A 230,686-nucleotide genomic window follows, 5' to 3' on the forward strand; every position below is an offset into this window, starting at 1 on the left:
AAACCTGCATCCTGGTGTCACTAACCAAATACTTATCAGAAGCAGCTCCTCTTTTACCAACTGTGGCAGACACATTGGTAAGCTCATAACCTCCATCTGTATCTCCATTGTATCGGTTGCCTTGGATTGGCGTAGTCAATGTTCCTCTAGAGTCCTCAGTAAACCTATTTTGCTCAAGCTGCAACCAAACAAAGTCCAATGCTTCAGGGCTATTGTTGGTATAGTGAATGGCTATGCTCCCTGTAATGGTATGCTCTTCGTCATCAAGGGTTACATTAATCTTGTAATCAGCTCCGTTTTGCCAATAGTTTGGACCTGGTTTTCCAGTTGCTGATCGATAAATATTTCCTCTGCGGTAGGTAAAATCATTAAATTCTCCTTGGTTGTTTTCTTCTACCTGTTGTGCACCCGCAAAATGCACTAAAAACAGTCCTAAAAACAGGAAAGAAAGTTTCTCTAAAGTATATCTCATAACTCGAGTTTTGTATAATATTTCGCCAAATTTACATAAAGATTGATGAAGAAGAAACTGAATTATTTTAACGGTAACATTTTCACCATTCTTTCTTCTGTAAATTATCCAAACCACAACTCATAATTCAGATTTATTTTTTTTTTACACTTCATTATCAACCACTTAATATTTCATTACATATTTTTTTGAAAATAATATTTGCACCTAAAGTTTTTACACCTACCTTTGCAATCCAATTAAACGATAAAAGATCGTCAAAATGGGAATTTAGCTCAGTTGGTTCAGAGCATCTGCCTTACAAGCAGAGGGTCGGGGGTTCGAATCCCTCAATTCCCACAAAAGTTTTTGAAAGCTTTTCAAAGACTTAAGTGGTTTAAAATTTATCGGGAATTTAGCTCAGTTGGTTCAGAGCATCTGCCTTACAAGCAGAGGGTCGGGGGTTCGAATCCCTCAATTCCCACTTTTAAAAAGCTAATCCAAATGGATTAGCTTTTTTTATTTAGCAAGAGCTCAAAAAGAAATTCAAAACCACAGAAAAATGGATAAGAACACACTTTAGATTATAAATCCAAGCTCACCTTTTTCATCTGTGGTTTGAAATAATTTTAGGTCCATGACTTCATTAAGCCCACACCTAACCCTACCTTTAACTCGACAATAAACTATCTTTATAATCAAATATCAAACTTTATCCCCTGTGCCAGCGGAAGTTCAGCACTGTAATTAATGGTATTGGTTTGCCTTCTCATATAAGCCTTCCAAGCATCAGAACCAGACTCTCTACCTCCACCTGTCTCTTTTTCACCACCAAAGGCCCCTCCGATTTCAGCACCTGAAGTACCGATATTTACATTGGCAATCCCGCAATCAGAGCCCTCTACCGACAAGAAATATTCCGCTTCCCTCATATTCATCGTCATCATAGCAGATGACAAGCCCTGAGGAACACCATTTTGACAGGAAACAGCTTCCTCGAGCTCGTTGTATTTTATAAGATAAAGTATGGGTGCAAAAGTCTCTTGCTGAACTACCTGAAAATGATTTTCTACTTCAAAGACACATGGCTTCACATAGCAACCAGACTCAAAACCTTCTCCATTCAACACTCCTCCTTCAACCAATTCTTTTCCCCCTTCTGCCTTGACTCTTTCAATGGCTGATAGGTAATTATCAACCGCATCTACATCAATCAAAGGCCCAATATGATTCTTTTCATTCAATGGATCTCCAATCACCAATTTGCTATAGGCCGACACCAACCGCTCTTTAACCTCTTCATAAACTGAATCATGAATAATCAATCTTCGGGTACTTGTACAGCGTTGCCCTGCAGTTCCGACCGCACCAAACAACGCACCCCGAATGGCCACATCCAAATCCGCGTTTTCTGTAATAATGATGGCATTATTACCCCCTAGCTCCAACAACACCCTACCTAGCCGACCTCCAACAACCTCCCCTACGGATTTACCCATTCTTGTGGAACCTGTGGCCGAAACCAATGCCACCCTTGGGTCCTGAGCCAAAAATGCCCCCACATTGGCATCACCAATTAACAAACAAGATATACCTTCTGAAAACCCATTTTTATTGAATACTTCTGCTGCAATATTTTGACAAGCCAAGGATGTCAATGGCGTTTTCTCTGATGGCTTCCACACACACACATCTCCACAAACCCACGCGATCATAGTATTCCAAGACCACACTGCCACTGGAAAATTAAAAGCTGAAATAACCCCAACAATCCCCAAGGGATGCCATTGCTCATACATTCTATGGCCAGGGCGTTCAGAATGCATTGCCAAACCATATAGCTGCCTCGAAAGTCCGACTGCAAAATCACAGATATCTATCATTTCCTGCACTTCCCCTAAGCCCTCTTGGTAAGATTTCCCCATTTCATAGGAAACCAACTTACCTAAGGCCTCTTTTTTCTCCCTTAAAGCAATACCAATTTGCCTCACCACTTCCCCCCTTTGTGGAGCGGGAACCTTCCTCCAAACCTTAAAAGCCTTTTCAGCCTTCTCCATTACCAACTCATAAGCCTCTCTGGAGGTCACTTGCACCTTCCCAATTTCCTTTCCATCCACTGGAGATTTACTCACCAGCCATTCTCCCTTTAAATCGATATATTCAACGCCTGTCCACGTTCCTTTATTTACCTCATTTATTCCTAGTTGCTCCAAAAGTGCTTTTACTTCAAATTTCTCTTCCATAGGGCCTATATTAGTTTATGTCGCTTTAACCAAAGCTAGCAAAAAAAAAGGCCATCCAAAATGGATGGCCTTTTTAACACATACATAAACCAACTAAACACTATACTATTTGTCTATCTCTATTTCGAAGTAAGATTTCTGGCCGTTAGGATAGATTCCCAACACCATCACTTCTTCTCCTTTATTTCTTTTCAAAGTTGCTATTAAATCATTAGCTCCTTTGATTTTGTCTCTTCCAACATGAGTCACCACAAATCCTTCACGGGCACCGGCCTCTTCCCACTTGTCATTATCTATCTCATCGATAACAGCCCCACCATCTACATCAAGGCGTCGCTGTAAAGACAATTCAAGATCTTTGAAAGTTACAGATTCAAATTCAGCCAACTTAGGCGCTTCTTTTTTCACTATTTTCGTAGTACCGGATATATTTTTTAGAGTGGCATCCACTTCATTCTCTTTACCATCTCTTAGGTATTTCACGGACACTTTATCACCGGGACGTTTTCTGGCGACCATTTCCTGGAGTTTGGATACTGTATTGGTGGCCACACCGTCAATTCCAATGATAATATCACCCTCTTGCAAGCCAGCATCTTCACCTCCACTTCCTTCATTCACCTCGGCTACATAAACCCCTTGGGAAACACCTAGGTCTTTACCAAGATACTCCTCAAATTCAGGACTCACATCCTGAATAGAAACTCCCAACAAACCTCTTTGCACAGTACCATACTCCAATAAATCATCCATCACTTTTTTCACGATACTGCTTGGCACCGCAAAGGCATATCCACTGAAAACACCTGTTTGGCTAGCAATGGCTGTATTGATACCTATCAACTCTCCTGACAAGTTCACAAGAGCACCTCCCGAGTTACCCCTGTTCACCACCGCATCAGTCTGGATAAAGGATTCAATCTGGAGGTTGTTATTGCTTTCATTCCGCAAGATTCCAATATTCCTTGCCTTGGCACTCACAATACCAGCAGTGACCGTAGATGTCAAATCAAACGGGTTGCCCACTGCTAGGACCCACTCACCTACTTGGGTTTGATCGGAATCTCCAAATGGCACAAACGGCAAGTTATCCGCCTCTATTTTCAACAATGCTAAATCGGTAGTCGGGTCAGTCCCTATCAACTTGGCTTTGTAGTTTGTATTATCATAAAGTGTGATTTCAATATCCTTGGCATCTTCGATCACGTGATTATTCGTCACCACATAACCATCTTCTGAAATGATCACGCCAGATCCCGAACTTACTCCTTCTCTTGGGCGTCCCTGCCCTCCATTGTCCGGATACCGGAATTCAAAAAACTCCTCCAAAGGATTTCCTCCACGGCTGGAGCTTTGCATGGTTACTTTACTTTTGATATGCACCACAGCGGGTGTCACTTGTGAGGCTGAAGCGACAAAGTTTATCCCATCAGGAACATTAAACTTGTCATCCTTGAGCCAATTAACAAGACTAGTATTCTGCTTTTCTTCAAAAGTGACAACTTTATCTCCTGGAGACAAAATACTCACCCCTGCTAAAGCCACCAAGCCACCAATTACAGAGGCAAGGATAATACTGAGGAAGAATTGCTTTCTATTCATATTGCTCTCCTTATTTTTTTGGTTGATTAAACTAATTGAATACACGATTTGCCATTACAATTGTTTTCAAATATCGTCCAAAGATCGATATCTGACACATCATTTAACACCTTTTAACAAAGCAGTGGCAAAGCACCATTTTCACCAATTATTCTTTCGAGAAAAACCTTATCGTTACCAATAAAGGATTCCTTTATAAGTTAACACAAAAAAGATAAGTGGGTTTCCCCACTTATCAATTATTTTACTTGAATGGTTGATTTAAGCACCTTTTTCTCACTTTTTGGCAAAACGACTTTCAGTATTCCATCCTCGTATTTTGCTTCGATAGATTCGTGACTCACATCTTCAGGCAAGAAAAATGACCTGCTAAAGGAGCCATACTGCGTCTGAACAGTATGATAATTCTTTCCTTCCTTGGTCTCCTTCTGTTTTCTTTCACCGGAGATTGTCAGCTTTCCATCTAACAAATCAATCTTGAAATCTTCTTTTTTCACTCCTGGAATTGCCAGCTCTATCTCATAAGCATTTTCATCTTCGGACACATCCACCGAAGGAGAGAACTTTTGAACATTCCCATTAAGAGAATCATTGAAGAATTTATCCAACAAACCACTGAATGATGAAGGATAATTCGGCTCGAAGTTGTTATATCTCACAAGTTTCATAATAGTATGATTTTTAAGTTTTATTGTTTACATCGATACTATAGTGAATATCGTACCAAGCCCAAAAACGACTCAAAAACATGCCATTATGACTTAAATCGCCCGTGTCAAATCTAAAAAACCGCCATTATGGCTGTTTTCAGTAAAAAAATAAGGGGCTAGCCTAGCCCCTTATTGTCTATGATATAAAAATATCTATCAATTGCTTTCAATCACATGCCCTTCCTCTCTGTACAAATCCACTTCACCATCGAGCAAAACAGCAAGGACAGTGATGTCTTTGTCATATACACTTTCCGGGATATCTATGTATTTTAAACCTGGAACTTTACTCCAATACATTTTACCAACCTCCCTGTGTTCCAACTTGGTCCCATCACCAACTACCCAAATCCTATTGATTTTATTTTTCAAGCCCTTGATCACCAACGACTCATTTACCTTATAGTCCAAGTAAATATAAAGGATGGTTTTATCCTTGGATAAGGTAGTCGGAGCAAACACATGCCCTTCCGGAATTCCTGCTTGTGTATCATAAATAGCAGATGCATGCTTAGAGGTCCAGCGACCAAACTCTTTTAAAATATTTTCAGCCTCTTCAGGAATAGTCCCGTCAGGCTTTGGCCCCACATCCAACAGCAAATTACCCCCCATATGAAGACAGTCAACAAAAATCCTCAACAGCTCATTGGGAGTTTTGTAAGCATGGTCATTGTGCTGATAGCCCCAACTATTGTTCATCGTTAAACAGAGTTCCCAGTATTTACTATTGGGTCTTGCTACTGGCACTCCTTGCTCCGGAGTTGCATAATCACCCAAGCCTCCACCAATTCTGGAATTAACAATTATGTTCGGGTTCCACTTGATTAATTGTTCCTTGAGCTCTTTGCTCTTCCACTCTTCGGCCTTATGCTCCCAATCTCCATCAAACCAATACAGATCAGGATGGTAACTTAAAGAAAGTTCTTCCAACTGCTTGAAGTTAAAATCCACAAACTTCTGAAAACGCTCAGGGTCGTTTTTATATCGGTACTTCACCCTAGTCTGTCGATCATAGTCAGGATGAGACCAATCTAAAACAGAATAGTACAATCCTTTTTTTACTCCCTGCTCTTCCAAAGCTTCCATAAATGGACCTATCAAATCCCGTTTGGCAGGAGTTTTCTTCACAACCGTCAAATCACTCACTTTACTATCCCACAGAGCCACACCGTCATGGTGCTTTGCAGTAATTACCGCATATTTTGCCCCTGACTCACTGATCAGCTCGGCCCATTTCTGAGGATCATAGTTGGCAGCAGTAAAACCATCAAGCTGCTTCATATAATCTTCATAGGAAATGTAGTCATTAAAAAAAGACCAAGACTCATCTATCCCGTTCACAGCATATATGCCCCAATGCAAAAAAATACCTAGCTTGGCATCTTGAAACCAATCCATCTTGGCCTCTTCTTTTGATTCTTGACCAAAAACACTTCCAAGCATCAGCCAGCCTGTCAAGAGCAACACGATCTCCGTTTTCCAATTCTTCATTCTAAATACTTTGTTAGTAAATTATGTAGTCTTCAAATTTACAAATTTTAAAATATTAAACTATCCATTCACATATCTTGCATTTTTTTATAAATCCAATAATTGAATATCCTATTTTTTCAACACCAATTCTCCGCCCAACTTTATAAATCTGATCAACTATACTTTCAACCAGCCCTAGGTCTCAAATATTATTTTTAATTTTATCAAAACCCAAGTACAATTCTGTATGAAACTCAAGCAGCTTATAAGACTAAGTCTTTTAATCTCATTTTTGCTCTCCCCTTATATTGCACAGCAGGCATGTGCTATACAAACTGCAGGTGACATATTATCTTTAGGAGACTCATTGCTTAGCACTAACACAGATAGCGCCTCACAAAAAAAGACTAAAAAAGATACGGTCGTCCAAGAACGCTCGATTAACAACATCATATATGCACTCCAAGACTACATCATCACCACCAACCATATCAATAAAGTACTAGAAAGAGACATTGACACCCTAGAATTAAGCATCAACCTCCCAACCACAGAGAGAAGGTTGGACCTGGTGCGAAACAGGCTTGAAGAAAGGGATAATGACATCAACCTTAGATACCTCAGCGCCCTCAAGAATTTCACCAATTACCAGACCCGGCAACTCGCTCAATGGAAAGAAAAAATCGACGCCAAAGACTATGAAATTTCGGCTGCAAAGGATTCCTTAAGAAAAATAAAAAACGATGAAATTCTTAACCTATCCATCAAGGACCCTGAAACCCTCCCTACATTTCAAAACCTTCTAAGTGAACTAAATACACGAATAAAAACTGCAGACAGCCTCTACCTTAATCAACAATTAATATTGGCCGGATACCAAAGCAGATTGTCCCGAGCCATAATCGAGATCAATGATTTCAAAGAAGAAATTGAAGAAAGGGAAAACATTCTGGAGCGAGCACTATTCAACAAGGAGGTTAACTACATCTGGGAGCCAAAATCAGTTGAAACCAAAAAGAAAATATGGGATGTCATCTCCCATTCCTATCTTATCAACCGTGTAATCCTCAGTGGATATGGAGAAGTCAATAAACCGACGCACATACTGGTCTTTTCTTTGGTCATTTTGGCATTTCTTTGGATCAGGTACTTGCTGAGACACATTAAATCAGAAAAAGAATTTTCTGAGATTATTTTACAAAGGACAAGGTTTATTCCTAAACATCCTTTTTCTTCAGCACTGATCATTATTCTACCTATCACCCCTTTCTTCTACCGGTCTCCCCCGGTAATTCTAACAGTAAGTGTACTGGCATTGATGATGATTGTCACGACAATTTTGATCAGAGCAATTGTAAGCAAAAAGGTTTTTGTTTTTTGGTTAATTTTCCTGACCATCTTTATCGTTTACTCCTTAAGCAATCTTTATATAGAAACGGCATTTGAAGAAAGATGGAGCTTATTTATACTGAGCATCCTGAGCATTGCTTTAGGCTATCATATTATCAGTTCTATCAGGAATTCCACCCTCACCCACCCAAAATACATTATATTCTTGATTCAACTTTTTTTAATCATTCAAGGACTTTCTGCTTTTGCCAATATAATGGGTCGCTACAGTCTGTCCAAAATATTGGGAATAGCGGCTACCACCTCTTTGATGCAGGCCATCGGACTATATGTATTTGTCTTAGTCATTCTGGAAGCCATCTACCTTCAAATTGAAATGAGCAAAAAAAGCTCTAAAGATTACACTGCCTACTTTGATTTTCAAGACATCCAGGAAAAAGTCCAAAAGATTTTTGTTTTCATTGCTTCAGCCATTTGGTTCTATTATTTAGCCGTTAACCTGACCGTTTATGACTATATATACGCTAACATATCATTGTTCCTATCTGAAGAGAGAAAAATAGGAAACTCTGTTTTCACTTTTGGAAGTGTATTGACCTTCATCATCATCATTTGGATTTCAGCCATCATCTCCAAGTATATTTCCTATTTTGCAGAGGCCAAGGACCAAAAGTTAGCTGCCAACCGAAAACAAAGATTAGGTTCCTCCATCCTGCTGATCAAACTTGCCATCTTCACCATAGGTTTCCTACTCGCTGTCACTGCAGCTGGAATACCCCTGGACAGTGTAGCCATTGTCCTAGGCGCCCTTTCAGTGGGTATTGGCTTTGGTCTCCAAACGATCATCAACAACTTGGTATCCGGGGTAATTTTAGCATTCGAACGGCCTATCCAAATTGGTGATGCCATCGAAGTCGGTGGCCGAAGCGGAGTAGTGAAGGATGTAGGGATCAGGGCTAGTAAAATACAAGCCTATGACGGCTCGGAAGTCATCCTTCCCAATGGAGACCTACTCTCCCAACACCTGATCAACTGGACCCTTTCCAATAAAAGAAGAAGAATAGAATTAATTATAGGAGTGGCATATGGGAGTGATTCGGATCAGGTGGAATCCATACTCACAGTCATCTTGGAAAGGGAAGGTATTCTCAAAAACCCTAAACCAAATGTTTACCTCCAAAATTTTGCGGACAGTGCTGTGGAATACCGACTTCTTTTCTGGGTGAATGATTTCGACACTTGGGTAGACATGAGGAACGAAGTCATGAAAGAGATTTATAAAACCTTCGGTAAAGAAAACATTGAAATCCCATTCCCTCAACGTGACCTTTACATCAAATCCATGCCCGACTTCCCTACCAAAAACAGCCCCAAAACAGATTCAACAGGGGATAGTAGGAAAAAAGAAGAAAATTAACCACCTGAAATCGAGCACAAAAGAAAAATCAAACAACTTTTTTCTACCCCATATTTGGAAAAAAATAAACAACCTGCTATGTTTGCATCACGTTAAACAAACGGGTTAGCGAAAACAACAAAAATTCCTCCTTAGCTCAGTTGGTTAGAGCATCTGACTGTTAATCAGAGGGTCCTTGGTTCGAGCCCAAGAGGAGGAGCTGAAAATCAGCCACTTACAATTAAAAATAGTAAGTGGCTTTTTTATTTGCAAAAAATTTGCAAAATATTGACGCTATTCGATCCCTCATTTGCAAAAGGAATTCCAAAAGAAGATAATTATCTAAAAATCAATAAGTAAAGTAACAATAGACTATTAAACTTTTTTGAGTTTCCGGTCTTTGAACTTTCTTCTAGGATTAAAGCTAACCCCTTCGATTTTTTCACTTTTATTCCCAGATTTGATCCACTCTTTAATTTCCTGTCTAAAGAAATAAAGTTTGCCTGCCTTTTTATGATAAGGAATCAGTTCCCTGGATACATAACTGTAGATGGTTTGCCTTTTCAATTCCAATAAATCACATATCCTGCTTAAGGTTAATACCTCTTCAGTCTGATTTTCTGAACAGCCGTTTTCATGGATAGCATTTAAAATCAATTTGTTTTGCTCGGTTAACTGTGATACTGCCAGAGGAAGGTCTTCAAATTTTAAGTCCATGGATGATTGGTTTAGTTTATAGAAAAGCCGATGCTAATGATTTCAGTGAGAAAATATTCACCAGTAGGACCGTAGTGGGGTGAAATATTTTTGGTAATTTAAATTTGGGAGACAGAAAACAGTCACACTGAAATCAGTATTAGGAACCCTTATAAAGTGCCGTATGGGGGTCAAATTATGAAAAAACCTAAACCTAAGCTAAATTAGTCAGTATGAAACCTTCTGATAAAAAGATATATTTCATTGAGGACAATGAAGATATTATAGATCTTATGGTCAAAAATGCCCTTTCCTCCACAATGGAGGACAACTTAAAAAAGTATTGTCAGCATTTAGCTTTTAACTTTTCCTTATCTGGTGTGGACATCCAAAATCATAAAATGGAAAAGAAAATTTATTTTATAGAGGATAACAATGTCAGGAAAGAAAAATAACAGCCTTCCAGATAATTTTTCGGAATTCATAAAGGCACTGAACGCGAATAACGTGGAATACTTAGTAATCGGAGGATTCGCAATGGGCGCCTATGGATATATTCGGAGCACTGGTGACCTTGATATTTTTATTAATGCAACAACAGACAATGCTAAAAGAGCTATTAAGGCATGTACCGACTTTGGGATTGATAAAGAAGACGTTACCGAAGAAATGTTTTTAATCCCCAAAATGGTAGGAATCGGACAACCTCCCTTAAGGATAGAAATCTTAAAAAAGCTGGATGTTGTAGACTTTAACTTAGCCTACAAAAGAGCTGAAAAAAAACATATCGATGACCAAATAATCCCAGTTGTTTCCTTAGACGATCTTATCCTGCTAAAACAGGCCGCTGTTAAAGACCGAAGCAAGGAAAGAGATATTGAAGATTTAAATTATCTTAAAAAGCTAAAGGCTACTCTCAAAGGACCAAACAATAAGAAAAGATGGAAGTTTTGGTAGCATTACCTTTTCAAGCAAAACCCAATTTCAGATTCTCCTCAACCCACTGATTTAAAGAATTTTTGAATAACGTAGGATTTAATTATTATAGGGCTAAACTTTACTTTTACGCCAGGAACGACTCTACTATGTCGGAAAAATCCATTACAGAAGGATACCATTCACTTTTAATAGTTCAGCAAAAATCCGACTACGAAGGATTTTGTTCCCACGAATTCAAATGGAACTTCAAGGTGGGATTGTGGCACAATCCTACATCTTGCTCATCGCTTGGATGCGATGCCGTACTTTGACTAATTATCTGCCTTTCATTGTAAAATGGATGCTTGCGTTGATCTACATTTGCAACCTGTATCCTCAAATTTCGGGCATTTACAATGCCTAAATCAGATTTCGATATGAAGCCATCAAACTGATTCAATTTTTTAACCTTAGGCTTGTCCACTGAAGTTTTCAAAATGGCCCACTTTAACAATATCTCGATTAGAGCACCAACCTAAACGAATAACCATCTAACTTATAAAACAACTATACATCTTCTACATCATAGTGGTACCAAAGCTAGGGCAAAGCTGGGGTAAAGCTGGGGTAAAGCTGGGTATACCCTGACCCTTGGGTCAATGATTTTCCCAAAAAGTACAATTTAGCATAAAACAATATCCCAGAAACAACATTTATCATCATCCACTTCTCCCTGCCTTATTGCTCTATTGAAATATTATGAGTTGTGACCACACTAGTCCATTCACTCCTCTTGGATGCCACCTTATAACGGGAAGGAATAAAGGTCAAGGGTGCTGACGGCAGGAAGCATTCACTTGCCCTTGATCGTTTTCCTGACCGGAATATATTTGCAGAAAGGTGGAGTGGATCCCCATGAAACCGTCATTAGGAACAACAAGTTATCCCGGCTCCTCCCAACCTGCTTTAACAGGTATACTTGACTTTTTGTTAAGATCAACAACAACACCTTTCAACCCTTATGATCAGAATTTACCTCCATCAAAGGCTGCGAGTCCCGAGCACCTTTCCCCCGACTTTGGAGGCTGAAAAGAGGGTTTTGTATACAAAACTACATCTTGCTGTTACTTTTTCAGTACCCTAATTAGAATAAGTCTTCCATATTATTAATCCAATGCTTATTATTTCTTTCAGGCCCCAACCCTGTCTTTTTAACTCAAACCAATACCATTACCCCAAGCATTTAAGCATCAAATATTGAAATTTAATTAATAACATGTTTTATAAAAATGATCATTATATATTGTACTTTCTTAAAAGAAACAATTTCTTTTTCACTAATTTATTTCTATAATTTTTGTTAAAGGAAATTTGATATTCTCCTGAATCAGTTGTTACACAAAAAGTCCTCATTTTTTTCAAAAACCATCCTATAGTGATCCATGATTCCTTTTTCAAAACACCTTTTATTGGGACTCGTCGAAAATATAGTAAATCGGTCTTTTAGTTGTCCTTTAAACAAAAACTTGAACAATAGCGATAAGTAAATCGCATACTTATATATGCTGAAAGCCCTGAATCTTATCCTCCATTGCCTGATAGTTTCTATATAATCCAGTCGGCCGCTATTTTTAGAAATGAGCCTAAAATAGGGAGCTGCACTTCTAGAAATCATTTTTGTTCCATAAGGCAACCAAGAACCTGGGAATTCCTTGATCATCAATGCCATTAAATGGCTTGGAGTATCCTTTTTAGCCGTGATCTTAATATCTTTATAATCAATCATGTTTTCACCAAAGACCATAGATTGGATATATACCTTACCACCTGGTAATAATAAATCATAAACAGTTTTAAAAAATTCACGGTAAATTCTTTCCTGGTTCCCTTCTTTCCATTCTTCTATCGAACAAAAATGTTCCAGGGCCCCAATGCAGACAATACTATCAAACTTACCTATTTCATCCACTGTAACCTTTCGGCAGTCTTTAACCAGGACATCAAAGCCATTCCTTTCACACGCAAGGGCTTGTCCCCTGGACATAGTGAGACCAAGGCAACTTGCCCCAATTTCCTCTTTTATAAAATTCATAAAACCTCCCCATCCACATCCCATATCCAGTACCCTACTATCTTTTGTTATATTAAGGCTTTTAGCTACATACCGATGCTTTTCATGCTGAGCATATTCCAGGGACCTGGAAAAATCGCCATCATATTTTGCCCCGCTGAAATCTGCCATTTCCCCAATACTCAACCGGAAAATTCGATCGATTGCTGTATAGGTCTGATCTAAATCTTTCTTATTGGCCATAATTCAATCCATTAATAAAATTAGAGAATATTAGAATGTCATAAAAAGTACCGTTGCTTTACTCAACCCATATCTTTAATAAAAAGTTATACTGCCCGTAAATACACACTTACCTTTAAGGTAGTATTGTTGACCTACGAAGTGTTTATTATGAAGACTAGAAACTACTGAATTTCTTTTCAACTCCTTTCTCATAAAAACTCCTATGAAATTCATTTCTAAGGACATGCCATTTCCCACCCATGCTATGCTCCATTCTTACCTCCTTAACAACCGTAAAGTCTTCCTTATTCTTGAGGCTTTTTTGGATCATCTTATCGTAAATAACCACATCCAATTCCTCATTATTTAGATAGTAGTTCCTTTGTGTAAACCTATTGTCCAAACGCTCATCATAAATCTGCCTCGTAATTTCCAGAAATGTCTTCATATTTGTTGAATTCCTAACTGCCTGAGCATTTTTATATGATCCAAAAGGGCCTCAAAAAAAGACTTTTTCACATTATAAGGTAAATTATATTCCTTTGCTGTTCTAGAAACAATCCCTGACAGCTTTTTGTAATGGACATGGCAAATATTGGGAAATAAGTGGTGTTCGACCTGAAAATTTAATCCCCCAATTAACCAGGAGAACAGGGTACTTTTTGGAGCATAGTTACTAGTAGTTGCCAATTGATGTAATGTCCATTCATTATGAATTTGACCCTTTTTATCAGCATGAATAAATTCAGTACCCGGAACAATATGGGCCGTTTGAAAAACAAGGCTTATGCAAATTCCGGTGACAAAATGCATGCCTAAAAAGGCCAAAACCACAATATAAGCAGGTAGTGGTACCATTATTAATGGCAGGAACAGGGCGTATGAATAATAAATGATTTTCCAAACCGCAATTTTTAACAATTCTTTTGTAAAACTACTTTTTCTATCAAAAAAGCCCATTTTATTATAGCGACAAGCTCTTACAAAATCCTTTAATGTAATCCATGAAATAGTAGAAAGTCCATAAAACAACCAAACATATAGATATTGAAAACGGTGTATCCAATAATGCTTAGCATGAGGAGAAAATCGCAAAAAAAATGGCACATTAATATCATCGTCTCCTTCTTCTATATTTGTGTAAGTATGATGAAGGACGTTATGTTGTATTTTCCAAACATCGGAATTAGCTCCTATTAAATTCATAGTATATCCTAAATACCGATTGACAGCACGGCTCTTAGAATAGGAACCGTGAATAGCGTCATGCATTACCCCCATTCCTACACCAGCCATTCCAAATCCACTTGTAATATATAAAGTGAACAGAAGAGCAGTATTTTCTACCATTCCTGAACCAATAAAAATAAGCGGAATAAAGAAAATAGAAAGCATAATTACAGTTTTCACTATCATATTTCCATTTCCATATCTGCTAATATTATTTTTTTCAAAATAGTTATTCACTTTAGTTCTCAAAGTTTTGTCGAATCCAGACCTGATGCTATGTGTAAATTTCAAATTTTTCATTGGGCATTATTTATATAAATCTCTCCTCAATTAGCATCGCTAGCAATTCTGTATTTTGAAGCAATATCTAGTGCAATATTGAAGCGTATTACTAAGTTGGTGTTTTTATTACCATATTCCCTTACATAATGATGAATAGAGTTTGTATATATCACACCTAGAACCAAAAAATCATTTTTTTGTATTAAATCCTTCTTATTATTCTTAGTAAAAGAAAGGAACCCATTTCGGATACCTAGTGAAACTGGGTCCTTTAGAACTAAATATGCTCACAATAATTTAATTCAGTGTAAACCTGTCTTCCACTAGATAGATCCGTGGGATCAGTCAAAAACAGGTCTGCAGGTGCTAAAGCGATTAATTATGTTTTGTTTTTACCATTTAACAAACCAATTATTTTCCTCATCAAAAAAATCCATGCTGGACTGATAATAAGTGACACTGAAATAGTTGAAATTACTAATTGATAGGTATGTTCTGAAATAAGACCTATATAAATGCCAGTTGCTCCTAGGATAAAGCTAAACTCTCCTATCTGAGCCAAAATAGCACCTGTCAACAAACTATTGGCCCAAGACTCCCCCAAAAAGCGGACAATTATGGCATTAATAAAATTATTGGTAATGAAGACCAGTAAAGTCATGATAGACAAGATCAATAAATTCTCAGTCAAAAAGTCTAAATCTATCAACATCCCCACGGACACAAAGAATAAGGCCACAAAAACGATTCTAAACGCATGGAGACTGCTATGTACCCATGTAGTTTCTTTGGCTTTTGATACAATTACTCCTGCAACAAATGCTCCCAAGGCAGAGGAAAGACCAAAAAATGCCGTTAGGATGGAAAAGCCAAAACAAAACGCAAAAGCTAAGAAAACCTGTATTTCACGATCCTGTCTGATTTTCTCACCAAATGGTAGACGTAATTCCTTTTTCCTCAAGACCCATAGGGTTATGCCCAAGATCAGGAATCCACCAAGAACCTGTTTTGCTACATCCAGGGAGGAAGGTGCTGTTCCCGCTAAATAATTGAGAGAAATTAACATCGGCACCACCAATATGTCCTGTACCAGCAAAATTCCAATAACATTTTGACCCAAATCGGATGTTATTAACCCTTTGTCTTGCAGATAATTTATAACAATGGCAGAGCTACTAAGGCTTATCACAAAACCCAGTACGATTATCTGATAAAGATCCCAATGAAAAATAGAGCCCACACCCCAAACCGCTCCCACACTGAATATCACCTGAACAAGGGTTCCTATGACGGGAATACGCCAGTTAGCTATTATTTTTGGAAGCGATATCTCCATGCCAATAAAGAAAAGTAAAAGCACCAGCCCGAAAGCCCCAAAACTAGAAACAAGCGATTTGTCATTTACTAAGCTTAAACCATTTGGCCCCAATAAAATTCCCACCAGAATGTAAGCTATCACATAAGGTTGCCCTATTAATTTAAAAATAAAGCTAGTTACAATAATCCCAATAGAAATGACGACCAAAATAAAAATGACAGGATCAATAAAGGCCGCTGCCAAATCGATTTGTATATTAAAATTCTCCATACCGGATTAACCTCAGTATTTAACTCTAAATTTGATTTCTCTTTTCCTCAATGGTTAAAACACTAATCATTTCAGTGACCTAATTCTCACTAAGTGAGATATTACTACGATACAACCAATAAAAATTTTCTTCTAGTCTTTTTTCAACTACCCATTTATCATTTTCCAGAAAAAAACAATCTGCAAAAATATTTTTTTTACAAAACTTAAAAATAAAGAGGACTTCTAACTCTTAGTAAAGTTGCTTTCCTTCAAATAGCAACTCCAATTTAGAACGAGTTTTCCTTAGTTTTTTAGCAGCACTATCCAATCAATAATAAGATCATCGGTAAGAAAGGGAAACATTCTTTTAAGCAAAATATTCTACTCTCTCCAACTTCTAACAATTTTCATATACTTATCATCAATGTTATAGTGACCGCTTTTTTCCCTTGGAACTTAATTTTCTTATAAAATTACTGGCCCAGTTCTACATCTTCATATCCACTCTTAATAATTGTAGAGATCATTTTAAACCTAAAATTTGCTTTAATACTATTGGACATATGAGCCGGTATAATTATAGATTGACCTGAGTTTAGGATTTTAGAATTACCATCGACGATAATTTCCGCCTTGCCTTCAATGACCTGAATGAAGTTATCATAGGGACATTTTTTTTCTAGTAATGCCTCTCCTGAATCAAATGAAAAGGCTGTAACGTTTCCTGTCGTTTTTTTAATAATCGTTTTACTAAGAACGGCATTTGGAATATAATCGATCAATTCTACAAGGATTAAGATTTCCGATTTTTGCATTTCAAAATGTCCCATGAGTTTTTTGTTTAAATCCATTAAAGACCCCAAAAACTAGAATACATGACATCCTAAAATGACATAAATTCGATAGCCTTTTTCATCACCATATTCGGTAAGTACCCAACCATCACCCCCTTTTGCTATTGAATTATTTACAAATCTTTTCATAATCCCCCCTCTCCAATAAGCACTGAATGGAAATTATTTCTACCATGCCTCTCAATATAAAGATGATCAATATTTCCTTCTATTGTGTTACAGTTGAAAAGGCTTCACTTATATATTTCTCATGTTTAATTTTCAATTATCACTTGTATTTCTATTAAAATTCTAACCAAAACAACAATTAACTTTCTCCTATCTATAATCCAAAATTTAGAAATGAGAATCCATCATGACCAGAAACCTATTTAAAATCAGCTGCTTTACCGCCATTTCTGAGTCCATATAGGACAGAAATTCCCCCCATTATGGCGCTATTCAACCACCTCCTAAAAAACTCTAATTTTCCTCTGGTTTCATACCTTCCAAACCAGGAGTTGGATAGGCTAACTTGAATAATTCCGACAATGTTGTTTAGTTGAAAGAATCAAAGGAGAATATCTCCCAAAGGCCCCACCTGCCTGAGAAATGGAAGGCAAAGAGGAAACTTCGGTCTCCAGACAAGAAACGAAAACTCGAGCTGAGACCACTTTAAATTCGTTTACTAAACAACTTTGATAATCCGGATTAAATCACAAAAATCCTTGTGATGCTTCTTTCTATGCTTCATGCCTGTATCTCCCAACTTATACTACAAAAGCCGACCCGAATTTGCCTTTAAAATATTACTTCAAAACAGCGCTAAATTGAAAAGTTGTCTTTTCCCAAAATAAAGCAAAATATACAATACAAAAACGTCTATTGACAAATATAAGGGCTACCTTTAGCAAAGGCCCAAATATTATAATTAACTGAAGCAATGAAAGTTACAGCAGAAAGGAAAGATTTCAGATTTTCGCCAGATTCCAGTAGGGTTGTAGCCAGATTTTTCTGGAATGGGAAAGAGCGAACCGAAAAAATGATAGATAGAGTACTTTCTATGGGAGAAGAACAGGTCAAATTAACTTTAGAACAAACCTTGCGAGAATTTGCCAGTCGCCATCGAAATATTTCCAAGATATTCCACAAGCATTTTGAGAAAATTCAAGAACTGATTAAAATAAAGAATGATCTTTATGATAGTCTCTCTGATTTTCAAAAGATGCTGATTGGTTCCTATTGTACAATGGAATATTCTATTGAATCAGCAGCAATATTCAACCCTTCTATTATCAAGGACTTTGATCAGTCCTACCTTGAGGAGGGAGAAATGAGAGTAATCCTCTCCTTTAGAGCCACCGGCGAAGGGCATATTTCTTCCATTGTTTTCCGGAGAGCGATTATCGACAAAAATAACAACCTACAAGTTATGAAATCAGGAGACCAAATAGACTTGGCTGAAGTAACACATAAAAGGTTATATGACAAAAACCGGTTTATCAAGAAGCTTACTGAAATGAATATACCTAAAAAATATTCTAAAAGCATTATGGAAGACCTGCCTGATAACTTTGAATACTATTCCTTAACTACTGCGGTTGCTAAAATCTTAAATGATAAAGCCATCAGTATGGAAAGAAGAATGGCGTTGAATGAGATGACCTGGCTTGTTGACTCATTTTATGATGTCCAGTTCCAAATGGATTCTGATCTTACCGAAAGAGTACTATTTCCCATTTCAAATTCTGAAAGCAGGGGGATTGAAGATGCCAGATTTGTAAATTTCACAGAAAGTAATGGAACCGAAAAGGTATATGCAACTTATTCAGCTTATAATGGCCATAATACACTTCCCAAACTATTATCTACGGAAGATTTTTATACCTTCAGAGTGATGCCCCTTCATGGAGAAGGAGCCCAAAATAAAAACCTTGCACTATTCCCTAAAAAAATAAAAGGGAAATATGCCATGTTGGCCCGGATCGACGGTGTAAATAACTACATCATGTTTTCTGACAAAAGTACGCTATGGAACTCCCCCATGAAAATCCAGGAACCTCAATTCCCCTGGGAATATACCCAAATAGGGAATTGTGGATCTCCAATCTGGACAAAAGAGGGTTGGCTGATTATAACCCATGGTGTTGGCCCAATGAGAAGGTATAGTATAGGGGCCTCCCTTCTTGACTTGGAAGATCCTACTATAGAAATTGGAAGACTAAAAGAACCTCTTCTTACTCCTTTGGAAAAAGAACGGGATGGATATGTTCCAAACGTGGTCTATTCCTGTGGTGCCATCATTCATAATGCCAACCTGATTTTGCCCTATGCAGTGTCCGATTATTCTTCAACCTATGCTGTCATATCCATGGATGAACTCCTAGAAGCCCTCAAAAACTATTAAATATTGCAAAATTTTCATTTTCGAACTCCTTCGTAAGTTGCAATGTAATTTTCCACCATGGCCCCGATGCTAAACTTACTTATAGCATGTATTCGGCAATCAATTGAACTAATAGATTTTAAGCGTCCAACCTTTTCAATTGCCTCATCTATATTTTTCACTAAATATCCTGTTTTTCCATCTTTTATGAGCTCTTTCATACTGCCCCTATCAAAAGCGATAACAGGAGTTCCACACATCATTGCCTCTATTACACTTAATCCAAATGGTTCCTCAAAATTGATAGGATGAAGTAAAGCCTTAGCTCCCGCAAGTAGTTTTTTACCTTTATCTTGCTCAAGATTCCCCCAATAACTTACCAAATCATCATCGATAAAAGGCTTTACTTTTTCATTAAAATAAACTTGATCTTGAATCAAACCTGCAATTATCAGACGATGATTCGATCTTTTTGCAATTTCTATAGCAATATGAGTACCTTTCTCCGGATGAACTCTACCAAAAAACAAGAGGTAATCTTCTTTAACTTCTCGAAATTCAAAAATCAAGGGATCGATTCCATGATAAACAGTGGCAATATAATCCAGTTCTTTTGACCTATCAGCATCGGATATGGATACATAAGCAGTTGTTGCATTATATTTTTTATAAACAGGAATGATTTTAGAAGATGAAAAACCATGTATGGTTGTAATCATCGGCGTTTTAATCAATGCAGAGTACGTAAGAGGTAAGAAATCAAAATGATTATGAATGATATCATACTGATGGGCCTGCTCCATTAGATTACTGATATGCAAACACTCTGCTACTTTAGGGTCCACAGCTCTATCCTCTTCATAAGGAACCGCACATGTAGACTGGAGTTTTCCTTTTGTAAGGGAATCTGCTGTTGCAAAAAGCGTAACATCCATGCCTCTTTCCAAAAGTCCCTCACAAACATTGGAAGCCACCTGTTCCCATGGCCCATATTTTTTAGGAGGTGTTCTCCATGCAATAGAAGAGAGAATGGCTATTTTCAAAGATATATTTCTTTATTTAAAAGATTAATTTTCTTTTCGGGTATTTCAGGCTGTTCGCTTTTATAAAATTCCTCATGAGCTTGCAGCACAACCAAGTGAGATATTAGATAAGCAAGCGAACTCTCCGCTCCTTGGTTTCTATTCACTCCATAACTTTCAAAACCATCACAACAACCTTTTGTTTCAAAATCATATAAACTCATTCTAAGATCATTTTCTCCTAAAAACCACATAAATGAAGTAAATAGTTTTTGCAGATATGTATTTTTCCTTGTTAACAGAAATGCTTGATAGTACATTAGAACCATTGATAAGGCATCTATAGGTTGCTGGGCATAGACTGATCGGTGACCATTTTTGACATACCACTCTTTATTTCCAATAATGGATAAAAAACCACCCTTCATGGTATGCTCTGTTAGAAAACCCATGGTTTCCATAGCTATTCCAAGCACCTCATCATCTTCTAATACTTCAGCAGCATGCATCAAGGCCAGTGGCATGATTCCATTATCATAGGCCAAAAGAGACTCAAACCATTTCCAATCTGAAGTGGATTGCCTCTTATATTGTAAAGTCAGCTTATTCGTTAGTGCCCTTAACAATTCAATCATTTGTTCATCAAGCATGTTGGTTTTCAAGTAATAACTCATCCCAATAAGCGTAGTGGCGATGCTTCTAATTGACCTTAAGTTTTGGAAATTGGGTACCGCATCAAAAAACAATAATCGGCCAGTTTGGAAATAGGCATCATTTGGGGCATTTCCCAAAAGGTAACCTAAAGCCCAAACGGTTCTTCCAAATGAATCTTCAGAGCCTACTTCATCCTTAAACGTTCTGTTGAATCCCAGAAAGTTCTTAAATGTGCCGTCCGGATTTTGCATATAATGAATATAACTCAGGTAAATAGGCATATACTCCAATGCCATTGGCTCATGTTTCTGCTTATTGGCCATTAGGACCATTAAAAGTGCTCTGGCATTATCATCTAGGCAATACCCTTCCTTAAGATTGGGAATACCATATTTTGCATGTTGGATAATCCCGGTATCATCGGTCAGTCGCTTGATGTGAGTTAGTGAAAACTTAGGCAATAATTGAATATTCAAAATGATTTTTCTTTTTTCTGTATTGATTGGTTGTTCCACTAATACGGAGTTTAAAAGATCTTTATACTTTCTACCTATCTCGGACCAAGTTATCGTCTTTCCATATTCAAGTGCTTTTTCTTTGATCTCTTTTAGTTGTTCAGGATTATCGAATAATCCGTTCAAGAGCATTGAAAGTTCTTCGTGGTTTTTAAAACCAAAAATTTTTCCTTTTCCATTTGCAAGAAGTTCTTCTGCATGCCAATAGGGTGTAGATGCCACTGCACAGCCTGCACCAAATGCATAAATAAGGGTTCCACTGGTAATTTGGGTTTTAGCCAGATAAGGAGTAATATAAACATCACAAGCCGTAAGATACCTTATCAGTTCACTTTCATCAATAAACTCATTTATGAATAACACATGGTCTTGCACTTCCAAATTTTTAGCTAGAAGATGAAGATAATTTCGGTACTCTTCTCCAGCATATTTGATTACATTAGGATGTGTTTTCCCCAATATTAAATATATGGTATTGGGATATTTTTTAATTACCTCAGGAAGTGATTTTATCACCGTTTCGATTCCTTTATTGCGGCTGATAAAGCCAAAGGTTAACAATACCTTCTTTCCATCAAAGCGAAATGTTTTTCTCACTTCAGAAGCATTATAGTGGATATCAGGAACCCCGTGTTCTATTAATTTTATTTTTTCTATAGGCACAAGGTATATCTCTTCAAGCAACTTAACGGCCTTATTACTCATGACCACGATCGCTTTGGTCATCCTACTTATCTCTTTTAGGATGATCTTTTGATTATATGAAGGTGAATCAAGAACAGTGTGAAGTGTAACAATAAATGGCATTTCGAGCTTATGTAATAGAGGAAGAATATACACCCCACTTTCACCTCCAAATATTCCAAACTCGTGCTCAAGCACACAAAGATCCAAACCGCTTAAATTGATAAAATCAGCTGCTTCAAGATAATCTGCTTGCTGGTCCTGTTGTAATGTCATCCTTACCTCCTTGGGATAGACATGGTGTTCATCATTATCACTAAGTGCTATCACATAACCTTCATACTTAATATCATCATCTTCAAATGCCTTTTTTATCGAACACTGAAGATTTTGGGTGAAGGTGCCAATTCCACATTCTCTTGGAGGGTAAGTACTAATGTATCCTATTTTCATGCCTTTCTTCCTAGTAATTATAAAATCCTTTGAGTAATATCATCCTTCATAGTATTTAGATAGGAGATTTCTTTATATTAATCCATTTCCCAGACTCCTACCGTACAACTAATTGAATAATACGTGAGGCATTTTTCAAAAATCATTAATCACTGAGCTTCAATTAACACTTCTTCAACATCAAAGTTATATATCACTCGTTTTAAATAGCTTACACTATTAGAACATACATTTATATATTTCACAGATTTACAAACACTTGAGTGACCAGTAGTACTCTTAAAACAAACGAGATCCTAAAAGGGGAACAAATATCAAGCATAGCATCATTATTAATTAGCTAAAAAATTAGAAAAAGTGAATCATTCTTCACATAAACTAAATAGCATTACGAATCTTGATCTTATCACTTTCAAAATTTTATAGAAAACCTAATCTCTTAGCCTGCCCACTCTATTAATATATGCAGTAAGTACTTCATATTTACTCTCCTTATTGAAACCTCTTAGCGACCTCTTCTCGGATTTCATCAAAAAATGGAGTTTTTCTTTCCTGAACACACTTAGCAGCATACAGGTATAGGGCAGCACTCCAACTTTGCCAATCTTGCCCACAAGGAAGATCATCTATTGACCTTACCCATTCATTAAATCCAAAGGGTAATTTACTGTCCTTGGATTTTTTAATCATATGAGTAAGACTTACCAGTTTCGTTTCGGCTAGTTCGTATTGATGAGCGGCTACGAGTGAACTTACATAGATACTGCATACAAAAGGCCAAATCCCTCCATTATGGTACTCACCGGGCATGTTATATTTGCTGTATCTGGAGTGCCAGTCAGGGTCTCCCGGTTCAATAAAAGGAAAGAAATTAGGAGGTAGGTCTGATGTCTGCTTCCCTTCATTTTTTTGTATTTGGCACCATTTTTCAATCCATTCAATAATTGCTGAGGCCCTTTTTAATGATGCTATTCCTGATAAAATCGCCAAGCTATTGCCCAAAAGATCAAATCGGTCACTCCGGAAAACTTTATATCTCCACAATGAATAATAAGGAGGATTTTCCCATAATAATCTTCCAACACCACCCAATTCACTATTTTTGTCCAAATTAAGAAACCTTATCTCTTTGAAAAGTTTCGAAGCCCTTTCTCTACACCCCAAAAGCATCAGGAAACTAAATACCAGGGTATTTACAAACAATCCATAACCAATCACCCACTGTTCATCCCGCCAATCACTGGTAGGCAGTTGGGCGACAAGGTATTCATCATTGGGACTCTGATATTCCATCCATGTCAAGGACTTTTTAACTGCCTTTTCTAAGAACAGAGGTTCTCCAACTATCCTTCTGAAAACACTAACGCCCAATAAAAATAACGGAGTGGTATCACTTGCCCCTTTATTATCCACTTCGTGGACCAATGAAGGAATGTGACCTTTGGGAGATTGGTTTTGGGCAAGCTTCTCCAGTACCTTTCTGGTACTTTTTATCAACTTCTCATTTCCTGACACGCCAACTCCTAAAATTGAAAGCATAAGATCCCTAGTATAGGGCTCAGGATAACCAAACCCAGCTGTTCTTGGCAGTCCCAAAAAAGGGCCTTCAGTATTATATAGAAGAACACTCACAGCTGCTTTCTTTGCTTCTTCAATTAATTTGGTGTTTTCATAATCCACGTCTTCTCTTAATTAATACCTAACCTATCTTGAACAATCTTTACAAATTTTCGAGCCACTACACGGTAATCAAAATTAGTTACTATATGCTGCCTCGCCCTTTCTCCTATTTTATCCCGCAAAACCTTATTGTTCATTAGTCTCAATAAATACTTAGCGATATCATTCACATCTGCTCTATAATCGACCACTCTTGGGCTTGCAAATACCTCTATATGCGGTTCTTCATAACCAGACTCGATACCCAGCACAGCTTCATTGATTTCAATTTCTTGCGCCACCCTTGCCAAAAAACCTGTTTTATTATGCACAATCGTGTCCAACATTCCCATAGCCTTAATACCAACCACAGGCTTTTTGCACGCTCCAGCTTCAACTTGTGGCATGCCAAACCCCTCCAATCTAGAGGGAGCAGCATAAATATCACATGCTGCGATCAGATAAGGCATGAAATTTCGAGAAACCGTATTAGTGACATATTGGACTCTCTTTTCGATCCCCAATAATCCCGAAAGCTCTTGATCAACTACATTCTGAAGATTAGTTCTTTCCTGAGGCCATACTTTACATATATATTTCCAGTCGGAGACTTCATTTTCAATAATAGCCAGTGCTTTCATAACCTCTTGAGCCCCTTTTGATGTGGCATCCCCTCCAACAGTCAAGATCATCAATTGATCTGGGGATACTCCAAGAGCCTTTCTGATGGCCAAAACCTTTTCATCATCTGCCTTAACTGGACAAAATACATCCGTCTTACATCCCACAGGCAAAACTTCGATATTCTCGCCTTTTATGCCATCACGAATATACATCTGCTTGACCCAGTTTGAAGTGACCAAAATTAAAGGAAGCTTATTTAAAACCTCCCGATAATTGCCAATAAAGCCATCAGCTACTAGCCATGGAACGGCCAATAGTCCATGCAAATTAGGTTGAATAACTATATCCTGAATATATCCCCAATATCCTATTCCCACCACAATATCTGGTTTAAACCACTGATAATACCACTCTTTCTCCTGTGATGATTGAAAATGGACAGCATGAGCATCTATGCCTATCTCCAACAGACCTTGATACAACAAATCACCTTGGGTAGAAAGTCCTCCAGGAGAGGGAGGATAATCATATAACACTAATACCTTCATCTCTTTGTTTGTTTAACCATTTGACAGCATCCTCAGCATTAAGAAAACACCAAAAAGCTTCCGTCCAACTACATGCCTTAAACTCCCAGCTTTCATGGGAAAAACCATATACACCACTGATTAAAGCCCGCTTTGCTTTGAATACACTTCCTCCAAGGTGTAAGTGAAGATAGGCATCTGGAATAGGTTTAGGCACATGACGCTTGTTGTTGTCATGGTAGGCAAAAAGCCACAATTCATCGGTCTTGATACGCTTCTCTTCCCATAATTTTATAACTGATTTACCGATTTCTTCATGCCTAAGATGCTGGGTATATTCGCCGAAAGGACTATGAGAAAAAAACAAATCCATTGGTTTAGAAGACAATAAGTTCACAATAGTATTTTCAAGTAAATTTGAATCTAATGGTTCTTGATCGGGGCCATCGTCAAGATTAGCCATTACGCCCTTGGCACCAAACACTTCAAGAGCTCGATAAAATTTAGGTGCCCGGTCTCCATCATTTGCCCTACAAAGACAAATGATGGTCCAGTTCCATTCAGGATTTTCTAATATTAATCCTCCTATCCAAATGGTCTCATCATCTGGGTGAGCCACCAGGACTGTGGCATTTATTTCTTTTGGATAGTTCTTACTTTTCATTCATTTCCCTCCTAATATGATAGGTTTATAAATATTAAGAACATTAACTCTATGATGAAAGCATTGCACCAAAGTCTCCCGTCTTTGGTTTTTAAATGATATTCTTCAATAGAATTATACCTAGAATGAATATCACAACATCACGTCGAAAAAAATTGTGACTGCTCTATTGAGCCAGTTATTTTTGACCTTCATTCATCAAAAGCACTGTTTTGGGTAGTTAATCAAATCAGAATAGCAATGTAGATCATGCAAAGTAGTAGAGCCATTCTCTACTACTCTACTCAGAAGCGTTTATCATCCATAGATTTGATTATGATAGCAGGGCTAGATTTCTTTATTCTCTTTTTCCCTTCTCTTGGCTTCTTTTGCAGCCCTCTTTTCTTTTAAACTTTTAACTGGCTGCTTTTTATCTGATTTCGGTTTACTATTTTTTTCTTTAGACATCATATTTGATTTTAGTAGACAAATTTATCTTACTAAGAAATCTATAAATATCTCATTTAATAAACCTTACAGTAAAAATAATAAACTTGCATATATCACACATCCCACACCGACATAAGCGATTGATTATTTAACAGTTCTTTAGCCATCAGTGGATAATCACCTTTATTCATCCTTTCAAACAGACCGTAATAAATCTTTGTACAGTACTATACCTTCTATTAAGATTCTACTCAGAAATGTTAAAGGGAATATCTATCCCCGTCAGAACTAAAAATGTTTCCGGACTACCTTTGTATAAACTGCTACCATTTCAGCAACAGGCTATGGAAGCAATATTCCAAAAGTTTCAGTAAATGAAATACCAGAGAATTGGCAAGGACTTTTTCACAGGGGAGAGATTGGGCTTTAAAACAGTTTTGTTTTCGAAAATAGAAATTAAATCATCAGAAAAGTATAACGCAATAACCGCTTTTGTGCCTTATAAATTTTCCAGATTCTGATTCCGCTTTTGTTTTAATTTCTTATAGTACGAAGGAGTAAGACCTGTTACTTTCTTAAATTGATTGGAAAGATGGGCAGCACTACTATAATGCAATTTATAGGAAATTTCCGAAAGACTTAATTCATCATATAGCAACAATTCTTTCACCCTTTCGACCTTGTGGAGAATAATAAATTGCTGTATAGTTACTCCTTTTACTTCTGAAAAAGTATTGGCTAGGTAGGTATAGTCATAACCCAACTTCTCGCTTATATAGTCCGAATAATTGGTTTTAGGCAACTCATCGTCATAATGAACCATCTCGATTATTAGATTTTTTATTTTTTCAATGAGTATACTCTTTTTGTCCTCTAATAATTCTAATCCAGATTTTAATAAATTCTTCCCGAATTGGCGCCGCTGTTCCGCTGACATTTTCTCACGAAGTTCTATGGTACCTAACTCGACCAAAAAATGTTGAAACCCTAATTTTTTAAGTTCTTCCTTCACCATCATTTTACATCGTAAGCTGACCATATATTTGATATAGAGTTTCATTCTTTCCACTTATGCGTATAATAATGAACGGATACTGAAATGGACTAGTTATACTAAAGTATTAAAATTCCATCTTTCAAAAATTTATCCCCCTTGTTTCTTTTAATATTTACAGTTAGACCAACTTTTTAACATCATTTTTCACAATATATAATACCACATTAATTATAAATGTATATCCACAATTGCACCAGTAAAGGTTAAAAGCGAGTCGAAATGTTCGTTTTGATTAAAATATCAACTGCTTCGGTCTTCAGGCTTCAAACTTCTGACCACTTAAAGTAAAGGATTTAAGGTTACTGGCATCATTGCGGATAATCAGATTCTATTATTTAACCGTCAACCAAACTATACTATTTGTTTTAAAATTCTGCTTGAATAGATTAGTCTCAAGACAACAAGTTCTTATTAAAACGTCTTGAATCTAACTACTAAATGAATTGAAGGTTCAAACAGGAAAAGATGATTATTCAATCTTAATACTCAACCCCTGCAAGGTCTGCCATCCCTCCTGATCTGTCAGGCGGATCATGAAATGATAATCGCCAGGATCTATATCAGCAGGAATTTCGATTTCAGCGGTACCCACATATTCTGTCAAACCCTCAGGAATAGTAAATGTCTGAATCAACAACAGCGGATTCACCGGCGTTTTGATCGGATCCTCATTGCAGCTATTCACCTCTGTACTATGGGTATGGTGATCAAAATTGTGATGAATATCCAAACTATAACTTCCCAACTCCACATTGTCTGAGAAATATGCCTTGAACTCCAAAGTTGTCCCCCGCTCAATTACGCTGCATTGCAGAGGAAATGAATCATCCTCTACCAGTATCTCCGGATATTCTGTATCAATCAGGGGCTTTTCATCCTCCCCACAGGAAGCAAGAAAAATCATCATTAAAATAAATAGTCGCCAATTTTTCATATTATTCGATTGGATTTTAGAATTCATAACTTAAGGATACACTGATATTCCTGCCGGCTTCTGGCAAATTGATCAGTCGATAGAAACTCGTGTGGTTCAGGTATCGGGTATTGAAGAGATTTTGGACTTGAAGGTCAGTCTGGATTTCCTGTCCGAAAACCGAAATAGCCGATCCGGCCCGTAGATTCACCAACTGATAGCCTGGGGTTACTTTCTCAGGAGGCACAATGTTTTCCTGTCTGGCGGTAGCTCTGAAATCCACTGCGAAGTAAGGATTACTGAAAAAACCTTCCGTCAAAGGCTTGTAGGTGGCATTGATAATCCCTGATGTAGGCGGTGAAAAAGGCAAGGTAAATCCTTGCTTGTCTCCTGACTTCTGCTCGCTGTACACATATTCTCCCAGCAACTCAAAACTCCATTTCGAATTCAACTGATACAATGCACTCAGTTCGGCTCCGTAGCGCAAAACTTCCGCCTGAGTATAGTTGAAAACCTGATTTCCGGCACCATAGAGCACATCCATTTCGGCAGTAGGGTTGAGGTAAATGTAATTGGAGAAATAATTCACAAAGGGACTAAAGGAAAGCAGCCACTTTTCTTTCTTCAACTCCCCTCCAAGGTCAAGTTGCAGGGAACGCTCAGGATCTAAGTTTGCGTTGCCCCGCTCATAGCGGAAATAGTGATAATTCACCCCATTTGCCGCCAACTCCTTCGCAATGGGCATGCGGAAACTGGTTCCAACATTTGCCTTCAGCACCAAATCTCCCGGATTATAATTCACCCCCACTGACCAAACCAAGCTGTTGAATTTACGCTGAAATTCCTCTGCCCTGAATAGGTAATCATCTTCAGTCGCTTGAGAAGCATCTTCCACACTCGGAAACCAATCCTGATATTCCTCCACATGGATCTGACTATGATCAAAGCGAAGGGCAGCTGTCAGTTGCCAAAGCGGAGTCAGTTTGTACTTATCGATCGCAAAAAAACCATAACTATATTGTTGAAATGCCGGAATCAAAAATCCCCAACCGCCAATATCATTGTGCTGGTATTCACCACTGGCACCAAATCCCAGCTCATGTCGGTCCAAAAAAATTTCGTCTTTCACGTTTATGGAAAACACCTCTTTATCAAATGCCCGCTCCTGGTTCGACGGATAAAGCATCTCAGCCGGGTAGATGGCAGGCATATAGCCATGGTTGACATACTGGCTCCACTCCTTTCTGTCATTTCTCTGATAGCCGAGATCCAGTTGGAGAAAATTTTTTCCGGCCGCATAGCTGACTTTATTGATCACTTTGGTATGCGTCACTTCCTGAAAAGGCAGAAGAATATCCCGACTGGAACGGTCATGAAGCCCCGTATCCACCTGCCTTGGCTCCAATCCGTGGGCATTGGCAAAGAAACCTGCTTTGGTACTTACTCTACTCACTCCAAGTGTATTCCGGAAATTCTTCCCCAGAAATCCTACCCTAGTTGAAAAATCAAGTTCCTGCCCGGCAGAATTTCTGACTTGCCCCTCGTGTAAGGCTACACCAAAATCATAAACAAACACAGAGTCTGTAGGAACTCTAAAGTCCCCATAATCAGCCACTGTCAGCCTACCTTCGGCAAACCAGTTGTTTTTTCTGTAAAATACATTGGCTGAACCTCCAAACCAGCCATTGTTGGATCGGGCACCGAGCTCGACTGAACCCCCGAAACCATCTTCAGCTGGTGCCAGTTTTTCCCGGATATCGATCACTCCTCCTATCGCATCAGAACCATATTTGAAGGAAGCCGGACCTTTGATTATTTGAATCTGATCAGCGGCAAATTGATCCACTTCTAGCCCATGATCCGCTCCCCATTGTTGGCCTTCATGTTTAAGCCCATTTTCCACTACCATGACCTGATTGAACCCCAGTCCACGGATCAAAGGTTTGGAGGCTCCCGAACCTATTCCTATCATGCTGATACCTGGAATTCTTTCCAAAGACTTCATCAAACTCCCACTTCGGTTTTCCCGAATAAAATCTTGCTTGATCAGCTCTACATTGTTGGACTCCTCCCTTCTGATCATCTCTGCCTGATCAATGACCACCACCTCTTCGAGTTCTTGAATTCTGGGGAAAGTATCCAATTTAGCAGGAATAACAGTATCCCAACGCCTTTGAGCTTGCCCTTCAGTACTATCAAGATAAGTAGCTTCTAAAAGGCGCTGTTCTGGGACATAGCTAAAAGAAAGTAAACTAGTAACAAAGAGTAAAAGATAGGTCATGTGAAGTAAAATGCAATTACATTGCAAATATACAAACACAACCACATGAAACAATGTTGCATTAAAAAATAATGATTTTTATATTTGCAATAGTATTGCAAATATAAAAATATAATGGGAAACACCATCGCTAGAACAAAAATCCACAAAATAATCAGAGAGTCAGTTCATCCAATTACTTACAGTGAAATAAAAAAGCAAATGGATGGTTCCTGTAGCAGGGTTACCATTTATCGCATTCTATTACGAATGGAAAAAGATAAACTGATTCTAAGGTTTCCAGATGCGAATGGAGACTTCCGCTATTTTTCCTGCAAAGATAAAGGCACCCCCCGTTCTGAACACAGCCACTTTCACTGTCTCCAATGTGATAAGGTCTTAAGTTTAGACTCAAAAAACCTTAAAACTTTTGTTCCAACAGCGTTTTTGACTCAGTCCATCAGTTTTCTGGCTTCTGGAATTTGCCCGAATTGTTGTTCGACAAAATAAACGAAGGGTTTTTAATAGGAATGTATCTGCATGTATTTAAACCAATCTTTTGTACATATTTTCAATTTTGGATTACCAGGATATTACTCCACCCCAACACCTGTAGGCAGCTTCCTTCTCATAATATTCTATTTACCGCTTAAATAATCTTATTGACACCGCTTGCATTTGCAACTATATTGCATAATATTTGCGCAATATTGTTGCAACAATAAAAAACCTATTACTCATCTATATTCTTTGTTATGAAAGAACAAATGAAAACACATCAAGCTGATAGACCAAATTGTATAATCAACCTTTCCTTAACGGCTTTTCAACCTTGGCGTTATTGAATGTAGTTGTAGAAAATTTGGACACGTATTTTGAAAACTTTTTGAACCTATAACAAATTTATATTACGCAAAAATGAAAAACATGAACAAATTAAAACACGTATTTCTGATTTCCCTTTTGGGAATGGCCCTGTTCTCCTGCCAGGATGACGAGGACCAGACCTTTGACGCGCCGGTAATTTCTTCTTTTGAGTTTGGAGAAGGTGGATCTCATTCTACTGATGGCACAGCATATCGTGGCTCTGACCTACATATGGAAGCTGAAATCCTTGCGCAAGCAACTGTAGCCTCCATTACAGTATCCATCCATGGACATGATATTGAAGTGGGTGAAGGTGAAACCGAGTGGGACTTTTCCGAAACTTTTACAGATGAGAAGTACATGGTGAAAAACCCTACCTTTCATGAGCATATTGATATCCCTGCAACAGCTCCTGCGGGAGAGTATCATGTAGTACTGGAAGTTACTGATGCTGTTGGAAACACCACTGAAGTGGAAGGCCACTTAGAGGTAACGTCTCCTGTGACCATCAGTGATTTTGAAATGGATGAAACCGTAGTTCGTGGATCTGATTTCCATGTAGAATTTATGATCGATGCCATGTATGGAATTCATAATATAACAGTTGATATCCATGCCCATGGATTGACACCAGGAGCAGGTGAAGTAGAGTGGGATTTTGAAGAAGAATTCGAAGAAGGCTACCATGAGTTAACAGAAGCAGAATTCCATGAGCACATCGATGTTCCAGCCACAGCTCCCGCAGGAGAGTATCACGTGATATTTACCGTGGAAGATGAAGAAGGAAATACTGTAGTATATGAATCACACATTGATGTGACAGCCAACTGATACTGATATGGCCTTTAAAAGAAACGGAGCTGATAGTTTAATCAGCTCCGTTTCTTTTTTTAAATTCACTTTCTTATTCCCTATTGATAAACTGTAGCATTTTCCAAGATATAGTTACACTGATAGATATCCGTTGCATTGAGTTTGAGCTTACCTTTGAAGGTCATTATTTCATCCATAACAAACCTTGGATGATCCTTGGGTACTTTTAACTCAATAATGGATTCCGGTCCAGCTCCCCCACAGAAAAAACAAGCTGCAAAGGGATTGGCGGAAAGGATAAAGATATCCTCACCCGGATCGATTTCCAGCAAGAACCCTTGAATGACCACTTCCTTACCGTTCAGCTCCAGTACTGAAGGACCGAACTTGGGAAAGTAATAGTAGGCATCCACCTCTTTGCTATATTTGTCGATAAACTTCACATCCTTTAATGTATCCCAAGTAATCCTGGTCTGGCTGTAAGCTGTAAAGCCAGCTAAGCAAATAAAATAACTAAACTTCTTCTAAGCATCTGACAAACTCTTTGATATATCTATTCTATAAACTGAAATGGCCGGGATAAGCGCTGAAAGAAAACCTATTGCCAATGTCACAATGAACAAATACCCCTCTCCCAAAATCGGCCCGGCTTCCAAAAAATCATAATGGTATTCTGATTTAAGTAAGACAGACATCAATAACAGCCCAAGCCTACTGAAAATCAAACCTATTACAAACCCTGAAATCGCTATCAATAGTCCTTCCTGAAACATCATTCCCAGCAACTGGAACCTAGAGGCCCCATAGGTTCTCAAAAGCGCCATCTCGTAAGTACGCTCTCTCAAGCCCAAGTACAGGCTGATGAAAACGCTGATGCCTGAAACCAGGATCACAATCAGGGCCACCATATTTAATGAAGTTGTAGCTATCCCCATCAGACTAAAGAGTTTTGTCAATTCATAATTGGGCAAGGCGGCCTGCATATTGGTATTTTCATTGACCATACGCGGAAGTTGCACCAAACCCAAAGGGTTTTTAAACTTAACCAACAAGGCAGTAATCTCGCGATCTTCCTCATGGTGATGGTGCTCGCCCTCTTCCTCATGGTGATGATGTCCGACTTCCTCCTCATGCCCATGACCATGGTCGTGAACATGAGCTGCTTCATCTCCTTCGGCATGTTCCACACTTGCTACCGTATGATCATGGTGATCTTCTCCAATATCTTCTGAATGAACCTCTTCATGTTCCCCTTCATCATGCTCGTGACTCTCATGGATATCCCATACGCTCTGGATATCCGTCAGGATCAACTGATCAACCACAGAACCCGAAGCTTCAAATACTCCCTTTACCACATAAGCCTGGTCATCATGTACATGACCGCCTTCCATCAAGCCATGGGAGCCGTGAAATGTATCCCCAACTTTTAAACCTGTCTTTCTTGCCACTGCAGCTCCAATGGTAACTTCCATGGATTTCCCCCACAGTTTACCTTCGGCAAGATTCATCGAATAGTTTTCAGGATACCTTTTATCGGTTCCTACAATACGAAAGCCTGAATAGGAATCACCATAGGAAAGAGGAATCCCGTAATCGATCAACCTGTTTTTCAAGAGCGTGTTGGCTTCGGAAAGTTGGATGTTTCCAGTCGGAACATCAACCTGGAATACAGCTGATAAAATCAATTGAAGAGGACTTCCCTTTGCACCCACCACCATATCAATACCACGTATATTGGAATTCATCTGTTCCTTGAGGTGTTTGTCGATATGCAGCATAAGAGAAATCAAACCTACCCCCAGGGATAACAGCAGGAGACTCAGCCCTGTAGAAAGAGGTTTGGCAGTCACATTTTTAATACTCAATCGGAAAATATTCATGGGATTCAGATAGGGATAACTACTTTGTTTTGTTCGGACAAGGTTATGGATACAGTAAACGCTGACTTTAACCTCTGGTCATGGGTAATGATGATCAGGCTGGATTTGGATTTTTTGGTCTGATCTTTCAAAAGCGCTACCACCCTTTGGCAGTTTTTATCATCCAGTGCAGCGGTCGGTTCATCAGCCAAAATCAACTTGGGTCGGTTAATGACCGCCAGGGCAATGGCTGCCCGCTGCTGCTCTCCCTGAGATAGTTGACGAGGATAGCTCTTAAGCTTTCCCAAAAGACCTAGGTCATCCAACACTTTTTTGATTTGGTAGGAATCATGGGGCTTTTGGGCCAAATATTGGATCATTCCCAAATTTTCTTCCAATGTAAGTGCTTGGATAAAATGGGGACGTTGAAAGACAATGCCAACATTGGCACCTCTGAATATATCCAATTGCCTGCCCGTCAACTTGGAAATGTCCGTTTCTCCAATTTTAATATTACCGGTCTTTGGTTTCAAAAGCCCAGCAATCAGGTGCAAAAACGTGGTTTTGCCAATACCGGACTCTCCTAGGATCAGTAATTCCGAACCTTCAGAAACCGATAGGTCTGGAAATTCAAATTGATTGTTTTCATTGTACTCAAATGAAACCGAACGTGTGGTGATCATATTCTTAAGATTTGGCCAATACAAAGCTAGGAATAAATTCTTTATTTGCAATAATGTTGCATTTAATTCAGTAAACGATTAATATTGCAACATAATTGCATTAACGTTTTCTTTTATGAAAAATTCCTTTGTGGGCATCCATCTGGATTTTATCGGATTTTCTGCTTCAGTGGCCTGTGCCATACATTGCGTAGCGCTACCTTTTTTGATCAGTGTCCTTCCCTTTATTGGCTTGGGTTTCTTAATGAATCACTGGATTGAGTACAGTGTGATCCTGCTAAGTTTCTTCTTGGCAGTCTTTGCACTTTCCCATGGGTTCTGGAACCATCACCGCAATTCCCTTGCTATTGGTCATTGTGGGATTCGGAATCATCTCGGCTGGACTAATCTTTGGCCATGGTGCAGAAGGGCATCTCATTTCTCCTACTGGTCCGCTTCATTTGATCGACAAAAACAAACATGCACTATCCATCGAACATTTCATTACTCCATTTGGAGCTTTGGTAGTGAGCCTAGGCCATTATATTAATTGGCACTATATAAAAAAATCAAAAACCGGCTGTGCTGCCGGTGGAAATTTAGAATAATCATTCCATGCAAAACAAAATTCCTGTAACCGTACTGAGTGGCTTTCTGGGTGCTGGCAAAACAACTCTTCTTAACCATATCCTTCAAAACCGGGAAGGGTACAAGGTCGCTGTGATAGTAAATGATATGAGTGAGGTAAATGTGGATGCAAAGCTGGTCCAAAATGAAATAAAGCTGAGTAGAACAGAAGAAAAACTTATTGAGATGTCCAATGGCTGTATCTGCTGCACATTAAGGGAAGACCTTATTGAGGAAGTACAAAAGCTTGCCCTTCAAAGGAAGTTTGACTATCTCCTGATCGAAAGCACAGGTATTTCCGAACCCATTCCTGTAGCGCAGACCTTCTCTTTCGAAACGGGGGACAGCCTGCTGGACCTTTGCCATATCAGTAGGCTGGACACCATGGTAACCGTTGTGGATGCTTTTAATTTCTTCAATGACTTTGGTTCTGCAGAGACCATTCTTGATAGACAAATGACAGATGACCCGGAGGACGCAAGGTCTATCGTCAATCTACTTACAGATCAGGTAGAATTTGCCAATGTTATCATCCTTAACAAAACCGACCTGGTTTCAGAAGAACAGCTAAAGCTTCTGGAAGGACTATTGATCAAACTTAATCCGGAGGCAAAGATCATCCGGTCATCCTATGGACAGGTAAGCACCAAAGAAGTGGTGGACACTGGTCTGTTCGATTACTACAAAGCGGAGCAGGCAGCTGGCTGGCTCAAGGAACTGAACAAGGAACATGTTCCGGAAACTGAAGAATACGGCATCAGCAGTTTTGTGTTTAGGGATCACAGACCCTTCCACCCAGGAAGGTTCTGGAACTATATCCGTAATTCCTGGCCAACTAATGTAGTAAGAAGCAAAGGGCTTTTTTGGCTGGCATCCAGGCCTCATCAGGCTCTATTGTGGAGTCAGGCCGGTGGCTCATTGAAGGCAGAAATCTTTGGCAATTGGTGGGCCGCATACGCTGAAAAAGAGCGACTGAACAACCCTGGTTATGTAGAAAACAGGGATTTGATAGCCGAAAAATGGGATCGCCAATACGGTGATCGTATGAACGAGCTGGTAATCATAGGCCAGGATTTGGATGAGGAAAACATCTCAAACCAGCTTAGGAAATGCTTGGTTACTGAAAATGACAGCAAAAACTTCAACCTTAATACCCAATTAAAAGATGAATGGCCCCTTTAGGAATTAGAAAACCTATATCAAGTAATTTAGGAAACCTCAAATCCCTACACTGACTTAAACTCAACAGCATATGACACTGCCAACACCTCCATCCAAAATCAAGGTCTACCTCCTGACAGGTTTTTTGGGGGCCGGAAAAACCACAGTTTTAAACGGCCTTTTACAGGCCAAGAAAGACGAGGAGAACATCATTATTGAAAATGAATTTGGCAAAGTGTCCATCGACTCCCATTTGGTTGAAACAAGGTATTGCTCCCTTTTCGAAATGAACAATGGCTGCATTTGCTGTACACTGGACAATGAATTGGTGGAAGTCCTGGCTTCCATTCTCAATGCGGAGGTACAACCGGACAACCTTTTTATTGAAGCTTCCGGCGTGGCTGATCCTGGTGGAATAATAGCACTTTTTAGCCAAGAAGAGGTCGCCAACTTCTTCCAGCTCCATCAGGTAGTTTGCGTAGTGGATGCTACGGTAGTGGAAGACTGGATGGAAGAAATTCCTGAGGTCAGTCGACAGCTGGCTGCTGCGGATTTGATTGTACTGAATAAAAAATCCTTGGTATCCCCCTCTTACCTGCCTCAGCTCACACAACTGGTACAAGGTGTCAATTCCCTTGCAGAGATAATGGTTACCGACCATGGAATTATTCCCCATGATATTCTCACCAAACAGAAAAAACCTTGGGACCCTGCCAAAACCATCCCTGAAGTAGAAGCCAAATCTCCGCATCCTTTGAAGAGCATGTTGTTTGAAGTGGAAGAACTGATCGACCGGGAAATGCTGCTCAATCAGCTCACCCTGTCCTTCTTCCTGAGCTATCATCAACTTTACAGGATGAAGGGCTTGGTGTGGCTTTCCGATAGTACTCTTCCCCATATAGTCCAAACACATGGCAGACAAGTGCATATTGCCCCCTTGGAAGGCGAGGTAAAATTGCCCTATCCCAAATCCCAATTGATTTTTATTGGCAAGGGGCTTGAACGAAAATCACTGGAGAGAAAAATTCAAAGAACGCTAGCATCCCAAAAATCCAATTCAAAATTATAAAACAAGAATATTAAACTTTTATTTCAATTCAATCCTGAAGCTGTTTCTCTACTTTTTATCTCAGGTTAACTTAATATATAAAATTATTAACGTCCGACTGAAATAAAGTGGGCAGGTTGAAATAACATTTTGTCACTTTATTTTTTGATGATAAACAAACTAAGGTAAAGCTATAGTCTGATTACATATAATATTGACTTTCTAATGAATTTATGATCAGATTAGCAAATTAACCTTGGTTATTAACCCATTTTTAACCTAAATATTAACCGTATCATCTTTATATTTTGAGCCATATTTGAGTTGCTGAATCGATTATGCGATTTTATCAACTCATATTAATTCAATCAAATCCATAATAACCTACAAATGAGAAAAAAACTACAAGCGATCTTTTACATCGCCTTACTTGGTGCGTTTTTAGTATCCTTTACTTCATGTATCAATGAAGATGACACTATTGCGGAACCACGGGGAACTATCACAGGTACTGTTACCGATGGCGAAGGCCAACCCATTTCAGATGTAAATGTTTCTTTATCCGGAATAGGAGAAGAAGAGGTTTCTGTCACCACTGGAAGTGATGGAAAGTATATTTTTGAAGATGTCACGTTGAAGACACGTGCAGTGAAATTTTCCAAGACAGGCTGGCTTGCCGTCAGCCTAACCGTAAATCCCGAAAAGTACAACAGTGAAAACATCGCTACAGCAGATGTTTCATTGGTATTTGCATCTGCAAAGATTACCGGTACGATCAAAGACGGGAGGAATGGGGATGCACCCTTGGAAGGTGTAACCGTCAGTGTGGGTGTAGCAGGTACAGCAACCACAGGAAATGACGGGGCTTTTACATTGGAAAACCTTATCGTCGATGAATACATCGTTACATTCAGTAAGACAAATTATGAAACCATCACCAAGACTATCAGTGAGTCTGATTTTGTAGATGGCATCGCAGCCCTGGATATTACCATGGGTAGTAGCGAAATTCTACGAGGATTGACCTACGCAGACCTATTGACCGCTGAAAAATGGTACTATAATGAATATCGTGGTGGACGTAATGCCGACGCATATCCTCACTGGGATTGGGCATGTAATTATATGTCAACACTTGATTTCCGTGGTGCATGGCAGGAACAAAATGAAGGGTCTACGCTTCAGATCAGAAACAACGATGCCGATCGAAGCAACCCTGCAGACCTCAATGTCTTCGATTCTTATGTATATGGCAGTAAACTGATCACAGAGGACAACAAGATTTTGTCCTTAAGAGTCAGTACGCATAATGCCGACGAAGCCAATCCAGCCTATTTTGGTGTTCAAGTGGTAGACCTTTCAGCCGCCCAACCAACTGCAGTAAAAATTGGTGAAAACAGGACTTACGCCTCAGGAAGCTACGGTGATGTTGAGTTCGACCTGAGTGAGTATGTTGGCAAAGAGGTCATTGTAGCTGTCGGCATCTACAGACAGGCTACAGGCGATTACTGGAAGCAACTGGTTCTTAGAGCAATTCGATTTGCTGACAGAAAAGTAGAGAACTGGGACTGGTTGCCAGGCACAGAAGTGATCGAAGGCTGGAAGTTGACTCAAGAGACCGTGCGCTCTACTATGCCACATACCAAAATGTCCTTCACGGGAATTAGCCCAGTTGGAGGTAATCGAGACAACTATGTAGATGCCTATCGCGCATGGAGAGGCGTGGATCATGTCGCAGCAAACTGGTTCTTTGCTCCGCTGAGGAAAGATCCAGAGGTCTTCCCTTCTGAAGGCTATCTGATCAAAACCCGCAATACACCAGATGTGGACACCAAGGTACCAGAAGCCTACCTGTACTCTAAATTCTCGATCAATGCAGGAAGCAACCAGTTGACCTTGAGCACCCGTAATTTCGGAGATAACCTCACCTACTTTAAGATTACTGCAATAGAGGATGATGGAACCGTAACACATCTGGATCCATCTACCAATACAGCTGATGAAGCCAGTGCGGCTGAAGACGGTTGCTGGAAATTCAAGCATGGTGATGGAGGAGCAGGGAACCCAGAAGGTTATGCCTCTTTCGTATATGACTTGTCTCAATTTAATGGAAAAGATGTAACACTCGCCTTGGGTGTATACAATGGTGAAGCCAATTCAGGTGAGAACAAATTGGTAATCCACAGCATCGATCTGAAATAATTCAATAAACCTTAACATGATACAAAATCGAATGATGATCACAATTTTGAGTCTTTTTGTGCTGCTGTTTACAGCATGCGCTGAAAATTCATCTGACACTGACCCGACAACTCCTCCAACCGAGATGAGTCTTTCGGAACAGAACCTTATGAGAGCAATGGAGCTGACTGACAATGCCGTTTCTGCTCATTTTACAGGGACAGGCATGGCGATGGCCAGGTATTATAATCCTTACACCGGAGCTCGATCTGATGAGACTGGCAGTGTATGGATGTACACAGCCGCTGTGGAAGCTGTCAACGCAGTCCTTCATGGACTTCAAGCCCAGAAAGAGCATGGAAATGCCACGCTTTACGACGAGAATTTTGACAAGTACACCGGACTTCTCGCGCAATTATATGACAATGCGGACTACTACTTGGGTACTTTTGAACTCATCTCTTATACGCAGACCAAAGAATGGTCTGTGTATGGAGTAAACCGGGGCAATGCAAAGGGAACAGCTAAGGTAGCCGGAATTGAAAATGTTTACGATGACCAAATGTGGCTTATTCGTGAATTGTTAGAATCCTACAAAATCACAGGTAAAACTGCCTATCTGGAAAAAGCAGAATACTTGACTGATTATGTACTAGATGGTTGGGACACCACTAGAAATCCAGATGGAACAGAACGCGGAGGGATCACGTGGGGACCTGGATATGTAACCAAACATGCCTGCAGTAATGGACCGATGGTAAGCCCTTTGGTTTGGCTGCATGAGATCTATAAAGGTAAAAACGATGAAATCACTTACCGGTACATTGACGCAGAAGACAAGGAAACCAGAAAAGCCATGCAGGTGAAGAAAAGTGAATACTACGCTGATTATGCCAAGAAAGTATATGATTGGCAGAAGAGTAGTTTGTTGCGATCTGATGGGGTCTACGATGACATGAGAGGAGGGTGTTCTCCTGGAAATCCTCAGACTGTGACCATTGATGGGACAGTTTTTCGTAAAGGGATTACTTGTCAAGACCGAGTAGGGCCTGCTATTTCTTACAATTCCGGAACCATGCTTTCTGGTGCAGCGGACATGTATAGGATGACAGAAGATGGCACCTACCTTCAAGATGCCAAAGAACTTTCTGACAAAAGCTTTCAATATTTCGCAAAACCCGACCAAACCCATGATGGATATTACACCTACAACATTAGTGGGTTCAACAATTGGTTCAATGGTGTTTTGATGCGTGGATATGTTGATGTGCAGCCTGTATACGGTACTGCCTCAAGTTACATCGACACTTTTCAGAAAAATCTTGACTATGGATACGAGAACTTCCTCTATGAGGGTTTTTTGCCCACCAATTTACTGGTTGGTTGGAGCCTTACAGCCAATAACAATAGAACCGAGGGAATGTTCAACTTCGCATTTGCAGCAGAATATGCCGTATTATCACGATATGAGCTGACAAAATGATATCACTTTTTTGGCATCCCATTAAATATGGGATGCCAAAATCTTCAAAAGTAGATAAAGCCTTATTTAGATAGTAATTAAACAAATAACCCAAAAAATATGCAAAAGATATATAAGCAGATTTGCATAGGACTGATGAAGCGTTCCGTATTGGGAATGATCATACTGTCCTTTGCTAGTATTCCTAGGCTTGCATTAGCATTAGAATCCAACTTCTCCCCTTTCGCGGGACAAAGTCAACAGCAAAATGATAAAACCGTTTCAGGCACGGTGATATCAGAAGATGGCACTCCTATGCCAGGAGTCAATGTGTTGCTTAAAGGAACCCTGAAAGGCACTACTACGGATATCGATGGAAAGTACCAGTTGAATGTCCCAGACGACAACACTGTTTTAACATTCTCATTTATCGGTTATACCACTCAAGAAATCACAGTAGGGACAAGATCAATCATTGAGGTATCTATGGTTCCAGACACGCAACAACTGGGTGAAGTCGTAGTGGTAGGTTACGGGATGCAGGAAAAAGTTACCATGACAGGTTCAGTAGCGAACATCAAAGGTGATGAAATGCTCCGAACCAAGAACGAAAACCCTCAAAACATGCTTACAGGTAGGGTTGCAGGTGTTCGAGTATGGCAAAAAAGTGCTGAACCAGGTACTTTCAATGCCAGCTTTGATATCAGGGGATTAGGATCACCTTTGATAGTGATCGACGGTATCCAGCGGACCATGGCCGATTTTCAGCGACTAAACCCTACTGATATCGAAGAATTATCAGTGCTTAAAGATGCTTCAGCAGCTATCTATGGAGCACGTGCTGCAAATGGTGTCGTACTGATCACAACCAAAAAGGGGAGTAACGCAGGCAAAGCTACAGTCACCTATAATGGGTCATATACTTTGCAGAGTCCATCTGGATTCCCTGAGCTAGCGGATCCTTATGAAACCATGACGCTCTATAACGAGAGAGCCATGAACAACATCAATGGTGGCAACCTGATTTATCAGGATGACGATTTTGAAGCTTTCAGGACTGGCAGAAGACGCACCACAGATTGGAATGCCTTGCTGATCAGTGATTACGCCCCACAAAGCCAACATGATATTAGCATTACAGGCGGCAATGAAAAGACCCAATATTATATTGCTGGTGGATACCTTTATCAGGAAGGCATGTTCAAGTCTGGCGACATGAACTACAACAAAGTCAACTTAAGATCCAATATCACCACAGAAATCGCCAATGGGTTGAAGTTTAACCTAAACTTAAGCGGCGTGGCCGATCAGCGAAATTCTCCTTATTCCAGTGCTGTAGAGATCATTCGAAATTACTGGAGACAGGGGGTATTATTCCCTGCTTATGCTGATCCCGAAAACACCATGCTGAACTATGAAGGACTTGACTTGGAACAGAATACCATCGCTATGATGAGGGCAGATGTTTCAGGACACAGAAAGTACAAGCAAAAGTACTTTCAGTCCTCAGCATCATTGGATTATGACTTTGGTACAGTTTCCGAAGCATTAGAAGGTCTTACTGTAAAAGGATTGGTCAGCTATGACTTTAGGGGAGATGATAATGACATTTACAGAAGAGAATACTACCAGTACATGTATGATCCAGTTACCGAAGCTTATATATCCAAGCTATATAACAACAGTTCTCCAAACCAAATCAGAAGAGAGATTTTTAGCAAGCAGCAATTTTTAGGACAATTTCTGATCAACTATAAGCGTACTTTTGGCGACAACCATGATATATCTGGTCTCCTGGGGTTTGAGACCCAAAACCGTAAAGGGGATAACTTCTACGCACAACGTGACTTGGCATTTGCCATGGAATACCTTGTAGGAGGTATGAATGAAAACCAACAAGGTGGAATGCAGGGTGGTTCTGGGGATTTATATGAAATTGCCAACTCCGCCATGTTTGGAAGGGTAAATTATGCTTATGGTGATCGTTACATCGCTGAAGTTCAATTCCGATATGATGGATCATCAAAATTTGTAGAGACCAATCGTTGGGGATGGTTCCCCTCCGGTTCCATCGGTTGGCGTCTATCTGAGGAATCCTTCTTCAAATCTGCTTCAGGACTTTCTTTTGTAGATCAGCTTAAATTCAGAGCCAGTTATGGTATGACGGCTGATGACGGTTCATTGGCTTATGATTGGTATCCTGGTTACATCTACCCCGCTACCAGTGGTAATGCCCAGAATGGTTACTACAACCAATATGCCCCAGGGTATATGCTCAATGGTGAATTTGTATATGGAGCGTCTGCGGTTGTTCCCAATGAAAACCTGTCATGGTGGACTGCCAAGACATTTAACGTCGGCTTGGATTTCGAAGCATGGATGGGCAAGTTTGGCTTTTCCGTGGATTATTTTGACCGTCGTAGAGAAGGGCTTTTCTCTACTCGTTCGGGTGACGTGCCTACTGTTGTGGGTACTGGAGCACCTAGAGAAAACACCAACAGCGACCGACAATTTGGGGTTGATCTGGAGATTTCCCACCGCAATATGATTGGTGAAGTTTCTTACAGCGTAAAAGGAATAGCTACAATCACCCGTAGACAGCACTTAATTGCAGCTGAAAAGGGGCCATATGGCAATTCCTATGATCGTTGGAGAAATGACAACCTCACGGATCGTTACCAAGGAGTACAATTTGGTTATGTGTCAGCAGGAAGATTCACTGACTGGGAAGACATCTGGTCCTACGATATTTATAAGGACAGAGGTATTTTACCTGGTGACTATAAATATGAAGATTGGAATGGAGACGGTGAAATCAATGGATTGGACCAGCATCCTTTTGCCTATGACCAAACACCATGGTTGAACTTCAGTATGGCACTTGATGCCAAGTACAGGAATTTTGATATGAGTGTCCTATTCCAAGGTTCTGCTTTGGGCTCCATGCAATATCAAGAGCCATTGTATTCAATTTGGGGCAGTAACGGTGGTGGTGCCTTAGAGCAATACCTTGACAGATGGCATCCAGTAGATCCATTGGCGGATCCTTATGATCCAGAAACGGAATGGATCAGTGGTTATTATGGCTACACAGGTCACTATCCATTTGGGAACTCTGAGTTCAACAGGGTAAGCACTGACTATTTGCGCCTTAAGAGTATCGAGCTGGGTTACACCTTTAAACCGCGCAATATCCCTTCGACTAACATCCGGTTCTTTGCCAATGCTTACAATCTCCTGACTTTTACAGGGGTGAAGTTTGTCGATCCTGAACACCCAGGAGATGAACTGGGAAGAATGTACCCGTTGACAAAAACCTATACGGTGGGCGTAACTGCGTCATTTTAACAGAAGCTAGTTGAGACCTTGGAAAATTAAATTGAATCAAATCATGAAAATAAGAATCATATTATTGCTATTCAGCTTATTGTACATTTCCAGTTGTACAAACCTGGATGTGCCTCCACCAAATGTAATCGGTGACGAGACACTAATGACCAGTGAATCAGGCATGGATGTATACATAGCAGGCATGTACAGCAAGATGCCATTTGAGGACTTCAAGTACATGGCGCAATGGGGAGTGGAATATAATTCCTGGCTCGGTTCACTTGGAATTGAGGGTACTGGAGAAGCTGTAAACCGTGATGGTATCAGTTCAGCCTTCACCGGAGAAAGAACCCCTTATTGGGGAAGGGCCTTCGGTTTATTAAGAGAAGCAAATTACTTATTGGAAAAACTGCCAGACTATGCAGATGCATTTCCAGAGGTGACCTATAATCACTATTTGGGTGAAGCCTATTTTGTAAGGGCATTTGTATTTTCTGCCATGGCAAAACGTTTTGGTGGAGTTCCATTGGTAACCAGTGTATTGCGATATCCAGCAGAGGAAGGAACCTTGGAAATCCCTCGTTCTACTGAAGAGGAAACTTGGAACCAAGTATTGGCTGACTATAATAAAGCTATTGAATTATTGCAGCCCACTAGCCCAAAGTCCGGATATTCCAATAAATATGTGGCACTCTCCTTCAAGTCTGAAGCCATGCTCTATGCAGGTAGTGTCGCCAAATACAATGAAACTGTACCAGGAAGACTTACAGGTACTGGCCTAAAGACTGGGGTAAGGGTTATTGGCTTTTCTGAAGAGAGTGCCCAAGCTGCGTCAGTTAAGTATTTCAAGGAGGCTTACTCTGCTGCCAATGAAGTAATCAAAAGTGGCCAATATTCTTTATACACAAAAAAATGGGCGGCAAATGACCCTGAAGCGCAGTACCAGAATATGGTGGACATGTTTAGTGACCCTACTAGCCCTGAAAACATCTATGTAAAAGAATATCAGTTCCCTGTAGCAACGCACGGGTATGATGCCTACAGCGCTCCCTTTATTTTCAAAGCTCCATTAGCATCAGGTACTTGCCCGACATTGGATTTTATGGAGCTGTTTGAAGGTTTTGACAGATATCCTGATGGAACCATTAAAGTAACTACTGGATCGAACAATACAGAAGGCGATTACTTGATGTATGATTCGCCAATGGACTTCTTTCAAGACGCAGAGCCTCGTCTTCGTGCCTATGTTATTTTCCCTGGAGATATTTTCAAAAATCAGGAGATTGAAATCCGGGCAGGGGTTTATACCGGATCTGAGCCTATTCAGCCATTATTCAATGACTATTCCTATGCGACTGCTGAAACTCGCTATCAGCAATTGCCTATCTATACACAGGCACCAAAGGAGCTTTTCCTCAGTGCAAGAGAAGGAGGAAGCCAAGAGTTGGTCAATATTGATGGTGAACAGATCACTGCCGCTGGAGCCAATGGTCCTTTTTACAATAATGGAGAAAGCACCCTCACAGGACTTTATGGAAGAAAATGGTTAAACCCTGATCCTTCTTTTGAAGCTGGAGAAGGTAGGTCTGATCAACACTTCGTATTGATGAGGTATGCAGATATCTTGCTCAATGCAGCGGAAGCAGCTGTGGAATTGGGACTTGCTGGAGGGACTTCACCTGATGGGTCGGACATGCTTCAAGTAGCGACCTCTGGAATCAATGATATTCGCGAACGTGCCGGAGCAAGCCTGCTTAGTGGAATGCTTACTTCTGATATTGAAAGTCGTAATATCGTACGAAAAGAACGTAGAAAAGAACTTGCCTTGGAGCATAAAACCAAATGGGACCTGCGCAGATGGCGAGTGCAGCATTATGAAGAAAGAGATGGATTCTGGGGTGAGATCAGAGACAAGGAAGACTTTAGTATGAACTCCCGCTATCGCTTCAGAGGTCTTTATCCTTTCTTATCTGCTGAAAGTGGCAAATACTTCTTCGATGCCCGTTTCCAATGGGTTAGTTTGAAGACCTTCGAATACAATATTATCGACTACTATTTCGCCATTCCGGGTGGGGAAGTTTCCAAGAGTCCGGTAATCGATCAACAACCCAACCGATAAGGATTTATCAATAACCTAGAATTTTAGAAGATGAAAAATATAGCATACCTAATATTAGCGACGCTGTTTTCCCTTAGTTCTTGCAGCATGTTTGAACTGGATAACTACGATCTTCCAGCCGAGACCCTCAAAGGTGAAGTAGTGGATTTGGAGACCGGAGAGCCTATACTTACAGACCAGGGAAGTGAAGGTATTCGTGTTCGTTTAACCGAGTTAAGCTGGGGAGACAATGTTTCTCCAAACCCTGATTTCTTTTGCATGCCTGATGGTACATTCCAGAACACCAAACTTTTTTCAGGAACCTATAATGTAAGAATAGATGGACCCTTTATCCCACTTATTCGCGAGGATGATCGAGGAGTACCCCTTGCAGACGAAACCCAAACTTTGGACATCAGGGGAGTTTCCAATGTAACCTTTGAAGTACAACCTTTTTTGAGAGTGGAATGGGTAAAAGATCCTGAAGTGATCAATGGAAAAGTAAGGGCTCAAATCCGTGTAACCCGAGGTGTATCAGAGGAGGAGTTTCGCTCCAAAATCGAACCAATGGGCGGCTATAGCAACAGCTTTCAGAATGTAACAGATATTCAGTTATTTGTGAGCTATTCATCCACTGTCGGCTATCGTGCCAGAGATGAGCGTTGGTCAAGCCAGTTGGAGTTTTCAGGTTCATCATTCAACTCGATGCTGGGTGAGACCATCACCATTGAATCCAATGGAACGATCCCTGAAGGCAGAATGGTCTTTGTGCGGGCAGCTGCTCGAATAAATTTCGACACCCCAAGGGGAAGCGGAACCCGACGTTGGAACTACAATGATGCACGTCAAGTGTTGGTTTATTAAGAAGAAAGTAATTGAAAAGCCATCCGACTAGTCGGATGGCTTTTCAATTGATTTTTATATAGAAATCAACCCTCTAAACCATTTCTTAAGAACAGTTATTTTAATGCGCTTTTTGTCAGAGCCACCTCTTGACTGATAAGATGAAGTGCGGTAAAACTTACTGGCATAATTGCGAAAAATCAGATATTCGATAACCATGCAAAAAACTACTTTACGATACCTCCTTGGCCTTCTCCTATTTCAGGCTTGTGCCGAGCCTCCACAGGACCAAAATACTCCAAAAATTCAAGAACGAGAAAAAACAGCTTTTCAAACTTCCAATCCTTGGAAGCCAGTAACAGACGTGAGGGCAGACGTGGCAATTGTCTATAGTGTAAAAGACCATCACGGAAAAGCAAATATGACCTTTGAAGAACGTGTCCAGACTTGGCGTGACAAAGGGTATACAACCCATTTTATGTCTGGAATTGCTTGGGGTGAATACCAAGATTATTTCACTGGCGAATGGGATGGTGAATGGCACCTGGATGAAGGACAAGTTACCCAGAAAGGTGATACCCTATGGCATGGGCGCATGGTACCCTACATCGTACCGTCCATGAATTTCATCGAATACATGAAAGAAAAGGTAATCAAAAGGGTGATTGATGCAGGCATAGATGCTATATACCTTGAAGAACCTGAGTTTTGGGCCAGGGCAGGCTATAGTGAAGCCTTCAAAAGAGAATGGAAGGACTATTATGGCTTTGACTGGAGACCTCAGCATGAATCGGCTGAAAACACCTATCTGTCCAATAAGCTGAAGTACCACTTATATTATCGAGCGGTAGAGGAATGTTTTTCCTTTGCAAAGGAATATGGCAAAACAAAAGGAATGGAAGTCCGCTGCTACGTCCCTACCCATTCACTGGTGAATTATTCCCAGTGGATGATCGTCAGCCCAGAAGCAAGTTTGGCCTCTTTACCAAGTGTGGATGGTTACATTGCCCAAGTATGGACGGGGACTTCTCGAGAACCCAATTATTTCAATGGCCAGGCAAAGGAGCGGGTATTTGAAACAGCTTTTTTGGAATATGGCTCAATGGAATCCATGACCGCCCCTACTGGTAGAAAAGTATATTTCTTGACCGACCCGATCGAAGATTGGCCAAGAGATTGGGCTGACTATAAGAAAAACTACCAAGCCACCTTTGCAGCACAACTGCTCTATCCAATGGTGGCTGACTATGAAGTGATGCCTTGGCCCGACCGTATCTATGAAGGACTTTACAGAACCAGCGCAGACAGTGACAAGAAAGAGCGTATCCCCCGTTTTTATTCCACCCAGATGCAAGTGATGATCAACACACTGAACGATATGCCACTTTCTGAAAATAAAGTGAGTGGCTCCCACGGAATAGGGATCCTGATGTCAAATTCTCTCATGTTCCAGCGCTTCCCTACCCATCAGGGCTATGATGATCCTCAATTGTCCAATTTTTATGGACAGGCCTTACCGCTACTCAAGCGAGGCGTGCCAGTCAAAACAGTCCATATTGAAAACGCCTCCTTTCCTCGAACTTGGGAGGATGTGAACATCCTGACCATGTCCTATTCCAATATGAAACCAATGGAAAGGGAAGCCCATGAACATATAGCAAATTGGGTTAAAAAAGGTGGGGTTTTGGTTTACTGTGGCAGGGATGAGGATCCATTTCAAACTGTTCAAGATTGGTGGAACAAGGATGGAAACAACTTCAAAGCTCCTTCTGAAGACTTATTTCAGAAACTGGGACTTAAAGCCCCATTTGAGGCAGGCGAATTCAATTATGGCCAAGGCAAAGTAGTGGTTATTCGCCAAGACCCTAAGGAATTTATTTTGGAGGAAAATAATGATGCTGAGTTTGTGAACACCATCAAGAAATTGTATGATGAAGATACCGAGTCTGGTATGCTTGAATTCAAGAATCACTTCTCTTTGACCAGAGGACCCTATGAAATCATTTCTGTTGTCAATGAAAACGAAGACCAATCTCCATATCATGTCAAGGGAAAATTTATTGATTTGTTTGACCCTGAAATCCCTGTACTTAACGAAAAACAAGTACAACCTGGAGAACAAGCGTTTTTGTACAATATCGAAAGTGTAAAGGAACCGCAAACTCCAAAGGTTTTGGCAACGGCCTCTAGGATTTACGATGAGAAAGTGGATAAAAACGGATATTCTTTGGTCGCAAAAAGTCCACTGAACACAACCAATGTAATGAGGATTCTCCTACCGGAAAAAGCAAAAACCATAGCCATCACAGATGCTACCGGAAAGGTTTTAGAAGCAGAAAGTTCATGGGATGAATCCAGTAAAACTTGTTTCTTGAGCTTTGAAAACAATCCCGATGGAGTTTATGTGAAATTGAAATGGTAAGCCAGGCCACTTTACTTTCTTATAAGCTGATACTTGAATAAGAATGACCAAATTCCTTACCTGTGACTCTATTGTACTCAATCACAAAAGTCCTGTAGGCAATTTTGGATTCTTCTTTCATACTTAATTTCAACATTGCCTTGACTTGATACACTAAAGCTGTTTCATTTAAAGGATCAATATTAAAAAGGGCTTCAGCCAGCGAAATAGTAGTCTGATACGATTCGCTGGCAAAGCTTTTTTCCACCTCTAGTATCAAGACTGGTTCAAGTTTGGTTTCTGCTTCCTCTTTGAACAAGTCAAACAAGGGATCATCCGAAAGATACAAGAATTTACCACGGTGGACGATTCCTGCGAACTCATCTCTATACGTATTCATTTCATGAGCAGAAATGATCTCCAAACACCTTAAGTAGTCACAATAGGCTTCTTCATGGAGAACAATCTTATAGTGCCCTTTTTCGTGGACCAATTCTATTCCATCCAGTTCGCTCAAGGTTTTACGTAGGTTATTAATCGTCACCCCTCGAGAGTTTTTAACCTTATCGGCAGGTTTATCTGGCCAAAGTAAATTACTGAGATGCTGTGAAGTAATCCCATCCTCTGAAATACTGTAATGCAAAATAAGACAAAAGACTTGCTTCAATTGTGCACTGAACATGTAGGTAATGTCTCTGGACTTTGAGTCCCGAACCATAAAATTCCCAAAAAGGTAGATGGAATTGGGCTGAACCGTCTGTTCCTTCTTGGAAACGGAAATATATCTATCCGATTCTACATCGGCCTTTTCTCTTTCAGATGATTTGAGTTTAAATCGTCTGTACAAAAAGTACCCCATCCCCATAGCTATCATCGCAACACCTAGTAGCAGTGCAATGAGACTTGCTTTGCGATTTTGCTTTTGCGGAAAATCTGACAATTCTTCCTTTGTAATAGCCGGAAAAGCCAACGAATAAATTTTCAGATCCGAGGAAATATCATCCTCAAACTCCTGCACAACAGCATACAGGTTATTGAGTCCTTTGTCAAAATAGAGGTTGGCATTCGTAGTTATTTTGTCCGAACGGATCGGAATGGAATCTCCTAATATTTCGTAACTTCCATCTTTCAGGGAAAATCGATACAGGCGAAGGTAGGACTCAGAAAAATGCTCAGGATAGCAAAGCGTATATAAAGTGGAATCGTTTAATAATACCATTCCTCGAACGGGAACGACATTATCATTATCCCACGGAATCTCCCAAAGTTTGGTGACATCTTTGGTATCCATATCTACGCGATAGAGGTCATAGTAGTATTTCCTTCCAACTGACTGGTCTCCAGACTCATTCCCCATCCCTCCTAAAACATAGACGCTGTTGTTTTCTGGTTGGTAACCAACTGAGGAGAAGTAGCGTGGAGAAATTACGTCACCAGTAAAACCCTCTTCCACTTTCCATTCTTTTTGTTCCAAATCGAAAGTAAAGAAGTCTTTGCTATATTTCATATTACCAAAGCCTCCGAAAATACTGTATTGAGATTTGGAATGGTTTATATAGGCCCCATGGTGATGAAGCTGGGTTGGAAGTTGTTCATAGCTTTCTTCAGTCCATTGATAGTTATCAAGATCAAGACTTGCGACAGTTGGTCCTTCATAGGGTTTGTCATAATACACCTCATAGGTATACAATCTATTTTCTAAAGTATCGATGAAGTTAGTGCCCAAGATAAGTTTGACAGGGTTTTTCTGGTCAAACACCTCAAGATGTGTATTGCCTGTCTGTACGTTATATCTCCAAATGGAATCCTGGTTATAGTAGTATATTTCCTTTCTTTGGGGATTATAATTTGCTCCTGCTACAGATTTTGAACTAAAGGAAACTTGATGTTTCCAGAAATAGGCATAATTCTTCAGCCAATCAGGGTTGATCACCTCGCCGTAAGGATTTCCATTTATATCATGGACAATATTACCCTCATTTTCATACAAGGGGAAACTGTAGGTTTCTTCTCCTACAACGGACAAGTTTTTAATTGCAAAAGCAGGCACGTCAATGATATGATCACTTTTCCCAAAAAGAATCCTTGGAAGATAAGTGTCATCCAACTGCTGGTTTTTGGCCGAAAATATTTCGTTATCGATGGATAAGGTAATGGCATCCCCTATTAGATCAAATGAGATTTTCACATCAAACCATTGCTTTTTGAACAGCTGGTCTTTGTCCATATTGGCCACAATGAGATTGCTTTTCCCTTCCTCATTAAACTTAAAGACAATGCGATCACCCTGACTGTCATAGAATAAATTAAAAATTCTTCTGTTTACACCATTTTTAATTCTGAGGATATATCCTATTTCATCGATAGGGCTCAATGATAGGCTAAAGTCAATCGTAAAATGATCAGAAAATTCAACTTCGTGCTCTCCAAAAATATCGTAGGAGGTACGCTGGTCTATCGCTTCTTCGTTGCCATGAAATTTTAGCCCCCCGGTGAAGTAAGATTGAGACATGATGAAGCCGAGAATCAATGAAACTAATAAGTGAATTTTAGTAAATAGGAGCATCGGGTTAATTATAAATCAAACTCATATATGGGGAATGATCATATTAATTCAATATTTTTCAAGTCCACGAAATTAAAAAAAACAGTTTGTCATTTCGTCAAATCATTTACAAAAGTTTAATCTCGGGGATTAAACCTAATCCATCAATGCACACCCAATGTTGCACATATCTCAATATTGCCTTTTGCTATACTATTTCCTAATTGATTCTAAACTAATTCTTTTGGGAAGATCTTGGCCTTCATTCTTAATTAGTCTCCTTCAAATAGGTTCTTGATCTACGCTTAGACTAATTCGCAAAATGTATTGGTTCATATTGATGGATAAAGAATCAAGCTGAAGTAACTCCTCTGATTCAAACACATAGTCATTCATTCAAATGTAAAATTTTCGCAATTTTGACACGAATGCTTTCTTAATTATGTTGAAAGATAATTTACCTTCTCTCCAATATCATACATATAAGCAAATAATCAATGACAGATGGTTTATTTAGATTCCAGGATACCTTATTCCCCCTTCAGGATATTTCTTGCTTGATTTTATGGATCCATAATCTGTGCCTGTCACTATTTGGCAAAGCCTTCCCCATACAGATAGTTCCAGCTCTTGGGTAAAAAATCCAATACGTCTAGACCATTCGCTGAATCATTAAATTTAGCTATGATCAAAGCCGTCTTCCTTGGTCCTACCCTTTCTGTTGATTGATGGGTGTGAAACACATAGAACAGGTCTTCATCCACTGAAAAGAAATCTCCATGCCCGGTGCCTGGTACACCCAATAATTCTTGGCTAAGAGCGGGCTGAGCATCCATTTTTTTCCATGGCCCCAGGGGATGCTTACTAATAGCAACACCTACTGCATAGTGCTTGCTTCTAAAATCATTCGCACTGTAAATCAAATAATAATGCCCATCATGGAATAAAACAGATGGGCCTTCCGTCACGGTCCAATTTGCCTGTTCTGCATTCTCCCAAGGCTCGGTAGCTTCGATGCAAAGTTGGCTGCTTTCCACCTTTATACCACTCAGGTCTTCCTTCATTTCTGCGGCATAAATTCTATTACCACCATCGGCTACTTTTACGAAATACAAATAGGCTTTCCCATTTTGATCCCGGTAAAAGAAAGGATCTATCATCTTACCATCTCCTTCAATGGCCTGCTTTACCGTCTGGCGAAAAGGGCCTAATGGGCTATCACTTTCTGCCAAAGCAATATGTTCATTGGCCGTATAAGCCATATAAAACTTCCCACTTTCCCAAAACACCTGCGGTGCCCAGAACCCATGGTCTCCAAAAACATCCTCCTCATGGAGGCAAAAACCCTCTTTTAGCTTTCCTGCCGGTCCTGACCAATGCTTGGCATCCTTGGAAGTATAAACTTGGAATCCTTCATCTGCTCTTCCTGTACCATACAGATAATAAGTCCCTTCATGATAAAAAATGCTTGGGTCGGCCATTTGCAGGACTTCGCCTTGATCCACCTGTGCCCATAGTACCGATAGTTTCAAAAAGCCCAAAGTACTAAGCACTAATACTCTGAGCAGGTCAAACATGTTATTTGTGTATTGCTTTTTCATACAACTAAAGGTAAATTACTTTTTTTGAATGACTGGAATTTCGGCATCCACTGTTGTTTTCCAACTTTCAAGCATGCCATGAAGCTCTTCAACCTTCCATCCAGATTGAATTCAAGTCGTTTGAAATCCTCAAATTGCACGGCCCTTGCCATTCTACTCTCCCAATTTCCGGTTTCACTTGGATAGTACCGAAACAAGGGTTTTTCATCTGGCTTTTCTCCATCTACTGAATCGTCCATTCTTTTGGTGCTTTAAACCCTTCTTTGCCCACATGATAGGCAGGAACATTTTGATCGGCCTGAATCTCCTCATACACTTGGATCCATGATTTCATTTTCAAAAAACGCTCTTCATAAGCTTTTTTCACATTTTTGGTTTCGTAGGGATCATTTTGCAAGTTGAACAATAGATCTTCTTTTAGTTCCATGCCCGGATTACCCCCATTTTCCAGCACCAGCTTCCAGCTTTGGGTGACCATTGCCCCACAGCCCAAGTAAAAATCACGCTCAATCCGCTCTTCCTTACCCTCTAACACAGACACCATACTGAGTCCATCCAAAGCCAGGTTAAGTTCGCCTTTATATCCAGCCAATTCAACTAATGTGGGAAACATGTCCACAAAGCCCATCACCTGATCGATTTTTTTGCCTCCGTCAAATTTACCTTTCCAGTAAACTACAGCAGGCACTCGCACGCCGCCTTCCCACTCTTGGAATTTATGACCTCTGAGATTTCCAGCAGTACCACCTTCACCCGGAGCAGGACCATTATCACTATGAAAGATCACAATGGTATTTTCCAGTATTCCCTCTTCGGCCAGGGCATCCATAATTTGGCCAATCCCTCTATCCAGTGCCCTTACCATCGCTTCATAGGTTTGCTTTTTGGTATTCCCTCTGCCCATTTCTCCATAGCCTTTATTGGTGGAAAAGCGAGGTAAACTTTTATCAAAACCACTTGCCAATAAATCCTCCTCCTTTGCCTGCAGTGGCGAGTGAGGAGCGTTAAAAGCTACATACATAAAAAATGGGGACTCCCCATTGTATTCCTTGATGCAGTCCACTGCTTCTTCTGCTAATAAATCCGTGGCATAGCCTTTATCATAGGAAGGAGCAAAGTCATCATGCCAGTCAAGCTCACCTTCCCGCTTATGGGTAAAATAATCGATCGCACCGTTATAATGGCCATAAAAATGGGTGAATCCCCTATTGAGTGGATGATAGGCTAATTTTGAATGTCCTAAGTGCCATTTTCCTATCATTGCACGATGCTTATACCCAGCCATTTCCAAAATTTCAGGTAAAAATACTTCCGCAGTATCCACCCCAAAATCACGCCAAGGAGGAATGACTGTCTCCCTTAGCCCATAGCGGTCAGGATATCTCCCGGTCATCAAACCTGCGCGGGTAGGGGAACATACAGGTGCTACGTAATACCTTTCCATTATCATTCCCTTGGAAGCTAAATCATCGATTCGGGGCGTGGGAATTTCACTACCATTGAATCCCACATCTCCATATCCCAAGTCATCTGCCAGTATCAGGATAATATTGGGACGCTCTTGGCCATAGCCTATGCTCGGTAGTAAAACCACCATAAGAAAAGCCGCGATTATAAACAGGGTGTTGACAAGGTTTTGGGTTATTTTATGCTTTGCTTTCATTAAAAATCAATTTGTTATAGGAATATTTTTTATCGGCTAATGTTCTGCAAACCCCTGAAAATCATTTAGATTATGATCGATTGGCTTAAGGCCTTCTTTATAGCCAGATGGAGACACCCCATATTTATCTTTAAATGTCCTACTAAAATAATTGGGATCACTGAAACCGACCGCATAAGCCACTTCGGATACATTTCTGCCTTCCAGCAATAAAACAGTAGCTTCCTTCAAACGGATGGCCTTTACAAATTCAGTTGCACTTAGGTTGACCAGTTTTTTCAATTTCATATGAAGCAAGGTCCTGCTTACTCCAGCTTCTTTACTAAAGCTGGTGATATTAAAGGAAGGGTCCTCCAGGTTTTGATTTACTATCTCAATCAGTTTTTTCAAAAATTCATGGTCTTTGTTATTTACTGGTTTCTCATAATTATCGATGCTTCCGAATTTCAAAAAATGCTGTTTTAAACTGTTCCTGGATTCCAGAATATTCTTAACTATCAATCTTAATTCTTGCAAATTGAAGGGTTTGGGCAGATAAGCATCAGCGCCAATTCCAAGACCTTCTATCTTATTCTCAAAAGTTGATTTGGCGGTGAGCAAAATAAAAGGGACATGGCTGGTATCAATATTGCCTTTGATGATCTTACAAAGTTCCACTCCACCCATTTCAGGCATCACAACATCTGAGATAATCACATCAGGAACATTTTTGTTGATTTTATCCAAGGCCGAGAGTCCATTTTTCGCTGAAATAACCTTGTAATATTGAGAAAAATAATCGACGAGGAACTTTCGCATCTCTTCGTTATCTTCCACAATCATCAAATCAAAAACCACTTGATCTTCTTCTTCCAAAGCCATTTCACCTCTTTCATTTTCATTTATTTCAAAAAGCCCTTCATCAATTGATAGTGATTTATTGCCAACTACTTTCTTATAACTTTCCTGATCTTTGGCCTTGATATTAATGGGTAGCAAAATAGTGAAGCGCATTCCCTCATCTTTCATATTTTCTGCCTCAATACTTCCTCCCAAATACTTGGTAAGACTATTGACCAGAGCCAGGCCGATTCCCGAACCTGAACTACTATCCTTATTGTCTTTGGCCTGATAGAATGGCAGAAATATTTTATTTCTTTCCTGTTCAGATATGCCGATACCATTATCTTCCAGTTCTATCCGAATGGATTCTTCATGTCCATCTTTTGATGGAATCATACTTACTTTCATATTGATTTCACCAAATTCCGGCGTGTTTTTTATAGCATTGGACACCAGGTTGGTGATGATTTTCTCTACCTTATCTGCATCAAACAAGATCTCCTTATTCTCACTTTCAGAATAAAAATTAAAGGAAATGTTCTTCTTGTTATACAAAGGAATGAATGCATTAAATGTATCCTTCAAAAACAAAACAATATCTCCTTGCCTTAGCTTCAAACAAGTATGGTCTGATTCTGCCTTCCTAAATTCCATAAGCTGTTCAATCAAAAAATGTAACCTTCCCGCATTCCTTTTGATCAACTTAAAATCTTGATTTTCTAGACTATTTTTCTGACTGTTTTCCAAAAACTTATCAATGGCAGCAATGATCAAAGTCAATGGCGTCTTGAATTCGTGGGAAATATAAGTGAAGAAATTAAGCTTATGTTGGTGTAATTCCTCCATCTTATCCTTTTCAACCTTTTCCAGCTGGTAAACCATCTTTTCTTTGCTTCTCCTATTGAGGTACATTTTATAGGCATATATCACCAAGATCACCAACAGTAAATACAATAGCTTTGCCCAAACCGTCAACCAAATTGGCGGCTTTACACTTAATTGAATGGTCCTTTCCGGGGACCATATTCCATTGGGATTGGCTGCCTTTACATGTAAGACATAATCTCCAGGTGATAGATTGGTATAGGTAGCCGAGTTCTTCTCTGCTGGCTTATTCCAAGTCTTTTCAAAGCCTTCCAAATAGTAGGAATAGACATTCTTGCCTGATGAAAAATAATTGGTGGCCACAAAGTCAAATGTAATTACATTTTGATAGTAATTGAGTTCGACATATTCTGTCTCATCGATCTGAGCATCAAGTATTCCCTCACTTCCTCCTGCCTGCAAAGGCTTATTAAAAAGCTTCATTTCCATAAAATGTACACTGGGAGGTATATCCACTGGCTTAATGCTATCCGGATGAAAATGATAAAGACCATTCACTGTACCAAAATACATCCTGCCTTTTTTGTCCTGAAAACTGGACTTAAAGTTAAATTGCACATCCCGTAAGCCTTTTGATTTATCATAAGTGACAAACTCCCCAGTTTCTGGCCTTAATACTGTAAGCCCCTTATTTGTGCTCATCCAAAGGGCTCCGCTCTTATCCTCCAAAATTCCATAAACATTATTATTAGGGAGACCATTATGCTTGGTATAAGTGACAAACTTTTGTTCTGCATCATTCCATCTTAAGAGTCCCCCATTTAATGTCCCGAACCAGATCCTGTTTTTCGAATCCTGAAATGCACTGATCACTTTATTGGCAGTCAATCCATGATTACCAGGTAAATCTTTGTTAAACCAAGTCAGACTATCTATTTCTTTGTTATATCGATATATCCCGCTGTTCCTTGTACAGACCCAAAGGTTTCCACGATCATCCTCAAGCATGTCGAAGATGAATTTCTTACCTATTCCTTCTGGTTTAAATAAACTGAAACGATCATTTTCTTTATCATAGATATTTACCCCCTGCCAAGTACCAACCCATAAAGTGCCTTGGGCATCATATAGCAGAGAAAACACATTGTTATGGGATACAGAAGTACTTTCCTCGGGATCGTGCCTATAAACAGTAAATTTCCCTGTGGATGGATTATATCGGTTAAGTCCTTCAAGAAAAGTCCCCATCCAAATATTCCCGGCATCATCTTCTACAATGGCATGAACATTATTTCCACTGATACTATTCCTGTTTTTATTATACTTTAAATAGTTGAAATTTTCTCGCTTGCTGTCCCAAATGGTTACCCCTACATCTTCTGAACCAATCCACAAATTGCCCTTACTATCTTCCATGATTTGGCTAACCGCTTTCCCTCCCAAAGCAGATTTACCGCCATCAGCAACTAATTTGACAAAACCGGTATCTCTTAATTTTACATAATTGACTCCCCCAAAATAGGTCCCCATCCACATGATGCTTTCCCTGCTTTTATAGATGCAGTACACAGATTGATCACTTAATGCATAGGGAGATTGGTCAAATGATTGGGAATAATGCTCAAAGTCACCATGCCTCTTGTCATAAATATAAAGCCCGTTTTCAGTTCCTAACCATAGTCTATTTTGATCATCTTCACTGATGGCCCTGACCAAGGAAATATCCAAACCAGCAGCTGAAGAGTTTATTTTTTCAAATGCATCTCTTTTAGAAGAGTAACGGAAAACGCCTTCCTTTGCCCCTAACCACATGGTACCTTGACTATCTTTAAACATGGAATAAAAATTATTTCGAGCCAGTATATTAGGCCTGAAATCAGGGTATTCTTTAATCGTTTCCCCTTGCTTGTTTACCAGATATACTCCCTCTACCGTCATCAGCCAAAACACATCCTTTTTATACTCAGCAATAGCTAATGTGACACCTTCTCTTAATTTGCTCACCTCATTTTTCTGATTCACTAGAAAAAGTCCATCCGTAGAACAGACGTACAAATGGGAATCACTGGATTCGAAGAGATATTTGATATAGCCTAAAGGCTTTCCTTCGAAATGGATATTTTCTATCCTGTCAGTTTTATAATCAAATCGGTCCAGACCAATCGATGTGCCTATAAAAAGTCGCTCCCCATTCACGGCTTCCAAGCAAAGTATCTCATCAGCACTTAAGCCCTTCTCTTCATTTGCTTCACTATAATAGGTCTTTAGATCATAGCTGTTGTACCTGTTCAGCCCTTCTCTAGTTCCTATCCATATATAGCCTTTATGGTCCTGGACCATACTATAGACCGTGCTATGTGAAAGCCCATCTTGGGTGGTCAGTTTATGGAATACAGGCTTTATCCCTGCCCACAATTCCATATATGCCCCCATAAATAGAAGCAGGGTAAGTAAAATCCTTTCCATGACATTTTGGGTTGATTGCTAATAGTCATTGATTGTATAAAACTAATCTTTCTGACCTATAAATCAAGGACATGCCAGCATATCAAGGCAACTTGCTTTTCCAATCAAGCAACATCCCTGCTAACCTCGACACCATCTGTGGCCGGGTATCGGCTATGTTATTGGTCTCTGCAATATCATCCCTGAGATTGTACAGCTCTATTTGAGTACTGTCTTTATTCATCAGTAATTTATAATCTCCATCCAAGATAGCCAAGCGGGGACTTCTATATCTGGGATTGCCGGGAGATATGTCAAACTCTCCTCCATATTCCCAAAATATAGGTTCGTTCCTATCTGACGCATTACCTAACAATACCTGACTACGATCTTCCCCATCTATGTCAGATGCGGGTGTCTCAAGGCCCAACAGAGCAACCAAAGTAGGCAAAATATCAGTGGCATGAACTGTGGACTCCATGAGGCTACCCGGTCTGAAATGGCCCGGCCATCTCGCCATAAAAGGCACCCTGATGCCTCCTTCATAAAGGCTCCATTTTCTACCCCGGAAAGGTCCCGCATCACCTGGGGGATTCAAATTCTCCTTATAATAATAAGCCCAGTCTGTGGGACCATTATCACTGGTTAGAATAATCAGGGTATTATCAAGAACACCCATTTCTTCCAACCCATCCAGTAGCCGTCCTATTTCTTTATCCAACTGGTAGATTACAGCAAGGTATTCCTGAAAGTAATGATTGTTGGCATAATCAGTAAACTTACCCAAATGATCTTCCTTAGGGTGAAAAGGATCATGTACATCATTGGGCCAAAGATCGATATAGAAAGGTTCTCCTTGGTTTTCCTTTATAAATTGAAGAGTTCTATCCACATATATTGGGGTTTTTTCATGCTTTTCCACCCATGTAACCTGCCCCCTCCCTAATGCAGCACTTTCTTTGGAAAGGCCATCATTTTTATCCAATAACCTGTCTCCTAATCCTTCAAAAGACACTAAAGATTCATCAAATCCATAAGCTGTTGGCAATGGCGCTTCCCCCACATCCCTTCCTCCTCCCATGTGCCATTTTCCAAAATGGGCAGTTGAATAACCCGCCCTTTTGAACACTTTGGCTATAGTAGTGACATTTTCATCCAGATAGTTGGCCATACCTCTTTTTTCATTTCGCTCTCTGCTGGCCAAAAAGGAGGTGATTTTAAATTTTGAAGGGTATTGTCCTGTCATCAGCGTTACCCTGGAAGGAGAACAGATTGGAGAACCCACATAAAACCTTTTGAGCGTCACTCCATCTCCGCCAATTCTGTCCATATTAGGAGTCTGTATATCACAGTTTCCATAAGCACTCAAATCACCATAGCCCATGTCATCTATAAATATCATGATGACATTGGTTTTATTTTTATTTTGACCAAATACTTCGGTTTTCAAGGAGCTATACACAAGGCCAACAACCATCATTAAAGTTACTCTAGTAAAGAATGCCTTAATATTGCTCTTCTTAATATTCTTCATAATCTCTTTATATCTATTATTGATTTAACCCGAAATTTGCATTAGGAATCGTAATGGATAGGCTAATGCATTTTTTTTGGGTTTAATGATCAATCAGTGGTAGCTACACCATTTACGGTCTCAGAAGTATACAGCCCCATATCAAAGGCACCTTCATTGTTCTTAGTTTTTACCTCTATGGATACTACATTTTTTCCTTCTTGCAAATACTCCTCTGCCCCTTCCAAAATGATATGCGTATAATGCCTTTTTCTTCCTCCACCATCATTTAAGGTTTTCACCAAATGCCCATTTATAAAAACTTTGGCTTCAGAACGAGGGGCATAGTATTTTAAATAGATTTTTTCCGGAACAGCCTGTAATCCAAATGTTTTTCTCAAATGAAGTTCATCTCCTTCCCAAGGACTTGATGGGGGTAAAAACGGATTATCACCACCACTAAATGGCGCAGCCTGTTCCTCCCATTTGGCATCTTTATAGTCCAAAGCAGTCCAATTTTCATTCACCTTGCCAAAATTGACTTTCCATGTTTCAGGTGAATGTTCAGAGTCGGTCAGTAAATCATGTTTTTTCCATCTGGGCTCATAAAGAGGCTTAATCCACTTCTTTACTTTTTCAGGATCAATTTTCACCACCTCCCGATCATAGGTGATCATGCCGTTCACCTCTCCTTCTACATCAGTAGTCTGGGTATAAATCGCAGCAGAAAGCCCCCAACTGATCAATCCCTCCAGGTTCTTAATGATAGAATGAAACTCGTTTTCATATTCTGCCTTGTCTTGGTAGGTCAAATAGCCCCAGTTCCTTTTATCCCACCATAAATGATCTTTTACAGGCAGTCCCAAACCTCCAAATTCTCCCAGAACGGAAGCCCTGTTTTCCTCTGGCAATTCCATGCCTGGACCTGGATACAAGTGAACATCAATCATATCACCGACTTTCCTGTCTGCCCAGCCACTTGGAGCATCTACCAATCTGCTCGGATCATATTGTTTGGTCCAATGGGCCAACTTCTCTGTTTCATATTGTCCCCACCCCTCATTTAAAGGTACCCAAACTACAATGGATGGAAAATTATACAGGTTATCCATCATGGACTTAAGCTCTCTTTCAAACTGTTGAGCGGAAGCCAAGGGTCTTTCCCAGTCCAAAAGGGCATCATGCTTGACATGCTGAACAGATTTCTCTTCAGCAATAAAACCAGATGGCATATCCTGCCAGACTAACATTCCCATCTTATCACAATGGTAGTAAAACCTGGCTGGTTCTACCTTCACATGCTTTCTTAGCATATTGAAACCCATTTCTTGGGTCATTTTGATATCATAGACCATCGCCTCCTCTGTAGGTGCTGTGTAAAGTCCATCAGGCCACCATCCCTGATCCAAAAGTCCAAACTGGAACAAGGGCTCATTATTTAACATAATCCTCGTATAGCCATTGCCATCTTTTCCCAAGGAGATCTTCCGCATACCAAAATAACTCTCTACCATGTCCACCAACTCCCCCTCATTATTATAGAGTTTTATTTCCAGATCATAAAGGTGAGGGTTATCTGGCGACCAAAGGATCATATCATTTATTGGCAATATTGCAGTGGAATGATTGGACTTTTCACCTACCGTAATTTTAGTTCCAGCAATATTTTTACCATTGGAAGCAGCAAGGATTTCAAGCACATAATCCTTTGACAATGCAGGATATTCCACCGCTACGCTTAGCTCCTTTCTGTCAATATCAGGACTAAGGCGAAGGTTTTTGATATAATCTACAGGTACTGATTCCAACCAAACGGTTTGCCAAATACCGGTTACCGGCGTATACCATATTCCCTTGGGGTCGGACACTTGTTTTCCCCTGGCTTGCATGCCTTCATCAGTGGGATCCCAGACCCTGAGCACCAATTCATTATCGCCCCCTTTTACATATTGGGAAATATCAAAAGTAAAAGAATCATATCCGCCTTTATGCGCTCCCACTTTCTTGCCATTGATATAGAGTACCGTCTCCCAATCCACTGCCCCAAAATGCAGGAGCGTCCGCCCTTCTAATTTGGATGCATCAATTTGGAGATTTCTTCGGTACCACAGATAATTTTCACTGCCCACCAACTTTTTCACACCACTCAGGGAGGATTCAACAGGAAAAGGCACCAATATCTCCCCTTGATATTGCATTGGTAATGCGGATTTGTTTTCACTAATAGCAAATTCCCAAGTACCATTCAGGTTGGTCCATTCTTTCCGTTGAAGTTGTGGACGGGGATAGGCAGACCATACATTTTTAGCATCTACTTGGTCTGTCCATGGCGTTTTCATTTCATAAGAAAGCAGTCCATTTTCATCTTCCTGGCTGTTAGCAGGGGTTGAAGTGAAAAAAGTCAAACAGGCCATGATAATACTTATAGAACAATATGCAGTTTTCATTAATCCATATTTTGAAATGATGTATTATGTTTCAATAGTTTTAGGCCATTCCGCTAAAACATAAAAAGATAGCCAGTCAATGCTTCCATCCTCTAGTAAGATGGAAAGCATCAACTGACTTACCTTAACCTTCAATATCCATCGTTCTGAACGAGATTTTCATTGGCATTGATCTCTCCTTGTGGGATGGGATACAATACATTGTATGGCTTGGCATCCTTTCCTCTTTCCAAAGCCTTTTCAATGAATTTTCCATGGCGTAAAAGATCACTTCTTCTTTTGGTCTCAGAGTAGAATTCCCAAGCCCTTTCCTGTAGTATATGATCCCTTAAACTGCTTTGATCAAAGTTGGCCAACTGTAGTATTTCCATATTTTCCCCTGCCCTCGCCCGAACAAGGTTGATTAAGTCTATGCTTTCCTGGTTAGGCCCTTGAAGCTCATTTATTGCCTCCGCCTTGGACAGCAAAATATCCGCATATCGGACCATAGGAAAATCATTTTCCTGATCTGCTCCTATACGGTTGGGATCCAAAAATTTAAAACTTCTCGAATTGTCATTACCCAGTAACTGAACCAATTGACCGTCATTTCTCACATAACTGGTCAGAATAAGGTTCCTTCTATTGTCCTCAGGGGCAAAGGAATTGACAAAGGCATCATAATACCTGAACTGGGCGGCGAAGTTTGGCCCATCAATCGGATAAGCCGGAGGAAGGGAAAGTGACAACCACTCTGTTCCCATGCCACTAGCATCACGGGTCTGAGGCATTACAAAGATAAATTCTGAATTGACCTCATTCTCAGGCGCAAACATGGCTTCATAATCGGGGTATAAATCATATACGCCCAATCCAATAAGCTCATCTGCAGCATCAATGCATTTCTGCCATTGTTTGGTGTTGAGGAAAAACTTGGTCAATATGCCCAAAGCAGCTCCCTTTGTGATCCTGTTAGCCTCTACTTGTACGCTTGGCAGTCCATCGGCAGCAGCCCTTAGTTCGGATTCGATAAACTGGTTCATCTCACTAGCAGGGGCCTTTGCCGGATAAAGCTCTGGTGTGCTGCTCAGCGTCAATGGTACTTCGCCAAACCACTTGGTCAATAAGTAATAGCTGAAAGCACGGATAAACCTTGCTTCAGCGATCCTCTCATCTTTATCAGCTTGGGAATAATTTACCGCTTCCACATTATCCAAAAACAAGTTGACATCCCTAATGGCATTCCATCTGCCATCATAAACGCCACCTATCCAGGGATGCTCAGAATTAAAGGTAAAATCCTGTATAAAAGCCGCATCCCGAGCTTGCCCTCCTCCTGATTCGAAAAACAGATCAGAAGGACCTTCTTCTAGGTAATGCCACTGGATAAGTCCAAAACGATGGACTTGCATATACCCGTAGGCAGAAATCAACAAGGATTCCAACCCCACCTCATTATTAAGAATATTACTGGGGCTAAGCTGGTCATAAGGTTCTTCAACCAGCTGCTCTTCACAAGCGTTCAGGGTGGTCAACAAAAACAACCCTGCGATATATAAACTATATTTTTTCATTTGTTTTCAATTTAAATTCACAGCGTTACTTAAAAGGAAAGTCTACATCCCACGCTATAAGTCCTAGCATTGGGATAGGCGTTATAGTCAGCCCTAGCTGAATTCGCTCCATTGTTCAGGGAATTGACCTCGGGATCAAAACCCATATAGTCAGTGATCAACAACAGGTTGCTTCCCTGAAGGTAAAAGTTCACCCCTCTTAGGAATTTATGATTGGACACATTGAAGTCATAGCTGAGCCTCAAGTTTCTTAAGCGGATGAAAGTAGCGTCTTCAACAGAAAGGCTATTCACCGTACTTCCTCCATAAGAGGTGGGGTTCACTCCGGATGGCCAAGCATTGGTTGGATTTTGAGGTGTCCACCTGTTTAACAGGGGCTCCGCCAAACGGTTTCTTCCTGGATCAATCGGATAAAGGGAGTTCAGCAAGTTCTGGTTAAGCAGACTTTGGCCAAAATCTCCGGCAAAGAATATATCCAAATTCAACCTTCCATATTGGAAATTATTACGTAATCCCAAAGAAAAATCAGGGAACGGGCTTCCAATAACCGTTTTGTCAGCATCACTGATAGCTCCATCGGGCACCCCTTCAGGCCCACTGATATCCCTGAATTTGGGATAACCCGGCTGGGCATTTGGCTGCGGCGAATTGGCGATATCCTCACCTTCTTGCCATATACCATCTACAATATGTCCATAGTAACTATTTAGCGGCTGGCCTTCGGTTACTATCGTAATGTCAGAGGTAAATGGCAGTCCTCCTTGAAGAATCTGGTCACTTCCGGCCAGATCAGTTACTTTGTTCTTCACCTTGGTAAGGTTAAAGCTTGTTGTCCAAGCAAACTTTTGTTTGTCTATATTATATGATTCAATAGCCAGTTCAAACCCTTTGTTTTCTACAGAGCCCACATTGTCCAAGATGGAATTAAAACCAGAGGATTTTGGCAGGGGTAGGTTGAGCAATAAGTCATCCGTATTTCGGATAAAATAATCTGCAACGAAATTTAAACGTCCTGACCAAAGTTCCAAGTCCACACCTATATCAAACTGAGTGGTCGTTTCCCATTTCAAATTCGGGTTAGGGATCCTTGTTGCCGTTATCCCTTGCTGCTGCAGTCCATTGATCAAAGCCAGTCCACCAGCTCCTAAAGTGGAAAGAGACATGAAATTCCCGATACTCTGGTTACCGGTTTTTCCCCAGCTGGTTCTTAATTTCAGATTGGTAACCACTTCTGAACTGGAAAGAAAAGACTCTTGTGAAACCCTCCATGACAGTGCCATACTTGGGAAATAACCATATTTATTATTTTCCCCAAACTTGGAAGAACCATCAGCTCTCATGGAAAAAGTAACATAGTATTTACTATTATAGTCGTAATTGACCCTTGTAAGGTATGAGATCAGCTTATTAGAGTTTTTGTAACTGTTTACTTCATCTCTTTCTGTATTTCCCAGTCCAAAATTATTGGTCAACAGTGCATCTGAAGGAAAGCCATCAATGGTACCACTAAAACCTTTGTTGATAAAGTCCTGATAAGTATAGCCTGCCAAAAAGTTGAAATTGTGGACAGACCAACTCTTCTTATAGTTGACCGTGGCCTCGAGCATTTTATTGGATTTATCACCTGTGATGATTGTACCGATACCACTGCCATTGGCAATCCCTGTCTTGGTAGTGGACTGTACATAGGTATCCTTTCTGGCATTCAGCCTGTCAAATCCCAAGGTCAGCTTGGCATTAAGGTCTGGGATAATGGTATACTCACCAAAGACATTTCCCAAAAGCCTGGTATTCTCCTCTTCCGTATAGACATCCGCAATGATCAGGGGATTGTCCATATCTATACTAAAATCCTGATAAGGTGTTCCGTCGGGATTGAACTTGTCAATGGTCGGATCTATTTCCATGGCCGAATTGACCACACCTGCACTGGCATTGAAGCCCGTTCCAAAAGGCACATTATCATTTTTCACATAGGAGTTGGTCAGGTTAACACCGTACCTGAACTTATCACTGGCTTTAAATTCTGCATTTAACCTGGCTGAAAGGCGCTCCATACCAGAACTTATCAAGATGCCTTCTTGATCATAATAGCTTACTGAAGAATAAAAAGAACTCTTGTCATTTCCGCCACTGACGGCCAAGTTATGATTTTGTATATACCCTGTTCTGGTAATCTCATCCAGCCAATCAGACTGCTCGGTAACTTGTGACATATCATACAATGGATCCAATCCGCTGTCTTCTTGAATATCATTGACCACCTGTGCAAATTCTGTGGAGCTCAGCAGGTCCACCTTATTGGCCATTCGCTGAAGACTGCCTGAAAAATCATAGGTTACCTGAGTACCCTTATTGCTTCCTCTTTTGGTAGTGATCATGATGACACCGTTCGCTCCCCTAGAACCATAGATTGCAGTAGCAGAAGCATCTTTGAGTACCTCTATTGATGCAATATCATTGGGGTTGATCAGGTTGAGAGGATTTTTAGGGTTTCTATTGTCACTGATTCCTGTACCGGAACCTGAAATGGAAGGGCTGTTGTCAATCGGCATCCCATCAATCACATAGAGTGGCTCATTGCCAGCATTGATAGATCCTACCCCCCTGATCCTCACATTTACGGACCCTCCAGGTTCTGCGCTGTTCTGGTTGATCTGGACACCAGGCATCCTACCGGTCAGCATCTGGTCAATATTTTGTAAAGAACCCAAGTTCAGTTCATCCGGTTTGACAGAAGCTACAGATCCAGTAAGGTCGCTTTTCTTGACGGTACCATAGCCCACTACTACCACTTCATCCAGATCGGAAAGATCCTCTTCCAAAGTGACATTTAGAAAATCCTGATTACCTACCCTCACTTCTTTGGGAGTAAAACCCAAAAAGGAAAATACCAGTATATCATCACTGGAAGTCTCAATACTAAATTTGCCATCTAGGTCTGTGATAGTTCCTTTCGTACTCCCTTTGATAATAATATTAACACCTGGCAGACTTTCTCCTGCCTTATCGACAACAAGTCCGCTGATCGCTCCATTTTGAGCGAAACTTTGTGATGCTAAAAGGAATATAACCCCTAATAGCCAACATTCTTTTTGGGCCAATAGCCATCGTAAAATTTTTGGTTTCATAAGTTGGATTTATTGATTAGAAATGGTAATTCGGTTACTTTCTATAGTTTAACCATATTAGTATGGGCGAAATCCCACAGGCTCTTATTGAAGTATTGCTCTTTATCAAGGGCTTAACTTATTTTTTTGTGGGTTTTGTAAGATATAAGGTACTTGAACTATATTTCAACTATTAGCACGGATGTGCAAAAGGCCTGTGCTTATGTAAAAAACAACATCTATTGGGATATAAATGAATGATTCATTATATAAACTGACGAATTTATTCCACTCATAAGCAGCACAATAAAGACCAAATCATTAAAAAAACAGCCATTCAGCGCATGACCAGACGTTTGGAAGCACACCGAAAGGTAAGCTGGATTTTCATTGTCCTTCATGCTATTTTGAATTTGCTATGCATGGTTGTCAAATATCAACCTTCACCTAGACGACAAAAAATAAATCTACCTGATACTTGAAATCACTTAGAAAGTGAACAATCAATATTTGGAAATAGTAATAGGTTTCATAAAACCCTTGCAGACTGAAAACAAAAAACTCACCATCTCTCATGTGATTTTCGGTGGATTTCCCTCATTCAAAAGGAATGTCTAAGCAATAAGCTAACTGATTTAAAAAGAGAGTTTCATAAACCGAAAATGGATGGTCAATAAATAAATCGTCCAAACCTCAGCGTTTTTATAATGCCGATGTTCTCTACCTTTTATTTTGGGCTAGGAAAGTTCCGGTTATGGGAATATCGCCTATAAGTATCAAAAACATCCTGATCCGGACCTACCACTCTAGGGTCTTGGGTCTTTTTGAGTTCCAGTACCAAGGCTTCATTTAACCTTTTTTCCACATCAATATATTCCGCCTTACCAACTAAATTTTCCAAGCAAGCAGGATCATTCTGAATATCATACAATTCAAATTCAGGTCTTTTTGCAACTGCCAAATCAAAATAAGGCTTGATATCTCTATCCTCGTGATGCTCCAACAGATAGGTCTTAGTCGGGCAATCATCGATATCCGTATAAGCACTTTGTGGGATATAGTTACCGTCTGAACCTATGCCATGCATGGGCAATAGCTTTGATTCATCTTTAGGATCATATTTTTGAGGAGCTCCTGCAGGCCACCTTTCAGGTTTCATATTCCAAATATACAGGTAATCCTTGCTACGAATTGCCCGCTGCGGATAGCCCCAGTTTTGATACCTTGAAGAAGAATGACGCTCTCGTCCTGAAAGGGCGTAGTCCATGACCCGCCCCTTTATCTTATTGTCTTCTGAAGTAAGGATATTTAAAAAGCTCTGCCCAGCAATAGGCATCATTCCTTCTGGAGATGCTCCTGCGATTTCCAAAATGGTAGGAGCAATATCCACAAAGGACAATGGTGCATCAATAATTCTTCCTCCTGGGAATGCAGTAGGGTACCGCACAGCCATGGGCACATGAATACCATATTCATAAGCATTGGCCTTGGCCCTCGGGAAGGGCTTGCCATTATCAGAGGTAACTATCACAATAGTATTTTCCAGCTCTCCAATATCTTCCAAGTATTTTAATATCTTACCCAAATGCTGGTCGAACCATTCAATCTCTACAGCATAATCCAACAAATCGCCCCGTATTTCGTCATTATCAGGAAGAAAAGCTGGCACCTCTACGTCCTCCAACTTCTTTCCCATTCTTTTCCATGAGCCTTTTTCATAGGCCCTGTGTGGTTCTGAAGCCCCAAACCAGAAAAAGAATGGTTGGTCCTTTTTTACATGCTCGATGAAATATTTAAAATTCTCATAGTAATCCAGTCCACTCACTCCTTTTGCATATCCTTCAATCCCCTCTTTATCATCTTTATAGCGAATACCTGAATGATCAACTCCTCCGGCATCGGTAGTTCTCCAAAGTGAATCCTCAGGGCTTCTAGCATACTGAAAGGGAGCCACGCCTTTTCCGGTCCGTCCAGTTACATAACCATTATTATCCAATACATCAATAAAGGGCACGTACTTCTTTAGCCAAGCCGAAGCATGCTGGCCCGACTGCTCGTTTTGCCAAGGGTACCTACCGGTCACAATCGAACTTCTTGAGGGAGCACAACCAGGAGACCCAGCAATACAATTGGAAAAATAAACACCTTCACGGGCCACCCTATCAAAAGCAGGCGTATTGGCAAAATTACTGCCTGCAAAACTGGTGTGAGCGAAAGACTGGTCATCACTGATAACAAAAAGAATATTGGGGGATTTCAAGTCTGTTTTTTTCTCGGAGCAACTCCAACAGGCAAGCAATAAGATTAGCAATGAATGCAGACAATTAGGTTTCTTGTAAATTATTTTCATCAAGATAACAATCCTTTATAAAGCAATATAACAAACTGAACATTTCAGATTCGACCACCACTAATCACTCCAGAATATAACCAACCCTAAACTCAATCTGGCTCAATTCTTCACTCTGCAAAGAGCAATACTCCAATTAGTTCAAGTCTCACTACTTGAACTATCCAAACCCAAGTCCCATCATAAGGATGCCCTATCTTATTCATCACCGGTAGCCTTTGCCCCTCCACATGAGTTGCAGGACAACTCAAGTTAAGTCAACTTTCCAGTCCAACTACTTTTGTAAGATTAACCTTTGTCAAGACTAAGGTTAATCTTTTACTCATTGTTGTTATCCTTTAATTGGGACAGGAGTAACTTGATAGCCAAGTTGTCTTAATCTTTGTATCAACCCTTGTTGATATAACAAATGACTGAAACCAATTGCTACAAAGCAATTATTTGATAAAAATGCTTTATCAAGGGTTTGGACCCACTTTCTATTTCTTTCAACTAACAAAGGATGGGACTGCTCTGTAATATCATTATCCAATGCATAATCAATATCGAAGTTTTTATAAGTTGATATCATCTCGCACCCTGACAAATCATCATTCAGCATATTTTCCATGGCTTGAATTGAATAAGAAGCATACAAAGAGTCCTGGAGTGAGTTGAAATTTTCATAGGTATTTTTCAGTATCATGCGATGACTGCTATCCAATGAAAAAACCTGTTTATTCTTCTCCACGGCAATTTTTTCAATATAAGTATCCATAAGTTCATCAAATTCAGCTTCTTGTTCGCAAAAGTTCATGATATATAACCTGGATGTAGTAAAGGACAGTATTAGGGGATTTGCCTTGTAATAGGACGAGTCCTCTGCCTTTTTGACAAAATCAGCAAATATTTTTTCTTGTTGCTTATTCAAAATTTCATTCCATTTCCTCGCATTCCAAGAAGGTTGTTCGATTACAGTTGAATCTTGCCATACAGCTGTACGCTCTTCCACAAATAATACATCAGACTGCTCTAATAGATCGACAACATCCGGGAGGGAAAGGAAAAATGAAGGGCTTACTTCATGAAAAGTACCAAACAAAAATGATTCTTTCTGATTTCCTTCTTTAGTAACTTTCCAGAGAATTGTTTTAGGATTGTTTTGTCCATAGAGAATCGTAGTAGATAAAAATAAGACAAAAGTTAAAATACTTTTTTTCATTTTAAAGCTTATTGGGATATTGCTAAAAACTTAATTACCATTGGCAATATATTTTTTTTTCTTGATTTTAATATGAGTTTCTCTAATCCGTTGTCCCTCCAACTGAGCTGTGGGGCAATTAAAGTTGAGTCTCTGACTCAGTTATAAACCTGTCAGTCAAATACGCGGTGAAGCCCCTAATATAGTTCAAGCTTCATGACTTGAATCTCCCATTACCAGCATCCTGATGATTGAACAATATCTACTCATCTTTCAGCACATTCACCGGATTGGTGATGGCCGCCTTATAGGTTTGCCAGCTTACTGTAACCAGGGAAATAATCAGCACCATAAAACCGGCCAAGCCAAACACCCACCAGCTCAAGGTGGTCTTATAGGCAAAGCTCTCCAGCCATTTGCTCATGGCATAATAAGCCACTGGGCAGGCCAGTACAAAGGCAATGGCTATCCAAAGCACAAAATCCTTGTTCAGCAGCATAAGGATTTCATTTGCACTAGCCCCATTTACTTTCCGGATGCCGATTTCCTTGGATTTGCTTCCGCTGACAAAAAGCGAAATCGCCACCAAACCCAGCATGGAAATTACCAGCACAATGACTGTAAAGGCATCCAACAATTTTTTAAGCCGATATTCTTCATGGTACACTTCTGCATAATCAAAAGTCTGCACCAGTTTATCGGCGAGGTGTCCAGGATACCCCAAACTCTCCAGAAAATTGGCCACATCGGCAAAGATGCTTTCATGAAAGCCTTTCGAACACCTCACCTGGAACAGCCCTATTGGAAAACCTGTAAAATCCGTTCCCAAAATCATCGGCTTCATGGGATAATAAAGCGGTAAATTATACAGGTTTTCAAAAACCCCTACAATGGTCATGTCAGGACTGTTTTTCTTGGTAATTCTAGCACCGATCGGATCAACCAATCCTGCCTGTCTGACAAACTCTTCATTCACCATCACTTCAAAAATACTCTTCCTGTCTTTCCGGCGAAGTGTTCCTCCTCTTTTCTCATAATCCGCAGCCTTGGTCGGGGAAAGATTCCGTCCACTTTTCAACTGAATATCATGCACCGCCAAATACTGATCATCACCATCAATCCATTGAGTTTCTATATTTCGATCAGTTGCAGGTACCTCAAGGTTCCATAAGCTGGAAGGCTTGTTCCTAAAAAGCCGCTGGCCTCTGGAAATACTTTCTACATGACTATTCGCGCTAAGCAAATTTCTAATCTCGTTAGAATCATCTAGTGCTCTCACTCCTACTATCTCCTCGATATCGAAACCTTTATCAAGGTCATGCACAAAATCCAGTTGCTTCCTTACCATGAGGATACAACTCATCAAGCCAATAAACAGAAAAAGCTGAAAGCCAATCATCAGCTTCTTGGTCCCTACAGATGCTGAAATGACTTTTCCATGTTCTTTGACAAATATGGAATTATAGGACAAAATGTACTCCATTAGCCCAATAATGACTCCTAGACCAATCACAATGCACAAAAAGGAAAGGATAATTTTATAATCTGTAACGATAGATAATTCGTATTCCGAACCAATGATGTCTCCAATCAACTCACCTATCAATGGATAACTGATCATGGTCACCCCAAAACAGACTAAGGCATTGATCAATGACTCTAGCACAAACAGTGAAAGAATATCCCCCTTACTAGCCCCTAGCACCCGACGGGTTACAAACTCTTTGGCACGGTTTAAATTCAAACCAAGGTTCATGATAATATAGTTGGTAAGTGCCAATAAAAGCGTGATGATGCCAACCAAAGAAATTACCTGTATATATCTAAGCGAACCTTTTCTAGACTGACTGATATCATCAGAGTGCAGGTAAATCTCGTCTAAGCTTTGTAGATCAAGCTGGTATTGGTTTTCATCAAAACTTCCATTGGTACGACTAAAAAGTGGCTTGATTTTATTAATGAGCTCAGTGGTCAATTTCGTCGATAAGGCCTCCCGATCAGTAACATTCGGCGCATACACATATAGGTCATTGTACGGCAACCACCATTTGTGTTCAGTACCGTAATCTTTAGAACTTAAAAAGCTTGAATATACTATATTGGTCACAAAATCTGTCTCTATACTGGATTCAGTAGGAATATTTTCCATGACCCCCACCACTATAAACTCTCTATTCACTTCTCCATCTTCCTTTGCCTCTATCACCTTTCCCAGTGCACTTTCATTGGGGAAATATAATTGAGCCATCTTCTCGGAAAGCACTATCCCATTCGGTGTATCCTCAAATTTTTCCAGATTGCCCAGCACCAACTTAAAGTCAAAAACAGTAAAAAAAGTGGGATCCACCATTAAAAACTCCTGTAGCACTTGCTCCCCATGCAGCTCCATTAGGTATCCATTCTGTTCTAGACGAACCACCTCTTCCACCTCAGGCAGTTTGTCCTTTAACAATTCCCCAAAAGGAGCATAAGTCCTTGTATCCCTATATGCCGAATGAGGATCATTTCTCACCACCCTATAAATATCCTTTCGCTTGGAATGGAATGTATCCACGCTCAGCTCCTTGTACACAAAAAGATAGGCATGGAAAAAGGCCATGATGGCAATACTCATCCCCAGAATGGTGACCAGATACACCTTATAGGACCTGATCATACGACGGATATATTCTTTTAATATTCTAAAAAACATATTTCAATAATTATGTATATCAGCTATTTTTCCACTAATGACCAAAATGTAAAAGGAGCGTCCGTTTTTGGCACTGTCTTCCATCTCCCGTCTTCGGTCTCCCTACTTCCATCTCCCCTCTCCCGACCATTAAATCCACATCATTATCCGCTGTCCCGACAGCTAAGCTGCGGGACGACTAATCTTGAGTCTCTGACTCAGTAATAACATTGTCTGTCAAATGCACAGTGAAGCCCTAATATAGTTCATGCCACATGACTTGGATCAATCTCCCATACCAGATCCCACCCCTACTACTTGTAAACATTTAATAAACCCTTAATGAACTTAATGCCTTAATGTTTTACCCTAAACCGATCATTACTCATCCTTCAGCACATTCACCGGATTGGTAATCGCTGCCCGATAGCTCAGCCCACTCACCGTCAGTAAAGCCACTACCAGTGTCAGCAAACCTGCCAAGCCAAATATCCACCAGTCCAGTGTGGTCTTATAGGCAAAGTTTTCCAGCCACTTTTGTGTCACATAATAGGCCACTGGACAGGCAATCACAAAAGCCAAAACAATCCATTTCGCAAAGTCCCCATTCAGCATTAGCAGGATTTCCTTGACCGAAGCCCCATTTACTTTTCTGATACCTATTTCCTTGGCATGTCTTTCGGTCTTATATAAAAACATGCCCACAATTCCCATCAAACTGATCAGAATGGCCATTAGCGTGAAAAAGCTTACCACTTTCTGAAGCGTTTTTTCATCAGCATACATATAGCTCATCGTTCTCTCCACATAATCCTTTTCAATAAAAACCCCATTACCTTTTCCAGTTTGCCATATATCCGGATGACTTTCTGCTACAAAAAACTGGTTTTCTTCCAGCAAATCCTCTAAGCCATTGACAAAACTTTGTTTACTTTCTGTACTAAACTTAACAGTTACCGGCCCTATTACTTGGGCTTTGTTGATCATTCTGAAAAACATTGGCTTCAAGGTCTTTTTGAATGTTTCAAACTTAAAGTCTGCCACTACCCCTATGATAGTTCCACTATTCGTAACTGTCCCTATTGGATGCTTTAAGTTCATGAGCTTGGCTGCCGCTTCATTAATAATGATTGACTCAGTTGCATCAGTAGTAAATGTTGTAGAAAAATTTCTACCTTCCTTTAATTGGATTTCATAGAGTGGGATGAAATTTTCATCTACATTCATAAACTCCAGAACAAACTCCTGGGTAGGAGCATCTTTTAAAGCAACTACACTTTTTTGGCTAGAGCCATACACTGGCAAGCTCTCTCCAATAGCAATTCCCTTTACATCCGGATGCTGCAAAATCACATCTTCCAACAAACTTGTCCCCTGCATATTACGATAGACATGAATCACCTTATCCGTATTAAAGCCCTTACCTTGGTTCATCATAAAGTCCAACTGCTTGTAATAAGCAAATGAAAATACCAACATGGCTGTAACTATCACCAGCTGGGCCAAAACTACCCCATTCCCAAAGAACAGATTATGTCGCGGGGAAGCCTGTTTTTCCAACACTTCTATTACCCCATGCCGACTTATATGACGGTAAAAATAAATACTGGTCAAAAATGCAGTAATAAAAATCAAGGCTATGGCAATCACAAAAAAGGACCAGTTTTCATTTATGGATAATACCAACTGATCACGTAAAAACTCATTGATATACCCAAGGGAATAATGTAGAAGAAAAGCACCTATAAAACCTGCAACCAAGCATATTAAAAGCGATTCTATAAATACTATCTTTAGGGTATCCATTTTATCCATCCCCATCACTTTTCTAAGGGCCATTGATTTGGTATTACGCTCAGAAATAGCTGAATAAAGTAACATAAAGTTGAGCAGGGAAATGATCAGCACGAGCACACCAATTCCAGCAAAAAGAAAGATCCCTTCTACAGACTGTGTTGCTCTGCTCCAGGTAATTTCACCAGAATGTAAATGAACATCCTCCAACGGCTGAAGCTTAAAAACTGTTTTGAATCTACTTTTATCTTGCTCAATTTCATTTATTTTTTGTTCCACCCATTCTATATCAGCATCAGTTTTCAAGGTCAAATACGCATTAAACCTTTCATCTCCCCTGTTTTCAGATTGACTGGCATATTTATACCGACTCGAATTCTCAATAGGAACTATCAAATCTGGACGAAACGTAGACTTTACAGGAAAGTCTTTAAAAACTGCTACAATCCTATAAGCTTCCTTTTGTTCTTTCCCTCCTGTCCGTTCACTTAAATCAAGAAATTGCCCAGTGGCATTAGCAATATTTTTGAAATGCTTTTTAGCAAAGGACGCGGAAACAACCATGGTTTTGGAGGCTTTATTAAACTGGCCAAAATCCCCATAGAGCAATTGAAAGGTAAACAAATCCACTATATCAGGATCTGCAAAACAAGTGTAGCCATGCGCTAATACACCGTTTATATTGATCATTTGATATGCATACCTACTGTAATTTATAATTTCCGGGACAGTCTCCGACATTTCCCCAATCACGGCAGGATTAGTATATCCGCTAATATTCTGCTTATCCTCAGTAGAAGTGGTCAGTACCCTATAGATATTTTTATAGTTTTTATGGAAGGTATCAAAACCCGTATGATGGGTTACCATCAATAAGGCCAGAAATACGATCCACATGCCCAAACTCAATCCAATAAGATTGATAAAGCTATAAGGCCTTTGGTTGATAAAATTCCAGTAAGCGTATTTGATATAATGCAGGATCATACTGTGGTGGGTATTTGTTGGTTTTCGGTCACGATTTTACCATCAAAAAGATTGATGACCCGATGGGCAAAACTCGCATCATGATGGGAGTGGGTCACCATCACGATGGTCGTTCCTTCCTTATTCAACTCAGTCAAAAGGTTCATGACTTCCTGCCCGTTTTTGGAATCCAGGTTACCCGTAGGTTCATCGGCAAGGATCAGCTTGGGATTGGCCACCAAGGCCCGGGCTATGGCCACCCTTTGCTGCTGACCACCGGAAAGCTGCTTGGGAAAATGCTTCATTCGATGTCCCATTTCCATCCTTTTGAGCACCTCGTGGATACGTTTTTTCCGCTCTGCTGCTCCCAGTTTAAGATAGATCAAAGGCAGTTCTACATTCTCATATACATTCAACTCGTCGATCAGGTTAAAGCTCTGAAATATAAAGCCGATATTGCCTTTTCTATGCTTGGTGCGGCTGTTTTCTTTAAGACTGCCCACCTCTTCTCCATCAAAGAGGTACGCCCCAGAACTGGGATTATCCAAAAGCCCGATAATATTGAGCAAGGTAGACTTGCCACAGCCTGAAGGACCCATAATGGCCAAAAACTCCCCTTTCTTCACATGCAGGTTAATATTGTTCAGTGCCGTGGTCTCAATTTCCTCGGTCCTAAAAACTTTGGATAAGTTGTTTGCTTTTATCATAGTGGTATGGTTTTGTACTGTTTTTTTATTTTGTTTGAAGACGGAAGACGGGAGACAGAAGTCAGCTGGTCTGCATTTGCAATGCGGACCTGAAAATAACAGGGATTTTCAATCCCATTCTCATATCTACCTGCTCATTCTACATTGGACATTCATCATTCTCTAGTTCCTATTGGAACTCATTTTTCATTCTTCATTTTTAATTCCTCATCTCCGTCTTCCATCTTCCGTCTCCCGTCCCCTATCTTCAGTCCTCCATCCCCCATCCTCATTTAATCCCGTTTCTGAAGGCAATCATCATGTTCATCAAATCAAAAGACTTTTGATAGAACCTTTCAAATTCCTCTTCTGTAATATAATCTCTTCTTCTGGCCTTATGGAGACAGGTCACCACTTCGGCAAGTGATCGAATTGCATAGCCCATAAATTTCTTCTGCTCAGGATTAGATTGTAGAATTGCGCCCTCGGAAATATTCAAAGCCACAGAATCTACCGCCCTCAATAGCTGGGATGAAAGATTGAACATTTCCTTTTTCGGAAACTTAGAACTTATCCCATTTACCTCTTCACCCAATTCCATGGCTTTCTGCCAAACAATTAATTTTTCAAACTTGAATTTCATGCTATGTCTATTTTAAAAATTAAGAACTAGGTTTATTCATCCTAAAGATATTAAAACCACTTTCTTCAGTCTTCAAACTTCCGTCTCCAGTCCTCCGTCTCCCCTCTCCCTCACTCCAATGCCAAACGCTCATTGTCCCCAAAGGCTTCATAGCCCGAAATAATTACTTTTTCCCCGACTTCTAAGCCTTCCAGCACTTCATAGTACTTGGGATTTTGCTTGCCTATCCTCACATTTCTCCTGTAGGCGTACTCCCCTGCAGGATCCAGGACATAGATCCATTGCCCACCGGAACTTTGAAAAAAGGCTCCTTTAGGAATTATAAGTGCCTTTTCAGGATCTCCCAGCTCCAAATTGATATAATAACTCTGGCCATTCCTGATGAGAGCAGGCTTAGCGCCCGAAAAGTGCATATCCACCTTAAACTTCCCTTCTTTTACTTCTGGATAAATCTTTTTGATCTTTAATGCATAAGCACTGTCATTTTTAGTGATCTTTCCACTCAAAAAAGCAGTGATACGATCAATATAGTGCTCATCTATCCAGGATTCGATTTTGTAATCTGACAAATCATGGATTTGTGCAACCGGGCTTCCAGCAGCAACTTGCTGTCCGGGTTCACCCTGAAGCATGGCCAATTGTCCTGCCACTGGTGCTTTTACATGGAGATGGTCCAATCGTTCGTAGACCATATCTAGGGTTCTTTTCATCCTTTCCAGATCAGCATCCAGCTCCTTGATGGTATTCAGTTTGGCCAGGGAATCCTGCTGGGATTTGATCAAGCTCACCTCCATCTTTTTTTTGGCCAACTCATAATTCTCCCTGGCTTCGATATACTCTTCCTTTGAAATGAGGTTACGGTCAAACATATATTGCTCTTGTTCGTAATTCCTCTTCGCCTTTCTCAAATGGTATTGCGCCTCTATTTTATTGGTCTCACTGATGACCATATCAGATTCAAAATTAAATTTAGTTTGACGCAAATCATTTTGCTTGGAAACAAAATCAGCCTCCACATTGAGAATTTCCATATGAAGATTCCTGTTTTCCAATTTCATGATCGTATCTCCTTCCTTTACCAAGGCCCCTTCTTCCAGGTATTTTTCTACAATCCTCCCCCCCTCATAGGCATGTAAGTAATAGGTGCTAATAGGCTTAACCTGACCGGAAATATTGATATAATCATCAAAGTCACCTGAAACCACAGTGGCAATACTCATATTTTCCTTATTGACGCGATAGGTAGAAGCAGAACTGCCAAATAACAGCGTCAGCAGCATACCCAGAAATAACAAACTACCCACACCCACAACAACATGCTTGAGCCTTAGTCCTTTCTTCTTCTCAATCTTCCTGTCCATTGTCCATTGGTTTCCAATTAAACTCCTATTCTAAATATGTTCACCCAAGAAAACGGCAAAACTCTACTGTAAAACCGCTTTCTGGATGAATTCAAAAAAATAGTCAGTTGTTCCTTATATATCAATAAGCCCTGTACTTTTCCTATCCCCACATTCCATTGGCATGCCAAAAAACACAAACAGCTTAACACCAACACATTAACCAACTCCCCATTACTACCAGTAATGCGTTGTGTAAAATTTATGGACGAAAATGTGTCAAAATATTTTACACTGCTTCCCAATCGCCCCACATTATTTTTAGTTTTAACCATCGATCTTTTTGACTGATATATGGAAGGGAAAATTTTAATCGTAGATGACAACAAATCAATACTCAATGCCTTGGAATTTCTTCTGGAAGAGGAATACTCCTGCATTACAAGTATCTCCAACCCCAACAAGATCACCGGAATAGGAGACCTGGATAGCTATGATGCTGTACTATTGGACATGAACTTTTCTGCAGAGATCAATACAGGAAATGAAGGACTATATTGGCTGAGGCAAATCAAGGCCAAAGCACCTGAACTTCCGGTAATTATGATCACGGCCTATGGTGACATGGATTTGGCCATCAAATCACTGAAAGAAGGGGCGGTGGATTTTGTGCTCAAACCTTGGGACAACCAAAAATTACTTGCCACACTCCGCTCGGCATATCAACTCGGGCAATCCAGAAAAGAAGTGGGAAATCTCAAAAAAAATCAGGCCAACCTTAAAAGCCTGATCAGTCAAAAGCAACAGCCTATTATCGGAGAATCCAATGCGATCAAAGAAATGCTCGCCATCATTCGCAAAGTAGCCCAAACCACCGCCAATGTACTGATAACAGGTGAAAATGGTACTGGCAAAGAATTAATAGCCCAAGAGATCCACCGCAACTCACCAAGGGCCAATGAGGTCTTTGTGGGAGTGGACATGGGATCCATACAGGAAAGCCTTTTTGAAAGTGAACTATTCGGACATGTGAAGGGATCCTTTACAGATGCCAAAGAAGACCGGACAGGCAAATTCGAAGCCGCACATGGAGGCTCGCTATTTTTGGATGAAATAGGCAATCTTTCTTATCCCCTACAATCCAAACTGCTCAGTACCCTTCAAAACAGGGAAGTTGTAAAAGTAGGTAGCAATAAGCCTGTTCCCATTGATATCCGTTTGATCTGTGCCACCAACAGCAACTTGGACGAAATGGTAAGCAATGGAGATTTCAGGGAAGATTTGCTATACCGAATCAATACCATCCATATCGAAGTCCCACCACTTCGGGAGCGTGGCGAGGACATTTTATTGCTGGCCAATTTCTTCACCAAAAAATATGGTTCCAAGTATGGTAAAGGAGCATTGAGCATCCATAAAAATGCCCAGAAGAAACTGATGGACTACAGTTGGCCGGGGAATATCCGCGAGCTGCAGCATACCATAGAACGCAGCGTAATTTTATGTGAGGGAAGCATTCTTCAGGGAGAAGATATACTGCTAAAGCAACGGTCACACCCAGCACTGAACGAGTTGGAAATGACCTTGGAAGATATGGAAAGGGATATGATTGCCAATGCCCTATCCCGACATCATGGAAATTATACTGCAGCAGCAGAACAGCTGGGCGTCAGCAGACAGACCCTCTATAATAAGACCAAACGCTATGGTCTTTGATTTTTTATCAATTTTAAACGAAAACCATCACTGTTCATGGCCAGCAAACACCTCTACTTTCAAATCTGCCTAAGGGTCCTTCTGCTCCTAGCCTCCTCGCTTTTATTTGCCCATCTTTATATAATAGGCGAATATACTTTGAGCCTATATATTGCTGTCATCATACTTTTTCAAACGGTTTGGCTTATCCGCTTTTTAAACAAAACCAACCGTAAAATCGCCTTTTTCTTCAATGCCATTGAAAACAATGACTCCACCATCAACTTTCCTTATGACATTAAGACAAGATCCATCCGAGAACTCAATTCAAGCCTAAACAGGGTAAACAAGCTCCTTCAGGAGGCCAAAATCAATATCAAAGAACAGGAACAATATTACCAAACCATTCTGGAAGAAGCCGAAACAGGAATCCTTGTCTTGAATGGAACCGGACATATTATTCACTCGAACAAAACAGCCAGGCAGCTATTGAATTATCCACACCTGACACACATTCAACAGCTTCAGCCTATCAGTGAAAGCCTTTTCCAAACCCTTCAAAAGCAACAAAGCTTCGATCAGAAATTGATCCAAATACCCAATGAACGAGAAAGTATTCATCTCACTGCCAAGGCTAGAAAACTAATTCTCAAAGAGGAAAATCTGCTCATCGTGGTCATTCAGAATATCCACAAGGAACTGGATAACCAAGAAGTCGAATCATGGCAACGCTTGATCAGGGTGCTGACTCATGAAATCATGAACTCTGTTGCCCCTATTACCTCTATTTCCGAAACCCTTTTGGGATATTTCAAAAAAGACGGAGAATTGGTCAAACCAGCATCAATCACCCAAGAAAAAGTTAAGCAAGCCGTCAAGGCCCTGGATACCATCAATTACCAGGGGAGCAACTTAATGAAGTTTACCGATTCTTACAGAACATTGACCAAAATCCCTGAACCAGACAAAAAGCTGCTGAACGTGAGATCCATTTTCGAAACCGTCAGGATACTGGTCAGCCAAGAAGATAGTGTAGATAGGATTTCCTTCAAAACAACCATTGCCCCTAAGGAATTAGAGGTTTATGCCGATGAAAAGTTAATCACCCTAGTGCTGCTCAACTTGATCAAAAACGCCATTCATTCACTGGCTGATCAGGACAATGGGCAGATTGAATTATCAGGAGAGAAAGATGAGCTAGGTCGGCTCGCACTTATGGTGAGTGATAATGGCCCCGGAATTTCACCATGTATGCTCCAAAAAATATTTGTCCCCTTTTTTACCACCAAAAAAGACGGATCAGGAATTGGGCTAAGCCTATCCAAGCATATCATGAAGCTGCATCATGGCAGTATAGAGGTCAAGTCTAAACCACAGGTCAAAACAATCTTTTCACTGCATTTCCAGCAGGGATTGGGCTAATGAATATTTTCAATTATACTGATGTCCGCTTTTTGGCTATACTTAAAATCCACAGATAAGGGAATATACATTTAGACTTCTTTAACAAAACAATCAGTGAACGGGAATTACAAATTCCTAAGATATGAGGATGAATAGGCTTACTTTACCCAGTTGGCGTGAGATTGCGTAATTTGTGTGTAAAAACTGGATGATCATATTAAAATTTAACATTTTTAACGTTCTAGTATAACCTATATTTAACCCCTATTTAAGCCGTGTTTAACTCGTGTTTAACCCGTGTATTAGCCGTGTTTCTACTATAAAAGAGTTATGTAATACTCGTAGTTAAGTATAGTGTTATCAAGGGAATGACTATGGACACTTCCTCTGCTCCCCAAAAAAATGCTTGATCCCATATCGACAATTAACTAAGAATAATACAAAAAAATCCTCAAAGCCAAAGGCCTTGAGGATTTTACATCAATTATTCAGTCTATAATAAATTAATCTTGAACTGAACAGCTACGAACACATTGGCATTATTGCATTAATTCCAACCTCCACCTAAAGCCTGGTAGACATTGACCAATGCGTTCATTTGCGCCCTTTTGGTTTCAACCAATTCAAATTTTGATTCCAAAGCATCTCTTTGCGTCAACAACACTTCCATGTAATCAGCCCGAGCCGATCTGAAAAGATTATTGGAGATATCTATGGATTGGGTCAGTGCCTCCACCTCCTTGGCTTTCAAATCATAACTTTGTTCTAAATTATTGATTTTAGCCAGCTGATTGGATACTTCTACATAAGCATTCAAGATGGTTTTCTCATAATTGAAAATGGCTTGAATCTGCTTTGCATTGGCACTTTTATAATCCGCTTTGATGGCATTTCTGTTGATCAAGGGAGCGGTTAAATCCCCCGCCAAGGAGTACAACAAAGATTCTGGAGTTTTGATCAAATAGGAAGGGTTAAATGCCTGAAAACCTATCCCCGCCGAAATTCCTAAGGAAGGGTAAAACCGAGCCTTGGCTACCTTTACATCCAGTTTGGCAGCTTCCAGCTCCATTTCTGCCTGCCTTACATCAGGGCGGTTCTCCAACAACTGTGATGGAATTCCTGCCTGAACGGCTTTAGGTACCAAATCACTGAAAGCCTGAGGACTTCTTTCTATATGCTGTGGATATCTACCAACTAAGAAATTGATTTTGTTCTCTGTGATAGCAATTTCCTGTTGGATATCATATTGGAGACTCTTGGTATGAAACACTTCTGCTTGGAACTTTCTCACTGCCAGTTCCGTCACTCGGGCGGCTTGTTTCTGCAGCTTGACAATTTCCAGCGCATTACTCTGGATCTCAATATTCCTCTTTACAATTTCCAACTGATTATCCAACGCAAGTAATTCGTAATAGGAATTTGCAATCTCTGCAATCAAATTGGTCACCATAAAATTCCTTCCCTCTACTGAAGAAAGGTACCTGGCCACTGCTGCACGCTTGGCATTGTGTAGCTTGCCCCAAACATCCAGTTCCCAAGTAGCAAAGGCTCCTACCATATAATCCTGCAAAGGATCTGGCATTTCCCTACCGGGCTCAATTTCAGTGGTGGCCTCGCTGGCTCCTCTGCTCGTGTATCTTCCTGGCTTATCTACACCAGCTCCGGCCTTGATGTCCACAAAAGGCAAATACTCCCCTTTTCTGGCCCTTACCTCATTTCTCGATATTTCAATTTCCTGCATGATCACATTCAATTCCTGATTGTTTTTCAAAGCAGTATCAATCAAGGCATTCAAATGAGGGTCTGTAAAATAATCTGCCCATTGGACCTTGGCAACATTGACCGTATCCTGTGAGCCATTAAAGCTCACAGGCACGTCCGTATTAGCAGCCCTTTCCACTACTGATGGAGTTTTACAGGCCGACAACAACATAGTCGATCCTGCCACCACCATACATATATTTACTATTCTATTAAGCATCTTCATGGTCATATTCTTCAGTTAAAGGGACTTCATCTTCATCTTGAATCAGGTGACGGCCATCTGCCAGTTTACCGAATATATAGTACAGGCCAGGAACAATAATTACCCCGAACACTGTACCGAACAACATTCCTCCAAGGGCTGAGGCACCTATCGTACGGTTACCAATGGCTCCCGCTCCAGTTGCAATAATCAACGGAATCAAGCCTGCAATAAAAGCAAAAGAAGTCATCAAGATTGGTCGGAAACGGACTTTGGCACCTTCAATCGCAGCATCAAGGATGCTCGCACCCTGCTGTCGTTTCTGTACGGCAAATTCCACGATCAACACGGCATTTTTACCCAAGAGACCTATCAACATGATCAGACCAATCTGCGCATAGATATCATTATCCAAGCCCATCAGTTTAAGCAGCATAAAGGAACCGAACACCCCGACTGGAAGTGAGAAGACCACTGCCAATGGAATGATGAAACTTTCATACTGCGCAGCCAATACAAAGTACACAAACACAAGTACCACCAAAAAGACATACAATGATTCATTTCCTCTATTGGATTCATCATAGGACAATCCTTCCCAGGCTATGTCATAATCCTTTGGCAAAGTTTGAGCAGCCACTTCCCGAATGGCCTGAATCGCATCGGCAGTGGTATAACCCTTTGCTGGTAAACCTCTGATGGCTGCTGAATTGTACATATTGAAGCGGGTCACCTCGTTTGGCCCTTGCGTCTTCTTCAATTTCATGAAGGCAGAATATGGCACCATCTCTCCATGATCGTTCTTCACATAGAGGTTCAGTACATCCGATGGAAGCCTTCTGAATTTTGGATCAGACTGAACATATACTTTAAAGAAACGACCAAACTTAATGAAGCCCTGCTCATAAGTACTACCGATCAGAATATTGAGGTTCTCCATGGCTTTACCAATAGATACACCTTTCTGCATGGCCAGTTCATTATCAATCTCCAGTTCATACTGAGGATAGTTGGCAGCAAAGAAGGTAAACAAACCTGTCAACTCTTCTCTCTTGCCCAAATTGTCCATGAACTCTTTATTGATTTTATCAAATTCCTGATAATCAGTATTGGTTGTCTGATCCAACAAACGCATAGAGAAACCACCTGATGAACCGAAACCTGGAATGGCCGGCGGCTCAAAGAATTCTACAATTGCTCCAAGACCTTTGGATTCTTCTTCCAGTTCTTCCATGATTTCTTTCACGGAATGTTCCCTTTCAGACCATGGTTTAAGGTTGATCAAACAGGTACCTGCATTGGATCCCCTACCCTCTGTCATGATCTCATAACCAGCCAATGAGGATACTGATTCTACGCCATCTATTTCCTCACATATTTCCTGCAACTTATGGGAAACCTGGTTGGTTCTTTCCAAAGTGGCACCTGGAGGGGTTTGGATAATGGCATAAATCGTACCCTGATCCTCACTAGGAATAAATCCAGAAGGCAATACTTGGTTTTCTAAAAAGATCCCCACGCCAAAAGCCAACAAAATCGCAAAGGTCAGCCACCTTCTGTTTACAATCTTTTTGAGCAATCCCACATACTTTCCAGTCAGCTTGTCAAATCCACTGTTGAATTTATCCAATGATCTGGTAAGGATATTGCTTTTCTTTTCATGGCCATGATGGTTCTTTAGCAACATGGCACACAATACTGGCGTAAGTGTCAAGGCAATCAATGCAGAAATCACAATGGAACTGGCCATCGTAATAGAGAACTGACGATAGAAGGTACCTACCGGCCCAGACATAAAGGAAATCGGCAAGAATACAGACACCATCACCATGGTAATCGCGATAATCGCACCACTGATTTCTCCCAAAACTCTTTTTACAGCTTGGTAAGGGGTTAGATGAGGGAATTCCTCCATCTTGGCATGGACAGCCTCCACCACCACAATCGCATCATCGACCACAATACCAATTGCAAGCACCAAAGCAAAGAGTGTCACCAGGTTGATCGAAAGCCCAAAGAATTGGATCACAAAGAATGCCCCGATCAGGGAGACGGGCACCGCCAGAATAGGAATCAATGTCGATCGCCAATCTCCAAGGAATATGAATACTACCAAGGCTACCAAAATAAAGGCATCCCGCAAAGTATGAATCACTTGCTCAATGGAAGCATCCAGAAATTTAGACACGTCATAACTGATTTTGTAATCCATCCCAGGAGGAAATGAAGCTTTCATTTCTTCCACCTTATTCTTCACTTCTTCAATTACATCACTGGCATTACTGCCATAGTTTTGCTTCAATACAATGGCTGCTGACGGGTGACCATCAAGGTTGGAGTAAATATCGAAGAACTCACTACCCAACTCCACTTTACCAATATCCTTGAGGTGAATACTTTCCCCTTCTGCATTGGCCCGAATAATGACATTTTCATATTGCTCCGGCTCATTATACCTGCCTTTATAGGTCAACACATATTCCAATGATTGCGCTTCAATCCCGGAACTTCTACCCAAACGACCGGGACGCCCCACTATACTTTGCTCCTGCAAAGCTTCCATTACTTCATCAATGGAAATATCATAAGCTCTCATGCGGTCAGGGTTCAACCAAACCCTCATGGCATATCTACGGCTACCCAATATCTGTGCTCTGGCCACACCTTTGATCCGGTTGATTTCCGGGATCATTTTCACATTGGCGTAGTTGTACAGGAATTTCTCATCCATGCTCTTATCCTTTGCATAGAGGTTGACATACATCAACATACTTGGCTGGATAGGCGTAATTACTACCCCCTCTCGCTGGACCAGTTCCGGTAAGAGGGGCATGACCTGGTCAACCCTGGTCTTTACCCGTATTACGGCTTGGTTAGGATCTGTTCCAGGTTCAAAAATAACACGTAACGTAGCCTCACCAGCACTGGTGGCATCCGTTGCCATGTACCGCATCCCTTGAACACCATTGATGGAATTTTCCAAAGTGATCAATGTAGATTTCACCAGTACATCGGCACTGGCTCCGGGATAAGCGATGAATATATTTACAGTAGTAGGTGCAATTTGCGGGAACTGAGAGATCGGCAATTGCTTAATCGACAACCCTCCCACAAAAACGATGATGACCGAAATGACTATAGCAAATACAGGCCTATGAATAAATTTTTTAAACATTGCTTCTGTTTGTTTTAGGGTGTCCGATTATTCCGCATACAGATCCAATTCTGACAATGCAGTTTTGGGATCCACGAATTCGTACTTGATTTCGTCATTCTCTCTAACCAGCCGTAAACCGTCCAACAAGATCTTGTCATTTACTTCTAAGCCATCTTGAATAATGTAGATATGTGGCATTTCAGCTGCAATGGTGATCGCTCTGGAATGAAGTACATTTTCTTCATCTAGCACATAGACATAGTTCTTATCCAGTACTTCAAAAGTTGCTTTTTGAGGAATGATCATGGCATCTTTAAAAGCCACTCCCATCAAGATACTCCCTGTCTCCCCATGTCTCAAAAGCCCATTGGGGTTAGGAAATGTTGCTCTAAAAGGGATATTACCAGTCTCATGATTGAAGTCTGCCTCAATGGTCTCTACTTTTCCTGGGTATTCAAACACCTTATTATTGGCCATCAAAAGGCTTACATTCGTGGTACTGTCCTTTTTGACGTTGCTCATATAATCTAAATACTCTGCTTCAGGCACATTGTAATAAACCCACATTTTACTGTTATCCGATAAGTGAGTCAGCAATTCTCCCTCATCAATTAAGCTCCCTAACCGCACATGGAAACGGTCAATAATCCCGTCAAAAGGAGCTCGGATTTCAGTAAACTGTAAATGAACTTCGGCCAATGCTTCCTCTGCTTTGGCTTTATCCAATTTGGCTTTGGCCATGGCCAACTCATTAGGAGCCACCACATCCTTGTCTGCAAGGGACTTGGTATTTTGATATTCGATCTCAGCAAACTCTACTTCTGCTTTGGCTCTTTTAAGCTCAGCTTCGTAAAGTTTTGGCATGATACGGAATAACAGTTGCCCCTTTTTCACAAACTGGCCTTCATCCACTAGGATGTCTTCCAAGTAACCTCTTTCTTGAGCCCGTAGCTCGATATGACTAATAGAGTGAATTTGACAGACATAGTCTTCAGTAAGGGTGGTGTCCATTTTAATAGGACTGGTTACCAGAAACTCTGTCTCTTCTTCGTGCTTTGCTTCACCTTTTGTTGAACAGCTTGTATGCCACAATAAGGCACCCAAACTCATAAACATGAGCGTTCTCTTCATAATAATTTGGTTTAAAAACGATAAGGTTTTTGTTGATTAATTTCGAAATTGGGTGTGCGCAAATACGGCACACAATGACATTCAGCGCATACAAAAGCCACTGATGCCAGGTGATTTTGGGGTAATCAATAAGTAATTAAAGGGGATGGGGTGATATGATCACCTTGGGAAATTCATATCATATGACAAACACTTGCAAAACAAGGTGTATCCTATATGATGAGTTATTAAAAAGATGCTTACTGATGTGTAAGCCATTGGTAATGGATTGGATTAAATATCCAGAAGAGAACGCATAAAAAATAGCAGTAAAGTAGCTGCTATCTGCTAAATATTTATTTGAAACAGTGAATTCATCATCCTTTTCTTCAATTTCCAAAACATCCAGACCATAGTCCTTCGTTTTGTCTGTTAAAGACTTTTTGATGATAAAAGACTCATGGCTCATTTCAGCACTAATTTGGGACTGATCCAGTTCTCCAAAAGCACCTTCTGCGGCATGAATTATCCCTTCCTGTATGTGATGAGCATACAGCTGACTGTATCCACTAGAGAGCAGAATACAAAGCGATAGAAGGAATCTGATTACAAATTTTATCATCCGGCGTCAAATCTACGTAAAGATAATTTCTCAGTCAAGAGTAGATATATTTAAATTATCTTTACCAAATCTTCTTTCTTACATGAGGCAACTGTGTTCAAACACTTTTTACACCCACCTCATTTTAAGCTAATTGGGAAGATTTATTTTGTTTAAACCAAATCTACTTTTATAAAGTTCGTTCTTAATCAAGCAAGATTCATTTGCTATATTATTCCTACATAAGCATAAAAAGAGCTTGTTGAAAAATAAATTATCAACTCAAATACTATTCATTTAATCCAAATTAAATATTTCTATTATCCTAATTTCTCGATATTTGACTTTATTTTCCGATAGTTTTTCATGTCAAATTAAAGAACCACTATTTTTATAAAATACATTATTAATATTTCAAAATACTTTTTTATATATTTGTAATGGTTTTTAAAAATGTTTTTCACTATATTAATATAAAAACCAACCCTTTTTGAAAGATAATTAACTTAAACCCAAATAAACATGAATACTGTAGCGCCAAAGGTCGAAAAGATCAAATTGGTCATATGGGATTTAGATGAAACTTTTTGGCATGGCACCCTAAGTGAAGAAGGAATCAGGCCTAATGAAAAAAACATCGAACTTGTAAAGACCTTATCTAAAAGAGGAATACTCAATAGTATTGTTTCTAAAAACAACTATGATCAAGCCAAGCAAAAATTAGAAGAGCTGGGAATTTGGGATTATTTTGTATTTCCCTCAATCGCATGGAGTCCAAAAGGAACATTGATCAAGGAGCTCATTACAAAGTGTCAATTGCGAGACAACAATGTCATGTTTTTGGATGACAACCATTCCAACCTAGAAGAAGCAAAATATTATAATCCAAACATTCATGTCCACCTACCTGAGTTTATTGATGAAATACTGCTTCATGAAGCATTTGCCGGTAAAGATGACATGAATCTTTCAAGGCTTAACCAATACAAAGTATTAGAAAAAAAGTTTGAGGCTAGTCGCAAACATGATAGCAATATTGATTTCTTAAAGGCCTCTAATATTAAGGTCCTCTTGATTACCAAACTTGAAAATCACCTGGACAGAATTCATGAATTGCTTGACCGTACCAATCAACTCAACTTCACTAAAAAACGACTTAGCCAAGATGAAATCCAAAAACTAATCACCGACCCAAACCTTAACTGTGCCTTGGTGAAAGTAGTGGACAATTTTGGAGACTATGGTTTAGTGGGCTTCTATGCTTATCATAGAATCAATCATCAATTGGTCCATTTTGTGTTTTCATGCCGAATCCTAAACCTTGGTATTCCGCAATACCTATTTGCTAAATTAGATTTTCCAATACTCAAAACAATCCCTGAAGTAGCAGAGAACCTAGACGACTCGACACCAAATTGGATAACAGAAATAGAAAGCAACATCCAAAAGCCTTTCGCCCCCATTAAACAAAGTAATTCACAGCTAATTCGAATTCTGTACAGAGGAACATGTGATTTCAAACAAACTTTATTCTACCTCTCAAACAGTGGAATCAATGTAAAACAAGAAACCAATTATGTCACTAACAATCTCCCGATTTACCAAACCCACACCCAAACACTTGTCAATCAACTAGAACTCTCTAAGGGGTTGATTGCTGAGATCTGCCAATCTCATTTCATTCCTTTTCTGGATAAAGCTTATTTTGAAAGTGTGGTTTTCGAAGGGAACTATGATTGTTTGGTCTATAACCTACAAACCGATTACATTCAACAGGTCTACCGACATCGGCAATTAAACTACCAATTACCACTTGGAACAGACAATGAAGTTTTGACCAAGGCAGAAAAACATCCCTACATACTTCAAAAATTGAAGGCTAGAGGACTAAATAAAATTAATAAAAGTACCCTTAAGCAGTTCAGTGAAGCCTTCATCGATATTGGATTGATTGCTCCTGAAGTTTTTTATGAAAACCTGATTAAAATAAGACAAAATATTCCAAATCACATTCCAATTATTTTTATTAATAGCAGTGAAGTTACCCACCCCAAATCCCTTTCTCAAAACTCTTCACTAAGAGCAAAAGAAATGAATCAGGTCCTAGACAAATTCATCAAGGAAAGTCCTAATTCCTATTTATTGGACATGAGGAAAATCATTTCCAAGCCGAGCCAATTTTCTAATTCAATAGGGCAATTCAACCGGGAATCTTATCGGATGATCGCAACCGCCATAATGGAAAAGGTTGGGAAAATAACCCATAAAAAAATCAATTCTAATATCAGCTCCTTTACCTATTTCAAAGGCCAAATAAGAATGTCCATTCTCCAAGCCAAGAACTTCTTCAGAAAATCCATATGGCTTAAAATTAAAAGATTCAATTTCATCTTCGCGATAGATTTATTACCAGAACTAGCCAATTTAGAAATATCATTACTCATAAATAACCCACTATTCTGACATCATAAAACACATTGTAATCTCTTACCCTTTTAGTTTTTCAGCTGTTAAACTGCTATATTTTGGTTTAATATGAAAAACGCATGCTCCATCTCAAGCTTGAGGAACTGATTAAAGAATTAAAGGATAGAAATATCCTGCTCAAAAACAGCATTGATTTCGATGCTTTTGAGCAATGGTGCAATCTAAGCGACCAACTGATCACCCTTCATGACATTGGCAATTACAGGCCTGTATTTATCAACAACGCCTGTAAAACTTTCTATGGTTTTGAAAATAATTTTCTGAAAGGAATGGATTATATCTATTATCTCAAAACAATTCACCCCTCCTACTATCCAACGCTATTTAGATCCCTTACATTTTTCAATGAAGACAAGGAGAAATTTCTTAACCTTACTTACAAGCTAAAAGATGCAAGTGGAAACTGGAGATTAATGGTCGGCATAACCCAAACGGTCACAAGATCCAAAACCGGAAAACCTCTTCATGCCATTTCCATCATCACTCCTCATGAGAACTTTTCTCCTGAAACAGACGCTCCAATCCTATTATTAGAATCACTGACCAAAAGAGAAATGGAAGTTTTCATGAAGTTGATTGAGGGATTGAGTGCCAACGAAACGGCTCATGCGCTATTTATCTCTGAAGAAACAGTCAAAAAACACAAGAAAAATATCTTCAAAAAATTGAAATGCAACAAAATCAGTGAGCTGGTCGCCATGGCATTTGAGCTTGGAGTAAAATATTAAAGGGCAACCATTCTGGTCGCCCTTTAATTATAATCTATAATTCCGGTTTCAGTTTTTCCAACACCTCTTTGGCTTCATGCCACTCCAATCTTGGCCCAAACTGGCTCACAATCCTTGAAGATGCTAGGCTGGCCAGTTTGCCACTTGACGCGTAGGAATGTCCATTGGTGATGCCATATAAAAATGCACCTGCAAACATATCCCCAGCTCCATTGCTATCCACTGCTTCTGTTTTATAAGGTTCAATATCTATAAACGTATCTCCATCATAAATCATCGCACCATTCTTACCTTGGGTAATCACAAAATGCTTGGCAACTTTTTTCAACTCTTCTCTAGCTTCTTGAAGATTATCCTTTCCAGTATAAAGCATTGCCTCTTCTTCATTGGCAAATAAAAGATCCACGCTTGCACCGATCACTTCATCAAATCCTTCTTTGAAGTACTTTACCATAGCTGGATCAGAGAAAGTTAAAGCAACTTTTGTTCCCGACTGTTCAGCCAGCTTCTTGGCTTGCTTCATGGCAGCTTTACCATTGGGAGAAGTTACCAAATACCCTTCTATATAGAGGTATTCGGCATCATTGATTATCGCTTCATTGATATCCTTGGTGGAAAATTCTTGGGTAATGCCCAAAAAGGTATTCATGGTTCTTTCTGCATCATCAGTTACCATTACCAGGCATTTCCCTGTAATTCCCTCTTCCAAAGCCTCCACATTGAGATTATGGTCTACTCCAGAAGCTTTTAAATCCTCCACAAAAAACTTACCCAATGTATCATTGGCAACCTTACAATTATAGTATGAGCTTCCCCCAAACTGACTTACAGCAATGATGGAATTAGCTGCAGATCCTCCACATTGTTTCTTGGCCTCAGCTGTATCAATCACCTTCATCAGCTCATTTTGCCTTTCCTCATCCACTAAAGTCATCAGGCCTTTTTCCACACCATTAGCTGATAAAAAGGCGTCAGAAACCTGAAACTCCATATCCACTAGGGCATTGCCCATACCGACTACATTATACTTCTTATTCATATTTTATGCTATCAAAGCCTTACGGCCATTTACAATTCCTATTCAAAAATCTTATGACGCTCAAAGGGTTTTTCCCTATCAAACAAATACCTATAGGTATGATGCGTCTTATATATTACTGCATTCAATTGCTCACAAACACGCATCATCTTCGGGCTAAAGTCCCCGATCCAGTTCATCTCTATGGTTTCATAAGGAAAGGAGGGCTGACCCGACATATCATTGTACTTTTTCACCATAGCACTTTCTACCCCCTTACCTTGATGATCAGGCACCACCCCGAAAACCAAGCCTAGCATCTTATTAGGCGGATTGAATAGCTTATGGTACAGAAATTTGAGTTTACCAATCCAGTCCAATTTACCATTCACATGCTTGAATATCTGATTAAGTTCAGGTATGGAAATAAAAAAACTAATTGGTTCATTTTTATAAAAACCAAAGTAAATCAACTTTTCATCCAAAACAGGTTTTAGTTTTTTCAACATCAACTGAGCCTCTTTGATGGACATGGTTTTGCCCATATGTCTCGCCCAAGCTTTGTTATAGACAGTAACAAAATACTCGGGAAATTTCTCTTTCAACTCTTTACCTTTCAGATACCTGTAATTATAATCGGGATCATCTATGGTAATGGCTGCTCTCTTGTGAAATTTCGGATCAAAGTCAACACCTTTTACTGGCCTCATATAAGTATACTGCTTAAAGTATACCTTAAAACCATACTCCTCAAAGAACTGCTGGTAATACGCAAAGTTCCAGGGCATATTATAATTGGCAGGAGAAAAACCATCCACTAACAATCCCCACCATTTGTCCCGCTCACCAAAGTTCACAGGGCCATCCATCGCCTCCATACCCTGCTCTTCTAACCAAGACTTAGCGGTATCAAACAGAAGGAATGCCGCTTCCTGATCATCAATACATTCAAAAAAGCCCATACCACCAGTAGGTTGCTTATCTTTCCATTTTGGATTGGTGAAAGCCGCGATTCTGCCTATAGTCTCTCCTTTTTCATTTTTTAGCAACCAACGTTTTGCTTTGGCTCCTTTTCTGAAGAGCTTATTGGTTTCTTCATGGAACAAACTTTCAATATCGGTATCAATGGGTTGAATCCAATTCTTTTCGTTTTTATATAACCTTACTGCCATATCCAAAAACTCCTTGGCAAGAGCAGGGTTGGTCACCTCCAATAACTTCATGGTAATGGGTGTTTTTTTGAAAGGCTAAAAATAGGGAGTTTGAAGGGAAAGAAAAAGAAGCCTGTACTTAAGCTCTTCCGATATGCAATTATTTCTTAAACATCAGCTCCTGCACGTATTTAAAACGTATAAAACCCCAAGACTTAACAAACTCTTCACGGTTCACCAAGCCTTTGGATTTCAGTCTACGATAATCCCAGACAGGACGGTAAACAAAAAAGTAAAGTACAAACAAAACAAAAAAATTGCCCCAACCTATATAATCATATAGGAACAGTTGCATCACAATCATCATGGGCAAAATAGTCACTAAGTGATAAGCTACTAGCTTTTTCATATTTGCTAATCCTTTTATCAAAACTATTTTCAGCCCAAAGACCTTTAAGGACTTCAGGTTATTTGGGGTAAACTTGGGAACCAAACATAAATCGATTTATATACTTTTTCCCAAAGCAATAACTTTAATATAAGGAAATCTATTTAAAATATGAGGTTATAATCAAAAAACATGAAGGCCAATTCAATGAACCGGCCTTCTTGCTTTGGTCTATAATATCATAATTTTAGTTAATCACATCTCCATAAAGGTCAAATTCAGTAGCCTCCTTTATCTTGACATCCACAAAATCACCTATTCGGCAATAGTGCTTTGAAGCATCAATCAACACTTCATTGTCGACTTCCACAGAATCATACTCAGTTCTCCCCACAAAGTACCCATTCTCTTTTTTGTCTACTAGTACCTTAAAGTTTTTTCCGACTTTTTCCTGATTAAGATCAAAAGAAATCTGCTCCTGGACCTCCATCAAGTGATTTGCTCTTGCTTGCTTCTCTTCCTGTGGGACATCATCCTTCATGGAAAATGCATGGGTATCTTCTTCGTGGCTATAAGTAAACACCCCTAAACGCTCAAACTTCATTCTTTCCACAAAGTCCACCATCTCTTGAAACTCTTTTTCTCCTTCACCTGGGTGCCCTGCTATCAAGGTTGTCCTGATGGCAATACCTGGAATCTTCTCCCTAATACGATGGATCAATTCTTCCTGTTTCTCCCTGCTCGTGCCTCTCCTCATTACCTTTAACACTTCGCTGGAACCATGTTGAAGAGGAATATCCAAATAGTTACATATATTAGGATGGTCCGCCATCACATCAATGACGTCCATTGGGAAACCTGTTGGGTAAGCATAGTGCAGTCTCACCCAATCAATTCCATTGACATCGGCCAAGGATGTCATCAAATCTGCCAGACGCCTCTTTTTATAGAGGTCCAACCCATAGTAAGTGGAGTCTTGGGCAATCAATAACAACTCCTTAGTACCATTGGCAGCCTTGTGCTCAGCTTCTTTGACCAACTCTTCAATTGGCTTAGAAACATGGCCACCGCGCATCAAGGGTATAGCACAAAAAGAACATGGCCTGTCGCAGCCTTCAGAAATCTTCATGTAAGCGTAATGGGAAGGATGTGTCAACAAACGTTCTCCAACCAATTCATGCTTGTAATCCGCTTTGAATTTTTTCAAAAGTGCTGGAAGGTCTCTGGTACCAAAGAAAGCATCCACTTGAGGAATTTCCTTCTCCAGGTCATCCTTATATCTTTGGGATAGGCAACCTGTCACATAAACCTTCTCGACCAAGCCTTTTTCCTTGGCATCCACATATTGCAATATGGTGTCTACAGACTCCTGCTTGGCATTATCTATAAACCCACAAGTATTAATGATAACGATATTATTATCTTTCTGCTGAGACTCATGAGACACCGCTATCCCATTCCCCTTCAACTGTGTGAGCATCACTTCTGAATCCACCAAATTTTTGGAGCACCCCATGGTGATGATATTCACCTTATCTTTTTTTAACGTTCTCGCCTTCAAATCTTTTCTGCTTTCCTGCAAAAGTACAAAAAGTTAAACAATACGCATGATGTGTTGCCATTTAAGTATTACTTGACCCCATTGCATCAACACCATCCTCTTAAGCCTCATAAAAAACAAAACAGGCCATGACTTAGTGCCATGACCTGTTTGATCATATTTTCGGTACTTGAAGCAATTATACTTCCCAGCCTTGACGGTATTCTCTACCTACAAACTGATTGGCTTCTTCCAAATTGGTGATTCTCATTTTTTCACCATCCCAAAGCAATTTCTTTCTGCCATAATATTCCGTTCTGCCTTTAGCATTTTCTTTCCTAAGCATATAACTACGGATAGCCAAGTTCCCCATTAATACCGTCTCCGTCATAGGGCCGGCATAATCAAATGATGAGGTAAGTTCTCTATGCTCCTTACTTCCAAAACCTGCTTTACAGGCATCCACCCACTTGCGTTGATGACCATATTCCGGTTCTGGGAAGTCCTCAGTTTGTGGACCAAACTCCGTGGTACCATCATTATAATACAGCTTCGGCATTAGAGGTGAACTGTCATTGATATTGGTTGAAATAATTCCTTTATCTCCTATGATCAGAACGCCGTTTGCACTTTCAGCCCCTCCGATATCATGATCTGCCGGGATAATATCAGGGTGAGCTGGACGGATACCTCCATCACTCCAAGTCATCTCAATTGGTGACTTGCTCTTTTCTGTAGCATCAAAGTGAAGGGTAATGAAAGACGACGCAGGACAACCTTCAGGATGATAATCAGGCGTCCACATTTGGCTGTAAACTGCGCCCACACTACATTCTGCATCTTTTGGATAATGTAATCCCAATGTACGGAAAGGAATATCCACCAAGTGACATCCTACATCCCCAAGGGCACCTGTGCCATATTCCCACCAACCTCTCCAGTTGAATGGATGGATATTAGGCGTATAAGGAATCTTCTTAGAGGGGCCTAACCAAAGATCCCAAGCCAAATCATCAGGCTTTTTACTAGGTGCTGGTTCAGGAAAAGCATTACCTTGTGGCCATACCGGACGGTTGGTCCATATCTGTACCTTGGATACGGAACCTATCTTTCCTGAATCAATCCAGTCCTGTACGATTTGTAGATAAGGATTCGAACCCCCTTGGTTCCCCATTTGGGTAACGATTTTTTCATCCCTAGCCATCTGCGTAAGCATTCTGGCCTCACGGATATTATGGGTCATGGGCTTCTGTACATAACAATGCACACCTCTCTCCATGGCATACTTAGCCGCTGGACCATGAACATGATCAGGGGTAGAAATGGTCACCGCATCAATATCCTTTTCGTTATCCAGCATCTCCCTGTAATCCGCATACAATTTGGCATTAGGGAAATTCTTCACCGACTGTGAAGCAGATCCTGAAAAATCCACATCACAAAGTGCCACTACGCGCTCGCGGCCATTAACCGAAGCATTTTTGATATCACTGGCGCCTTTTCCACCTGCACCAATAGCTGCGATATTCAACTGATCACTCGGAGCGGTGAAACCCACGCCTCCCAAGACATGTCTCGGTACAATTAAAACTGAAGATGCCAAAGCGGCATTTTTAATGAAATTTCTACGCGAGTTATTCTCTTCCGATTTTTTTGATTTTTCCATTGGTTATAAACTGTTGGGTTAAGTGCTTAATCGAATTACCAACCGTAATTTAGGCATTTTTATTTCTAGACCACTACTATTTCATGATATTGTTTCTTTCAAAATTCTTCCGAATTAAAAATACACATCAAGCGACAATATTCATTTATTCAAATCTTGCCGAAACTCTTTACCTCCGATAAAACCTCCTATATTTCACTAAAATCTAGTAAAAAGTTGAAAAACATCTATTTTCTAAAACTATAAATGGAGCACACGGGGTGCTCCATTTTTCATATTAAATAAATATTAATTGTATGCCTTGGATTTAAACTATTCATAACGACACATTTTCTAGCGTAGGTAAATAAATATCTACTTTTGGTACTCGTACAGCAAACGATAATTTTTTCAACTCCTTGCTTTACTTTTTAAAGAGGCGCTGATGGGAATCAGCGTCTTTTTATTTGCTGTATATTTCGATTCATTCTTCTATCAGTTCCAACAAATAAAAAGTCTCAAAATCCTCTTCTTGACCAAAGTAATATTTATTCTTCGAAGCCATTATTTTTCCATCTGGCATCACAGCTTTGATCATTTTAGCCTCTAAAGGCAGTGCAACACTCTTATCAACCAAATTATGCTCCTTATCCAATACTGCAATATAATAGGGATTTACCTCTCGAGACTTTAAAGGATCATTTACTAATTCCTCATTATATTCTGTATTTCTAATACCATTTCTATAAACCACAATAATATTATTTCCGAAGCTGTCTGAGAACTGCACATCTCCAGGGCGCATTTCTTTATAATTACTATCCCAATCGAAGGATTTTTGACTTTCTGAAGGAATGGCACTTACAAACTTATCGCTTCCAAAACTGACAGATTCCACAAAAGACAGGGTCTTTCCCTTAATTTCATAAACATATAATACCGGCTCATTTCCCAATAGCAAATAAATAAAATTATCATTTCTAGTGACATTTGGATAAAGAGGACCAAAATATTGATCTACTTTATACTTACTGGACTGAGGAATTGGAAGAACGGGGTTTAAATTCCCATTTTTTAAGTCAATAAAATCCAAGTAGTATTCCCTGTATTCCTCACTTCGTCCTCCTGAGATTTGACCTAATAAAAGATCATCTGAAACCTTAAAAATTTTCTTCTTTTGATTCCAATTATGAAACTCAATTGTAAATGGAAGAGCAATATCTTTAACATGCGTCCCATTTTTTTCAAAGACTGATAGTTTTCCAAAGTTATTGGCCACCAATAGCTTTCCCTCTTCATAAAACCCTAAAGAAACTGGGCTGTTGATGGGATGTGGATTATCCCCTCCCCTTGAGTACAACTCATGAATTTCACCAGATTGATCAAAAATAATCAGTTCTTCAGTTTTAAAGTTAAAACCAAGAATTTCTCCACTCATTACATCAATGTCGGTAATTTCAAGCTCCCCTCGATAATCTAAACGAATAGAGTCCACAATTTCCAAATGATAACGCTTCTCTGCCCCTTCAGTCAAAGCTACATCTTCTACTTTTTGCTTACAAGAATTCATCCCCCATACCCCAAGTGTACCAAAAAGAACCATTGAACTTAATCTTGACACACTTCTTATAATTGCCATTGCACTTAAAAAACTTTGAATAATCATATTTCAATTAATTTACATTTATAAAAAACACTGTAATCATTCTCTTTTTGTTCGTAGTCCAGATCAAACCACAAATACTGCCGTTCTTGTACCAAAGACAACACTCCCAAGGGATCAGGAACTTGAATATCGTGACTGAACTTGTTTCCCTCTAAGACTTGAAAATGGGTTTTATTCAGTTGAGCAATTTTCTGAAAAAACACTTCCATTTCATCCTTATGCTGTTCTTGCAACGATTTCACTTCATCCAATGGCAACCCTTCTGAATATTTTATAAGGAACAAACTGTCTGTCAAAACATCTAACGACTGAATCCCTCCGAAATAAAACTGGGTTATGTCAAATTCGAAGTCTGTCTTGTCGGCCTCAATTCCTTTTGCCTCCACAAAATTCTCAATAGGCAAATCAACGGACCAAGCAGGTTCTTCCCATTCACCTTCCTTATACCCATATAATCTTGACTCATTACTAAATGTGACGAAAAGCATATCTTCTTCACTTGCCAAAATAGGCCTGACATAAACATCATGAAACAATAGCTGATCACTGGAAAACTTGCTTTTGGCAGGAAATGGCACAATCGGAATAAACTTCCCTGATGAAATATCCAAGTACTCCAACTGTCTGGACTTAAGTTGGTGTTCAATGGACACTCCCAGGTCATTGTACCGGCCCTGCAGTATCGAGACAAACCCTTTCTTCATCGCCACTGTATTTTTGGCCGATGGAACGATAAAACGGTAAGAAGCTTCAAAGTCTGGCTCAAAGTGATGAAGCAGATCACCTTTTAAACTGTATTGAAACTGACCTTTATTTGAGCTCAATAAAAAAGACTCATTATCTATAAAAACGGGCTTTCCTGTATGGTAATTTCCATATTTCCCAGGACCTTCCCCTTTCAGAACAAACATTCCAATGACCTGGCCTTGATCTGAAAAAGTCACAAACTTTGAAGCGACCTGATCATACGCCAAAAAACACCTTCCGTTCGGAGAAACATCTTGCAATGCCAGTTTGCCGATGTAATCCACCACAATAGAGTCAAACAACTCCAATTCAAAATTATTTTCCTGCAGATGGGAAAGACCTTCACTTTTTTTTCCGCAGGACATTAAAAATGTTAGGATTAGAAAAATAGAACAGGCTAAACGGTGAAACATAAACGAAAACATTAGTAAGCAACCGAATCTATGAAATCCTTAAAATATTACAAAGAAAAATCCAGTTCAAAAAAAATCCCCGAAGCGGATACTCCGAGGATTTCATCTATAACGTAGGTTTACTTTTACTGTTTTTGTTTGAACAAGGAATCTACAAACTCTGTTCGATTAAAAATCTGTAGATCAGTCATTTTTTCACCGACCCCAATATACTTTACTGGAATTTTGAACTGATCTGAAATTCCAATAACAACACCTCCTTTGGCAGTACCGTCTAATTTGGTAATGGCCAGAGCATTGATCTCGGTAGCCTTGGTAAACTCTTTGGCTTGGATAAAGGCATTTTGTCCCGTCGATCCGTCCAACACCAATAAAATTTCATGAGGGGCATCATCAATGAACTTTTGCATTACTCTCTTGATCTTGCTCAACTCATTCATCAAATTCACCTTGGTATGAAGCCTTCCTGCTGTATCCACGATCACCACATCCGCCTCCATTTCTACTGCTTTCTTGACCGTGTCAAACGCAACAGAAGCAGGGTCTGCATTCATCCCATGGGAAATAACTGGAACACCAACTCTTTCACCCCACAAGATCAATTGATCCACCGCAGCAGCGCGGAAAGTATCCGCAGCACCTAGCACGACTGATTTCCCTGCAGACTTAAACTGGTGCGCCAACTTACCGATAGTGGTGGTTTTCCCCACACCGTTCACCCCCACCACCATGATCACATAAGGCTTTTTATCTTTGGGTAATTCAAAATTGGTAAGGTCCTCTAAGTTACTTTCCTCAAGCAAACCTACGATTTCCTCCCTTAAAATTTTATCCAGCTCAGCAGTATTGACATACTTATCTCTTGCCACTCGCTCCTCTATTCGTTGGATGACTTTGATAGTTGTGTCTACACCCACATCAGATGTGATCAGCACCTCTTCCAGCTCATCCAGTACCTCATCATCTACTTTGGACTTACCAATAACAGCTTTGCCCAGTTTTGAAAAGAGATTTTCACTGGTTTTTTGAAGGCCTTTGTCCAGGCTCTCCTTTTTATCTTTAGAAAAAAATCCAAAAATTCCCATAGTCTTTAACAAATTAGACCTGAATATAATCATAAAATCCCTCCCGAATTCAATCGAGAGGGATTATCCTTTTTGCATTACGATTAAAGCAAGGCAATTATTTTGCAAGGGTATCCTTCACCTCAGTGGTGGGTACCATCTCTTCTCTGAAAGTGTATGCTCCGGTTTTCTCAGACTTAACTGCCTTGATCACCTTTGCGTATGTTACACCACCTTCTTTTTTCAGGGTTGCTACTACTTTCTTAGCCATATCTTTTAGGTTTTATTGTCAAGCCTAAGGCCTAACAGTTCCTCAAAATTATTTAATTTCTTTATGAACCGTTACTTTCTTAAGGATTGGGTTATATTTCTTAAGTTCCAATCTCTCAGTAGTGTTCTTACGGTTTTTAGTTGTGATATATCTTGAAGTGCCTGGAACACCACTTGTTTTGTGCTCTGTACATTCCAAAATCACTTGAACTCTGTTTCCTTTCTTAGCCATCGCTCTATCTATTTATTGATTCGGAAATGATTATTTAATGATAATGTGTCCTTCTGCCTGAGCTTCTTTCAAAACAGCGCTGATGCCTTTCTTATTGATAGTTCTCAATGCTTTTGAAGAAACCTTCAACGTGATCCAAGCATCCTCTTCTGGCACGTAGAAACTTTTCTTGTGCAAGTTAGGATAAAACTTACGCTTGGTCTTGTTGTTCGCGTGCGATACATTATTACCTACTCGAGGTCTTTTACCGGTGATGTCACAAACTTTTGCCATGATATATGATCGTAATTTTTAAGACGTTTTTCTAATTGAGTTTGCAAATATCGGAAGTTTTCGGGAATAACCAAAAGAGCTGCCAAAAATTATTCGCTAAATGATTGCTATTCATTGAACTTACCATATTCCTTTCAATCTATTGATCTGAAATGGCACTATGGCAACTTTTTTGCTCCACTTCTTATATCTAAAGGCTTTTCCTATATTTGATTATATAAGAAAACCCAAATATACAACAAAAAAATTAAGGTTATGATTGAATCCATTACATCCAGCAAACAAGCTATCGATTTAGAAAACAAGTACGGTGCTCACAATTACCACCCACTGCCTGTAGTATTATCTAAAGGAGAGGGGGTATACATGTGGGATGTAGAAGGAAAAAAATATTACGACTTTTTATCTTCATACTCAGCTGTCAACCAAGGTCACTGCCACCCAAGGATAATGGAAACATTGGTAGAACAGGCAGGAACTCTCACCCTTACTTCCAGGGCATTCCACAATGATGTACTTGGGCCATTTGAAAAGTTCCTCAGCGAATACTTCGGCTATGACAAAGTATTGCCCATGAACACCGGTGCGGAAGGTGTCGAAACAGCTATTAAAATCGCAAGAAAATGGGGCTATGAGAAGAAAGGAATCCCTGAAAACCAAGGAACCATCATCGTAGCTGAAAACAATTTTCACGGAAGAACCACCACTGTCATTTCCTTTTCCAATGACGAAAATGCAAGAAAGAATTTTGGACCATATACCCCTGGCTTTATTTCAATTCCTTACGATGATACCGAAGCACTTGAGGAAGTACTCAAAACACATGACAATATCATTGGCTACTTGGTTGAACCCATTCAAGGAGAAGCCGGTGTATACGTCCCCAAAGATGGTTATCTAAAAGAAGTTTCTAGGATATGTAAAAAGCACGGTGTTTTATTTATAGCTGACGAAATCCAGACAGGAATAGCCAGAACCGGCAAAATACTTGCCTGCGATCATGAAGAAGTAAAACCTGACATGTTGATTTTAGGAAAAGCTATCTCAGGAGGCTTCTATCCAGTCTCAGCAGTATTGGCTGATGACAAGATAATGGAAGTGATTTTGCCAGGCCAACACGGGTCAACATTTGGAGGAAACCCATTGGGAGCCAAGGTCGCCATGACTGCATTGAATGTGGTCAAAGATGAAAGGCTAGCTGAAAATGCGGAAAAACTAGGTGAATTATTCAGAGCTAGAATCCAAAAGTTGGTGGATAAGTCTCCATTTGTAAAACTTGTTAGAGGAAAAGGTCTATTAAATGCAGTTGTCATTAACGACTCAGAAGATAGCGAAACGGCCTGGAACATTTGCCTTGCCCTTAAAGAGAATGGACTATTGGCTAAGCCTACTCATGGAAACATTATCAGATTTGCCCCGCCTTTGGTTATCACAGAAGAACAAATCCACGAGTGTTGTGACATCATTGAAAAGACCATCTCTGAATTCAAACATTAACAATGACGGTAGATTGTTCAGAAGCCCAGCGCTATTAAAAGTGCTGGGCTTTATTATTGAATGCAACAAAACAAAACCTCCCCTCACTACTTCCCCGACCTAAATGCTAACACCTTATACTATAATTGGACATCAGTAACCTATTACCCTACTCTATAAGACCACAGTTTTTCTTAAATTTGCGCTACACTAATTAAAGCACTTCCCCTTATGTATAGAAGACCAAGAAGAAATCGAAAATCACCAGTCATCCGAAGCATGATTGAAGAAACAAGGCTTTCTGTGAAAGATTTCATCTTTCCAATATTCGTAATCGAAGGAAATAACAAAAAAGAAGAAGTCTCTTCTATGCCAGGAATTTACAGGCATTCCATAGACCTTCTTTTAAAAGAGATTGAAGAATGCATGAACCTTGGCATCAAAGCATTTGACATTTTTCCTGCCTACCCTGAAGACAAAAAGGACAAATACGCTTCTGAAAGCTATAATCCGGAGACATTCTATCTTCAAGCTATCCACCAGGTCAAAAGCGCATTCCCAGAAGCATGCATCATGACAGATGTTGCTATGGACCCGTATAGCTCTGATGGACATGACGGAATCGTTGAAAATGGCAAAATCCTCAATGATGAAACCTTGGATATTTTGGGAAAGATGGCAGTGGCCCAAGCTCAAGCAGGCGCTGACATCATCGGCCCTTCTGACATGATGGATGGACGAGTCGCCTACCTTAGAGAGTCTTTGGACATTGCAGGATTCAAAGAAACCTCCATCATGTCCTACACTGCCAAATATGCCAGTGCTTTTTACAACCCATTTAGAGATGCATTGGACTCAGCCCCTAAAGCAGGCGACAAAAAAACCTACCAAATGGACCCGGCCAATCTTAACGAAGCCCTAATAGAAGCAGAACTGGACGAACTCGAGGGAGCTGACTTCCTAATGGTTAAACCAGCTTTGGCTTATCTTGACGTCATCAAACTCCTTAAAGAAAACTCACAACTCCCGATAGCCGCTTACAATGTCAGCGGAGAATACTCCATGATCAAAGCAGCCGGAGAAAAGGGCTGGTTGGACAGTGAAAAAGTCATGCTCGAATCCCTGCTAAGTATAAAGCGAGCTGGCGCAAGCATTATATTAAGCTACTTTGCCAAGGAATTTGCCCAACTGGTCAAATAATATCCAATACAAGACTTAGTCAGCTTCAAAGCCAATCATTCCTCAAATGATTGGCTTTTTTAGTTTTTGCATGAAATCCTAACCACTTCCCCACCATTTTTCATGTTTTTCTACAGAACCGGTTATCCTAAACACCAACAACATCAAATTCCTTCCTACAAAAATAAATACTGAAAAAGGACCAATAACCAATATTTCCACACCTCACCACTACTTTATATTGCAATTAGAATAAAAAATAGAATTTTTTCCTACACCACCGTATACGGCAACACATTTTACTGCCATTACGGCTAATCCATTACAAAAAATTTCAAAAATTATTATGGTTACAAAAAACACCTGCAATTTCAATTTTCACAACATTTTTAACTTTTTAAGATACTAAACAGCCCTTATATATCTTCATTTATGAATTATTATCAATTATTGGTTTGTTTTTTTACATAAAAAATATTTACCTTTAGAATATTATAAATTCACTAACCCATAAAAAATTTCGAAAAATAAGTCTATCTAAACATTCAACTTTATGAAATGGAGTTTTAACGACCTAGCCCAGGTAAGTACAGAAGCCCTGACTCAGGGAGCAGATTTAACTGCTGACATCACCCAAAACTTACTAACAACAAACAATGTGTGGATGATGCTATCCACAGCCCTCGTATTCATTATGCACCTTGGTTTTGCAGGTGTAGAAGCCGGATTTGGCCAAGCCAAAAACACAGTTAACATTCTTTTCAAGAATACTGTCACCCCAATCATTGGATTAATGACCTACGCGCTTTGTGGGTTCTTTTTAATGTACCCAGGTTTTGACGTGCCAGGATGGTTTGGGTTTGACGGAGCAGGCTGGAGCATGTTCTGGTTTTCTCCTGCAGATGCAGACGTAACTGCTGGTTATGCTGATGGTGGCTATACTTATTGGACAGACTTCTTGTTCCAAGCCATGTTTGCCGCCACTGCCGCTACTATCGTATCGGGTGCCATTGCCGAAAGGGTAAAACTTTGGGCCTACCTTCTTTTTACAGTAATCTATGTAGGTATAGTATACCCTATCATCGGAAGCTGGAAATGGGGCGGAGGAGTTCTTGACGATTGGGGCTTCTATGATTTTGCTGGATCTACACTTGTCCACTCTGTTGGTGGCTGGGGAGCTCTCGCGGGGGTAATCCTTGTAGGCCCTCGTATTGGTAAATATGTAAATGGCAAAACTGTTGATAAACCAGGAGCCAGTGTTCCATTAGCTGTAATAGGTGTCTTCTTACTATGGTTAGGATGGTTCGGCTTTAACGGTGGATCTGTTCTTTCTGCCGACCCTGCTTTGGTTTCATTTGTATTGGTAACGACTTGTCTTGCTGCTTGTGCAGGTGGACTAGGAGGCTTCCTTGCTGGATATTTTGTATTCAAAAGACTAGACCTTGGCATGGTACTGAACGGTATCTTAGCGGGTTTAGTAGGCATCACTGCAGGTGCTGATGTAATCAACCCGGGGCCAGCCATCATTGTAGGCTTTGTAGCAGGAATTCTTGTAGTACTTTCAGCTGTATTCCTTGACAAATTAAAACTTGACGACGTCGTTGGTGCTGTATCTGTCCACTTGACTTGCGGAATATGGGGAACACTTGCTGTAGGTATTTTTTCTACCAACCCTGACCATTCCTTCATCACTCAATTGACAGGAGTAGTTATCTGCGGAGTTACTGCCTTTATTTGTGCCTTTGTCATCTTCTACCTATTGAAAGTTACAGTAGGCATCAGAGTATCTGAAGAACATGAAAAAACTGGCTTGGATTCTCACGAGCACGGTATCAGAGGATACACGATCGTTTACGACGAATAAAAAACATACCACAACCACTATACAACCAAAAGACCCTGCCCAAAGAAAAAACGCCAATCTCTTCTGCTTGGGCAGGGTTAATTTACCAGCTAATCCTAACAATCAACTAATAATCTAAAGTAAAATGAAAAAACTTCAACTACTAATTGTATTACTCTTTCTAGGCTCTTTTACCACAGTAATGGCCCAAGATTTATCAAAAGTAAGTATTTCTGGATCTGTTGACGCCTATTATAGAACTAACTTTGGCGCTCCTAACAAGGGAGAAAATGCCCAAGCCCCCGCCACATCTTTTGCCAACCTTCCTGGATTTGCACTTGGCATGGCCAACATTATCGCTGCCTATGAAGGAGAAAAAGTAGGATTTGTAGCTGACTTGGTTTTTGGACCTAGAGGTGAAGATGCTGTATTTGGCTCTCCCATGTATGCTGGCGGAATGGCCGGAAGCTCCCAAATTGTCAATCAATTATACATGTACTGGAATGTAAGCGACGGAGTAACATTAACCATGGGTAACTTCAACACCTTTTTGGGTTACGAAGTAATCTCCCCAACGGCTAACTTTAACTACTCTACTTCTTACATGTTCTCGTATGGACCTTTCTCTCACACTGGCCTAAAAGCAGACTTTGCCCTTTCTGACAACTGGTCATTTATGGCTGCGGTGATGAACCCTACAGACATGACTGAATTTAACCTTACAGGTACTTATACTGTAGGCGCTCAATTAGGATACACCAATGATAACGGAGGAACTTGGTTAAACATGGTTTATGGCGACCAAGATGGTAAATTGGATGAAGACTATCCTATCGCAGCAGGTGACATGTCCGCTGGTACTACTTTCCAAATTGACCTTACTACTGGCTATGACGTTTCCGAAACAGTATACGTTGGTTTGAATGCCACCTACAACACGACTGCAGCAGGAGAATCCTATAACGGAAGCAGCATCTCTGATGTGGACGGCGATGGCGCAGGCTTCTATGGTGTAGCTGGATACCTACAAGCTTCTACTTCAGAAAAATTTGCAGTTGGATTAAGAGGTGAGTACTTCAATGTTTTCAACAGCGGCCTTGACGGCGTAGTTGGATTAGATGATGCTGGAGACGGAAGTGTATTTGCGGTAACCTTATCTGGAAATGCAAAAATTACGGAAAACTTTACATTGATCCCAGAAGTAAGACTGGACTCAATGTCTGAAGAAGAGTTCTTCTTAAACAATGACTTGGCAGGATCTAAAAGCTTGTCATCTTTCTTACTAGCAGCCGTATTCTCTTTCTAATTTTTTTCTGACAAACTGAAATTTTTCTAAAAAAACCACGCGCTTTGCAAAAAGCCGTGGTTTTCTTCTTTTTACACTAAATCACTTTTGAACGGGTCTACCCAAACCCTACTTTAAGATCAAAACCTGTAATTATCACAAATTCACCCATCTCTAAAAACTAAAAAATTATCATATAATTAAAATACCAAGCTATAAATTTCATTATTGACATTAAAACCACATTAAAATAGCGATTTATTTGAAACCTTTTAATCTCATATTCGATATATGAAGTGTTGTCAGAAAAAACTAAAACACGAATACGATGGTTAAAATTGCAATGATGGTAGCAGCAGGATTCTTTGGCATGGAAGCCTATGAAGCAAAAGCTCAAGAATTCCACGAAATCAAAGGGCCAAAAGCCAAAAACTATAAGCCCTGGAAAGAGAAAGCAAGAAACGGAATTTTGACTGTTGATTTGAGCAAGCCTGATATCAAGGGACCTGCTTACAAACAACTCAAATCTTGGGAAAAAACATCTGAAAAGGTAACAGTCAACATGGACTTGCAGCCAATCAGTAGACCCAAAGGACCGAAAGCCAAAAATCAAAAACCTTGGGACAAGAATTAACTTTCCCTCATTACGTTTGTCAGAAAACCGGAAGGCTATCAATATGATAGCCTTCATTTGTTATTAGCCGCTAAAGCTATTGTCTATATGTTGATCTTTGGCTTTTACTTTTTCAAAATCCAAATATTGCTCCCAAAAAGGCTCTTCCGGCAATGCCGCCCGTAAGTATAGCTTTTCTTTTTTTACTGGATGAATAAACACCAAGTGGAAAGCATGTAAGTTTATACTTGCATCTGGATTAGGTTTGGCAAAACCATACCTTAAATCACCCCTGATCGGACAGCCCATAGAAGCCAACTGAACCCGAATCTGATGCGGCCTTCCCGTCACTGGCCTCACCTCCAACAACCAATGGTCATTAAGCTTTCCAAGCCTTTTGTAGGTCAATTCCGCTCGCTTCGAACCTGGTTCCTCATGATCATAGGCTTGGGTAACATTACGCTTCTCATCCTTGACCAGATAGTGTGTCAATTTCCCCGCCTCTTCCTTTGGCCTTTTCTTCACAACAGCCCAGTAAACTTTATGAATATCCCGTTTTTTGAAAAGAACCATCATTCTTTCGAGCGCTTTCGAAGTTCTTGCAAAAACCACCAACCCACTCACCGGCCTGTCCAGCCGATGCACCGGATGCAGAAACACAGCACCTGGCTTATCATACTTTTCAGCAATGTAATCCTTGCAATAATCAGTTAGGTTTTTGTCACCTGTATGGTCTCCTTGCACCAAAATTCCTGCTCGTTTGTTGACCACTAACAAGTGATTATCTTCATACACAACAGTAAAAGGTTTCTTTGCCATATTCAATTTCTTTATTGATGCTAAGTTAGGAAAAGATGAAAAACTAAATTTTCATCGAAATATGCAAAAAGGGCAGCTTAAGCTACCCTTGAACATTAATATTTACTTCTAAAACTCGGACGTAAAATGGAATGAGATATCTGGGTAATTATCTTGAACCATTTGAAGCCAAGCCCTGGACTCAGCCATAAAAACGAGCTTTCCGTCTTTATCATGAGCTATATGCCTGTTCTTGGACCTTACAAACTCATCCAATTGCTTCTTATCGGTACTACTGATCCAACAAGCCTTATACAAGTTCATGGGAGCAAACTCCACTGTGGCATTATATTCATTCTTCAACCTAAACTGAATCACCTCAAACTGAAGCTGCCCAACTGTTCCCACAACCTTTCTAGACCCCATATCAAAGGTAAATAACTGAGCTACACCTTCCTCCATAAGCTGTTTCAACCCCTTTTCCAGCTGCTTGGTTTTCATCGCATCCTTATTGATGACTTCTCTGAAAATCTCAGGAGAGAAGCTTGGGATCCCTTTAAAAGTTAAGTTCTCACCATCAGTCAAAGAGTCCCCTATTTTAAGGTTTCCTGTATCATACAAACCTACAATATCACCAGGAAATGCTTGATCGATGATTTCTTTATCCTGTGCCATAAATGAGGTCACATTGGAAAACCTCAAAGGCTTGGTTCCCCTTACATGGTTGTATGGCTTGTTACGCTCAAATTTCCCAGAGCAGATTCTTAAAAAGGCAATCCTGTTCCTGTGATTGGGATCCATATTGGCATGGATCTTAAACACAAAACCACTAAACTTATCCTCACTTGGCAAAACCTCTCTTTCTTCAGTAACACGACTCTTTGGGATCGGGGCAATGTCAATAAAAGTATCCAACATCTCCTTTACACCAAAGTTATTCACTGCAGACCCAAAGAAAACAGGTGCCACTTGGCCAGAAAGATAATCTTCCTTATTGAATTCAGGATAAACCCCTTCCACCAACTCCACATCTTCTCTAAGTTGATTCGCATTGGACTCCCCTACCAAGTCTTCCAATTTACTGTCTTCCAAATCCTCAATAGCCACAATCTCATCCGAAAGTTTTCTTTGGGAAGGAGTAAACAAATTAAGGGATTTGTTATATAGGTTATAAACTCCACGGAAGGTTTTACCCATTGATATTGGCCAGGACAAAGGACGAACTTTGATATTCAATTTACTCTCTACTTCATCAAGTAAATCGTAAGGATCTCTTCCTTCCCTGTCAAGCTTATTGATAAAACAAATTACCGGAGTATTCCTCATTCGGCAAACCTCCATCAACTTCTCGGTCTGAATCTCCACACCTTTCACACAATCGATTACCATGATCACACTGTCCACTGCAGTCAATGTTCGATAGGTATCCTCAGCAAAATCCTGGTGACCAGGCGTATCCAACAAGTTGATTTTAATGCCACGATACTCAAACCCCATAACAGAGGTCGCTACAGAGATACCTCTCTGCTTTTCTATCTCCATCCAATCCGACTTGGCATGGGTATCGATCTTATTTGATTTTACCGCTCCAGCAGTCTTGATCGCACCACCAAAAAGCAATAACTTCTCAGTCAGTGTGGTCTTTCCCGCATCGGGGTGGGATATAATTCCAAAAGTTCTTCTTTTTTGAATCTCTTTGGTCAAACTCATCTTCTTCAGGCTCCTTTATTTGCAAGATGCAAAGGTAGCTTTTTATCTCGAAAGTTGGAAAGTAATCCTGAGCCTGACTTAAGAAAGCCATCCATCAAGATTGATATTTATCCAATAAATGGATCTTGATTGACCTTAAACTCCTCCGCACTTTCTTGAGTACCTCTCAGGACAATTCTAAAAGTGGTTCCCTTGCCCACTTCAGACTGATAAACAAAAATACGCCCTCTATGATACCCTTCTATAATTCTCTTGGCCAAGGTCAAGCCTAAGCCCCAGCCTCGTTTACGGGTAGTAAAACCAGGGTTAAAAACTTTTTTGAACATACTCTTATCAATCCCCTTACCCGTATCTGAAATATCAACATACACAAACTGTTCGCTCTCTTTGACAATGTTGATTTCAATAGCTCCCTGACCTTTCATGGCGTCTACTGCATTCTTACAGATATTCTCGACCACCCATTCAAACAGGGATTTATTCATCATAGCCTCCACTTCTTCCGCATGGGTATTGAGTGTTATGCTCACCTTACTGGATATTCGTGGCCTCAAATAACTGACTGCTTCCTCTACAACCTGATAAATATTTTCCTGCTTGATTACGGGTGCACTGCCAATATTACTAAAACGCTCCGTAACCATCCTGAGCTTGGACACATCTTTATCCAATTCTACGATCACCTCTTTGTTCTCGTCCCATACTGGGGAATTTTTAAGATAATCAATCCATGCCATCAATGAGGCAATCGGTGTCCCCAGCTGATGAGCTGTTTCTTTTGTAAGTCCAGCCCATACACGATTTTGCTCAGCAATTTTTGACTGGTTAAACACTGCAAAAGCCAAGACTCCAAACACCAAAATAACTGAAAGCTGTACATAAGGATAATACTTCAGCCTGGTCAATAACTCCGAATTGGTATAATAAAGGAATTGATTTTCTACTATCTGAATAGGCTCATAATCCATCTTCATTCTCAATACCTCAGCACGTAGCTTTTTATCTATATCTTCTTCCGTGGCATTATTTTTAAACTTAATATTCCTGTATTGCCCTGTAGGATTGCCAAATGCATCTGCTACAATCACCGGAATATTATGGTTTTCCTGAATGATTCCTTGATGAATAAAAGTGAGGTTATCAGAATTATTGGCCACATATTCCATGGCATTGGCATAGAGCGTAATTTGCTTTGTCTCCCTTTCTTTTAATTCACTTACTAAAGTATTGGTATAATAAATAGACCCCACACTAATGATGAGCGACGCTATAAAAATAATCCACTTTACCTTACCCCTATTTTGGTACAAATCCAGCGTTGCCAGATCCTGAATTCGGTTCTTCATTATCTCTTTTTCAATCAATCTCCGGTAAACTTTCCGATTCCTATATAACTGGTTATTTTGATAGATATTATCTATCAAACATAGAAATATAGTGTTTGACACCTGCGCTATAATCCCGTAAATTCGAATATAATTTTAAAAAAACAAAACATAAAAGGAATGGCAACTAACGAAATAGGATTAAAAATAAAAGACAGCAAGGTATTGGTCGAGAAATTGAACAACTTATTGGCCAATTATGAAATATACTATCAAAACTTAAGGAACTTTCACTGGAATGTATCCGGACCTAACTTTTTCGAACTGCATGCAAAATTTGAAGAATTGTACAACGAGGCAACTGTAGCCATTGACGAAACAGCAGAAAGAATTTTGACCTTGGGAGAAAGACCATTGAGCTCTTTTTCAGAATATATCAAGGCATCCAATATTGAGGAAGCTAAAGAAATCACTGATCCCAAAAAGATGGTCGAAACAGTAAGAGATAATTTGAACACTTTACTTTCGTTGGAAAGGGATACCTTGGAAGCGGCTTCTGCTCAAGGTGATGAAGGCTCTGTAACCCTAATGAGTGATTATATCACTTCAAAAGAGAAAGTGATCTGGATGTTATCAGCATACTTAAGATAAAACGAATAAGGGCGATCTGATGATCGCCCTTATTCGTTTTATCAATTCCTCTTAATTGCTCTGCTTGATCCATTTCCAAAGTGTCTTATAGCTCACTTTAGTCCCATGAACCAAAATGCCGATCCTATAAATTTTTGCTGCTACCCATGTGGTAAACAAAAATCCTGCAATCAAGGCAACCATCGATATCACCAAATCAAAAGCCGGTATCCCAAAACTAGCCCTACCCACCATGGCTATAGGTGCAGTAAACGGAATAACGGACAGCCAAAATGAAATATTACTATTAGGATCATCCAGGATAAACACAAACAAAGCAAAATAACTGGCTATTAAAGGAATCGTCACTGGAAACATGAACTGCTGTGCATCAGACGGAGAATCCACAGCAGCGCCAATGGCCGCGAAGAAAGCACCATATAACAGATAACCTCCTAAGAAATAAAACAAAAAGGTCAATACGAGCTGCACAAAGTCTATTCCTTGAATGACCTGCATAATTTGGGCAATATCACTGGAATTGGCCAATGTCTGTGCAGCTTCTGGGTTGGCCATTTCCAACGCCTGTTGCTGGGGCATTTGCATGCCAAAATACCCCATCACTACTGTAGAAATTGTAGAAATCAAAACAATCCAAATCAAAAACTGCGTCAAACCGACAGCTCCTATACCAATGATCTTACCAAGCATCAACTGAAAAGGCTTGATGGAAGAAACCAATATTTCAATGATCCTACTGGATTTTTCTTCTATTACCCCTTGCATAATCTGGGTTCCATAGACAAAAATAAAGGTATAGATCAAGATCCCTAAGAAGAACCCCAAACCATAATTCACTCCAGCATTGGACAGTTTTTCCTCCCCGCTCTCTTCCAGTGTCACAGACTGTATCGAAACATTCGTCCTTACTTCACTGATCACTTTCGGATCAATCCCCGTATCAAATAACCTAATCTCTTCAATCTTTCTTTTTAGCTCCCTCTCCAAGTGACTCACCAATCCCATACTTGGGTTTTTCTCGGAATAATAAACTATTCCTTTCGGATTTTTTATGTCAACCTGAGGAATATAGAGAAACCCATAGCGCTTTCCTTCTTGGACCATAGCCTTGGCTTCATCCACTGGCAATTTTGAATAGGAAAAAGCATATTGACCATTGCTTTCTAAAAAAAATCGGCCACTATCATCCACCACTTCGATGATTTTCAAAGCCTCGCCTCCTTCATCACTCAGCGAAATCCAAAGAAATATTCCAAGGATTGCCGGAAATACCAAAGGAGTAATCAAAGTAGCAAGTAAGAAAGATTTCTTCCTCACCCTAGCCAAGTACTCTCTCTTTATGACCAAAAAGACCTTATTCATATTCGCTTTCTTTTACTTTTTGAATAAAAATTTCCTCAATAGAAGGGATTTTCTCTGAAAAACTAACCACTTCCCCATAGCCCATTAACTCCTTCAGCAAGTCATTTGGAGCATCATCCCCCAGTGAAACATCAAACCTGACCATACCTGCCATTTCTATTGCTCCAGTAAACTTCTCAGGAAGCGGTTGGTGAACAGCCCTTAATTTCACTTCAAAAGTATTGGACCTTGCCTCATCCTTAACTTGATGAACTGGACCATCCAAAACCTTATGAGACTTATTGATCATCGCAATATGATCGCATAGAAGCTCAACTGATTCCATTCTATGGGTACTCAGCATCACTGTAGTGCCCTTTTCCTTCAACTCCAAAATCACATTCTTAATAATCTCCGCATTGACTGGGTCAAAACCAGAAAAAGGTTCATCAAGTATAAGAATCTCAGGATCATGTATTACGGTAGAAATGAACTGGATCTTTTGGGCCATTCCTTTAGAAAGGTCTTCTATTTTTTTGTCTACCCAAGCTGTTATTTCCAGCTTCTCTAGCCAATATTTCACTTTACCCTTTGCAGCATGGCTGGAAAGCCCTTTCAGCTGGGCAAAATACAAAAGTTGCTCACCCACCTTCATTCTTTTATACAGTCCCCTTTCCTCTGGTAAATAACCAATGCTCTTGATGTGTTTGGGAGCTAAAAGTTCTCCATTCACGCTGACATTACCTGAGTCAGCATCAATAATTTGATTCACGATCCGAATCAAAGTCGTTTTACCTGCACCATTAGGACCAAGGAGACCAAAGATGCAACCTTTCGGCACAACTAAGTCTACATCAGTCAAGGCAGATTGGGCCCCATATTTTTTATGAAGCCCTTCAATTTTAAGAATATCCAAAATGATTACTGTTTAAAAACTGAGGCTACTAAACAACAAAAATAAACGGTAAACATTAATAGCCAAGACAATAAGCCGAAAGCTTATTTTAAAATGAGAGAACCTACTGATACATCAATTTCAAAAGTGATCAAATCCGATGCATTTTCCTCATATCCCTTACTGGCATATACTTTTTCACCCATGTCGAAAAGATAATTGGGCAAACTCGTTCTACACATGGCTGTGGATTTTATTTTTACCAAATAAGGATATTGTGGGGAAGGCAATTTAATATATACAGAACCAGCTCCTACTGTCGTAGATATATTACAAGGCTTTTTTCTTTGGGAAACTTCATCAAAATCAAGATTGATCTTACCATAATTAACGTCAAAGATCAGGTAATCGGCATTGGCATGGGCAACATTTACTCCTTCCACAGTCCCCATATTTACTTTGACCATCATGGTATCCATCTCAATAGGGTTGGATGACTTTCCCATATAATTCAATGCAACATCAGCAGTAGCGGTCTTAATTTTGCAACGTTTTACCTTCAGGTTAGACAGGTCTACGGTTGCTTTTCCAATCCCAAAATGAAAGTTCAAATCATATATATAGCTATCGCTAAGACCAACCTCCCAAGTATGATCAAAGTCACCTTCACTGGTAGCAAATAGTTTAGAAGAAAGATTTTTGCCAAAACTTTCATTTTCGACATTATTATGATTGAGGTTGGCGTGCAATACCCTGTTCTCAATATTATATTCAAAATCGGGGAGAATATTAACTTTTGACAAATGAGAGTGAATCATCACTGCCTTGGAAGAATACATTTTGTTGACTTGCGAAACTCCTTTATAGGAAGTAAAGTTTAATTGCACCAAATCAAACCCACTTTTCTCTTCAACCGTAAACTCTTTCACAATCTGGGCTTTCACCATAAAGGTTACCCCTAAAGCAAAAAACATTAATAAGCACAATTTATTCAACATACGAATAAATTACGGGACGATAGGTAAAAGGTTGGCTTTAGGCAAAAAAAAGCCGGAAAAATTTCCGGCTTTTAAATATATGTCATTTTTGACTCCTAAAAGAACTCTTTCATCTTGTCAAAAAAGGTCTTTTCAGACTTCCCAGGGTCAGGAATAAAGTTCTCTGAAGCTCTCAAAGACTCCAACTTTTCCCTTTCCTCTTTCGTCAACTGTTTTGGTGTCCAAACATTCACATGGATCAATTGATCTCCACGACCATAGCCATTTAAGTCCTTCACACCTTTTCCTTTCAATCGTAGAATCTTGCCACTCTGTGTTCCTGGATCCAATTTGATCTTCACCTTTCCATCAATTGTAGGAACTTCGATCTGCGCCCCAAGAGCCGCATCTATAAAGCTGGTATAAAGATCATAGACTACATTGTTCCCATCTCTTTGAAGAATTTCATCTTCTACCTCCTCGATTACAATCAAAAGATCACCTGCCACTCCTCCTGGAACTTCGTTACCTTTTCCAGAAAGACTCAACTGCATACCGTCAGCCACACCACCTGGAATATTGATTGGTATAACTTCTTCTTTCAAGACCAAACCTCTAGCATCGGCATGATCAGGTTTCTTGTCAATAATCTGACCGCTTCCACCACAGGCTGGGCAGGCACTGGCTGACACCATTTGTCCAAGCATCGTGTTGACTACCTTCTTCACCTGACCAGAACCTTGGCAGGTTGAGCAAGTTTTGAAAGAAACACCATCCGCTACGATATGACGTTTTACCTTAATTTTCTTCTCTACGCCATTGGCTACCTCCTTAAGATTGACTTTAAGTTTAACACGAAGATTGGTTCCTTTTCTTACCCTTCTTCCACCACGGCTTCCACCGCCAAAGAACGATTCAAATCCACCTCCACCGCCGAAGATGTCTCCAAATTGAGAGAAAATATCATCCATGTTCATCCCAGCACCTCCACCGAAACCACCATTTCCACTCATGCCTTGATGGCCAAAACGGTCATAGCGCTCTTTCTTCTCAGCATTGCTGAGCACTTCATATGCTTCAGCAGCTTCTTTGAATTTCTCCTCAGCAGCTTTGTCGTCAGGGTTTTTATCTGGGTGATACTTCAATGCCATCTTTCGATAGGCCTTTTTTATCTCATCCGCACTAGCATCTTTAGACACTCCTAATACTTCGTAATAGTCTCTTTTTGCCATAATTTCTTAAGATCCAATGACTACCTTGGCATACCTTACTACTTTGTCACCAAGCATATAGCCTTTTTCCACCACATCAATTACTTTTCCTTTCATCTCTTCTGAAGGAGCTGGAATCTGGGTAATAGCCTCTTGTGTATCAGCATCAAAATTATTCCCAATCAAATCCTTCATTGGAACCAAACCTTTCGATTCCAAAATCTTGATCAACTTATTATAAATCAACAAGCTACCTTCCAAAGACTTCTCGTTTCCTTCAGCTTTTTCTTCAGCCTTGATCGCTCTTTCGAAATCATCCACAGCAGGAATCAAATCTTTCAAAACACCTTCAGAGGCAGTTTTGATTAAGTCCAATCGTTCCTTGGAAGTTCTCCTCCTGTAGTTTTCAAATTCCGAGTAAAGCCTTAAATATTTATCTTTCAGTTCCTGGTTTTCCGCTTGAAGCTTCTGCTCAACTGACAATTCTTCAGAGCTGCCATTTTCTCCCTTTACTTGTTCACTTGATGCTTCTTGATTTTCAGCACTTTTGTCATTATTGATCTCCTGATCTTGTGCTTCCACCTGCTCTTCAGCGGCTAATTTCTCCTTGTTCATATTTTCTCTTGATAAATTATCTTTTTCTGCCATATGAAAACATAATTCTCATTTTCCCTATTTTCGATATCAATATGTTTGCCACTCTGTTTTTCCTGACAAACTGACATTACGATATAATGGCATTATAAACCAGATCCTTCAGTTTATCCAAATTATATTGGCTTACCGAAGAAATAAATATATGGGGTACACCTTTTGGCAAATCACCTTTCATCTCCTCCATCAATTCTTCATCCAACATATCTGCTTTGGATATGGCCAAAATTCGGTTCTTGTCCAACAATTCAGGATTATACTCTTTGAGTTCCTTCAAAAGGATCTCATATTGCTCTTTAATGCTATCAGCATCAGCAGGCACCAAGAACAAAAGTATTGAGTTTCGCTCAATATGCCTTAAAAAACGTAGTCCCAAACCTTTCCCTTCAGCAGCCCCTTCTATAATCCCAGGAATATCTGCCATCACAAATGACCTATCATCCCGATAACTTACTACTCCCAAATTAGGTACCAATGTAGTAAATGGGTAGTCACCTATTTCTGGCTTGGCAGCTGAAATACTGGAAAGCAAAGTGGATTTCCCTGCATTAGGAAAACCAACCAATCCAACATCAGCCAAAAGCTTTAATTCAAGAATAATCCATTCTTCTATTCCTTCCTCACCAGGCTGAGCATAGCGTGGAGCTTGATTGGTAGATGTCTTGAAATGATCATTGCCCAATCCTCCCATACCACCTTTTGTAAGAATGATTTCTTGGCCATCCTCAGTGATTTCAAACCTTACTTCTTTGGTCTCTGCATCTTTGGCCACAGTACCCAATGGCACTTCCAAAATGATATCCTCACCATCCTTACCTTTTCTTCTTCCTCCTTCACCACCTTTGCCGTTTTGGGCGATGACATGCTTTTTATACTTGAGGTGGAGCAAAGTCCAAAGTTGGGCATTACCTCTTAAGATAATATGTCCTCCTCTACCTCCGTCACCTCCATCAGGACCTCCCTTGGGAACGTGCTTCTCTCTCCTGAAGTGAGCAGAACCGGCTCCTCCAGCTCCTGAACGAGAACAAAACTTTACGTAATCTATAAAATTCGAATCTGCCACGACTTATTGATTATATCTTGAAACAAAATTGGCTAAGAATAATTCTTAGCCAATGATTTAAATCTTCACAAAGGTACAATTTATTTTTGGTATTAATACTGATCGATTACGTCACATATTTTACCGAAAATCACTTCAATACCTCCCACCCCATGAATGGTAGAAAGTTTACCTTGACTCTTATAGTAACTGGCTACAGGCAGCGTTTCCTCTTTGTAAACCTGAATACGTGTATTGATTTTTTCCTCGTCCTGGTCGTCCACCCTACCAGAGGTTTTTCCTCTGTGCCTAATTCTTTCTTTTAATTCTTCTTCCGGCACATCCAAGGCGATCATACCAGAAATGGAAAAGCCTTTCTCTTCCAACAATTGATCCAAGGCTTCCGCCTGGGCTACGGTCCTAGGAAAACCATCCAAAATGAACCCTTTGGCACCTACGGTACTTTTGATTTTATCATCTACCATACCAATCACTACTTCATCAGGGACCAATCTTCCTTCATCCATATATTTTCTCGCCAATTTTCCCAGATCAGTTCCTTCACCAAGATGCTTCCTAAACAAATCTCCTGTGGAGATATGCTCTAAGCTATATTTAGCAATCAGTTTTTCACTTTGTGTTCCTTTGCCTGCACCTGGAGGTCCAAATAAAACAATGTTTAGCATGACATGAAAATTGTTTGTTCAGTTAAACCAGCCTAGACTGATTACTTCAGTTGATATATTTCTTTTAAATTTCTTCCTTCTCCATCATAATCCAAGCCGTAGCCAACCACAAACTTATTAGGGATTTCAAAGCCTACATAATCCACCTCAATAGGCTGTTCCAATGCTTCAGGCTTTAATAACAAGCTCACGATCGCTATACTTTTAGGACTTTTTGAAGAAACCAGCTTAAGTAAATGAGACATACTTAGACCAGTATCCACAATATCTTCAATGATGATTATATGTCTCCCCGCTATGTCCTCAACAAGCCCTATCAAATCATTAACTTTACCAGTAGAACCTGTGGATTCATAAGACGCCACTTTCACAAATGACACTTCCAATGAAATGTCTGTTTCTTTCATCAAATCAGAAAAAAACATAAAGACACCGTTCAACACCCCCAAAACCAAGGGATTCTTACCTTGGTAGTCTTTGGATATTTGCCGCCCCAAATCCTGAACACGTCTCTTAATTTCCTCCTCAGTTAGAAAAGGGATAAATTCCTTGTCCTTTATTTTCAACATAGCAATAAAAAAGCCCTGAATAAGGGCGTTACAAATATAGAAAAAAAACGTTTGACCTTCCTAATTTGGCATCAAAGACTTACAAATGAACCATTAAGTATTTATACAATTCAATCATTGATGCTAAATCTTTGAGTGACACCTTTTCATAAGGGGTATGAACATTATCTTCGGCCGCCCCTATAAAGCACCAATCAATCATATAAGGACTCATTTGGATTTCCCGACCATCACTCCCCCCAGCACCTTCAACTTCCAACTGGAATGGCACTCCACTACTTTGTGCAAGCCCAACTATTCTGTCGACAAACTTTTTCCTTGGAATATATTTATCCCTAAGGGAAATAGCCACACCTTCATGATGTTTAACCCCCTCGGTTACCCATGTAATGTCAGAGATAAGTGCTTGGCTCACCTGCCATTTTTCGTACATAAATTTCACTAAAAAAGGCATACTTCCCCCTCCATGCTCTTCGTATGTTGAGAAGACGACTACTCCATCTTCCAAATCCTCACATAATTGAAGTGCATTATATACTCCAAGCCTATTATCCAAATACGCTGCCTGAATAAATTCATCATCCAAATTTATTTCTTGCTTGTAAGAAAGATTTGTACCACGAACAATTGATCTTTTAAAGTCATGAAACACATTTCCATCAACTATTTTTACACTACATTCAATTGGCCCTAGTTCATCTTCACCTACCAATATATCGCCGTCATTAACATCTGGCCCACCCACTGGAACTAACTGATTTTCATACCGTGCCGTAAACCCAATAGTATCCATATGAGCAAAAACAGCTGTTCTTGGACGCCCAAACTTAAGCACTATATTATCGTGAAACCCCTCACCATAATAGACCTCTGGCACAACCTTCCACTGATTTCTTCGTTGAAGCACATAGTCCAATATGAATGCAGAGAATTGGGATTCATCTCCTGAAACGCCTCCTTTTTTGAGGATTTCATACAAAAACTCCATATTTGGCATAGTTTATGAGTAAAATATTTTGCAAATTTCAAACTTATTATGACAAAACAAATAGTCAAAAATTTATAGTTATTGAATAAAAAATTTACATTTGCATTACAGTTAATAGTTACTAAGTTTGGATTTAAATTAATTAAACACTTAATTTTGAAAAAAAATTTTTTTTAATCATGAAAAAATTATTACTATCAACATTAATGGTTGGTGCGTTAGCAGTTGGAGCTAATGCCCAAAATGACTTCAATAAGTGGTCAATCGACGTTAATGGTGGGTTCAATAAAGCTATGGCTCCTATTACGCCGGGTTATTATTCTCCTACCTTGAATCTTGGACATGCTGATGTCGGCATCAGATATATGTTCAATGAGAAATTTGGCGCGAAAGTGGACTATGGCTTCGGTAAATACCAAGAGGCTGATGGAACTCCTTCTTTCGAAACGAACTATTACAGAGTGAACTTACAAGGTGTTGCTAATCTTGGTAGAATCATGAACTTTGAGACTTTCTCAAAAAGTATTGGTCTATTGGGTCACTTCGGTGCTGGTTTTGGTAGAGTCACTCCTCAAGAAAACACTTGGGCTGACTTCGAAGATAACGTTTACAACTTCATCGCAGGTTTGACTGGACAGGTTAAATTGGGCGGTAGAGTTGCTCTTAACGGAGACATCAGTACTGTAATCGCTGGTCGTCAAGATGTTGCTTTTGATGGTGCTTCTTCAATTGCTATAGGTGCCAATAATGGTTATTATGGTGCTAATGCTGTTTCTTGGACTGGTACTTTGGGTCTTTCCTTCTACTTAGGTGGTCACAGCACTCATGCTGACTGGTATATCAGAGATGATATGTACGCTACTAAGAGCGAATTGGAAAACCAAATCGGTGAAATCAAGGACATGTTGAAAGACTCTGATGGAGACGGTGTACCTGATTACTTAGATAAAGAGCCTAATACGCCAGCTGGTGCTAGAGTAGATTCTCATGGTAGAACTTTGGATTCTGATGGCGATGGAATTCCTGATCATTCTGATGATTGTGCTTTCGTTCCAGGTCCGGCATCTAATAACGGTTGCCCAGTTGAAGAGGTTGATGAAACTGACTTCTTCAAGAAAGCTATCAACGAAGGTTATGTAAATGTTTACTATGCATTCGATAGTGCCAAACCACTAGGTTACTCTTCTTCTTCTGTTAATTATGTGTCTAATTTCTTGAAGAGAAACCCAGGTGTAAACGTAGCCATCAAAGGTTATGCTGATGAGATCGGTCCAGATGACTATAACATGAAATTATCTGAAAGAAGAGCCAAAGCTGTTTACGATCTATTGATCGCTGCTGGTATCGATTCTTCTAGAATTTCTTACAAAGGTTATGGTGAAGACACTAGCGTGGACAAGCAATCTGCTGATGCTCGCCAGTTAGCTAGAAGAGCTTCTTTCGAAGTAGAATAATCAAAAGAAAAATATAAATTAAAAACCGACCTTTTCAGGTCGGTTTTTTTTTGCTTAATTTTGAAGCATATGTTTGTACTCAGCCAACAAAACTCCATAGCCAACCATTTTTTGGCAGACCTTCGAGACATTAACCAACAGACAGACCGGTTGAGATTCCGCACCAATCTAGAGCGTCTTGGCCAAATATTAGCTTTTGAAATATCCAAGTCAATGGATTATGAAGGCAGTTCAGTTACAACTCCTCTCGCTGACACTACCGTAAATAAAATCATTGACCAACCCATTATCATTTCCGTCATGCGAGCAGCAATGCCTTTCTACCAAGGAGTTCTCAGTTACTTCGATCAAGCTGACAGTGGTTTTATTGGTGCATACAGAAAGGAAGAATCCAACAATAATGAGGTAGAAATTGAGTTTAACTATTTGGCTGCCCCTTCAATAGAAAATAAAGAAATAATTTTGGTTGACCCCATGCTAGCCACTGGAAAATCCTTAATTAAAAGCATAGAGCAACTCCATAAAAACGGCACACCTAAAAAAGTCCATATTGCTGCAGTAATTGCCGCCCCAGAAGGAATAAAGCATTTGGAAGAAAACCTAAAGTCACCTTATCAACTATGGCTTGGAGCTGTTGATGAAAAGCTAAATGAAAAAGCTTACATCGTTCCTGGACTTGGCGATGCTGGTGATTTATGTTTTGGCCCTAAACTCTAGTTATCAGTGGTATATTTATTATTAGTATCAGGCTTTATTATTCTTTTATACGGGGGTAAGATCTTAGTGGATGGAGCGTCTGCAGTAGCATCAAAACTCGGACTTAGCCCTAGTTTGATCGGCATGACTATCGTTGCTTTCGGAACCTCTGCTCCTGAATTATTGGTCAGTATTACAGCTGCTCTCAAAGGAACGAATGACATTGCCATTGGAAATGTTATCGGATCCAATATTTCTAACATCACTCTTGTATTAGGTATTACAGCTTTGGTATATCCTATTTACTTGAAATCCCTTACACTTAAGTGGGACTTTAGCTTCACGCTCTTATCTGCATTATTATTCTATATATTGGCGCTGAATAATCTCATCTCACTTGTTGATGGCATCATCCTTTTTTCACTCCTTATTCTAATCAATTGGTTCTTATTCACCAAGGTCCATCATTCTTTAGAAGAGTTTTCTGAAGATGATGCGGAAAAGATGAAACATCAACCAATCTTTAAGTCTATTATTCTCATAGTCCTAGGTATTGTAGGTCTATATTTTGGGTCTGAATTATTGGTAAACAATGCTATAATCTTGGCTGAACAGTATGGCATAAGCGAAAGAATTATTGGCGTAACTATTATTGCCATAGGTACGAGCTTGCCGGAATTAGCCACTTCTGTATTGGCCGCTTTGAAAAAAGAAACAGATATTGCACTTGGAAATATTTTAGGGAGCAATATGCAGAACATTCTTTCCATCATTGGTGTTACTGCTATTATAAAACCCATAGAAGTTAGCGAACTGTTTTTGTCAAGTGATTTTCTATGGATGATTGGGTTTACCCTGCTATTGTTCCCCCTGATGCGATCAGGCTACAAAATCAATCGGGCTGAAGGCGGCCTTCTTCTGGCAGCCTATGGTATATATTTATTCTTCCTTCTTTAATAATGCTTGAATACATTCTACAATTCTTGGTAATCTATCTGGTTTGCCTTTTCAAATTTATCGGAGGGCCTGTTCTTGGCACAGCTGCGGATTACAGTGTTTTTGAAATTGTCGTTGTAACAGTATCTGGAATGATGACCAGTGTTTTGGTCTTTACTTATTTAGGAGAATGGATAAAAAACAACTGGACCATTAAAATCAGAAAAAACAGCAAAAAATTCACCCCAAAGACCAGAAGAATCATTCAAATCTGGCAGAAGTTTGGTGCTGCTGGTGTAGCTGCTGTAACTCCTCTAATTTTCACCCCAATTGGGGGAACTATCATTCTTACATCATTTGGTGTTAGGAGGAGAAAAATATTCGCTTATATGCTCATCAGCGCTGTGTGTTGGTCCTTATTTTTTGGACTGACTATCAACCACCTTCTTGAAATCCCTTTCTTTAAGCGATTAATCGGCTAAATCATCATCAGGCAATATTTCAATATCCTGAATCAGCACCTTTTTGGAAATATTCGTACCGGTTAATGTAGCTGCCAATCCTCCTAAGGCGGTCTCTTTGTATTTGCTCTCCATACTAGCTCCTATTTCCCCCATTGCTTCCACACATTCATCCACTGGAATCACTCCACTAACATTAGATAAGGCTATTTGGGCAGAACTGTTCGCTATTGCAGCAGCGCTGGCATTGCGCACTACACAAGGCACTTCCACCAAACCTGCAACCGGATCGCAAACTAAGCCTAGCATGCATTGAATGGTAATAGCCACTGCATTAAATACCTGATCTATATCACCTCCCAAACAATACACCATAGCACCAGAAGCCATAGCAGCTGCTGAACCAGTCTCCGCTTGACAGCCTCCAACAGCGCCTGCAAGACTTGCATTTTGCTCTATGATCAAAGCAATGCCAGCCCCTACTAAAAGGCCTTCCAAAATCTTTCGATCTTCTAGATGATGAATCTCTTGAAGCGTATATAGAGTACCTGGAAGAATTCCTGAAGCTCCGGCTGTAGGAGCTGCTACTACCCTCCCCATGCAACTATTGACTTCCTTTGCGGCAAGTGCTCTTGATATCAATCTCTGGAATTCAGGAGAAAGTACAGACAATGGGTTACGGAACACTTTTTTTGCACCATTATTAATCATCCCTGACCGAGAAATCATTTCTTCTTTAAGACCAGTTTCTACAGCTTCCTTCATAACTGAAAAAGCATTTAACAGTCCATCCCAGATTTCCTGCTCTGTCTTGCCTCTTTGCTCCATCTCATATTCAAGCACAGGATCAAATAAGACCTTCTCCCGTTCTACACAATAGCTTTTCCAGCCTTCAAAAGTTTCAAATAAATAGCTCATTCTACATGGGTTTACATTCTTGACAAATTTCAAAATTGCAGATCACAAATCAAACAATGGTCCAAAAATAAAAGGCCCTCTGGAAACTATTTCCAGAAGGCCTGACACACACTTAATCACCTAATAAATTTATTGAATTCCTTCGATCGTCGCTTTGAACAAAATTGGTTCAAAAGGCTCTACAATAGTGTTCAAATAACCTTTATCAAAGTAGTCTTGGCGAATAGCTCTTGGCAACACCTGAGCTGTTGCTGAGTACGCTGCGGAAGAAGGGGCAATCACTTCTACTTCCGCTCCATCATAAAGGTCTTTCAAGCCTTCATTGATAAAATCAAAATTATCACTAGCTCCCAAAGTGGTTACTACAGGATTACTGGCCACTTCTGAGAAAGGATCCTCTTCTCCCAACTGGAACAGCTGATAAGTAAAACCAACTCGGTTGCCATTTTTGCTTGCATCAGAGTCCATATCTCCTTCTTCCACGATCCTTCTATACATCCCTTCTCCAATTGCTTCATATCCCTCCAGCTCATTTTGTGAGATATATTCTTGAATTTTATCATCTTCAATCGCTGCTATCTCCTGCTCAGGATAAATCTTAACGAAACGTACCGTCACCTTTAAATTTTCATATGGTGAAATCAACTGCCCATAACTATAACCTGAGTATGCCATATAAGATGGGATATAAAGGGTCAGGGTCTCTCCTTCTTCAGCCAATGCAACAGCAGAGTTAATTGCAATAGGAGCCAAAGTCTGTGCTTCTCTATCATATTTAAATTTGATTGGAGCTCCATCTGCTTCATCGTATGACTCAATGAAGGCACCTTCCAATGTTTCCATTTCATAGTAAATTCCTATGATATCTTCATCATTAAACTTCACCCCATCTTCAATATCAACATCCCTGGTATAATAGTAGCCCGCCGGGCTCTGCTCTGCATCTATCCCGTTCTGAGCAACGTAATCAGCTAAAATCTGATCATCACGCTTCACCTGCTTTTCGTAATCAGTCTCTTTTTCTTGCAGACAAGAAAACATTAATGTACTCATGGCTAAAGCCATTGCAATAGTTAAAAACTTGTTCATTGTTGGTTCTATTAACTTTGTTACTTTTTAAATTGAAAGTTCATTCTAAGATTTAAACCCCCAACAGAAAATTGCTGGTTGGTAAATGTCATGTCGCCTAACGGGAGCTTATAATATGGCTCAATGGATAAATATGTACCATTTTTCAAATTGTACTCATACCCAAAAGAAATGTTCAACATCTTTCCAAGGTCTACATTTGACTGACTACTTTCTGGCGAATATTCCTGAGTATATTCTTGAACAGATTCTTGAAACTGTAAATTTCCTGCCATATCAGATGAGAACATAGACTCAACTTGAAAGGTCTCTTTTCCTGTCTGATCGAAGTACACCATGCTAGAAAGTCCTGTTATCAGAAATAAGTCCGCCTTATCCTTATCCATTACTTTGTACTTCAAGTTTACCGGAATATCCAAGCCAGCGTAACTGAAAGTGTATTCAGAGCCCAAATAGTTATTGGTGGCAAAGGAAGAACTCTCTGAAAGGCTATTTGCAGCCCGCAAGGTCATGTCTGCAGGCAGTTTGCTATTACTTCCTGGCTCTATACTTTGGTGAGCATAAGTCACTCCGACATCTATTTTCAATTTGTCATTAATGGAAAACTCCGACATCACCCCTCCACCAAATTTCATTCCATCCACAGGGTTTGAAACAGTTTGTGGACCAGCTACTACGCCAAGTCTAAATGGATTTAAGGGCTTATCTCTTTTAATGATGGTTGAAGATCCAGTAGTAGCATCCTTCTCCAAGCCTTCATTCTTCCATTCCTCTATCCAAGCTTGGGCTTCCTCAGTCTTCATAACAGCTACTGTTGAAGCCTGATTTGTATTTCCTTTGACATTAATCAAGCCTGCCTGCCCTTCTTCTCCAAAAACCATTTTGGGCAGTTTTAGTGAAGTTGATTCATCAACTAATGCAATCCTCTGATCCAACCTGGCCAACTTACCTGTTTGAATGCTCTCATAATTTTCTCTTTCAATGGTCTGATTAGGAAAAGCAGTAATGGTCTCTTTGCTTTCATCGGACCTTGGAGCTTTGGGATCACTTATCCCCCTATCCTCTTTTTTATCCAAGCTAAGTGGAGCTGCTGGTTTCAGTATATTATCCAAAGATTCACTTTTACTAGCAATCGTATCCTTTAGCGTACTCACCCCTTGCTCTATCTCCTTTTCATACGGATAGAACAAAAAGACCAATAGCAATGAAGCTGCTATACCGGAAGCCACAAAAGGCCAGAAAACCATCTTGCGACGCTTCACAGGCTTATTGAAATAAGCTTTGCTAAACTTATCCCACTGTACCGGATCAAAAACCTCCTCATGGTCTTGGAAGGAGTCTTTGATCTTCTCCACAAGTCGCTTATCGAATTGCTCCTTCATCCTTTATTTTATTTAACGCTATTATCTTATCTCTCAATTTTTGCTTTGCCCTAGCCAAATATGTCCTACTCGTACTAGGCGGGATATCCAGCTCTTCCCCAATCTCATTATGACTGTACCCTTCTATCTCATACATATTGAAAATGATCCTCATTATTTCAGGTAAATCCCGCATAACGGTAAGGATCTCCTCTTTTGAAAGCTCGTCAATTATACTAGGGTCGTATGTTTCTGCTCCTGCCTTCTCTATTTCCATTACAGAATAATGTTTGACATTCTTCCTGTAATAGTCAATGGAAGTATTGATCACGATCCTTCTAAACCAAGCTTTGAAAGAGCTGCTATCAGAATATTGGTGTATCCTGTCAAAAGCTTTCATAAAACTATCATTGACAATTTCACAAGCTTCCTCCCGAGAATTGGAATACCTAAGAGCAATGCTCATAGCATAACCATAGAAGTGCTTATACAGCCTTTCCAGAGCTTTGGGATTACCATCTTTTGCTTCATGAATTAGGTACTGATCCAAACGAATGGGATTTAATATGCTATGCTTAATACTAAGACGACAGTCTTAAAAAAAATGCTACAATTAGAAGTAAAAAATATTACTTTTTAAAAATTAAAAATAACGTGCTGCTTTATATCAGAGGCTAAACTCAAGGCCACTGGACAGGTTCTGGCAGCATTTTTTAGTTTTTGCAGCAACTTTTCATCCTCAAAAGGATGATCCCAATTAAACTCAATAATGATTTCCTTAATCTTTCTTGGACTATCCTCCATGACTTTGGTCGTGTTCCAGGACAAGCCTTCTAATTGCTTCCCTTCCTTATTTGCCACAATTCCCATTATCGTCACCATACAACTCCCCAAGGCCGCTGCAACCAAATCTGTTGGAGAAAATGCTTCCCCTTTTCCATTATTATCTAAAGGAGCATCCGTTATAATTTCCTCTCCAGATTGTAAATGCTTAGGGCTGGTTCGCAGATTTCCAAGGTAGGCACTTTTAATAGTAGGCATAAACCTTTATTTTTATTTGAAGTTTATTAACTTATACAGCAAAATTAGCGTTTAATTCCTTAGGACATATGACAAAAGGAACAAAATATCTTTTCATTTTAATATTATGGGTGGTCCCTACATTTTTAATGGCCCAAGGCAGGGAAGCGGGAGATTACGATTACGACAAGGAAGTCCTTTTTGGTATTAATAAGAATACCAACGGAGGATTGATAGGAGGATTGTATCTGAAAATTGGTTCACGGATTACAGAAACCAACTTCCAATTTTTCTCTTTGGAACTAGCCAATGTGAAAAACCCAAAAGAAAGCCGATATAGCACGGTGCTTGGCAATAGCTTCATTTATGGCAAGTCCAATTACCTTTATAGTATCAGACCCCAATATGGACGAGAATTGATCTTATTCAAAAAAGCACCTCAAAAGGGAGTTCAAATATCCGTACTTTCTGCAATCGGACCAACAATTGGTTTACTAGCCCCTTATTACGTCGAATACGCAACTAGCAGATCAGAAAGCACACGTGCACAGTATGATCCAGAGATCCACCAATCACTTGCCTATTTTTTAGGGCCCGGAAGACTTTTTGAAGGCCTAGGGGAATCTGAACTGGCTATTGGCGCCAATGCAAAAGCAGCCTTATCTTTTGAATTTGGTGTTTTTAAATCTAATGTCACCGGATTGGAACTTGGATATGAATTGGAAGGTTTTACAAAAGAAATCGTACTTATGCCTACCGTAGAAAACAGACAGGTTTTCCAGTCTGTTTATTTTACTCTATTCTATGGGTTCAGGAAGTAAGTCACAAATTGGTTTTCAAAGCACAAAACCTTAATTTTGCCATAAGTTAAGATATAGAGATGATAGAACTACCCGTAATATCCGAAGAGTCCAAGAAACGAAAAAAGCCTGATTGGTTAAGGGTAAAACTACCTGTTGGGAAAGAATATGCCAAAGTAAGAAAACTTGTAGACGAACATAAATTACATACCATCTGTGAAAGTGGAAATTGTCCCAATATGGGAGAATGCTGGGGAGCCGGCACAGCCACTTTCATGATCCTGGGCAATGTATGTACGCGTTCCTGCTCTTTTTGTGCTGTAGCCACAGGCAGACCGCCAGAGTATGATACTGATGAACCAAGACGAGTGGCTGAAGCCATCAAATTGATGGGCGTTAAGCATGCCGTCCTTACTTCAGTTAACCGTGATGAATTGAAAGACCGTGGAGCCGAAATATGGTATCAAACTGTAGTAGAGACTAAAAAGCTCTCTCCAGAGACTACCATAGAAACTTTGATCCCAGATGTAAAATCAAACTGGGATGCATTATATAGAATGATAGATGGAGGTCAAGAAGTCGTTTCACACAATATGGAAACGGTGGAAAGCCTTTACAGAAGGGTTCGTCCACAAGCCAAATATTGGAGGTCTCTTGAGCAAATCAAACTTACCAAAGAATATGGCAAGCGAACCAAAACAGGTATAATGCTTGGATTAGGGGAAACAAAAGAAGAGGTATTCAAAGCAATGGATGACTTAGCAGAACATGGCTGCGACATCTTGACACTAGGCCAATACCTGCAACCAACAAAAATGCATATTGAAGTTGCTGAATTTATCCATCCGGACCTATTTGACCTATATAGAGAAGAAGGATTAAAAAGAGGGCTTAAATATGTCGAATCCGGCCCTTTGGTAAGATCGTCTTACCACGCCGAAAGACACGTTAACGTATAAAAACAAAAAACTCTCTGCTTATGCGGAGAGTTTTTTTATAATACTATTTTATTTTTTCTTAATTGCCTCCCAATGCTTCCGCACCAGCAACAATTTCTAGAATTTCATTTGTAATAGCTGCCTGACGCGTTCTGTTGTACATCAAACGAAGTTCCTTAAGAAGCTCACCTGCGTTTTCAGTTGCTTTATCCATTGCCGTCATTCTAGCACCATGCTCAGAGGCATTGCTTTCCAAAACAGCTTTGTAGAACTGAATTTTTAAAGAAGTAGGCACCAACTCTTGGACAATATATTCTCTGGAAGGTTCCATAATATAGTCCACGTTAGTAGAAGTTTGTTCTTCGGAAGCATCTTGCTCCATTGGAAGAAATTGCTCATTTCTAACAATCTGGGTGGCTACATTTTTAAATTCATTGTAAACCAATACAATTTTATCAAAGGTACCGTTTACAAATCCTTCCATGGCATATTCTGCAGCTGCACTTACATTGTCAAAAGCGACATCCGCAAATACATTGGAATAGTCCGTAACTATATCAAATTCACGTTTCTTAAATGCGTCCAATGCTTTCTTCCCCAAAGGAAGGATGGTAATATGCTTTCCAGCATACTCTGTATTGATGGCAGCAGAAGTAGCCTTGATAATATTGGTATTAAAAGCGCCACATAGCCCCTTATCAGAAGTTACAGGAACGATCAGTACTTTATTCACCTCTCGCTTATCTGCATAAACCAAATCGCTGCTACCCTCACTTCCAGAAGAAACATTGTTAAGAATGGCAGTTAATTTCTGAGAATAAGGACGCATCTGGGTTATTTTATCCTGTGCTCTCCTAAGCTTTGCCGCTGCTACCATTTTCATAGCTTTGGTGATTTGCTGAGTAGAAACTACCGAATTGATCCTCTCTTTTACTTCCTTTAAGTTAGCCATATTTACTAATATAGAATATAGGGATCCGCCTCCCAATTAAGGCAGGCGGATGTATGAATTATTTTGCGTACTTAGGTGTAAGTTCTTTTGCTGCTTTTTCCAACAATTTACCAGCTGTGTCAAGATCCCCTTTCTTAATAGCAGTAATGGCATCTTGATATTGCGTAGTCAATAGGGTATAGAATTCCTTTTCGAATTCTCTTGCTCTTGCTACTGGAACAGCATCCATCAAACCTTTAGTAGAAGCATAGATAATGGCTGCTTGAAGTTCCACCTTCACTGGAGAGTATTGGTTTTGCTTCAATATCTCTTGGTTTCTACGACCTCTTTCGATTGTTCTCTTAGTAGTAGCATCCAAATCAGAACCAAACTTGGAGAAAGCTTCCAATTCACGGAACTGAGCCTGATCCAATTTAAGTGTACCAGACACTTTCTTCATAGATTTGATCTGAGCATTACCACCTACTCTGGATACAGAGATACCTACGTTAATGGCAGGACGAATACCTGAGTTAAACAAGTTGGTTTCCAAGAAGATCTGACCATCAGTAATTGAAATCACGTTAGTCGGAATATAGGCAGAAACGTCACCTGCTTGAGTTTCAATAATAGGAAGTGCGGTCAAAGAACCTCCACCTTTAACTATTGGTTTCAAAGATTCAGGAAGATCATTCATTTCCTTTGCTATAGCATCAGAAGAGTTGATTTTGGCAGCCCTCTCCAATAATCTTGAGTGAAGATAGAACACATCACCAGGATAAGCTTCACGTCCCGGAGGTCTTCTAAGAAGTAGCGATACCTCACGGTAAGCTACTGCCTGCTTAGAAAGATCATCATAAACAACCAATGCTGGACGACCTGTATCTCTGAAGAATTCTCCAATAGCAGCACCAGTAAATGGCGCAAAGAACTGCATTGGAGCTGGATCTGCAGCAGAAGCAGAGACAACAACAGTATAAGGAAGTGCTCCGCCTTTTTCCAAGGCAGCAACCACACCAGCCACTGTAGAAGCTTTCTGTCCGATAGCTACATAAATACAGAATACAGGCTCTCCCTTATCATAAAATTCTTTTTGGTTAAGAATGGTATCGATAGACACTGCAGTTTTACCAGTCTGACGGTCACCGATAATCAATTCCCTCTGCCCTCTTCCGATTGGAATCATGGCATCGATAGATTTGATACCTGTCTGAAGTGGTTCATTTACAGGCTGACGGTAGATTACACCTGGAGCTTTACGTTCCAAAGGCATATCATAAAGTTCACCCTCTAAAGGACCTTTTCCATCAATTGGTTGGCCGAGGGTGTCTACTACTCTACCCAGCATGCCTTCACCTACTTTAATAGAAGCAATCTGCTTGGTTCTTTTTACAGTATCTCCTTCTTTAACTCCTTGAGAGTCTCCGAAAAGTACCGCACCCACATTGTCTTCTTCTAGGTTAAGTACCATTGCTTTAAGTCCATTATCGAACTCTAACAACTCACCAGATTGGGCTTTTGATAGTCCGTATATACGGGCCACACCGTCACCAACTTGTAGGACAGTCCCTACTTCTTCCAGTTCAGCTTCAGTTTTAGCGCCAGAGAGTTGTTCTCTCAAAATCGCCGAAACTTCATCAGGTCTTACTTCTGCCATTCTTGAATATAGTTATATAGTTTTTTCTGTTTATTTAAAATCGTTTCTCGTAATGATTACTCGAAAACTCCAATCTTAATGCCTTCAACTTGCTACTCATTGATTCGTCTAACTGACGATCATTTACTTTAAGCACGAAACCACCGATAATATCCTTGTCAATCTTCTCCACCAATTCTACCTTGGATCTTCCTGAGATTTCTTTCACAGCAGCCTCAAAAGCTTTTCTTAAATCATCATTGATTTCAAAAGTAGTGGTCAACTCCGCTACTTGAATATCTTGATGAATGTTATATTGTCCGTGGAATTCCTTTGCAATATCAGTAAGGATATCTTCTCTGTTCTTTCTTGAAATAATATCAAAGAAAGTCAAAGTTAGCTCCTGAGCGGATTTAGAAAACACCTCTTTTACCACCTTAGCTTTTACATCAGACTTCACTATTGGGCTTTTCAGCAATAAAGCAAAATCCCTATTGGAAGCAACTACAGAAAGTAATTGCTGCATATCTTGGTGTACTTCCTTCAGTATTCCTTTTTCCACTGCCAGCTCCAGCAAGGATTTGGCGTACCGAGAAGCGACTCTAGTTACTGACATTCGTTCTGATTAATTTAACTTAAGATCTTTTACAAATTCCTCTACAAGCTCTTGCTGTGCTTTTTCAGCTTCAAGGTTTTTGCGCAACAACTTCTCTGTTACCTCAAGCGCCAAAGTAGCCACTTGATTTTTCACTTCTGATAAAGCTGCCTTTTTCTCTGTTTCAATTACTGCTTTAGCATCTTCAATCATTTTTGCTCCTACCTTGGATGCTTCATTCTTCGCATCTTCAATAAGCTTAACAGAAGTATCATTGGCAGATTTCAAAATCTGATCTCTTTCCAATCTAGCTTCTTGAAGCAATTTCTCATTCTCAGCCTTCAAGTTGGCCATTTCATTTCTTGCATTCTCGGCAGCTTTTAGTGCTCCTTCGATTGCACTTTCACGCTCCTCTAGGGCAGAAAGAATTGGTTTCCAAGCAAATTTGCCTAGGATAATCAAAAGAATCCCAAAACCAATAATTTGCCAAATGATTAATCCAGAACCAGGAATTATAAGATCCATCTATATAAAATTTTAAGCTGTTTTGTTCAAATCTTAAAGTAGGGACAGACCTAACGCCTGTCCCCATTCTTTGCACTTCTTAGAAAGTGATGTTCTCGTTAAGAGCAATTAGTAGACAAACTACTACCGCAAATAGGGAAACCACTTCAATAAGGGCTGCAATAATCAACATAGCAGTTTGGATTTTACCAGCTGCTTCAGGTTGTCTTGCAATACCTTCCATAGCCTGACCACCGATTCTACCGATACCTAGACCTGCGCCTATCGCTACAATTCCAGCACCGATACCAGCACCCAAAAGAGCGATACCAGCAGTCAATAATAATGAAGTTAACATACGTGTTATTATTTATAAATTGAACAAAGAAATTTAATGATGATCATGCTCTGCCACAGCTGCACCAATGTACATTGCAGAGAACAAGGTAAATACATAAGCCTGGATAGTCGCTACCAACAATTCAATCAAGTTGATAAATACCACCATCACCGTACTCGCCACACCTACTGCGTAGGATTCAAATACGAAGATCAAACCTATAAAACTTAGGATTACAATATGGCCTGCAGTGATCGCAACAAATAGTCGGACCATCAAGGCAAATGGCTTTGTAAATAAACCGATAATTTCTACGGGAACAATTACGATCAAAAGTGGCAATGGCACTCCAGGAGTAGCCACCACGTGCTTCCAGTATTCTTTATTTCCATTAAGGTTGGTTGCAAAAAAGGTGAATACTGCCAAGGTCATTGTCACGGCAATATTTCCAGTCAAGTTAGCAGCACCTGGAACCAAACCAAGCAAGTTACCTATCCAGATAAAGAAAAATATGGTCAATAAGTACGGTGTAAACTTTTTGTATTTTGGACCAATATTTGGCTTAGCCACCTCATCCCTTACAAAAAGAACAAGCGGCTCAACAAAAGAGGCAACCCCTTTTGGTGCTCCATTGGGATTGTTTTTGTAGTTCTTAACAGCAGAGAAAATCAAAAAGAAGATCACAACAAGAACTATAATTAGCATTGCCACGTTCTTAGTGATTGATAAGTCTATGATAAACCTGCTTTCATCTACAGCATGTAGCTTATCGTGCTCATTGATATAATAACCTTCATGCTCAACCCCAAACTTGTGGGTTTCATGATCTTGAAAATCAGTGGAAGAATAAAATTCCAAACCACGGTCGGATGAATAGATAATCACTGGTAAAGGCAAGGTTACATGGGTATGACCCATTGTAGCAAAATGCCATTCATGCGAATCCTTAATGTGGTGCATGATAAAACCTGTCTTATTTTCTCCGCCTTCCTCAGGTGATGAGGCAAAAGTCGCAGTTGAAAGCGCCAGTAAAAACACTGACATCAAGGTGCTTATGCACAGAATCTTACGAAACATCAACTAATTTATTATAGACCTACTTAGAATGAGGGCGCAAGTTAGTTATTAAGCTGTATATATCAAACAACAAATACAACAAATAGATCACAAAAAAATCAGCAAAAAACAGAATCTTATTATCTATTTTGGTAAATAAGCAAATAGCAATAAAAATCAGACTCGCCAAAAACCTTAATATTGTTGCTCCCAAAACAATTGCAACAGAATTTTCTTCTGACTGTTTTAGCAAAAATTGAATAAGTTTTCCGCTAAGCAGCATTAAGCCAAAGTAAAAAATGATGATTTGCCAGATGCGTCCATGGATTAAAGTGGGCCATGCAAATTGCACCAATAGGGTTAGTAGTACAATGGCCAACGTAAGTAAAACAAGGGAAACGGTATGAGACTTCAATAATTTCATTGCTTGAGAAAATATTTTCCGCAAAGTTACATTTTATTTCTTCTCAAGGCCTTAGTCTTTTTTCATTGACTTGAATAAACTATAAAAGGCTACTACAATGGAAACAAAACAAAAAAGAAGAAGCCAAACAGGAAATTTCATTTGGCTTCTATCTTGAACAATCCATCCAAGCCAAGTTCCCAAACCTATAATTGCACACATTTGGAAAGCAAGGCCAATATATTTTACATACTCAGGATAATTATCCTGTGATGACTTCTTTTCCTTTGGTAAGTTCTGTTTTGTCATCCTTAGACTTAGTGTTGTTTTTCACAGGCAACTCAATTTCTTTGCTATCGCTCTCTTCGATCATTTTACAAATCCCGTTGAATACTGCTCCGTTTTCAATCACCAATTTTCTTGTAAAAATATCTCCATCGATATCCGCAGTTTTTTTCAGGAACAAAATGTCGGAACACCTGATCTCCCCCTCAACCTTTCCTGCAATTTCAGCCTCCTTGGTATCAATATTACCTACCAAACGGGCAGAGTCCCCAATGACAATTTTTGTCTTTGAGCTCAAGGTTCCCTCGACAGTTCCTTCAATACGAATATTTCCAAAAGTGATGATATCACCTTTGATTGTTGTCTCTTTTGCGATTACATTACTGGAGTTTACCATCTCCGCTACTGATTTTTTTTCTTCTCCTTTATTAAACATAACTAATCGAATGTTATAAATTCTTGAGGGTTTTGTGGGTTCCCCTTATACCACAATTCAAAGTGAAGGTGCTGACCAGTAGTCTGTTCTCCGGTATTGCCTACCACAGAAATAACTTCTCCACCACTTACAGGCTCCCCTACTGATTTCAATAATACAGAATTATGCTTATAAATTGAAATCAATTCGTTCGAATGCTGTACCGCTATCACATACCCAGTCTCCAAAGTCCAACTGGCCAAAACTACCGTCCCATCAGCCACTGACTTGACCGGCTCATTTTCCTCAGCCACCAAATCAACGCCCAAATGATCTTTAGCCATATCAAAACTACCCGTAACAATTCCCTTTAGTGGAGAGAAGAAATAGGTTTCAGTAAAAGAACTGGTAGATATCCGTTCGAAACTTCTTTCATCTGGCGGAGCAGCCTGAAACTCTTCGATGACACTTTGGGTTGCTTCACCTTTTTTGTATAAATCTTCACTTTTGGGATTTTTAAACGGCTCTTGATTGCCTGTCACACTATCCTCTTCTCTTTCTACCGATTCTTCCTCATATTCCCCATCTATTATCTTTTGTATATTTTCCACGTACCTATCCTTGGCCTGAACTTCTACCATCAAAGAATCTACGGTTTGAGACAAGGCGTATATCTTCTTCATGTTTTCAGACTCCTGATATGAAGGATCAAACCAGCTTGCCAAAAAAGTCTTTGACATGATTAAAGATATCAGAAAAAAGCAAAGCAAAGTAAAAACCAATATGAGGCCTACCCTGATTTTATTGATACTTAGAGAGGTAATTACTGAAAAATCTTCTTCCCTCCTAATGACAAAAAGGTACTTGTTTTCAATCCAGCTCTTTATCTTTTGTTTTAGACTCAAGTGATTTATTTTTTGCGGTGAATTAAGTTACAAAAATATAATATTAAACATAAGCGTTTAAATTATTGATTCAAAAGCGCTAATTTGGGATTTTGATTAAAACTTTAAATGGTGGACGTGAGAAAGCATTATTATCTTATTATACTTCTTTTATTTAGTGTATCGGGCTGCTCTTCACAAAAAGATACGTTTACCAATAGGATGTACCACAATGTAACGGCAAAGTTCAATGCCTATTTTCTTGCCAAAGAAAAAATCGATGAAGTCGAGGACAATTTCAAACAAGCTTATCAAGAAGATTACACTCAAATACTTCCTGTATTCACTCCAATAGATAGTTCAACAGTCGACAAAAATGAAGAAAAACTTGCAGAAGCAAGAGAACTCGCAGCAAAGGCCATAGACTGGCACAGGATCAGCAACTGGGTAGATGACAGCTATTACTTGATTGGGTTGATCGATTATTATGAAGCAAAAACGGATGATGCCATCAACACATTTAAATATCTTAATGTAAATGGAGAAAACAATGATGTGAGACATCAAGCCCTCATCCAACTCCTTCGAATTTTTATTGACCAAAGAAAATTTGATGACGCTTCCTATGTTATAGATTTTCTCTCTAAAGAAGCTGAAATCAGCAAGGAAAATAAAAAGAACCTTTACAAGACTTTGGCCTACTACTATGAAGTAAGGCAAGAAAAAGACGGTTTGATCGCAGCCTTAGAAAAGGCACTGGAACTAAGTAAAGATAATTCAGAAAGTTCGAGGCTCTATTTCACCTTGGCCCAATTGTATCAAAGAGAAGGTTTTGACGCCCAAGCGTATTCCTACTATAGAAGTGCTATGGAAGGCAATCCTCCATACGAACTTACATTTTTCTCCCAACTCTACGCCCAGAAAGTCGCAGAATTGGAAAAAAGCAAAGATTACAGAAAGGTGCGAGAGTATTATGATGACCTTTACAAAAACCGAAAAAACCAAGACTTAAGGGACGTTGTACTGTATGAAAAAGCACTTTTTGAACTGAAACAAAACGAAATTGAGGAAGGCATAAGCTTACTCCATAAGGCGGCACAAGAAACTGGGAAAAATGATATCCAGAAAGGCTATATCTATGAAAAACTGGCTGAAATATATTTTGACCAAAAAGAGGACTATAGATCTTCCTCCTACTACTTAGACAGCGCACTTCAATACTTCAAACCAGAAGACAAACCTTTTAACACTTTATCAGCCAAAAAAGATGTACTGGAAATATATACAGTTAATTTCGAAACAATTACTAAAAATGATAGCCTGATCAGAATCAGTCAACTTAGTCGGGAAGAACAGGAAAAAATTGCAGAGGATTATATTCAAAAAGAGGAAGAAAGGTTACTAGCGGAGGCCAAGAAGAAAACCCCAGAAAAAAACAGCAGTATATTTGACAATTTACTTGCATTTGGAGGAAATAACACTGGAGCCACCTTCTATTTTGATAATCCAATCGCTATACAACAAGGTGAAATTGAGTTTTTCAGAAATTGGGGAAATAGGCCGCTTGCTGATAATTGGCGTAGAAATGCCAGCGGCTTCCAATCAGCATCCAACTATACTGATAATATCAACAGTACTAATGATACTTCCACTATAGTTGAACCTTCTGAAACTATTACGAGCACTCTTCCTGATAAGGCAGGCTTATTAGCGGCAATTCCAAATGATCCTGTCATGATCTCTCAGCTAAATGAAGAGCTGGAAACTTCTTATTTCGAGTTAGGAAAAGTACTTTTCTTTGAACTGAATAGACCTGATCTGGCCCGAGATTATTTGGTGAAGCTGATTCAGGAATATCCTGATTCTGAAAAAAAACCAGAAGCGTATTATACATTATATTTGATTGAAAGAGAAACTAATGGAATAACGGAATTCTATGCCAATAAATTAAACAAAGAGTATCCCGATTCTCCATTCACAAAATCGGTCAATAATCCTGTAGAAGAGTCTTCAGGGACCATTGCAAACAAAAATGCTGCAGAAAACTATAATCAAGCATATCTCTTGTTCAAAGAAGGCAGATATGATGAATCCCGTTCCTTAATAAGAGCTACTTTGGACAACTATCCCCTAACACCTGTTACGGAGAAATTATTGATACTCGACATTATGATCACGGGTAAGACAGGTAGTAAAGAAACTTATCAAACCAGGCTGGAGCAATACATTAGTACCACAAAAAATGATGAGCTTGTAAAAATGGCAAGAAATATGCTATCAGTTCTGACCGGTGAAGTTAACAAAGCTCCAATCGCTAAAATAGATTCTATAGCTATAAAAGACTCTGTCCAAGTTATCAACAAGACAGGGGTTGCCCTTAACGACAGCCTCTCGACAAAACCTGAAAGCATCTATAAGGTTGGCGAGAACCAAACACACATATTTATATTGATTATCAACCCTGACCAAGTGTCAAAAGCAAAAAACCTGACTGCTGAAATGGAAAATTTCCATGATGCGAATTATCCAAATTCTAGATTGAGGACTGGCAGTTTATCCTTTAACAGGGAAAATTCAATCATTTTGGTAAGCCCGTTTTCCAATGCAGAAAAAGCATTGGAATACAGAAAAAGGTTCTTAACAGATTTTAAAGCTGAGGCACTACCAGAGGAAACAAAAAAGAGTAGTTTTGTGATTTCAATACAAAACTTCCAACAACTGAACAAAAGGAAAGATATCTCCGAATACGAAGCTTTCTTCAAAGCCTCCTATTAATAACAACATGAGTAATAAGAAAAAAACTACAAAAACTGGCTCTTGGGCTGGAAAAATCGTCAAAACACTTTGGATTGTATTTTTTGCAGGGCTGTTTGGCTTTGCCATTTTCGTCTGGTCTGTAAGTGTAGACTTTCTTGGCCTTTACGGTGATTTACCAGACTTCAAAGCCCTTGAAAACCCTGAAAGCGAACTTGCCTCAGAACTGTATTCTGCAGATGGCGTTTTATTAGGTAAATATTACAGGGAAAATAGGTCTCCCGTAAAATATGATGAGCTCTCGAAGAATCTGGTCAATGCACTTATCGCAACCGAAGACATCAGGTTTGAAGATCACTCAGGCATTGACCCAAAAGGCCTCGCAAGGGTGTTTTTCAAGACTATCCTAATGGGGCAAAGCAGCTCCGGGGGAGGTAGTACTTTGAGTCAGCAGACTGCTAAAAACCTTTTCAAAACCAGAGGAGAAGACTCTCAAGGTACGTTGAGCAGAATCCCAGGGCTTCGTATGCTCATCATCAAAACAAAAGAATGGATAGTCGCTACACAGCTTGAAAAGGCTTATACCAAAGATGAGATATTGACCATGTACCTAAACACATCAGAGTTTGGAAGCAATGCCTATGGTATAAAAACAGCTGCTAAAACTTTTTTTAATAAAGACCCAAAGGATCTTAACGTACAAGAATCAGCGGTATTGGTGGGGCTTTTTAAAGCGCCGACTTATTACAGTCCAGTATACAATCCCGACAATGCACTAAGGAGAAGGAATACCGTACTGAATCAGATGAACAAGTATGACTACCTGTCAGATGCTGAATATGATTCGCTTTCCTCCTTACCTATTGAATTGGATTATAATGTAGAAAGCCACAACCGTGGATTAGCTACTTACTTTAGAGAGATTGTCAAGGCTGACTTGAATAAATGGGCCAAAGAAAACCTGAAGGCTGATGGGAAGCCTTATGATCTTTATGGAGACGGATTACGCATTTATACAACAATAGATAGTCGTCTTCAAAAATACGCAGAAGAAGCTGTAGAGGAACACATGAAAGAGCTTCAAGCTAAATTTGAGGCAGAGCTAAATGGACGTGAGCCATGGATAGATAGTGAAAACAGAGTAATACCGAACTTTTTGGAGACCATGATCAAAAGGACGGAAGCTTACCGAGTTTTGGTAAATAAATATGGGGCCAACTCCGACTCAGTGAAGATCAAGCTCAATGAAAAGAAAAAAATGAAAGTTTTCTCTTGGGAAAAGGGAGAAATAGACACATTGATGAGTTCAATGGATTCATTGAGATATTATAAAACCTTCCTACAAACAGGCTTTGTTTCCATGGATCCCCGCACCGGTCATATCAAAGCTTGGGTTGGTGGCTTGAATCACAAATTCTTCAAATATGACCATGTCCGAGAAGGAAAACGTCAACCTGGCTCTACTTTCAAACCATTTGTTTATGCTGCAGCTATTGAAAATGGATATGGCCCTTGCTACACAGTAGTCGATCAGCCTGTTGAAATCAATATCCCAGGCCAACCAGCTTGGATTCCTGAAAATGCAGATGGAAAGTTCACTTATGAAAAAATGACCATCAGACAAGCCATGGCCCAATCCATCAACTCCATCACAGCTTATATGATGAAGCAAATAAGCCCAGAGGTAGTAGTAGAAACGGCCCATCGGCTTGGAATTACCAGTGATTTGGATCCTGTTCCTGCCTTGGCCCTGGGAACTAGTGATGTCTCCATTCTTGAATTGGTCGGAGCAACCAGTACCTTTGCCAATAAAGGAGAGCATATCAAACCATTCTATATAGATAGAATAGAAGATAAAAACGGCAATGTATTACATCAGTTCCCTGCTAGAAAACAACCTGCCATGAGTGAGGAAGATGCTTATTTGATGCTTCATATGTTGAAAGGGGGCTATGAGGAAAGAGGCGGAACCAGTCAAGGTGTGCCGATGAGTCTGAGGGAAGGCAATGAACTGGGAGGTAAAACAGGAACTACCCAAAATGCTTCAGATGGATGGTACATTGGTTTGAGTAAAGATTTAGTGAGTGGCGTTTGGGTTGGAGGTGATGATCGTGCTATTCACTTTAGAAGTTGGATCAGTGGGCAAGGTGCAAGAACAGCCAGGCCAATTTGGGTGAAATATATGACCAAAGTCTATAATGACCCTAGCTTAGGGATCACCAAAGGTCCTTTCGAAAAACCTGAGAGACCACTCAGCGTTGAACTTGATTGCGATGAATACGACCTGCAATCAGATGATTTCACGGACTTTGATTATGACCATCAAACCAATGATTTCTAAGTTCGTTCTTCAGATTAGAATACTTAAAACAGCCCGTTGATCGGGCTGTTATTTTATATTTGTAAATATGTTAAGTCCTTCCTATAGCCCAAATGAATACCATAAACTTCCCGATGTACCTGGTGTTTACAAGTACTTCAACGGAGAAGATGATTTAATCTACGTCGGAAAAGCCAAAAGCCTCAAAAAAAGGGTAGCAAGTTATTTTATGAAGAGTGCTGGACTGAACTTGAAAACCAAAAGAATGGTAAAAGAGATTCGAAGGATCGAATTTACCATGGTCAATTCCGAGTTTGATGCTTTATTATTGGAAAATAATCTCATCAAAAAATCCCAGCCCAAATACAACATTCTTCTTAAAGATGACAAGACCTATCCATACCTTTTAGTCACTAAAGAGCATTTTCCGCAAATCTACCCCACACGAAAAGTAATTCCCTCAAGAGGAACTTATTACGGTCCCTTTGCCAGTGTTAAAGCCATGAACAATGTATTGGAGTTGATCAGGAGCTTATTTACAATCCGTACCTGCAAACTTGATTTAAATCCATACAAAATTGCAGAGCAAAAATACAAGGTTTGCCTGGAATACCACATTGGAAACTGTCTGGGGCCATGCGAAGGGCTACAATCGGAAGACAGTTATCTAAAAGACATTGACCAAGCCAAAAATATTCTAAAAGGAAACCTCGGTATTCCCAAGGCTTTTTTTAAATCCAGGATGCAAGAGGCAGCAGAAAATCTTGCCTTTGAAGCAGCTCAACGGTACAAAGACAAGCTGGAATTATTAGAAAAATACCAAGCTAAATCTTTGGTTGCCAACCCGCAAATCACCAGTTTGGATGTTTTCTCCATCGTCACTGATGAGAAGTTTGCCTTTGTGAACTACCTTAAAATTAAAAATGGCGCTATCCACATTACCAAAACAGTAGAACTCAAGAAAAAGCTCGATGAAACAGAGCAAGAGCTTTTGCTTACGGCCATTTTTAGGTTACGTGATCAATTCCAAAGTGACTCTAAGGAAATTATCAGCAATATTGATTTAGAAGAACCCATTGAGGGGCTTCACTTAGTGGTACCAAAAATTGGAGATAAGAGAAAACTAATCGAATTGTCACTGAAAAATGCCATGTATTACAAGAAGGAAAAAGCTTTGGCCAGTGGAAAGGTGAAGGAAAAGAAAAACAGAATCCTGCTACAACTTCAAAAAGACCTTTCACTGAAAGAAATTCCTGATCATATAGAGTGCTTTGATAACTCCAATATTCAAGGCGCTTATCCTGTAGCCAGTATGGTTTGTTTTCTTGATGGCAAGCCTGCAAAAAAAGAATACCGCCATTTTCATATTAAGACAGTAGAAGGTCCCAATGACTTTGCCAGCATGACTGAGATTGTAGGAAGGCGCTACAGCCGACTTCTCAAGGAAAACAAAGCATTGCCTAAGTTGATTGTCATTGATGGCGGAAAAGGACAGCTTTCCGCTGCTGTGGAAGCCATGAAATCCTTAGGAATTTATGGAATGGTTCCAGTAATTGGCATTGCCAAAAAACTAGAGGAGATTTATTTTCCAGAAGACTCCTACCCGCTTCATATCGATAAAAAATCAGAATCATTAAGGCTCATCCAACGTGTAAGGGACGAAGCCCACAGATTTGCCATCACCTTTCACAGAGATGTAAGAAGTAAAAATTCTTTTAAAACTGCCTTGGACCAAATCGAAGGAATTGGACCACAAACAACCAACAAGTTATTGCAACATTATAAGTCAGTTAAAAAAATCAGAGAAGCTTCTGAAGAGGAAATCGCGGAGATCATTGGTAATGACAAAGCAAAAAAAATCATCAATTTTATCAAACAATAAAGCCGAAAGCATGCTCTCGGCTTTATTGTTATTTTTCTTCATCCGAATGACTACCATTCCCAAAGACTATTCTCAAATTCCAGAAGGTCATATTCAAACTTTAAACCATCTAAGAAGGCCTGCAATTCTGGAGTGGCATTGTTAGGGTCTACCATGTCCGCAATCAATGCATCATCCGCATTTGAATATTTCCTGACCACTGACCTGAACAATCTCAAATCAAATGCTTGGCTATAAGATAAGTCTTTAGAAGTATTACTAAAGTTGATCCACTTCGCTTCTGGATGGTTCTTAAAATACTCATAGAAGTCTTTGTACCTGATATAGGCAATTGTCTTCTGACCAGCATTAGAGTTGGTCTGGGAAGGCATCACCAAATGAAGGTATTTGATATCAAACTTTACTTGGGAATGATGCTTATCAAACAAGAAATCTTCTTTAAAGTCCAAATAATAGATATTTTTCACAAAGATACTGTCACCATTGGCTGCTATCCAGAAATTGGTCTGAAAATCAGCAATGGAAAGAGGCTCTTTAAATTCCTCATCTGCAAATACTTCCAATGCATTTTCTTCCACAACTGCTTTGTAAATACTGTTGACAATACCGTTTTGCTTGGTATCACCTGTACCATAAAGCGGATGGTTGAATTTTTCCCTTAAGTCAATTCTTCTCCAAACCCCAATTTGATACATTTTATCATCTTCCCGAATGGGGTGGGCCGAGAACACAGTATCCACTTCAAACTGTCTGTCGCCGCCACTGGTTGGATCGACACTGGTCGCACCAACCTGAGCATTAACCGTTCCACCCAAAGCGGAAATGATCAACACTAATAATGCTCCAAGGAATTTTACATGTAGTATTTTCATAACAATATCTTTTTCTCCTCAAATGAAGGCCTCTTAATCAAAACGCTCTGAATTACTTTATTGGTATCCTGATGATTTCGTTTTGCGTACTTTTAATTTTGTTACCTCTAAAATTGGTTCTTGTTATCTCAGTAACCTGAATTACCAAAGCGTCACCACTGCGCGCTGCTGCAAGCAGACTTCTAATGGCCACATTCTCTCCGGATATATTCACCTGATCCCTAGGAACCTCATTTCTTAGCAATTTCACAACTCCACCTGTAACTTCAAAATTCGCGTCTTTTGGCATTGTTCTGCCAAAAGTTGGTTCAGGAACAGCTTTTATTAATAGCTGAGATGGACCTGGAGCAGGATATGGAGTACTTAGATCAATTGCGCCTCGAGCATCGAAGGGTCTGATCGTAGGAGCTGGAACTGGTCTGATGTCGTATGTCTTGGTACCAATTTTGGCTCCACCACTACTTACTCCAATATTTACTTTACCAGAGTTACCCGGAATAATAGTCACATCACCCGGTTTACTGCCCTTGATGGCTTGTCCGTTGCTCACAGCAAACTCAGGTGCATAACTGTTACCTAAAGCAGGCACTTTGATGCTCAATTCATTGGCACATTCCGCATAGAGCTGCTGAATGGCCTCTGCGGTTACTTCGATGGTAGGATTGGCCACAAAGTAGTCGTAATCTACTGACAACACTTTATCTTCTCCTCCTACATTTACCATGATTTCCCCTTTCAAGGTTCTCTTCGCAAGGCCTCTGTCATCATAACTATCAGCAGGCCCTACAGGAAAACTAATTTTTCCAAAGCCATTCTCTACTGGAATCTCTCGTCCATCTGCCGTCATTTTTGGCTGAACAGAAGAGGATGCAGAAGCGATGAACAAACTACCTTCAAATTTGGTCCCTGCTGCTACAATATTGGAGTTAGCCGAAACGGTTGCTTCGAAGATATCCGACTTCATATAGAAAGACCCCAATGACTGGGACAATTCAGACAAAGCCTCACTCTCAATATTCAATACCTCATTTTCATATTGACTGATAATTGCCAATACAGCCCCTAAGGGGGATTTAACAAAGTTTAAATTAACGAAGTCCTTGTATCTAACGTCCGGATCATTCTTGAATAGGTCAATTTCTTCAGCATCCTTAGCGATTTTCTCGAACTCGAGTGGAACACCTATTTCTTTTAAGATGGCAGATACCTCTTGAGGATAAGCATTTAGCTTCTCCTGCATTTCATACCCCTTCTTATTATTGTTAAAGATATTACCAGCAATATCCGTGTTTTTCAAGGCACTGTTTTTAAACTGCCCTTCATCATTGATCGCATTGGATGTGGTGATAAGGTCCTGCTTCAGCCCTTCCAAATAGTTAAAGATTTCGGAGGTCTTTTCCCTGATTTGCTCAGCAGCCTTCACTTTGGGCACATCTTTGGCATTATTGCCTTGCTCATCAACAATTGACCGTATATTGTCTACTGTCTTGACATTTTTTAATCTATAATTCTTGGAAGTTCTTTCCAAGCCATCGTTCAGAAGAATAAACTTCTGAAGGATCTGATTACTTACTTGTAGCGCCAGCAGAGCGGTCAGAACGAGATACATCATCCCGATCATCTTCTGCCGTGGCGTCTCTTTACCACCGGCCATATATCCAGTTAAATTTTAGTTCTACAATAAATTTAAATCAACCTTTCATGGCGGTCAACATGCCACCATAAATGTTGTTCAACGAGCTAACGTTTTTGTTTAATTTAGCCAATTCGGCCTTGAATGTTTCAGTTTCTTTACCGGCTTCATTCAAGCCTTCCATAGCTGCTGTCACGTTAGAGTAGAACTTATTAAGAACTTTCACATGACTGTTAGCGTCTTGTAATTCCATTTCATACACTGCGTTCAATGCAGAAAGGTTTTGGGTTACAGAAACTACCTGATCACGGTATTCCTTTGCTTCTTGGGATGCAGAAGACATTTCTGTCAATGCCGCAGCAGTTTTACTGTAAGATTGGTTAATATCAACTAAAGTTCGGGATGCTGTTTTTACATTTTCTGCGTATTCGGATGTCGCTACTGCTGCATCTGCCACGGTGCCCATTTTTTCAGTAGACTTGGCCAAATTCTGAAGACCTCTACCTAGATTTTCAATAAGATCAGAACCTATGTTTCCATCTTCTAGCATTTTGTCCAACTTCTGAGAAACATTATCACTCGCAACCGCTGCAACCGCTGCCTTACGAGGTTTTGCTGGCGCAGCCTCATCAGCAAGTTCAGGGTAAACTTTGCTCCAATCCACTTCTTTAGCTTTGGGTTCAAAAGCAGATAAGAAGAAAATCAAGGCTTCGGTGGAAAGCCCTACTCCAATCATTAGGGAAGCAAATGGCCAATCTAGGATTTTGAACATGGCTCCTAGAATAACTACTGCGGCACCAATCCCATAAATCTTTGGCATAATCGTGCCATAAAACTTATGAGCAAATGAATTTTCGTTGTTTTTTGACATAGGTAGTAAAAGTATAGTTAATTAATGTGTGTGTGTGTGTGATTTAGTGTAGTGATTAACGTCTTCTTCGTCTTGATGCTCTTACGTCCATGGAACCGGATCTACCGATAAAGGTCATCACCGTTCTAAAACCGATGTGGGCAGTCTTGACATCTTGGTATTCATAAGTTCGTGTACTGGTTTCAAGATAATGGGCAATATCTTTCCAAGAACCTCCACGAACCACTTTTCTTGATTCATTTTCATCTTCATACTTCGGGTCCAGATCCCAAGTCAAAGCACTTCCAGCCGGATTGTAGGCATCTTCTACCCATTCAGCAACATTACCTGACATGTTGTAAATACCGAAGCCATTTGGAGCATAAGTATCAACAGGGGCAGTATAGGCAAAGCCATCATCGATGTAATTACCTCTACCAGGTTTAAAGTTGGCCATCAAACAACCTCTTCTATTTTTTAGATATGGACCTCCCCAAGGGTACTTTGCAATTTCTTTACCACCTTTGGCAGCATATTCCCACTCAGCCTCTGAAGGAAGTCTGAATCTTGGCATATCGTATTCCGACTTATCGTTGGCATTCATGTGATAAGTCTTCCACTCACAGAATTTTTTGGCTTGTTCCCAAGAAATACCAACTACTGGGTAATCATCAAATGCAGGATGTTCAAAATAATACTCCATCAACGGATCTCCATAGTGGTGGGTGAAACTTTGGGACCAAACAGTGGTATCCGGAAGTAATTCATCGATATTGAATTGAGGAGGATCTTTTAAGGTAGTAGGTGTGGACAGGGCAAGCTCCCCCATTCTTACAGCTTCCAAAAATTGACGATACTTATTATTGGACACTTCATACTTGTCCATATAAAATTCAGATATCGTAACCTGCTTGTTCAAAGATGACTTACTTACGGCGATATCTTCATCAGCCTGTCCCATCCAAAAAGTCCCCGCTTTCACCGGAACCATTTCGTGTGGTAGAGTTTGTTGCCAGCCCGATCGGTTTGGCACACCTGTCACCTCACCTGAGGCGTTGGCCTTTTCACTGGCAGATCCCTTACTACCAAAAAGACCACAGCCTTGTAGAAGCACCGATGCTGCCAGCACCATTACTCCCGTCAAATACCGTGAGTTCATTTTCTTGTACATATATGACACTTTAGTTGACAATTCCTGAATTACTTGATTAACGTCGATTTACCAAGATCGAAATTTAACAGAAAATACTAAAACAAAGCAAAAATTAGGAAAAATTTAATCCTTCCTTAATACCTAAATCGCGGTGTTCTTTGTATGATCTTTTGTACTTTTCTCGTTACTGATGGTAAATTATACGACAACATAAATTCGTGCGAACTAGGGGCTTTTGCCTCATTCCCACCAACTACCAAATCAAACGCATACCCTAACCTTAGGGACCTATCTCTTAACAATTGATATCCAAATAATACTGACAAGGACTCTTCCCCTCTATATGCCAATCCGCCACTAATCCTATCATTATGTGTGGCTATAACGCTGACATCATATGAAAAATTATTAAAACCTACACTTTTCACCAATATACTTGGGTCAAAAGTCACTTGTGCAAACGTACTTATTCTATATCCAACCTGCAAATAACTATGATTGTTTAATTGATTATCAAATGCGCCATTTCCGAAATCAAAGGTAGGCTCATTAATATGACGGGAACTAAGTCCTACATAATACTTTGTAGTTTCATACAATAATCCAGCTCCAAAATTAGCACTCATTTGACTCTCATCCCCGCCCATAGGAATACTTGGGTCAGGATTGACTACATCTATCTCATCATATTTTATGGTGCTTGAAAACACACCTCCAAACACACCTAAGCTAAGCGTCCCTCTCCTTAACTTACGATGATAAGCCAAAGATAGATTGATATCCTGATTAGTAGTTGGACCAATATCATCATTTGTAAATGACAAACCCCAACCAAAATTCATTGTTGGGATTCTACCACTAGCGGTAAGTAACTGGGTGGTAGGGGCTCCTCCTTGCCCGGTAGAGGTGCTGTAGCCTAGCCATTGACTCCTGTGTAGTGCTGAAAATCTATATCCACTTTTTTGGCCTGCATAAGCAGGATTATAAAAAAGCCCATTATACATGTATTGTGTAAACTGGGCATCTTGCTGCGCCATCACTGACGAACTGGTAATTATTCCAAGGGATATGCTTGAAAAAAGTATAAAACAAAGGTAAATTCTCTTTTTCATGTGTATTAAAAGTATATTATCCTCAATATATCTAGTCTACACAATTATAATCGAATTTACCTTATAAATGTTGAGTTTTTTTAGACGTTATTTACTTTTTTAATATATAACTCCAGCGCCCCCGTCATACTTGGTGCATTAGGCATTGGTGCTTCTATATCCAAAGTAAGTTCTTGATCCCTTACACTTTTTGAAGTCGTTGGTCCAAAAGCGGCTATTCGGGTAAACCCCTGCTCAAAATCCGGAAAATTATGGATCAAAGACTTGATTCCAGATGGGCTATAAAACGCCAAAATATCATATTTGATATCCTTCAAATCTGACAAATCCGCAGCTACTGTGTGGTAAATTATCGCCTCTGTGAATTCTATGTTATTTTTTGCCAGGTACTCTGGGATATCATCTTTTCTGATATCAGAACAAGGGAATAGATATTTTTCTCCCTTGTGCTTTTTGAAATAATCAAATAGGTCGGCTGCAGTTCTCACCCCAACAAAAAGCTTTCTTTTCCTGATCACAATGTATTTTTGCAAATAATGAGCTGTTTGCTCTGAAATGCAGAAATACTTCATATCAGCTGGCATCTCGATTTTAAGCTCATGGCAGATACTAAAAAAATGGTCAATGGCATTTCTACTCGTAAAGATGACTGCGGTATGCTTTAAAATATCGATTTTCTGCTTTCTAAAATCCCTGATAGAAACCGGTTCTACCTGAATGAAAGGTCTAAAATCGATTTTGAGATTGTACTTTTCGGCCAACTGAAAGTACGGAGACTTTGCGTCTGAAGGTCGAGGTTGAGAAACCAAAATACTCTTCACCGGCCGAAATCTGTCTTTGGTAGATTTTGTCATATTGTCTTTTTTCTACTTTTGTTTTCTCTAGTTGATTTACCTGAGATCAGCCCATGACTATCTTTACAATCAATAGAAATGGAACCATTTCAGAGGTGCAAAGGTAAGAAAATAAATGGTAACTTTTAAAAGGCACTTTTTTTAACATTAAGTAAAAAAGTCTAAAAATGCCCAATAAATAAACTAAAAGAAACAATGTCACCGCATAATTCATTATCTGGTCCATAGCGGTGGTGCCTTGCAAATAAAATCCAAAAATCACTACAAATAAAAACAATAACACAATAAGAAGGCCTCGAACTAAATAAAAGAACTGACTGAAATCCAGTCGATCAAGTTGATAAATCACCGCAAATAATTTGATCCAAAAATATTTAAGGAATGACAAAACCATGAAAATAGCCGTTCCCGATAGCCAGACCAAGAATAAATAATTTAGATTTCCCTCCAAAAATTCTTCTAGCAAAGGCACATCCATAAAATGGATGGCAGACATGATAAACAAGGAAACCAGCATGCTAAACACCAATAGATAAAACAAAACATCTGAGGAAAACACTTTTCCTCCACTGCTTGAGTCGGAAAATTCATCAGAAAAAACTGCTACTGGACGAAGTGCTGATTGGAAAACCAAGGGATAAGTCACTTTAAATATCGCTACCAAAGCCAATATCACGATCAAAGCCACAATCAAGAAGTCCTTCACTTCATCCTTTATCCTTAAAAGGTTCCCTTCTGCGTTTTTTCCCTCGGTCACCCCACTGGCTTTCTTAAAAATACCTTTCTTGATTGAAATGGCATCTTCATCAATTCCACTTTTATAGATCAACAACTCCACTTTGCCAAGGGAATCACTCTGTATCAACCCTTCAATCGTCTTCATAGAAGTAATGAAGTTGGTATCCGACTTGGTGTAAAACCAAAGTTTATCTCCTAAAAAAACAGCAGACTCCTTTGGCACTTGGATATCAAAAGAGGCTTTTGGGAAATCCGTAATGTCAAGTTCCACAGCCGCCATCACTGGAGAAGGCAGCAAACCGCCTTTGTGTTTTATACTTATTTTTGGATTATAATTCTCCAGTACTTGTCCTTGGACAGTCGCAACAATCAACAAACCAAAACAAAATAAAAACAGCCTTGCAAATAGCTTCATAAAATTAAAATCTTCCAATATATCCGAAATGGATTTTAGCATAGTTTATTCCCATCTTTTGTTCATTGGATTTTCCCATTCCATAGATAAATTGGAAAGTTCCTCCAGATATGTTTAAGCTTAGCCCCCCTCCTAAAGAAAGTGGATGGTTTACCACCCTCACTGATCCAACTGATGATTTTTCCAACCTTCCCACATCTACAAAAAGCAGAAAATAAGAGCTCTCTTCAAAATAAAACCTAGGCTCAAAATTAGCATAAACATATCGGTTTGTGAAAAAGAAATTCTCATTAAAACCCCTTATGCTCTTCAATCCCCCCAGGCGGTACATATCATTTTCAAGAATATTATCACTTGCAAGCTCTCCAGCTCTTAAGCGTCCCATTATTGTCATTCTGCCACTGAATTGCCAAAACTGTTCCACCGATATTTCCCCAAAAAACTGTAACGACTCCGCATCAATGTCATTGTAAAGCTCTTCTGGAATCCCGGTATTCTGAAGTACTTTTTTATTTCCAATTCCCCCTTCAGTAACAATCCTCAGCCCGCGTTTAGGCATTAGTACATCATCAAGGCTTACATACTGGAATGAAAGCCCGTAATTATGATAACGATAGTCTAAAACATCTGGCAAAGTCTCTCCCAATTCAGGTACTGATAACAAGTCTCCAGATTTCCATCTCGTAAAAAAATCCAAATATACCTTTGGACTCAACGGATACCCAAATCCCAACCGAAAGTCTCTATTGATAAAAGTCGTATCTTCCTTAAGCAAAAAAAAAGACGCGCTGAGATCAACAACTGACCCCAAAACCATGGGCTCCAAAGCGGATATTTCCAGATTTTGACTGTATTGGGTAAGGCGCTGCCAATGCAAAGAGTAATTTCTACCCCTCCCACTTACATTCATAAGACCCAAATCAAATTGTCCCGTCACCAATAACTTATTTTCCTCTACTTCATTTGGTAAAAAACCTATAATACCATCTATTGAATTCACCTTCCTTTTGGCCAAATATAGGTACACTGTCGCCTCACTGTTTTGAAAACTTATCTTGGGCGGTGCCAACAGTTTGAGGTAAGGGAGTTTCCGGATCACCTCCACTGCTTCCTCTACTCTTTTCTGAGAAAAAGGCTCTCCTTGAACAATATTCAGTTTTCTTTGAATAAAGCCTAACTTGACATTGGCATCTCCTATGACCTGTATACTATCAAATGTGATTCTTGGACCTTGCTCATAGTAAAGACTGGCCTTTAGTTGATTTTCAGATTGACTGATGCTATCCAAGCTGATCGATGAAAATGGGTAGCCTTGATTCTCTGCAATTGACAATATCCGGTCAAACATCCTGACCACTTTCTGATGTGAGACGGGCTTTTGATTAAATGTTTTGGGATCGTATCCTGCTTGGCTGAGTAAATGACCGGGCAGATTTCCCTTTCCCAGTTCCACCCAATGATATTGTTCACCTGTGTTGATAACCACACTTCTGGAACTATCATTCCAAATTGACCCCATCACATTTGCCATTAGAAAACCTTCTTCTTGCAATGCATGGATTTTCGATTTCACAAAGCTATGCCCTTCAAGAGAATCCCTAAAAAACTTCTCCCCTTCTTGAAAAGATGAACCCCGAACTTCATATTTCAACAAATAAGTTTTTTGCCCATATGCATTGGGGGCAAGAAGAAGATATACCAATAGGGATATAATGAATGTAACTTTCAAAAATGCTTACCGTTGATTTTGTCTATCTTTGTGGGATAAAAGTAATCATTTTGGCAGGAATTTATATCCATATCCCTTTTTGTAAGCAGGCATGTCACTATTGCGACTTTCATTTCAGCACCAACACCAAGTTAAAGGAAGAAATGGTGCAAATGATCTGCAAGGAATTGACCCTAAGAAAAGACTATCTGGGCAGTCAAACCCTGATCAAAACCATCTACTTTGGTGGCGGAACCCCTTCATTATTAAATGAAGCTGAGCTTTCAGCCATCTTACAAACCATCAACATACATTACAAGCTTGACTTGGAAGAGATCACCATTGAAACCAATCCTGATGACCTCAGCCAGAATAAGCTCCATGAACTTAAGTCATTGGGATTTGATCGATTGAGTATTGGGATACAAAGTTTTAGCAATGAAGTATTGAAGTTCTATAATAGAAGCCATAATGCTGAAGAGTCCAAAAAATGTATTCAAAGGGCCCGTAATACAGGTTTTGAGAAAATATCCATTGACCTTATGTATGGATTTCCTCAAGTCGATCATGATCTTTGGAAGTCGGATCTCATGGAGGCCATAGCGCTTGACCCAGGGCATATCAGCAGCTATTGCCTCACTGTAGAGCCTGGCACAGCGCTAGGTAACTGGTCCCAGAAGGGGAAATTTATACCTGCTTCTGAAGATTTTGGAGCGGAACAATTTGAGCTCATGCAGGATTATCTGGAAAAAGCCGGTTATGTTCAATATGAAATTTCCAATTTTGGAAAGCCCGGAGCATTTGCTATTCATAACACCAACTATTGGAAAGGCATTCCTTACTTGGGAATTGGTCCAAGTGCACATTCATTTGATGGAAAAACCCGACAGCACAATATTTCCAATAATGTCCAATACATCAAAGCCCTCCAAAAAGATCACCTGCTTTCTGAAAGAGACGAGTTAAGTCAATCGGATATTCTCAATGAATACGTTTTGACTTCCTTGAGGACCATTTGGGGGACTGACCTGCAAAAAGTAAAACGACAATTTGGGATAGACTTGTTGGCTTCAAAATCCACTGACATCCAGTTCTTCTTAGAAGATGGACTGATACAGATAGAAAAGGAAAATCTCCTATTGACCAAACAAGGAAAACTTTTGGCAGACTATATTGCTGGAAAGCTGTTTGTGTAAAATATACTTACTACCTTTAAGTTATGAAGAAGTACAAGGATTATAATCCACGTAAAAAGGAAATCACTCCACTAAAGGAAGCCTTTGAAGAGTTGCTCCAAGCCTATAAACTGAAAGACCGCTTTAACGAAAAAAAAATCGTCAGTGCTTGGACAGAAATGATGGGCAATTCCATTGCTTCCCGTACTTCCTCTATCTACGCGAAGAATAAACAGCTCTATGTAAAACTTAGCTCTGGCCCCATCAAAAAAGAATTGATGATGAACAAAAGCAAAGTCCTACAGATCATAGAGGATAAATTCGGCAAAGGCGCCATAGAGGATATTCATTTCTTATAGACACCTTCGCCAACTGATCAATCCTGAGCAGCAAACACCCTTTTGAGCAATGAACTGCTTCTTTCTAAAGGATTTTCGCGAATCGCTTTCTCTTCTTCAGCAATCAACTTAAACAATCCCTCTATTGCCCTATTGGTCACATAGGTATTTAAATCAGGATCCAATTTTTTTGAGGTGGTTGGAAAATTATTATAAGTGCTTACCAAATCCCCATAGTATCTTGTTGCTCCAACCTGATCAAGTGATTCCTGCACATGGGGCTTGAATAAACTTACTAATTGATCAGTTGTTGTTCTTTGCAAGTAACTGGTTGCAGCATCATCTTCACCTTTTAAGATATCCCAAGCATCCTTGATGGTCAATTGCTTGATCGCATTGATAAAAATGGGCTTCGCTTCTATGGCCGCATTTTCTGCTCCACGATTGATTGTAGTAATCACTTTGTCCATTTCAGAACCCAAACCTATCCTTCTCAAAGTTGACTCTACTTTTTGTACCTCATCCGGCAAGCCAATCCTAATCAAGTCATTGGCCAAAAAACCATCTACTGAGGATGCACTTTCCACTCCAGTCCCCACTCCTTTTACCAACGCTTCTTTCAGTCCATTGCTTACATCGGCTTCTGTCAAGCTAGCTTCTGTGGCTCCTTGAATAAATTTATTGACTTCCGCTGTGGTGCAGCTCATCATGAAAAATAACACTGCAAGTAGAAAAGAGCCAAATTTGTTTTTCATCATCATAGTTGGTTTTAATATCATTTTATTTCATTCAGGATATTTGAGCGACATTACGTATAATTGTGTAGCTTTTTATCAATGGTCAAACTTCCCAATATAAATATCGGAAAGATTATTCTCCTGGTGTCTATGCTCACCTGGTTGGGTTTGCTTTTTGTTGACCTACTGAGATTATTTGGCAAGGTCAACCAGATGAACCTAGGAATAGCTGAAGAAATCACCTATACGCTTGAAATTATCTTCTTCATCTTGGTCTATTTATTTTATTCAAGATCAATAGAACTTAATGAAAACAATAACTTCATCCAGCTTATATGGCGGGCTGCTTCCACCGGGATGATGGCATTAGGAACCTCCTTGTTAACGAGAGTATTCTATATCATCCTAGGAAATACCCGATTGTCCACAGATCCATTATTGGCAAATTTCTTTTACCATGTTAATTTTGGAATGATCACCATATTCCTGATTTCATGCACGCTGCTATGGAAAAAGCTCATTTTGTACCAAAAGAACAAGAACATTGTTCAGCAATGGCAAATATATGAAGTCATGCTTTTGGTCAGTATGTTTTATGTTTATTTTAACAAAAACAGCTTTGGCTCTACCTTCCTTTTTGGTCTATTATTGCTATTGATTTTGGGCATCATACTTTCAGTTAATTTAAAGTGGATTCCTTACCTTACATTTAAGGATAAATGGAAGTCCATCCTTTTCTTTTTTATTATTCTAGTCACAGGGACCTTCTTGTTTTTCCAAGTACTTGGGTACGATAATTCCAGCTATATTATAGTCAGTCTAACGGACAACCTTTTCCTGTTGGGGCTCTTTGGATTTGTCATCACCTATTCCCTTTTCAGCTTATTGGTCACGCTTTTCAATCTTCCAACTTCTTCGGTTTTTGAGCAGAAACTAACTGAGGCCATTAACTTTCAAAAGTTAAGCCAATCTATCCAGCCTGGGCAAAATGAAACCCAAGTACTGGATATTTTGATGGACAGCTGCATGAGTGCTGCCTATGCCGATGCAGCTTGGCTGGAAATTATGGATGACGACAAAAACTTTCAGACTTTGCACCAGAGGTTTATCACTAATCAAACCAGAAAGGAAGTTCGTGAGCTGATCCAGAAATCAAAATCATTCAGTGAATATTTGAACCAATTGAGCCAAACCTCCCAAGACTATGCCAATGGGTTTATTGAACATGAACTTTATAAGTCCGCGTTGATTATCCCCATCTGGGTTAATAAAACACTCTTGGGCAATATATTTTTGCTTAAAGAAGTTAAAAATGGCTTCAATAAGGAAATGCTTAACATCATGGTCACCTTTGTGGGCCAAGCCAGTATTTCCGTGGAAAACCACCGTTTACTGAACCAGGCTATCCGAAACGAAAGGTACAAGGAAGAGCTCAAAATTGCCCAAAGGGTACAAAGGAGCCTTTTACCTTCAGAACTGCACCATAATAAGGATTTTGATATTGTAGGTTTCTCTGAAGCTGCAGATGAAGTCGGAGGGGATTACTATGAGACTTTTCAGTTTGACAATCATCGTTTCGCTTTGATTATAGGGGATGTTTCAGGAAAGGGAACTTCTGCGGCCTTCAATATGTCTCAGATGAAAGGTGTCTTTCACAGCTTGGTACAGCTTGATCTCAGCCCAAAAGAATTCCTCACCAGAGCCAATAACGCTTTGAGCAGATGCCTGGCTAAAAACCATTTCATTACGACAACTTATTATGTTTTAGATACAGACAAAAAATCAATTTCCTTCAGCCGGGCAGGACATTGTCCTACACTTTATTATAGTAAGGAGCTAAATCAATCTTCATTTGTTTCATTGGAAGGAATGGGGCTTGGAATCGTCAGAAACAGAAAATACCCAAACTACCTGCATGAAAGGACTATACAATATGTTAGCGGAGACATTATGGTCATGTATACAGACGGAATTGTAGAGTCGAAGAACCAAAATGGTGAGGAATTTGGTTATGACAGGTTAAAAGAAGTTTTGAATCAAAATAAAGAGAATCAGCCAGAAATGATCAAAAACAACATCATTCAATCTGTATATGATTTTGTTGGAAAATCAGCCTTGCCTGATGATGACTATTCCTTAATGGTCATCAAATTCAATTAAGGAACATTAGCTGAACCTAAGCGTATAATCACATATGTTATCAATAGACAAACAAAAAGACATAGAGCACGTTACACTGATTTTGGATGGGCAGGTGGATGCCAGCAACTCTGTGGAGCTGGATGATGAGATCAAAGAAGTCTTATCTCTTAACTATAAAACCATCTTGGTGGATGGAAGTGGCCTGGATTACATTTCTTCTGCCGGCCTAGGTGTATTTATGTCTTATTTGGAAGATTTCGAAGAGAAGGATATTCAATTTTTAATCTTTGGTCTTTCGGATAAAGTGGCCAATGTGTTCCATATCCTTGGCCTAGACCAGTTGATCACCCTTAAAGCAAATAAAGAAGACGCGCTAAAGACCATAAATGAAGCATGAGCTGACCTTATATTGCGAAAAAAACAAGCTTGCGGAACTGAGGAATTTCCTTGACGCGGAGCTTTCTTCAGCCAAATTCTCAGAGGTTTTGAAAAACGAACTGATTTTGGCAGTGGAAGAGGTATGTGCCAATCGAATGATCCATTCGCATAGCTGCAACCCTTCCAATCACCTCAACATTAAGGTAAAGCAATTTGACCAAAGTATTATTTTTGAAATCATAGATACAGGGGAGCCTTTCAATATGCTTGACTACGTCGAACCCGACCTCAAAGAAGTTATTCGAAGTAAATCTAAAGGAAAGCTTGGAATCAGGCTCGTCAAACGAATCATGGACACGATTGAAATAGAAAGTACCCCCGCCAAACACATATGCCGATTGATCAAACAATTGAATTCCAAATAATTGTTAATTCTTTCCATATATCGGTATTGAAACCACACTTTCTTCATTAAAATTTGTAACATTGCATATTGTTTTTGGCATGCAAAATAAGATGAAAACTACATATCTGGGCTTTTTGGCCATGGGGATGATACTGGCTTGCTCACCTAAGACTCAGGTCAATCAAAGTACTTCTCCAAGTGATGAACCGCAGTATCTCCTTACCGTAGGCAACGAAAATGTTCCTGCAGAGGAATTTTTGCATATGCTGTCCAAAAACAGGGACTTTAACCAAACTGGAGAAAAGCTAAGCCCCGAAGAATTTGAGGAAAACCTAGCGCTTTTCATTGACTACAAGCTAAAAGTCAAAGAAGCTGAAGCTTTGGGCATGCATGAGTCAGAAGACTTTGTTAGGGAGTTTGGCACCTTCAAGGAGGATTTGAAGAAGCCCTATCTACTTGAAAACTCCCTTCAAGAAGGGGAACTGAGAAAAGCCTATTCCAGAATGCAGGAAGTCGTTCACGCACAACACATCTTGCTAAGGTTCCCTCCCAATGCCAGTAAAGAGGATTCCATTGCTGTCTTGCGAATGGCCATCAACTTAAAAGAAAAAGCTGAAGGCGGGGAAAACTTTGGTGAACTCGCCTTGGAATATTCCCAAGACCCTTCTGTCTCTACAAATCAGGGAGATTTAGGTTATTTTACTTCCTTGCAAATGGTTTACGCCTTTGAAGATGCCGTGTACCAGCTTCAAGAAGGACAGGTCTCTGATCCAGTACTGACCAGCTTTGGTTACCATATTATCAAGCTGATTGATCGAAAGCCAAACCCCGGTCAAGTTCGAGTATCTCATATTCTTGTCAGGACTGATCCAGCCGACCCTGTTTCAGAGGACAGGGCAAGACGTAAAATCACAGATATTTATACAGAGCTACAAAAAGACGATGTAAGCTGGGATGAAGTCTGCAAAGCCTATTCAGAAGACAATGCCACCAAAAACTCAAGCGGAAACCTTCCTTGGTTTGGCGTAGGAGCTTTTATCAAAGAATTTGAAAATGCCGCGTTTTCTTTACGTGAAGAAGGTGAGATCAGCGCTCCGGTAAAATCGCCTTATGGCTATCATATCATTCGATTGGAGGAGAAGAAACCCATTGCTTCTTATGAGGAAATGGAAGAAAGCCTTAAGTCCAAAATCTTAAGGGACAGCAGATCTGATCTGATTCAATCCCAAGTTATAGCTATTCAAAAGTCGAAATACAATTTTAAAGAAAACACCGCTATCATCAATGCCTCCATTAGTTCCATGAAACAAAGTAGCGGAGGAATCAGTAACGCACATCAAATTTTAGCAGATAAAAACCTGATGGACAGTACGCTTTTCACTATCAATGAAAAGCCAAAAAAAGTATCTGATCTGGTAAGCTTTATTGAGGCAGATGAAGTAGTTATCAAACCTTCCCAAAGAAACCAATTCAAAGCTTGGCTTGATAAGTTTATTGAAACTTCTTTGGCAGAAACCGAAGAGATGGATCTCTTGGCCAACAATGAAGACTATAGGCTATTGATCAAGGAATACCGCGATGGAATTTTGCTGTTCAATTTGATGAATGAAATGGTGTGGCAAAAGGCTTTAAAGGACTCTGCAGGTCTTCAAGAGTACTTCACAGAACATCAAGACCAATACCAATGGAAAGACAGGGTACAGGCTTTGATCATAAAAATCAACAAGACTTCTGTCAAATCGCCTGTTCAAGAATTCTTAACGGATAAACCTTACAATTCCCAGTTGAAAAGCGAACTCACGAATTACTTGGAAAAGGACCACTCTCCGCTTGAATTCAGCATTGATCAAGGAACTTATGAGTACGCTGACCATCCTGTATTGAAGAAAGCGGCTTTACAGAAGAAATTACAGCAGGTTACAGTAGACAATAAGACTTATATTGTCCTCTTGGGCGAGCAGTTCCCTGCTGGGCCAAAAGCATTAAACGAGACCAAAGGCAAGGTAATTCAGGATTATCAAGAATCTTTGGACCAAAACTTAATCAGTTTATTAAAAGAAAACTATATCATCCAGATAAATGAGGATGAGAAAAATAGAATTGCCGATATCGTCGTTACACAAAACTAAGCGTATCCTGATAGGGGTACTTTGCTTTTCTCTAACAGGTTGTCATTATTTCAAAATGAAAACGGAAGAAGAGGACAGCAAGGATAATCCTATTGTAGCCTCCGTGGACAATAACTATCTGCGAAAAGCAGATATGGAGTTCCTTACCAAGGAAACTACCAATCCGGAAGACAGTGCCAATTTGGCCAAGAGATACTTACAGTCCTGGATCAAGAAACAAGTAATGATCAGGGAAGCGGGCAAGAACATTACATTAAGCCAAGCTGAGCTGGACAAAAAATTATTGGATTATAAGTATGCATTGATCGTCTACGAATATGAAAAAGAATACATAGAAAAGCACCTTAACCGGGAAATATCAGAAGACGAGATCAATCAGTACTATAAGGACAACAAAGACAACTTCATTTTGAAGGAAATCATTGTTCGGGCCAATTACATCAAAATGGACAAAAGTCTTTCCCAGAATGCACAAGCCGAAAGGTTAATGAAGCGCCAAGGGGAAACTTCCAGCCAGGACTTGAGGGATTTGGCCATTAAATCCGCTTCCAACTATTTCTTGGAAGATTCCACTTGGGTAAATTTTGATGAAATCATTATCAATACGCCCTTGGCAGAGAACAATAACAAAGTTCAATTATTGACCCGTGGGAATAACCTGATCAAGGTAGAGGATGACGCGTTTAATTATTATTTCAAAATCTTAGAATATAAGCTTCAGGACCAAATTCCTCCTGTGGATTTTGTCAAAGATGAAATTTCTAAGATTATTATCAATAAAAGAAAAGTAACCCTTGCAGAAACACTACAAAACAATGTTTATCAAAGAGCACAGGAAAATAATGAGTTTAAAATATATGAGTAATATTACCAAAATAGTGGCAATTGGCTTGTTGTGCTTGGTATCCATGGGTCTCCGGGCACAGGACACAGACAGTACAAGTACACCAGCACCCAAACCTTCTGGGCAAGTCTTGGATAAAATCGTAGCCAAAGTTGACAATTACATCATTCTCGAATCCGACGTACAGAAAGCTTATCTTGAAGCCATTTCCCAATCCCAGCAAGGCTTTGAAGCACCATCCAGGTGTGATGTCTTCGAATCGCTATTGATCAATAAACTGATGGTGGCAAAAGCTGAAATCGACTCCGTAATCGTAACAGACGCTGAAGTGATCCTGGAAACCAACCAAAGGTTCAACATGGTACTGCAGCAAATGGGCGGAGATGAAGAAGCTTTGGTGCAAGCTTATGGAAAAACGGCCGAACAGCTAAAATCCGAAATCCACGACCTGATCAAAGAGCAGAAGATCATCGGTAAGATGCGTGCCAATATCACCCAAAATATGGCCGTATCTCCTGCTGAAGTCCGAAAATTCTATAATCAAATCCCTAGGGATTCCCTCCCGTTCTTTTCCCAGGAGGTTTCTGTAGGCCAAATTGTAAAAAAACCAGAGGCCAGTAGAAAAGAAAAAGATCGAGTGATCCAACAGCTGAATGACATCAAACAGCAAATCTTGGATGGTGAGACTGACTTTGCCACTATGGCCAGAAAATACTCAGAAGACCCCGGATCCAAAGCCCAAGGAGGTGATCTTGGCTTCTTTAGAAAAGGCGAATTAGCTCCCGAGTATGAATCTATGGCATTAAGCCTAAGACAAGGTGAAATAGGCGAACCAGTTGAGTCTCAATTTGGGGTTCACCTTATCCAGCTTTTGGAAATCAAAGGGGAATCATTCAATACCCGACATATCTTGATCAAACCTCGTCCAACTGAGGAGGACGTTAACCTTGCTTATAAAGAATTGGATAGCTTGAGAAACCTAATTGCTTTGGACAGTATTAGCTTTGCAAAAGCTGCCAAGGACTTTTCCGATGACAGAGGTACTTCTGATAACGGAGGCTTTTTCTCCGATCCTACCACTGGAGCCAACCGACTTAACTTGAGAACCTTGGAAGACCCTATCCTTTTCTTCACCTTGGATACCATGAACGTAGGCACTTTAAGTCAACCCATCAGGTATGAGCAGCAAAACCCAAGATCGGGAGAAGCTGAAAAAGCCGTTAGGTTACTCTTTTATAAGGATAAATATCCTGCTCATAGGGCCAATCTAGAGGATGATTATGAGAAACTCAAAGCTGCCGCCAAAAAGCAAAAAGAATCTAAAGCTTTAGAAGACTGGTTCAAAATCGCCAAAGAGGAAGTATTTATAGACATTGATCCAGACTATGACCGATGTAATGCACTCAAGGAGTGAAAAAGTTAAAAGCAACAAAAAAGGGAGCCAATCATTTAATTGGCTCCCTTTTTTGTTGGATATAACTCCTATAAAAACGGTTTAAACTGTTTCAGGAATCGAATGTCATTCTCTGTAAACAACCTCAAATCTTTGATCTGGTATTTCAGCATTGCGATTCTCTCGATCCCCATGCCAAAAGCAAAACCAGTATATTTCTCAGAATCAATACCACAGTTTTCCAAAACATTGGGATCGACCATTCCTGAACCACCAATCTCTACCCAGCCTGTTCCTTTACATACATTACATCCTTCTCCACCACAAAGCAAACAGGTGATGTCTATTTCAGCACTAGGTTCTGTAAATGGAAAATAGGACGGACGGAACCTCACTTTGGTTCCCTTCCCAAACATCTCTTTGGCAAAATGATATAACGTTTGCTTCAAATCTGCAAAACCTACATTCTCATCTACATAAAGTCCCTCCACTTGATGGAAGATACAATGTGCCCTTGCGGATATGGCTTCATTTCTAAAAACCCTACCTGGAGACAAGGTTCTGATGGGAGGCTTTTGGTTTTCCATTACCCTTACCTGAACAGAAGAAGTATGTGTTCGTAAGGCAATATCCGGGTTCTTTTCTATAAAGAAAGTATCCTGCATTTCCCTAGCTGGGTGATTCGGAGGAAAATTCAGGGCAGTAAAATTATGCCAGTCATCCTCGATCTCAGGCCCCTCTGAAAGGTTAAAGCCAATTCTTTCAAATATCTCGATAATGCGCTGCTTGGTTGATGTCAATGGATGAATTCCCCCTACAGGCACATTGGTGGCTGGCAATGTCAGGTCAATATCCGCAGATTTGGATTGGCTATTCCCAGCATTCACCTTATCGATCAATTCCTGAAACTTTGCTTCTGCCGCCTGCTTGACGCTATTTACCATCTGACCATAAGCTTTCTTTTGGTCATTGGGGATGTCACGCATGGCTGCAAATAGCTCTCCTACCACACTTTTTTTGCTAATATATCGCATTCTATAAGCTTCAAGCTCATCCGAATTACCGGCGTCAGCTTGTGCTATTTCTGCTTTTAATGCTTCGATTTTATCCTGATGCATAGAGATATTTCTGTTTTAGAAACGCAAATCTAAAAGATTATCATTTAATGACCACATAATAACGTGATTGGTTTCATTTTTTTGGTGTGCACGAAAGGGCTATTCTTGCTTCTTGTCTTTTTTCTTAGGCCCAGCCTCTCCTAATCCCAAGGAACCTTTGAAACCAGAAAGGGAAGTTTTCCACCAATAATTGAAAATAAACTTTCTTGTATCCCTTTCGAAATAAATGTTTGACTCTACAAATCGATTGAACAGCTTTCTAGGATTGTTACCTCTCACCGCAAAAGCATTCAAAACAAAATTCAGCATGGCCTTTCTGCCCCTTGCTTTTTCCAAAGTCCTGTCATTGAGAAGCTGCACTTTCAAGCCATTATAATAAAACTGCATTTTGCCAGTGGCCACATTCTCATCTGCATGAATTGACCAAGTAGACGGCCTGGCCATTCCTTCCCGAATCCTTAGAAAAGCGTTTCTTTCTAAAATGGTATTGATACTTCTCAGATCAAACTCACCCACCCTCACTTCCAAATCCATTGGGTAAGGTTCCTCATAATAGAGTACCGCATTGAGGTCAATTGGAGCACTATTATTAATCAAAGCAGATGCTTTCAAATTACTCTCTTCTATTCCAAATGAATCTCCTTCCTTTTTACTTAGGTGCAAAGGGGCTATAAAAGCCTGTAATGAATCAAACTGGATCCTGCCAGGCACCATTCCTTTTTCAGGAAATTCTTCATAAACCACCTTACCATTTTCCACTTTCAGGCAATCCAACTCCATTTTTATACCTGAGGATTTCATCAGCTTTTGGGGCATGGGTCGGTAGATATCCTCATTAAACGGAACCCTTTTATCCCTGAATACATGTATATCTGGAGACTTTACCAGCATTTGATTTGCCAAAATCTCCCTGCCATCCATCAATTCTTCAATATCAATTCCGTCAAAAACAATTTCGGGCAACTTCACCTTGACCACATCGGTCTGTGAGCCTACTTTTCTGACATATTCATACTGTCCATACCTTGGCATTAAGGTTACATCCTTTAGCACCATCTTATCATTGGACAACATCACCAATCCTACCTTCAAAGTATTCAAACTATCTGGCAGCTTGATCTCATAGTTAGGTAACTCCACGAGAAAGTCTTTGTTGAGGAAGATATGTTTATCAAATCCCGATGCTTGGGACAAATCAAAACTCAAATCGCTTAATGCAACAGTCAAACCTACATAACTCTGCTGACGACCTGTCGAATCCTCCTTTTCTTTGATCCTGAGCTTACCTCCCTCCAATTTAAAATCATCAATCTTAAGGCTTTTTACCACATCTTGAACAACCTGTTTATCATTCTTATTTGTGGCTGTCTCTACTCCTTTTTTGTCCAAGTACAAACTGATATCAGGTTGGTTCAATATCAATTGTTGAATATCAAAATCCCCTGTTTCTTGAAAACTCGTGAGGGATGTAGTTCTAAGGGTTACGTTTGGTATAAAAGCTTCAATAATAGGCTTTCCTGGTTTACCTTTCAAAGTAAGAGGGGTCACCCTTAGGTTATCAAACTGAATTTCTTCGCTCTTGGTATCTAGTTCTACTTTATTAAAACTGAGGGTATGGACACTATCGTTCAAGGCCAGGTTAAAGTCATCTATTTCAATGGACATGTTATTAAAAAAGCCAACAATGTCCCCTTGACTCAGTTTTGCCGAATCCAAAAGAAAACCTAAAAAAGATAAGTTTACACCCGTGCTGATCAGGGATCTTTCTTCTCCTTCATTACTGTGAATGGCATTAAATGTCGCATTGGAGGCCTCTACAGTATCTATGCTGATGACATCAAGTGTCTTGGGTAAATTCCTGCTTCTTCTAGCCGGACGCCTTCTTCCCAAGCTATCACTTTCAGTCCCCCTGTCAATATAAAGGTTAACCTCAGCATCTGCCAGCCTAACCTTAGACATAGACAAAGTGTTTTCAAAAAGGAAACGCTCCATATCCACACCCTTGAAGCTCAAGGTGGGAATATCAGCTCCTATGGCCACCTTTACACCCAAATCTCTTCTAGGTCTTAGCTGTACATTAGAAGTAATCAACTCATCGCTGGAAGAATTATAGCTGATTCGGTCCGCCCTCATGGTGTACTTGCCATTGGCCAAGTTAAATACATAGTTGTTCAAACTAATATCCAGTTCCTCCGCAAAAAAAGTTTCCGCCTCTCTGGGAGGGACATTCTTATCAATCAAAAACTTCTTTACCCTAATGGAAACGTCATTCTCAGCAAAGGTCTGGATCCTGTCACGAACAAAATTATCATACCCGATCGAACCTTCTATCACATTCACCGAATCAATTCTTACATAGGAAAAATAACTCGTCGCTAAATTATATAGGTCATTGATCTCTACTTTGTCCTGACTCTCCGGCCTGGCCATGTATCGAGTCAACTTGATGTCGGGTGATGGGATTTCCACCTGGCCCACTTCCAGAATACCATCAAAATAAGCTTTGGGTATATCTACTCCTCTGATATAAAACTCAGGTACATGCACTTCCATGACAGTACGTTTACCCAATTTCTGTAAGTTTTCTGCAATCTTATCAGGCTGCAAAGGTTCAAAACTAAACCCTTCTATTTTCAGGAATTTCTCCTTTGTATCCACAAAAATCTTATCTGCTCTAAAGAGGTGCAGGTCATCAGTTAGCTTCATCGCATAACCATCCAATTCCAACTGTAGTGCCTCGGCTAAAAACACTCTTGAACTTGAATCTTGCTCTATGGTTTCATCAACAGCAAAGTTTTCCAAGACCAGACTGGCCTTTCTGAACGAAACACTGTCCTTATTGATCTTGAGTCTATTATTCAGCACCATATCCCCATCAATCAGCGCCAGCCTTTCAATATAGATAGCCTTAAGATAATCCTTTGTTAGTTCTTTTATGGTCTGCCCCTCCATTCCCACATCGGACTTCTTTCGAATATTCTCAAATTGGACCGATGGGTTTCTGAGTACCACCTCTTTGATATCCAAAATACTTTCGCTGTACACTTTCTTTAGGTTTGCTCTCTCCAAGCTAAATTCAGGAATGGCCACTCTAAAAAGTGTAATGTCCTCCTCTACTTCTCGAAAGGGCTCTACTTTTGCCCCCACAACCATCACGCTATCATTATAAGAAGACACATAAACTTTATCCCCAGTGATCCAGTGGACATCATCGGCCAAAACTACCTTCACGGTAGATAGACTGAGCTCAGCATTTTCAGCATAAAAAAACTGCCCTTTCTTTTTCTCCTCATCTGGGCCAATATAGACCTGATCCATCTCAAAATCAATCTGCCCTGCTTCAATCCTGTTCTTATATTCGTCCTCTATCCCACGTTGCAAAAATCTTCCCTCTTTAATTTCAAGGCTGTCTATGCTGATAGATGCCAAAATATCTTCTATCAAAGGATACAAATCATAACCATCAATCGTTTTTTCACCAGCTTGGGAAGAAAGCTCAGAATAGACCAAAAACTCAGGCCGTTCTAACTTCAAACCACCTACTTCAACATCTGATGTATAAAAAACCTGGTTGATATCCGCCTCGGTCAGCTCCAAGTCTTGCAGTTTCATGCTATAATAGATGTCCTGTTTTTTGCTTAAGTCAGGTGTTAAGGTCACCTGCTTTGTCCTCAAATGATTGTCCAAAGAGGACACTTCTATCTCAACTGCCTTGAGAGTATGGACACTATCAGAAAGTAACAATTCAAAATTGTCCAAGCTAAAATCAAAACCCAGTGCATTAAACGGGGTCGGTTTTGACCTTGGGTTCAGTAAAAGTACTTCCTTGAGATGAAAATTAGTTTCTTCCGCCTTAATGGATTTTTGGCTCACAAAATTCTCTATCAGCAAGTCCGCCTGATCAATAAACAGATCCTGAATAATTATTTCGGTCAAATTGACTTTGGCCAAAGACTTTTTTATATCTTCTTGGAATTGATCAAATCTTGAGCTTTGAATGCTGTCAAGATCAGAAAACTCCTGCTTGGTCTGCATGGAAGGCTTCACAAACCTGATACTGCCTATAGTCAAAACCTCTTTGCTGAAGCTATAGCCAATGCCTTTAACCCCAATTTCAGGAACCTGTACATTATAGATTGCCTTTTGACCTACTGAATCCTCATAAGCCTTAGTGGGCTCCAAGGTAAACCCTTTGAAATAAAAGCCTCTTTGAAAAATGGAAAGGTTAAATCTATCAAAATTAACCTCATACTTCCCTTTGGAAGCTTCATCCACTTTGTTTTGGACGTAGCTTCTTAACAATAAATCCGAACCGAAATAGAGTCCAACTTGAAGAAAAACCAAAGAGAACAATGTTATGGCAAAAAATCGGATCAGTCTCCTCTGGGATTTTCTAAGCTTCTTTTTATTTGTATCCTTTTTTGCCATAAACAATCATATAGTAAGCAAAATAAAATTAATTAAGTTTAAAAAGAAGAGGGGAAGATAAATTTAAGCTCGTATCCGATCTTGGTCATTAGCTGTCATGGGGAATGAGGATCATGTTCCTATCAAATGACAAATTAAATCACTGAAGTCCAGAAATCAGGAACTCTCACTATGGACTCTTCTTTAAAACCCACAATCAAGTTTCAAAAGCCGTACCACTTTAATGGAGCCCTTCAATTACTTAAGGATATAAAAAGCAAAAAGAGAACGTTTTTATGCTCAATGGTTTCCCATCCTCCTATGCCATAAAAACATCCTCTTTTATTTAATGTAGTGAAAAGCTGTAGGAGAAGGACTCGAACCTCCACGGAGAAGTTAGGCAACACAAGAGCTCTATGTGTGCTTTATCCCAGAATCTCCACCCCCGAGACAGGAGGGCTTGTCTGCCAATTTCAACATCCTACAGTATGTTCAGCCCTTTTAGCTTTATAGTGCTCCAAAGGTAATAAAGCCATTCAAATTTTGAAATATAAATAAGATTTATTGAAAATTTTTACACATTTGACAATTATAAGCACCTTAATATTATGAAAAAATAATAGAACAATAAAATCAGATGCAAATTTTACGAAATCATCAACAAACAACGTTTCAACGGAGGCAAATGTATTTTATCAAAATTTTTAATAACCAAAATAATCAAAATCCAAATATTAAATCTTTAACATATAGTTTTCAATCACCAATTAAAATAATCGATCATAAAGCACAACTATTTTTTTAAAAGTCATTTTTACAATTATTGAAAGCTATAAAGTAAACAACAAAAACGCTTTTCAAAACCGGAAAGAAAAAAGGATCAATCAATATTCCTGGGATTTCAAGCATAAATTTTAGACAGTCTTCAACCTTCCATCTGCGTCACCTGACCTTCAGGCAACAGGCCTTTCCACGGATGCGAAAATCCTCTACAGTGGAACTTCATAAAACCCTTTTGCCTCTAGATTATGTAAATATTTATTCTTTACATCTAGGCCGATGTAATAGTCCATCTTGCTTTTGAGCGATGGAGCTAGTCTCAAAATACTCCAGTATACCCTCCGACAAAAGACAATCCTAAAAACCCTTGTCCACTCTCTTTCTTTTTACCTCAAAAATAATGGTTGGTCAAATATCCCCCAACTTTTTCACTTGCTCCGGTTTGATGGCAGTGATGCCTTGATGGAATTCAGGTGTTCCTGCCCATTTCTGCTTACATAACCCTTGCACTAGCTAGACCTATATTTGGGAGAAAACAGAATAATCTTCGGATCACTCAGGGATCTCTTTCGGATCTCCTTCGGATCACCCTCGGAAACTACCGAGTGAAATCCGAAGATAATTTGGGTGAGAAGCCTGTTTGATCCCAAGGAAAGTAGGCGAAGTACCCGATCTATCCGAGGGTTATTGCTAAGATGTTGAAGGGTAGTTGTAGGTCAGCCTTATTAAAACCGTGGCTTTCCCGTCCTTCGGGAAGACAAAAAAGGATGCCAAGTGAAGTTTAAAAGGTAACCATGGAGTATTGGTAAATATTGTCCCCCTAACTTTACGGTTTGATCCAAAAAAGTAGTTATTACTCAGGTATAGGCATAAAAAAAGCTATGAAATATAATCTCATAGCTTTAGTCAATTAACAATAAACCCAAAATAACCTGTTGTAAGAAAAGGATTCGAACCTTTTTAGACTTTCGTCCCCATTCGTGAGTGGCACCACCCACCTTACAATTTATTGAGAATCAATCTTTTTTGATCTCCGATAACATTACAAAGATACGGCAAGAATCTTAATCACAAAAATTTTTAAAAAGTTTTAACACATTTTTACATTTTTTTTAATTAACCCTATTGCTTATTGTAAATCAATACCTTACAACAAATAAAAAAGAACCTATTTTTGAAAACTCCATAATGAAATACCAGTTTCCTTTTAGCTCATCATCAATAAATACACTTATAAGATAACGTATAGTTAAATATAAAGTTCGTTTTTTACAGTTATTTCAATTTTCTTTAATAATCATCAAGATTTACATAATTATGCCATTTCTCTAAAACACCCATCATATCTTCTGGCAGATCAGAATCAAACTGCATAAACTCTTTGGTAAACGGATGAACAAAGCCTAATGATTTGGCATGCAAAGCCTGTCGCGGCAATAGCTTGAAACAATTCTGAATAAAGGTTTTGTATTTAGAAAACTGGGTTCCTTTTCTGATTTTATCCCCCCCATACATCTCATCATTAAATAAAGGATGCCCCAAATACTTCATATGTGCACGTATCTGATGCGTACGACCTGTCTCCAAATTACATTGTAATAAGGAAACATAGCGCAAGCGCTCAAGCACTTTCCAATGGGTAATTGCATGCTTTCCCTGATCTCCATCCGGAAAAGTATCCATTACTTTCCTATTTTTAGCACTTCTCCCTACGTGGGCATTAATGGTACCTTCGTCTTCGGTAGGTTCTCCCCAGACCAAAGCGATATAGGTCCGCTCAATACTATGATCAAAAAACTGTCTTGCCAAATCTGTCATGGCCGCTTCTGATTTAGCTATCACCAACAACCCACTTGTATCCTTGTCAATTCGATGTACCAAGCCAGGTCTTCCAGTGTTTCCTGGCAATTCCGGTAATTGATTAAAATGATAAACCAAGCCATTGACCAAAGTACCTGTCCAGTTCCCATAAGCGGGATGCACTACCATACCCGCAGGCTTATTGACCACCAACAAATGATCATCTTCATAAAGTATGTCTAAATCTATCTTTTCTGCAAGCACCTCTGTTTCTGTACTTGGCGCTTCTAACATTACAGTGATCACATCGCCCGGCTTGATTTTATAGTTGGCCTTTGAAAAACCATCATTCACCCTTACATCTCCGTTTTCAATGGCTTGTTGAACCTTATTCCTAGTGGCATTGGCTACTTTATCTGTCAAAAATTTATCCAACCTCAAAGCACTCTGCCCCTTATCTACTTCAATCCTCAAGTGCTCATTAAGCCCCTCTCCTTCTTGGTCAAAAATTTCGTCGTCTAATTCTTCAGTCATTCTGCAAAAATACAGGTCTATTGTGAAAGTTTTGATAATTTTGGATGAAATCAACTTTATCACCTTTGCTGGAAACGAATCCATACCCTACTCAAAAGATCTTATTTCCTGAACTTCAAAAGTTCAAGCTCCAATTTTATATCAAAAGGCTGGATTTGGTTCATCCAAAAGTCAGTGGGAACAAGTTTTTTAAACTAAAATACAATCTAGCAGAAGCCAAAGAGCAAGGTAAAGACACTTTACTTACTTTTGGGGGAGCTTATTCCAATCATATCCAAGCTACTGCAGCTGCAGCCCAATTAGAAGGCTTTAAGAGCATAGGCATTATCCGTGGAGAACCATCCATTTCTCCAAGTCCAACCATCCAATACGCCCTAGAAAGTGGAATGGACATCCAATATATGGACCGCACTACCTATCGAAATAAAAACAGTAAAGAAGTTAGCCAAAGTTTAATGGATAGGTTCGGTAGCTTTTATATGATTCCTGAAGGAGGCACCAACTCCCTGGCTATAAAGGGCACGGCAGAAATCATTGGACCCGAAGACCTGAGCATGGACTATATTTGCAGCTGTATTGGCACGGGAGGAACCTTAGCCGGGCTTATCAAATCCTCCATGTCGCACCAAAAAACAATAGGAATTTCATCTCTAAAAGGAGATTTCGTTCATGATGAAATTAAATCCATTTTACAGCAGCACAAAATTAAACATTCCAATAATTACGAAATTTTCACCAATTACCACTTTGGTGGATACGCCAAACACAAACCAGAATTGATCCAATTCATTATGGATTTCAAAAAATCCTTTGGCATTCCACTTGACCCGATATATACGGGAAAATTACTTTATGCTGTTTTTGACCTGGTCAAAATGGGCTATTTCAAACCAAATTCCAATATTTTAGTCATTCATTCTGGCGGTCTGCAGGGCATAAGAGGCTTTAATGAGCATTTTGGAACATCCTTGGCAAACCATTAATCCTTACTGAGCATGCTGAGTATTTTTTTGCCTCGGCTCCTAATTCCAGCACTGGCATATGGCAACATGTCCTCAATTATCAATTTCAGTTCTGGCCTTATTTCCGGATAACGTTCCGACAAATTATAAACCACTTGCATTGCAAAAACCCTAATAGCTATGGGCTGTGCCTTATCTTCTAAAAAGGTAAAAGCTGCATTTAACACTTCCCCTTCATAAACTTCTGGTACATCCTGATCTTGAAGCATCCGCAAAATATTCCTTTTCACCGCATCATGGACATTTGCCTTTTTTAGCATTATGACAATATCCTTATAATAGGGCAAAAGTAAGTCAGGAAACTTTTCTGCTGCTATCCCTAAAGGCCAAGAAGCCCGTTGCGTAACTTTATAAGTTCCATTTCTAAAAAGATTAAACAGCTCATCAAAACGGTCAGGATCACCACCAATGTAATTGACTATTTTGGTTGTATTGTCTTTTGACTGTCCACTTTCCAGAATCTCCAGTATATCCATTTAGACAATTATTTTCTGACTCTGTTAAAAACCTTGGCTGTAAACCTGGGGCGATCTTCCATTACGTTAAAGTCGTCTTCGCTAATGCGCTTCACACTTTCGATGGTATAAAAAGCCTTATCATTAACTTCCTTTACCTTAGCAATATATTCCTTCAGCACATCTCGCTTCATCACCGTAAAGAGTAAATTCACCTTACCATACCGTCCTTCCGCACCCACATTGGTAAAGCGAAAATCTCTTTCTTTCATAAAATCGATTAACTCCGGCATGGGGTCCTTTGTAATTACCCTTACCAGCACCCTTCCCAAGGCGAGTTTTTCTTCAATCACCATTCCAATATAGGTTCCTGCCCCAAATCCACCTGCATAGGCGAGATAAGACATGGGGTTGTCAATATTCTGAAAAATCTGTCCGATGGCCAATAACCATATCAAGGCCTCAAAAAAACCCAAAATGGGCGCAACATTTTTCTTGCCATTGAGAACAAACATGATCCTCAAAGTATTGATACTGACATCACAAACTCTGGCAAAGAAAATCAGCAATGGCATCACTACATAGCTAAAAATTTCATTATCTATCCCGATAGAACTAAAGAACTCTTCCATGATTTATTTAATAAGACTTGGTAATTGCTAAACTTTAACATTTTTCCCCACCTTTGTGCCCAAAAGCCCAAAAACTACAGCACATAGCAGCATGAGTAAAATCAAAATATTCCAATTTTGAAAGATATCAAAAAGCGCCCCCACTATTAATGGCCCTAAAGCCGCCAAGTAGTACCCAGCTGATTGTGCCATCCCTGACAACCTGGCTGTGGTAGCACCCTCAGTGCGTAATCCTATCAAAGTGTAGACCAAACTAATACTGGCCCCCAAACAAAAACCAACTAATGTAAGTCCAATGAAAATCAACCATTCACTTTGGCTAAAAAGTGTCAAAAAACCTAAAAAGTAAACGGTGCCAATCCCAAATGAAGTCCTGACTTGTTCATCAAACTTCACAGCTACTAAAGGTGCTATAAATGACCCGATCAAGCCCACTATCTGCATCAAACTCATCAACAAACCTGCTTGCCCGGCAGAGAAACCCTTGGTAATCAATAAATCAGGAAGCCATGCAATTAGCGTAAAAAACATCATGGATTGAATTCCCATAAAGATACTTACTTGCCAAGCAAGTTTTGATTTCCAGACATTTTTACCGCCTGTAAGCCCTTCATCTGGCCCTTTTACTTTATTTTTTCTCACTTGAGGAATCCAAACGACTATAGCAAACACAATCAGACCAACCCAAAAAAGCAGAGATCCCCTCCAACCCAAGTTATAATCTACGGCCAAGGGTACGCTCACCCCTGTACCTACCGCTGCAAAAAGGGACATCCCAGTAGTATAGATGCTGGTCATGATGCCTATTTTATGCGGAAGCTTGACTTTGATCAAAGGGATCAACAATACATTGCATATCACGATACCGACACCTGTCAATCCCGTCCCCAAAAATAAAAGTACAGAACCAGCCTGTACCCTGACAAAGACGCCTATTCCAATCAATACCAGCCCTAACAGGATGGCCCTGACATTTCCTAACCGGGCTCCAATAGCAGATGAAAACAAGGAAAAAGTAGCAAAAGTCAACAAGGGCAATGTGGTCAAAAAACCCGCCCAAGCATTGGACAAATCCAAATCTTCCCTAATCATCGGAATAAGTGGCCCAACAGAAGTAATTGAAGGCCTTAGACAAAAGGAGACTAAAATGATCCCCAAAATGAGCAAACCATTTGCCCCTCCTTTCTTTTGCTGCAATCCATCCATCAGCTTTATTTTATTGCAAATTGACAGGAATCAAGTTACAAATTTCAATAACAGGTATTCACAAAGAAAACGCTTATTTTCCCGGAAAAATCAACTATTCTCTAAGACCAACTGTTTTACACAATCAACCCAGGTATCATTGGAATTGAGACAGGGTACTAAGTCCCACTGCTCTCCTCCAGCTTCTTCAAACACTTCTTTGTATTCCTCCCCTACTTCGACAGTAGTTTCCAAACAATCCGCTACAAATGCTGGAGAAAAAGCCAACACCTTCTTTGCTCCGTTTTTCACCAGGTCCTTGATGCTATCCTCTGTATAAGGCTGGACCCAAGGGTCTTTTCCCAACCTTGACTGGAAGGAAGTATGTACCTTATCTGCTGGCAGTCCCATTTTATCAGCTAATAGTCTCGTGGTATAGAAACATTGCGCCCTGTAACAGTATTGATTAGAAGAGGTTTGGGTTGCACAGCATTTCGCATTTAACTGACAGTAACCATTGCACGATGCCTTTTGGATCTGTCGTTCTGGCAAACCATGATAGGAGAACAGATAAGCATCATACTCCTGGTCACCTTTGGCCCCATCAGCTATTTCCTTCCACGCTTCCAAAAATAAAGGGTGATCCATAAATCTTGCTATATAGCTGATAGAAGGAATCACTTGCCAACTACTGACAACCTCCATCACCTTATCAATCACCGAACCATTCGTCGCTGACGCGTACTGCGGAAATAAAGGCAAAACAATGATTTTCTTCACTTTTGCCTCTTGCATAGCTTTAAGTCCATTTTCTATACTTGGAGTTTGATAGCGCATCGCCATCTCTACATGGTATTGCTTGGAGTCCAGCTGCTGGACTAATTTATCCTTGAGATCCTCCGTGTGAAAAAGCAATGGAGAACCACGGTCGGTCCACAATTTACGGTATTCGGCAGCAGATTTGGGCGCTCTAAAAGGAGCAATGATACAGTTTACCAACAACCATCTTGACAGAAAAGGAATATCTATGACCCTTCCATCCATTAAAAATTCCCGTAAATATTTTCTTACATGGGGTACAGCTGTGCTGTCTGGGGTTCCTAAATTGACCAGCAACACACCGGTTTTCGCCACTTCTTTCATAAACTGTGTTTCTTTTTAAAAGGAAACCAAAAGTACAACCTATTGTTACAAATTGCCAATGGATATTTTCGAGTAGCCATTGACCAAATCTATTAAAAGTTAAAAACGAAAAAAAGCGGACCATTGGACCGCTTCTATTAGGAAACATTATTATCTCAAATAACTATTCTTTTTTCATTTTCTTGTCCATCAGGGTGTCTATCTTGGCCTTCACCTCCTGATCTTGGTTATAGGCCATCGACATTTGTTGAAATTTCTGGACTGTAAAATCATTTTCCAAGATCAATCCCTGAACTTCCGTTTGCACTTCTTGTTGCATTTTCATTACCTTTTGTCCGGCCTTGTTAAATTTAGCGATCTCTTCTGGGTCCTCAGAAGCTTCCTTGATATCTCCACTTTGTTGAGCCCTGGCTAACTCTTGAAAACGAGCTACTTCAAGCCCTTCTTCCTCTATGACCTTCATCATTTCGCCTTGTACTTTTTGTTGTACAGGAATTATTTCTGTGTTGATATCAACAAACTTTTCGTAATCCTCATCGGTGAAAGTCAGATCTCCTTGAGCTTGCTGTGCAGTTACCTGCATCACTGATCCCAGCAATAATAATAAACTTAATACACCTAATACTTTTAGCTTTTTCATAAGTTGGTTGGTTTTCAAATTTTAGATTTTTAAAGTAAAAAAAATCTTTCTTTTACCCTAATTAACGACAAAAGGATACCATTATTACAATTAAAAAATAAATTAGTTGAAAAAATAAAATGTATATCCGCAATTGCACCAGTAAAGGTTAAAAGCGAGTCGAAATGTTCGTTTTGATTAAAATATCAACTGCTTCGGTCTTCAGGCTTCAAACTTCTGACCACTTTAAGCAAAGGATTTAAGGTTACTGGCATCATTGCGGATAATCAGAAAAAATAAAATCAGTTTTAAGAATCACAAATACCCCTTAAGATTACTTACCAACTCCCGCTTGGTCATCAAACCTCCCTTCCGCCAAAGGATCTTTCCCTTCTTGAACAAAATAAAGTGAGGGATGGACCGAACAGCAAAATTCAATGCCGCTTGTTGGTTTTTGTCAATATTGACTTTTAGGACTTTTACCTTACCTGCAAACTCATTGGCCACTTCCTGTACTATGGGAGACATGGTTTGACAAGGGCCGCACCAATCCGCGTAAAAGTCTACCAGTACTGCTTCCTCAGACTTGGCAATGATGTCATGAAATTTCTTTTTAGCCATAGTTCACTTTTGGTTGGTCAAGGAGATTAAACATCAAAAAGTTCCTAAACGAGGAAAGCCCGGTAATTACCGGGCTTTCATTGATGTCTTACTATTTCTATTTATTGAGGAAGATTGGCATCTTCTGGCATCTGCTCAGGAAGTTCAATTCCCAATTTTGCCGCTACCAATTCCGTAAACTTATCAGCTTCTTTAGTATAAAGCAATACAGGAGCCTGACCTGCAGTCTCAGAGAAGATATGCGTATAGTTATGCTCTGCCGCAACGGTATTGATGGCATTGAACACTTTAGTCTGTACTGGCTCTAACAATTCACTTAGTTTTCTTTGGTAAGAAACCTGAGCATCTTGTTCATATTTTGCCGCTTCATCTCGCATTTTCATCAATTCCTGCTCCTTAGCAGCTCTAGCTTCATCCGTCATAGTGGCAGCCGCTTGTTGATATGCTTGTGCTTCTCTTTGAAAATTTTGAGATTTTGTATCAACATTTGTTCTTAACTGTGTACCGTAATCTTTCATATCAGCATCGATCTGCTCCATCTCCGGCATCAAACTCATCAACACTTCCACGTTGGTATAGCCAATTTTCACGTCTTGCGCTTGTGCTACCAAGCAAAAGCCAAACATTGCAATGGCTGAAAGGATAATTCTTACTTTCATAATTTTAGTTTAATTAAGTTATTTGTTTTCTTCTATTCCTAGTTCTTCTATCACAAAATCCGAATAATCATGTACCGGATCAGTATATATCATTGACAAATCGGCAGCTTTATCAAACATAATGGCAATACCATTTCTCTTGGCCACCTTATCTATTGCATCAAATATTTCTGATTGCAAGGGTTTCATCAGCTCATCCTGCTTCTGAAAATACTGCCCATTTATTCCAAAAACCCTTGTGTTAAAGGCTGTGGCGGCAGCTTCCTTTTCGCGAATGGATTTCATACGCTCATCGTACATTTCCTCGGTCAGCAGTACTTCCTCCGCTTTGAGTTCATTGTACATTTCCTGGATCTCTTTCTCCAAATTCTGTGCCTCTTTTTTCCAAGCATCTCCCAGGCTTTTCATCTCCTGCTGTTTCACCTTATAATCAGGATGCTTGTTTAGTATGTATTCAGAATCCACAAACCCAATCTTCTGCGCCATTGTAGCAGCGCTGAGCAGTGATAAAAATAATACTAAACCAAGACACTTTTTCATACTTTATCTGAATTGTTGACCAATGGTAAAGTGGAACATGCCACCACTTGGCTGGATTTCCCCTGGAGCAGGATCAAACCCGTATCCCCAATCTATCCCCAAAAGTCCAAAGGCTGGCATAAAGATCCTGGCACCAAAACCAGCTGACTTTTTCAAATCGTAAGGATTAAATTCCGAGTAACTTCCCCAGTTATTACCTGCCTCAGCAAAACCTAATAGGAAGATGGTCGCAGATGGGTTTGGAGAAACCAAGAACCTCAGTTCCATTACATGCTTATTATAAACGATACCACCATATGGATCAGCTCCTTCTTGTCCCCTTGTCCTTCTACCTGGCGTGATCACCTGGTTCTCATAACCTCTCAAGCCGATGATATCCTGACCCAAGGAGAAGTTGTTAAAGGTCATACCATCACCTCCCATCACGAATCTTTCAAGAGGGATGATGCCAATCTTGTTTCCATAGGACCCCAAGAAGCCCATGTGTGTTCTTGCACTGATCACGAATTTACTTGATCCAAAGATCGGCGTATAGAATTTGGCATCGAACATCCACTTGTGGTATTCTAACCATTTGTATTTTTCCTCATCAGGAGACTCAGCAGTAATGTTCTTATTAAAGGCGGAGTATGGCGGTGTGAAGTTCGCACTTAAGGAAATATTTGACCCTGCTCTTGGATAAATAGGACTATCCACATTGGATCTACTTACCGTGAAATTATAAGTCAAACTGTTTGATCTACCCGTAGCATAACTCAAACCAAAACTTCTACCATATTCATCAAACTCATAAATCTGGAACTGCAGGGAATTACTTACACTAAAGTAATCATCCGGCCAGGTTACCCTTTTAGCCAAGCCCACCGTTACACCTGTAATTTTAAAGAAACCTAATTCCTCCCCAAAGTTAGATTGGTTGTAGATGTCAATCTGTCGTTGAACAGAGTGATTAAAGCTTACACTTAAAGCATTGGGCTTCTTCCCTCCAAACCAAGGCTCCGTAAATGAGAAACTATAGTTTTGGAAACTCTTACCATTGGCCTGTACCCTTAAGCTCAGTTTCTGTCCATCACCCACCGGAAGCGGTCTCCACTTGGAGAAGTCTCCGATATTTTTTACTGAGAAGTTATTGAAAACCAAACCAACAGTACCTACGAAACCGTAGAAACCACCCCAACCACCGGACAGTTCAATCTGGTCATTAGGTCTTTCTTCTAACTGGAAGACAATATCCACTGTCGCGTCTTCAAAGTTTGGTCTTAGGTCTGGATTAATGGTCTCCGGATCGAAGTAACCAATCTGTGAAAGCTCCCTGATTGTTCTTACCAATAGGGCTCTGTTGAATTTCTGTCCTGGTAAAATCCTGATTTCACGCATGACCACGTGATCAGAAGTACGCTCATTTCCTTCAATGGAAACACTGTTTACTGTTACTTGAGGCCCTTCAAAGATCCTCATCTCAATATCAATAGAATCTTGCTTTACATTGACCTCTACTGGCTCAATGGTAAAGAACAAGTAACCATCATCTTGGTACAAGGAGCTGATATCATCCCCCCTAGTAGGGTCATAATTTAAACGTTTATCCAAAAGCTCCTTATTATAGACATCTCCTTTTTCAATGCCCAACTTCTGAAGAAGCACTTTGTTATCGTGGATATAATTCCCAGTAAATGAGATATTCCTGTAATAATACTGCTTACCTTCTTCGATATCCAGGTCAATATTTACTGTTCTTTCATCAAAGTTATAAACAGAGTCCCGTGTGATCGCCGCGTCTCTATAACCTTTATTCTGATAGAAGCTGATTACATTGTCCTTATCGTTTCTATACTCTTTCTTATTGAATTTGGAAGAGCTAAAGAAGTTCAGCTTAAAGTTCTTGTTGATGTAGGTTTTTAATTCCTCATCAGAAACCACTTTTCTATTGGTGACACTGTTGGCTACATTTTCTGGGCTTGCATTGGCCACCCTTGAGAAGACATTCCTGAAGATCCGCACACGAGCATGCTCATTGGTCTTCTTCATCTTCTTTTTGATCTTGCCATCGGTAATGTTCTCGTTTCCTTCAATGGCAATTTCATTGATTTTGATCTTGGACTTCTTGTCCACATCAAAACGCAATTTCACACTGTTGGGGAATGAAGTATCTCTTTCCTGAATGATTTTCACTTCCGTATTGAGGTAACCTTTCTCCACGAAGTATTCCCTGATGTTTCTTTTGGAAGTATTCAATACATCGTCTCGAACCACACGCCCTCTGATCTGTATTTTATCACGAAGCTCACTTTCTTGGGTTTGGGAAACCCCACTAAACTCCACTATGCTAAAGCGTGGCCTTTCGGTCAGGTCAAGCAACAGGTAAATTTCATCACCTTCTATCTTGGTGACCATGATTTTCACATCACCGATAATTCCTTGTCCCCAAAGCTTCTTCAAGGCATTGGAAATCGCTTCACCTGGCACGCTGATCTCATCTCCTACTTTCAAACCGGAAAGTGAAATAATAGCCGTTTCATCTAGCGTGGATAAACCTACCGCTTTGATTTCCGCAATCTTGTAGGTTTGCGGCTGTGCATAGTTAAGATCTAAAATATCCACTGGTTTTTGCACTGCATAACGACTCTGTCCCAGTCTAATCTGGGCCTGTGAAATGCCTGCAAAAAGGAGTAAGCATATTAAGAGTAAGCTTCTTCTCATTAATCTCATGATTTTATCTGTGCCCCTGTCTTGCCAAAGCGTCTTTCCCTATTTTGGTAGTCCGCCACTGCTTCAAACAGGTGCTCTTTTCTAAAGTCCGGCCACAACACTTCTGTAAAATACAGCTCTGTGTAAGCCAATTGCCAAAGCAGAAAATTACTGATCCGCAACTCGCCACTGGTCCTGATCAACAATTCCGGATCAGGATAGTCCTTGGTCAGCAAGTGTGCAGCAATCAGGTTTTCTGTGATTGCTTCTACATCAAGCTCTTTGTCAGCTACTTTTTTGGCAATGTCCTTAATCGAATTGGTAATTTCCCATCTCCCACTATAACTCAGTGCCAAGATCAGGGTCAAACCTGTATTTCCAGCGGTCACTTCCATGGCCTCTCTCAATTTGGCTTGTCCTCTTTTGGGCAAGGTGTTGATATCTCCAATCAATGTCAACCTAACATTATCTTCCATCAGGTTGGGCACTTGATCGGTCAATGTCTTCACCAAAAGCTCCATAATGGCATTCACCTCAAACTTGGGTCTTGACCAGTTTTCTGTGGAAAAGGTATAAAGTGTCAAATACTTTACACCAAGGTCGTTTGCGCCAGTGATCGTTTCCCGAACAGCGGTAATGGCATTTCTGTGACCAAAGACACGCTTGGCTCCTTTGCCTTGCGCCCATCGGCCATTGCCATCCATGATTACCGCAATGTGATTAGGAATTCTTTCCTTGTCTAACTCTTCCTTCATTCCAGTCTTTGTCCGAACTTAATTTTTTGGAGGTACAAAAATGCTATTTCTTTTTTAATATTCTATCCCGAAGCCCAATTAATTAATAATTAAAGCATTCTATCTGATGGAAGGAGTAGCTAAGCGTAACACCTAAAAAATAATACCAGTCCTTATCAGATTTGTTACCATAATTGAGGCCATAAACAGGAGTTGTATCATCAGGATTGTTGGGGTCCGGAACATAATTAGGATCAGGGAATCGAGGAATATAATTTTCATTATACTCTATCTTATCCAAGAAATCCGAGACAGTAGGTCTAAATCCAAACTCCAAAGCTAAAAACAGCCTTTCTTTCAGTCTGTATTTAATCCCCAAACCAAAGGGGATAACCGGAGTGGAAAGTGAATAATCACTGTCTGTCGGATCACCCTGAAAAGACTGTCCATCTGCAAAGAACATTGAATAACCAAATCCAAGGAAACCGTATGGAGAATACCTTACAGAGGAATGTGGAGCCAAGTAATCCAGAAAATGATATTCCATCACAACATGGCCTTCTACCAAAAGCCCTTTGAAATAGGCATTTCTGGCCGCAGCCATCGCATCCAATGGACGGATACTATCCGCTGCGTTAAGCCCTGCGAGGGAAATTCCATACCGGAGACTCCAAACATTGTCAAAATTTCGTCTGCCAAAAAACGTACCTTGAAGGCCTAGTTGTTTGGGATCTAACCTGCGGATGATATCACCCGAATAAGTCGCCACCCCTAGCCCCAAGCCATATTCATTTTGCTGTGCCTTTGCTTTGTTTGAAATGCCAAGCATTGACACTCCCAAAACGATGAACATACACAAAATTTGAAAATTGACTTTTTTCAAGACGCTGCAATTTATAAAGTACTAAACGAATAAAAAACCCTCTCCAGTATTCTCAGGGTTAATTTATGTTAAAACTAATTTCTCAAATCAAAGCCCCAATTGAGCTTTTTCCGCAAAGTATCAAAGAAACTATAATCATGAAACTTAACCAATTTCGCAACAAACTTTTCCTTTTTGACCCTTAGCTTGACCGATGCATCCACCGCTGTGGATCGGGAATCCAATGATATCAAAAACTTCTTGCTTCTCCCTTCAATGGTAAAAGTAATTTCACTTTCATCAGAAACGATCATGGGTCGCACATTCAAATTATGAGGGCTTACCGGCGTGATCACAAAGTTTTTGGCCAGGGGAGAAATCAATGGCCCTCCACAACTCAATGAATAACCTGTAGAGCCAGTAGGAGTAGAAACGATCAGACCATCTGCCCAATAGCTGTTCAAATACTCCCCATCAATATACGTGTGTACGGTGATCATTGAAGAAGTATCCCGCTTGTGGATGGTAAATTCATTCAAGCCGTAAGGCACGCCATTGAATAAAGGTTGGTCAGCTTTTAAGTTCAATAATATTCTATCCTGAATGGTGAATGCTCCATCAAAAAGCACCTCCACCGCTTTGCCTACATCCTCTTTGGCGATGGTTGCCAAAAAACCCATTCTTCCGGTATTAATTCCTAAAATCGGAACCTCATACTCTCCTACCATGGAGACAGTATCCAATAAAGTCCCATCTCCTCCCACGGAAATGACAAAGTCCATGTGCTGCAATTCTTCTCGGCTGCCTAATACAGTGAATCCGGCAGCCTTGGCTCCGGATTTCTTTAGGTTCTTTAAAAAAGCTTCCGTTAAGTATATTTTAGCGTTGTGCTGATGCAATGCATCTATCAACTGCTCAATGTATGGCACAAATTCCTTTTGGAAATTTATACCATGTATGGTAATGTTCATCGAGTTTGATTCATTGTTTAAATATTCAAAAATCGCAATAGATTGTCCAGCCTGTCCTGCTCCCCACTTACTCCCATTTCTTCCTGATAGTGATCAATAACCTTATATCCAAAACGTTCCAAGGTAGCTTTTACATGTCTCAACTCTGTCTTATCAATTTTCAAAACCACTTTGATTTTGCTCTCATCCAATGGGTCACTGGTCAAAAAGCTACTTAAAATCTTCGCATTTTCTGACTCGATCACCCGAGCAATTTCAAAAAGGCTATAATCGGTCATAAACATGGAAAGCACCAAAACCCCACCTTGGGCTTGAATGGAAAGGCTATCCGCAAAAGCGGCAATAGCATCTTCCAAAGTCACCACTCCATGGTAAATATTGTCACTGTCCACCACGGCCACCATATTGGTTTGGTATTCTGATGCTACCCTTAACACATCATAGATATGTTTCTCTTTGAGCACAAAACAGCCTTCGGCTTCCAATGGAACTTCAGAGATCAAAATATCTTCCCTATTGATATTATAAATCATCTCATCTGTCACGAGTCCCCGGAAAATGCCTTCATCTACTACTGGCAATACATCGGTACGAATTTCCTCCATCCATGACAAAGCCATTTTGACCTTATCACTGTATTTCAAAGGAGGAATCATGTTATTGATAAATTCGTACGCCTGCATATTTTAAAGATATTAAATTGTCATCATTTATTAAAACGAATTGTGCCGCAAACAAGTTTGCTTGGCGATAAATAGAACTAAAATCCTAAGGAATTATTACAATAAACGGCAGTTTATCTTTGGGATTCGTAAGGTCTTCCACAATAAAGCTGTGCCCAATTTTTAATGATCTCTAGTCCAAATTCTGTAAGATGGGCCTCAGGATGAAATTGAATTCCAAAAATAGGGAGCGTCCGATGTGCCATGGCCATCAGTTCACCAGCTTCTGTCTCTAATACAGGCATCAATGATTCCGGTAAATCCCTTAGTTCTAGAGAATGGTAACGTGTTACATTAAAAACAGGTGGAAGTCCTGATAATATTGGATGCTCTCCCACTTTTTTCACCTTAAAAACCTTACCATGAACAGGCCGCTTTCCTTTTACCAGTTTGGCTCCAAAAAACTGACCAATACACTGATGTCCTAGACATACACCCATTACGGGCAATCTATTATGATAATAGGCAAATATTTCCTTCAGGTTTCCGGCTTTTTCAGGCGTTTCTGGCCCGGGAGACAGAACGACACCTTCATAATTTTCTTCTTTGAGCAGTGCCAAAGGGGTGTCATTCCTTACAATCCTCAGCTGAAAACCAGCCTGCCTAAAGTAATCCGCCAGTATGTGGGAGAAAGAATCAAAATTATCAATCAGTAGCAGCATCTTGACTTTCTATTACCAGCTCATTGATCCTCTCTACGGCATCCTGAATGGCAGGCGTAATCACCCCCACCCCATCGATCACCATGGGAGCGAATGGTTCCAGGACATCATATAATGTGGACTCCTCCAACTTCTTTTTAGGGATTTCAATTCCAAAAGACTGTGCAGCCCAAATCAATAAGCTTAGCATAAATGCCCATTTCAAAATCCCCAAAACCGCCCCAGCGAAGTTGTCAAAAGTACCCAAAATGGTCAGATCAAGGGTCTTTTTCACCAAATAGGCCAGAATCCGAAGTGTGATGGTGACAATTAGAAAAATGATCAGGAAAGAAACAAAGGGTAACATAAAAGACAGGCTTTCTACCCTTTCTGCCAAAATCTCTGCACCCCAGTGCATAAACTTAAAGGCAAATACAATCCCTATAATAAAGGCCACGATAGATAATATTCCAATAAAAAGGCCTTGTTTATAGCCGCTATAAGCACCTATAGCCAGTAAAATCAGTATGACAATATCTATCGCGCCCAAAAAACTTTAAATCAATAGTCCTTTAACTTTTTGAGAAATCATCTTGCCATCAGCTTTTCCTGCCAACTTCTTGGTGGCTGCCCCCATCACTTTTCCCATGTCCTTTGGACCTTCAGCTCCTACTTCAGCAATGATGCTTTTTAGTTCTGCTTCCAATTCTTCCTCACTCAACTGCTTAGGCAAAAACTCATTGATGATTTCCAATTCAGACAATTCAGTCGTGGCAAGATCTTCACGATTTTGCTGCTGGTAAATCTCTACAGAATCTTTTCTTTGTTTGGCCGCTTTGGTCAACAGTTTTAACTCATCTTCCTCCGTCAAGCCTTTCTCTCCACCCTTGGTCTCCTCCAACATAATCAGTGACTTGATTGACCGCAAAGCTCTCAGTCTATCCTTATCTTTGGCCAACATGGCCTTCTTGATTTCGCTTTCTATACTTTGCTTTAAACTCATTATCTTTATGTTTATGTTATTTAAGGTGTAATTTTGAACAAAATTAAGAGTATAATTGATTAAAATGACCAAACTCAGCGTAAATATTAACAAGATAGCCACCTTAAGAAACGCAAGGGGCGGCAATAATCCTGATGTAGTTCAAGTGGCTTTGGACGCAGAAAGATTCGGTTCACAGGGCATAACGGTACATCCAAGACCAGATGAAAGGCATATCACTTATGATGATGTCATGAAACTCAAGGACACTGTCACCACCGAATTTAATATCGAAGGTTATCCGGACAAAAGATTTATGGAAATAATCAGGTTGGCTAAACCAGCCCAAGCAACACTTGTCCCGGACCCCCCACATGTACTTACCTCCAACACAGGCTGGGACACCATCGCCCACCAAGAGGAACTAAAGGACATCATAGCTGAATTACATGAATATGGCACACGTACTTCTATCTTTATTAATCCTGAGCTAAAATATTTTGAACCGGCCAAACTGACAGGAACAGATAGGGTGGAACTTTATACCGAACCCTATGCATCCCAGTTTCATGCTGACAGGCACCAGGCCGTAAAACCATATATCGAAGTAGCACAACTCGCTAAGGAGTTAGGTTTGGGATTAAATGCCGGCCATGATTTGGATTTGGACAATCTGAAATTTCTAAAGGAAAGTATTCCATTTTTGGATGAAGTATCCATTGGTCATGCTTTGATCTGCGATGCCTTATATTATGGTTTGGAGAATACCATTCAGATGTATAGAAGACAGTTAGAAGCCGAGTAGCTTGCTGCTGCTTTACTTTACCATTACACTTTTGAATTTTGACTTATGAAATTGAATTTTAAAAAAGTAGGACAAGGCCAGCCCCTGATCATTCTTCATGGCCTTTTTGGTTCTGCTGATAACTGGCTAAGTATTGCCAAAGAACTGGAAAACGATTACACCATGTATTTGGTGGATCAAAGAAATCATGGTGACTCCCCTAAGAGTGATGACTGGGACTATAAGGCTATGGTGGACGATCTGGCAACTTTTATGAGCTCACAAGGGCTAGAAGCAGCACATATCATGGGACACAGCATGGGAGGGAAAACAGCCATGAACTTTGCGCTTAAATACCCGAATAAAGTCAAAAAACTGATCATTGCTGATATTGCGCCAAGGTACTATCCTCCCCATCATCAAAGCATATTAGCAGGGCTCAATGCTATTGATATGGATACATTAAAGTCTAGAAAAGAGGCCGATGACATCCTTGCTGAACATATTGATGAGATAGGTGTGAGACAATTTTTGATGAAAAGCTTGGGTAGGGATGAAAACAGAAAATTCGTTTGGAAAGTAAACCTTCCTGTCATCACCGAAAAAATCGACAATGTAGGCGAAGCCCTGCATGGGGCAAATTCTTTCAATGGGCCTACCTTATTTATGCGTGGAGCTAACTCTGACTATATCCAAGAAAATGACAAAGAAGACCTCGAAAAGTACTTTCCTGAATACAAGTTGGTCACTATCAAAAATGCTGGTCATTGGCTGCATGCTGAGCAACCTTCAGCAGTTGTAGGCACCATCAAGGCTTTTTTAGGCTAAATGACTTCGTCAATATCATTTATAAATCATGTCCAAAGGAAAACTTTATCTTATCCCCAATATCCTGGCAGAAGGAACTGCCCAAGAGATCATCAGTCCCCAGGTAAAGGAGGTCATTAAAAACACCCAATTTTATCTGGCAGAGGACCTTCGTACAGCAAGAAGATATATTTCAAGCCTCAGGCTGGGTCTGACCATCGAGGAATTACAATTTGAAATATTGGACAAAAAAACCAAACCAGCCCAAATGCCTCAACTGATGAAGCCTCTTTTTGAGGGAAAAGACATGGGCGTAATTTCTGAAGCAGGTTGCCCTGGAATCGCAGACCCAGGAGCCGTAGCTGTTGCCTTTGCCCATTCCAAGGGCATTCAGGTCGTCCCCCTTGCTGGCCCCTCTTCGATGTTTATGGCATTGATGGCTTCCGGTTTTAATGGCCAATCCTTTGCTTTCCACGGCTACCTTCCCATCAATAAAAAGGAAAGAATAGATGCGATAAAAAGCTTGGAAAGTGAATCGGGAAGGTTTCGAAGAACACAAATCTTTATGGAAACGCCTTTTAGGAACAATCACCTATTTGACGACCTTAAGCAGCATCTCCACCCAAACACCAAACTGTGCATCGCCAAAAACATCAGTGGAGAAGATGAGCTGATAGTCACCAAAACCATAGCTGATTGGAAAAAAACCAAAATTGACCTTCACAAAGTCCCTACTGTCTTTGTCTTGGATACCAATTTCTAATCGCAAAAAATCAAATAGACAGGTTTAAAATGCTTCTGGCGTCAGATCGCTTATACTCTGTATTTTATCGATGAGCAAAGTTTTTTATTTCCTGCATATACTGTAATTTTACACGCTATTTGAACAAGTACAATATTTAAATTCAGCATATATGCCATATTTATTCACTTCTGAGTCTGTTTCAGAAGGACATCCTGATAAAATATCTGATCAGATTTCTGATGCGCTTATCGATAACTTTTTAGCTTTTGACCCTAAATCCAAGGTAGCATGTGAAACATTGGTCACTACTGGTCAAGTCGTTCTTGCTGGTGAAGTCAATTCTGAAACCTATCTTGATGTACAGAAAATTGCCAGGGATGTTATCAATAGAATCGGCTATACCAAAGGGGAGTACATGTTTGACGGCAACTCATGTGGTGTACTTTCTGCGATCCATGAGCAGTCTCCTGACATCAACCAAGGGGTGGACAGAACCAGTCCAGAAGAGCAAGGTGCTGGCGATCAAGGAATGATGTTTGGTTATGCTACCAATGAAACCCAGAATTATATGCCTTTAGCATTGGATCTTTCCCATCGCTTGCTGAAGGAACTTTCTAACCTAAGAAGGGAAAACAAAGAAATCACCTACCTAAGACCTGATGCCAAGGCACAGGTGACCATCGAATACAGTGATGATAATGTTCCTCAAAAAATCAAGACCATCGTTATTTCCACCCAACATGATGATTTTGCTGAAGAACCTGTGATGCTGGCCAAAATCAAAGAGGACTTGGTGAAGATCCTTATTCCAAGAGTTAAATCTCAATTGATTCCAGAAATTCAAGCATTGTTTAACGATGATATCACCTACCACATCAATCCTACCGGAAAGTTTGTGATCGGTGGTCCTCACGGAGATGCGGGACTTACTGGAAGAAAAATTATTGTGGATACCTACGGTGGAAAAGGTGCTCACGGAGGAGGAGCTTTCTCTGGAAAAGACCCTTCTAAAGTAGACCGTTCTGCAGCTTATGCTACGCGTCACATTGCTAAAAACATGGTGGCTGCTGGTATTGCGGATGAAGTCTTGGTGCAAGTATCTTACGCGATTGGTGTGGCAGAGCCTATGGGCATTTATATCAATACCTATGGCACTTCTAAAGTGGATTTAAAGGATGGAGAAATTGCAGAAAAAATATATCAGATCTTTGACATGAGACCTTATGCCATCGAGCAGCGTCTAAAACTCAGAAATCCAATCTATGAAGAAACTGCTGCCTATGGTCACATGGGACGTAAAAACGAAGTCGTAACCAAAACATTCGTTTCTCCTGATGGCACGTCGATCACTTTGGATGTGGAGCTCTTCACCTGGGAAAAGCTGGATTATGTAGATACGATCAAAAAAGAATTCAAACTATAAAATAAAAAAAGCGGTCTAAGCCGCTTTTTTTATTTCCACATTTCTTCGATAATCTCCGTATAAAACTCCTGAACGGATTTTCCGATTGCCCTAACCTGCTGAGAGATCAAGCTGGTTTCCGTTTGGCCTGGAACTGTGTTGATTTCTATAAAAAAGATTTTACTCGTTTCATGCTCTAAGAAGTAATCCATCCTCACTGCTCCTTTGCAGTTCAATTTTAAATAAACTTTTTCAGCCACCTTCTTTACCCGCGCCACTTCTTCTTCAGTCATTCTTCCAGGTGTGATTTCCTCTGTCACTCCAGCTGTATACTTTGCCTCAAAATCAAAAAACTCCTTAGAGCTTACAATTTCAGTGGCAGGCAAGACGGTCACCTCACCATCTACCATATACATGCCTATAGAAAACTCCCTACCAGAAACAAATTCCTCCACCAACACCTGAGTATCCTCAGCAAAAGCCTTATCCAAAGCCTCCTGAACCTCTTCTTTGGTTTTCACCTTACTCATCCCAATGCTACTTCCACCACTATTGGGTTTCACAAAATAAGGCAATTGCAGCTCATCAATTACCCTTTGTGTATTGCTAGAGGTATTTTTAAAAAGCTGAAGGGACTTGGCCACATTCAAATCATCGATATCATGAATGATGGCTTTGGTGTATCCTTTGTTCATGGTAATGGAAGAGGTGATCGCATCACAGGTAGTGTAGGGCAAACCTATCATATCAAAATACCCGGCCAATTTGCCATCTTCACCCGGAGAACCGTGAAGGATATTGAAGATCCCATCAAAAGTAATTTTCTCACCGTTTGGAGAAATTGAAAAATCATTCAAATCAACAGGATAATGATTTGCTTCACCATCAAGATAATACCAATTACCTTTTTCTATGATGATTTTGTAAATATCATAGCGCCCCAAATCAATGTTTTTCTCCACCACGGCGGCACTCTTGAGGGAAACTACCGCTTCACCCGTAAAACCTCCAGTAACTAATGCAATTTTCTTCTTGATCATATCTATAAAGGTAAAAGTTAGCTATGAAAAAAAGTACAGATACAGCCTACTGCCCAAATATTTTTTTTATGTACTATGCCCAAAACTCACTGTTATTCACCATTTATCTTTACTTGACTATCTCTTCCTCTCAATTTTTTTATATTTGGCGTTCAGAATTAAATCCACAATATAATTTATATGAACCAAATACGAATCCTGGCCTTACTGGCAATTGTGATCTGCGTATGCTTTCAGGCTATCGCGCAGCAAAAAAAAGTCTCCCTTGAAGCCATCTTTAAAGAAGGAGTCTTCTCCCAAAAATCCGTTAGAGGAATTAACTGGATGAAAGATGGACAATATTACAGTTCCTTTAAAAGAGAAAATGGTGCCTCACAGGTGGTAAAAATGAATGTATCCACTGGAGAAGAAGAAGCTATTCTAATAGACGGCAATAAACTTGGCATTAACTTTTCCAGCTATTCTTTCAATAATGATGAGACCAAAGCATTGGTGGCTACTGAAGTGGAAAGCATATACAGAAGGTCATCCAAAGGAATCTTCTATGTAGTTGACTTGGCCACTGGCGTGTCTCAAAAACTGATGGATGGAGAAAAAATCTCCTATGCTACCCTTTCTCCAGACAACACCAAAGTCGCTTTTGTGAAGGACAATAACCTTTACTATATCACTTTGGAAAACAATGAAGTTCACCAAATCACAACCGATGGCAAGTGGAACCACATCATCAACGGTGCAGCTGATTGGGTATATGAAGAAGAATTCTCCATGGCCCAAGCTTTCAAATGGTCTCCTGATGGACAAAAAATAGCATTTATCAGATTCGATGAAACCGATGTTCCTGAGTACAACATGCAAGTATGGGGGCCACTTTACCCTCAAGATTACAAATTCAAATACCCAAAAGCAGGAGAGAAAAATGCGGAAGTGAGTATCCATGTATTTGACCTGGGCAGCGAGGAGACTACTTTGGTAGATGCTGGAAAAGAAAAAGACATCTATCTTCCCCGTATCTACTGGACGGGTGACAGCGAGACCTTGGCCTTCATCAGGCTCAATAGGCTCCAAAACCAGCTGGATCTCTTCCATGCCAACACCAGCACAGGGGAAAGCAAAACGGTACTGACAGAATCTTCGGAAACCTATGTGGACCTCAACTATAACGACAACCTACTCTATTTGGCAGACAACAAGGGTTTTATCAGAACCTCTGAGCAGGATGGTTTCAAGCACATCTACCATCATGATATGAATGGTAAATTGATTGCTCAAATAACCAAGGGTGATTGGGAAGTCACAGAAGTAGTAGGAGTAGATGAAAAGGGTAAAAAGATCTATTACATTTCTACTGAAAAATCTCCATTGGAAAGAAATCTTTATACAGTGAAGCTTAATGGAAAGAGCAAGACTGAATTGACACCTGCATTGGGAACTCACAGCATTAACATGAGCCCAGATTTCAAATATTATATTGATTACTACTCAACTGCCAACAACCCCTTGACAGTTACTTTGAATACGTCTAAAGGTGAAACTATCAAAGTACTGGAAGACAACCATGACCTAACGGAGAGATTGGAAACATACGCTTTAAGTGACAAAGAATTCTTTGATTTCGAAACTGTAGATGGTACCACCCTCAATGGCTACATGATCAAACCTGCTGATTTTACCGAAAGCAAACAATATCCAGTATTGATGTATGTTTATGGTGGACCTGGCTCAGAAAACGTAAAAAACTCATGGGGAGGAACCAGGGATTTTTGGCACCATCACTTGGCCTCTGAAGGCTATATCGTTGTTTGTGTTGACAATAGAGGAACAGGAGGAAGAGGTCGGGACTTCAAACATTCGACCTACGCCAACTTAGGTGATTTAGAAACACAAGACCAAATCGCTGGTGCCAAATATTTGGGATCACTTCCTTATGTAGATGCCACAAGAATCGGTATATGGGGCTGGTCTTATGGTGGTTATATGTCATCCCTTTCTTTGATGTTAGGAAATGATGTTTTCAAGACCGCCATTGCCGTAGCACCAGTAACTACTTGGAGGTACTATGATACCATTTATACAGAAAGGTATTTGCAGACTCCGCAGTTAAATGCGGCCGGTTATGACGATTTCAGCCCAATTACTCATGTGGACAAATTAAAAGGTAACTTCCTGTTGATCCATGGCACAGGCGATGACAATGTCCACTTCCAAAACTCTGTGGATTTGGTCAATGCCTTGGTTGCTGCGGACAAACAGTTTGAGACCTTCTACTATCCAAACAGAAACCACGGTATATACGGTGGCAATACCACATGGCACCTCTACAATATGATGACTGATTTCATCAAGAGGAAATTATAGGATTTCTTCAAACTAATAAATCAAAGGCATTGGAAGGCACGCTCTCCCAATGCCTTTTCTTTTTGCCTTGGTGAGGAAATTGATTATTAAGCCAAAAGAAATTATATTGTTCAGTACTCAACCCAAAATAATCGATGAAAGAAAAACTGAACACTTCTCTGCATTCACTTAGTCTAGTTGCTGTAATCGGGCTTACAGCTTGGCATGTTTTTACCGGTGAGTTATCCACCAACTCTTTAATGACCTACCTGATCATTATTCTGATCATCATTGAAGTGGCCAGCTTGTTCTTGATCGGTAAGACCTATCCAGAAAGCCACACTTCCTTTAAAATTGGAATGATCGCTACACTTATGATCCTTCTTGGAATCAAGAGGATGATGCCCGGGTTCTTTGTTCCACTGACTGTGGCTACCTTTGCCATTAACTTCCTATATAATTTTTACACCAACAACAAACGAAGAAAAGGACAGTTTAAAAGGAGGAAACAAAAAAAGGTGAAATTCTAGGGCAGTTAGAACCAGTCGGCACGTTATTTGAACTTGAGTTGGCCAAAATTACTCCTATGAAAAAACTATTGTTTATCGCTCTTTTAATGTTTCCATTGATTTCTTTTGCCCAGGAAAAGTTGGAAAAATTGGTCAAGGAACGTCAAAGCCTCCATCAAAGATGGAAAGCTGCCGAGTCTCAAAAATCTGGAATATTTGGTAATCGCACCAAAAAAGACATGATCGAAACCAATGACTGGATGGAACGCATTATCCTCAAAGACAATCAGATCATGGATGAGTTGGAAATGCTGAAAAACATTGAAACTACTGAAATCAAATACGAAAAGGACGATTATAAATTCATTGCCCAAAAGCAAGAACAGGATATTGGCAAACTTAAGCGGGCTTTACTCGAAAAAGATGAGGAGATCAAGGCCATAAAAAATAGCAAAAGGACTTACGAATGGACCACATTGATTTTCTTTATCTGCACTGGGGTATTGGGCTATTTGTTCTATAAACTAAAATCCAAAAGTTGAATAACCTCCCATAATTACTTCAAATCCAATGCTGCAGAGCTCCATTAATCTTTTTGGTACTGTATTTTGCATCATGAAACTAAACCATTTTTTCCTTCCAGATTTTAAATAGATTTCCCTATTTTTGCGGCTATGGCAAAGACAGAACAAGCAACTGAAAACGCACAACTGAAAGATATCATTTCCCATGCGAAAGAATATGGTTTTGTATATCCTTCTTCAGAAATATATGACGGACTCCAAGCGGTATATGATTACGGCGCCTATGGAGTGGAGTTAAAAAATAATCTCAAAAGACTTTGGTGGGAGTCCATGACCAGGCTGAACGATAACATTGTTGGAATCGATGCAGCTATTTTCATGCACCCAACCACTTGGAAGGCTTCTGGTCACGTGGACAGCTTTAATGATCCAATGATTGACAACAAGGACAGCAAGAAGCGCTATCGTGCAGATGTTCTGATTGAGGAAAAGGCTGCTGGATTAGAAAAAGAAGGCAAAGAAGAAGAGGCCAAATCCCTCCTTGCTGCCATGGGTAAATTGTTGGAAGCAGAAGACTTGGCAGGTGTAAAAGACCTTATCGTCAACGAAAACATTACTTGTCCAATCAGCGGCACTGCCAACTGGACAGATGTTAGACAATTCAACCTGATGTTTTCTACTCAAGTAGGTTCAGTAGCAGAAGATGCTTCTACCATTTACCTGAGACCAGAAACGGCACAAGGAATCTTTGTGAATTTCCTTAACGTGCAAAAAACTGCCCGTATGAAGGTACCTTTTGGAATTGCCCAAATCGGTAAAGCATTCAGAAATGAAATCGTAGCCCGTCAGTTCATTTTCCGTATGCGGGAATTTGAGCAGATGGAGATGCAATATTTTGTAAGACCTGGTTCTGAATTGGATTGGTACAAAAGCTGGGCTGAAACCCGCGTGAAATGGCACAAAGCTTTGGGCATTCCTGAGGATAAGTTAAGAACCCATGACCATGATAAATTGGCTCACTATGCCAATGCTGCCATGGATATTGAATATGATTTCCCATTTGGCTTCAAAGAAGTGGAAGGAATTCACTCGAGAACTGATTTTGACCTGAAGAGCCATCAGGAATTTTCTAAAAAGAAGCAACAATACTTCGATCCGGAAATCAACCAAAATTACATTCCTTACGTGATCGAAACATCCATTGGAGCCGACAGGTTATTCTTGATGACCCTTTGCAATGCCTATACTGAAGAAGAGGTAGAAGGCAAATCAAGAACATATTTGAAGTTTCATCCAGCGATTGCCCCAGTTAAGGCTGCTATCCTTCCTCTGACCAAAAAGGATGGGCTTCCTGAAAAAGGAAAAGAGATCTTCAACAAGTTGAAGTTTGATTTCAATATCATCTATGAAGAAGCAGCTTCTATTGGTAAGCGGTATACCCGGCAGGATTTGATCGGAACGCCTTACTGTATCGCAGTGGATCACCAAACCATAGAAGATAATACGGTAACCATCCGTCATAGGGATACTACTGAACAAGAGAGGGTGCACATCGACGAACTTTATGGCAAACTTGCCGAAGCAACAAGCTTTAAAAATATTTTCGAACAGATCTAAATTGATTTGATCTGAAATCAAAAAGTCTCTGAAAATAAATCTCAGAGACTTTTTTATGGTTCTACCAGAACCCTATATGACTCATAAATACTCAATACATCCTGGACATATGCAACCGCCAAATAGCCCTTGGCATAACCACTTCTAACTACTGGGTCTCTATAGTATTTAGGCTGTGATTTCCTCTCCAGGTAATAGGCCACATTTTTCCATCTTTGTGTGTCTTTCCCAAATTTCAAGGCGAGCCTCCAAGCATCATTCACATGACCATGTCCTACATTATAAGATGCCAAGATAAACTTGATACGTTCATTGGTTTCAGGCACACGTTCCAACCAGAATTTATCCAAGTATTTCAAATAGCGAACCCCTCCCATTAAACTTTCCAGCGGGTCATTCGGATTACTTACCCCAAAGCGCTCCAAGGTTACTGGCATCAACTGTAAAAGTCCTTTGGCCCCGGCATAACTGGTAGCCACTGTATCAAATCTAGATTCTTTATAAACCAAAGAGGCCAAAAGACGCCAGTCCCAACCTAGCACTTCAGCGCCTTGTTTGATGAGGTCATCATATACTGAAATCCGGTCTCCAGAGATGGAAGAAAAGGGACTTTTATTTCTGTAATAGTTATTTTTCTTGTTCAAAAAATATTTCCCATAGAGGATGGCAAAGTAGGTAGAGCTTTTGCCTTTTTCCATCCAGTCGTTTACTGCTGCCAACAGGTTTGGGGCATTGGTTCTTACTGCCCAAGCTACCGGGCGAGGTTCATTGACCTTAAGCCCCACATCAATTCCTCGATAATAAGTTGAGTTCACCAAGGCCACTCCTTCGTCCACCAAGGTGTATTCAATTTCTTCCCGGACTACTTCCTCCACTAATTCATCAGAATTTTTGTCTTCTTCGATGATATCAATATTAATTTGCAAGCTATCCTCCAAATATTCCAGTTGACTCCTGTATATGGTTGATTGCCTGACGTGGATTGTTTTGCCATCCAACCCTTCAACTTTTTTTATGGTGGGCTTTTCTCGATTTTGGACCAATACAGATGAAAGAGAAGTAAGTGGATCAGTAAAAGCTCCGTACTTCTTTCTTTCATCATTAATAACCAAATTAATGGCTATAATATCGGCTCCACCGGTATTGAGCAAGTAATAGGCTCTTTGAACATCTTGATTGACAATCAATCTTAACTGAACATCCAGTCTTTTCGCCAGATTTCTCAACAACTCATATTCATAGCCCATCCTGCGACCCCTGTAGATATAATAACTAGTTGATGAATTGTCCACCACCGCTCGAATAAAGCCTCTCTTTTTTATTCCCTCCAAATCTAATTGGACAGGATTTTCCCAATAGGGAACTTCTCTCTTTTTCTTTTTTTGGGCTTCACCACATGAAACTGCAAAAACACTAACACATAAGATGGTAAAAATTAACAGGTTATGCTTCATGGGCAAGATATAACGCATTTTTTGCGCAATGGTCCTGACCAATAATAGCATAATTATACCAATTCTACAAAATAACGAAAGTAAGCAGCAGGGGTCTAACGAAAATCTTAAACCAATTAATTTAATCCGTAAGCCAACAACAAAGCTTACATTGATTTGTTTTTTACAATCGCTTCAAAAAGACTAAGAATTTCCTCTTTCTTTCGCTGGCTAATCGGTAAAATTTTACCATTTTCCATTAAAACACTACCTCCATCATTTCGATAATACTTTCTCATATAATTGGGGTTAATGAGATAGGATTGGTGGATTCTTATAAAAAAATATTTACTCAATGTTTTCTCCACTTCCTTTAGCGTTTTGCTAAACAGTAGGTTACTTCCATCATCCAGGTAAAGTAATGAATAGTTGTTTTGACTTTGGGCATAAATAATTTCATCTACTTTAATAAACTCCAAACCTTCGCTAACTGGCACCGCAATCTTGGACTTGATGATGTTATTCTTTTTAAGCTGACCGATAAACTCAGTCATTTTATGATCCAATTGGTCTTTTTCATGCTGCTTTACATCTTCAAACTTATCCAGAACTCCTTGAAGTTCTGCTTTGTTAATAGGCTTAAGCAAATAATGAAAGGCCTTATATTGAAACGCTTTGACAGCATATTGACTGTAAGCCGTTGTAAATACCACCTCAAAATTAATATTCCCCATTACATCCAACAGCTCAAAGCCATTCAACCTTGGCATTTCCACATCTAGAAATAAAAGGTCTATCTCCATTTTCTTAAGCCAATCCATCGCCTCTTCCACATTGGTCGACGAAAAAGCGACTACTATTTCAGGGGCTAAATCAGCCAGTTCATGTTCCAAACTCTCTATACAATGTAACTCGTCATCGATGATCCCAACCTTCATTTATTTGTTCTTTTATAACAGCTTTTAATCCTAATGCAATTCCTAATATAGAAAAGTTACATCAGCAAAATCAACCGTAACTAAAGTTTTCAGCAAAAATTAAACCCTGCCACTTCAAAAAAAAGATTATAATTCACATTCGTCCTATACTCGACAGCGCCTTGTGATCACTATTTAAATATTGATGTTGGTGATAAAAAACAATAGATTCATCTTATCATTTTCAACTGACTTTTCACATTTAACTTTTCTGACATTATTATAGCATAGGTAGGTATAAACTTGCTAAGGACGGCAATTTTATGCTTACCTATCACTTTCTAATGTCGAATGAAAATCATGGTTAGTTTAAATAGAATTATATGCTACAACCTTATGTTTCTTTTCTTTTGCTTTAGTTGTAACCTGAAGCAAGGGGGTAATTCTCATTCCTATCGTCAGCAATACCTATTGATTTCAACCCCAAATAACAGTGACCATAGCAACATCAAGCCTGGTATTAGAATCGGAGAAATACTTATCGAACCTATCTCCGGTGAAAAACTTTTTAAAGCAACAGTTTACTTGGAACGTGAAATTCCTTCTTCGGGATATCAGCTGTTCATTAATGGGGAGTCCAATTACAAAATGCTGGAATATGGAAAGCCATACTATTTTGTTGGAGAGTTTGATGGAGAAAAATCCCTTACCCTCCGGATGAGATTAGATGATCAAAAACACATCATTACCTCCCTCAAGAAAATCGCTAATTATAGTCATGAACCCAGCATGAACTTCAAAACTGAATCAAATTTATCTGGTATAGTGAGCAAACTGGCCTTTAACAGAATTTATTGATCAAACGGGGTCTGCTTCCATCAAGATATGTATTTCCGCTCTAGTACCTGACACTCCTCCTTCATCATTCTTTTTAGTTGCAATCACAAACTTCACTTCTCCTTCATTTTGCTGATTATATATCGCCAACCTTTCCTCTATTAACCTCAAGCCTAAATGAGTACCATCAGGCTTTGGCTCACTATTATCCCCTTTTTTATATTTAATTCCGGTTCCGTTGTCCACCACCTCTACTGATATACCTCCTTGGCTTTCATTCACCTTAATTTCCAGCACTTTATGCTTTTTCCGGCTTGGGAGCAAGCCATGTTTAATCGCATTTTCTACTAATGGCTGTAAAATCTTAGGCGGCACCTTAATATGTTCTGGGTTAACTTCTGGAGCAACTTGTATGGTATAAGAGAACTCACTCCCGAATCTTAGATTTTCTATTTTCAGATAAAGCCCAGTTGATTTTAGTTCTTCCTGCAGGCTTATGGATGACTTTCTGTTATTGGTCAAACTCATCCTTAAGAGCTGTGCAAATGTATCTATGTATTCCTTGGCTTCATCATTTTTGTTTTTCATCACCAACCACCTCACAGCATTCATTCCATTAAACAAAAAATGAGGGTTCATTTGAGACTCCAAAGATTGTAAAGCAAGGGACTGTATCCTGTTTTCAAATTTACTTTCCAATAACTTGACCCTTTTCTCTTCTGCATTTTTCTGCTCTTCAATCAATTCTTCAAAGGTGGCTTCTAATTGTTTATTGACTTTTTCTATTTCATCCTTCTGTTCACTGATCTGTCTATTCTGCTTTCTCAACAAAACGTTGGCCCGCTTCTTTTCCTTTATATTTCTGTATTGCATCAGTGCAATGGCCACAATGGCTATCAATACCAGTACCATCAGTAGCAAAATGATTTGATGGCTTTTTAAAGCTGCCTGTTGACTATCTAACTGAGACTGCTGAAGTGCCTTATCTTTCTCTAATAGCTCAATTTGTGACTCTTTCTTCTCTATTGCATACCTTTTTTCAATCGCTGCAATCTGTGTTTCCTGATCGATCAACGCAACGCTATCTTTATATTGCTGTGAAATTTTCAGGTACTCCAATGCCAATCGATCATTTGACTGTAATTCATAGATTTCCGATAGTCTAAGGGCACAATCCATGATCAAGCCTTTATTCTTGAGTTTTTCTGCCATTTCCCAAGATTTTTTATAAAAGTCGATCGCCTGAATAAATTTTCCTTGAGCCTTGAATACATCTCCTTGCCTTTTTGCCAAATCCGCTAGTTTATGTTCATCTCCCAGCTGCTCAAACAATGATTTAGACTGTTGAAAATAAATGGCTGCCTGTTGCAAATCTTTTCTTTCTTGAAAATAATTCTGTCCAAAATATTCATAAGTAATTCCTAAGCCAAAAGTATCTTTTCGGGTTTTATTGATCTCCAATAATTTGTCCAAATAGTTTCTGGCCTTTCCATAATCTCCCTTTTCCGTAAAATAATCCCCAATCGATAGGTAGTTCATGGCTATACCTAGAGTATTTCCCCTTTCCCTTTCTGCTTCTAACGACCTTTCAAAATAAGCCAAGGCATCTTCTTCCCTCCCTGAAAGATGCAACAAAGTATTTCCCAGACCATTACATGAAATGGCAATATTTCTTAGATCACCTTGCTTCTCCGCAATTTTCAATGCTTCCAAATAATACAATACCGCTTTATCATAATCCTCTGCATAGCGACTGGCCACCCCGGCATTATTGGCATATATCATTTTGGCCAAAAAAGAAGAGTCTTCCTTGGCTATCAGATCAAAGGCTTTGATATGAAGTGGGATGGCTTCTTCATAGCGCTGATGGTATCGATAAAGCAAACCCAGATTGTCCAGTGATTTGGCATAAAGCAGGGTATCTCCCAAATCCAATGAGAGACTTACTGCTTGCTCAGCTTTTTCATATTCCTCCTCCTCATTATGCCTATTCCTATGAATTTCCTTCGAACGCTGAATTGCTTTATCTACGGCACTTGCATCCTTTTGTATAAACTCGCTTCCTTGCGCATGGAGATCAGCTATGTTGCAAAAAATAAATACCAGCAAGCATATGCTTCTATATATTAACGGCTGACTAACCGTAAAACCAAAAGCTAGAGATTTAGTAATACACATAAGGGCACAATTTTTTATACCCTTTAATATCCATAATTAATTCGTAAAAAGCACGCTGAGAAAAAACCTGTCCTTATAGAGCGGTATAGATAGCCTCGCAGAATTAATTGATCATTTCGTCGTCATTACTGTTATAATATATCCCTCCTGCCAAGCGCAATAGCTCCACTTCGGCTACTTTGATCGAGAAAATGGCATTGATCAACCGGCTTTCTGCTTCCAGTCGGTTCACTTGTGCATCCCTAAATTCCAAGTAGCTGGTCAAACCAGATTTAAACCGATCAAAAGCTATGTCTGTATTTTCTTCTACCACCTTATAATTTTCCCGCTCTATCTCAAGTCTCCTCTTACTGTTATCATAAACATTGTAGGCACGGTGAAGGTCAGACCTCAATTGAACCTCATATTGGTCCATCACATAAGCTTGTGCTTCCTGCTCCACTTTTGCTCTTTGAATTCTTCGGTTCAAAGTAAAACCACTAAAAATGTTAATACCTAAAGTAGCTCCGAAGTTGTAGCCCTTTCTTTTATTTTGAATTAAAAAGCCCGCATCTGAGTTGGATACGGTCTGTCTGTAGCTACCATCCAAAGTTAAAACCGGTAAGCGCTGGGCTTGAATTTCCTTTAGTTGAAGGTAGGCTACATTCTCCTGCCTCTGGTTGATCAACAACATTTTGTTTTGGTCAAAAGCTTGGGACATCAAATCATCCAATTGCAGCCCATCATTCACAATAATGGTATCGTTGATCAGAAACTCAGTATTTGACTCCATGGCCATCAATTCATTCAAATTGATGCGGGCATTTTGAATCACTTGCTCTTGAGATACCACTTGGGACAAATCCGCATTATAATCTACCTGTGCCGCTAAAAACTCCGTCTTGGAAGCTCCCCCCAATTCATATTGTGCTTGGGCAATATCCAAACGATCCTGAGACAGTTCCAGCGTTTCATTCAACACTTCATACCTTTCTAACTCCAATACCAACCTATAGTAAGCATCAGAAATGGCAGCTACTGTGTTTTCAATAACCACTTTAGCTTGCAACTCCCCGATCTCACTCAGCTTCCCTAACCTTTTCATGGCCACCACAGCATCATACCTGAACCCATAAATGGCATTGAGATTGAAATTCTCTCCCGTGGACTTTGCGTTATCAATATTTCTTGGCTGGTTTTCATTAACAAACTGTTGCTCCACATCTTCCGTACTGGAAGTCCTGCCATAGGTTGCATCTAAGCTTGGAAGTAAAGCTCCCAAGCCAATTTTCTTATCGATCTCAGTAAGCTCTTTGTCTTGTAGGGCTATTTTAATGTCATAATTATTTTCCAGCCCCAACATGATAGCTTGCTCAAATGTCAATTCTTCTTGAGCATAAAGCTTCCCTGAGACCATAAGGGCGACTAAAATCAAAAAACAATACTTTATCATACTCTCGCTAATCTTCCTGATTTGGATGTCAAATATGTGTAAACGGCAGGGATGACGAAAAGTGTCAATATGGTAGAAATCACTAAACCACCAATGACAGCTACCCCCATAGGCATTCTACTTTCAGCTCCCGCCCCCAAAGCCAAGGCTATCGGCAAAATACCTAATATGGTAGACAAACTAGTCATAAGAATTGGTCTGAAACGAGCAGCAGCGGCTCCTACAATCGCTTCCTCTATATCCAGTCCATGCGCCTTTCGTTGGTTGGCAAACTCCACAATCAATATCCCATTTTTCGTGACCAAACCAATCAACATAATTATACCTATCTGACTGAAAATATTCAGTGTAAAATCAAATAGCCATAATGACAACAATGCACCACAAAGTGCCAGTGGCACGGTAAACATAATAGTCAGTGGATCCATAAAGCTTTCAAACTGAGCAGACAACACCAAATAAATAAGAATCAGAGCGAACAAAAAGGCAAAAATCAAACTATTGGAGCTCTCACGAAATTCCTTGGAAACACCTGCTACATCAGTGGTAAAAGTATCATCCAAAACTTCTGCCGCGATCAAATCCATTTCCTCCAATCCGTTCCCAATGGTTTGTTTTGGTGCCAAACCTGCCGAAATGGTGGCACTTACAAACCGATTGAATCGATACAGCTGTGGTGGAGTACTTTTTTCTTTGATTGTCACTAAATTATCCAATTGTACCAATTGGCCATTTTCGGCCCTCACATATAGCATCCTCAGATTAATCGGTTCATTTCTATCTTCCAACTGCATTTCACCAACCACCTGATACTGCTTGCCGTTCATGATAAAATAATCAAACCGCTGCCCTGAATAGGATAATTGTAAAGTCCTTGCTATTTCCTGGACAGAAACACCAATATTCCTTGCTTTGTCCCTGTCTATTTCTACTTCAATTTCTGGCTTGGTGAATTTTAAATTAATATCTGAAAATTCAAAAACACTACTTTGGTTCACCCTGTCCATAAACGGTGGAATGACCTCCTTCAGCTTCTCCAGTGATGGCGCCTGAATCACATATTGCACAGGAAGCCCTCCCCTTCTATCACCAATAGACTGAGGCTGAGAGGCAAAAGCCCGAACATCCGTTTTATTCTTTAAAATCCCCGAAATTTCTTCAAAAACTTGTTGCTGGCTGACTTCTCGCTCATGGGCATCCACCAAACGAACCCTGATAAATCCAGAGTTAGTACTCGCCGTACCAAAACCGGGAGAGGTAACAGAAATAAAGCTATGCCAAATATCAGGAGAAATGGAAGTCATCATTTCATGCAATAATTCATCAATCACCCGATCCATGTAATCAAAAGTAGCTCCCTCTGGGCCACTCATATTGATCCTCATTTCTCCTCTGTCCTCCACTGGAGCTAATTCAGAAGGAATAGAAATGAACAAGGCATAGATACCTACTCCCATCATTATAATGACAATAAATGAAATCCACCTAACTTTCATGAACATCACCAATGCGCGCTCATATTTTTCATTCAGCCATAAGAAGAACGGCTCTGAGAAATTATAAAACCAATTATGCTTCTCTCGCTTCTTCAGTAATTTAGAGCTGAGCATGGGAGTCATGGTCAAGGCTACGAAAGAGGAAATGATCACTGCACCTGCTACTACAATCCCAAATTCACGGAACAAACGTCCTGTGGTTCCGGAAAGAAAGATCACTGGCAAGAATACCGCTGCCAAAGCAATGGTGGTGGCGATTACAGCAAAGAAAATCTCTTCAGCACCTTTTTCAGCCGCTGTATCTGGATCCTCTCCTTTTTCTATTTTTGAATAGATATTTTCCAATACCACGATGGCATCATCTACCACCAGACCAATTGATAGCACAATACCAAGTAAGGTCAGTACATTGATAGAAAAATCCATCAAATACATCACGAAGAAGACCCCAACCAAGGAAATGGGAATGGTCAAAACCGGGATGAAGGTTGTCCTCCAATCCCTCAGAAAAATAAAAATAATGGCCACCACGAGCAAGAATGCCAATAAGATGGTTTCCTGCACCTCGCTAATGGAGCTTCTGATATATTGGGTAGTATCAAAGCCAATTCCCAGCTCTATATCGCTTGGTAAATCTTTCTTGATAAACTCCAGCCTTCTGTAAAACTCATCAACAATCTCAATGCTGTTTGATCCCGGAAGTGGTACCAATACTACCCCAACCATGGGTACGCCGTCTCTTTTTAAGACTGTCCGTTCATTCAACGGTGCGAGTTCCGCTTTCCCTACATCCTGAAATCGAACAATATTATTATTGTCCTCTTTGATAATCAACTGGTTGAATTCATCAGGTGTGGAAAGCCTACTCTTCGTCCTTACTGACAGTTCAATCGTAGAACCTTCTATTCTTCCTGAAGGTAATTCTACATTTTCACTTTGAACTTTATTCAGTACATCCAAAGGGGTAACCCCATAAGAAGCCATTCGAATGGGATCCATCCTCAAACGCATGGCATATTCTTTCTCTCCCCAAATCCTAACTTCACTCACACCAGGGATGGTTTGCAGCCTTTCCTTAAATATATTATCCGCAATATCCGATATCTCTAGAAGACTCTTTTTCTTACTTTGGACATTCAAAAAAACAATGGGCTGAGAATCAGCATCCGCTTTGGATACAACTGGTGGCTCAGCATCGGGAGGTAAGTTTCTTTGTGCTCGGGCCACTTTATCACGAACGTCGTTGGCAGCCGCTTCCATATCAGCCCCCACGTCAAATTCCACGGTGATATTACTGGTTCCATCATTACTTGTGGAAGTCAAGGTCTTGATTCCAGAAATACCATTAATGGATTCCTCCAAAGGTTCGGTAATCTGCGCCTCAATTACATCTGCATTGGCTCCCACATAGGTCGTCCTGACATTGATTATTGGTGGATCCACACTAGGGTATTCCCTTACCCCCAAAAAGCTCATTCCAATAATTCCAAAGAGCAAAATGGTCAGGGAAAATACAATGGCCAAAACTGGCCTTCTGATACTTATGGTTGATAAACTGGCCATATCAGTTGATTTTATTGAGCTGGACCTTCATGCCTTCTTTTACCTGAAGCACCCCCGTTGTCAATACCAACTCACCTGGCTTCAGTCCATCTGTAATCTGAACTTTTCGTTCAGTCCGCATACCAATAGCAACTTTTCTTTCTTCTACATTGCCTTCCTTATCTACAAGGAAAAGTTTGTAGCCCTCCAACTCAGGAATCAATGCCTCAGAAGGAACCATCAACGCATTTTCCTCCACATCAAGGTTGAACCTGATATTGACAAACATTCCTGGAAGGAACTTTCTATCTTTGTTGGGACTAATTGCCCTTAACTTCAAAGTCCTAGTATTCGCATCCACCACAGGCTCATAAGCATACACTTCTCCTATTTCATTTCCATCAGAAGCATTATTGGAAAAGTTAATCTTTGAACCCACAGTAACCCTTCCCGCATAACGTTCCGGGATAGAAAACTCAATTTTTATAGGGTCAATATTCACAATATTTGCAATGACATCAGCTGTACCAATGACCGATCCCACTGAAATTTGCCTAAGCCCAAGCACTCCGTCAAAAGGAGCTCTGATCACCATTTTATCCAACTGGGCCTTGACAAGCTTGATGTCAGCCAAGGTTGTATTGTACTGATTGAGAATAACATCATACTCTTCCTGGCTAATGGCCTCCCGTTGCAAAAGCTGCTTTTGGCGGTTTTCTTGCCCCTCATAGAGCTTTTTGGTGTATTCTAACCGATCATACTGTGCCGAAAGTTCATCATCATTGAGATAGACTAAGGGAGTACCTTTTTTAACAAATTGCCCCTCTCTAAAGTTAATTTGCTCAACCAAACCCGTAATCTCAGGTCTCAAAGCCACCGACTCATTGGGTATGACATTTCCTGTTACGTTCAGATTATTCTCCAATCGCTCAGACTTCATTTCAATAACATCAACAGGTAATAGGCCAGAGCTAGCTTCAGCTCCTTCTTGATTATCAAGAGAAGCAGGAGTCTTACCATTACTCAATAGGTTAAGCTGTGGGAATAAAAAAATGATGGCTATCACCCCAACTATAGCCACAATAAGAATTATTTTAGTCTGTTTTTTCATTTCGTTGAAAAGGATATCTTCAATACGTTCGCTTCTTTAATTAAAACTAATCAATCTTTAAGCAAATTAAATCTTTTGGGATTGATCTCTACCCGAATAAAATATAGATGGCAAATCAGGGATATCAATGGTAAATGAAAAGATCGCCTTTTCCATCTAATGAATGAAACTTTGCACAATTATACTGTTTAAAAAACTACTCAAATCCTGATCACAAACCTAAAAACCAGTTATAGGTACAAGTAAGGATTAACCGTATCCAAAGCCTTTTTAACCTTTGGTCCAGGCAAAAATCTATAAATAAAATTGAGTCTGTAATTGCCTGTAACAATTTGGTTGTTAAAACCATCCACCTTTGCCAACCTCAAATTACTAAACACATAATTGGCATTTATTGCCCACCTTCTGGAATTATACCCCACGCTTCCTTTCAAAAAGTAGTTTGAATTCACATTCCAATTGGTTCTTTTGCTATCTCCTTGGAGGTTATTAAATCCCAAGCCAATATTCCCATTTGCAGAGCCCATGATAAAGTAATGTTGGTCTATCACCAGTGTATAGGCATAGCCTACATTCGGTCCAAATTCAAAAAAGCCCATTTTATCAAAATCCCTCTCAGGATTGATCATTAGTGATGAAGGTATCAAAGTACTGTCACCTTTGGCCACTCCTCCATATAATTCAAATCCTACCAATAAAGAGCCCGCCGACTTTTTCTGCCATTCAGTTTGTAAAAAAGCGGCTCGATAAGAGAACTTCTTGCCATTGAAGACATATTTCACAGAGGCTCCTACTTCCCTTACTTTCATATCAGGCCTATAGTAATAGTTTTCTCCTTCCTGCGTCAAGTAACCTTCTTGCTTCAGGTGAAATCCTTTATAAAATTGACCAAACAGGTCAATAGCAAAATTATTTGGATAAGCATGAACTTGCAGATCAAGGTACTTGGTATCTCCCTTTCCTACATCAGGGTTTAAAAAACCGAACCCCAAAGCCAGGTTGAGATTAAATGCATGATAAGAAGTACCTATCCCCATATTCAAAGTGGAATTAGGCCGATAATTGAGTTCTCCTATTTCACCAAGTCGATCCTTGATGTCCACACCAGTATATTTTCTCGAAAAATAAAATCGACTAGTAACCTCACCAGGAAAACGTTGATAATAGCTTGAGTCACTTGAAAAAGATTGGGCTAAAACTGTTAAATGAACTAAAAAAAAGCCCGAAGTCAGTAATAATTTCAAGAACAAATCTTTGACAGACATCATATCAAGCTATTAGAAATTTTAGTGCAACAGCGCAATCAATACTTAAGCCTGAAGAAACTAAATATTAGCCAATAAAAAAATACATAAAACAAAAAGTCAAAGCACCTGCTACGGTACCAGAAACTAAATATGCTCTCACAAAGAAAGTTTTCATCTTTCTTTGGTAAGGAAAAACAGATAAAGTACCTAAAGTATATGCCGAAAAAAGCAATAAAGCTGTAGCAATTGTTTGTATCATCATTCCCCTTGCATTTTTGTAGCTACAAGGACGAAATAATATTATAAAAAACACTTCTTCACATTTTAACTTTTTGTTAAATCTATCCAAACAAGAAATTGATGATCAAACTATTTCATGAACAACTGAGGATAAGTCGTCAATCTTTATAAATGAAATACCATCTTGAAATATCAAGATGGTATTTGTTTTTAAACCAAATAAGTTAAATAAATGGAGGTTTAAAAAAAATCATCTTTAAAATAACCTCCAACTCAATTACACACACTAAAAGTCGGTAGTAGAAAAAGTTGCTTAATCACCCAAGACAAATGTACACATTTTTTTACAGATAATGCAATACCATGATCACGGTATTATTTGATAAATTACTGGAATAGTAATAAGTAAGAATGTATTGAAGTAATTTTTTTTCAATAAAAAGTCATTTCGACCAATAATAAGATCAAGACAAGCAAGAAATTTAAAATTTTAAGCAAAGATTACTTACAAACTGTCTGAATATATCAAGCAGTGTGATGAACCGATATTAATTTTAACTAATATTTGGACAATGCCTTATAGAAATAAAATACCCTTTTATCTTTGGGAGTTAATAAAATCAATTTAGTCTCTCAATGCAGCCATTGGAAAACAAAAACCTGGTAAGCGTTATCATCCCTTGCTACAATCAGGGAAAATACCTTAGGGAAACTGTCATTTCTGTACTCAATTCCAGTCACAAACCGTTGGAGATTATTATCGTTAATGACGGTTCCACCGATGACTCGCTCATGATTGCCCAAGAGATCCAACAAGAATTCCCCCAAATAGAAATCATCGACCAAGAAAATGGAGGTGTGTCGAGTGCTAGGAACACAGGCATAGAAGCAGCAAAGGGGGAAATCATTCTTCCACTAGATGGAGATGACCTAATCTCAGACAATTATATTGAGGAAGCTGTAAAAGCACTAAACACAAAACCAGAAGTAAAGGTTGTTTATTGCCAAGGAATTAAATTTGATGAGTCCGGACAAAAAAGTTGGAACCTTAAGCCTTTTAGCAGACATGAACTGGCTTTGGACAACATGATATTCCATGCAGCACTTTACAGAAAAGCTGACTGGAAAAGAGCTGGTAAATACTCAGTGGAAATGCGCTACATGGGGCGTGAGGATTGGGAATTTTGGATCAAAATGCTAAAGGATGAGGGAGAAGTAGAGCAACTTCCCTTTATTGGCTATTATTATAGGCTTACCCCTACCAGCAAACGAAAAAAAACAGCGACTACTGAAAAAAAACGTGAAAGGATTGCCTTTTTGAACCAACAACATCAAGATTTTTTTAATAGGGAACTTAATGGTCCACTAAGGATGCAACGGTCTTGGTCTAAACCTTACAATACTTTGCTTAAGATTTTTAATCTGATTTGAATTATATCTTGTCCAACCCCTTCCAAAATTTCAGGAAATAGTATTTAAGCGGATTTTTATATTTGAGCTGCTTCCATGGACGACTTCCATGTGGCTTGTGTAGTACCGGAACATTCATCAAAACATAATTTTTATATTCCAGCTCCAATGCCTTTTTGGAAATAAAAGTATCATACCAGTCTTTCGCATCATCCAAGGCCATAAAGTCATATTCCTCTAAAAATTCCTTACTGAACAAAGTACAGCAAAAACTCAAACTTCTTTTGGTATCAATGATATTGTCCTTGATGTCTTTGAATTTGAGATAGGGGAAATTGACTTTCTTGTCATAGTCTACTGTGATCGCTCCAATCAACCCCACCTTTTCGTTCTTTTGATAGAAGTCAAGCATTTTCTCGATCGTATCTTTCTCCACTGTCACATCCGACTCAACTACCAACAAGGGCAATCCCTTTTTCAATGCTTCCTTCTGGGCCATCTGAAGTACCAATTTGTAATTGGGAGAAGGAGTATCCGTAACCTCTTCGAGATGAATTAGCTCATAACCTATTTCAGGAGCATACTTATCGAGGGCAGCCTTGGTCTCAGGAGTACTGAAGTCGTTAAAAATCTTATGGACCACAGGTACAGAAGAGGCCTTTATTGCCTTCGCCGTTTCTAATGTAGTTTCAATGGAATTTTTAACCGGAGTAATTACAAGTACTTGAGCCATATCTGAAAGGGTTTACAGAAAAAAGAGCTTGACAGAAGCCATTGCCTCCAGTCAAGCTCTCCATGTTATTGAATAAGCTTAGCTTAAGTTAGCCACAGCATCTTTAATTCTCTTCAAAGCTTCTTTAAGCTCAGCTTCAGAAGCAGCATAAGAAAGTCTCACACAGTTTGGAGCACCAAAAGCAGCACCAGTAACCAATGAAACATGCGCTTCATTTAGGATATACAAGCAGAAGTCATCCGCATTCTCGATCTTATTTTCTCCTACTGACTTACCAAAGAAAGCCGTTACATCAGGGAAGAAATAAAAGGCTCCTTCAGGGACATGAGTCTTGATCCCTGGAATATCTCTCAACAAACCTAGCACCAATTCTCTTCTACTTTTGTAAGCTTCTTCCATTTCTTGGGAAGGAGTCTGGTCTCCGGTGATGGCTGCCAAAGCAGCTCTTTGCGCAATACCAGTACCACCTGAAGTGAATTGTCCTTGGATCTTCTCACAAGCCTTGGCAATGAAAAGCGGAGCACAGATATACCCTACTCTCCATCCTGTCATGGCATACCCCTTAGAGAAACCATTCACAGTGATCGTTCTTTCGAACATACCTGGCAAAGCTGCCATGCTGGCATGTTGTCCTGTAAAGTTGATCAACTCATAGATCTCATCCGCAATTACATAAACATCATCATGCTTTTTCACCACATCCGCAATTGCCTCCAATTCGGCCTTACTGAATACAGAACCAGTTGGGTTACAGGGAGATGAATAGATCACCGCTTTGGTTTTGTCTGTGATCGCTTCCTCCAGCTGTGCAGCAGTGGCTTTGAAATTGTTTTCCAAAGTTCCTTCGATCAATACAGGCACACCACCTGCCAATTTGATGATCTCAGCATAACTCACCCAATAAGGAGAGAAAATCACCACTTCATCACCTTCATTGATCAAACACATGAAGATGTTCGCAATTGAATGCTTGGCGCCAGTAGAAAGCACGATGTTTTCTGCCTTCGCCTCAGCTATTTTATTTTGAGTTTGAAGTTTGGTAGCAATGGCTTCTCTCAAGTCCTGATATCCAGAAACCGGAGGGTAAGAAAAATATTTTCCTTCATCGATAGCCGCCTTGGCCGCATCTTGCACATGCTGAGGAGTCTTGAAGTCAGGCTCTCCCAAACTTAAACTGATAATGTCAATCCCTTGGCCTTTAAGCTCTCTAGCTTTTTTTGCCATCGCCAGCGTAGCTGACTCTTCCATATTGTTAATACGGTCTGATAAAATACTGCTCATTTGCTTTATAATTGTTTTTCTATGGTCAGTTTATTGTCTTATCTTGAGGCTCTCAGAGAAATTCAGAAGGAAAACACCTTTGTTTCTTCCCTGATTGATATTAATGCACTCTTATTAATAATTGGGCAAAATTAAGGATTATGCTTGTTAATTCTAAACCTTTCTTTTATTTAGAGCACAGATTCTATCTTTTAAATCATTATCAAATTAAAATCTCCCTTGTCTGGCCTGCGGTTCACATGAAAAAAGTAGTTCTTAGTTTACTTTTAGTAGCAACTAGTGGTTTGCTTAAAGCCCAAAATTTTGATTCCCTATCCACCAGCAACCCTGTTGACAGCTCTGGAATCATTCAAGACCGGCTATTACCCACGACCACCCCTGTTCTCCTTTTTGATGACAGCAATCGAAAAGAAGAGAAAAAAAAGGAGAAAAAGAAAAGAAGTAAAAATGTCTATTTTGGTGAAAAGACCAGAAAGAGTTTTATTCGAGTAGATACTAAAGGGAAAACCCAATACCAACTCTTTCATTACACTACCAGAAATAAGCAAGTTGATCCTTATATCAGGAATATCTATTGGTTGGACATCAAAGATAAAGCCATCAGAACTTCTGGGTTCAAGCCTGAAGAGGGTTATCTCCTTCACGGCCCCTATGAAAGGCGTATCGATAATGCTGTCGTAGAAAAAGGGATGTACTATTACGGCACCAAACATGGTCGTTGGATGACTTTCGATCAAAAAAATATCCTCCAGACCAAGTCCCACTTCTATGAAGGCTGGCCAGAAGACTCAAGAATTTCTTACTATAATCAATCCCAACAAAAACTTGAGAAGGTCATCCCCATTGAGTATGATCTGAAGGAAGGAAATTTCTATCATTTTTATGAAGATGGTCACTTGGCTGTAAAAGGGGAATACCATTATGGAGAAAAAATCGGACTTTGGACCGAGTATTGGAATACCAATGGAGGCAAAGTCATTAGAAAGCGAGAAATCCAATATCAGGAAAAGCCCTTTACCAAAAACTTCAAGCCCTATATCCGAGCAGAATGGAATGAAGAAGGCACCTTGATTTATAAAGACAATCGACTGTAGGATATTAAATCCTTAATCATCTGCTCACTGTTAATCTACTTAATAAAAGGCATCTTCAAACTGTTTGAACCGGATAACACCAGATTTGTCTTTATACACCCCCACAATATCAAAGCGAATATCCTTGTGCCAATCGACCTTATGGATGTAATGATCAGCTGCTCGAATGATCAACTGCCGTTTTCTATAATCGACAAATTCCTCCGCATACCCAAAGCCTGTTCCACTCCTGAATTTCACCTCCACAAATACCAAAAGCCCCTTAAACTCCATGATCAGATCGATTTCAGCATGTTTGTAGCGAAAGTTAGATTCTTTTAATTGATACCCTTTTGCGGAAAGGTATTCGGCTGCGAGTTGCTCGGCCTCCCTTCCCAATTCATTGTGCTGTGCCATCAGAAATTATTTATTAATTTTGGTAAAAATTTCAGCTTTTGTGGATCCGCTTTAGCGTAAAACCACCTCAAAAAGAACTCTAAATTAAAAAACGGTGTTAATCACCTCTACAATCCCAATCAGATAGTGAATCAAATTATCAATAAAAAAGTAAAGTTTATAGATCTCGGCAAAAAAGATTACAAAGAAACTTGGGACTATCAGGAGTCCCTCTTTGCCGAAACTGTGGCCATAAAAATTGAAAACCGTAAAAACGGACCAGAAAAACAACAAATTACGCCCAATTATTTATTGTTTGTTGAACACCCACATGTATATACACTTGGTAAAAGTGGAGAGCTTTCCCACCTCTTGCTAAATGAAACCGAACTAGCAGATAAGCAGGCCACTTTCTATAAAATCAACCGAGGTGGTGATATTACCTATCATGGTCCCGGACAATTGGTGGGCTATCCTTTGCTGGATTTAGACAATTTCTTCACCGATATTCACAAATACCTTCGCTATCTGGAGGAGGCTATTATACGGACATTAGCAGATTATGGAATTGAGGCCGGTCGAATCGAAGGGCTTACCGGTGTTTGGCTTGATCATATCAAAAAAGTAAACCCTCGCAAGATTTGTGCTTTAGGAGTAAAATCCAGCAGATGGGTCACCATGCACGGCTTTGCCTTTAACGTAAACGCTGACCTTTCCTATTTTGGAAACATTGTACCCTGCGGCATCGCTGACAAAGCTGTCACCTCACTACATTTGGAATTGGGGAGAGCAATTGATGAAGAAGAAGTCAAAGAAAAGGTAAAAAAGCATTTGGCGGATCTATTCGAAATGGAATGGGAAAATTAATTTCCTTTTCCAAATTGAAAACTGAAAAAACTAAACCATGAAAAAAGACATTGAATTCCACCCTGTAACAGGCGTCAAGCTGGCCATCGCCAAAGAAGAAATTGATGGGCAAACTGAGTGGGGAGTATATATCATTAACCTCAATCTAATAGAGCTTAAAAACCTCATGATTACTTCCAAGGGTTATGGTTTTATTGAGGGGCAAGAGAAAAAAACCTCCACATTGCGTCATATGATTGAAGAGTTGGGTCCACAAAGTATAGCCAAAATCGAACCCATTGATCCTAATTTATTTGTATTAAACAATGAATTCTGGGTCAGTTATTATATATTAGATCAAATATTTGATAAAAAATTCGTCTTCGTCGAAGGCAGCATGGACTCCAGTAATATTCACCGAATCCCTGAACTGGACTTAGAAGGCGTCTTGCATCCTTAAAGCCTATGGCCGATTTTTTGAGTGATTTAAGAGACATTTTATTTTTGGACATTGAAACGGCATCATTCACTGAAAAATTCAGTGAGTTGCCTTCCAGACTACAAGAAGAGTGGCAGAAGAAAGCCAATTACCTACAGCAAGCCCCTGAAGAAAAATCTATAGAAGCGCTTTATTTTGAAAAAGCCGGTATTTATGCTGAATTTGGCAAAGTGCTCTGTATTGGCTTGGGCTATTTCCTCTACGATCCCGATAAAGAGCAGTTACAATTCCGAACCAAGTCCATAGCTATGGACAACGAGCATGATACCTTACTCGAATTTCGGGATATTCTAGAAAAGAAAGTCTGGACATTATGTGCGCACAACGGTAAAGAGTTTGACTTTCCCTATCTTTGCAGAAGAATGCTGATCAACCGGATCCCCCTTCCTGATGCCTTGCAAATGGCAGGCAAAAAACCGTGGGAAATCAGACATTTGGACACTTTGGAACTCTGGAAGTTTGGAGACTATAAGCATTATACAAGACTGGAGCTTCTGGCTGCCATTTTTGATATTCCTAGTTCCAAGGATGGCATCAACGGCAGTGAAGTAAACGAAGTGTATTACCATCATCAGGACCTTAAAAACATTCGGGAGTATTGTATAAGAGATGTAGAAGTTACGGCCAAAATATACTTGGCATTTCAGGGCTTACCTAGTGACCTAGAGGTAAAAGTCATCAATTTGGATGAAGGACAAGACGATGAATAAATTATTTATCCTTCAACACTAAACTCTCTGGCCGAATTAATTGTATAATAGTAGAAACATCAATTCGAGACACGATTCACCTGGCCAATATTTTCTAACCAAGAAATCAAATGCAGGCATCATAACCTGTAAACGAAAAGATTAAAATTTTTATGAGCAAAAGATCAAGAAAACAAATAAAAGGAAAACAGACGGGAAGTAAGCGGATGAATTCCGCGCAGTTAGCAGAGCGCATCCTAAACTTTTTGGAAAACCATTATGGAGAAGAGTTCTCCATCAAGCAAATAATTAAAAAGTTACTCATCAGGGATTCACTCACCAAAGGTGGCGTGGAACCTGTATTGAACAAATTGGTAGAGGCTGGATCAGTTTCCAGGAATCCCAGAAACCATTTTTCTTCCACTAAATCACCTGATTTCATCGAAGGGACGGTAGACTTTGTCAATCCTAGATTTGCCTTCATCATCCCAGACAATAAAGCCGAAGGAGAAGAAGACATACTTATCAAAGCCAATGAAATGAAAAATGCCCTAGACGATGATAAAGTCCGGGTAATGGTCTACCCCAACAAAAGACATGGCCAGAAAAGAGAGGGGCGAGTGCTCGAAATTGTCAAAAGAGCCCGTGAAGAGTTTGTCGGCAAAGTAGAAATATCTCCGCGATTTGCTTTTGTGGTGCCCGATTTCAAAAAAATGCACCATGATATCTTTATTAGGAAATCCGATCTGATGGGAGCAGAGCACAATCAAAAAGTGGTGGTAAAAATCACAGAATGGAGAGAAGAGGATAAAAACCCAACTGGCAAAATAACTCAAGTACTGGGCGAGGCGGGAGAGCACGAGGTGGAAATCCATTCTATCATGGCTGAGTTTGGATTGCCATTTGAATACCCAGAAGACATAGTCCAGGAGGCGGAAGAAATCAATGAAGAAATTTCTCAAAGTGAGATCAAAGCCCGAAAAGATTTCAGGGATATTACCACTTTCACCATTGACCCAGTGGATGCCAAGGACTTTGATGATGCCATTTCATACCAAAGACTTCCCAATGGAAATATTGAATTGGGAGTGCATATTGCCGATGTGACCTACTACGTAAAACCCAAAACCAATCTAGAAAAGGAGGCCTATGACAGGGCTACTTCTGTTTATTTGGTAGACAGAACCATTCCCATGCTCCCAGAGAGACTAAGCAATGGACTGTGTTCCCTCAGGCCTAATGAGGATAAATTGACCTTTTCCTGCGTGTTTGAGTTAGATGAAAATGGAGAGATTCAAAAGCAATGGATCGGAAGGACCATCATACATTCAGACCGAAGGTTTGCTTACGAGGAAGCCCAGGAGAACATTGACAAACAAGAAGGAGATTTCTTCTCTGAGCTTACCCTACTGAACAATCTGGCAAAAAAGATACGAAAAAGAAGGTTTCAGCATGGTGCCATCAATTTCGAAACCACAGAGGTAAAATTTAAGCTGGACGAAAAAGGAACTCCACTTGGTCTGATCGTAAAAGAAAGGAAAGATATTCACAAAATGATCGAAGAATACATGCTCTTGGCCAATAAGGCCGTGGCAGAATTCATCTACAATAAAAACAAAGGCAAGGACACCTTTGTTTATAGAACCCACGATCATCCGGACTTGGAACGTTTAGAGACTTTTGCGAATTTCGCAAAAAAATTCGGTCATCAGATTTCGATCAATGAAGACACCAGGATCTCATCTACCTTGAACAAACTGATGAATGAAATAGAAGGAAAACCAGAACAAAACCTTTTGGAACAATTGGCGATAAGAAGTATGGCCAAAGCTAAATATAGCACAGAGCCGAAAGGGCACTTTGGATTGGCTTTCAGCCATTATACCCATTTCACTTCCCCAATCAGAAGGTATCCGGACATGATGGTTCACCGCCTTCTGCAACACTATCTTGATGGAGGGAAATCTCCAGATAAAGAACCTTGGGATGACAAATGTGTTCATTCATCAGAAAGAGAAAAGCGTGCTTCTGACGCCGAAAGAGCTTCCATAAAATACAAACAAGTGGAATATATGTCCTTGGCAGAAGACAAAGCTTATGAAGGAATTATTTCCGGTGTAACAGAATGGGGTATCTTTGTGGAAATTACGGAGACCAAGTGTGAAGGAATGATCCGATTGCAGGACTTACGTGATGACTATTACGAATTTGATGAAAAAAACATGCGCCTGATAGGCTCTAAGAATAAAAAAATGATCACCCTGGGTGACCAGGTATCGGTCCGTGTAGTAAATACGGATATAGACAGAAGAACCATAGATTTGGAATTTGCAAATGACAATGACTAAAACCAACTTAAGCCATGAGCTGTTGGAGCAGCTAGAAAACCACATGCAGAAATTTTCTTATGGAAGTTCTCCAGAGGAACTCTATGAGCCTATTTCTTACATCATGAGCTTGGGAGGCAAACGAATCAGGCCCCTATTGACATTATTGGCTTATTCATTATACCGGGATGATTATGAAAAGGCACTCACGCCTGCTTCTGCTGTTGAAGTATTTCACAATTTCACCTTGGTGCATGATGACATTATGGATGAGGCTCCATTGAGAAGAGGAAAGCCCACTGTCCATAAAAAATGGAACATCAATAATGCTATCCTTTCCGGAGATGTCATGTTGGTCAAAGCTTATGATATGTTGCTTCATGTTCCTGAGGATAAACTTGCCGTATGCTTGAGATTGTTCAATCAAACCGCAACTGAAGTTTGCGAAGGGCAGCAACATGACATGAATTTCGAATCCAATAAAGCTGTACTGGAATCTGAATATGTGGAAATGATCCGGCAGAAGACAGCTGTATTGCTTGGTTTTGCCTTGCAGTACGGAGCCATCTTGGCCGGTGCTTCACAGGATGATGCCCAACATCTCTACGATTTCGGAGTTAATATTGGGATCGGCTTCCAACTGAAAGATGATTTGCTGGACGTTTATGCGGACAAAGCTAAATTTGGCAAGCAAGTCGGAGGAGATATCATCGCTAATAAAAAGACCTTCCTGCTCATTAAAGCAAAAGAACTTGCAATTGACGGGGACAAGGAAGAGCTTGAAAGCTGGCTCTCCAAAGTTGACTTTGACAAAGAAGAAAAAGTCAAAGCGGTTACTGCCCTTTATGATAAGTTAGGTATCAAAAACATTACTGAAGCTAAAATGGAGTCTTATTTTGAAAGAGGCTTCAATCAGCTCACTACCCTTGACGTTGTTAACCAAGAAGCCTTGTTGGCACTAAAGGGACTCACACAAAATCTTATTGAGCGGGAAAAATAATTCTCGCTCTTTTACTGACAATTATTTCATGGATATTTCTGCAACGGTTCTGATCATCATCATTACTGCTATCAGTTCCTTTTACGGATGGAAAAACTACGGCTTTCTGAGTCGAAGTATGTTTAACCCTTATTTGATCAACAGCAACAAGGAATTTGATCGTTTCATACTATCGGGTTTTGTTCACAAGGATGCCGTGCATCTGCTCTTCAATATGATTACCTTTTACTTCTTTGGTAGTTTAGTAGAACAGTACCTGACTTACCGATTTGGTTTCTTCCCTGGAGTGGCGATATTTATCTTATTCTATCTGGGCGCCTTGGCAATATCAGATATTCCCACATACCTTAAGCACAAGTCCAATCCCAACTACCAAGCCCTGGGAGCCTCTGGAGGAACTGCGGCGGCTGTTTTTGCCAGCATTATCCTCATGCCCATGCAAGACATCTGTCTCTTTGGTATCCTTTGCTTGCCTGGTTTCATTCTTGGGATTATTTTCTTGGGGTACTCTGCAATTAAGAGCAAGCAGGACAATGACAGCATCAACCATGATGCGCACCTTTACGGTGCCTTATTCGGGATTATCTTTATATTAATCTTAAGCCCAGGAAGTGCCGTTCACTTTTTCGATCAAGTAAAAAATTACAGTTTGTTTTAGTAAGCCAAAGGCCTGATGTCAAACATCAGGCCTTTGGTCTTATTTTAACTTATCCTCTTAGATACAAATTAAAACATTCTTTGATCTGCTTCGAAGGACAAAGATTTGATTTCTTTAATTAAAGATTTTTCATCGATTCTTTCTTTTCCCAATCCTTCTTGAGGAATATTGCCTTTCAATCCTGAAGTAACCATTTTTTGGGTCACAATTTGTTTCAGGGAATTTTCTAACTTATCATTTATAAGTTCAGGGTAAGGCCGTCCCACACCTAAATTGTTTGGCCATAATTTGATTTCCTCTATCTTATTCAACGCTTTTGAATATTCTCCCTCCTCCAATGCCTGATAGGCCAGCATCATCTTGGTCTGACGATAATATTTTCTAGCGTCAGTAGCTCCTTCAAATGGCAATACCTTTATTTCATTTAGAATTCTCTCAGCATCTAAGTATTGATCTATCTTCATGAGCCCCTTTACTAACTCCAAGCCCACTACATAGTTAGTGTTATTTTCTTTGTAAGTATTTTGTATAACCTTTACTGATTCTTCCTTTTTTCCTTGTTGACTTAGTAATGCTGCCAGTATTTTCTGATACCTCCACTCCTTTGGATCAATGGCAATAGCCTGTTCTGCATATGCTACTTTTTCTTCAATGGTTGCAGATTCTTGAATCCTTATCTGAAGGACATGATAAGGAGCAAAGTCAACTCTTTCACTTCCCATCAGTGCTGCTGCTTCTTTTCTATTTCCCCTAAAATCATGGATCAAAGCCAATAAATACTTTGGTTTCCAAGACGATTCTTTGTTTGAGGCCCATTCCAATACTTTTACTGACTCTTCTCTGAAAGGGAAAACATATGCCAAATCTGCTTTTTCCGCCTCTCTAAAGAAAGCATCAGACCTAGGAGTTTCCTTAGTCAGCCAAGCCAGCCAATATAAAATTTCTGCGTTTTTTGGAGCTAACTCCAACACTCCTATACTTTCCTGTAACCGACCAACCGATGCATACCAGATCCCCAATTCCAAAAAAGTTTCATGGGCAAGCTCGCTTTTGATCAAACTTACAAAATCAGCTTTTTTAGCATCATCTTTATTATGAAAATATTGTTCAAATCTGATAAAGTGGTCTAAAGGGTTTAATTCAACCAATTTACTCTCGATTTCTTCTTTGCCCAATTGTTTATTCTCTAATCTGTATAATAAATACAAAATCCGAAGTGCTTCTATATTAGATGAATTTTGCACCATTGCCTTCATAGCCATATCTCTTGAACCTATCAAGTTATGTTTCTTTAAATTTAACTTGCTCAGTGCAGTATATGCAGCGTTCCTAAATTGAGGAGACAAGCTCGCCACTTCAAAACCATCCATAGCATCATAATCCAAAGAAAGACGGTCAGCAATAAGTCCATAATAATAATTTGCTTCCGGATCATAGGTATCAATACTCAATGCCTGTTTTACATAAGTAAAAGCAGCGTCGTAATTCATACGATAAAGCTTTAACTTCGCCATTTCTACCAATGCAGGAATATAGGTATCGTTCTTTTCCAGAGCAGTCTCTAGTTTTTGCTCAGCCAAAAGATAATCCCTAAAACGATAAAGGTCTCGAGCCTGCATATACAGCCCATAAGCACTCTCAGCATCATAGTTTTCGGCTATTTTTAGCGGTCTACTTAAACTTTTCTTCCTGTCCTTTTGAAGATCAACTCTCTGACCACCTAATTCCAAATATGAAATCTGATTGGCATTAGGACAAACCAAAACATGATTGATCGTGGAAAGAGGCTTTGAGTCAATAAGCTCAGCAGCCAATATTTCTCCGGCACTATTGAAAATCTTCAAGGTATCTTTCACCGCTTTGACAGGGCTAAAGGCAAACCTTACCTCACTTTCTTCAATTTGTATATTATAAGCCCCTAATAAATTGGCATGAGTAAAGCCTTCCATATCCCCAAAGGAATACCAATATTCTGTCCATTTTTCAGCTGCATAAGGTAAAAAGCCTATCTGCTTGAAGGGGGTAAAACTGCTATTAAATACATTTTGGTTAAAAAGGCGGCCACTTTGAATCTCCACATACTGCCCACTATGGTCTGTCAGTAAATCCTCCCAGATTTTCCCTTGATCAGACTGTGCCCAGAGGAATATCTTCTTACCCAACTTATCCTCTCTATTGGAATATCGAATCATCCCAAAGTCAGCTAGTTCCCAACGGGCTCCAAAATAGCTACTATGAGCTCCTGTTACGTGGTATGACTTTGATCCTCCGAAATCATTATTTGAATATCGAGAGAGATCTTTTCCTTGCTCATCAATGGGCCAATCATGTGCTTTTCCATCATGACCAATATAGTGTGTACCTGGGTATAAAAACGTCAAATCATCACTTGCAGGAATACCTGCATTCATCCATGTATAATAAGGCTGTTCATTACCTGTCGAATTAAACCAAAAAGATTTTGTACTAAAATAAGCTTTGTCTTTTTCCAATTTAATTTCCAGTACCCATCGGGTCCTGGTCAATAAGTCCAGAGTGCTGACAAAACAACTTTGACTTCCATCACTGTTTTCTTTCAAAAGATAATCCACTGAAGTAGCACTGTTTGGCGTATGGCCTATGGTTCCGTAATTTGCCTCTATACCACCACTTACCCATGGACCTCTCATGGCAATATCCCTAAACTTCACTACTTCATTGTTGTAAAGAAAATACTTCTGATGAACCTTATCATAAGCAGTCCAAACCTTTCCTCCTATTTCAGGCATGATTTGTACCTTAATAAAATCATTCTCCAACTCTACTACTTTCCACTTTTTAACTGTCCCTTCGTCAGTAAAACCATCAAAACGAAAATAGGGGTAAAGCTTTTTATCTGCAGGAACTGGATCAGGATCTGAGAATGGATAAGTAACATACTCTTTTAAAAACTCCCTTGACCTGACAGTTTCTTGTGCGATAGAAAAGTGTACAAGAAACATCAGGAAAAACCCCATCGCCATTCTACTCATGACTATTCTATTACGAGCATCCATCCTTTATTCTTTTCTACAGGTATTTGATCTGAAACATCAAAAGTTTTGGAAGGCTGGAAACCTTGTATCTCAGGAGCGCTGATTTTAATCTTATTAGGGTCTATTCCTAAACTTTTCCAGTCAATTTCTAACTTAATTCTAACATCGTCCTCTGCCCAGCTGGCTACGGACACCAAGGCTTTCCCTTCTTTCTTGTACACAGTTGCCAATACCTTCTCATGATTTGTTTTCACTGGACTATCACTTACCCAATAACCAATCATATTAACGCCTTCCATACCAAAGTCATCCCAGGCTTTCCAAATATGATCCGGCCTTTCTTCTTGGTAAGGCATTCTATTAGTCATACCATACAACATTCCTCGCCAAGGGTTTCCTCCATCTTGGAGCATCTCCCCCATCAGTCCAAATGGAATCCCACTAACTTCAGTCAAATAAAATTCAGGACTACCTTTTTCATAGTCAAAATACTCACCAAACCACAAGCGATTGATATAAGGAAAATGTTCCATGTATAAATTTGCACTGTTGTTGTAACCATCACGCTCATTATATTGATTAGCTGAATGAAGATCAATCAAACCAGGGTGTCCCTGTTTTGTAAGAACCCTTTTAATTCTCTTCATAGTAATACGATCAAAAGCAACATCATCTAAGTATATTCCATCTATCCCAATATTTTGTACCAACCAGTTCATCCCCTCTACATAGTAATTATGCCAGCGGTTCATGCCACTATTAATTATAGCAGCATCCTTAAAGCGTGGTACATACCATGCCGCAATATAATTTCGTTGAAGATGTTCTTGCAGCCATGAGAAACCTCCACCGTTTCCTTCTGAAAAAACTTCATGATTAAGACTCCTTAGCGGATACAGCTCATAGAGTCGGTTGGAAACCTCACGAACGGTATTGTATATTTTCACCTTTAAACCTCTTTCATGAGCAGCATCAATGTATGCCTTCATTTCTTTTGTTGCAATAAAAGGATAGTTGATGTAAGGATTGATTTCATTTGCGTGATGGATATTAACAATGCTAGCCCCGCTTTTTACCACTGTATCCACGGGTTGATAGGCGTGATAATAACGATCTCTCCATTGGTCATCGGTCTGCAAGGTATGAAAAGGAGTAATCAATAAAGTGAAATTAAAATACAGAGTATCGCCAATCTCCATTTTTCTATCGCCACTATAATGATGGACATTCAAAACATCACCATCTTCTACCATACTGATTCCTCCTTTATTATCATTCCCCCATGAGAGAGGTAATTTTAGAGGCTTTTGTAAATAAAAATTTGTATTCAGTGGCCGTTCATAATGCTGATCTCGTAGACTCAACTGCATACCTGAGTTTACGGACCCTAACCACCATCCGTCTTGGTTTTTATGGGCTACATCCCATTTCCAGTCAATCTTCCTGGGTGTATGCTGACCTTTATAGCCCAAGCCTAACATATACTTTGATGAAGTTTTATAAACTGGTATATCTAAGGCAATATCTTTTAGCTCTACATCTTGAAGTGCTACTACTTTTATTTCAAAATTCGCAAAGCCATCAAACTCAAGAGATCCATTGATTACTATTTCCAATTCTTGGGACTTCCCAATAGACTTCCAAGAAACCTTTCCTTCCTCCAGGTCTTTAAAAACTGGCCCAGAATAATCAGCTACCATATGTTGACCATTCTCCTTCAAGATATTTAAGGAAAATGGATCTGCAATCATGTCTTTTGCTTCTTTAGAAATAGAGGTCATTTCCTCTGCAAAAAAACTCTGAATTTGTGCCGGTAATCCGTTTGAACCCAACCATACCTTTCGCCCTAGCAAAGATATAGTATGACCTTCCACTTTCAACGGAATATAAGGTGCTATTACAGAGTTTTCCTGGGCCAAAGTGGAATTAAGCCAATTTAATCGGGTTTGTTTCCATGGTTCATTGACTCCTCCATTGATCGCTTTCTTTTGGGAAACAATAAGCTCAACAGGAATTTCTGTTGGGGCTTGTCCTTCAGGCAAGATGGTTACTGCACCACTATACTTAGCCGCAGAATTATTATCGGGAATCGTTATGCCACACCATAAAGCCTGTATTTTACCTTCCTCAACATCAACTGTTTTGGAAAAAGACTTTCCGGTGTAATCGACTCCTTCTTTGTTGAAACAAGTAAAGTTTTCAAGGGGCAGAACATCACCATTTTCAGACTTAAATTTTGAAAAGGTAACCTTTATATTTTTCAAAGCTTGATCTTTAGCCCAGAGCCCAAGTTGAAAAGTGTAATTCTCTTTAATACATACTTCTCTGCTAAATGTTGACTCCAAAGTTGAGACCGCCCACTTTTGAGGTAGATAATCCTTCATTTTGATTGGATTATCCCTATCCTCCGGAAAAACCAAATAGCTTTTATCTCTATGCTTTGCCCTAAATGCTTCAACTTCTTTCTGCGTAGCAATAATTTCCATTGGTTTGTTGCTGTTAAAATCATCAACAGCTTCAAGGCGAAGAACTTTTACATCGTTTTCATTACTTAACCTAAGTTGCTTCTCATTTGTCTTATTGGTGATTTGCTCCTCATAGACCACATCCGGATAATTCCTCCTTCCCACTACCTTATAAGGTAAATAATAAATGTAGAATATTCCCTTTCGTCCAGAAGTAGTAAAGGTAATTTTCCCTTTCTCTGGACTCATGCTATCGATAAGCACCTCTTCTACCATGTTCTGGGTAGTACTATCCACCACGTATACTTTTTGCTGAGATGTTACATTTCTATTTCTCCATTCCACCTCCACCGTTACCTGATCCGCTATTTTGTTTACAAGTACTACTGCCCTTTGATTTCCCAATGAATCGGCATCCCACAACTCTTGCTGTGGAGGATAAATATGTTGCTGAGCATGTGCATTTTCTACATAAAAAGTGTACTGAATGATAAATAGTAGAAGTATTATTGAATAATATCTATTCATGATTTATTGATCAATTTTGAAGTAATCACTCCATAAAGTCGCAGGAATATATTCTGCCCTGTATGGAATAAAATGTGAATTAAGTGTCCAAAGTACTTCTCCATTCTGGTTACTTATGGCCACTTTTCCAGTTTTCGAAATGGTTTGGAGGATATAGTCATTAGGCATCAAAAAGGCACTTCCCATTCTGGATGTATAATACTCTTTTGGAAGTATGTTATCTATTTGTACTTCGGCCTTCATTTGTTCAGTGTCTAATTTAAAGGCCAAGCTTCTGGAAACTTTGTTGACTTTACTGGTATCATTTGGTGAAAAATCACCATTATCAAAGAGCATCAAATCACCATTTCTGTTAATGTATACGGAATGCTGAAAATAAAAATAAGAGCTTGAATCCATCTCAAAATCTCCTCCCTTTCCTAACTTCCAGATTATTTCACCGCTTTTGGAGTCTACCTTCCAAACTTGGTTTTCGATTGGTGTGGAAAGTAAATAATTCCCATCAGTGTCCAAATTCACAGAATTAAAATGAAAACGATCTCCTGCATATTCTTTGATTTTTATATCCTTGGAAATATCCCATACATTCCACGCTGACCATTTGTCCAAAACATTTCCCAAAGTATCCATAATCATTACACCATCTCCCCACAAAGTATCAATTTTGGTTGGAGTATCTGGTAGATCGTAAAGCTTATAATCTCTATAGATACTCATGATTTTATGATCATCAGTCATTCGAAGATCATGGTGAAAGACAATACCTTTTTCTTCCAAATTGGTTCTCCAGAGAACATTCCCTTCTAAATCGATCTCTGCTATCTCTGTCCCTCCCACAAAGCCTATCTTACCAGTTCGCAAATAGTAACTCGCCACTCCTTTATTATCTCCTTTTTCAGGTTTCTTGAATTCATCTTTTCGAGCAGGAGCAAGCAAAGCTAATATGGTATTTCTCGGAGTAATGGTAGCCAAGCGTACACCAAGGTTCTTATCTTGCCAATACCATCGTATTGTCCCTTCTCCATCCACCATCGAGATATATCCAGGGTACCCCCTATAGCATAACATCACTAAGCCATCGCCCATTGCTGTTTTGTCATGAGGCTTATCTTCCTTGATCCATTCATGGATCATCCACGAAGAGGCCTCTCTTGTCTGAAAAGACAATACATCAGTGGATTGATCAATCCATCCATCTATGACAATCCTATATTCATAGGTAGTACCAGGCTCCAGAAGGAGAAGGTGGACCAAATGGTCCACCTTTACTTCACTAATCGGAGTGGTATACTTCACATCATCTCCTTTTTTCCAATATTCCACTTTCAGTGGGGATGCTTCACTTAATGATATTGATAAATCCTCTTTAAGTGCAGAATTTTCTGGAGAGACCAGTTCAACTTTCGTAATCCTGATATTATGATTTGAGTAGTATACAAACCCAAAACACGTCAACAAGCCAAGGCAAGTAATGACAATAGCTAATCCTGTCTTTTTCATTAATTTATCAACTTCTTATGGCAATCTTGAGGCATTTTCTGCAGCCATTTCGTTATGAATCATTGTCTCCACCAAAGGGTAAGGGAAATAACGCATGTTTGAAGTTACGATGGGCTCCATTCCTCTTTGACTGAGGTAGTCATTACATACTTCTTCAAACCTTCCCAGTCGAATGAGGTCTGCCCTTCGATGGTATTCAAAAACTAACTCAAACCCGCGTTCATCAACCAAAGCATCAATCATTTCTTCTTTAGAAGAAGGAGCAACAAACTCCGGACTACTGCCATAAGCTGGAGCTCCTGCACGTGTTCTTATTTCATTGAGATAAGGTAAGGCAGCAGCAGGACCAGAAAGTGCATTTTCAATCTCTGCCTTGCATAATATTATATCTGCCATTCTGAAAACCTGAATCGTCCTTCCATCCAAATAGGAATTGGAAACCATTTCATAAGAATACTTTTTGGTTGAAACATTTTGTAGCAACCTAGTAGTATCATTAGGAGGGGTATTTTCTCCTACATCTGGCATTTTATAAAAGAAGCCATTTGAAGTGGTGCCATCCCTTGCAGCAAGTCCCTCATAGTCAAAATAAAAGAAGTCTTTTCTTGGATCCGAATCGGAGTACTTTCTCCAAAAAGGAAGAGATACCGCATAGTATTGCCACCTATTCTGTACTTCTTTATGATCACTTGGGCCAAAGTGATTGGTGATTTCTCCTCCATTTTGAGCAGATTCATGAAAAATCCCAAAAATCAACCCCATATCAATCTTATTATTGTCAGACCACTCATTCTTGAAATCAGGATTTAGCGCATAATATCCCTCATCCCGAAGTTCCAAAACTTGATCAATGTAGATTTTGGCATTGGTATAATCATGAGCTCTCATATATACCTTACCTAAAAGTGTAAGGGCAGCTCCTTTACTTGCTCTTCCAATACCGTACTCGGCTGCCCACTCTTCAGGAAGGTGTTCTATGGCAAACTTACAATCCTCAATGATCAGTTGATCAACTTCCTCAACTGATGACAAAGGGTAATTAACGGTTTCTGTGGGATTCTCCGCTGTGGTGATCAAAGGTACTGGTCCCCAAGAATCGGTCAAATCACGATAGGAAAGAGCCCTCAAAAACCGCGCTTGAGCTTTAATCTCATTCCTTTTTGACTCCTCCATCTCCACATCATCAATTTTAGAG

At 39.7% G+C, this 230,686-nt stretch carries 185 protein-coding genes, 3 tRNA genes and 1 pseudogene (2 of these 189 cut by a window edge); 64 read left to right on the forward strand and 125 right to left on the reverse strand.

The window, feature by feature from the left end; genetic code table 11:
• Positions 1-472 carry the beginning of a M1 family metallopeptidase gene (locus IFO69_RS05590; RefSeq protein ID WP_192009100.1) on the reverse strand. Its footprint begins 1,484 nt before the window's first position, so 472 of the gene's 1,956 nt are visible here — the first part of the coding sequence; it begins with the start codon at positions 470-472; its stop codon lies off the left edge, out of view.
• Positions 473-736: 264 nt separating this feature from the next.
• Between IFO69_RS05590 and IFO69_RS05595 the strand changes: the two genes are divergently transcribed.
• Both IFO69_RS05595 and IFO69_RS05600 read left to right on the forward strand, forming a co-directional pair.
• Positions 737-811 (forward strand) — tRNA-Val (locus IFO69_RS05595).
• 49 nt (positions 812-860) lie between these two features.
• Positions 861-935: transfer RNA gene (locus tag IFO69_RS05600), tRNA-Val, on the forward strand.
• A gap of 214 nt (positions 936-1,149) precedes the next feature.
• Here the strand turns inward: IFO69_RS05600 and amaB are convergent.
• The 4 genes from amaB to IFO69_RS05620 all read right to left on the reverse strand — a co-directional run bounded on the left by amaB (position 1,150) and on the right by IFO69_RS05620 (position 6,497).
• Positions 1,150-2,694: an L-piperidine-6-carboxylate dehydrogenase gene (gene amaB, locus IFO69_RS05605; protein WP_192009101.1), complete on the reverse strand. Its 1,545-nt coding sequence runs from the start codon at positions 2,692-2,694 to the stop codon at positions 1,150-1,152.
• Between the two features lie 105 nt (positions 2,695-2,799).
• Positions 2,800-4,296 (reverse strand): Do family serine endopeptidase, encoded by a 1,497-nt coding sequence (locus IFO69_RS05610; RefSeq protein ID WP_192009102.1) that lies wholly within the window; start codon positions 4,294-4,296, stop codon positions 2,800-2,802.
• Between the two features lie 239 nt (positions 4,297-4,535).
• Positions 4,536-4,964, reverse strand: coding sequence for an Hsp20/alpha crystallin family protein (locus IFO69_RS05615; RefSeq protein WP_192009103.1), 429 nt, complete (start codon positions 4,962-4,964; stop codon positions 4,536-4,538).
• 198 nt (positions 4,965-5,162) lie between these two features.
• Positions 5,163-6,497, reverse strand: a complete 1,335-nt coding sequence (locus tag IFO69_RS05620) for an alpha-L-fucosidase (RefSeq protein WP_192009104.1) — start codon at positions 6,495-6,497, stop codon at positions 5,163-5,165.
• 229 nt (positions 6,498-6,726) lie between these two features.
• Here IFO69_RS05620 and IFO69_RS05625 point away from each other — a divergent pair, with 229 nt between their 5' ends.
• Together IFO69_RS05625 and IFO69_RS05630 are read left to right on the forward strand one after the other, a co-directional pair.
• Positions 6,727-9,246, forward strand: coding sequence for a mechanosensitive ion channel family protein (locus IFO69_RS05625; RefSeq protein ID WP_192009105.1), 2,520 nt, complete (start codon positions 6,727-6,729; stop codon positions 9,244-9,246).
• Between the two features lie 125 nt (positions 9,247-9,371).
• Positions 9,372-9,445 (forward strand) — tRNA-Asn (locus IFO69_RS05630).
• A 155-nt stretch (positions 9,446-9,600) separates the two neighbouring features.
• Here the strand turns inward: IFO69_RS05630 and IFO69_RS05635 are convergent.
• On the reverse strand, positions 9,601-9,942 hold the full coding sequence (locus tag IFO69_RS05635; protein ID WP_192009106.1) for a helix-turn-helix domain-containing protein: 342 nt from the start codon (positions 9,940-9,942) through the stop codon (positions 9,601-9,603).
• 212 nt (positions 9,943-10,154) lie between these two features.
• On the opposite strand from IFO69_RS05635, the gene IFO69_RS05640 reads away from it, so the two are divergent.
• Both IFO69_RS05640 and IFO69_RS05645 read left to right on the forward strand, forming a co-directional pair.
• Positions 10,155-10,376: a hypothetical protein gene (locus IFO69_RS05640; protein WP_192009107.1), complete on the forward strand. Its 222-nt coding sequence runs from the start codon at positions 10,155-10,157 to the stop codon at positions 10,374-10,376.
• Positions 10,357-10,878 carry a nucleotidyl transferase AbiEii/AbiGii toxin family protein gene (locus IFO69_RS05645; RefSeq protein WP_192009108.1) on the forward strand — a complete coding sequence of 174 codons (522 nt, stop codon included), beginning with the start codon at positions 10,357-10,359 and terminating at the stop codon, positions 10,876-10,878. The genes IFO69_RS05640 and IFO69_RS05645 overlap by 20 nt, the downstream gene beginning before the upstream one ends.
• A 1,348-nt stretch (positions 10,879-12,226) precedes the next feature.
• Here the strand turns inward: IFO69_RS05645 and IFO69_RS05650 are convergent.
• From IFO69_RS05650 to IFO69_RS05670, 5 genes are all read right to left on the reverse strand, one after another.
• Positions 12,227-13,153 carry an SAM-dependent methyltransferase gene (locus IFO69_RS05650; RefSeq protein ID WP_192009109.1) on the reverse strand — a complete coding sequence of 309 codons (927 nt, stop codon included), beginning with the start codon at positions 13,151-13,153 and terminating at the stop codon, positions 12,227-12,229.
• A 157-nt stretch (positions 13,154-13,310) separates the two neighbouring features.
• A complete protein-coding gene (locus IFO69_RS05655; RefSeq protein WP_192009110.1) occupies positions 13,311-13,583 on the reverse strand; it encodes a hypothetical protein in 273 nt (90 codons plus the stop codon).
• Positions 13,580-14,665, reverse strand: coding sequence for a fatty acid desaturase family protein (locus tag IFO69_RS05660; RefSeq protein WP_192009111.1), 1,086 nt, complete (start codon positions 14,663-14,665; stop codon positions 13,580-13,582). Before IFO69_RS05660 ends, IFO69_RS05655 begins: the two co-directional genes overlap by 4 nt.
• 361 nt (positions 14,666-15,026) lie before the next feature.
• A complete protein-coding gene (locus IFO69_RS05665) occupies positions 15,027-16,235 on the reverse strand; it encodes a cation:proton antiporter (RefSeq protein WP_192009112.1) in 1,209 nt (402 codons plus the stop codon).
• Between the two features lie 455 nt (positions 16,236-16,690).
• Positions 16,691-17,047: a cupin domain-containing protein gene (locus IFO69_RS05670; protein ID WP_192009113.1), complete on the reverse strand. Its 357-nt coding sequence runs from the start codon at positions 17,045-17,047 to the stop codon at positions 16,691-16,693.
• Between the two features lie 946 nt (positions 17,048-17,993).
• On the opposite strand from IFO69_RS05670, the gene IFO69_RS05675 reads away from it, so the two are divergent.
• On the forward strand, positions 17,994-19,457 hold the full coding sequence (locus IFO69_RS05675; RefSeq protein ID WP_192009114.1) for a glycoside hydrolase family 130 protein: 1,464 nt from the start codon (positions 17,994-17,996) through the stop codon (positions 19,455-19,457).
• Positions 19,458-19,471: 14 nt separating this feature from the next.
• Here IFO69_RS05675 and IFO69_RS05680 read toward each other — a convergent pair whose 3' ends face one another.
• The 9 genes from IFO69_RS05680 to IFO69_RS05715 all read right to left on the reverse strand — a co-directional run bounded on the left by IFO69_RS05680 (position 19,472) and on the right by IFO69_RS05715 (position 30,918).
• On the reverse strand, positions 19,472-20,479 hold the full coding sequence (locus tag IFO69_RS05680; RefSeq protein WP_192009115.1) for a glycosyltransferase family 4 protein: 1,008 nt from the start codon (positions 20,477-20,479) through the stop codon (positions 19,472-19,474).
• Entirely contained in the window at positions 20,476-22,764 is a 2,289-nt protein-coding gene (locus IFO69_RS05685) for a glycosyltransferase family 4 protein (RefSeq protein WP_192009116.1), read from the reverse strand. The genes IFO69_RS05680 and IFO69_RS05685 overlap by 4 nt, the downstream gene beginning before the upstream one ends.
• 492 nt (positions 22,765-23,256) lie before the next feature.
• Positions 23,257-24,444, reverse strand: coding sequence for an amylo-alpha-1,6-glucosidase (locus IFO69_RS21780; RefSeq protein ID WP_192009117.1), 1,188 nt, complete (start codon positions 24,442-24,444; stop codon positions 23,257-23,259).
• Between the two features lie 8 nt (positions 24,445-24,452).
• A complete protein-coding gene (locus tag IFO69_RS05695; RefSeq protein ID WP_192009118.1) occupies positions 24,453-25,595 on the reverse strand; it encodes a glycosyltransferase family 4 protein in 1,143 nt (380 codons plus the stop codon).
• Entirely contained in the window at positions 25,573-26,238 is a 666-nt protein-coding gene (locus IFO69_RS05700; protein ID WP_192009119.1) for a PIG-L family deacetylase, read from the reverse strand. Before IFO69_RS05700 ends, IFO69_RS05695 begins: the two co-directional genes overlap by 23 nt.
• A gap of 327 nt (positions 26,239-26,565) precedes the next feature.
• Positions 26,566-26,688, reverse strand: coding sequence for a hypothetical protein (locus IFO69_RS21685; protein WP_262891609.1), 123 nt, complete (start codon positions 26,686-26,688; stop codon positions 26,566-26,568).
• Between the two features lie 478 nt (positions 26,689-27,166).
• The gene (locus IFO69_RS05705) at positions 27,167-27,727 is read right to left on the reverse strand and encodes a helix-turn-helix domain-containing protein (RefSeq protein ID WP_192009120.1); all 561 of its coding nucleotides are present in this window, start codon (positions 27,725-27,727) and stop codon (positions 27,167-27,169) included.
• A gap of 466 nt (positions 27,728-28,193) precedes the next feature.
• Positions 28,194-28,658 (reverse strand): DUF4625 domain-containing protein, encoded by a 465-nt coding sequence (locus tag IFO69_RS05710; RefSeq protein WP_192009121.1) that lies wholly within the window; start codon positions 28,656-28,658, stop codon positions 28,194-28,196.
• A gap of 16 nt (positions 28,659-28,674) precedes the next feature.
• On the reverse strand, positions 28,675-30,918 hold the full coding sequence (locus IFO69_RS05715) for a TonB-dependent receptor (protein ID WP_192009122.1): 2,244 nt from the start codon (positions 30,916-30,918) through the stop codon (positions 28,675-28,677).
• 114 nt (positions 30,919-31,032) lie between these two features.
• On the opposite strand from IFO69_RS05715, the gene IFO69_RS21840 reads away from it, so the two are divergent.
• On the forward strand, positions 31,033-31,407 hold the full coding sequence (locus tag IFO69_RS21840; protein WP_192009123.1) for a Fur family transcriptional regulator: 375 nt from the start codon (positions 31,033-31,035) through the stop codon (positions 31,405-31,407).
• Positions 31,408-31,824: 417 nt separating this feature from the next.
• Entirely contained in the window at positions 31,825-32,595 is a 771-nt protein-coding gene (locus IFO69_RS05725) for a DUF4625 domain-containing protein (RefSeq protein ID WP_192009124.1), read from the forward strand.
• An 80-nt stretch (positions 32,596-32,675) separates the two neighbouring features.
• On the opposite strand, the gene IFO69_RS05730 is transcribed toward IFO69_RS05725, so the two are convergent.
• The 3 genes from IFO69_RS05730 to IFO69_RS05740 form a co-directional block, all read right to left on the reverse strand.
• Positions 32,676-33,020 carry a DUF3299 domain-containing protein gene (locus IFO69_RS05730; RefSeq protein WP_225444017.1) on the reverse strand — a complete coding sequence of 115 codons (345 nt, stop codon included), beginning with the start codon at positions 33,018-33,020 and terminating at the stop codon, positions 32,676-32,678.
• Between the two features lie 81 nt (positions 33,021-33,101).
• Complete coding sequence (locus IFO69_RS05735) at positions 33,102-34,460, reverse strand: ABC transporter permease (RefSeq protein WP_192009125.1); 1,359 nt, start codon at positions 34,458-34,460, stop codon at positions 33,102-33,104.
• Between the two features lie 5 nt (positions 34,461-34,465).
• On the reverse strand, positions 34,466-35,122 hold the full coding sequence (locus tag IFO69_RS05740; RefSeq protein WP_192009126.1) for an ABC transporter ATP-binding protein: 657 nt from the start codon (positions 35,120-35,122) through the stop codon (positions 34,466-34,468).
• 115 nt (positions 35,123-35,237) lie between these two features.
• Between IFO69_RS05740 and IFO69_RS21845 the strand changes: the two are divergent.
• The 10 genes and pseudogenes from IFO69_RS21845 to IFO69_RS05785 form a co-directional block, all read left to right on the forward strand.
• Positions 35,238-35,405: pseudogene (locus IFO69_RS21845) on the forward strand (MerC domain-containing protein); the annotation flags it as partial.
• Between the two features lie 28 nt (positions 35,406-35,433).
• A complete protein-coding gene (locus IFO69_RS21600) occupies positions 35,434-35,709 on the forward strand; it encodes a hypothetical protein (protein WP_225444079.1) in 276 nt (91 codons plus the stop codon).
• Between the two features lie 7 nt (positions 35,710-35,716).
• The gene (locus IFO69_RS05750; RefSeq protein WP_192009128.1) at positions 35,717-36,910 is read left to right on the forward strand and encodes a GTP-binding protein; all 1,194 of its coding nucleotides are present in this window, start codon (positions 35,717-35,719) and stop codon (positions 36,908-36,910) included.
• A gap of 70 nt (positions 36,911-36,980) precedes the next feature.
• Positions 36,981-37,958: a CobW family GTP-binding protein gene (locus IFO69_RS05755; protein ID WP_192009129.1), complete on the forward strand. Its 978-nt coding sequence runs from the start codon at positions 36,981-36,983 to the stop codon at positions 37,956-37,958.
• Between the two features lie 369 nt (positions 37,959-38,327).
• Positions 38,328-40,139 carry a carboxypeptidase-like regulatory domain-containing protein gene (locus IFO69_RS05760; protein ID WP_192009130.1) on the forward strand — a complete coding sequence of 604 codons (1,812 nt, stop codon included), beginning with the start codon at positions 38,328-38,330 and terminating at the stop codon, positions 40,137-40,139.
• A 31-nt stretch (positions 40,140-40,170) separates the two neighbouring features.
• Positions 40,171-41,601, forward strand: coding sequence for a glycoside hydrolase family 76 protein (locus IFO69_RS05765; RefSeq protein WP_225444018.1), 1,431 nt, complete (start codon positions 40,171-40,173; stop codon positions 41,599-41,601).
• 99 nt (positions 41,602-41,700) lie between these two features.
• Positions 41,701-44,928: a SusC/RagA family TonB-linked outer membrane protein gene (locus IFO69_RS05770; RefSeq protein ID WP_192009132.1), complete on the forward strand. Its 3,228-nt coding sequence runs from the start codon at positions 41,701-41,703 to the stop codon at positions 44,926-44,928.
• 43 nt (positions 44,929-44,971) lie between these two features.
• Positions 44,972-47,029 (forward strand): RagB/SusD family nutrient uptake outer membrane protein, encoded by a 2,058-nt coding sequence (locus IFO69_RS05775; RefSeq protein WP_192009133.1) that lies wholly within the window; start codon positions 44,972-44,974, stop codon positions 47,027-47,029.
• A gap of 30 nt (positions 47,030-47,059) precedes the next feature.
• Complete coding sequence (locus tag IFO69_RS05780; protein ID WP_192009134.1) at positions 47,060-47,872, forward strand: DUF3823 domain-containing protein; 813 nt, start codon at positions 47,060-47,062, stop codon at positions 47,870-47,872.
• A gap of 196 nt (positions 47,873-48,068) precedes the next feature.
• Positions 48,069-50,273, forward strand: coding sequence for a hypothetical protein (locus tag IFO69_RS05785; protein ID WP_192009135.1), 2,205 nt, complete (start codon positions 48,069-48,071; stop codon positions 50,271-50,273).
• Positions 50,274-50,292: 19 nt separating this feature from the next.
• Here IFO69_RS05785 and IFO69_RS05790 read toward each other — a convergent pair whose 3' ends face one another.
• From IFO69_RS05790 to IFO69_RS05865, 16 genes are all read right to left on the reverse strand, one after another.
• Positions 50,293-52,764, reverse strand: a complete 2,472-nt coding sequence (locus IFO69_RS05790) for a Kelch repeat-containing protein (protein WP_225444019.1) — start codon at positions 52,762-52,764, stop codon at positions 50,293-50,295.
• 623 nt (positions 52,765-53,387) lie between these two features.
• Positions 53,388-54,398, reverse strand: a complete 1,011-nt coding sequence (locus tag IFO69_RS05795; RefSeq protein WP_225444020.1) for a glycoside hydrolase family 43 protein — start codon at positions 54,396-54,398, stop codon at positions 53,388-53,390.
• Positions 54,395-54,637, reverse strand: a complete 243-nt coding sequence (locus IFO69_RS05800; RefSeq protein WP_192009137.1) for a hypothetical protein — start codon at positions 54,635-54,637, stop codon at positions 54,395-54,397. Before IFO69_RS05800 ends, IFO69_RS05795 begins: the two co-directional genes overlap by 4 nt.
• Entirely contained in the window at positions 54,622-56,061 is a 1,440-nt protein-coding gene (locus IFO69_RS05805; RefSeq protein ID WP_192009138.1) for an arylsulfatase B, read from the reverse strand. The genes IFO69_RS05800 and IFO69_RS05805 overlap by 16 nt, the downstream gene beginning before the upstream one ends.
• Positions 56,062-56,097: 36 nt before the next feature.
• Entirely contained in the window at positions 56,098-60,174 is a 4,077-nt protein-coding gene (locus IFO69_RS05810) for a hybrid sensor histidine kinase/response regulator transcription factor (RefSeq protein WP_192009139.1), read from the reverse strand.
• Between the two features lie 82 nt (positions 60,175-60,256).
• Positions 60,257-61,555 (reverse strand): sulfatase family protein, encoded by a 1,299-nt coding sequence (locus IFO69_RS05815; protein ID WP_192009140.1) that lies wholly within the window; start codon positions 61,553-61,555, stop codon positions 60,257-60,259.
• Positions 61,556-61,776: 221 nt separating this feature from the next.
• A complete protein-coding gene (locus IFO69_RS05820; protein ID WP_192009141.1) occupies positions 61,777-64,113 on the reverse strand; it encodes a glycoside hydrolase family 2 protein in 2,337 nt (778 codons plus the stop codon).
• 131 nt (positions 64,114-64,244) lie between these two features.
• On the reverse strand, positions 64,245-65,666 hold the full coding sequence (locus IFO69_RS05825; protein WP_192009142.1) for a RagB/SusD family nutrient uptake outer membrane protein: 1,422 nt from the start codon (positions 65,664-65,666) through the stop codon (positions 64,245-64,247).
• Positions 65,667-65,695: 29 nt separating this feature from the next.
• Positions 65,696-68,797 (reverse strand): SusC/RagA family TonB-linked outer membrane protein, encoded by a 3,102-nt coding sequence (locus IFO69_RS05830; RefSeq protein WP_192009143.1) that lies wholly within the window; start codon positions 68,795-68,797, stop codon positions 65,696-65,698.
• Positions 68,798-69,503: 706 nt separating this feature from the next.
• Positions 69,504-71,036 carry a sulfatase family protein gene (locus IFO69_RS05835; protein ID WP_225444021.1) on the reverse strand — a complete coding sequence of 511 codons (1,533 nt, stop codon included), beginning with the start codon at positions 71,034-71,036 and terminating at the stop codon, positions 69,504-69,506.
• A gap of 421 nt (positions 71,037-71,457) precedes the next feature.
• The gene (locus IFO69_RS05840; RefSeq protein ID WP_192009144.1) at positions 71,458-72,327 is read right to left on the reverse strand and encodes a TraB/GumN family protein; all 870 of its coding nucleotides are present in this window, start codon (positions 72,325-72,327) and stop codon (positions 71,458-71,460) included.
• 241 nt (positions 72,328-72,568) lie between these two features.
• Positions 72,569-74,998: an ABC transporter permease gene (locus IFO69_RS05845; RefSeq protein WP_192009145.1), complete on the reverse strand. Its 2,430-nt coding sequence runs from the start codon at positions 74,996-74,998 to the stop codon at positions 72,569-72,571.
• A gap of 360 nt (positions 74,999-75,358) precedes the next feature.
• The gene (locus tag IFO69_RS05850) at positions 75,359-77,758 is read right to left on the reverse strand and encodes an ABC transporter permease (protein ID WP_192009146.1); all 2,400 of its coding nucleotides are present in this window, start codon (positions 77,756-77,758) and stop codon (positions 75,359-75,361) included.
• Positions 77,755-78,444: an ABC transporter ATP-binding protein gene (locus IFO69_RS05855; RefSeq protein ID WP_192009147.1), complete on the reverse strand. Its 690-nt coding sequence runs from the start codon at positions 78,442-78,444 to the stop codon at positions 77,755-77,757. The genes IFO69_RS05850 and IFO69_RS05855 overlap by 4 nt, the downstream gene beginning before the upstream one ends.
• A 268-nt stretch (positions 78,445-78,712) precedes the next feature.
• Positions 78,713-79,066 (reverse strand): four helix bundle protein, encoded by a 354-nt coding sequence (locus IFO69_RS05860; RefSeq protein WP_192009148.1) that lies wholly within the window; start codon positions 79,064-79,066, stop codon positions 78,713-78,715.
• A 110-nt stretch (positions 79,067-79,176) separates the two neighbouring features.
• On the reverse strand, positions 79,177-80,427 hold the full coding sequence (locus tag IFO69_RS05865; protein ID WP_192009149.1) for an efflux RND transporter periplasmic adaptor subunit: 1,251 nt from the start codon (positions 80,425-80,427) through the stop codon (positions 79,177-79,179).
• 333 nt (positions 80,428-80,760) lie between these two features.
• Here IFO69_RS05865 and IFO69_RS05870 point away from each other — a divergent pair, with 333 nt between their 5' ends.
• Both IFO69_RS05870 and IFO69_RS05875 read left to right on the forward strand, forming a co-directional pair.
• Positions 80,761-82,122 carry a sigma-54-dependent transcriptional regulator gene (locus IFO69_RS05870; protein ID WP_192009150.1) on the forward strand — a complete coding sequence of 454 codons (1,362 nt, stop codon included), beginning with the start codon at positions 80,761-80,763 and terminating at the stop codon, positions 82,120-82,122.
• Positions 82,123-82,260: 138 nt separating this feature from the next.
• Positions 82,261-83,523, forward strand: a complete 1,263-nt coding sequence (locus IFO69_RS05875; protein ID WP_192009151.1) for a sensor histidine kinase — start codon at positions 82,261-82,263, stop codon at positions 83,521-83,523.
• A gap of 529 nt (positions 83,524-84,052) precedes the next feature.
• Here IFO69_RS05875 and IFO69_RS05880 read toward each other — a convergent pair.
• The 4 genes from IFO69_RS05880 to IFO69_RS05895 all read right to left on the reverse strand — a co-directional run bounded on the left by IFO69_RS05880 (position 84,053) and on the right by IFO69_RS05895 (position 90,360).
• Positions 84,053-85,486, reverse strand: coding sequence for a TolC family protein (locus IFO69_RS05880; RefSeq protein ID WP_192009152.1), 1,434 nt, complete (start codon positions 85,484-85,486; stop codon positions 84,053-84,055).
• Entirely contained in the window at positions 85,479-88,646 is a 3,168-nt protein-coding gene (locus IFO69_RS05885; RefSeq protein WP_192009153.1) for an efflux RND transporter permease subunit, read from the reverse strand. The genes IFO69_RS05880 and IFO69_RS05885 overlap by 8 nt, the downstream gene beginning before the upstream one ends.
• A 27-nt stretch (positions 88,647-88,673) precedes the next feature.
• The gene (locus tag IFO69_RS05890; RefSeq protein ID WP_192009154.1) at positions 88,674-89,759 is read right to left on the reverse strand and encodes an efflux RND transporter periplasmic adaptor subunit; all 1,086 of its coding nucleotides are present in this window, start codon (positions 89,757-89,759) and stop codon (positions 88,674-88,676) included.
• A 178-nt stretch (positions 89,760-89,937) separates the two neighbouring features.
• The gene (locus IFO69_RS05895; protein WP_192009155.1) at positions 89,938-90,360 is read right to left on the reverse strand and encodes a hypothetical protein; all 423 of its coding nucleotides are present in this window, start codon (positions 90,358-90,360) and stop codon (positions 89,938-89,940) included.
• Positions 90,361-90,861: 501 nt separating this feature from the next.
• Here IFO69_RS05895 and IFO69_RS05900 point away from each other — a divergent pair.
• Positions 90,862-92,802, forward strand: a complete 1,941-nt coding sequence (locus IFO69_RS05900; RefSeq protein WP_192009156.1) for an HAD-IIIC family phosphatase — start codon at positions 90,862-90,864, stop codon at positions 92,800-92,802.
• 83 nt (positions 92,803-92,885) lie between these two features.
• Positions 92,886-93,554: a LuxR C-terminal-related transcriptional regulator gene (locus IFO69_RS05905; protein ID WP_225444022.1), complete on the forward strand. Its 669-nt coding sequence runs from the start codon at positions 92,886-92,888 to the stop codon at positions 93,552-93,554.
• A gap of 34 nt (positions 93,555-93,588) precedes the next feature.
• Here IFO69_RS05905 and IFO69_RS05910 read toward each other — a convergent pair whose 3' ends face one another.
• From IFO69_RS05910 to rpmB, 11 genes are all read right to left on the reverse strand, one after another.
• Positions 93,589-94,593, reverse strand: coding sequence for an adenosine kinase (locus IFO69_RS05910; RefSeq protein ID WP_192009157.1), 1,005 nt, complete (start codon positions 94,591-94,593; stop codon positions 93,589-93,591).
• Between the two features lie 38 nt (positions 94,594-94,631).
• A complete protein-coding gene (locus tag IFO69_RS05915) occupies positions 94,632-95,795 on the reverse strand; it encodes a hypothetical protein (RefSeq protein ID WP_192009158.1) in 1,164 nt (387 codons plus the stop codon).
• An 88-nt stretch (positions 95,796-95,883) separates the two neighbouring features.
• Entirely contained in the window at positions 95,884-96,132 is a 249-nt protein-coding gene (locus IFO69_RS05920) for a hypothetical protein (protein WP_192009159.1), read from the reverse strand.
• A gap of 226 nt (positions 96,133-96,358) precedes the next feature.
• Positions 96,359-97,672: a 30S ribosomal protein S12 methylthiotransferase RimO gene (gene rimO, locus IFO69_RS05925; RefSeq protein WP_192009824.1), complete on the reverse strand. Its 1,314-nt coding sequence runs from the start codon at positions 97,670-97,672 to the stop codon at positions 96,359-96,361.
• 178 nt (positions 97,673-97,850) lie between these two features.
• Positions 97,851-99,317, reverse strand: coding sequence for a Gfo/Idh/MocA family protein (locus IFO69_RS05930; protein WP_192009160.1), 1,467 nt, complete (start codon positions 99,315-99,317; stop codon positions 97,851-97,853).
• A gap of 463 nt (positions 99,318-99,780) precedes the next feature.
• On the reverse strand, positions 99,781-100,935 hold the full coding sequence (locus IFO69_RS05935) for a hypothetical protein (protein ID WP_192009161.1): 1,155 nt from the start codon (positions 100,933-100,935) through the stop codon (positions 99,781-99,783).
• Between the two features lie 23 nt (positions 100,936-100,958).
• Positions 100,959-102,074: a hypothetical protein gene (locus IFO69_RS05940; RefSeq protein WP_192009162.1), complete on the reverse strand. Its 1,116-nt coding sequence runs from the start codon at positions 102,072-102,074 to the stop codon at positions 100,959-100,961.
• A gap of 173 nt (positions 102,075-102,247) precedes the next feature.
• Positions 102,248-103,207 carry a signal recognition particle-docking protein FtsY gene (gene ftsY, locus IFO69_RS05945; RefSeq protein WP_192009163.1) on the reverse strand — a complete coding sequence of 320 codons (960 nt, stop codon included), beginning with the start codon at positions 103,205-103,207 and terminating at the stop codon, positions 102,248-102,250.
• Between the two features lie 97 nt (positions 103,208-103,304).
• A complete protein-coding gene (locus IFO69_RS05950) occupies positions 103,305-103,457 on the reverse strand; it encodes a DUF4295 domain-containing protein (protein WP_015264418.1) in 153 nt (50 codons plus the stop codon).
• A 48-nt stretch (positions 103,458-103,505) separates the two neighbouring features.
• Positions 103,506-103,688: a 50S ribosomal protein L33 gene (gene rpmG, locus IFO69_RS05955; RefSeq protein ID WP_192009164.1), complete on the reverse strand. Its 183-nt coding sequence runs from the start codon at positions 103,686-103,688 to the stop codon at positions 103,506-103,508.
• A gap of 30 nt (positions 103,689-103,718) precedes the next feature.
• Complete coding sequence (gene rpmB / locus IFO69_RS05960; RefSeq protein ID WP_015264420.1) at positions 103,719-103,961, reverse strand: 50S ribosomal protein L28; 243 nt, start codon at positions 103,959-103,961, stop codon at positions 103,719-103,721.
• A 255-nt stretch (positions 103,962-104,216) separates the two neighbouring features.
• Between rpmB and rocD the strand changes: the two genes are divergently transcribed.
• The 5 genes from rocD (at position 104,217) to IFO69_RS05985 (ending at position 110,378) form a co-directional block, all read left to right on the forward strand.
• Positions 104,217-105,458, forward strand: coding sequence for an ornithine--oxo-acid transaminase (gene rocD, locus IFO69_RS05965; RefSeq protein WP_192009165.1), 1,242 nt, complete (start codon positions 104,217-104,219; stop codon positions 105,456-105,458).
• Between the two features lie 210 nt (positions 105,459-105,668).
• Entirely contained in the window at positions 105,669-106,637 is a 969-nt protein-coding gene (hemB, locus tag IFO69_RS05970) for a porphobilinogen synthase (RefSeq protein ID WP_192009166.1), read from the forward strand.
• Between the two features lie 532 nt (positions 106,638-107,169).
• Entirely contained in the window at positions 107,170-108,480 is a 1,311-nt protein-coding gene (locus IFO69_RS05975) for an ammonium transporter (protein WP_192009167.1), read from the forward strand.
• Between the two features lie 124 nt (positions 108,481-108,604).
• On the forward strand, positions 108,605-109,765 hold the full coding sequence (locus IFO69_RS05980; RefSeq protein ID WP_192009168.1) for a porin: 1,161 nt from the start codon (positions 108,605-108,607) through the stop codon (positions 109,763-109,765).
• A gap of 307 nt (positions 109,766-110,072) precedes the next feature.
• Positions 110,073-110,378 carry a hypothetical protein gene (locus IFO69_RS05985; protein WP_192009169.1) on the forward strand — a complete coding sequence of 102 codons (306 nt, stop codon included), beginning with the start codon at positions 110,073-110,075 and terminating at the stop codon, positions 110,376-110,378.
• Positions 110,379-110,441: 63 nt separating this feature from the next.
• On the opposite strand, the gene IFO69_RS05990 is transcribed toward IFO69_RS05985, so the two are convergent.
• From IFO69_RS05990 to IFO69_RS06000, 3 genes are all read right to left on the reverse strand, one after another.
• The gene (locus IFO69_RS05990; RefSeq protein WP_192009170.1) at positions 110,442-111,176 is read right to left on the reverse strand and encodes an RluA family pseudouridine synthase; all 735 of its coding nucleotides are present in this window, start codon (positions 111,174-111,176) and stop codon (positions 110,442-110,444) included.
• Between the two features lie 108 nt (positions 111,177-111,284).
• A complete protein-coding gene (locus tag IFO69_RS05995) occupies positions 111,285-112,865 on the reverse strand; it encodes a peptide chain release factor 3 (protein ID WP_192009171.1) in 1,581 nt (526 codons plus the stop codon).
• 107 nt (positions 112,866-112,972) lie between these two features.
• The gene (locus IFO69_RS06000; protein WP_192009172.1) at positions 112,973-114,211 is read right to left on the reverse strand and encodes a sensor histidine kinase; all 1,239 of its coding nucleotides are present in this window, start codon (positions 114,209-114,211) and stop codon (positions 112,973-112,975) included.
• A gap of 159 nt (positions 114,212-114,370) precedes the next feature.
• Between IFO69_RS06000 and IFO69_RS06005 the strand changes: the two genes are divergently transcribed.
• Positions 114,371-114,841: a Dps family protein gene (locus IFO69_RS06005; protein ID WP_192009173.1), complete on the forward strand. Its 471-nt coding sequence runs from the start codon at positions 114,371-114,373 to the stop codon at positions 114,839-114,841.
• 51 nt (positions 114,842-114,892) lie between these two features.
• On the opposite strand, the gene IFO69_RS06010 is transcribed toward IFO69_RS06005, so the two are convergent.
• The 9 genes from IFO69_RS06010 to IFO69_RS06050 all read right to left on the reverse strand — a co-directional run bounded on the left by IFO69_RS06010 (position 114,893) and on the right by IFO69_RS06050 (position 123,204).
• Complete coding sequence (locus tag IFO69_RS06010; RefSeq protein ID WP_192009174.1) at positions 114,893-116,203, reverse strand: ABC transporter permease; 1,311 nt, start codon at positions 116,201-116,203, stop codon at positions 114,893-114,895.
• Positions 116,196-117,098 carry an ABC transporter ATP-binding protein gene (locus tag IFO69_RS06015; RefSeq protein ID WP_192009175.1) on the reverse strand — a complete coding sequence of 301 codons (903 nt, stop codon included), beginning with the start codon at positions 117,096-117,098 and terminating at the stop codon, positions 116,196-116,198. Before IFO69_RS06015 ends, IFO69_RS06010 begins: the two co-directional genes overlap by 8 nt.
• Positions 117,099-117,181: 83 nt before the next feature.
• Positions 117,182-118,051: a DUF4097 family beta strand repeat-containing protein gene (locus tag IFO69_RS06020; protein WP_225444023.1), complete on the reverse strand. Its 870-nt coding sequence runs from the start codon at positions 118,049-118,051 to the stop codon at positions 117,182-117,184.
• A gap of 119 nt (positions 118,052-118,170) precedes the next feature.
• Complete coding sequence (dnaJ, locus tag IFO69_RS06025; protein ID WP_192009177.1) at positions 118,171-119,286, reverse strand: molecular chaperone DnaJ; 1,116 nt, start codon at positions 119,284-119,286, stop codon at positions 118,171-118,173.
• 6 nt (positions 119,287-119,292) lie between these two features.
• A complete protein-coding gene (locus IFO69_RS06030; protein WP_225444024.1) occupies positions 119,293-119,880 on the reverse strand; it encodes a nucleotide exchange factor GrpE in 588 nt (195 codons plus the stop codon).
• A gap of 109 nt (positions 119,881-119,989) precedes the next feature.
• Positions 119,990-120,982 carry a GTPase ObgE gene (obgE, locus tag IFO69_RS06035; protein ID WP_192009179.1) on the reverse strand — a complete coding sequence of 331 codons (993 nt, stop codon included), beginning with the start codon at positions 120,980-120,982 and terminating at the stop codon, positions 119,990-119,992.
• A 92-nt stretch (positions 120,983-121,074) separates the two neighbouring features.
• Complete coding sequence (locus IFO69_RS06040; protein ID WP_192009180.1) at positions 121,075-121,647, reverse strand: adenylate kinase; 573 nt, start codon at positions 121,645-121,647, stop codon at positions 121,075-121,077.
• A gap of 41 nt (positions 121,648-121,688) precedes the next feature.
• The gene (hpt, locus tag IFO69_RS06045; protein ID WP_192009181.1) at positions 121,689-122,216 is read right to left on the reverse strand and encodes a hypoxanthine phosphoribosyltransferase; all 528 of its coding nucleotides are present in this window, start codon (positions 122,214-122,216) and stop codon (positions 121,689-121,691) included.
• Positions 122,217-122,295: 79 nt separating this feature from the next.
• Positions 122,296-123,204 (reverse strand): M20/M25/M40 family metallo-hydrolase, encoded by a 909-nt coding sequence (locus IFO69_RS06050; protein WP_192009182.1) that lies wholly within the window; start codon positions 123,202-123,204, stop codon positions 122,296-122,298.
• A gap of 179 nt (positions 123,205-123,383) precedes the next feature.
• Here IFO69_RS06050 and IFO69_RS06055 point away from each other — a divergent pair, with 179 nt between their 5' ends.
• The 4 genes from IFO69_RS06055 to IFO69_RS06070 all read left to right on the forward strand — a co-directional run bounded on the left by IFO69_RS06055 (position 123,384) and on the right by IFO69_RS06070 (position 126,772).
• Positions 123,384-124,658 (forward strand): OmpA family protein, encoded by a 1,275-nt coding sequence (locus IFO69_RS06055; protein ID WP_192009183.1) that lies wholly within the window; start codon positions 123,384-123,386, stop codon positions 124,656-124,658.
• Between the two features lie 69 nt (positions 124,659-124,727).
• Positions 124,728-125,375, forward strand: a complete 648-nt coding sequence (gene upp, locus IFO69_RS06060; RefSeq protein WP_192009184.1) for a uracil phosphoribosyltransferase — start codon at positions 124,728-124,730, stop codon at positions 125,373-125,375.
• Positions 125,376-125,381: 6 nt separating this feature from the next.
• On the forward strand, positions 125,382-126,311 hold the full coding sequence (locus IFO69_RS06065; protein ID WP_192009185.1) for a calcium/sodium antiporter: 930 nt from the start codon (positions 125,382-125,384) through the stop codon (positions 126,309-126,311).
• Positions 126,312-126,313: 2 nt separating this feature from the next.
• Entirely contained in the window at positions 126,314-126,772 is a 459-nt protein-coding gene (locus tag IFO69_RS06070; protein WP_192009186.1) for a hypothetical protein, read from the forward strand.
• Here the strand turns inward: IFO69_RS06070 and sdaAA are convergent.
• The 5 genes from sdaAA to IFO69_RS06095 all read right to left on the reverse strand — a co-directional run bounded on the left by sdaAA (position 126,761) and on the right by IFO69_RS06095 (position 131,160).
• Positions 126,761-127,669, reverse strand: a complete 909-nt coding sequence (sdaAA, locus tag IFO69_RS06075; RefSeq protein ID WP_192009187.1) for an L-serine ammonia-lyase, iron-sulfur-dependent, subunit alpha — start codon at positions 127,667-127,669, stop codon at positions 126,761-126,763. The two genes, IFO69_RS06070 and sdaAA, sit on opposite strands and share 12 nt — an antisense overlap.
• Positions 127,670-127,798: 129 nt before the next feature.
• Complete coding sequence (locus IFO69_RS06080; RefSeq protein ID WP_192009188.1) at positions 127,799-128,758, reverse strand: FKBP-type peptidyl-prolyl cis-trans isomerase; 960 nt, start codon at positions 128,756-128,758, stop codon at positions 127,799-127,801.
• A 20-nt stretch (positions 128,759-128,778) separates the two neighbouring features.
• A complete protein-coding gene (locus IFO69_RS06085; protein WP_192009189.1) occupies positions 128,779-130,140 on the reverse strand; it encodes a hypothetical protein in 1,362 nt (453 codons plus the stop codon).
• The gene (locus tag IFO69_RS06090) at positions 130,121-130,669 is read right to left on the reverse strand and encodes an RNA polymerase sigma factor (protein ID WP_192009190.1); all 549 of its coding nucleotides are present in this window, start codon (positions 130,667-130,669) and stop codon (positions 130,121-130,123) included. Before IFO69_RS06090 ends, IFO69_RS06085 begins: the two co-directional genes overlap by 20 nt.
• Positions 130,670-130,755: 86 nt before the next feature.
• Complete coding sequence (locus tag IFO69_RS06095) at positions 130,756-131,160, reverse strand: OsmC family protein (RefSeq protein WP_192009191.1); 405 nt, start codon at positions 131,158-131,160, stop codon at positions 130,756-130,758.
• A gap of 68 nt (positions 131,161-131,228) precedes the next feature.
• Here IFO69_RS06095 and IFO69_RS06100 point away from each other — a divergent pair, with 68 nt between their 5' ends.
• Together IFO69_RS06100 and lipA are read left to right on the forward strand one after the other, a co-directional pair.
• Positions 131,229-131,960, forward strand: a complete 732-nt coding sequence (locus tag IFO69_RS06100; protein ID WP_192009192.1) for a hypothetical protein — start codon at positions 131,229-131,231, stop codon at positions 131,958-131,960.
• Between the two features lie 59 nt (positions 131,961-132,019).
• Positions 132,020-132,898, forward strand: coding sequence for a lipoyl synthase (gene lipA, locus IFO69_RS06105; RefSeq protein WP_192009193.1), 879 nt, complete (start codon positions 132,020-132,022; stop codon positions 132,896-132,898).
• A gap of 58 nt (positions 132,899-132,956) precedes the next feature.
• Here lipA and atpG read toward each other — a convergent pair whose 3' ends face one another.
• From atpG to IFO69_RS06155, 10 genes are all read right to left on the reverse strand, one after another.
• Entirely contained in the window at positions 132,957-133,829 is an 873-nt protein-coding gene (atpG, locus tag IFO69_RS06110) for an ATP synthase F1 subunit gamma (protein WP_192009194.1), read from the reverse strand.
• A gap of 58 nt (positions 133,830-133,887) precedes the next feature.
• On the reverse strand, positions 133,888-135,465 hold the full coding sequence (gene atpA / locus IFO69_RS06115) for a F0F1 ATP synthase subunit alpha (RefSeq protein ID WP_192009195.1): 1,578 nt from the start codon (positions 135,463-135,465) through the stop codon (positions 133,888-133,890).
• A 34-nt stretch (positions 135,466-135,499) separates the two neighbouring features.
• A complete protein-coding gene (gene atpH, locus IFO69_RS06120; protein WP_192009196.1) occupies positions 135,500-136,060 on the reverse strand; it encodes an ATP synthase F1 subunit delta in 561 nt (186 codons plus the stop codon).
• Between the two features lie 9 nt (positions 136,061-136,069).
• Entirely contained in the window at positions 136,070-136,564 is a 495-nt protein-coding gene (locus IFO69_RS06125) for a F0F1 ATP synthase subunit B (RefSeq protein ID WP_192009197.1), read from the reverse strand.
• A 79-nt stretch (positions 136,565-136,643) separates the two neighbouring features.
• Positions 136,644-136,901, reverse strand: a complete 258-nt coding sequence (gene atpE, locus IFO69_RS06130; protein WP_186753890.1) for an ATP synthase F0 subunit C — start codon at positions 136,899-136,901, stop codon at positions 136,644-136,646.
• A gap of 33 nt (positions 136,902-136,934) precedes the next feature.
• Positions 136,935-137,960 (reverse strand): F0F1 ATP synthase subunit A, encoded by a 1,026-nt coding sequence (gene atpB, locus IFO69_RS06135; protein WP_192009198.1) that lies wholly within the window; start codon positions 137,958-137,960, stop codon positions 136,935-136,937.
• A 19-nt stretch (positions 137,961-137,979) separates the two neighbouring features.
• Complete coding sequence (locus IFO69_RS06140) at positions 137,980-138,363, reverse strand: hypothetical protein (RefSeq protein ID WP_192009199.1); 384 nt, start codon at positions 138,361-138,363, stop codon at positions 137,980-137,982.
• Between the two features lie 51 nt (positions 138,364-138,414).
• Positions 138,415-138,651: an AtpZ/AtpI family protein gene (locus tag IFO69_RS06145; RefSeq protein WP_192009200.1), complete on the reverse strand. Its 237-nt coding sequence runs from the start codon at positions 138,649-138,651 to the stop codon at positions 138,415-138,417.
• On the reverse strand, positions 138,605-139,063 hold the full coding sequence (locus IFO69_RS06150; RefSeq protein ID WP_192009201.1) for a bactofilin family protein: 459 nt from the start codon (positions 139,061-139,063) through the stop codon (positions 138,605-138,607). The genes IFO69_RS06145 and IFO69_RS06150 overlap by 47 nt, the downstream gene beginning before the upstream one ends.
• A 2-nt stretch (positions 139,064-139,065) precedes the next feature.
• A complete protein-coding gene (locus IFO69_RS06155) occupies positions 139,066-139,947 on the reverse strand; it encodes a M23 family metallopeptidase (protein ID WP_192009202.1) in 882 nt (293 codons plus the stop codon).
• 108 nt (positions 139,948-140,055) lie between these two features.
• Here IFO69_RS06155 and porW point away from each other — a divergent pair, with 108 nt between their 5' ends.
• The 3 genes from porW (at position 140,056) to uvrC (ending at position 146,882) form a co-directional block, all read left to right on the forward strand.
• Positions 140,056-142,701, forward strand: a complete 2,646-nt coding sequence (gene porW / locus IFO69_RS06160; protein WP_192009203.1) for a type IX secretion system periplasmic lipoprotein PorW/SprE — start codon at positions 140,056-140,058, stop codon at positions 142,699-142,701.
• Between the two features lie 7 nt (positions 142,702-142,708).
• A complete protein-coding gene (locus tag IFO69_RS06165) occupies positions 142,709-145,021 on the forward strand; it encodes a penicillin-binding protein 1A (protein ID WP_192009204.1) in 2,313 nt (770 codons plus the stop codon).
• 67 nt (positions 145,022-145,088) lie between these two features.
• The gene (gene uvrC / locus IFO69_RS06170) at positions 145,089-146,882 is read left to right on the forward strand and encodes an excinuclease ABC subunit UvrC (protein WP_192009205.1); all 1,794 of its coding nucleotides are present in this window, start codon (positions 145,089-145,091) and stop codon (positions 146,880-146,882) included.
• A gap of 50 nt (positions 146,883-146,932) precedes the next feature.
• Here the strand turns inward: uvrC and porN are convergent, their stop codons facing one another.
• From porN to IFO69_RS06210, 8 genes are all read right to left on the reverse strand, one after another.
• Positions 146,933-147,754, reverse strand: coding sequence for a type IX secretion system ring subunit PorN/GldN (porN, locus tag IFO69_RS06175; RefSeq protein WP_192009206.1), 822 nt, complete (start codon positions 147,752-147,754; stop codon positions 146,933-146,935).
• A 52-nt stretch (positions 147,755-147,806) separates the two neighbouring features.
• On the reverse strand, positions 147,807-149,408 hold the full coding sequence (gene porM, locus IFO69_RS06180) for a type IX secretion system motor protein PorM/GldM (protein ID WP_192009207.1): 1,602 nt from the start codon (positions 149,406-149,408) through the stop codon (positions 147,807-147,809).
• A gap of 37 nt (positions 149,409-149,445) precedes the next feature.
• Positions 149,446-150,258 (reverse strand): type IX secretion system motor protein PorL/GldL, encoded by an 813-nt coding sequence (porL, locus tag IFO69_RS06185; protein WP_192009208.1) that lies wholly within the window; start codon positions 150,256-150,258, stop codon positions 149,446-149,448.
• A gap of 55 nt (positions 150,259-150,313) precedes the next feature.
• The gene (gene porK / locus IFO69_RS06190) at positions 150,314-151,408 is read right to left on the reverse strand and encodes a T9SS ring complex lipoprotein PorK/GldK (RefSeq protein ID WP_192009209.1); all 1,095 of its coding nucleotides are present in this window, start codon (positions 151,406-151,408) and stop codon (positions 150,314-150,316) included.
• 116 nt (positions 151,409-151,524) lie between these two features.
• Positions 151,525-152,502 (reverse strand): PorP/SprF family type IX secretion system membrane protein, encoded by a 978-nt coding sequence (locus IFO69_RS06195; protein ID WP_192009210.1) that lies wholly within the window; start codon positions 152,500-152,502, stop codon positions 151,525-151,527.
• 80 nt (positions 152,503-152,582) lie between these two features.
• Positions 152,583-153,356, reverse strand: a complete 774-nt coding sequence (locus IFO69_RS06200; protein ID WP_192009211.1) for a uroporphyrinogen-III synthase — start codon at positions 153,354-153,356, stop codon at positions 152,583-152,585.
• A gap of 46 nt (positions 153,357-153,402) precedes the next feature.
• Positions 153,403-154,551 carry a DUF4271 domain-containing protein gene (locus IFO69_RS06205; RefSeq protein ID WP_225444025.1) on the reverse strand — a complete coding sequence of 383 codons (1,149 nt, stop codon included), beginning with the start codon at positions 154,549-154,551 and terminating at the stop codon, positions 153,403-153,405.
• Positions 154,514-156,238 (reverse strand): BamA/TamA family outer membrane protein, encoded by a 1,725-nt coding sequence (locus tag IFO69_RS06210; protein WP_192009212.1) that lies wholly within the window; start codon positions 156,236-156,238, stop codon positions 154,514-154,516. Before IFO69_RS06210 ends, IFO69_RS06205 begins: the two co-directional genes overlap by 38 nt.
• Before the next feature lie 50 nt (positions 156,239-156,288).
• Here IFO69_RS06210 and hemW point away from each other — a divergent pair, with 50 nt between their 5' ends.
• On the forward strand, positions 156,289-157,413 hold the full coding sequence (hemW, locus tag IFO69_RS06215) for a radical SAM family heme chaperone HemW (protein WP_192009826.1): 1,125 nt from the start codon (positions 156,289-156,291) through the stop codon (positions 157,411-157,413).
• Positions 157,414-157,436: 23 nt separating this feature from the next.
• The gene (locus tag IFO69_RS06220) at positions 157,437-157,751 is read left to right on the forward strand and encodes a DUF721 domain-containing protein (protein WP_192009213.1); all 315 of its coding nucleotides are present in this window, start codon (positions 157,437-157,439) and stop codon (positions 157,749-157,751) included.
• Positions 157,752-157,768: 17 nt separating this feature from the next.
• Here the strand turns inward: IFO69_RS06220 and IFO69_RS06225 are convergent, their stop codons facing one another.
• Complete coding sequence (locus IFO69_RS06225) at positions 157,769-158,485, reverse strand: DUF4197 domain-containing protein (protein ID WP_192009827.1); 717 nt, start codon at positions 158,483-158,485, stop codon at positions 157,769-157,771.
• A gap of 81 nt (positions 158,486-158,566) precedes the next feature.
• Between IFO69_RS06225 and IFO69_RS06230 the strand changes: the two genes are divergently transcribed.
• The 6 genes from IFO69_RS06230 (at position 158,567) to IFO69_RS06255 (ending at position 165,780) form a co-directional block, all read left to right on the forward strand.
• Positions 158,567-160,627 (forward strand): GAF domain-containing SpoIIE family protein phosphatase, encoded by a 2,061-nt coding sequence (locus tag IFO69_RS06230; protein ID WP_192009214.1) that lies wholly within the window; start codon positions 158,567-158,569, stop codon positions 160,625-160,627.
• Between the two features lie 34 nt (positions 160,628-160,661).
• Complete coding sequence (locus IFO69_RS06235) at positions 160,662-161,006, forward strand: STAS domain-containing protein (protein ID WP_192009215.1); 345 nt, start codon at positions 160,662-160,664, stop codon at positions 161,004-161,006.
• Positions 160,996-161,412: an ATP-binding protein gene (locus IFO69_RS06240; RefSeq protein ID WP_192009216.1), complete on the forward strand. Its 417-nt coding sequence runs from the start codon at positions 160,996-160,998 to the stop codon at positions 161,410-161,412. The genes IFO69_RS06235 and IFO69_RS06240 overlap by 11 nt, the downstream gene beginning before the upstream one ends.
• A 91-nt stretch (positions 161,413-161,503) precedes the next feature.
• Positions 161,504-163,522, forward strand: a complete 2,019-nt coding sequence (locus IFO69_RS06245) for a peptidylprolyl isomerase (protein ID WP_225444026.1) — start codon at positions 161,504-161,506, stop codon at positions 163,520-163,522.
• A 55-nt stretch (positions 163,523-163,577) separates the two neighbouring features.
• Entirely contained in the window at positions 163,578-164,387 is an 810-nt protein-coding gene (locus IFO69_RS06250) for a peptidyl-prolyl cis-trans isomerase (protein WP_225444027.1), read from the forward strand.
• On the forward strand, positions 164,380-165,780 hold the full coding sequence (locus IFO69_RS06255) for a peptidylprolyl isomerase (RefSeq protein WP_225444028.1): 1,401 nt from the start codon (positions 164,380-164,382) through the stop codon (positions 165,778-165,780). Before IFO69_RS06250 ends, IFO69_RS06255 begins: the two co-directional genes overlap by 8 nt.
• 68 nt (positions 165,781-165,848) lie before the next feature.
• Here the strand turns inward: IFO69_RS06255 and pheS are convergent, their stop codons facing one another.
• From pheS to IFO69_RS06270, 3 genes are all read right to left on the reverse strand, one after another.
• The gene (pheS, locus tag IFO69_RS06260) at positions 165,849-166,877 is read right to left on the reverse strand and encodes a phenylalanine--tRNA ligase subunit alpha (RefSeq protein WP_192009219.1); all 1,029 of its coding nucleotides are present in this window, start codon (positions 166,875-166,877) and stop codon (positions 165,849-165,851) included.
• 99 nt (positions 166,878-166,976) lie between these two features.
• Positions 166,977-171,305: a hypothetical protein gene (locus IFO69_RS06265; RefSeq protein ID WP_192009220.1), complete on the reverse strand. Its 4,329-nt coding sequence runs from the start codon at positions 171,303-171,305 to the stop codon at positions 166,977-166,979.
• A 2,049-nt stretch (positions 171,306-173,354) separates the two neighbouring features.
• A complete protein-coding gene (locus IFO69_RS06270) occupies positions 173,355-174,398 on the reverse strand; it encodes an RluA family pseudouridine synthase (RefSeq protein ID WP_192009221.1) in 1,044 nt (347 codons plus the stop codon).
• A gap of 44 nt (positions 174,399-174,442) precedes the next feature.
• On the opposite strand from IFO69_RS06270, the gene IFO69_RS06275 reads away from it, so the two are divergent.
• Complete coding sequence (locus tag IFO69_RS06275; protein WP_192009222.1) at positions 174,443-175,381, forward strand: 1-aminocyclopropane-1-carboxylate deaminase/D-cysteine desulfhydrase; 939 nt, start codon at positions 174,443-174,445, stop codon at positions 175,379-175,381.
• Here the strand turns inward: IFO69_RS06275 and IFO69_RS06280 are convergent.
• The 16 genes from IFO69_RS06280 to IFO69_RS06355 all read right to left on the reverse strand — a co-directional run bounded on the left by IFO69_RS06280 (position 175,378) and on the right by IFO69_RS06355 (position 188,895).
• On the reverse strand, positions 175,378-175,896 hold the full coding sequence (locus IFO69_RS06280) for a hypothetical protein (protein ID WP_192009223.1): 519 nt from the start codon (positions 175,894-175,896) through the stop codon (positions 175,378-175,380). The genes IFO69_RS06275 and IFO69_RS06280 overlap by 4 nt on opposite strands.
• A gap of 8 nt (positions 175,897-175,904) precedes the next feature.
• Positions 175,905-176,507 (reverse strand): DUF2179 domain-containing protein, encoded by a 603-nt coding sequence (locus tag IFO69_RS06285; RefSeq protein WP_192009224.1) that lies wholly within the window; start codon positions 176,505-176,507, stop codon positions 175,905-175,907.
• A 27-nt stretch (positions 176,508-176,534) separates the two neighbouring features.
• Complete coding sequence (locus IFO69_RS06290; RefSeq protein ID WP_192009225.1) at positions 176,535-177,713, reverse strand: CynX/NimT family MFS transporter; 1,179 nt, start codon at positions 177,711-177,713, stop codon at positions 176,535-176,537.
• 90 nt (positions 177,714-177,803) lie between these two features.
• Entirely contained in the window at positions 177,804-178,835 is a 1,032-nt protein-coding gene (gene hemH, locus IFO69_RS06295) for a ferrochelatase (protein WP_192009226.1), read from the reverse strand.
• A 163-nt stretch (positions 178,836-178,998) separates the two neighbouring features.
• Positions 178,999-179,475 (reverse strand): DUF4168 domain-containing protein, encoded by a 477-nt coding sequence (locus IFO69_RS06300; protein WP_192009227.1) that lies wholly within the window; start codon positions 179,473-179,475, stop codon positions 178,999-179,001.
• Between the two features lie 294 nt (positions 179,476-179,769).
• Positions 179,770-180,075 (reverse strand): thioredoxin, encoded by a 306-nt coding sequence (trxA, locus tag IFO69_RS06305; protein WP_192009228.1) that lies wholly within the window; start codon positions 180,073-180,075, stop codon positions 179,770-179,772.
• Between the two features lie 101 nt (positions 180,076-180,176).
• Positions 180,177-180,734: an OmpH family outer membrane protein gene (locus IFO69_RS06310; protein ID WP_192009229.1), complete on the reverse strand. Its 558-nt coding sequence runs from the start codon at positions 180,732-180,734 to the stop codon at positions 180,177-180,179.
• Between the two features lie 18 nt (positions 180,735-180,752).
• Positions 180,753-181,274, reverse strand: a complete 522-nt coding sequence (locus tag IFO69_RS06315) for an OmpH family outer membrane protein (protein WP_192009230.1) — start codon at positions 181,272-181,274, stop codon at positions 180,753-180,755.
• 3 nt (positions 181,275-181,277) lie between these two features.
• Complete coding sequence (locus IFO69_RS06320) at positions 181,278-183,974, reverse strand: BamA/OMP85 family outer membrane protein (RefSeq protein WP_192009231.1); 2,697 nt, start codon at positions 183,972-183,974, stop codon at positions 181,278-181,280.
• Between the two features lie 5 nt (positions 183,975-183,979).
• Positions 183,980-184,717, reverse strand: coding sequence for an isoprenyl transferase (locus IFO69_RS06325; protein ID WP_192009232.1), 738 nt, complete (start codon positions 184,715-184,717; stop codon positions 183,980-183,982).
• Between the two features lie 82 nt (positions 184,718-184,799).
• The gene (gene porG, locus IFO69_RS06330) at positions 184,800-185,549 is read right to left on the reverse strand and encodes a type IX secretion system protein PorG (RefSeq protein WP_192009233.1); all 750 of its coding nucleotides are present in this window, start codon (positions 185,547-185,549) and stop codon (positions 184,800-184,802) included.
• Positions 185,550-185,653: 104 nt separating this feature from the next.
• The gene (locus IFO69_RS06335; protein WP_192009234.1) at positions 185,654-186,529 is read right to left on the reverse strand and encodes an NAD kinase; all 876 of its coding nucleotides are present in this window, start codon (positions 186,527-186,529) and stop codon (positions 185,654-185,656) included.
• A gap of 17 nt (positions 186,530-186,546) precedes the next feature.
• A complete protein-coding gene (locus IFO69_RS06340) occupies positions 186,547-187,212 on the reverse strand; it encodes a CBS domain-containing protein (protein WP_192009235.1) in 666 nt (221 codons plus the stop codon).
• A gap of 113 nt (positions 187,213-187,325) precedes the next feature.
• Positions 187,326-187,913: an anthranilate synthase component II gene (locus tag IFO69_RS06345; RefSeq protein WP_192009236.1), complete on the reverse strand. Its 588-nt coding sequence runs from the start codon at positions 187,911-187,913 to the stop codon at positions 187,326-187,328.
• Positions 187,897-188,442, reverse strand: coding sequence for a CvpA family protein (locus IFO69_RS06350; RefSeq protein ID WP_192009237.1), 546 nt, complete (start codon positions 188,440-188,442; stop codon positions 187,897-187,899). Before IFO69_RS06350 ends, IFO69_RS06345 begins: the two co-directional genes overlap by 17 nt.
• A gap of 6 nt (positions 188,443-188,448) precedes the next feature.
• Positions 188,449-188,895 (reverse strand): GatB/YqeY domain-containing protein, encoded by a 447-nt coding sequence (locus IFO69_RS06355; protein ID WP_192009238.1) that lies wholly within the window; start codon positions 188,893-188,895, stop codon positions 188,449-188,451.
• A gap of 64 nt (positions 188,896-188,959) precedes the next feature.
• On the opposite strand from IFO69_RS06355, the gene IFO69_RS06360 reads away from it, so the two are divergent.
• The 4 genes from IFO69_RS06360 (at position 188,960) to metK (ending at position 192,633) form a co-directional block, all read left to right on the forward strand.
• Positions 188,960-189,679: a pyridoxine 5'-phosphate synthase gene (locus IFO69_RS06360; RefSeq protein ID WP_192009239.1), complete on the forward strand. Its 720-nt coding sequence runs from the start codon at positions 188,960-188,962 to the stop codon at positions 189,677-189,679.
• 45 nt (positions 189,680-189,724) lie between these two features.
• Positions 189,725-190,486 carry an alpha/beta fold hydrolase gene (locus IFO69_RS06365; protein WP_192009240.1) on the forward strand — a complete coding sequence of 254 codons (762 nt, stop codon included), beginning with the start codon at positions 189,725-189,727 and terminating at the stop codon, positions 190,484-190,486.
• Between the two features lie 28 nt (positions 190,487-190,514).
• Positions 190,515-191,228 (forward strand): SAM-dependent methyltransferase, encoded by a 714-nt coding sequence (locus tag IFO69_RS06370; protein WP_192009241.1) that lies wholly within the window; start codon positions 190,515-190,517, stop codon positions 191,226-191,228.
• A 151-nt stretch (positions 191,229-191,379) separates the two neighbouring features.
• Positions 191,380-192,633 carry a methionine adenosyltransferase gene (metK, locus tag IFO69_RS06375; RefSeq protein ID WP_192009242.1) on the forward strand — a complete coding sequence of 418 codons (1,254 nt, stop codon included), beginning with the start codon at positions 191,380-191,382 and terminating at the stop codon, positions 192,631-192,633.
• A gap of 29 nt (positions 192,634-192,662) precedes the next feature.
• On the opposite strand, the gene IFO69_RS06380 is transcribed toward metK, so the two are convergent.
• A complete protein-coding gene (locus IFO69_RS06380) occupies positions 192,663-193,649 on the reverse strand; it encodes a D-alanine--D-alanine ligase (protein WP_192009829.1) in 987 nt (328 codons plus the stop codon).
• 183 nt (positions 193,650-193,832) lie between these two features.
• Here IFO69_RS06380 and IFO69_RS06385 point away from each other — a divergent pair, with 183 nt between their 5' ends.
• The 4 genes from IFO69_RS06385 to IFO69_RS06400 all read left to right on the forward strand — a co-directional run bounded on the left by IFO69_RS06385 (position 193,833) and on the right by IFO69_RS06400 (position 198,639).
• Positions 193,833-196,010 carry a S9 family peptidase gene (locus IFO69_RS06385; protein WP_192009243.1) on the forward strand — a complete coding sequence of 726 codons (2,178 nt, stop codon included), beginning with the start codon at positions 193,833-193,835 and terminating at the stop codon, positions 196,008-196,010.
• A gap of 134 nt (positions 196,011-196,144) precedes the next feature.
• Positions 196,145-196,519: a hypothetical protein gene (locus tag IFO69_RS06390; protein ID WP_192009244.1), complete on the forward strand. Its 375-nt coding sequence runs from the start codon at positions 196,145-196,147 to the stop codon at positions 196,517-196,519.
• Between the two features lie 56 nt (positions 196,520-196,575).
• Entirely contained in the window at positions 196,576-197,040 is a 465-nt protein-coding gene (locus IFO69_RS06395; protein WP_192009245.1) for a Clp protease ClpB, read from the forward strand.
• Positions 197,041-197,172: 132 nt separating this feature from the next.
• Positions 197,173-198,639: a glycine--tRNA ligase gene (locus IFO69_RS06400; protein WP_192009246.1), complete on the forward strand. Its 1,467-nt coding sequence runs from the start codon at positions 197,173-197,175 to the stop codon at positions 198,637-198,639.
• Between the two features lie 53 nt (positions 198,640-198,692).
• On the opposite strand, the gene IFO69_RS06405 is transcribed toward IFO69_RS06400, so the two are convergent.
• Both IFO69_RS06405 and IFO69_RS06410 read right to left on the reverse strand, forming a co-directional pair.
• A complete protein-coding gene (locus tag IFO69_RS06405) occupies positions 198,693-200,093 on the reverse strand; it encodes an MltF family protein (protein ID WP_192009830.1) in 1,401 nt (466 codons plus the stop codon).
• 146 nt (positions 200,094-200,239) lie between these two features.
• Positions 200,240-201,010 (reverse strand): LytR/AlgR family response regulator transcription factor, encoded by a 771-nt coding sequence (locus tag IFO69_RS06410; RefSeq protein WP_192009247.1) that lies wholly within the window; start codon positions 201,008-201,010, stop codon positions 200,240-200,242.
• Positions 201,011-201,349: 339 nt separating this feature from the next.
• On the opposite strand from IFO69_RS06410, the gene IFO69_RS06415 reads away from it, so the two are divergent.
• Positions 201,350-201,847: a hypothetical protein gene (locus IFO69_RS06415; RefSeq protein WP_192009248.1), complete on the forward strand. Its 498-nt coding sequence runs from the start codon at positions 201,350-201,352 to the stop codon at positions 201,845-201,847.
• Here IFO69_RS06415 and IFO69_RS06420 read toward each other — a convergent pair whose 3' ends face one another.
• The 6 genes from IFO69_RS06420 to IFO69_RS06445 form a co-directional block, all read right to left on the reverse strand.
• Positions 201,848-204,004: a tetratricopeptide repeat-containing sensor histidine kinase gene (locus IFO69_RS06420; RefSeq protein WP_192009249.1), complete on the reverse strand. Its 2,157-nt coding sequence runs from the start codon at positions 204,002-204,004 to the stop codon at positions 201,848-201,850. It lies immediately after the preceding gene.
• Positions 204,005-204,107: 103 nt separating this feature from the next.
• Entirely contained in the window at positions 204,108-205,436 is a 1,329-nt protein-coding gene (locus IFO69_RS06425; protein WP_192009250.1) for a TolC family protein, read from the reverse strand.
• Complete coding sequence (locus IFO69_RS06430) at positions 205,433-208,495, reverse strand: efflux RND transporter permease subunit (RefSeq protein WP_192009251.1); 3,063 nt, start codon at positions 208,493-208,495, stop codon at positions 205,433-205,435. Before IFO69_RS06430 ends, IFO69_RS06425 begins: the two co-directional genes overlap by 4 nt.
• Before the next feature lies 1 nt (position 208,496).
• Positions 208,497-209,585 carry an efflux RND transporter periplasmic adaptor subunit gene (locus IFO69_RS06435; protein ID WP_192009252.1) on the reverse strand — a complete coding sequence of 363 codons (1,089 nt, stop codon included), beginning with the start codon at positions 209,583-209,585 and terminating at the stop codon, positions 208,497-208,499.
• Positions 209,586-209,815: 230 nt separating this feature from the next.
• A complete protein-coding gene (locus tag IFO69_RS06440) occupies positions 209,816-210,853 on the reverse strand; it encodes a DUF4421 domain-containing protein (protein ID WP_225444030.1) in 1,038 nt (345 codons plus the stop codon).
• A 64-nt stretch (positions 210,854-210,917) separates the two neighbouring features.
• Positions 210,918-211,181, reverse strand: coding sequence for a hypothetical protein (locus tag IFO69_RS06445; RefSeq protein WP_192009859.1), 264 nt, complete (start codon positions 211,179-211,181; stop codon positions 210,918-210,920).
• 527 nt (positions 211,182-211,708) lie between these two features.
• On the opposite strand from IFO69_RS06445, the gene IFO69_RS06450 reads away from it, so the two are divergent.
• Positions 211,709-212,503: a glycosyltransferase family 2 protein gene (locus IFO69_RS06450; protein WP_192009253.1), complete on the forward strand. Its 795-nt coding sequence runs from the start codon at positions 211,709-211,711 to the stop codon at positions 212,501-212,503.
• 1 nt (position 212,504) lies between these two features.
• On the opposite strand, the gene IFO69_RS06455 is transcribed toward IFO69_RS06450, so the two are convergent.
• Together IFO69_RS06455 and IFO69_RS06460 are read right to left on the reverse strand one after the other, a co-directional pair.
• The gene (locus tag IFO69_RS06455) at positions 212,505-213,215 is read right to left on the reverse strand and encodes a glycosyltransferase (protein ID WP_192009254.1); all 711 of its coding nucleotides are present in this window, start codon (positions 213,213-213,215) and stop codon (positions 212,505-212,507) included.
• 78 nt (positions 213,216-213,293) lie between these two features.
• The gene (locus tag IFO69_RS06460; protein WP_192009255.1) at positions 213,294-214,496 is read right to left on the reverse strand and encodes a pyridoxal phosphate-dependent aminotransferase; all 1,203 of its coding nucleotides are present in this window, start codon (positions 214,494-214,496) and stop codon (positions 213,294-213,296) included.
• Between the two features lie 239 nt (positions 214,497-214,735).
• Between IFO69_RS06460 and IFO69_RS06465 the strand changes: the two genes are divergently transcribed.
• Positions 214,736-215,590, forward strand: a complete 855-nt coding sequence (locus IFO69_RS06465) for a toxin-antitoxin system YwqK family antitoxin (protein ID WP_192009256.1) — start codon at positions 214,736-214,738, stop codon at positions 215,588-215,590.
• 39 nt (positions 215,591-215,629) lie between these two features.
• On the opposite strand, the gene IFO69_RS06470 is transcribed toward IFO69_RS06465, so the two are convergent.
• On the reverse strand, positions 215,630-215,986 hold the full coding sequence (locus tag IFO69_RS06470) for a YraN family protein (protein ID WP_192009257.1): 357 nt from the start codon (positions 215,984-215,986) through the stop codon (positions 215,630-215,632).
• Between the two features lie 126 nt (positions 215,987-216,112).
• Here IFO69_RS06470 and lipB point away from each other — a divergent pair, with 126 nt between their 5' ends.
• The 6 genes from lipB (at position 216,113) to IFO69_RS06500 (ending at position 221,984) form a co-directional block, all read left to right on the forward strand.
• On the forward strand, positions 216,113-216,832 hold the full coding sequence (lipB, locus tag IFO69_RS06475) for a lipoyl(octanoyl) transferase LipB (protein WP_192009258.1): 720 nt from the start codon (positions 216,113-216,115) through the stop codon (positions 216,830-216,832).
• 37 nt (positions 216,833-216,869) lie between these two features.
• The gene (locus tag IFO69_RS06480; protein WP_192009259.1) at positions 216,870-217,271 is read left to right on the forward strand and encodes a hypothetical protein; all 402 of its coding nucleotides are present in this window, start codon (positions 216,870-216,872) and stop codon (positions 217,269-217,271) included.
• A gap of 5 nt (positions 217,272-217,276) precedes the next feature.
• Positions 217,277-218,020, forward strand: a complete 744-nt coding sequence (locus tag IFO69_RS06485) for a 3'-5' exonuclease (RefSeq protein WP_192009260.1) — start codon at positions 217,277-217,279, stop codon at positions 218,018-218,020.
• A 152-nt stretch (positions 218,021-218,172) separates the two neighbouring features.
• A complete protein-coding gene (rnr, locus tag IFO69_RS06490) occupies positions 218,173-220,347 on the forward strand; it encodes a ribonuclease R (protein ID WP_192009261.1) in 2,175 nt (724 codons plus the stop codon).
• Positions 220,334-221,326: a polyprenyl synthetase family protein gene (locus IFO69_RS06495; RefSeq protein WP_192009262.1), complete on the forward strand. Its 993-nt coding sequence runs from the start codon at positions 220,334-220,336 to the stop codon at positions 221,324-221,326. Before rnr ends, IFO69_RS06495 begins: the two co-directional genes overlap by 14 nt.
• Before the next feature lie 28 nt (positions 221,327-221,354).
• A complete protein-coding gene (locus tag IFO69_RS06500; RefSeq protein ID WP_192009263.1) occupies positions 221,355-221,984 on the forward strand; it encodes a rhomboid family intramembrane serine protease in 630 nt (209 codons plus the stop codon).
• Positions 221,985-222,052: 68 nt separating this feature from the next.
• Here the strand turns inward: IFO69_RS06500 and IFO69_RS06505 are convergent, their stop codons facing one another.
• The 4 genes in view from IFO69_RS06505 to IFO69_RS06520 are tightly spaced (at most 15 nt apart) and all read right to left on the reverse strand, a layout consistent with a single transcriptional unit that may run on beyond the window.
• Positions 222,053-224,995 (reverse strand): DUF5107 domain-containing protein, encoded by a 2,943-nt coding sequence (locus IFO69_RS06505; RefSeq protein WP_192009264.1) that lies wholly within the window; start codon positions 224,993-224,995, stop codon positions 222,053-222,055.
• 2 nt (positions 224,996-224,997) lie between these two features.
• Complete coding sequence (locus tag IFO69_RS06510; protein WP_225444031.1) at positions 224,998-227,991, reverse strand: glycoside hydrolase domain-containing protein; 2,994 nt, start codon at positions 227,989-227,991, stop codon at positions 224,998-225,000.
• Between the two features lie 3 nt (positions 227,992-227,994).
• Positions 227,995-229,491: an aryl-sulfate sulfotransferase gene (locus IFO69_RS06515; RefSeq protein WP_192009265.1), complete on the reverse strand. Its 1,497-nt coding sequence runs from the start codon at positions 229,489-229,491 to the stop codon at positions 227,995-227,997.
• 15 nt (positions 229,492-229,506) lie between these two features.
• On the reverse strand, positions 229,507-230,686 hold the 3' portion of the coding sequence (locus IFO69_RS06520; RefSeq protein ID WP_225444032.1) for a RagB/SusD family nutrient uptake outer membrane protein. 368 nt of this gene lie beyond the right edge of the window; only the last 1,180 of its 1,548 coding nucleotides appear in the window; the start codon falls outside the window, past its right edge; the stop codon is at positions 229,507-229,509.

The sequence above is a fragment of the Echinicola arenosa genome, from assembly GCF_014841125.1.
GTDB lineage: Bacteria > Bacteroidota > Bacteroidia > Cytophagales > Cyclobacteriaceae > Echinicola > Echinicola arenosa.

What these genes read in the sequence shown, in the direction of transcription:
- IFO69_RS06140 (WP_192009199.1), bottom strand. Translation starts at nt 138,363, where the DNA reads ATGAAATTATTGAAGTCTCATACCGTTTCCCTTGTTTTACTTACGTTG.
- hemB (WP_192009166.1), top strand. Translation starts at nt 105,669, where the DNA reads ATGTATAGAAGACCAAGAAGAAATCGAAAATCACCAGTCATCCGAAGC.
- IFO69_RS05780 (WP_192009134.1), top strand. Translation starts at nt 47,060, where the DNA reads ATGAAAAATATAGCATACCTAATATTAGCGACGCTGTTTTCCCTTAGT.
- IFO69_RS06430 (WP_192009251.1), bottom strand. Translation starts at nt 208,495, where the DNA reads ATGGCCAGTTTATCAACCATAAGTATCAGAAGGCCAGTTTTGGCCATT.
- IFO69_RS06465 (WP_192009256.1), top strand. Translation starts at nt 214,736, where the DNA reads ATGAAAAAAGTAGTTCTTAGTTTACTTTTAGTAGCAACTAGTGGTTTG.
- IFO69_RS06415 (WP_192009248.1), top strand. Translation starts at nt 201,350, where the DNA reads ATGGTTAGTTTAAATAGAATTATATGCTACAACCTTATGTTTCTTTTC.
- IFO69_RS06495 (WP_192009262.1), top strand. Translation starts at nt 220,334, where the DNA reads ATGACAATGACTAAAACCAACTTAAGCCATGAGCTGTTGGAGCAGCTA.
- porL (WP_192009208.1), bottom strand. Translation starts at nt 150,258, where the DNA reads ATGTCAAAAAACAACGAAAATTCATTTGCTCATAAGTTTTATGGCACG.
- IFO69_RS05825 (WP_192009142.1), bottom strand. Translation starts at nt 65,666, where the DNA reads ATGAAAAAATATAGTTTATATATCGCAGGGTTGTTTTTGTTGACCACC.
- IFO69_RS05670 (WP_192009113.1), bottom strand. Translation starts at nt 17,047, where the DNA reads ATGGGACATTTTGAAATGCAAAAATCGGAAATCTTAATCCTTGTAGAA.
- IFO69_RS05725 (WP_192009124.1), top strand. Translation starts at nt 31,825, where the DNA reads ATGAACAAATTAAAACACGTATTTCTGATTTCCCTTTTGGGAATGGCC.
- IFO69_RS05840 (WP_192009144.1), bottom strand. Translation starts at nt 72,327, where the DNA reads ATGAAAAAAAGTATTTTAACTTTTGTCTTATTTTTATCTACTACGATT.
- IFO69_RS05815 (WP_192009140.1), bottom strand. Translation starts at nt 61,555, where the DNA reads ATGATATTTATAGATGACATGGGCTATGGTGATTTGAGTGCTTATGGA.
- IFO69_RS05995 (WP_192009171.1), bottom strand. Translation starts at nt 112,865, where the DNA reads ATGAGTTTGACCAAAGAGATTCAAAAAAGAAGAACTTTTGGAATTATA.
- porK (WP_192009209.1), bottom strand. Translation starts at nt 151,408, where the DNA reads ATGTACAAGAAAATGAACTCACGGTATTTGACGGGAGTAATGGTGCTG.
- IFO69_RS06070 (WP_192009186.1), top strand. Translation starts at nt 126,314, where the DNA reads ATGCTTGAATACATTCTACAATTCTTGGTAATCTATCTGGTTTGCCTT.
- IFO69_RS21840 (WP_192009123.1), top strand. Translation starts at nt 31,033, where the DNA reads ATGGGAAACACCATCGCTAGAACAAAAATCCACAAAATAATCAGAGAG.
- rocD (WP_192009165.1), top strand. Translation starts at nt 104,217, where the DNA reads ATGATTGAATCCATTACATCCAGCAAACAAGCTATCGATTTAGAAAAC.
- IFO69_RS06165 (WP_192009204.1), top strand. Translation starts at nt 142,709, where the DNA reads ATGAGTAATAAGAAAAAAACTACAAAAACTGGCTCTTGGGCTGGAAAA.
- rnr (WP_192009261.1), top strand. Translation starts at nt 218,173, where the DNA reads ATGAGCAAAAGATCAAGAAAACAAATAAAAGGAAAACAGACGGGAAGT.
- IFO69_RS05800 (WP_192009137.1), bottom strand. Translation starts at nt 54,637, where the DNA reads ATGGACGATTCAGTAGATGGAGAAAAGCCAGATGAAAAACCCTTGTTT.
- atpG (WP_192009194.1), bottom strand. Translation starts at nt 133,829, where the DNA reads ATGGCTAACTTAAAGGAAGTAAAAGAGAGGATCAATTCGGTAGTTTCT.
- IFO69_RS05685 (WP_192009116.1), bottom strand. Translation starts at nt 22,764, where the DNA reads ATGAAAATAGGATACATTAGTACTTACCCTCCAAGAGAATGTGGAATT.
- metK (WP_192009242.1), top strand. Translation starts at nt 191,380, where the DNA reads ATGCCATATTTATTCACTTCTGAGTCTGTTTCAGAAGGACATCCTGAT.
- IFO69_RS05935 (WP_192009161.1), bottom strand. Translation starts at nt 100,935, where the DNA reads ATGGCAATTATAAGAAGTGTGTCAAGATTAAGTTCAATGGTTCTTTTT.
- IFO69_RS05770 (WP_192009132.1), top strand. Translation starts at nt 41,701, where the DNA reads ATGCAAAAGATATATAAGCAGATTTGCATAGGACTGATGAAGCGTTCC.
- atpE (WP_186753890.1), bottom strand. Translation starts at nt 136,901, where the DNA reads ATGTTAACTTCATTATTATTGACTGCTGGTATCGCTCTTTTGGGTGCT.
- atpB (WP_192009198.1), bottom strand. Translation starts at nt 137,960, where the DNA reads ATGTTTCGTAAGATTCTGTGCATAAGCACCTTGATGTCAGTGTTTTTA.
- IFO69_RS06125 (WP_192009197.1), bottom strand. Translation starts at nt 136,564, where the DNA reads ATGGATCTTATAATTCCTGGTTCTGGATTAATCATTTGGCAAATTATT.
- IFO69_RS06395 (WP_192009245.1), top strand. Translation starts at nt 196,576, where the DNA reads ATGAAAAAACTATTGTTTATCGCTCTTTTAATGTTTCCATTGATTTCT.
- IFO69_RS05765 (WP_225444018.1), top strand. Translation starts at nt 40,171, where the DNA reads ATGATGATCACAATTTTGAGTCTTTTTGTGCTGCTGTTTACAGCATGC.
- IFO69_RS06235 (WP_192009215.1), top strand. Translation starts at nt 160,662, where the DNA reads ATGTTATCAATAGACAAACAAAAAGACATAGAGCACGTTACACTGATT.
- IFO69_RS06335 (WP_192009234.1), bottom strand. Translation starts at nt 186,529, where the DNA reads ATGAACATTACCATACATGGTATAAATTTCCAAAAGGAATTTGTGCCA.
- IFO69_RS05940 (WP_192009162.1), bottom strand. Translation starts at nt 102,074, where the DNA reads ATGTCCTGCGGAAAAAAAAGTGAAGGTCTTTCCCATCTGCAGGAAAAT.
- upp (WP_192009184.1), top strand. Translation starts at nt 124,728, where the DNA reads ATGTTTGTACTCAGCCAACAAAACTCCATAGCCAACCATTTTTTGGCA.
- IFO69_RS06150 (WP_192009201.1), bottom strand. Translation starts at nt 139,063, where the DNA reads ATGTTTAATAAAGGAGAAGAAAAAAAATCAGTAGCGGAGATGGTAAAC.
- IFO69_RS06255 (WP_225444028.1), top strand. Translation starts at nt 164,380, where the DNA reads ATGAGTAATATTACCAAAATAGTGGCAATTGGCTTGTTGTGCTTGGTA.
- IFO69_RS05985 (WP_192009169.1), top strand. Translation starts at nt 110,073, where the DNA reads ATGGTTAAAATTGCAATGATGGTAGCAGCAGGATTCTTTGGCATGGAA.
- IFO69_RS06095 (WP_192009191.1), bottom strand. Translation starts at nt 131,160, where the DNA reads ATGCCTACTATTAAAAGTGCCTACCTTGGAAATCTGCGAACCAGCCCT.
- IFO69_RS06455 (WP_192009254.1), bottom strand. Translation starts at nt 213,215, where the DNA reads ATGGCTCAAGTACTTGTAATTACTCCGGTTAAAAATTCCATTGAAACT.
- IFO69_RS06385 (WP_192009243.1), top strand. Translation starts at nt 193,833, where the DNA reads ATGAACCAAATACGAATCCTGGCCTTACTGGCAATTGTGATCTGCGTA.
- IFO69_RS06365 (WP_192009240.1), top strand. Translation starts at nt 189,725, where the DNA reads ATGAAATTGAATTTTAAAAAAGTAGGACAAGGCCAGCCCCTGATCATT.
- IFO69_RS06345 (WP_192009236.1), bottom strand. Translation starts at nt 187,913, where the DNA reads ATGCTGCTACTGATTGATAATTTTGATTCTTTCTCCCACATACTGGCG.
- IFO69_RS06505 (WP_192009264.1), bottom strand. Translation starts at nt 224,995, where the DNA reads ATGAGTAGAATGGCGATGGGGTTTTTCCTGATGTTTCTTGTACACTTT.
- IFO69_RS06285 (WP_192009224.1), bottom strand. Translation starts at nt 176,507, where the DNA reads ATGGAAGAGTTCTTTAGTTCTATCGGGATAGATAATGAAATTTTTAGC.
- IFO69_RS05785 (WP_192009135.1), top strand. Translation starts at nt 48,069, where the DNA reads ATGCAAAAAACTACTTTACGATACCTCCTTGGCCTTCTCCTATTTCAG.
- IFO69_RS06440 (WP_225444030.1), bottom strand. Translation starts at nt 210,853, where the DNA reads ATGATGTCTGTCAAAGATTTGTTCTTGAAATTATTACTGACTTCGGGC.
- IFO69_RS05660 (WP_192009111.1), bottom strand. Translation starts at nt 14,665, where the DNA reads ATGAAAAATTTGAAATTTACACATAGCATCAGGTCTGGATTCGACAAA.
- IFO69_RS06270 (WP_192009221.1), bottom strand. Translation starts at nt 174,398, where the DNA reads ATGACTGAAGAATTAGACGACGAAATTTTTGACCAAGAAGGAGAGGGG.
- atpH (WP_192009196.1), bottom strand. Translation starts at nt 136,060, where the DNA reads ATGTCAGTAACTAGAGTCGCTTCTCGGTACGCCAAATCCTTGCTGGAG.
- IFO69_RS06050 (WP_192009182.1), bottom strand. Translation starts at nt 123,204, where the DNA reads ATGGAGTTTTTGTATGAAATCCTCAAAAAAGGAGGCGTTTCAGGAGAT.
- IFO69_RS05850 (WP_192009146.1), bottom strand. Translation starts at nt 77,758, where the DNA reads ATGATCCTGCATTATATCAAATACGCTTACTGGAATTTTATCAACCAA.
- IFO69_RS06275 (WP_192009222.1), top strand. Translation starts at nt 174,443, where the DNA reads ATGAAATCAACTTTATCACCTTTGCTGGAAACGAATCCATACCCTACT.
- IFO69_RS06290 (WP_192009225.1), bottom strand. Translation starts at nt 177,713, where the DNA reads ATGGATGGATTGCAGCAAAAGAAAGGAGGGGCAAATGGTTTGCTCATT.
- porN (WP_192009206.1), bottom strand. Translation starts at nt 147,754, where the DNA reads ATGAAAATACTACATGTAAAATTCCTTGGAGCATTATTAGTGTTGATC.
- hpt (WP_192009181.1), bottom strand. Translation starts at nt 122,216, where the DNA reads ATGTTGAAAATAAAGGACAAGGAATTTATCCCTTTTCTAACTGAGGAG.
- IFO69_RS06370 (WP_192009241.1), top strand. Translation starts at nt 190,515, where the DNA reads ATGTCCAAAGGAAAACTTTATCTTATCCCCAATATCCTGGCAGAAGGA.
- IFO69_RS06200 (WP_192009211.1), bottom strand. Translation starts at nt 153,356, where the DNA reads ATGACAAAATCTACCAAAGACAGATTTCGGCCGGTGAAGAGTATTTTG.
- IFO69_RS06310 (WP_192009229.1), bottom strand. Translation starts at nt 180,734, where the DNA reads ATGAAAGTAAGAATTATCCTTTCAGCCATTGCAATGTTTGGCTTTTGC.
- IFO69_RS05980 (WP_192009168.1), top strand. Translation starts at nt 108,605, where the DNA reads ATGAAAAAACTTCAACTACTAATTGTATTACTCTTTCTAGGCTCTTTT.
- IFO69_RS06325 (WP_192009232.1), bottom strand. Translation starts at nt 184,717, where the DNA reads ATGAAGGAAGAGTTAGACAAGGAAAGAATTCCTAATCACATTGCGGTA.
- IFO69_RS05645 (WP_192009108.1), top strand. Translation starts at nt 10,357, where the DNA reads ATGTCAGGAAAGAAAAATAACAGCCTTCCAGATAATTTTTCGGAATTC.
- IFO69_RS21685 (WP_262891609.1), bottom strand. Translation starts at nt 26,688, where the DNA reads ATGATGTCTAAAGAAAAAAATAGTAAACCGAAATCAGATAAAAAGCAG.
- IFO69_RS05740 (WP_192009126.1), bottom strand. Translation starts at nt 35,122, where the DNA reads ATGATCACCACACGTTCGGTTTCATTTGAGTACAATGAAAACAATCAA.
- IFO69_RS05760 (WP_192009130.1), top strand. Translation starts at nt 38,328, where the DNA reads ATGAGAAAAAAACTACAAGCGATCTTTTACATCGCCTTACTTGGTGCG.
- IFO69_RS05885 (WP_192009153.1), bottom strand. Translation starts at nt 88,646, where the DNA reads ATGTTTAAAAAATTTATTCATAGGCCTGTATTTGCTATAGTCATTTCG.
- IFO69_RS06085 (WP_192009189.1), bottom strand. Translation starts at nt 130,140, where the DNA reads ATGAAGGAGCAATTCGATAAGCGACTTGTGGAGAAGATCAAAGACTCC.
- IFO69_RS05820 (WP_192009141.1), bottom strand. Translation starts at nt 64,113, where the DNA reads ATGAAAACTGCATATTGTTCTATAAGTATTATCATGGCCTGTTTGACT.
- hemH (WP_192009226.1), bottom strand. Translation starts at nt 178,835, where the DNA reads ATGAAAGAAGTGGCGAAAACCGGTGTGTTGCTGGTCAATTTAGGAACC.
- IFO69_RS05775 (WP_192009133.1), top strand. Translation starts at nt 44,972, where the DNA reads ATGAAAATAAGAATCATATTATTGCTATTCAGCTTATTGTACATTTCC.
- IFO69_RS06280 (WP_192009223.1), bottom strand. Translation starts at nt 175,896, where the DNA reads ATGGATATACTGGAGATTCTGGAAAGTGGACAGTCAAAAGACAATACA.
- IFO69_RS06425 (WP_192009250.1), bottom strand. Translation starts at nt 205,436, where the DNA reads ATGATAAAGTATTGTTTTTTGATTTTAGTCGCCCTTATGGTCTCAGGG.
- IFO69_RS06010 (WP_192009174.1), bottom strand. Translation starts at nt 116,203, where the DNA reads ATGAATAAGGTCTTTTTGGTCATAAAGAGAGAGTACTTGGCTAGGGTG.
- IFO69_RS06340 (WP_192009235.1), bottom strand. Translation starts at nt 187,212, where the DNA reads ATGCAGGCGTACGAATTTATCAATAACATGATTCCTCCTTTGAAATAC.
- lipA (WP_192009193.1), top strand. Translation starts at nt 132,020, where the DNA reads ATGATAGAACTACCCGTAATATCCGAAGAGTCCAAGAAACGAAAAAAG.
- IFO69_RS21600 (WP_225444079.1), top strand. Translation starts at nt 35,434, where the DNA reads ATGGGTTCTGGAACCATCACCGCAATTCCCTTGCTATTGGTCATTGTG.
- IFO69_RS05695 (WP_192009118.1), bottom strand. Translation starts at nt 25,595, where the DNA reads ATGAAGGTATTAGTGTTATATGATTATCCTCCCTCTCCTGGAGGACTT.
- IFO69_RS05905 (WP_225444022.1), top strand. Translation starts at nt 92,886, where the DNA reads ATGCTCCATCTCAAGCTTGAGGAACTGATTAAAGAATTAAAGGATAGA.
- IFO69_RS06460 (WP_192009255.1), bottom strand. Translation starts at nt 214,496, where the DNA reads ATGAGCAGTATTTTATCAGACCGTATTAACAATATGGAAGAGTCAGCT.
- IFO69_RS06300 (WP_192009227.1), bottom strand. Translation starts at nt 179,475, where the DNA reads ATGAAAAAGCTAAAAGTATTAGGTGTATTAAGTTTATTATTATTGCTG.
- IFO69_RS06410 (WP_192009247.1), bottom strand. Translation starts at nt 201,010, where the DNA reads ATGAAGGTTGGGATCATCGATGACGAGTTACATTGTATAGAGAGTTTG.
- IFO69_RS05990 (WP_192009170.1), bottom strand. Translation starts at nt 111,176, where the DNA reads ATGGCAAAGAAACCTTTTACTGTTGTGTATGAAGATAATCACTTGTTA.
- IFO69_RS06250 (WP_225444027.1), top strand. Translation starts at nt 163,578, where the DNA reads ATGAAAACGGAAGAAGAGGACAGCAAGGATAATCCTATTGTAGCCTCC.
- IFO69_RS06315 (WP_192009230.1), bottom strand. Translation starts at nt 181,274, where the DNA reads ATGAAAAAGTGTCTTGGTTTAGTATTATTTTTATCACTGCTCAGCGCT.
- IFO69_RS06100 (WP_192009192.1), top strand. Translation starts at nt 131,229, where the DNA reads ATGACAAAAGGAACAAAATATCTTTTCATTTTAATATTATGGGTGGTC.
- IFO69_RS05675 (WP_192009114.1), top strand. Translation starts at nt 17,994, where the DNA reads ATGAAAGTTACAGCAGAAAGGAAAGATTTCAGATTTTCGCCAGATTCC.
- IFO69_RS06040 (WP_192009180.1), bottom strand. Translation starts at nt 121,647, where the DNA reads ATGCTAAACATTGTTTTATTTGGACCTCCAGGTGCAGGCAAAGGAACA.
- IFO69_RS06225 (WP_192009827.1), bottom strand. Translation starts at nt 158,485, where the DNA reads ATGAAAAACAAATTTGGCTCTTTTCTACTTGCAGTGTTATTTTTCATG.
- IFO69_RS06245 (WP_225444026.1), top strand. Translation starts at nt 161,504, where the DNA reads ATGAAAACTACATATCTGGGCTTTTTGGCCATGGGGATGATACTGGCT.
- trxA (WP_192009228.1), bottom strand. Translation starts at nt 180,075, where the DNA reads ATGGCTAAAAAGAAATTTCATGACATCATTGCCAAGTCTGAGGAAGCA.
- IFO69_RS06080 (WP_192009188.1), bottom strand. Translation starts at nt 128,758, where the DNA reads ATGAACAAGTTTTTAACTATTGCAATGGCTTTAGCCATGAGTACATTA.
- IFO69_RS05915 (WP_192009158.1), bottom strand. Translation starts at nt 95,795, where the DNA reads ATGAAGTTATTGGAGGTGACCAACCCTGCTCTTGCCAAGGAGTTTTTG.
- IFO69_RS06240 (WP_192009216.1), top strand. Translation starts at nt 160,996, where the DNA reads ATGAAGCATGAGCTGACCTTATATTGCGAAAAAAACAAGCTTGCGGAA.
- IFO69_RS05615 (WP_192009103.1), bottom strand. Translation starts at nt 4,964, where the DNA reads ATGAAACTTGTGAGATATAACAACTTCGAGCCGAATTATCCTTCATCA.
- IFO69_RS05975 (WP_192009167.1), top strand. Translation starts at nt 107,170, where the DNA reads ATGAAATGGAGTTTTAACGACCTAGCCCAGGTAAGTACAGAAGCCCTG.
- ftsY (WP_192009163.1), bottom strand. Translation starts at nt 103,207, where the DNA reads ATGGGAATTTTTGGATTTTTTTCTAAAGATAAAAAGGAGAGCCTGGAC.
- IFO69_RS05845 (WP_192009145.1), bottom strand. Translation starts at nt 74,998, where the DNA reads ATGTTTTTTAGAATATTAAAAGAATATATCCGTCGTATGATCAGGTCC.
- porW (WP_192009203.1), top strand. Translation starts at nt 140,056, where the DNA reads ATGGTGGACGTGAGAAAGCATTATTATCTTATTATACTTCTTTTATTT.
- IFO69_RS06435 (WP_192009252.1), bottom strand. Translation starts at nt 209,585, where the DNA reads ATGAAAAAACAGACTAAAATAATTCTTATTGTGGCTATAGTTGGGGTG.
- IFO69_RS06205 (WP_225444025.1), bottom strand. Translation starts at nt 154,551, where the DNA reads ATGCTAAAATCCATTTCGGATATATTGGAAGATTTTAATTTTATGAAG.
- IFO69_RS06500 (WP_192009263.1), top strand. Translation starts at nt 221,355, where the DNA reads ATGGATATTTCTGCAACGGTTCTGATCATCATCATTACTGCTATCAGT.
- IFO69_RS05635 (WP_192009106.1), bottom strand. Translation starts at nt 9,942, where the DNA reads ATGGACTTAAAATTTGAAGACCTTCCTCTGGCAGTATCACAGTTAACC.
- IFO69_RS06265 (WP_192009220.1), bottom strand. Translation starts at nt 171,305, where the DNA reads ATGGCAAAAAAGGATACAAATAAAAAGAAGCTTAGAAAATCCCAGAGG.
- IFO69_RS05735 (WP_192009125.1), bottom strand. Translation starts at nt 34,460, where the DNA reads ATGAATATTTTCCGATTGAGTATTAAAAATGTGACTGCCAAACCTCTT.
- IFO69_RS05790 (WP_225444019.1), bottom strand. Translation starts at nt 52,764, where the DNA reads ATGTCTCAATCTTACTTCACCGGGGGGCTAAAATTTCATGGCAACGAA.
- IFO69_RS05810 (WP_192009139.1), bottom strand. Translation starts at nt 60,174, where the DNA reads ATGGAAAGGATTTTACTTACCCTGCTTCTATTTATGGGGGCATATATG.
- IFO69_RS05890 (WP_192009154.1), bottom strand. Translation starts at nt 89,759, where the DNA reads ATGAAGAGAACGCTCATGTTTATGAGTTTGGGTGCCTTATTGTGGCAT.
- IFO69_RS06390 (WP_192009244.1), top strand. Translation starts at nt 196,145, where the DNA reads ATGAAAGAAAAACTGAACACTTCTCTGCATTCACTTAGTCTAGTTGCT.
- IFO69_RS06020 (WP_225444023.1), bottom strand. Translation starts at nt 118,051, where the DNA reads ATGTTTTTTGCTTTAGGGGTAACCTTTATGGTGAAAGCCCAGATTGTG.
- IFO69_RS05750 (WP_192009128.1), top strand. Translation starts at nt 35,717, where the DNA reads ATGCAAAACAAAATTCCTGTAACCGTACTGAGTGGCTTTCTGGGTGCT.
- IFO69_RS06195 (WP_192009210.1), bottom strand. Translation starts at nt 152,502, where the DNA reads ATGAAAAAGAGAATTTACCTTTGTTTTATACTTTTTTCAAGCATATCC.
- IFO69_RS05900 (WP_192009156.1), top strand. Translation starts at nt 90,862, where the DNA reads ATGAATACTGTAGCGCCAAAGGTCGAAAAGATCAAATTGGTCATATGG.
- IFO69_RS06000 (WP_192009172.1), bottom strand. Translation starts at nt 114,211, where the DNA reads ATGAAGAACCGAATTCAGGATCTGGCAACGCTGGATTTGTACCAAAAT.
- IFO69_RS06470 (WP_192009257.1), bottom strand. Translation starts at nt 215,986, where the DNA reads ATGGCACAGCACAATGAATTGGGAAGGGAGGCCGAGCAACTCGCAGCC.
- IFO69_RS05640 (WP_192009107.1), top strand. Translation starts at nt 10,155, where the DNA reads ATGAAACCTTCTGATAAAAAGATATATTTCATTGAGGACAATGAAGAT.
- IFO69_RS05710 (WP_192009121.1), bottom strand. Translation starts at nt 28,658, where the DNA reads ATGAAAAATTGGCGACTATTTATTTTAATGATGATTTTTCTTGCTTCC.
- IFO69_RS06510 (WP_225444031.1), bottom strand. Translation starts at nt 227,991, where the DNA reads ATGAATAGATATTATTCAATAATACTTCTACTATTTATCATTCAGTAC.
- IFO69_RS05795 (WP_225444020.1), bottom strand. Translation starts at nt 54,398, where the DNA reads ATGAAAAAGCAATACACAAATAACATGTTTGACCTGCTCAGAGTATTA.
- IFO69_RS05920 (WP_192009159.1), bottom strand. Translation starts at nt 96,132, where the DNA reads ATGAAAAAGCTAGTAGCTTATCACTTAGTGACTATTTTGCCCATGATG.
- IFO69_RS06005 (WP_192009173.1), top strand. Translation starts at nt 114,371, where the DNA reads ATGGCAACTAACGAAATAGGATTAAAAATAAAAGACAGCAAGGTATTG.
- porM (WP_192009207.1), bottom strand. Translation starts at nt 149,408, where the DNA reads ATGGCCGGTGGTAAAGAGACGCCACGGCAGAAGATGATCGGGATGATG.
- IFO69_RS06220 (WP_192009213.1), top strand. Translation starts at nt 157,437, where the DNA reads ATGAAGAAGTACAAGGATTATAATCCACGTAAAAAGGAAATCACTCCA.
- rpmG (WP_192009164.1), bottom strand. Translation starts at nt 103,688, where the DNA reads ATGGCTAAGAAAGGAAACAGAGTTCAAGTGATTTTGGAATGTACAGAG.
- IFO69_RS05930 (WP_192009160.1), bottom strand. Translation starts at nt 99,317, where the DNA reads ATGGAAAAATCAAAAAAATCGGAAGAGAATAACTCGCGTAGAAATTTC.
- IFO69_RS05865 (WP_192009149.1), bottom strand. Translation starts at nt 80,427, where the DNA reads ATGGACAGGAAGATTGAGAAGAAGAAAGGACTAAGGCTCAAGCATGTT.
- IFO69_RS05665 (WP_192009112.1), bottom strand. Translation starts at nt 16,235, where the DNA reads ATGGAGAATTTTAATATACAAATCGATTTGGCAGCGGCCTTTATTGAT.
- IFO69_RS06405 (WP_192009830.1), bottom strand. Translation starts at nt 200,093, where the DNA reads ATGAAGCATAACCTGTTAATTTTTACCATCTTATGTGTTAGTGTTTTT.
- IFO69_RS06320 (WP_192009231.1), bottom strand. Translation starts at nt 183,974, where the DNA reads ATGAGAAGAAGCTTACTCTTAATATGCTTACTCCTTTTTGCAGGCATT.
- IFO69_RS06030 (WP_225444024.1), bottom strand. Translation starts at nt 119,880, where the DNA reads ATGAACAAGGAGAAATTAGCCGCTGAAGAGCAGGTGGAAGCACAAGAT.
- uvrC (WP_192009205.1), top strand. Translation starts at nt 145,089, where the DNA reads ATGTTAAGTCCTTCCTATAGCCCAAATGAATACCATAAACTTCCCGAT.
- IFO69_RS05855 (WP_192009147.1), bottom strand. Translation starts at nt 78,444, where the DNA reads ATGATAAAAGCAAACAACTTATCCAAAGTTTTTAGGACCGAGGAAATT.
- IFO69_RS05870 (WP_192009150.1), top strand. Translation starts at nt 80,761, where the DNA reads ATGGAAGGGAAAATTTTAATCGTAGATGACAACAAATCAATACTCAAT.
- IFO69_RS05755 (WP_192009129.1), top strand. Translation starts at nt 36,981, where the DNA reads ATGACACTGCCAACACCTCCATCCAAAATCAAGGTCTACCTCCTGACA.
- pheS (WP_192009219.1), bottom strand. Translation starts at nt 166,877, where the DNA reads ATGCATCAGGATAAAATCGAAGCATTAAAAGCAGAAATAGCACAAGCT.
- IFO69_RS06480 (WP_192009259.1), top strand. Translation starts at nt 216,870, where the DNA reads ATGAAAAAAGACATTGAATTCCACCCTGTAACAGGCGTCAAGCTGGCC.
- IFO69_RS05625 (WP_192009105.1), top strand. Translation starts at nt 6,727, where the DNA reads ATGAAACTCAAGCAGCTTATAAGACTAAGTCTTTTAATCTCATTTTTG.
- IFO69_RS06055 (WP_192009183.1), top strand. Translation starts at nt 123,384, where the DNA reads ATGAAAAAATTATTACTATCAACATTAATGGTTGGTGCGTTAGCAGTT.
- IFO69_RS06485 (WP_192009260.1), top strand. Translation starts at nt 217,277, where the DNA reads ATGGCCGATTTTTTGAGTGATTTAAGAGACATTTTATTTTTGGACATT.
- IFO69_RS06145 (WP_192009200.1), bottom strand. Translation starts at nt 138,651, where the DNA reads ATGACAAAACAGAACTTACCAAAGGAAAAGAAGTCATCACAGGATAAT.
- IFO69_RS06360 (WP_192009239.1), top strand. Translation starts at nt 188,960, where the DNA reads ATGACCAAACTCAGCGTAAATATTAACAAGATAGCCACCTTAAGAAAC.
- amaB (WP_192009101.1), bottom strand. Translation starts at nt 2,694, where the DNA reads ATGGAAGAGAAATTTGAAGTAAAAGCACTTTTGGAGCAACTAGGAATA.
- IFO69_RS06420 (WP_192009249.1), bottom strand. Translation starts at nt 204,004, where the DNA reads ATGTGTATTACTAAATCTCTAGCTTTTGGTTTTACGGTTAGTCAGCCG.
- IFO69_RS05910 (WP_192009157.1), bottom strand. Translation starts at nt 94,593, where the DNA reads ATGAATAAGAAGTATAATGTAGTCGGTATGGGCAATGCCCTAGTGGAT.
- IFO69_RS06355 (WP_192009238.1), bottom strand. Translation starts at nt 188,895, where the DNA reads ATGAGTTTAAAGCAAAGTATAGAAAGCGAAATCAAGAAGGCCATGTTG.
- IFO69_RS05950 (WP_015264418.1), bottom strand. Translation starts at nt 103,457, where the DNA reads ATGGCTAAGAAAGTAGTAGCAACCCTGAAAAAAGAAGGTGGTGTAACA.
- IFO69_RS06230 (WP_192009214.1), top strand. Translation starts at nt 158,567, where the DNA reads ATGGTCAAACTTCCCAATATAAATATCGGAAAGATTATTCTCCTGGTG.
- IFO69_RS05610 (WP_192009102.1), bottom strand. Translation starts at nt 4,296, where the DNA reads ATGAATAGAAAGCAATTCTTCCTCAGTATTATCCTTGCCTCTGTAATT.
- IFO69_RS05715 (WP_192009122.1), bottom strand. Translation starts at nt 30,918, where the DNA reads ATGACCTATCTTTTACTCTTTGTTACTAGTTTACTTTCTTTTAGCTAT.
- atpA (WP_192009195.1), bottom strand. Translation starts at nt 135,465, where the DNA reads ATGGCAGAAGTAAGACCTGATGAAGTTTCGGCGATTTTGAGAGAACAA.
- IFO69_RS05895 (WP_192009155.1), bottom strand. Translation starts at nt 90,360, where the DNA reads ATGATAAAATTTGTAATCAGATTCCTTCTATCGCTTTGTATTCTGCTC.
- IFO69_RS05830 (WP_192009143.1), bottom strand. Translation starts at nt 68,797, where the DNA reads ATGAAACCAAAAATTTTACGATGGCTATTGGCCCAAAAAGAATGTTGG.
- IFO69_RS06450 (WP_192009253.1), top strand. Translation starts at nt 211,709, where the DNA reads ATGCAGCCATTGGAAAACAAAAACCTGGTAAGCGTTATCATCCCTTGC.
- IFO69_RS06400 (WP_192009246.1), top strand. Translation starts at nt 197,173, where the DNA reads ATGGCAAAGACAGAACAAGCAACTGAAAACGCACAACTGAAAGATATC.
- IFO69_RS05705 (WP_192009120.1), bottom strand. Translation starts at nt 27,727, where the DNA reads ATGAAACTCTATATCAAATATATGGTCAGCTTACGATGTAAAATGATG.
- IFO69_RS05700 (WP_192009119.1), bottom strand. Translation starts at nt 26,238, where the DNA reads ATGAAAAGTAAGAACTATCCAAAAGAAATAAATGCCACAGTCCTGGTG.
- IFO69_RS05650 (WP_192009109.1), bottom strand. Translation starts at nt 13,153, where the DNA reads ATGGCCAATAAGAAAGATTTAGATCAGACCTATACAGCAATCGATCGA.
- sdaAA (WP_192009187.1), bottom strand. Translation starts at nt 127,669, where the DNA reads ATGAGCTATTTATTTGAAACTTTTGAAGGCTGGAAAAGCTATTGTGTA.
- IFO69_RS05805 (WP_192009138.1), bottom strand. Translation starts at nt 56,061, where the DNA reads ATGAAAGCAAAGCATAAAATAACCCAAAACCTTGTCAACACCCTGTTT.
- porG (WP_192009233.1), bottom strand. Translation starts at nt 185,549, where the DNA reads ATGTTCATCGTTTTGGGAGTGTCAATGCTTGGCATTTCAAACAAAGCA.
- rpmB (WP_015264420.1), bottom strand. Translation starts at nt 103,961, where the DNA reads ATGGCAAAAGTTTGTGACATCACCGGTAAAAGACCTCGAGTAGGTAAT.
- IFO69_RS05860 (WP_192009148.1), bottom strand. Translation starts at nt 79,066, where the DNA reads ATGAAATTCAAGTTTGAAAAATTAATTGTTTGGCAGAAAGCCATGGAA.
- IFO69_RS05880 (WP_192009152.1), bottom strand. Translation starts at nt 85,486, where the DNA reads ATGCTTAATAGAATAGTAAATATATGTATGGTGGTGGCAGGATCGACT.
- dnaJ (WP_192009177.1), bottom strand. Translation starts at nt 119,286, where the DNA reads ATGGCAAAAAGAGACTATTACGAAGTATTAGGAGTGTCTAAAGATGCT.
- IFO69_RS06515 (WP_192009265.1), bottom strand. Translation starts at nt 229,491, where the DNA reads ATGAAAAAGACAGGATTAGCTATTGTCATTACTTGCCTTGGCTTGTTG.
- IFO69_RS05620 (WP_192009104.1), bottom strand. Translation starts at nt 6,497, where the DNA reads ATGAAGAATTGGAAAACGGAGATCGTGTTGCTCTTGACAGGCTGGCTG.
- IFO69_RS05655 (WP_192009110.1), bottom strand. Translation starts at nt 13,583, where the DNA reads ATGAAGACATTTCTGGAAATTACGAGGCAGATTTATGATGAGCGTTTG.